Raw genomic sequence first — 230686 nt, 5'->3', positions numbered from 1 at the left:
AGTCGCCGATCTCGACGGCCAGCCCAAACGCCGTCAGCGTCGAGACCCCGCGCAGACAACCCAGCCGGGTCACCACCGGGGTGTAGGCGCTGTCGGCGGCCAACTTGGCGATCGCCTCGTCGAGGCGGTTACGGCGATCCACGGTGGCCAGCATCGTGTCCAGTGCCGTGTCGTAGGTGAGCTGCAACGCCGGTGCGTCAAACCGCTGCCGCTGCAGCCACAGTTCGTGCTTGCCGGTCCAAGTTCCTCCACCGGAATAGATAACCCCCTGCCGCAACAGCAGTTTCGACAATCGATGCCGGGCACTCATCAGATCCCCGCGGCAGTCCTCTCGTGCCCGCACCAGATCTCGGGCCGCCTCCTGCTCGGCGCTGGGAACCGTGACCTCCACAATCTGACCCAAATGCAGCAACCGGGCCAGATGCGCCGCATCACGGGCATCGGTCTTGACCCGATCCCCGGTCGGGCGTTGCAGCTTCGACGGAGCGGCCACCAGACACATCACCCCAGCCGCCACCAGAAAGCGCGCCAGACCGAACCCCGTCGGGCCAGCCTCATAGGCCACCGCGACCCGGCCCGGCAACGATCGCAACCACTCCAAAATCTCCTGATAATCCGGGGTCAACCGACGTTCGAATACCTCACCGGTATCTCCGTCCAACGCGCACCCAACCACCGACCGCGCATGCACATCCAAACCAACACTCGTACGCTGAACCTTCACTGGGGCCTCCCACATCTTGTGGCTCTACCGGCCAGGACCCGTTTCCTGTCGGCAACCCACGTTCACATGTGAGCGAGACCCCAGCCCCCCATACCGTCTAGAGGATCGCACCCGGTGTGTACTTCGCGGCCTCCGGGTAGCGGCCCACCAACTCGTCCACCGCCGCCACCACGTGATCGACCTGATCGCCGGCGGCACCGGTGAACGACCGGGTGTCGGCCAGCGCGGCGTCCAGCGCCGACCGGTCCAACGGCAACCTCGGGTCGGCGGCCAGCCGGCCCACCAGGTCGGGTTCGTCGGTGCCCTCGCGCATCGCCAGCGCGGCCGCCACCGCGTGTTCTTGGATCACCTGATGGGCCGCTTCCCGCCCCATCCCGGCGCGCACCGCGGCGATCAGCACCTTGGTGGTGCCCAGAAACGGGAGATAGCGGTTTAGTTCCCGCTCGATCACCGCGGGGTAGGCGCCGAACTCCTCGAGCACGGTCAAAAACGTCTCGATCTGCCCGTCGACGGCGAAAAAGCTGTCCGGCAGCGCCGTCCGGCGCACCACCGAGCAGGACACGTCGCCTTCGTTCCACTGCGCCCCGGCCAGCTCGGCCACCATCGTGGCATACCCGCGCAGCACCACCTGCAGGCCGTTGACCCGCTCGCAACTGCGGGTGTTCATCTTGTGCGGCATCGCCGAGGACCCGACCTGTCCCGGCGCGAAGCCCTCGGTGACCAGCTCGTGGCCGGCCATCAGGCGGATGGTGTGCGCCAGCGACGACGGCCCGGCGCCCAGCTGCACCAGCGCCGAGACCACCTCGTAATCCAGCGAGCGCGGGTACACCTGCCCGACACTGTTTAATACCGTTGGGAATCCGAGAAAGTCGGCAACACGCCGCTCCAGGGTCGCCAACTTCGCCGGGTCACCGCCGAGCAGGTCGAGCATGTCCTGCGCGGTGCCCATCGGGCCCTTGATGCCGCGCAGCGGGTAGCCGTCGATCAGCTCCCGCAGCCGCCGCAACGCGATCAGCGTCTCCTGCGCGGCGGAGGCGAACCGCTTGCCCAACGTGGTGGCCTGCGCGGCGACGTTGTGGCTGCGCCCGACCATCACCAGGTCGCGGTAGGCGACCGCCCGCTCGGCCAGCCGGGCCGCCACCGCCACGCCGTGGGAGAACACCAGCTCCAACGATTGGCGGATCTGCAGTTGCTCGACGTTCTCGGTCACATCCCGGCTGGTCATCCCCCGGTGAATGTGCTGGTGACCGGCCAGCGCGTTGAACTCCTCGATGCGCGCCTTGACGTCGTGGCGCAGCACCCGCTCCCGCGCCGCGATGGCAGCCAAATCGACATCCTCGAGCACCCGTTCGTAGTCGGCGATCACGCCCGGGGGAACTTCGACACCGAGTTCCGCCTGCGCCCGCAGCACCGCCAGCCACAGCCGCCGCTCCGCGACGACTCTGGCCTCCGGCGACCAAATCGCCGTCATCTCGGCGCTGGCGTATCGGTCGGCCAGCACGTTCGGAATGCTCACAACGAGCTAGCTTACGGTCGGGGTGCGCCACGCTGGGGTCATGTATTACCTCGGGATCGACCTTGCTTGGGGAGAGATCAATCAGAGCGGGGTGGCGGTAGTCGACGGGAACGGCCGGCTGCTGCACGCCGGTGCGGCGCGAGACGACGCGAGCATCGCACAAGCGCTGTCCGGCTACCTGCGTGGGGGATGCCTGGCCGCGTTCGACGCGCCGCTGGTGGTGACGAACGCGACCGGGCACCGACCCTGCGAGAAGGCGCTCAACCGGGATTTCAGCCGGTTCCAGGCGGGTGCCCGACCGGCCTACACCGGCCGGCCCGAGTTTGCCGGGGTTCCGCGCGGGGCCAGGCTGGCCGACGCACTCGGCCTGGATATGGATCCCCGCTCCGAGGCGATGCGGCGCGCCATCGAGGTGTACCCGCATCCGGCGAGCGTGGTGCTTTTCGGCCTGGATCGCACGCTGAAGTACAAGCACGGCGCGTTTGACACCCGCCGCAGCGAACTGCTGCGCTTGATGGGGCTGATCGAGCGACTTGATGCGGCGACTCCGCCCCTGCGGGTGAACCGCAACACCGCCTGGGTCGAGTTGCGCACCAGGGTCACCACGGCCACCCGCCCGGCGCAGCTGGACGTGGCCGAAGACCCCGTCGACGCCGTGCTGTGCGCCTACATCGCGCTGTACCGGCAGCACCGCCCGCAAGACGTCACCATCTACGGCGATCTCGCCACGGGCTACATCATCACCCCATCGCTTCCCCGGGCGCTCCGCCGCGGCGCGCCGGACCGGGGATGACCCCGGGCGCCGGCCGGCATCACCGGTGGCAGCCCCGGGGGATCGACGACTCACAGCCCCCCGACCGGGGGAGCCAGCCTATCGATGACGTCCAGCAGCGTCGCCCGCGCGGCGGCCCGCGGATCCCGCCGCTCGTCAACCAGCGCGGAGACCACCGCACCGTCAGCCGCGCAGATCAGGGCCGAGACCAGGCCGATGTGCGCAGAACGCCCCGATCGTTCCAAAGCCTCGGCGACAGCCTCGGCACGCTGACGCAGGTTGCGCTGCTGGATACCGCGTAACGCGGGCAGCCGCACGCAGGCGATGTAGCGCTCGTACCGGCTGATCAGCTGCTCGGTGAGCTGGGATGCCGACCCGTCGCCGACGAGCAGGTCGACCAGCACGTCGACGGTCCTCTCGGCGCTGCGGCGGCGCCGCGACAGGGCCGCGACCCGGGCCCGCAGCTGCGCGACCTCCAACATTCCGATGTGCTCGACCGCCCTGGTGACGAGGTCGTCGAGAGACGAGAAATAGTACGTGGTCGACGCCAACGGCAAACCGGCCTTGCGGGCGACCGCCCGGTGCCGCACCGCCTCGAACCCGCCCTCGCGCAGCAGCTCGGCGGCGGCACTCACCAGCGCGTACCGTCGGCGTTCCCCCTTGGGGGTCACCGCTGCCGTCACGCCTCATCATGCTGCCAGCCCGCCCGGTGGCGCATCGCGCTTTCGGTCAAACGCCCTCTGGCATGATGACCCGCATGCCCGAGTTGACCCGCCGCGCGGTGCTGCGGCTCGGTGTCGGCATGGCCGCGGGCGCGCTGGGCGCCCAGACGCTCGGCCCGGTGCTGGATTCCCGGCCCGCGCCGGCCGCGCCGGTGGTGATGGCGGCCACCCACGTTCCGCTGGCACCGGCCGCACCGCCGGCCCCGACGGCGCCGACGATGGCGACCGGCTCGTTCGTGTCGGCGGCCCGCGGCGGAGTGGTGACGAACTGGGCGATCGCCCGCCCACCGGGTCAGACTAACGCCCTGCGACCGGTGATCACCCTGCACGGCAAGGGCTCGGACGCGGCCTCGGTGATGGCCGGCGGCGTCGAGCACGGTCTGGCGCAGGCCGTCGCCGCGGGCCTGCCGCCGTTCGCGGTGGTCGCCGTCGACGGTGGCGGAAGTTATTGGCACAAAAGGGCTTCCGGTGAGGATTCCGGAGCCATGGTGCTGCAGGAGCTCATCCCGCTGCTGGGCACGCAGGGCCTGGACACCTCCCGGGTGGCGTTTCTGGGCTGGTCGATGGGCGGCTACGGCGCGTTGCTGCTCGGCAGTCGGCTGGGGCCGGACCGGACCGCGGCGATCTGCGCGGTCAGCCCGGCGCTGTGGCTCTCCCCCGGCGCAGCCGCGCCCGGGGCGTTCGACGGCCCCGACGACTGGGCGGCGAACTCGGTGTTCGGGCTGCCCGCGCTGGCGTCGATCCCGATCCGGGTGGACTGCGGCATCGGCGACCCCTTCTACGCCGCGACCCGCCAGTTCGTCGCCCAGCTGCCGCACCCGCCGGCGGGCGGTTTTTCACCCGGCGGGCACGACGCAGCGTTTTGGAGCGCACAACTGCCCGCCGAGCTGACCTGGCTGGCACCCCTGCTGACCGCCTGAGACCGCCCGGCGCTTGCCCGGAACCCACTCCGACCCGTGGATTGGGCCGGGGTCGGGCCCTCAGCCACCGGGCGTGACGGTGCTCCTCGGGTTCAGGCCGGCCAAATGCCCGCTTTCCTCGCCGGCGGCAGGGTCTAGTTCGCAGTCGATGATCGCCGGGGTGCCGCCGGCCAGCGCCTCACTCAGCGCGGAGCGCAGCTCCGCCGGGGTGGTAACGTGATAACCCTTGCCGCCGAACGCTTCTGCGATTAGCTCATGGCGTGCGTGGGCGTTGAGGACGGTGGGCGCCGGATCGGTCCCCGAGACGGCGGCCTCGTCGCCGCGGTAGATGCCGCCGTTGTTGAGGATGACGGCGGTGATCGGCAGCCGGTAGCGGCAGACGGTCTCGAATTCCATGGCGCTAAAACCGAATGCGCTATCCCCCACGATCGCAACCACCGGCGCGCCGGTTTCGACGGCGGCGGCGATCGCATAGCCCATGCCGACACCCATGACGCCCCAGGTCCCGCTGTCGAGCCGGTGCCGCGCCACCTGCATGTCGAGGACGTTGCGGGCGATATCGAGAGCGTTGGCGCCCTCGTTGACCAGGTAGACCTGCGGGTGGCGGTCCAGCACGTCGCGAACCGCGCGCAGCGCGCCATAAAAGCGCATCGGATGGGCATCGTCGGCCAGCCGCTCACGCAGCGCCGCGTCGTTGCGGGCCCGCCGCTCGGCGAGCTCGCGAGTCCAGGCCGCCGGCACCACGATCCGATGTTCCCGCAGGCCGTCGAGCAACGCCGCCATCACCGAGCCGACATCGCCGGCCAGCGGCACCGCGATCGGTTGATTGCTGTCGAACTCGGACGCCTCGATGTCGACCTGGATGAACTTCGCATCGGCGGACCATCGCGGCGGCTCGCCGTGGCCCAGCAGCCAATTCAGCCGGGCACCGACCAGCATGACCACATCCGCACGGGCCAGCGCCAGCGAGCGCGCGGCCGCGACCGACTGCGGATGCGAGTCCGGCAGCAGCCCCTTGGCCATCGACATCGGCAGATAGGGCATCCCGGCGGTCTCTATGAACTGTCGAATCACGTTGTCGGCCTGCGCATATGCCGCACCCTTGCCGAGCACCAGCAGCGGGCGTTGGGCCTGCGCCAGCAGCCTCAGGGCACTCTCGACCGCTTCGGGCGCCGGCAGCTGCCGCGGAGCGGCATCGACCACCCGCCACAGCGTCCCGGCGGCGGTGGCGGCGTCGATAGCCTCGGCAAGCACCGCGCCGGGGACGTCGAGGTAGACGCCGCCCGGTCGCCCGGATACCGCGGTGCGGACCGCGCGCGCGACACCGCGCCCGACGTCCGCGGCCCGGGTGATCCGGTACGCCGCCTTCGCGAACGGCCGGGCCGCGCCCAGCTGGTCGAGTTCCTGGTAGTCGCCGCGTTGCAGGTCGACCAGCGCCCGCTCGCCCGATCCCGAGATCTGGATCATCGGGAAGCAGTTCGTGGTGGCGTTCGCCAGCGCCACCAGCCCGTTGAGGAAACCCGGCGCGGACACCGTCAGGCACACGCCGGGCCGGCGGGTCAAAAACCCGGCGGCCGCTGCGGCATTGCCGGCGGAGGTCTCGTGCCGGAAACCGATGAAGCGCATTCCCGATGCCTGCGCCAGCCGGGCGAGGTTGGTGATCGGGATGCCGACCAGCCCGTAGATGGTGCCGACCCCGTTGAGCTTGAGGGCGTCGACCAGCAGGTGGAAACCGTCGGTCAGCTCCGGGGGCGCCACCGGGGGCGCCGATTGGGTGCTCATGCTCTTTAGTCTCATACCTCGTCTACCGGCGTGCCCGGCCGGTCTGGCTAGCCTGTGAGCGATGACATCCACCGCCGGGGATGCGAGCCCCCCCATCGCCGATCTGGTCGCCGCGGCGGCACGCCGGCACCCGCAGGCGCCTGCGCTCGTGGTCACCGCCGAGCGCGTCCCGATCAGCTACCGCGACCTGCTCCGGCTGGTTGACGGCTTGGCCGCCCGGTTCACCCGCGGCGGCTTGCTGCCGGGCGATCGGGTGGGGTTGCGGACGCGCAGCAGCACCGAGTTCGTCGTCGGATTACTCGCGGCGTCCCGCGCGGGGTTGGTCGTAGTCCCGGTGGATCCGGCGCTGCCCGCGGCCGATCAGGACGCCAGGATCGCGGCGGCGGGAGCACGGGTGATCCTGATCGAGGCCGACAAGGCCGGCGAAACCGCACGGCCGTCCGTCCCGTGCTGGCCGATCTCGGTGACCGCCGACCCGCACACCAGCAGCGTCCGACTGGACACCACGACCGCCCCCTACCCGTCGGCCGCCACACCCGCAGGACTGGCCCCCGACGACGCCCTGATCATGTTCACCGGCGGGACCACCGGGTCGCCGAAGATGGTGCCCTGGACCCACGGCAACATTGCCCGCGCGGTGGGCAGTGTCATCGCCACCTATCAACTCGGCCCGCAGGACGCCACCGTCGCGGTGATGCCGCTGTTTCACGGCCACGGCCTGATCGCCGCGCTGCTGTCGACCCTGGCATCGGCCGGTACGGTGCTGCTGCCCGCCCGCGGCCGGTTTTCCGCGGACACCTTCGCCGATGACGTCCGGGCCGCACACGCAACCTGGTTCACCGCGGTGCCGACGATCCACCAAATCCTGCTGCGCACCGCGGCGGTGCCCCGGCCCACCCGGCTGCGGTTTATCCGCAGCTGCAGCGCGGCACTGAATCCGCAGACCGCACGGGCGTTGCGCGCCGAGTTCGGGGCACCGGTGCTCAGCGCCTACGGCATGACCGAGGCCACCCACCAGGTGTCGAGCACGACGGACACCCGGCAGGTCCCGCCGGCGGGCCTGGTGGGCCGCTCGACCGGGCCAGAGATCCGGATCGTCGGGGCCGACGGCCGGACGTGCCCGCCCGACGTGGTCGGCGAGGTCTGGCTGCGTGGCCGCACGGTGGTGCGTGGCTACCTCGGTGACGCCGCGGCAACGGCGCGGACGTTCACCGACGGATGGCTGCACACCGGGGACCTGGGTTCGCTGTCGGCCGGCGGCGAGCTGACGCTGCACGGGCGCCTCAAGGAGCTCATCAACCGGGGCGGGGAGAAAATATCGCCGGAGCGTGTCGAGGCCGTGCTGGCCGGGCACCCCGACGTCGCCGAGGCGGCGGTCTTCGGCGTCCCGGACCCGATCTACGGGGAAACCGTCGCGGCACTGGTCGTGCCCGCGCCGTCGGCCTCGCCGAACCCCACGGTGCTGGCCGAGTTCTGCCGGGAGCGGTTGGCCGCCTACGAGGTTCCCGCCACCATCGAGCTGACGAGCGCGCTGCCGCACACCGCGAAGGGTTCCGTCGACCGGCGCGCGGTCGCCGAAAGATTCCGGCGGTGAGCGCGCCCTTCGCCTGGGACTTCCGCTACGCCTGGCCGCGAAAGCCGGTGCTGGCCGGCAACGCGGTGTGCACCTCGCAGCCGCTCGCCGCCCAGGCGGGCCTGGCGATGCTGGCCGACGGCGGCAACGCGGTCGACGCGGCCGTCGCCACGGCGATCACCCTCACGGTGGTGGAACCGGTGTCCAACGGCATCGGGTCGGATGCCTTCGCCATCGTCTGGGACGGCATGCGGCTGCACGGGCTGAACGCCTCGGGCCGCTCACCGGCGGCGTGGACCCCGCAGTACTTCGGCGGTGAGCCGGTTCCGCTGCTGGGCTGGAACTCGGTCACCGTGCCCGGTGCGGTGTCGGGCTGGGCCGAGCTGCACGCCAGGTTCGGAAAACTGCCGTTCCCACGGCTTTTCGAGCCTGCAATCGCCTACGCCCGCAAGGGCTTTCTGGTTTCACCCACGGTCGCGGCGCAGTGGGCGGCCCAGGCGCCGCTGGTTAGCCGCCAGCCGGGGTTCGCCGCGACGTTCCTGCCCGACGGCCGGGCGCCGAAACCCGGCCAGCGGGTCACCCTCGCCGACCACGCGGCCACGCTGGAAAAGATCGCCGCGACCCACGGCGAGGCGTTCTACCGCGGAGAGCTCGCCGCCACGCTGGAGGCGCATGCGCGCGCCCACGGTGGCGCGATGCGGGCCAGCGACCTGGCCGCCCATCACGCCGACTGGGTGGGCACCATCAGCGCCGACTACCGCGGGTACACCATCCACGAGATCCCCCCCAACGGCCAGGGGATCGTCGCCCTGATCGCCCTGGGCATCCTCGAGCACTTCGACATGGGTTCGCTGGCGGTGGATTCCGCCGACAGCGTGCACCTGCAGATCGAGGCGGTGAAGCTGGCGTTCGCCGCCGCGCAGCCCCACGTCGCCGACATCGGCCACATGCCGCTGCGCCCGGAACGCCTCCTCGACCCGGAGTACCTGAAAAGCAAGGCGGCGCTGATCGACCCGAAGCGAGCCGGTCCGGCACCGGCCCGGGCCCCGGGCGGTGGCACCGTGTATCTCGCCGCCGCCGATTCCTCGGGGGTGATGGTGTCGATGATCCAGTCGAACTACCTGGGATTCGGCTCGGGTGTGGTGGTACCGGGGACCGGGATCGCGCTGCACAACCGGGGCGCGAATTTCGTTGCCACACCGGGACACCCGAACCAGATCGGGCCCAACAAGCGTCCGTACCACACGATCATGCCGGGTTTTGTCAGCAAGGACGGCGCGCCGGTGATGAGTTTCGGGGTGATGGGTGCGACCATGCAGCCGCAGGGCCATCTGCAGGTGGTGGTGCGCATCGTCGACCATGGTCAAAACCCCCAAACCGCCTGCGACGGTCCGCGATTCCGGTGGTTCCAGGGCAGGCAGGTCGGCTGCGAACGCGGGTTCGCCCAGTCAACGCTGGAGGAGCTGCGCCGGCGCGGGCACGAGCTGATCACCGTGGATGACCACCACCAGTTCGGCAGCTGCCAGGCGATCTGGCGGCTCGATGACGGTTATCTCGCCGTGAGCGACCCCCGCCGCGACGGGCAGGCCGCAGCGTTCTGATTACCCGGTTAGGTTATCCCGGTTAGGTTGTCCCGGTTAGGCCGAAGTTGCGCCTGTTTGGGTGGCTGATCTGGGCTTTGGGCTGGGGATTTGGTGGTTTTTGGTGGGTTGGGTCTGACTACGCGGCGATGGTGAGGGGTATGGTGACCCCGATGAGGTCGAAGGCGCGGCGTTGTTCGGGTGTTGGCTGGGTGAGTGTGTCGATTTCGATGTTGGTGTGGTGGTAGCGGATTCGGTTGCGGGTCAGGGTGCCCAGGTGGTCGAGCAGGGCGCGAAAGCTCCGCGGGGTGCTGTGGGGGGTTTGTTGGCGGGAGGCTTTGGCTTTCGCGGCTGGTGAGCGTTGGGCGGGCGCGACGGGGTTGTCGCGAGCTGGTGGGTGTTCGTCGGTGTAGGTCAGCGGTGCCCAGGTTTTACGCAAGTGCCAGGTCAGATAGCAGGCCAGCAGGCAGATCAGCACGTGGGCTTTGACACGGTCGGACAGCCGGTGGTGGATGGGCCGCAGGTCGAGGTCGTCGGTTTTGATGCTGCGGAAGTCGCGTTCGAGGTGGGCGAGGTTCTTGTAGCTTTGCACCACGGCGGGGGCGTCGAGGTCGGTGGCGGGCACGCAAGTGCGCAGCACGTAGATGCCATCGAGGGCGGCTTCGGCGGCGATGGCGGCCTCATCGCGCCCGTAGGTGAAGCCGGTGTCGGTGATCTGGTAGCGAAAATGCTTGCCCACCTTGTATTGATTGATGACTTTCCCGACGGCTTCTCCGATGCGGGCCGCGCCGGTGAGGGTTCCACGATCGACCCGCTCGGCGATACGGGCCAGCAGCGCCTGGGTCGCGGCCAACAGTTCGGCGCGTTTGCGGGCGCGCTCGGCGGCCAGGGCGGGGTTGCGGCAGGCGATCAGCCGCTCGCCCGGGTAGTCGGGGTGGGTGATCTCGGCGAGGTCTTGGATGTCGAACAGGCTCATCTGCAGCGGCCCGTCGTCGGCGGCGAGTTTGGCGATCGCCGGGGCGCGCAGCGCGGTGATCCACCCGAACCCGGCGCCGGTGTCGTTGAGTTTTTTGATCGCCTCGATGCGCGCGCGGGTGATCATCCCGCGATCACCGATCAGCACCAGCTGGGTCAGCCCAAACCTGGTTCGGATGACGTCGACGATCTCGGTGAAGGCGAGCGGGTCGGCGGTGTCGCCGGGAAACACCCGCACCGCCACCGGACGCCCGGCCGCATCGGTAAGCACCCCGTAGGTGATCTGGGGAAGTCCCTTTTTGCGGTCGCGGGAATACCCGCGGGCGGCCAACTCGCAGCAGCGCCCGGTCACCCACGAGCTGGTCAGGTCAAACAACGCCATACGCGACGGGTTCACATCGCGACCAAGGTGTTTGGCGACAAGCTTTTTTTCGATCACGTCTTGGCGGGCCAGCAGCCAGTCCATCGCGGCATACACCTCGTCGGTGGATGCGCCGGCAATGGCCAGGTCGGCTCCCAGCGTGGTGTCAGCCCAGCGCGACAGCGTCGCCAGCTTAGAGCCCGGGTGAATCACCCGGGAGATGATCAATCCCAGCACGAGATCGCGGGACCGGCAGGGCGGTCCCAAAAGCGCCGGCAAGCCAAGCTGGCGGGCCATCGCCGCCACGGCGGCCACATGCCCGTGCGGCAGCGCCCGCGTCACCGTGAATTCATCGTCGGCGGGCACCAGGGTATGCCCCTTCAACGTCGCCTCCAGCGCGGCGATCGCCGCCTGGGGCAGCGTCGACAGATTGGCCACCGTCTCGTTACGCACCTTGGGCCCATCACGGTAGGTGCGGCGCAGCAGCACCGACTCATAGATCCGTTCGCTGCCCTGCTTATCCACGTGAGTCTTCCTCACTCTGACTACGTGGGCCTTCATCGGGCTACGCGGCATAGCCACAAGTGTAAACGCTTCACACCAGAATACTCCGAACAACACACACCTAAATTCGTGACTACATCTTCAGGCCAGGTCCATGCCCAAAATGTCAGCTCAAACGGCTAATCCCCGATCAGAACCGTCGCAACTTCGGGTTAGGCATCACAGGCAGGGCCGTCGATGGCTCCCCGGCGGGCACAGTGCCACGTCGCGCATTACGAGGAAGTCGCCGAGGTCATCGACCAGGCACCACGACGGCCGGCGGACACGACGCACCCGAGCTGATCACACCTGCTCGCTGCTGGATCCTGTTGAGAAACGCACTGGCAAGCCGTGACACGTTGTTGTGTTACGATGCCGTGGGTGGCGGAGACGCTGACGATTCGACTGAACGCCGACGACCGGGCAGTGCTCGAGGCGGCAGCCCGTAGGCAAGGCAAGGGGCTGAGCGCATTCATTCGAGAGATGGCCGAAGCCGCGGCACGGCAGGTGCGGCGGGAGACGATTCTGGCAGACGGGGATCGCGTGATGGCTCACCTGGCCAAGCACCCCGAAGCGCAAAGCGAGCTCGATGAGCTCGGGACGCCGCAGGCCGACCTGCCATGAGTCGGCCCGCGGCCGGAACCATCGTGGTAGTTGATTGGCGGGGCGGCGCGTTGCCGCACGAGCCCAGCAGCCTGCGTCCCGCAGTCGTCGTTGAGGACCACGAGTTGTTTCCGGACGAATACCCCAACATGCTGGTAGTTCCGTTGACCCGCGACGAGGGACTGGCGCACAGGTCGTTCGCCGAGCGCATCGAGCCGACGGTCGAAAACGGAGTCGATGCGACGTGTTGGGCGTTGGCCCATCACGTCACCAGCGTGTCGCTGCGGCGCGTCGACCCCACCGACTCGCGGATTACCGCGGCGCAGTTGGCGAGCATCCGCAAACGCATCACGGTCGCGATAGCCGCCGCCTGACACCGTCCCGCTCGTAGACCGGGAGGACGGATTCTGGCAGTCGTCGCAACACGTCCTGTCGCGCGCGGAATCGCTCGTCCGTGTTGAGCGTGACGGGCTCGAGGCGGTGGCGAGCGCTGGTACGGGCCGGCATGCTCACGCATCAAGGGCATGTTAGTTAGACGCGAATCTTGCCTTCGGCGGCAGCCAGCGCGATGTCAGTGCGAAAATGCCCGCCAGGCAATCGAATTGAACCAAGCTTTGCATAGGCGTCCGCGCGCGCTGCGGCCAGATCAGGGCCGGTACCCACCACCGACAACACCCGCCCGCCCGTCGACACGACCGCGCCGTCGTCGCGCCGCGCCGTGCCCGCGTGCAACACCCCGTCGGCCTCCCAGCCGACGATGACGTCACCGACCCGTGGTCGTCCCGGATAGTTTTCCGCCGCCAGCACCACCGTCACGGCGGCGCCGTCGCGCCAGCGCGGTTCCCCGAACCCCGCCAGCGTGCCGGTGGCCGCCGCATACAGCAGCTGGCCCAGCGGTGACTCCAGCAGGGCCAGCACCGACTGGGTCTCCGGATCGCCGAAGCGGCAATTGAATTCGAGCACCGCGGGCCCGGTTTCGGTGATCGCGAGGCCGGCATACAGCAGACCGCTAAACGGGCTGCCGCGTCGAACGAGCTCGGCGGCGACCGGTTCGACGATCTCGCTGACGATCTTGTGGCTGAGCTCGGCTGGGAGCCACGGCACCGGGGCGTAGGCGCCCATCCCGCCGGTGTTGGGTCCGGTGTCACCGTCGCCGACCCGTTTGAAGTCCTGCGCGGCCAGCAGCGGGACCACGGTACGCCCGTCGACCACGCAAAACAGCGAAACCTCGGGCCCGTCGAGGTAGCTCTCCAACAGCACGGGGTGGCCGGTGTCCAGCAGTGCGGCGGCGTGGCCGCGCGCGACATCGCGTTTGGGCGTCACCACCACGCCCTTGCCGGCGGCCAGGCGGTCGTCTTTCACCACCCAGGCGGGTTCACCGGCGGCGACCCCGAACCGGTCCAGCGCCGCGTCCAGATGCGCGGGGCTGTCGACGAGCTCGCTGGCGGCGGTGCGCACCCCGGCCGCTGCCATCACCTCCTTGGCGAACGCCTTGGAGCCTTCGATGCGCGCCGCTTCCCGCGACGGCCCGAAGCAGGCGATGCCGGCGTCGCGCACGGCGTCGGCGACCCCGAGCACCAGCGGCATCTCCGGGCCGATGACCACCAGGTCGGCGGCGACGCGGCGAGCGAGCGCGGCAACGGCGTCACCGGAAACGATGTCGACGACGTGCTGCTCGGCGATCAAAGCGGTGCCGGCGTTGCCCGGGGCGACGGCCAGCGCCTCGACGTGAGGATCTCTGCGCAAAGCCAACAGCAGCGCATGTTCACGGGCACCCGAGCCGATCACCAGGACGCGCACACCCGTCACCTTATCGCCGGGCCGGGCCGACGCCCGCCACCTCGCGGGCCCGCTTGACGGGCGCAGCGGCGGGCTACCATGCTCAGGCGCATGGCCACCGTCTTCACCAGAATCATCAACCGCGAATTGCCCGCCCGATTCGTCTACGAAGACGACGAGGTGGTGGCGTTCCTGACGATCGAGCCGATGACCCAGGGCCACACCCTGGTGGTGCCGCGCGCCGAGATCGATCACTGGCAAGACGTCGACAGCGCGACGTTCGGGCGCATCATGGCGGTGGCGCAGCTGATCGGGAAGGCGGTGTGCCGGGCGTTTCACACCGCGCGCGCCGGGGTGATCATCGCCGGGCTGGAGGTGCCGCATCTGCACATCCACGTGTTCCCGGCGCGCAACCTAGCCGACTTCGGCTTCGCCCACGTCGACCGCAACCCGTCACCACAATCACTCGACGAGGCCCAGGCCAAGATCAAGGCGGCGCTCGCCGAGCTCACCTCCACCCAGCTGTCCGGGGTGAGCCCGGACCCCCACACCGGCTCGTAAACCCGGACGTTGTCGCTTCCTCGGCGCGTTCACACCGTCCGGCGTCGGCGGGGGGCCGCCGCGCCTACACTCGGGTGATGACCCTGGTCAAAAGGCTGGTGACGGTGGTGATCACCCCGGCACGAGTGGGCCTCGCCGCCGCGGACGCTGGCTTGACCGCCGCGGCCTCGGCGGTTGACCTGGCACGACGTGCGTTAGGCACGACCGGCCCACCGGCCGCACCGAACGCGATGGCTCATCTGCTGGGGATCGACGACGTGATCGCGCGCGCCCATCAACTGGCGCTGCTGCTGGATCATGACGCCCCGCTGGGACGCGCCCTGGCGCCCGATGGACCGGTGGACCGGCTGCTGCGCCCCGGCGGCGTGCTCGACCTGCTGACCGCGCCGGGGGGTCTGCTCGACCGTTTGACCGAGGAGGGCGGCGCGCTGCAACGTGCCCTGCGGCCCGGCGGGCTGGCGGATCAGCTGCTGGCCGAGGAGGGGCTGATCGAACGGCTTGTCGGCGAGGACGGGCTCGTCGAACGGCTGCTCGCCGAGGGCGGCTTGGTCGATAAGCTGACCGCGAAAAACGGCCCGCTCGAACAGCTCGCCGACGTTGCCGACACCCTGAGCCGACTGGCCCCCGGGATGGAGGCGCTGCAGCCGGCCATCGCCACCCTGCAGGAGGCCGTCATCTCGCTGACCATGGTGGTCAACCCCCTGAGCACCATCGCCGAACGCATCCCGCTGCTGCCGCGGCGACCGGCACGCCGTCCCCCACCACGAACGGTGCCCGCGCCGCGCCTCATCGAGCACGATCGTCCCAGCCCCGACGACACCCTTTAGGCTGGCAGCGGTCAGACCGGCCTCCTTAGCTCAGTGGTAGAGCACTCGCCTTGTAAGCGAGCGGTCGTCAGTTCGATCCTGACAGGAGGCTCCATGCCGCGTCCTACCTGCGCTAACTCTTTTGACCGCACGCCGCAAGGATGTTCGACGGGTGGCTCGGCATCATGAGCGTGTCACAACTTTCTGCAAAGTGGCTGCAGCCGCCTTCAACGCCTCGTTCTCCGCGTGCACCTAAGTGACTCTTCATGCTCTTCATGAGTGACGGTGTAGTCGGGTTTTGAATCCGCCGGTTTCCAGTAGCGATCGGGCGATGTCGTTGGTGGGGTTGCGAAATCCCAGGGCGGATCCTCGGAGGTGTTCGAGGCCGCTGCAGGGGTGTTCGCGGCGTCGAGTTGTCGGTAGATCTGGCGTGCGAGGTAGCGCTTGAGCGAGCGCCGGATCTCTCGCGGGGTGCGCCCTTGCGCTGTGCGCTTGGCGACGTAGGCCCGGGTCTCGGGGTCCATGCGCATGCGCGTGACGACGGCCATGTGGACGGCGCGTTAAGCCGGCGGTCGCCGCCGCGGTTGAGGCGGTGCCGCACGGTGTTACCGGACGAGGCGGGGATCGGGTTGACGCCTGCCAGGCTCGCGAACGCGGCCTTCTAGCGAACTCGCCCGGGGTGCGACCATGCGGCGTAGCCGATCGCGGCGGTAACGGGCCCGATGCCGGGCTTGTCCAGCAGGTCCGCTGCGGGGGTGGCCTCAAAGAGGGCGGTCATCTGCCGGGTAAGGTCGCCCAGTTCTTTGTCGCTGCGCGGACGCGCTTGGCCAAACGTGTGGTGGTGGGGTCGTGTGGGCGAGGTGGGCCGTTCCTCGACACCCTGGCCGAGCCGATCGCCGCCGGCGGCGTCGGCGAGGCCGACTACACCCCAATCCTGCTGGCCGCCCAGCGCGTGATCATCGCCCACCAACCGCCCACCAACAGCGTCGCCGCACCGATTCCAGTGCCGCGCTCACCTGGCCGAGCCCGGCGCGACCCCACCGCGCCCGACGCCGCGTCGCCGCCAAACACCGCCGCCAGATCTGCGCTGTGAGCGCCGGCAGCGGCCTCAACAGTTTCGGGACACCGCAAGTATGGCCCTTAGTCCGAAGTTCCGACTTATATGGCGTGTCGGCGGTTCGTGATCGGGTTGGCCGCCCGTAGCGTGCCGTACCGAACCGGAGGGCCTGACTCGCGAAGTTCCTGTCACCCGCGTTCGGGTTGACTCCAAGGGGGTGTGTCGGGCTCCTCCGGTTCGCGTTCGCGGCGTGACTGAAGAGAGGCGTGACCACAAGTACGTGCAAGGTACTGGAAGTCGGATTGTCCGCCGCGGATCCCCCATCACAACGCGAGAAGGGAATCGTCTTCCATGATCATCATCGGTGTCGATCCACACAAGACCACGCACACCGCCTCCGCGGTGGACCCAGTCACCAACACCAGTCTGGGTTCGCTGCGTATCGACGCCACGCCAGCCGACTACCACCGGATGCTGGTCTGGGCCAAGCAGTGGACACAACGGCAGTGGGCGGTCGAGAACGCCGAAGGCCTGGGTCATCACTTGGCCCAGTGGCTGTTGGCTCGTGGCGAGGTCGTGTTCGACGTGCCGACCACCGCGACCGCCCGAGTGCGTGAACTCTCCCGCGGTGCGCGCCGCAAGAACGACCGCATCGACGCGGCCGGCGCCGCCTGTGTGGCCGCGGCGCAGGGCGACGCCCACCCGGTCGTAACCGAGGATCACGTCGACGCGCTGGCCTTACTCGACGAGCGGCGAAACAATCTGTCCCAGAATAGAACCCGTACCATCAACCAACTACACCGGCTACTACGCGAACTTCTGGCCGGCGGCGTCCCGACCGACTTGACCGCGGCCAAGGCCACTGCAGCACTGCGTACGTTTCGGCCGCACAGCACTCCCGAGCAGGTCCGGGTTCAACTGTGCCGAGACTTGATCGCCGACATCCGCCGGATCGACCAGCAGCTCGCCGACAATCAGGCCGAGGCCACGCGGCTACTCGACGAGCACGGCACGCGACTACGTGAGATCGTCGGCGTCGGCCCGGTGTTGGCAGCCCGCATCCTCGGCCGAACCGGTCACGCCAGCCGGTTTGCTACCGCGGCCGCCTATGCCACCTACAACGGCACCGCTCCCGTCGAGGTCGCCAGCGCCGAACACCAATGCCACCGGCTCAACCGCTACGGCGACCGGCAACTGAACTCCGCCATCCACACCATCGCCGTCGTCCAAGTCCGCATACGCGCAAGCGACGGACGACGCTACTACGACCGCAAGATCGCCGAGGGAAAAGCACCACGAGCGGCGCTGCGCTGCCTCAAACGACACCTATCCAACCAGCTCTGGCGAACCATGATCGCCGACGAATACCGCCGCGGTGGCAAACCCAACAAGCAATCCACGAAGGCCTCTTGACAAACAGAGAGGCACCCCCTGATTTGGAGCGATTTAGTGGCTGAGCTGGGTTTTTGTGATGCTGTACTGACTACGCGAGGCCGTGGCGGTGGGAGACGCCGAGGAGTTCGAAGGCGCGCCGCTGCAGTGCGGTGGGGCTGGTGATCTTGGTGAATGCCGGTGTGTGCTCGGTGGGCTGAATCTGGTTGGCGCAGATGGTGGCCAGGTCGGCAAGCAGGCTGGTGAAACTATGTACGGGGGTGTCGTCGTGGGTGCGTTTACGCGCTGCCTTGGTGAGGGCTTCATCGGAACGTTGGGCGGCGGCGATGGGGTTGGGGCGTTTGGCGGCCGCGGCGGTTTTGTCGTTGTCGACGAACAGGATTGGGGCCAGGGACTGTTTCATATGCCAGCTGATGTAGTAGGACAGCATGCGCAACAACAGGTGCGCGCGCACCCGGTCGTCCAGCCGGTGGCGGATGGGCCGCACGTCCAGTTCGGTGTTAAGGGTGCGGAAAAACCGTTCGACGTCGGCGAGGTCTTTGTAGCGCAGCACGACATCGTCGTGGTCGAGTGTCTGTTTGGGCAGGCTGGTGCGCAGCACATAGATGCCGTCCAGGGCGGCCTCGGCGGCGATCTGATCGTCCTTGCGGGTGAAGGTGAACGAGTCGTCGGTGATCTGGATGTGGAAGTGCTTGGCTACCTTGAACTTGTTGCGCACCGCGCCGACCCGCAGCGCGATCTTGTCTTTGCCGCGTAGCGGCCGGCGCTCGCGGCGGGTGGCCGCGGCGATGATGGCGAGTTCTTTTTCGGTGGCCGCCAGCAGTTCGGCGCGGGTGCGGGCGCGGTCGTCGGCCAACGCGGGGTTGCGGCAGCAGATCAGCCGCTCGCCGGGATAGTCCGGGTGGGTGATCTCGAAGAGGTCTTGCTCATCAAACAGCGTCAGCTGCAGGGCGTCGGTCTCGATGAGGGCCTTGATTTGTGGGGCGCGCAACGCGCTGATCCAATCCAGCTCGGCCGGGCGCAGCTCGCCGCGGATGCGCGCGCTGGTGAGCATGCCCCGATCCCCCACCAGAGCGATCTGGGTCAGCCCGAAGCGGGTCTTGAGCTTGGTGATCTGGGCGGCCAGGGTTTTCGGGTCGGCGGTGTTGCCCTTGAACACCTCAATCGCGATCGGCACTCCGGCGGGAGAGCACAGCAGCCCGTAGACGATCTGCAACCTGCCTTTGACCCCGTCGCGGGCATGCCCGATCGCGCCCAGCGAGCAGGTGCGACCCTCAAACGCCGCCGAGGACACGTCATAAAGTACCAGCGTGCCGTTGGTCAGATGACGTGCGGCCAAAGCGTTTTCGATACCCTCCTGGCGGGCCAGCACCCAGTCCATCGCCGCATAGAGATCGTCCTCATCGCAGCAGGCCACACCCAGCACCTGGCCCAGTGAGCTGGTGGCGGTCTCGGTGCGCAGCCCGCGCGCGGTCCCCAGTTTCGACGTCGGGGCGATCACCTGCGCGGCCAGCATGGCCACTACCAGATCCCGGTTGCGTGACGGGGCCGGGTCGATCAGCTCAGCCACCCCCAGCCGCTGCGCGGTGCCCACCACCGCAGCCACATGCCCGTGCGGCAGGCTGCGGGTGATCTCAAACGCCTCGGAAAGATCACCTGTTGCCGGCAGGCCCTTGAGCGCCCGCTGCAGCCTTTCCACCTTGTGCTCGGGCCAGCGCGACAGGTTGGCCAGCGTGCGGGTTTTCACCTTGCCGCCCTCGCGGTAGCTTTCGCGCAACAGCACCGCCGGCGGTGATCCACGGTTGGGCACCCGCGTGACATACATGATTACTTTCTAGCACAACTTCAGCACGACAACTCTAAAACAGAACAATGACACGCCGAATTGATTCTGAGAATACATGAGTACAACTCTTCGACCACGTGAAGGCGAAACACCTGGTCGCACAGCAGATCGGGCTCCAGAACCCTTATCAGAAGGGGGTGCCTCTCTGTTTGTCAAGAGGCCTTCGTGGATTGCTTGTTGGGTTTGCCACCGCGGCGGTATTCGTCGGCGATCATGGTTCGCCAGAGCTGGTTGGATAGGTGTCGTTTGAGGCAGCGCAGCGCCGCTCGTGGTGCTTTTCCCTCGGCGATCTTGCGGTCGTAGTAGCGTCGTCCGTCGCTTGCGCGTATGCGGACTTGGACGACGGCGATGGTGTGGATGGCGGAGTTCAGTTGCCGGTCGCCGTAGCGGTTGAGCCGGTGGCATTGGTGTTCGGCGCTGGCGACCTCGACGGGAGCGGTGCCGTTGTAGGTGGCATAGGCGGCCGCGGTAGCAAACCGGCTGGCGTGACCGGTTCGGCCGAGGATGCGGGCTGCCAACACCGGGCCGACGCCGACGATCTCACGTAGTCGCGTGCCGTGCTCGTCGAGTAGCCGCGTGGCCTCGGCCTGATTGTCGGCGAGCTGCTGGTCGATCCGGCGGATGTCGGCGATCAAGTCTCGGCACAGTTGAACCCGGACCTGCTCGGGAGTGCTGTGCGGCCGAAACGTACGCAGTGCTGCAGTGGCCTTGGCCGCGGTCAAGTCGGTCGGGACGCCGCCGGCCAGAAGTTCGCGTAGTAGCCGGTGTAGTTGGTTGATGGTACGGGTTCTATTCTGGGACAGATTGTTTCGCCGCTCGTCGAGTAAGGCCAGCGCGTCGACGTGATCCTCGGTTACGACCGGGTGGGCGTCGCCCTGCGCCGCGGCCACACAGGCGGCGCCGGCCGCGTCGATGCGGTCGTTCTTGCGGCGCGCACCGCGGGAGAGTTCACGCACTCGGGCGGTCGCGGTGGTCGGCACGTCGAACACGACCTCGCCACGAGCCAACAGCCACTGGGCCAAGTGATGACCCAGGCCTTCGGCGTTCTCGACCGCCCACTGCCGTTGTGTCCACTGCTTGGCCCAGACCAGCATCCGGTGGTAGTCGGCTGGCGTGGCGTCGATACGCAGCGAACCCAGACTGGTGTTGGTGACTGGGTCCACCGCGGAGGCGGTGTGCGTGGTCTTGTGTGGATCGACACCGATGATGATCATGGAAGACGATTCCCTTCTCGCGTTGTGATGGGGGATCCGCGGCGGACAATCCGACTTCCAGTACCTTGCACGTACTTGTGGTCACGCCTCTCTTCAGTCACGCCGCGAACGCGAACCGGAGGAGCCCGACACACCCCCTTGGAGTCAACCCGAACGCGGGTGACAGGAACTTCGCGAGTCAGGCCCTCCGGTTCGGTACGGCACGCTACGGGCGGCCAACCCGATCACGAACCGCCGACACGCCATATAAGTCGGAACTTCGGACTAGTTCGAGCAACCGACGGCTGGCGCTCCGGCGCGCCGTTTACTGTGGCGGGTCACTTCCCGCAGCGTGGAGGATTGGTGGAGCATCTTCGGAGCGATTTGATACCCCCACAGGGTATATCCGCAAACGCAGAGGGCAGACAAAAACTCGCCTGAGCTGCGGTTTTGGCAGTCAGAGTTTCACACCCCCGGAGCCCGCTGATTAATAATGGCAGGCTCGACGCCTTGGCAATATTCACTGAATGAGCTATATTCACACTCGTTGTGAATATACCGCAGATCCTGAATATCGAGGGGCCCCTGGAACGGGAGGCCCTCGGCATTCTCCGGGAGATCCTCGGTGTTACGACCGAGCCCACTGTAGGCGGTCGCCAACCGCCGGATATCGTGGTGCGCGCTGGAGACGTGTCTCATGTTGTCGAGGTGAAAGCACAGCGCGCGACGAACGCCGCCGGCGCCCGCCAGCTCATCGAATACGCCCGTCACCTTCCGGACGACGCGCACTTGCTACTCGTGGCTCGAACCACGACCCAGGAGGCGCGGCGCCTCCTGGAGGATGCCGGCGTGGCTGTCATTGACGCTCAAGGCAACATGCGCGTCAAGCTCCCTGGAATATTCGTGTGGACAGAGGGGCGCCCAACACCCGCCACGCGCGAAAAGCAGGGTGAACCACCAGTCAAGCTCACCGGCAAGGCCGGAATAGCCGCGCAGGCTCTCCTGCGTGAGCCGACGCGCTGGTGGCAGGTTCATGACCTAGCGGTCGCTGCGCACATTTCGGTGGGCCTAGCACATCGGGTCTTCGCCCGCCTAGAGCGGGACCAACTCGTCGACGTCGAAGGAGCTGGGCCCAAGCGTATTCGTCGCGTCTCTAACCCGACAGCGCTGCTAGACCTGTGGGCCGAGGAGATGCGTGATCGCCGGGTCACGCAGGTCCGTGCATTTCGCCTCGCACGTGACACACGTGCTCACGCAGGGAGCCTCAGCGACCTCCTGACAGAAGCGAAGGTCGATCATGCGGTGACCGGAGCGGCCGGCGCGGCACGCCTCGCTCCATTCATAACGTCAATTCCAGTCATCGACATCTGGATCACGGAGACCGTTGTGCTCGCCGAGGCTGCGAAGGTCGTGGGCGCGGAAATCGTTAATGAGGGCCACAATGTTCTGTTACGGCAAGCGGCGGGCGACGCGCCCCTCGTCTTCCGCACCGTGGTGGACAGGGTGTGTACGGTCAATCCCTTCCGGTTGTACTTCGACCTGCGCCAGGACCCGCGGCGCGGGCGCGAGCAGGCGGACCGGCTCCGTGAGGAGGTCATCGGCTTTTGAGCAAGCGCCACCAAAGCGACTACGACGAGGCGACGACAGCCCGTTGTGAACGAGTCCTCGTCACCCTACTGGGCGACATTGGTCCGTGGCGCGACCGCGTGTATCTCGCTGGCGGTCTCGCGCCCCGCTACATTGTCGGCAGTCTTCCCGAGGGCGCGCGGCCTCACGTCGGCACGACGGACATCGATCTCGTGATCGGGCTGGCCGTCGGGGACGAGAGCCCCGAGGCGTATCGGACGTTCGAGAACAACCTGAAGAAGGCCGGGTTCAGCGCGGAGCACTCATTCCGGTGGACGAAGGCCGTGGAGGGCGTCACCGTTATTGTGGAGTTCCTCTGTGAGACCGACCGGGTCGATCCAGGGCAGATCTTCAAGCCCAAGCAAGCCATGGGGTCTGGTCTCGGCGCGTTCAACGTGCGCGGTGCGCAGCTCGTCACGCGGGACTACTTCGAGTGCGAGATCGAAGCGGAGCGGCTCGATGATGGGGGGCAGTCACGGGCCACCGTGCGCGTTGCCAACATCCTCTCGTACGTGGTCCTGAAGATCCTTGCCTTCCAGGACCGCCACGACAACAAGGACTCGTACGACCTGATCTACTGCTTGCTGAATTTCCAGGACGGTCCCAGGGACGCTGGCCGGGCCGCGGCGCAGAGCGCAGTCCACACGGCCGACACCTGCAGCTCGGCGGCGATCTCCTCGTTGGTCTTGCCCGCCGAGGCCAACTCGTCGGCTCGACGCAGCTTGCGCACAATGCCCTCGGCGGAATGCGTCTTCCGGCCAGCCATGTAATTCATCGCCCCTTTCAGCCCCCACCCGGGGCCACAGGACTCTAAAAAAACAAGGCGGACGCGATCATCCGGCTGACACGCCAGGGTTCCCGGGTGCCGAAGGCTATTTTCTGGGTGCCCATCACAACACCGCCGTAAGCCGAGAAGCGTAGTTGAGCATCATTAGACGCGTAACGCCGCCGTTAGAGGTCTCGGAATTTGATTTTCTTGCGTCGACTGCGGCGCGACCCGCACTTCACGTCGACACGAAAGGCTTTGTCGAGCGCCACCTTCGTCGAACCTCCCGCCGGAGTACGCAGTTCGAACTCGAACAGTCGTGCGACACGCTTGGCCAGAACTGTTGGCTTGTTCGGGGTCGGCAGATCCACTCCCCAAGGAACGGCAGGAAGCGACTGCTGTCGCCATTTGCGAGTGAACGTCCGCTTGAAGAACCCCGGCACCCGGTACAGCATGATCTTCTCGACGTGGCGGTCAAAGCCGAAGCTGCGATTCTTTACCGTTAACCGCATCCACGTCTTGCCGCCCTCGTGCCAGTAGATGGGCTTCTGCACGGCCGCCGGGTGAATGATGCCGACGAAGAGGGAGAACAGGCTGATGAAGGCGAGGGTCGAGGCGGGAATCCCAAGGATCTTGCTCCAGTCGAAACCACTAGCGACCGCTGTGACTCCAGCGGCGATTACGACGGGCATGCGCATCCCCTAAGGAGGTAGAGGCCGTCTTGTGGGACGACCACGACGTCTGCCGAGCAACCCGCGCCGCAGCCATGGTTGGCACAGCGTCCGCGATACGGGGCGCCTGGCTCGTCGACATCTTCGCGGACGCAGACCGCGGTGGTGATGTGCATGGGTTTACGCCGCCGAAAGCCGTATTTGGTGAGGGCAAAGCCGGTGGAGAAGCTTCGCATCTGGACGCGGTTACCCGTGCATACCAAGGCACACACCCTGATGGTCAGTTCGGGATCGTTATCGCCGGGGAGTAACGCGTATTTGCCATCCTCGGTGCTCCACAGTTCCCACCACGTCTGCTGCTCGCGATCATTCGATTCGCCTCGGCGGAATTCCGCTGCGCCCAACAAGAACTCGACTTCCTGTTGGCTAAGAATGGGCACACCGACGTGCCCCTCGGTCCGGGCTTCAGCGAACGGCGCGGTGATGAAGAACGCGTCGAAAGCTGTCTGATTGAGATACCGGTGCCACTCCTCGGGTATTGGCCGGAGAGCCCGTGACCGCAAACCAGCCACCAGGGCTGGCCCCTCGCGTCGCCGTTGGGCGACATCATAGAACGCCGCCGAAACACTCGTCACATGGTCACCTCTTACTTGCTTTCCGGGCTTCATCGGCTTGAACGGTCTTGTTCTCAGACGGGACAGTTGTCCCGGTTGGGGTAATCTCGTGGCCCACATCAGCTCCCCCAACCGGGATTACGCAGCGAAGGTTAACAGCAATCTTCGCGTAGCTCTTCGCCTGGCGACGAGTGCTGGGGGTAGCCAGGCACCGGGATTCGAGCCGGCTCACGCCTCCGGCACTCAAAGCTTGTAACCGATGGCGCGCAGCAGGTCGTGCCGGTCGGCCGCGTCACGGTCGGTCTCCACCCCGAGGGGTGTCTCGCCGTCGACAACGGCCACGATGCCGCGGCCGCGCGGCGTCACCGCGACCACGATGTCGACCGGATTGGCCGTGGCGCAGTAGATCGTGCACACCTCCGGCACCGCCTTAAGCGGGTTGAGGACGTTGACCGGGAACCCCTCGCGGATGAAAATCACGAAACAGTGCCCGGCCGCGATGGCCAGCGCATTGCGGACCGCCAGTTGGACCAGCTCGTCGTCGTTGCCGGTGCGGCGAACCAACCGCGGCCCGGACGCCTCACAAAACGCCAGCCCGAACCGCAGTGACGAACCCACCCCGACCATCGCCTCGTGCAGGTCTTCCACCGTTTTGATGAAGTGCGCCTGCCCGATCACGACGTTGACATCGTCCGGCTTCTCGATGGAAACCACATCCCAGGACAGCGCGGTCGTCACCACACCTATGCTGCCATCGACACGCTGCGGCCGTGGGCAGACTCGCGGCAACGATCAGCGCCGAGCCGGTCAGCCGGTGGTGTGAACGATCAGCACGTCGGCCTTGGCCGTGCTGGCAACGCTCGCGGGGACCGAGAAAACCCGCGCAATGAGCGCCGATCGCGCGTCCAGGCCCACGTTGCCGACCACCAGCAGGTCGGCGTGCACCTCTTCGGCCAGGTCCACCAGCGCGTGTACCGGCGTCTCCTGGATCGGCCGTTCCTCGATATCCTTCGCCCCGGCCGCCTTGGCCCGGTCACGGGCCTCACGCAGGATCGCGTAGACCGGCGCGTTGCCGCGCACCTTGTAGGCCTCGTCTCCGAGGATGTCGGCGGCGCGCAAATCTTCCTTCTGGGGAAGGTACCCCGTGGCGATGATCAGCTTCGCGTTGGACTCCGCGGCAATCTGGCCCGCGCGGTCGACCGCGCGCAGCGACGACTCCGAGCCGTCGGTACCGACGACCACAGTCCGGTAAGTCTTCATCCACCCTCCCTGGCCCCGTCTGCACTGCCCGTTGAAGACGGTAACGCTTTGCTGCGTGTGCACCCGCCAATTCCCGTGAAATGCCCGTCCGCGAGCCCCAAAGATCGAGCGCGATGCCCGAAGCGGACTCCGCGGGCCGCACCACCGACTCCCCGCCGGCCTCGACCCGCAGGCATGAGCCGAGCACGACGCCCGCCGCTAAGCGCCGGGTTTCGATCGCCGGTTAACGTTGGGTGCCCGCCGCCGCGGCAACCCATGCGATCACCCGCTCCACCACACCCGACATTTCCGAAACGATGAAACTGAGCAACCCCCTGCGACACCCCTTCCGGGTACCGCGCGTCGAAAAGCCCGGCGCGGAAGGCCGCTTTCACCTGCCCGACGGTCGCCGGCTGGGCTACGCGGAATTCGGCGACCCCGCCGGCGCGGTGGTGCTGTGGTTTCACGGCACGCTGGGCGCCCGGCGCCAGTTCCCGCTGGCAGGCCGGCGCGCCGCCGAGAAGCTCGGCCTGCGGGTCGTCGTCGTGGAGCGGCCCGGCTCGGGTCTGTCCGACGCGCATCGCTACCACGCGGTGGTCGACTGGGCCGCCGACATGGCCGAGGTGAGCGATCAACTCGGCGCCGAGCGGCTGGGGGTGGTGGGCCTGTCCGGCGGCGGGCCCTACGCCCTGGCCTGCGGGGCGATACCCCCGCTGGTGGCCCGCGTGGCCGCGGTGGCGGTCCTGGATGGCGTGGTCCCATCGGTGGGCCCCGACGCCACCGCCGGCGGCGTCGTCGAGGTTGCCCGCCGCTTCGCCCCGGTGCTGTCGGGATTGCGCCGGCCGCTGGGAGCGCTGAGCACCGCGCTGGCGGCCCCGCTCATCCCCGTCGCGCATTACGCCTACCGGGGCTACGCCGGTTTCTGGCCCCCGGAGGATCGGCGGGTGCTCGCCGACCCGGAAATCGAGGCGATTTTCGTCGATGACATGCTCAACGTCATCCACGGTCGCTTCCAGGGCATGATCGACGACGTGCGGCTGTTCGGCCGGGACTGGGGTTTTCGGTTGACCGACGTCAAAGTGCCGGTCCGGTGGTGGCACGGCGACGCCGACCCGCTGGTGCCGCTGGCCGCCGTTGAGGCGGCCGTCTCGCGCCTGCAAGACGCCGAACTCACCCGGCGCTGCGGCGAGAGCCACCTCGGCGGCTTCGCCAGCATCGGTCAGGTCCTGCAGTTCCTCCGCGCATTCCTCTAATCAGCTCTAATCAGCGCCAGCGGTCGGGTGTGACGCGTATGGCACAGTCGAAACTGTGGTGGAGAATCCAACGCGATCCCGCGGCCGGCATCGCCGCCGGGGGGGCGGGCCCGTCGCCCGGACCCCGAGCAGGCTGGCCCGCACCGGGATGGCGCTGGTGTCGGCCGCGGCACTGGCGCTCACCGGCACGGGTTGGTGGCTGGCCCACGGTGCGCTGAGCGGGATCACGGTTTCGCAGGCGCTGGGTGCCGACGCCCCGCGCCCCAGCGACGGCCCGGTGAACATCCTGCTCATCGGACTGGACTCACGAAAAGACCAAAACGGCAACGCCCTGCCCTGGTCGATCTTGAAACACCTGCACGCCGGGGATTCCGATGCGGGGGGCTACAACACCAACACGCTGATCCTCGTGCACCTGGGGGCCGACGACACGGTGGTCGCCTTCTCGATTCCCCGCGACGACTGGGTGCCCTTCAGCGGGGTGCCGGGATACCGCCACATCAAGATCAAAGAGGCGTACGGGCTCACCAAGCAATACGTCGAGCAAAAGCTCGTGGATCAGGGGGTGAGCAACCAGAAGGAACTGGAGACCCGGGGCCGGGAAGCCGGCAGGGCGGCGACATTGCGGGCGGTGCGCAACCTGACGGGGGTGCCGATCGACTATTTCGCGGAGATCAACCTCGCCGGTTTCTACGACCTGGCCCAGAGCCTGGGCGGCGTGCAGGTGTGTCTCAAACACCCCGTCTACGACCCGTATTCCGGCGCCGACTTCCCCGCGGGCCGGCAGACACTCGACGCCGCGCAGGCGCTGGCGTTCGTCCGCCAGCGCCAGGGACTGGACAACGGCGACCTGGACCGCACCCATCGCCAACAGGCCTTCCTGGCCTCGGTCATGCGCCAGCTTCAAGACTCCGGGACCTTCACCGACCTCGGCAAGCTCAAGAGCCTGATGGCGGTCGCGCGCAAGGACGTGGTGCTGTCCGCGGGCTGGGACGAGACACTGTTCCGCAGGATCGGCCGGCTCGCGGGCGCCAACGTGCAGTACCGGACGCTGCCCGTGGTCCGTTTCGAGACCATCGACGGTCAAGACGTCAATATCGTCGACCCCGCCGCGATCAAAGCCGAGGTCGCCGCGGCGTTCGGAATCGCCACGCCCCCGACCACCAGCGCCGCCGCGCCGCATCCCGCCATCGTCGTTGACGTGGTCAACGCCGGCAGCACCAGCGGACTTGCCGGCGCGGTGTCGCGCACCCTGAAGAAAAACGGCTACACCACCGGGCAGGTCCGCGACCGTCGCTCCGGCGAACCGACCGCCACCACGATCGAATACGGGGCGGGTGCGGACGCCGACGCGCGCGCTGTGGCGGCGCTGCTGGGCATCGACACCCCCGAGCGTCCGGATTCCGCCGTCAAACCCCGTCACGTCGTGGTCGTCGTCGACGACGACTACGCCCTCCCGTCGTCTCTGCCGTCGCCGGATGCCGACTCAACGGCCTCGACCGGGTCCGGCACCCGTCACCAACAACGCGCCACCACCACCGAGCCCACCCCTGACAGCGGCGCGCCCATCGGCGGCGGCGGCGTGCCCTGCGTGAATTAGCCGCCCGGGGCCGGAAAACACGGCATGGTGGAGGCCATGGACATCGGAGTGATCGGGCTGGGCAACATGGGCCGCGGCATGGCCGCCAACCTGGTCGCCGCCGGCCATCGCGTCACGGTCTACAACCGCACTCCCGGCAAGGCCGACGATCTGGTCCACCAAGGCGCCACCTTGGCGGGCACCATAGCCGAGGCCTGCGGCGGTGACGCGGTGCTCACCATGCTCGCCGACGACCGGGCCGTGGAGACGGTGACCGTCGGCGAGCACGGGATCCTCGCGTCGCTGGCGCCGGGCGCCACCCATGTCTCGTCGAGCACCATCAGCGTCGCGCTCTCCGAACGCCTGGCCGCGGCGCACGCCGCGACCGGCCAGCACTACGTCGCCGCACCGGTGTTCGGCCGGCCCGAAGCGGCTGCTGCCGGGAGGCTTTTCGTCCTCGCCGCCGGTGCTCCGCAGGCCTTGGAACCGTTGACGCCGCTGTTCGACGCGATCGGCCAGCGGACCTTCGTGGTCTCCGAGCACCAGCCCGCCGCCAACCTGGTGAAGCTCTGCGGCAACCTCCTCATCGCCTCGGCCATCGAGTCGCTCGGCGAGACGATAGCCCTGGTCACCAAGGCCGGTGTCGACCCGCTGCAGTACGTCGACATCCTCACCTCAAGCCTGTTCAGCGCCCCGGCCTACCAGACCTACGGCGGGTTGATCGCGCGGGAGCAGTTCGAACCCGCCGGCTTCGCCGCGGCGCTGGGGCTCAAAGACATCCGGTTAGCGCTGGCCGCCGCCGAGGAGCTGCGAGTGCCGCTGCCGGTGGCCAGCCTGCTGCGCGACCGCTTCCTGGCGCTGCTGGCCGCCGATCGGGGGCACCTGGATTGGTCGGCGATTTCCACGCTTGCCGGCCGCGACGCGGGCATGCTCTCCGGCCGCTCCGCGTGAGCCGCTGACCCCGGCCGGCCCGTTCACCCGGAGTTTCGCCTAGAGTAATACCATGCCCGCTAAATCTGATCCTGGCGATATCGGCGACGTGGAACCGATGACCGACAGCGCGGCACGTCAGGCCCGGCGCGTCGTCGCCGCTTACGCGAACGATGCGGATGAGTGCCGGATCTTCTTGTCGATGCTCGGCATCGGGCCGTCGAAGCTCGAGACGTAATGCCCTCCGGGGATTCCGGCTTCGTGGTGGTCGCCAATCGGCTGCCGATCGACATGGAGCGGCTTCCCGACGGCACCACTACCTGGAAACGGAGCCCGGGTGGGCTGGTCACGGCGTTAGAGCCGCTGCTGCGCCGGCGCCGCGGCGCTTGGATCGGCTGGCCGGGCGTCATCGACACCGACGTCGACGTGGTCGATGAGCCGCTGGTCGCTGAGGGCCTGCGGCTGCATCCGGTGCGGCTGAGCGCCGACGACGTCGCCGAGTACTATGAGGGCTTCTCCAACGCCACCCTCTGGCCGCTGTATCACGACGTCATCGTCAAACCGATCTACCACCGGGAATGGTGGGATCGGTATGTCGACGTCAATCGCCGGTTCGCCGAAGCCGCCGCCCGCGCCGCGGCCCCGGGCGCGACCGTGTGGGTGCAGGACTATCAGCTGCAGCTGGTCCCCAAGATGCTGCGCGCCTCGCGGCCCGACGTGACCATCGGGTTCTTTTTGCACATCCCGTTCCCGCCGGTGGAGCTGTTCATGCAGCTGCCGTGGCGTACCGAGATCGTCGAGGGCCTGCTGGGCGCCGATCTGGTGGGTTTCCATCTGGCGGGTGGCGCGCAGAACTTCGTGATCTTGTCCCGGCGCCTCATCGGCGCCGAGACCTCGCGCGGAGCGGTCGGTGTGCGTTCCCGGCTGGGTGAGGTGCAACTCGGGTCCCGCACCGTGCGGGTCGGCGCGTTTCCCATCTCGATCGACTCCACCGCACTCGACCGCAAGGCCCGCGACCGCGCCATCCGCCGCCGGGCCCGCGAAATCCGGGCCGAGCTGGGCAATCCCCGCAAGATCATGCTCGGCGTCGACCGGCTCGACTACACCAAGGGCATCGATGTCCGGCTGAAGGCCTTCGCCGAGCTGCTCGCCGAGGGCCGCGTGAAACGCGACGACACCGTGCTGGTCCAACTGGCGACACCGAGCCGGGAGCGGGTGGAAAGCTACCAGATTCTGCGCAACGACATCGAACGGCAAGTCGGCCACATCAACGGCGAGTACGGTGAGGTCGGCCACCCGGTGGTGCACTACATTCACCGGCCGGTCCCCCGCGACGAGCTGATCGCGTTCTTCGTCGCCAGCGACGTCATGCTGGTGACGCCGCTGCGCGACGGGATGAACCTGGTGGCCAAGGAGTACGTCGCCTGCCGCAGCGATCTCGGCGGCGCGCTCGTGCTCAGCGAATTCACCGGGGCCGCAGCAGAACTCAAGCAGGCCTATCTGGTCAACCCGCATGACCTGGAAGGGGTCAAGGACGCGATCGAGGCGGCGCTCAACCAAACCGCCGCCCAGGGCCGGCAGCGCATGCGTGCGCTGCGTCGCCAGGTGCTCACCCATGATGTCGATCGCTGGGCGCGGTCTTTCCTCGATGCGCTGGCCGACGCGCGTCCACCGGGCCCGAACGGCCGGCCCCGCGCAGCGCCAGCGCTACCCGAACAGTGAGGGCACCGGCGCGTCGATGAGATGCGGTCCGGGTTCGGCGATGGCCGCGCGCAGCGCCTCGGCGAACTCCTCGGCGGTGGTCACCCGGCGCGCCGGCACCCCCATGCCCTCCGAAATCTTGACGAAATCCATTGCGGGATGGGTCAAGTCAAGCATCTCCCGGGACTTTGGCCCGGCTACACCCTGCGCACCCACGCGGTGCAACTCCAGCCGCAGGATGTCATAGGACCCGTTGTTGAAGATGACGGTGGTGACGTCGAGATTCTCCCGCGCCTGGGTCCACAGCCCGGAGACCGTGTACATCGCCGACCCGTCGGACTCCAGGCAGAGCACCGGGCGATCGGGCGCGGCGACCGCGGCGCCGATCGCCGCGGGGATACCGTAGCCGATGGCCCCGCCGGTGAGCGTCAGCCAGTCATGGGCCGGGGCGCCCGCGGTGGCTTGCGCCAGTCGCCGTCCCGAGGTGTTGGACTCGTCGACGACGATCGCCCGTTCCGGCAGCAGCGCGCCGATGACATCGGCCGCCGACTCGGCGGTCAGGCCGCCGGTGGGCAGCACGGGACGCGCCGGTGCGGCGAGCGGCGCCCCGGTTCCGGGAGCTACCTCCTCGGCGAGGGCGACCAAGGCATCGGCGGCCCCGGCGGGCCCGGCGAGCAGGTGAACCCGGCAGCCCGGCGGAACCAGGTCGCTCGGCTTTCCCGGGTAGGCGAAAAACGACACCGGTGATTTGGCACCGGCCAGCACCAGGTGCTTGGCGCCGTCGAGCTGGGCCGCGACGTCCTCGGCGAAGTAGGCGAGCCGGCCGACCGCCGGGATGCCGGCGCCGCGCTGCAGCACCGTGGGGAAGGTCTCGCAGTACCAGCGCGCGCCCGTGGCCGCGGCGACGCGGGCGGCCGCGGTCAGCCCGGGCGCGCGGGTGGCATCCCCGCCCACCAGGATCACCGCCGGTTCACCCGATCGCAGCGCCTCGGCCGCGCCGTCCGTCTCGGCGACCTCCGTCGGCCGCGCCGACACCACCGTCTTGGCGGGCGGCGCAGGCTCGGACCAGGACACGTCCGCGGGCAGGATCAGCGTCGAAATCTGGTGGCCGGCCCGGCTCGCGGCGATGGCCTCGGCGGCGTCGGAGGCGACATCGGCGACGCCGGCGCTGCGGCGCATCCAGCCCGAGACGCTGCCCGCCAGCGCGTCGATGTCGGATTCCAGTGGGGCGTCGTACTTCTTGTGATAGGTGGCGTGATCGCCGACGATCACCACCATCGGAACCCGGGCACGACGGGCGTTGTGCAGGTTGGCGAGACCGTTGCCCAGCCCCGGACCCAGGTGCAACAACACCGCCGCCGGCCGGCCCGCGATGCGGGCATAGCCGTCGGCGGCGCCGGTGGCGACACCCTCGAACAACGCCAGCACCCCGCGCATCCGCGGCACGGCGTCCAGCGCCGCCACGAAATGCATCTCCGAGGTGCCCGGGTTGGCAAAGCACACCTCGACCCCGCCATCGACCAACGTGTTGATCAGCGCCCGGGCGCCGTTCATGTGGGCACCTTCCGGTCAGTGAGCCCGTCGAGCCTGCCGAGTACGGGAATATCAGCAGACCGGCTGCGGCACAAAAGAATCCTCCAAAACTTGGTGTCGGTGGCGAGAAACCGCGGTGTCGGAAACCGGGATGCGTACCTCGACCGTCATCGACCTCGACTGTAGCCCGCCGGCTGTCACGAAGACCGTCCGGGCGGCGCGCCCGGTGCCCCCCGGTGCCCTCGCCCGGGTCGGCCGAGGCGTTTTGTAACGTGGCAACCGAGGCCATCCACAGGCGCACCGGCACCGCGACCCCGGGAGCAGGCAAGCATGGGTATTTCGTGACCGACCACGTCGCGGCGCGCGCCGGCATCCCCCCGTTTCACGTCATGGACGTGTGGCTGGCCGCCGCCGAGCGCCAACGCAGCCACGGGGATCTGGTGAACCTCGCGGCGGGCCAGCCCAGCGCGGGCGCCCCCGAGCCGGTGCGTGCCGCAGCAGCGGCCGCTCTTCACCTCAACCAACTGGGTTATACCGTGGCGCTGGGCATTCCGGAGTTACGCGCAGCGATTGCCGCGTCCTATCGGACCCGGTATGGACTGGCGGTCGACGCGGACGAGGTGGTGGTGACGACGGGTTCGTCGGGCGGCTTTTTGCTCACGTTTCTGGCCTGCTTCGACGTCGGGGACCGGGTCGCGGTCACCAGCCCCGGATACCCGTGTTACCGCAACATTCTTGCGGCGCTCGGGTGCGAGGTCGTCGAAATCGAATGCGGAGCGGAAACGCGATTTCAGCCCACCGTACAGATGCTCGCCGAAATCGACCCTCCGGTAAAGGGTCTGGTGGTAGCCAGCCCGGCCAATCCCACCGGGACGGTCATCGCACCCGCTGACCTCGCGGCGATTGCCTCCTGGTGCGAAGAGTCGCAGGTACGACTGATCAGCGACGAGGTCTACCACGGGCTGGTCTACGACGGCGCGCCGCAGACCAGCTGTGCCTGGCAAGTGTCGCGAAACGCGGTGGTGGTCAACAGTTTTTCCAAATATTACGCGATGACGGGGTGGCGTTTGGGGTGGCTGCTGGTGCCGCCGGAGTTGCGCCGCGCGGTGGACTGCCTCGCCGGCAACTTCACCATCTGTCCGCCCGTGCTCTCGCAGTACGCCGCCGTCGCGGCATTCACCCCCGAAGCCGTCGCCGAGGCCGACGGGCATCTGCGCCAATACGCTCTCAACCGCACGCTGTTGCTGGACGGCCTGCGAAACCTCGGCATCGACCGGCTGGCGCCCACCGATGGCGCGTTCTACGTGTATGCCGACGTTTCGGACGTTACCACGGATTCGATGCAGTTCTGCTCGAAGTTGTTGTCCGACACCGGAGTTGCGATCGCGCCCGGAATCGACTTCGACACCGTTCGTGGCGGCTCATTCGTCCGGCTGTCCTTTGCCGGCCCGACACGCGATGTCGAGGAAGCGCTGCGCCGCATGCAATCCTGGCTCGGCTGAGCGCGGCGGTCAGCTTTGCCCGGCGACGCACATGCTATTCGTATATCCGTCTCGTCTTGGTCACCCGGTGTTCACCCGAAGTCCTTAGCGTTAGCCCGCGAGCGGCTGGCGGGGTAGTTGCCCACCCCCCACATCGGCAAGTCGGTAGGACGTGGGGCTATAGGAGTAGCAGATGCTGATGGATTCTGAACGGCTGGGGGCCCACGCCGGTGCCGCCGAGGCCGGTGCCGCCACCGGGGTGATCCAGGCGGTGGACCTGACCTTGGGTTTCGGCGCTAAAACGGTGCTGGATGGGGTGAGCCTGAGTTTCCCGGCGCGCGCGGTGACGGCGTTGCTGGGGCCCACCGGGTCGGGTAAGACGACGTTTTTGCGCACCCTGAACCGGATGAATGACAAGGTGTCGGGGTATCGCCGCCGCGGGGAGGTGTTGTTGGGGGGGCGCAGCATCTACGGTGAGCAGCACGACCTGATGGAGTTGCGCCGGCGGGTGGGCATGCTGTTTCAGCGGCCCAACCCGTTTCCGATGTCGATCCTGGACAATGTGGTCGCCGGGGTGCGCGCGCACAAGATGGTGCCGCGCAAGCGGTTCGCGCTGATCGCCGAGGAGCGGCTGCGGGAGGTGGGGTTGTGGGAGGCGGTCAAGGATCGGTTGGGGGATTCCCCGTTTCGGTTGTCCGGGGGCCAGCAGCAGTTGTTGTGTTTGGCGCGCGCGCTGGCGGTTCACCCCGAGGTGCTGCTGCTTGATGAGCCCACCTCGTCGCTGGATCCGACCGCGACCGAAAAGATCGAGGATTTGATCCGCTCGCTCGCGGGCCGGCTGACGGTGATCATCGTGACCCACAACCTGGCGCAGGCGTCGCGCATCGCGGACCGGACGGCGTTTTTCTTCGACGGCAGGCTCATCGAGGAGGGGCCCACCGAGCAGGTGTTCCTCTCCCCCCAGCGCGAGGAAACCATCCGCTACGTCTCCGGGCGTTTCGGCTGACCCCAGGCCGCTCGGTGTCATCGTCGAGGCCACACGGTGGTGGTGGAAAAGAAAGGTGGGCAGTTGTGAGAATTCGTTTGCGCACGGTGCTGGTGGTCTCGGCGGTGGCACCGCTGGTGTTGGCCGCGGCCTGCGGGCCCAAGTCGGCTCACCCGTCCTCAAGCCCCGCCCCCACCGGGAAAATCGCCACCACCCCGGCGAGTTCCCCGGTGGCGTTGTCGGAAACCGGCAGCACCCTGCTTTATCCGCTGTTTAACCTGTGGGCTCCGGCCTATCACCAGAAGTACCCGAACGTCACGATCACCCCCCAGGGCACCGGGTCCGGTACCGGGATCTCCCAGGCCGCCGCAGGGGCGGTCACCATCGGCGCCTCCGACGCCTACCTGTCCGAGGGTGACATGGCCCAACACAAGGGGCTGATGAACATCCCGCTGGCCATCTCGGCCCAGCAGATCAACTACAATCTTCCCGGTGTCACCGAGCACCTCAAGCTCAACGGCAAGGTGCTGGCGGCCATGTATGAGGGCACCATCAAAACCTGGAACGACCCGCAGATCACCGCGCTTAACCCCGGGGTGAACCTGCCCGCCACCCCGGTGATTCCGCTGCACCGCTCCGACGGGTCCGGTGCCACTTTCTTGTTCACCCAGTATTTGTCCAAGCAGGATCCCGACGGGTGGGGGAAGTCACCCGGTTTCGGCACCACCGTCGCCTTCCCCGCGGTGCCGAGTGCGCTGGCCGAGCACGGCAACGCCGGCATGGTGACCGGCTGCGCCAAGACCCCCGGGTGCGTGGCCTACATCGGCATCAGCTTCCTCGACCAGGCCACCCAAAAGGGTCTGGGCGAAGCCCGGCTGGGCAACGCCTCCGGCAAGTATCTGCTGCCCGACGCCAAAAGCATTCAGGCCGAGGCCGCCGGCTTCGTCTCACAAACCCCCGAGAACGAGGCGATCTCGCTGATCGACGGGCCCGCCCCCGACGGGTATCCGATCATCAACTACGAGTACGCCATCGTCAACAGCCAGCAAAAAGACGCCGCCACCGCCCAGACGCTGCAGGCGTTCCTGCACTGGGCGTTGACCGACGGGAACAGCCCCTCGTTCCTGGATCAGGTGCACTTCCAGCCGCTGCCGGCCCCGGTGGTGAAGCTCTCCGACGCCCAGATCGCCAAGATCACCAGCTAGCCGCGAGAACCACCAGCCGTTAGAAGGGTGCGATTTCGATGGCCCATCACGTGACACCGGATGCCTCGACCGACGCGCCGGTTCTGCGCCGCGGGCCGCGTCGGGTGGGTGGGGTGCGCCGCGGTGGGGGGCTGGTGCGCTGGGCCGGCGGGGTGGGGGCGGTGGTCCCGCTGCTGGCGCTGGTGTTTGTGCTGGCGACGCTGCTCATCGAGGCGCTGCCGGCGATGCGGGTCAATGGGCTGCATTTTTTCACCGCCACCGCCTGGGATCCGGGCAACACCTACGGCAGCACCGAAACCACCCACGGGGTGGCCCACCCGGTGGGCGCCTACTACGGGGCGCTGCCGCTGATCGTGGGCACCCTGGCGACCTCGGTGATCGCCCTGATCATCGCGGTGCCGGTGTCGATCGGGGCGGCGCTGGTGATCGTGGAACGCCTGCCCCGCAGGCTGGCCACCGCGGTGGGCATGACCCTGGAGCTGCTGGCCGGCATCCCCAGCGTGATCGTCGGGTTGTGGGGGGCGATGACCTTCGGTCCGGTGATCGCCCACCACATCGCCCCGCTGATCGCCCGCAACGCCCCCGACGTGCCGGTGCTCAACTATTTTCGCGGCGACACCGGCAACGGGGAGGGCCTGCTGGTCTCGGGTCTGGTGCTGGCGGTGATGGTCATCCCCATCATCGCCAGCACCAGCCGGGATCTGATCCGCCAGGTGCCGCTTTTGCCCCGCGAGGGCGCGATCGCGCTGGGCATGTCCGAGTGGGAGTGCGCCCGGCGGGTCACCCTGCCCTGGGTGTCCAGCGGCATCATCGGCGCGGTGGTGTTGGGGCTCGGGCGCGCCCTGGGGGAGACCATGGCGGTGGCCATGGTCTCCGGGTCGGTGCTGGGGGCGCTGCCCACCAACATCTACGCCACCATGACCACCATCGCCGCCACCGTGGTCTCCCAACTGGATTCCGCGCTGACCGACTCCACCGGCTTCGCGGTGAAAACCCTCGCCGAAGCCAGCCTGGTGCTCATGGTGATCACCCTGCTGACCAACGTCGCCGCCCGCGCCCTGGTGCGCCGGGCCTCCAGCACCGCCCTACCCGTCGGACGAGGAATCTGACCATGAGCCACACCGGCGCGACACTATCCCTCGGGGTGCTGCGACCGTCAACGCTGGCCGCCCAGCGTCAATCGATCGCCACCCGGCGTAAGCTTGTCAATGCGCTTTTTTGGACGGCCTGCTACTGCTGTTTGGCGCTGGTGGTCGGCCCGACCTTGTGGATGCTGATCGAGGTCGTGGGCCGGGCGTTGCCGGTGTTTCACTGGAGCGTGCTGGTCGAAAACACCCAGGGCCAGGGGGGTGGCCTGCGCAACGCCATCGTCGGCACCGCGGTCCTGGGTCTGGGGGTCATGCTGGTGGGTGGCACGGTGAGCGTGCTGACCGGCATTTATTTGTCGGAGTTCGCCACCGGCAGAACACAGTCGGTGCTGCGGGGCGCCTACGAGGTGCTCTCCGGGATCCCCTCCATCGTGCTGGGCTACGTCGGCTATGTGGCACTCGTGGTGACGTTTCAGTGGGGGTTTTCCCTGGCGGCCGGGGTGCTGACGCTGTCGGTCATCAGCATCCCGTATATCGCCAAGGCCACCGAGGCGTCGCTTCGTCAGGTGCCGACCTCGTATCGGGAAGGGGCCGAGGCGCTGGGGCTGCCGGTCGGCTGGACGCTGCGCCGGATCGTGCTGAAGTCGGCATTGCCGGGAATCGTCACCGGCATGCTGGTGGCGCTGGCGCTGGCGATCGGCGAGACGGCCCCGATGCTGTATACCGCGGGCTGGTCGGAGTCCGCCCCGACCGGACAACTCACCGGTTCACCGGTGGGCTATCTGACCTACCCGATCTGGACGTTCTACAACCAGCCCTCAAAGACGGCCCACGACCTGTCCTACGACGCCGCCTTGCTGCTGATCGTCTTTGTGCTGTTGCTGATCATCATCGGGCGGGTGGTCAGCTGGTTCGCGCGACGGCAGACGGAGTCTTCCTAGGTTAGGTCGGGCCGCAGTGCTTTAGAACGTGTTCACCAGACCACGCTGTTGGACCATCCGGCGGGACATTGTGTAGTGGTGGTAGTGCATCGCGCACTTGATATCACGCAAACGAACAACACGCTCGGATCCTGCCGTCGGAGCAGCATAGTCATCATGCGACGGCGATAGGGGTAGCGCAACTCCGGGTCCGGAACGTTTCTCATCAGCCGGAGAAACAGGCCGATCGCTTGCAGTGCATCGCGCGACTGCGCCTTGCATTTCTTGAGCGGATGCCGGCGCCAGTAGACATTACGAACCCGAGAGAAATCGAATCCACGTGTGAGATACAGGTTTTCGAGACGCTCGAAGTAGTACTCGGGATCATACAAGTCGCGCATCAGGCCGATGTACCCGTCGCGCAACTCCTCGCGACTCATTTCGAGCGGAATGACGTTCGTGCCGAACACCCATTCATCTTCGAGATCGAGGCGACCCTCGTTCTTCAAACGAGCGTACAACGGGGTCTTCGGGATCGCCGAGAGCATGCCGACCATCGCGTGCATGATGTCGGTCTGACGCATTAACTCGCGCTGGGCTTTGAAGATCCGGACATCGTCGTTGGCGTGTTCCCGTTGGATGAGTCCGCCGTGTTTTAGAGTCCTGTGGCCCCCGGGTGGGGCGGAAGGGACGATGAGTCACATGGCTGGCCGCAAGAGGCATTCCGCGGAGGACATCGTGCGCAAGTTGCGCCGTGCTGATGAGCTTGCCGCGGCGGGAATGACCAATGAGGAGATCGCCGCTGACTTGGAGGTTTCGCCGGCGACGCTGTACAACTGGCGGCGCACCTACGGTGGTATGGGCGTCGATGCCGCCAAGGAGCTCAGGGAGCTGCGCGAGCAGAACACCCGGCTCAAGCGGCTGCTGGCGGAGGCTGAGCTGGAAAAGGATGCCCTGCGGGAGGTGGCGAAGGGAAAATTTTGAGCCCGGCTGCCAAGCGCCGCGCTGTGGACATGCTCAAAGAGGTTCTGGGTCTGTCTGAACGGCTCGCGTGCAAGGCGGTCGGGCTCGCCCGCTCCACCTACCGGCGCACCCCGCTCGCGGCGACCCCGCAAGACCCCGACGCCGACCTGCGCGCGTGGCTGCGGGCCTATGCGAGCAAGCATCCCTGCCACGGCTTCCGGCGGGCCTGGGCTGCTCTGCGCTACGACGAGCACTGCAAGGTCAACAAGAAGAAGGTGCACCGGCTATGGAAGGACGAGGGCCTGCAGCGGCGGGTGCACAGCCCACGCAAGCGTGCTGGTCAGTCATCCTGGTCACCGAAGATCGAGGCGGATGCGCCCAAGGTGGTGTGGGCGATCGATTTCCAGTTCGACTCCACCATCGACGGAAAGGCCATCAAGATCGCCTCGATGATCGACGAGCACACCCGCGAATCACTGCTGAACATCGTGGAGCGCTCGATCACCGGCGAACGGCTCGTCGACGAGCTTGAGCAGGTGTTCGCCGCCGCCGGCGGACCACCGATGGTGCTGCGGATGGACAACGGTCCGGAGATGATCTCCCAAGCGCTGCAACGCTTCTGTGAGAACAAAGTCGGCTTGGTCTACATCCCGCCGGGAACCCCATGGAACAACGGCCACATCGAATCGTTCAACAATCGGCTACGAAAGGAGTGCCTCAACCGCAACCACTGGACCAGTCTGCTTGAAGCCCGTGTCGTCATCGGCGACTTCAAGCATGAACATAACCATCGGCATCGCCACTCGGCGCTGGGCTACCTGACCCCGGCCGAGTACGCTGCCCGCTGCAGCCACACCCACCACCCCGTGGCCTGCGAGATCAACTGAAACCCGGTATCAAAACAAACCTGGCTCTAAAACCAGATGGATCGACTATCGGGGACCTGCCAGTCGTGATCGAAGCCGACGATCATGCCGCACCAGACTCAAGGCCCGCGTCTTGCACTTTGCGGACCCGGTCGGCAATCGAGCCGCCTTTGCGCACGTTTTGATACTTTTTCGTCTCACGCAGCGATTCTTCATTCGGGCTCTCGATGCCGATGACGACGGTCACGATGTTGGCCGCGTCCATCAACTGAATCAACTCATCGTCTTCGGCGAGGTTGAGCGACGCCTCGGTGAAAAACGTGAAGGGATACCCCTCGGCGACAGCCTCGGCTTGCGACCGAACATGATGATGATGTCGCAAAACTCGCATTGGAACGGACAGCCCCGGGTGAACTGGATGCTGCCGAACAGATAATCCTTGACCTTCAGCAGGTCGTACCGCGGCACCGGCAGGCGGGTCATATCGGTCGGCTCGAGTTGCTCGTAACGGTGCCGATGTCGCCCCCTGGCCCACTCGTCAAGAAACTGCGGCCAGGTCGTTTCCGCTTCGCCGATGAAGATCACATCAGCCAGGCCTTGGAAGTCATCTTCCTGCACACTGACCCACGGACCGCCGACGACCGTGAAGACGCCACGGGCTTTCAGTTCGCGGAGAATCTCCCGCATCCGGTCGCGCTGGACGCTCATGCCGGTGAGCCCCACGATGTCGGCCAGCGCCAAGCGGTCGTAGTCGATCGGCTCGACGTTCTCACCCACGATCGCCACAGAATGCTCGTCGGGCGTCAACGCGGCCAGCAGCGGCAGACAGGAGGTCGGTAGATTGCACTTCTTACCAAGCAGCGGAAGCGCGCACTCCAGGCCCAGTAAGACACCCCGAACCGAGGATTGATCAGGACGATATCAGCCATAATTGCCTGCTTCGACCGGAGTGATGGGTCGCGGTGCTACGCCGAAGCGCCCGCGGATGCGGGCGGCGTGACAGACGCCACCCCTGGCGTCATGGCGACCGCTCGCCCGATGCCCAGGGTAGCGGCGAACGCCCCGACGCATCCGACGCAAGTGCGGTACCCCATGTGTCGTTCCTCTCCCCGTGCTGCATCGCCGGGGCGGAAGCTGTCGCCCGACACCATCTGCGATTGCGATGGTGTGCCGGTGGCGGCATGTCTGATGCGGAGGCCGCTGCGCGTACATAGCACACTACTTCAATTTCGCTGCGGCGCGCCGGCACCGTGCGGGCCTGTACGCTGCCCGCCACGAGTGCCTGACCCCAAGGCAGACGCCGGGGTGTCTCGAGCAACCGCGTGACGGGCCACCCCGGCGGTATTGCCTAGCCAGCCGCAACCGGCGGTTCCTCGATAGCCGTCGGGATCGGACCGCGGGGCGGCCGCACAACAGGGCTGGTCGGGTCAGCCTCGCCGCCCTGCATTGCCGATAGCTCGCCGTTCACGTAGATGCTGCATTTCCCGGCCGCGATCTCACCGGGCGCGCCCGTAGGGCAGCATACCGACACCCGCGATCCATCCGGACGCACCGTCGTTTCGTAGTGCCCGCCGCCCTGTTCGCACTCGGACTTGATTTGCGATTCCGGCAATGCATAAGCGGCGGGTGCGGTGAGGACCAGTAAGCCGGCGGTGGCACCCACCGCAACGAATGTGGCGGGCACCAGCTGACGCGGATGCGCCCGCCGCGGGGCATTGACGGATAGGTGTGCTGTTCTCATCATGGACTCCTTATCTGTGGCGGCTATGGGCCGTGCGGTCGTGGGTGGCCGCATGGGTATGAGCGCTAACGCCTCGCCGAGTGACACTTTTTGGCACAACGTGATATTGCCGGAAACGGTTCGTCGTGCGGGCCGGTGTTCCTCCCTCTCCCCGGTGCGCCTTGGTCGGCGCGATTGTCGTCTCCTGTATCGACCGCGATGGAGTCTGCCTGGCAGCATTTCTCGTGCAGTTCCGCAGCGCCTCAGTAGCCCACTACTGCAATTTCGCGCCCAGTGCCGACCACACCATCGCGTTGAGCACATCAGCTTCCTGAGAGGTTTCTGCTCCTGCGGTGACCTCGGTCAAAACGACGACGATCATGATCAGCGTGCCAGGGCAGGACCCGCCTCATCCAGGCGGTGCCGGCCCGCCGAGCTTCGCATCGTCGGGATCGCAAAAACCCTGTTCTTCCAAGTGTTTTCGTGTGATGTTCGGGTTGACCGTCATGTCGTTTTTCCTTCCGCTGCGCACGCCAGGCGGGTGGAGCCTGCGCAGGCGGGGCGGTCGCCGCCCGGCGCCGCCGCGGTGTCGGTAGGAGCATCGGCACCGCCCGGCGATATTCGTGGTATTGATCACCGAGGGCTGCGACGAGGTCGCGTTCCTCCAGCTGCACGGCGAGCAGGATGTATCCGGTGGTGCCGATGGCGAAGAGCAGATGTCCGGCTGTCATGGTTGGCGTCGCCCAGAAGGCGATGACGAAGCCGAGCATGATGGGATGGCGCACCAGCCGATAGAGCAGTGGTTTACGAAAGCCGATGTAGGTGTATGGCTTTCCACACCAGGCCAAATACACTTGGCGGAGGCCGAACAGGTCGAAGTGATTTATCATGAACGTCGCCGACAGGACTATCACCCAGCCCAGCCAGAACAACGCCCACAGTCCCTGCCGTTGCGCTGATGACGTCACCTTCCAGATCACCCCGGGTATGGTCCGCCATTGCCAATACAGCAGAAACAGCGCCAGACTCGCGAGCAGCACGTAGGTGCTGCGCTCCGCGGGCTGCGGCACAAACCGCGTCCACCAACGTTTGAACGCCGCCCTTGCCATGACGCTGTGCTGGATGGCGAACACACCCAGCAGCAGTGCATTTACCACCACCGCTTGGCCTGGTGGCGCTGCTACTCCGCGATCGATGCTTCGTGGAACCGCGATGTTGCCCACGAAGCCGATCGCGTATAGGAAAGCTGCGAGAAATACCAGATAACTCAGCGCACCATAGGCGACGGCGAATAGGCGGTTCATGGCATCCTCCGGATTTCGGCCTAAGGCCACGGTTTTGTGTCGTTAGAAGCCGCGCAAAGTGACGCGCTCGATCGGTGGCCAGGAAAGTGGTGCGTTCGGTTCGCCGCGTATTTCGTGCGGACCCGATTGCTGCGGGGCCCTCCCGGAGACTCGCGGCCGAGGCGTGCTGGCCGGCCAAGAACCGCCGGGCGTGCCGCCGGCTAGAAGGGTTGGTGGCACTCGATCTCGTCACCGACGCAGACGGTGGCGCCACCGGTATCGATGCTGCCGCCGCCCGGATCGGTTCCCCCGGCGCCGGGGCCGCTAATGCTGCCGTCAGTACCGCACGGGGCTAGAGGGTGCAGCGAAAACGGCTGAAGGGGAGGGTGATCCCCGGGCCTGCCCGGATTGGTCGGCGGGCTCGTCGGACATGGAGCTTCCCTCAGGGTCGAGCCCGGCCCAGTCCACGGCCCGGCGGCAGTCTGCATCGTGACCAGCCGGCTATGGGAGTCGGACGCCATGACGACGACGCTGGTGCCAGGGGCCGCAATCGGGACTGCGGGCGCTGCCAGGACCGAACCGGTGTGCCCGGCCAACCCCAGTGCGGTGCCCGCGCCGATGGTGGCGACGGCGGCCAGCGTGACACATTTGCCGGTCGACATCGGCTTCACCCTGCGCGTAATCGGGTAACTGGTCGGATTGCGGGTGCGCTTGGTATTCATGAATGTTCCTCTCTCGGTGTGTTCGGCCCCCGGGCGGCTAGTCCACGGTTGATCAGCCGACCCGATACACAGCATTGCTCGCGCGGTGGCGCGGTGCGTAAGTAGTGCGCTACTGCAATTTCGCGTTGCCGCGTCGGACACCGTGGGTCGGCGCCGGGGTGTTCTCATCGCGGCGATCGATTACCCGCTGCGCGGCGGCGAGTTTTGCCTCGGCAACGCGGTACAGGCCGGCCAGCCCGGCCAGGTCGACGTCGAGATATTCGGAGATCGCATCGGGAGCGACCCCGGCGTCGCGCAGTCGCAGCGCCAGCGAGTACGGCAACGGCAGCGTGCGTAGCGCCCGCTCGCGCGCGGTGGGGTCGTCGGCCATTCGATCAGCGTGGCTCCAAGGACAGCACACGGCGTGAGTGGCGTGCTACTGCACTTTCGCCCGGACCCGCCGCGATGAGGTGTTAACCGAGGGGCATGCTCCGGCGTCGAGGCACCAACGCGGCAAGCTCCTGGCGGTCGACCGCACCGGTCTTGGTCATCGCTCGGTAGATGTGGGCCTCCACCGTGCGCACGGACAGACTTAGCCGCTCCGCGATCGCGCGGTTGGCCAGTCCGGCACCGATTAGCATCGCGATCTCGCGCTCCCGAGGGGTCAACGGCAGCGGCGCGAGTGCGTTACCCAGCGCGGGCGTGAAGACGCCACCGCCCTGCCGGGCCAGCGCCTCGGCGCGCGCCGCGCACCCATAGGCCGATCCGCGGCGACCCTCGCGACGATATACCGCAGCCGCGTGCGCCGCCGCATCGACCGCGGCAACGAGGTCGCCAATGCGCTCGAATTCCCTTGATACGGCGTCGAGTTCGCCAGCATCGGCATCGTGTAGAGCGGCTGAGAACCGGGCCGCCAGTTCAACGCGCGGTCCCTCGACGAGCCCGGCCAATTCGCGCAGACGCCACGCACTCGACTTGTCCCCCAGCTGCGTGGCAGTTTGCAAACAGATTACTTCTGCCGCAAATTGGCCGCGCTCCCTCGTGATTTCAGCAGCCGACAACACGGCGGCGATTGCTTGGTTGACAGCACCGTGGGCCGCGGCCACCCACGCGCGCGCCAACTCCCGCTCATAGTCCACACACTGCCAGCTCGGGTGTCGATGGTGCTCGAGCATCTGCAGCGCGGCGTCGGCCTGATCGATTGCGCCACGAATGGCCAGCGCAGTCGTGTAGGGGATCAGGCATTTGTACCAGGTGCCGCCGGCCGCTTGTCCCGTAGCGGAGAACAACTCGGCCACCGGTTCGAGCAGCGAACACGCCGAGTCGAGACGACCCGAGCCAACCGCGGCCCGGCCTACCACTATGTTGCTGATCACCCCAGCCCTGCCCGGCAGATCCGCTGCTTGCTTCCCCAACCACTGCGCCACGCCCTGGGCTTCCTCGATCATCCCCGACAACAGCAGCGCCCCCACATGGGCGTCGGCAAGCACGAAACCCATCAGCGGCGCGTCGAAAGTGCGTGCCAGGAAGTTGTATCCCGCCGCTGCGGCGGTCACGGCCTCGACCGTGCGCCCCGCGTCCCCGGCCCCTTGCGTGATCGCCCACGCCGCCTCCGCGCCGACGACGCCGGGCAGCTGGTCCAAAACGAGGTGCCTTGCGTACTCCAACGCCGCGCCCGGATGGCCAGCCGCGGCCCAATACACCGCCAGGAATGCCTCAAGGCAGCCGCGGCTGCCGGGAGGCGCCGTGAGCCGCGCGTCATCGACAAGACGTTTCGCCGCTGGAACATCTCCAACAGCCCAGAACAGTGTGCTGGCCCGCAGGAAGGTGAGCCTGGCATGGTCGGCGTCGGTGAACCCGTCGGTTGGGCAGCCCGCGAGCATGCCGTCGGCCTCGTCACTGCGGCCCAGCCACGACAATGCGTGTGCGCGAATGAAATACGCTTCCGCACCGGCCCCGGCGCGGATCGCTGCTTCCGCCAGTCGGTCAGCCAGCGCGAGATCCGCCAGCCACACCGCCCCCTGGGCCGCCGTGACGAACAGGCCAGGCTCCGGGGCGAGGTCGGAATCAAGACTCAAAGCCGCCCGCCGTACCGCCGTTCGCATATTGTCGCCATTTTCGCAGTTTGCCAATTCTGCTGCGACAAGTCCGCGCATCCGGCGCAGCCTGGTGGGCGCGGCACGCTTTTTGCGCACCTCGGCGTAGAGCGGATGCGCTACCCACGCCACCGCCCGGCCGTCAACGCGCTCAACTGAAATCAGACCGCGGATGTCGGCCTCCTCGACCGCCGCGCGGGTGGTGATCCGGATCAGGGCTGCCAGTTCGATGGGTTCCCCGACGGCCAGCGCATCAAGCACATCGCTAACAGCTGTTGGCAGGGTTCCGATCCGCGCGTCGATCATGTCTACTAGGCCGGGAGGCATCACCGGTTCGCCAACCCAACTCCAGTAACCGCGCTGCCGGACAAGCCGGCCGTCGATGACACCTTGTTCGACAATGTTGCGCAAGTAGAGCACATTGCCGCGGGTCAGTCGCCACAACCGGCCTGCGTCATCGGGATCCACGCGCCCACCCAACGTGGCCGAGAGCAGTAGCGTGGTTTCGTCGCGCGACAGCGGCTGCAGGTCAAGCCGGTCGAATTGCGCAGCGGCCCACACCTCTCGCGTTACGGCGGGGATCGGTTCGCCGTCACGAACGGTGAGCACCAGCTTGGCGGCGCGGCGCTGCGCGATCTGGTGAAGAACAAACGTCGACAGATCATCGAGCAGCGTCACGTCGTCGACACCAATCACCACCTGGGTGGCCCCGGATGCGGACGTCAGTGCGTCGATCACGCCGCGTATGACCTGCAGCGTGTCGGTAGTCGCCACCGGAGCCCATGCAGCGAGCGCACCCAAAGGAATGTTGCGCGCTGAGGATACGCCGACCACCCACCGGGTTTCACGCCCGTTGGACGCGGCGCCGGCCAGCGCTTCGCGGGCAAGCCGGCTCTTGCCCACTCCCGGGGCCCCCCAAATAACGATCCCGGCCACCTCCGGATCGGCTATCGCGGCCTCGATGACTTGTATCTCCTCGGCCCGTCCGGTCAGCGGCCACGAATAACGCACCACTCAAGCCTACGAGCCAACTTGCCCGCGGCGTGGTGCAAATGGCCCCGCCGGGAAAGCATCACATGCTGGCCGCGCGTCCGATAGTCAGACCGTTGCCGTTGAGTGTGTTTTAGTGACACGCTCACGCGGCGTCCGCTTGCGGGGTTTGGGCTTTAGCCTTGCCGCTTCCCGCCCCGCTGTGGCGGGTCTTACGGATGCTTCGCCGGCGCTGGATGATCCGGCGCCGGCGCCGCGGCCTGTACCAACCGATGGTCCTACGATGTGGGCCCGCAGCAGCGGCCCGCCGATTTCCATCGATGCGCGGCTCCCACGTTTGCGCCTCGCCTTTAGGCTGGCGGCCGTGGCCGCTAGCGACCTCGACGTACGCCTCAAGGCAGGTCGTCCCGATGATCGGTCGCTACCCGGACCCGTTCGGGACGCCTGCCGCGGAACCCAGTTCACCAGCGGCGCGGGTTTCGTGAAAGGCGCGCTCGCCGGTCACCGCGTCGAGGTCGCCTACCTCGGTGTCACACAGCCGGGCCTGCGGCCACGGCCTTACCTCGCCGACCACCGGACGAACACCGCACACGCCGAGCAGATGCCGGCGGTGTGGTGGCGCGAGCCCCCGGGGAGCTGAACGTTGACGCTCACTGTTGCGTTGTTGCTGCTCGGTGTTGTCCTGGCATTCGCGGTCGCCCGCCCGCGGGGCTGGCCGGAGGCATGCGCTGCGGTTCCGGCGGCGCTGATCCTGATGCTCATCGGCGCGGTTTCGGTGCCCCAGGCGGGCGCCGAGGCGGCCCGGCTGCTGCGGGTGGTCGCCTTTCTGGGCGCAGTGCTGGTGCTGGCCAAAATGTGCGACGACGAAGGCCTGTTCGAGGCGGCCGGAGCGGCGATGGCGCGGGCGGGCGTCGGATCGGGTCGGCTGTTGCGCCGGGTGTTCGTCATCGCGGCCACCATCACCGCCGTGCTCAGCTTGGACGCCACCGTGGTGCTGCTGACCCCGGTAATCCTGGTCACCGTCCGCCGGCTGCGGGCACCGGTGCGCCCACACGCCTATGCCAGCGCGCACCTGGCCAACGCCGCATCGCTACTGCTGCCGGTGTCGAATCTCACCAACCTGCTGGCCTTCCACCGCGCGAATCTCCCGTTCACGAAGTTCACGCTGGTGATGACGCTGCCCTGGCTGGCCGCGGTCGCCACCGTCTACGTGGTTTTCCGCCGGTTTTTCGCCCGGGATTTGCGTGTGGCGCCCGATTACCGGCGGGGTGGGCCGGCACCGCGGCCGCCGGTCTTCGTTGTGGCGGTGGTGGCGCTGACACTTGCCGGCTTCGCGGGCGCCGAGGCGGCAGGCGTCGCACCCGTATGGGCGGCCCTCGCCGGCGCCGCGGTATTAGCTGCCCATGGCCTCGCCCGCCGGCGCACCTCGGTCGCGGCGGTCGTGCGCGCGGTGAACCTGCCGTTTCTGGTATTTGTGCCGGCGCTGGGCGTCGTCGTGCAAGCGGTCACCAACAACGGGCTGGGCGCCGACATGTGCGCGCTGCTGCCCGCCGGCTCCGGGTTGCCCGCGCTGCTCGGTACCGCGGTGGCGGCCGCCGTGCTCGCCAACATCGTCAACAACCTGCCAGCGACGTTGGTGTTGCTGCCGTTGGTAGCGGCAAGCGGCCCCGCTGCGATCCTCGCGGTGCTGATCGGTGTGAACATCGGCCCCAACCTGACCTACACCGGCTCGCTGTCCAACCTGCTGTGGCGCCGTGTGCTGCGCCGGTACAACGTGCCGGCCGACGTCGGCGAGTACACCCGACTCGGCCTGTGCACGGTGCCCACGGCCCTGGTGGCGGCGGTGCTGGCGCTGTGGGCCAGTGTCCGGATCCTGGGTATCTAGATCCGAGCCAGCCCGCCGCGCGCCTACTCCCGGTGATACGCCCGCGGTAATGGCATCCCATCACCGGCCATCACGGTGCGCAGCAACGCAGGATAGTCGGTGATAATGCCGTCGGCGCCCGCGGCGATCTGCGCGCGCATGGTATCCGCGTCGTTGATGGTCCACGGAATGACCTTCAGGCCCAGGGCATGTGCCCGATCGACGAATGTCTTGTCGGCGACCAGGGTGAAACCCGGGTCCCCGGTCGTCTGGCCGGATGGCACCGAATACCCGGGCGAAAGAATATTCGCGCCGGCCATCATCGCACCGACAACCGGGTCACCGATGACCGCCGGATCGATCCCGGCCAGCCACGGCGAATCCGGCGTCCAGGTCTTCTCATTCCACAACGCCGCCACCGGTATCGACGGCTGCTCTTGATGCACCAGTGACAGCACGCGCCAGTCGAAACTTTCGATGTCAACCCGATCGAGTTTGCCTGCGGACCTGGCCGCCGCAACGATCACGTCAACGAATTCCCGGGGATCTGCCGATGCGCCCGGGTGTTCGGCATCCACCTTGGTTTCGATGTCGTAGCGCACGTTCGCCCGGTAGGAATCGGTGAGCGCAAAAACCTCCGGCAGCGTCGCTATCTTGTTGCCCCGCACCACTTCAGCACAGGGAAATTCATTGGTGGGCCGGCCGCAGTCGAGCGTACGCAACTGCTCGAGGGTGAGGTCGCGCACCAGCTTGCCCACGTACGGATACTGCGGGTCGCCGGCAAGCACCGGCCCGGTGTCGGCGCATTTTTCCGGTACGATCCGCTGGTCGTGCCACACCAGAGGTTGACCGTCTTTGGTGATCACCACGTCGAACTCCAGTGTGCTCACCCCAAGTTCGAGGGACTTGGCGAAGGCTCGCAGCGATTCCCCGGTCGCCTCGCCTTGACCTCCCTGATGGGCCACCAGATCGAATGCCGCCGGCGCCGCCGGCGCCGGCGGTCCCGGCAGCACTGCGACGGCCGCCAATGCGAACCCCAGGGCGCGACGGCGCACGAGCACCTCAACGCCTGCGCTGGCGGGCGATTTCGGCGAGCACCACCCCCGCGGCCACCGAGGCGTTGAGCGATTCGGCGGGCCCGGCCATCGGGATCGATACCACGGCATCGCAGTTTTGCCGAACCAGCCGGGACAACCCCTTGCCCTCCGATCCGACGACGACCACCAGCGGATCGGTGCCGTCGAGGTCATCAAGGGGGGTGTCCCCCGCGGCGTCCAGGCCAACCACCCGCAGCCCGCGATCCGCCCAGTCCTTCAAGGTCCGTGTGAGGTTGGTGGCCCGCGCCACCGGAACCCGGGCCGCCGCGCCGGCGCTGCTGCGCCAGGCGACCGCCGTCACCGACGCCGAACGTCGCTGCGGAATCAGCACGCCATGGCCGGCGAACGCCGCCACCGACCGCACGATCGCCCCGAGGTTGCGCGGATCGGAGATGTTGTCCAACGCGACCAGCAGCGCCGGCGGGGACTCGACGGCGGCGGCGAGCAGGTCGTCCGGATGGGCGTAGCGGTAGGGCAGCACCTGCAGCGCGATGCCCTGATGTCGTCCGTCACCGGCTATCCGGTCCAAGTCGGTTCGCGATACCTCGAGGATAGCGATCTTCAAATTAGCTGCGCGCCTGATGGATTCGGTGATTCGTTCATCGGCTTCGGTGCCCAGAGCAAGGTATAACGCGGTAGCGGGAACGCCGGCGCGCAGGCACTCCAGCACCGGGTTGCGCCCGAGCACCGTCTCGGTGTCCTCGCCACGGTTGACCGGGCTCCGCGGCTGCGGCTTTTGGCTGGCGCGCCGCGCCGCGGGATGGTACGGCCGCAGCTCCGCGGGCGGTGTGGGGCCGCGGCCCTTCAGGGCGCGGCGGCGCTGACCCCCCGAACCGACGGTCGGGCCCTTCTTGGTGCCGGGTTTGCGGACCGCCCCCCGTCGTCGCGAGTTACCGGCCATCACCCCGGCCACCCAGCGACCACTGCGGCCCGTCGGCGGTGTCGGTGACCTCGATGCCAGCCTTTTTCAGCCGGTCGCGAATTTCGTCTGCCAGCGCCCAATCACGTTGCGCGCGGGCCTTTTCCCGTCGCTGCAGCTCGGCCTGCACCAACACCTCGAGGGCGGCCAGTGCGGCCGTCGCCTCGCCGTGGGACTCCCACCGCTCGTCGAGCGGGTCGCAACCCAGGATGGCCATCATCGCCCGGATGGTGCCGGCAATCTCCAGGGCGCCCTCGTGGTCGCCGGCCTCCAGTGCCCGGTTGCCTTCGGCACGAGCGTGATGGATCTCGGCCAGCGCCGCCGGCACCGCCAGGTCGTCGTCGAGCGCTGCGGCAAAGCGGGGGGTCCACCGGCCGGGCGCCACGGCCCCCACCCGGCTGCGCACCCGGTGCAGGAAATCCTCGATGCCCACGTAGGCCCTGACCGCGTCCCGCAGCGCCGTCTCGGAGAATTCCAGCATCGAGCGATAGTGGGCGCTGCCCAGGTAGTAGCGCAGTTCGGCGGGCCGCACGCGCTGCAAGACCGCGGGTATGGCAAGCACGTTTCCCAGCGACTTGCTCATCTTTTCCCCGCCCAGGGTGACCCAGCCGTTGTGCAGCCAGTAGCGGGCGAACCCGTCGCCGGCGGCACGGCTTTGCGCGATTTCGTTTTCGTGATGGGGAAACACCAAATCCATTCCACCGCAATGAATATCGAACTCCGGTCCGAGATAGGTGCGGGCCATCGCCGAGCATTCCAAATGCCAGCCGGGCCGTCCCCGGCCCCACGGCGTGGGCCACGACGGCTCCCCGGGCTTGGCGGCCTTCCACAGCGTGAAATCGCGCTGGTCACGCTTGCCGGTCGCCACACCCTCACCCTGGTGGACGTCGTCGATCCGGTGGCCGGACAGCTGACCGTACTCGGGATAGCTCAGCACGTCGAAATACACGTCACCGTTGCCGGTGTAGGCGTGGCCGGTGCGGATCAACCGCTCGATCAGTTCGACCATCTGCGTGATGTGACCGGTGGCCCGCGGTTCGGCCGACGGCGGCAGCACACCCAGTGCGTCATAGGCCGCGGTGAACTCGCGCTCGTAGGTCGCCGCCCATTCCCACCAGGGGCGTCCCGCGGCGGCGGCTTTGCCGAGGATTTTGTCGTCGATGTCGGTCACGTTGCGGATGAACGCGACGTCGTTGCCGCGCGCTATCAGCCAGCGGCGCAGAATGTCGAAGGCCACCGCACTACGGACGTGCCCGATATGCGGCAGACCCTGGACGGTGGCGCCGCACAGATAGATCGAGACATGCCCGGACCGCAGCGGAATGAAATCACGCACGGTGCCGGTCGCCGTGTCGTGTAGCCGCAGGCCGGCCCGATTGGTCACGACCTGCCAGCTTACCGGCTAACCCGGGTTGCCCGGTTTCACGCGGACCACCAACGCCGTCGCGATTGCGGCCAGGCCTTCGCCGCGCCCGGTCAGCCCCAGCCCGTCGGTGGTGGTGGCCGACACCGAGACGGGCCCGCCCAGCAGCTCGGAGAGCACCTTTTGCGCCTCGGCTCGCCGGGGGCCGATTTTCGGTCGATTGCCAATCACCTGCACGGCCGCGTTGCCGACGCGATAGCCGTGCCGGGCAATCAATTCGGCGACATGACGCAGCATTTCGGTGCCGCTGACGCCGGCCCAGTGCGGGTCATCGACGCCGAACACCTCGCCGACGTCACCCAGCCCGGCGGCCGACAGTACCGCGTCGCACAGCGCGTGGGCGGCCACGTCACCGTCGGAGTGCCCGGCGCAGCCGTGGGCGTCCGAAAACAGCAGGCCCAGTAACCGGCACGGCCGTCCGGGTTCGATTCGATGGACGTCGATGCCCAGACCGACGCGGGGCAGCGGGTTCACCGGCTCAGGATCGCCCGGGCGAGCAGCACATCCAGCCGTGTCGTGATCTTGAACGCCAGCGGGTCGCCCTCGACCACGTGCACCTCGCCACCCGCCCGCTCGACCAACGCCGCGTCGTCGGTGACATCGACGCCATCGGCACCCCGGTAGGCCCGCAACAGCAGCTCGGTGGTGAACCCCTGGGGAGTCTGGACCGCACGCAGGCCCGTCCGGTCGGGCGTGTCCAGCACCCTACCGGAGGCGTCGACGGCCCTGATGGTGTCGCTGACCGGTAGCGCGGGCACCACGGCGGGACGGCCGGCCCGCAACGCGTCAACCACCCGCACGATCAACCCCGGTGGGGTCAGTGCCCGGGCGGCGTCATGCACCAGCACGAATTCCGGCCCCGCCCCGGGAACCTCCGTCAGCGCCGCCAACGCTCGACTCACGGATTCGCAGCGGCTGGCCCCACCGGCGACGACACGGGCGCGTCGACCGAGAATCGACTCGGCCTGATCGATGCGATCGGACGGCACCGCGACCACGACCCGATCCACCCCCGCCGCCAGCAGGCCGGCAACCGCCCTTTCGAGCAGGGTGCACCCGCCAAGCGCAAGGAACGCTTTCGGCACTCCGGCGGCCAGCCGCCGACCCGTGCCCGCGGCCGGCACCAGTGCGGCGACCGCGGGTGTTCCCCCGCTCACTCACGCCTCAGGGTGTCAGGATGCGGCGGCTAATACCTCGTCGAGAATGGTCTCCGCCTTGGCGTCGTCGGTGCTTTCGGCCAGAGCCAACTCGCCCACCAGGATCTGCCGTGCCTTGGCCAGCATTCGCTTCTCACCGGCGGACAGGCCACGCTCCTGCTCCCGCCGCCACAGGTCACGCACCACCTCCGCCACCTTATTGACGTCACCGGAGGCAAGCTTCTCCAGGTTGGCCTTGTAGCGACGCGACCAGTTGGTCGGCTCCTCGGTGTGCGGAGCGCGCAGCACCTGGAACACCTTATCGAGGCCCTCCTGCCCGACCACGTCGCGAACACCGACGTACTCGGCGTTCTCGGCGGGCACTCGAACCGTGAGGTCTCCCTGCGCCACCTTCAAGACGAGGTATTCTTTCTGCTCCCCTTTGATGGTTCGGGTTTCGATCGCCTCGATCAACGCAGCACCGTGGTGTGGATAAACGACGGTGTCTCCGACCTTGAAAATCATCTGATTCGAGCCCCTTTCGTTACTTCATGCTAACACGTAGCCCCGACACGAGGGCAACAACGGTGCAGGTCAGCGGCACCGCCTGGAAAAAATAGGGAGAGAATGGGGGTTGACAGACGGCCAATTTCGTGCCATGGCCCGGCCCGCCGACACCCCGTCGAGGGCCGTCCCAGGGCGGTTGTGCTGGCCTGACCCCCTCGGTTACCGCCACCAAGCCCTTACCTACTACAGTGCATAGTCGAATCCGCTGCACTCGCGATGGGGCCCGCTTGCGGCCGTCCCAGTCGAGTCCCGAGGCCCAGCAGGAGGCATCGAGTGAACCGTTTCGGCATCCGCTTGACCTGCGTCGGCGCGGCGGCCGCCGGGCTGGCGGCGATCGGCCTGGCCGGCGCGCTGTCGGGCTGCAGCTCCGGTCAGATCGCCCAGACCGCGGCCGTCGAGTCCGCGGTCAACGGCGCCAAGCTCAACCTCAACAACGTGGCGCTGCGCGACGTTCGCATCCAGGCCGTGCAGACCGGCGACTTCCTGCGACCCGGCCAACCGGTCAACCTGGTGCTGGTCGCCGTCAACCGGTCACGCGTAGTCGCCGACCGGCTGGTGAGCATCACCTCCGAGATCGGCACGGTGACTCTCAGCGGAGACACCCGATTGCCCGTGGGGGGCAAGCTGTTCATCGGTGCCTCCGCCGGCCAGAACGTGCGGGCGCTTCGGGCGGTGGAACCGGCGACCGCGGCAAAGGCAACGGTGGTGCTGGCCAAGCCGATCACCAACGGGCTGACCTACAGGTTCACCTTCACGTTCGAGAGGGCCGGCCGTGCCAGCGTGATGGTGCCGATCTCGGCGCCGACGACGCCGCCGCAGGAGCGCGCTCCCGACCTGGATTGACCATCCCGATTAGGTCCCCCCGGGCTGTCAGACCCACCCGATACCGTCACGGGGTGGCCAAGACACGTTCGCAGTACCGCTGTTCGGAGTGCCGCCACGTCACCGCCAAGTGGGTGGGCCGCTGCCTTCGGTGTGGCGCCTGGGGAACGGTTGGCGAGGTGGTGGTCCGCACCGCCGTCGGCGACACCCGGCGGCATCCGCACACCACGGCCTCGCGGGCCATTCCGATCAGTTCCGTCGAGGCGCGCGCCGCCGGCCACCACGCCACGGGTGTCGGTGAGTTCGACCGGGTGCTCGGGGGCGGTCTGGTACCGGGCTCGGTGACACTGTTGGCGGGTGATCCCGGCGTCGGGAAATCGACGTTGCTGCTCACGGTCGCCCATCACTGGGCACGGTCGGGTCGGCGCGCGCTGTATGTATCCGCTGAGGAATCCGCGGGTCAGATCCGGATGCGCGCCGATCGGATCGGCTGCAGCCACGACGAGGTCTACCTGGCTGCCGTATCGGACCTGCACCTGGTGCTGGAGCAGATCGCCGCGGTGCAGCCGACACTGGTCGTCGTGGACTCGGTGCAAACCATCTCCACTGCCGAGGCCGACGGTGTCCCCGGTGGCGTCACCCAGGTGCGCGCGGTCACCGCCGCGCTGACCCGTGCCGCGAAACCCACCGGTGTCGCGCTGATTCTCGTCGGCCATGTCACCAAAGACGGGGCGATCGCCGGGCCGCGCTCGCTGGAACACCTCGTCGACGTCGTGCTGCATTTCGAGGGCGATCGCCACAGTGGCCTGCGAATGGTCCGCGGCGTCAAAAACCGCTTCGGCACAGCCGACGAAGTCGGTTGTTTTCTGTTGCACGACAGTGGGATTGAAGGTGTTGCCGAGCCTTATGGCCTGTTCGTGGATCAGCGGCGAGCGCCCGTCGCCGGTACCGCGATCACCGTTGCCCTGGAGGGAAAGCGCCCCCTTGTCGGCGAAGTCCAGGCGCTGCTGGCCGCACCATCGGGCCAATCGGCGCGGCGGGCAGTCAGCGGAATAGACCACGCCCGGGCCGCGATGATCGCCGCCGTACTGGAAAAGCATGCCGGGCTCGCCGTGGCGGCCAACGACATCTACCTGTCCACGGTCGGCGGCATGCGGCTGACGGATCCGTCGGCAGACCTCGCGGTGGCGATCGCATTGTCCTCGGCATACGCCAACCTTCCGGTGCCCACCGCCGCGGTGATGATCGGCGAGGTGGGGCTGGCGGGCGATCTGCGGCCAGTCACCGGGATGGAACGTCGGCTCGGCGAAGCCGCCCGACAAGGATTTACCACCGCAGTGATCCCGCCCGGATGTCGTGGCGGCCCGCCGGGGCTGCGCGCGCTGGTCGCGACCACCATTGTCGCGGCGCTGCAGCACCTGCTGGATATCGCCGGCCGGCCCGGCCCGCCGACACCACCGCTTCGGCTGGGCGCGCCGCCACTGCAGGACACCGACGCATAGCGGGACGACCCGCCGCCGCGCAAACGCGCCTGCCGACCCGGCTCAGGCCGGCAACCGGGCCGAGGTCAGTTCCCCGCGGGGCCGGGCGGCGGCGGTGGCGCCATGGGCGGCGGCGGGCCCCCGTTTTCGGCCGGGGGTGACGGCGGGGGCGCAGCCAGGATGAACGGAACCGGTGCCGAGCGCAGATTGCCCAATTGCACCACCAGGTTGTAGGTGCCGGGGCCGATAGCGGGCCGCGGCAACGGACAACCCGGCGCCGACCCCATCCCGGTCCAGGTGACAGCGGTCGTCACCTGCTCGCCCGGTGTGAATGTCTTCACCAGGGTCTCGTTCGACGGCGCGCAGTCCAAATTGGACCACAGCCGTTTGTTGTCCAGCGTGTAGACATAGGCCGCGAGCACGGCGGCCCCCACATCGCGTTTGCACGCCACCAACCCGATGTTGGTGACCACCATGGTGAATTTCGGCTGGTCACCCAGGACGTATTGGGGTTGGTTAGTCAGGCCCTTGACGGCCAGTGTCGAGTCGGGACAGTCGTCACCTTCCTTGAGCACCGGTGGCGGTTGCACGGCCCCGGTCGGCGTCGGAACGGGAGCCACGTTCGGCGCCGCCGGGGGAACCATCGGGGTCTTGACCTCGGGCTGCGCGGCTGGCGGGGGCGCCTGGGGAGCGGTTGGCGGGGCGGGCTTGGCGGTGTTGGTGGTCTTTGCGCCCGCGCTGCCATCCAGGAGCGTGACGATGCCGGCGACCACAACGCCGATCACGGCTATGGCGATCCCCAGTGCCAGCCCCCGGCGCCGCCAGTAGACCTGCGGCGGGAGCGGGCCACGCGGTTCCAGATCCAGCACGTTCACACCGTAAGCCCAGGTCATACCAATAGCGGCGACCCGACTCGGCGTGTCGCCGGGTCGGCTGGCGCCGCCGGGATTTCCGGGTGATCGCCGGCGACCGGCCCGCCGCCGGGCCTTCAACGAAACGGTTCCGGGCCTGCGGCCGGCCGGCGGGAAGCCGCTCAGTCGTGCGGTTCGTCACCGATGTCGCCGATGTGGGCGCGCAGCATCACCCGGCCCTCGGCGAGACGATAGGTGACGCCGGCGATGGCCAGCGCGCCCGCCGCCACCCGCTCGGCGATGACGGTGGAGCGCGCCACCAGGCGCGCCATGGTCTCGTGGACGTGTCGCGCCTCGAACTCGTCGACGCGACTCAGCCCGTCGCGGCGGCCCAACAGGATCGACGGTGTCACCCGTTCCACCACGTCGCGGACGTAACCGGCCGGCAGGGCGCCGCCGTCGAGCGCCGTCAGCGCGGCCTGAACGGCGCCGCAGCCGTCATGACCGAGCACCACGACGAGCGGGACGTCGAGCACCGACACCGCGTACTCCACCGAGCCCAGGACAGCGGAGTCGATGACGTGTCCGGCGGTGCGCACCACGAACATGTCACCCAGGCCCTGATCGAAGATGATCTCCGCGGCGACCCGGCTGTCCGCGCAGCCGAACACCACGGCCGTCGGTTTCTGAGCGGCGGCCAGGCTGGCCCGATGCTCGACGCTTTGGCTGGGATGCTCGGGCTTGCCGGCGACGAATCGCTGGTTACCCTCGGTGAGTGCCTTCCACGCCGTCACCGGACTGCTCTTCGGCATGGCGGATATTCTGCCCCAGCCGCCGATGACCGTCTGCGCCCGCGAACTGCTCGACTGGTATGACCGGTCACGGCGAGACCTGCCGTGGCGCGAACCCGGCCTCGACGCCTGGCCGATCCTGGTCAGCGAATTCATGCTGCAGCAAACTCCGGTAGCCCGGGTGGTTCCGGTCTGGAGCGAGTGGGTGGCGCGCTGGCCCACCGCCTCGGCCACCGCAGCGGCCACCCTGGCCGATGTACTGCGCGCCTGGGGCAAACTGGGCTACCCGATGCGGGCCAAACGACTGCACGCATGCGCCACCGTGATCGCCCGGGATTACGGCGATGTGGTTCCCGACGACGTCGACACCCTGCTGGGGCTGCCCGGCGTCGGGAGCTACACCGCGCACGCGGTGGCCTGTTTCGCCTACCGCAAGCCGGTGCCGGTAGTCGACACCAATGTGCGCCGGGTGCTCGCCCGCGCGGTGCGCGGGCTCGCCCGTCCCGGTGCGCCGTCGGTGGCCCATGACCACGCCGACGTTTCCGCACTGTTGCCGGAAGAGCACGTGGCACCGCGTTTTTCGGCAGCGCTGATGGAGCTGGGTGCGACGGTTTGCACCGCCCGGGCCCCGAAGTGCGGGGTGTGCCCACTGAGCACGTGCCGGTGGCGAAATGCCGGTTATCCCCCCGCGCGCGGGCCCGCCCGGCGCGCCCAGCGCTACCAGGGAACCAACCGCCAGATCCGCGGCCGGCTGCTGGATGTGCTGCGCGCCCGGGATTCTCCGGTCACCCTTGCCGAACTGGACGTGGCCTGGCCGAGCGACCACCGTCGGCGCGACCGGGCATGGGATTCGCTGCGCGCCGACGGGCTGATCACCCGGCGGGCCGACGGCCGGTTCGCCTTGGCGGGCGAAGACGGTTAGCCCGAAGTTGCGGCGGTTTGGGTGGGTGGATTCGTGGCTGACGTGGGTTTTTGCTGGTGGTGTGGGGTCGTGGTTCTGGCTACGCGGCGGTCAGCGGGATGGGGGTGCCGATAAGGTCGAAGGCGCGGCGTTGGTCGGGGGTGGGTTCGGCCAGTGTGGGTACCGTGGCGTTGGTGCCGTGGTAGTGAATGTCGTTGCGGGTCAGGGTCGCTAGGTGATCGAGCAGGCCGCGGAAGCTGCGCAGCGGGTTACCGTCTGGGTCGTGCTGGGTCGAGGCTTTGGCCTGGGCCTGTGGTGAGCGTTGTGCGGGCGCGACGGGGTTGTCGCGGGCGGGTGGGTGTTCGTCGGTGAAGGTCAGCGACGCCCAGGCTTTACGCAGGTGCCAGACCAGGTAGCAGGCCAGCAGGCAGATCAGCACGTGGGCGCGGACACGCTTATCGAGGCGGTGATGGATGGGCCGCAGATCCAGATCATCGGCCTTGATGCTGCGGAAGTCGCGCTCGACGTGGGCGAGGTTTTTGTAGCTTTCCACCACGGCTGCTGGGGTGAGGGTATCGGCGTCGACGCTGGTGCGCAGCACGTAGATGCCATCGAGGCTGGCCTCGGCATCGATGCCGGCCTGGTCACGCTGGTAGGTGAAGCTGGTGTCGGTGATGGTGCGGTGAAAATGCTTGCCCACGTTGTGTTTGACGATGATCCGCCCAACGGCTTCACCGATCTTGCCTGCCCCCTTGAGGGTGCCGCGGGCCACCCGCTCGGCGATGGCGGCCAGGTCGGCCTCGGTGGCGGCTAGCAGCGCGGCGCGTTTGCGGGCCCGCTCGGCGGCCAGGGCGGGGTTGCGGCAGGCGATCAACCGTTCCCCGGGGTAGTCGGGGTGGGCGATCTCGGCGAGATCTTGGGTGTCGAACAGGCTCATCTGCAGCGGTCCCTTGTCGGCGGCCAGGGTGGCGATCTGGGGTGCACGCAGGGCGGTGATCCACCCGAAACCGGTTCCCGCATCGGTGTTAAGCTCTCTCAGTGCGCTGATGCGTGCACTGGTGATCATGCCGCGATCCCCCACCAGCACCAGCCGGGTCAACCCGAACGTGTCGCGCAGCACCTCGACGATGTCGGTGAACGCGACCGGGTCGGCGGTATCTCCGGAAAACACCCGCACCGCCACGGGGCGTCCGGCCGGGTCGGTGAGCACCCCGTAGTTGATCTGCGGCAGGCCCTTTTTGCCGTCGCGGGAATAGCCATGGGCGGCCAGCTCACAGCACCGCCCGGTCACCCATGAGCTGGTCAGATCGAACAACGCCATCCGTGACGGGTTCGCCGCTGGCCCAAGGTGTTTAGCGGCCAGCTTCTTCTCGATCGCGTCCTGACGATTCGCCAGCCAGTCCATCGCGGCATACACCTCATCGGTGGAGGCGCCAGCCACGTCCAGGTCGGGCCCCAAGGTGGTATCGGCCCACCGCGACAACGTTGACAGCTTGGACGCCGGACGGATCACCCGCGAAATAACCAACCCCAGCACCAGATCGCGGGATCGACACGCCGGACCCAGGAGCGCCGGAAACCCCAGCCGACGCGCCATCGCCGCCACTGCGGCCACATGCCCGTGCGGCAGCGAGCGGGTGATGGTGCAGGCCGACTGGGCAGGCACCATCACCTGTCCCTTCAGCGTCGCCTCGATCGCGGCGATCACCTCCGCGGGCAACTTGGACAGGTTGGCCAGGGTCTCGTGGCGGACCTTCGTCCCGTCGCGGTAGGTGCGACGCACCAGCACCGACTCATAGCGGTGCACGTTGCCGGCCTTGTCCACATATTTGCTCGGAGTCCGGGCTACGTGCATCCGCACAGGTTTGACCATAACTGAATATTACAAGGCGAACTCGTCAATCAATAGCATCAACACACCATATTCACTGGCTACACCTTCGGCAGACCAACCCGCACAGACCCCAGCTCAACCCCCAAATTGCCTAACTGACCCGCCGCAACTTCGGGTTAGCGCACCGCCAGGAAAGACTCCACCGCGTGTCGATATATCCGCGGCGCCTCATCATGAACCAGATGACCGGCTCCAGGAACATGTACGTAGCGTGTTTGGCGACCGGTTTCGCTCATCCTACGCATCTGGCCCTCGGATGTGACCGAGTTGCCGGCCTCGATGAGCAACGCGGGTGATCGGACATCGCGCCACTGCGCCCAGTAGTCGCGGGTGCCCCACTCGGCGGCGATCTCGATCCAGCGTTCGACGACCCCGTGCAGCCGCCAACCGGTGTCGACGCGATCGAAGGATTCCATAAAGTACCGACCCGCGATCGGGCCAAATACGGCGAATATCTGCTCCGCAGAGTCGAATTCGACTGGCAGGGCATGCAGCCACGGTTCCCACGCGGCGGTGCTGCGGCCCCGAAAATCCGGCGCCATATCCTCGATCACCAGCGCCGAGACCAGTTCGGGATGTTCCGCGGCCAGGCACCATGAGTGCAGGGCGCCCATCGAATGCCCGATCAGGCTCACCGGCGCTCCCAGGGTCGCCACCGCAGCACCCAAGTCGGCCACCAAGCGTTCGGTGCTGATCGGATACGGGCCGGGGACGTCACGGCCTCGGTGCCACGGCGCGTCGTAGGTGTAGACGCTACCCAACCTCGTCAGCCACGGCAGCTGCCGAAACCAGGTGCTCCCCCGCCCCATCAGACCGTGAACCAACACCAGCGGCCTGCCGCGTCCGCCGCGAAAGCTCAGCACATCGGTGGGCATGGACCTATTTTCGCGTGCCACGCACCGCGCCGTGGTATTCCGGTGACGGCACCCGAGCCCCCTCGGGCCGGCGCGGTAGCCTAGCGGCATGCCAGTGGTAAAGATCAACGCGATCGAGGTTCCCGCCGGTGCCGGTCCGGAGTTGGAGAAACGCTTCGCTCATCGCGCGCATGCCGTGGAGAACGCGCCCGGCTTCCTCGGGTTTCAGTTGCTCCGCCCGGTCAAGGGTGAAGACCGCTATTTCGTGGTGACGCAATGGGAGTCCGATGAGGCCTTCCAGGCGTGGGCGAACGGGCCGGCTATCGAAGCCCACGCCGGGCATCGGGCCAACCCCGTGGCGACCGGCGCGTCCCTGCTGGAATTCGAGGTTGTGCTGGACGTTGCCGGAACCGCCGCGCGCGCATAACCCGAGCCGGATGTGCCGCCGGACGGTGGTGCTGACGGCCGCCGCCGTGCTGGCCGTCGCCCCGCTACCCGGGTGCTCGTCGCCCCCCACGACACCGGCGAGCGCGGCCAACCCCGGGGGGCGGATCGACATCAGAACCCCGCCAGGCCTGCGTGCCCGGCAGATCGTGGACATGCTCAACTCGGATTGGCCGATCGGCACCCCCGGCGTTCGCACCCTCGCCGCGGCCGGCATGGTCGAGCGGGTCGAGCGCATGATGGACGCGCTGTGGTGGGACCGCCCCTTCACCGTCGATGCCGTCGACGTGTGGGCCGGCGCCGCTACATTGCACCTCACCAGCTCCTACGGCGCTCGGCAGGAGATCAGGATTCACACCGACGACGACCGGCTCGTGGACGGTTTCGAGGTCAGCACACCGGCACCGACGATCACGTCTTGGCGGGACGTCGACGTCGCGTTGAGCCGCACCGGGGCCCGATACTCGTATCAGGCCGCCCGGGTCCGCGATGGTCGCTGCGAGCCTGTAGCGGGCACCAACAGCACCCAATCACTGCCGCTGGCATCGATTTTCAAGTTGTATGTGCTCTACGCCGTGGCGGACGCGATCAAAGCGGAGACGGTGTCCTGGAACGACGAGCTGACCGTCACCGCCAAAAGCAATGCCGTCGGTTCTTCCGGGCTGGACCTGCCGGTCGGAGCCCAGGTGCCGGTTCGCACCGCCGCCGAAAAAATGATTGCCACCAGCGACAACATGGCCACCGACCTGCTCATCGAAAAAGTGGGCCGGCACGCGGTGGAGAGTGCACTGACTGCGGCCGGCCATCACGATCCAGCCGGCATGACCCCGTTTCCCACCATGCACCAACTGTTTTCGGTCGGCTGGGGCATACCGGACCTTCGCGACCGGTGGCGGCAGGCCTCCCCACAAGTGCGTGCGCAGCTGCTGCAGCAGGCGGATTCTCGCCCTTATCTGCCAGACCCCGCTCGAGCCCACACCCCGGCGTCGAGCTACGGGGTGGAATGGTACGGCACCGCCGAGGACATCTGCCGGGTGCACACGGCGTTGCAAACCGGCGCGATCGGCAAGGCCGCACCCGTTCGCCAGATTCTGGCCGCTGTCCCGGGTATCGATCTGGACCCCCGTGAGTGGCCGTATATCGGCGCAAAAGCCGGCGGGCTGCCCGGCGATTTGACATTCAGCTGGTACGCGGTCGACAAGACCGGGCAGCCCTGGGTGGTCAGCTTTCAGCTGACCTGGCCGCGTGATCACGGCCCCACCGTGACCGGCTGGATGCTGCAGATCGCCAAGCAGGTCTTCGCCCTGCTGCCGGGGCGCCACTAGCCGCCCGCTCGGCGCGGTTTACCGCGCGGTTACTGCGCGTTCAGACCACCCGCGCTGGGGGCTGCCGCTTTGGCCAGATCCGACTCGACCGGCACCACCGACTTGGGGGTTCCGGTGAACGTGAACACCGCATCCTCGCCGGGGCCTTCGCCGTCCCAGTTGTCAACGTCGACCGTGACCACCTGCCCGGGGCCGACCTCCTCGAAGAGGATCTTCTCCGAGAGCGGGTCTTCGATCTCGCGTTGAATGGTGCGCCGCAATGGGCGCGCCCCCAGGACCGGGTCGAAGCCGCGCTTGGCCAGCAACGCTTTCGCCTTGTCGGTCAGCTCCAAGGTCATGTCCTTGCTCTTGAGCTGGTTCGCGACCCGGCTGATCATCAGCTCCACCATCTGGATGATCTCATCCTTGGTCAGCTGGTGGAAAACGATGACATCGTCGATGCGGTTGAGGAACTCGGGCCGGAAGTGCTTCTTGAGCTCGTCGTTGACCTTCTGCTTCATCCGCTCGTAGTTGTTCTCGCCGCCACCCTGGCTAAACCCGAGGCCGACCGGTTTGGAGATGTCGGCGGTGCCCAGGTTGGACGTGAAGATCAGCACGGTGTTCTTAAAGTCGACCGTGCGCCCCTGCCCGTCGGTGAGTCGGCCGTCCTCGAGCACCTGCAGCAGGCTGTTGTAGATCTCCTGGTGCGCCTTTTCGATCTCGTCGAACAGCACCACCGAGAACGGCTTGCGCCGCACCTTCTCGGTGAGTTGGCCGCCCTCCTCGTAGCCCACGTAGCCCGGAGGGGCGCCGAAGAGCCGCGATGCGGTGAACCGGTCGTGGAACTCGCCCATGTCGATCTGGATGAGCGCGTCGTCGTCGCCGAACAGGAACTCCGCCAGCGCCTTGGACAGCTCGGTCTTGCCCACACCGGACGGTCCGGCGAAGATGAACGAGCCCGACGGGCGCTTGGGATCCTTCAGCCCGGCCCGGGTACGGCGGATCGCCTTGCTGACCGCTTTGACGGCATCGTCCTGGCCGATGATCCGCTTGTGAATCTCCTCCTCCATGCGCAGCAGCCGGGAGGTCTCGGCCTCGGTCAGCTTGTACACCGGGATGCCGGTCCAGTTACCCAGCACTTCGGCGATCTGCTCGTCGTCGACCTCGGCAACCACATCCAGATCGCCGGAGCGCCACTGCTTTTCGCGCTCAGCCCGCTGAGCCACCAGCTGCTTCTCGCGGTCTCGCAAGGCGGCGGCCTTCTCGAAGTCCTGCGCGTCGATCGCGGACTCTTTCTCCCGGCGGGCTTCGGCGATCTTCTCGTCGAACTCGCGCAGGTCCGGCGGCGCGGTCATCCGTCGGATCCGCATCCGCGCACCCGCCTCGTCGATCAGGTCGATCGCCTTATCGGGCAGATAGCGGTCGTTGATGTATCGGTCGGCCAGCGTGGCGGCGGCCACCATCGCGGAATCGGTGATCGACACCCGGTGGTGCGCCTCGTAACGGTCGCGCAGCCCCTTGAGGATCTCGATGGTGTGCTCCACCGTCGGCTCGCCGACCTGCACCGGCTGGAACCGGCGCTCCAGCGCGGCGTCCTTCTCGATGTATTTGCGGTACTCATCGAGAGTGGTCGCCCCGATGGTTTGCAACTCACCGCGCGCCAGCTTTGGTTTCAGGATGGACGCGGCGTCGATGGCACCCTCGGCGGCACCGGCCCCGACCAGCGTGTGCAGCTCGTCGATGAACAGGATGATGTCGCCGCGGGTGTTGATCTCCTTCAGCACCTTCTTCAGGCGTTCCTCGAAGTCCCCGCGGTACCGGCTGCCAGCCACCAGCGACCCCAGGTCCAGCGTGTAGAGCTGCTTGTCCTTCAGCGTCTCGGGAACCTGGCCGTGCACGATGGCCTGCGCCAAGCCCTCGACGACCGCGGTCTTGCCGACACCGGGCTCGCCGATCAGCACCGGGTTGTTCTTGGTGCGCCGGCTCAACACCTGCATTACCCGCTCGATTTCCTTCTCGCGGCCGATGACCGGGTCGAGCTTGCCCTCCATCGCCGCGGCGGTCAGGTTACGGCCGAACTGGTCGAGTACCAACGACGTCGAGGGGCTGCCCGATTCGCCGCCACGGCCACCGGTACCGGCCTCGGCGGTCTCCTTGCCCTGGTATCCGGACAACAATTGGATCACCTGCTGGCGCACCCGGGTCAGCTCGGCGCCCAGCTTGACCAGGACCTGGGCGGCCACGCCCTCGCCCTCGCGGATCAGGCCGAGCAGGATGTGCTCGGTGCCGATGTAGTTGTGGCCGAGCTGCAGCGCCTCACGCAGGGAAAGCTCCAGGACCTTTTTGGCGCGCGGAGTAAACGGGATGTGTCCCGACGGCGCCTGCTGGCCCTGGCCGATGATCTCCTCGACCTGGCTGCGCACGCCCTCCAGCGATATCCCCAGCGACTCCAGCGACTTGGCGGCTACGCCTTCGCCCTCGTGGATCAACCCCAGCAGAATGTGCTCGGTGCCGATGTAGTTGTGGTTGAGCATCCGGGCCTCTTCTTGCGCCAGGACGACGACCCTGCGGGCACGGTCGGTAAATCTCTCGAACATCGGTGGTTACCTGCTCTCCCTCACCATCGGTACTGTGGTCGGCCCTGGTCGGCCCCTGCGTACCTACCATCCACTGTAATGGCCGACCGCCCGGGGTTCCTAACCTTGCGCTTGAGACCGCCACACGTAGCCCCGGCGTAACACTGACGCAACGATAAACGCCGCGAATCGGCAAATCGTTTCCCCGTCGGCCGGGGATCAGTTCGCTACCAGCGAACGGTGGTGTCACCCCCGGCCCGTCGGGGCGGCCGGTGGCGGTCAGGTGGCGGCGTGGAAGGCCTCGATGATGTCCGCCGGAATCCGGCCCCGGCTGGAGACGTTGTGGCCGTTACGGCGGGCCCACTCGCGGATCGCGGCGCTCTGCTCGCGGTCGATCGCCCCCCGGCTGCGCGGGGCGCCGGGCCGTCCGCGGCGCCGGCCGCCGACGCGGCGGGCCGCTTCCACCCATTGCTTCAGGTCGTTACGCAGTTTCGCGGCATTCTTACTCGAAAGATCAATCTCATAGGTAACGCCGTCGAGCCCGAATTCAACCGTTTCATCGGCGGCAGCAACACCGTCGAAATCGTCGATCAAGGTGACGGTCACTTTCTTCGCCATTAGCTCGTCCTCACGCTGCTTCCCGTGCACATACTGTGCAAGTTGGATTGCCTTTCCCGCTGACCAATCTGCCATATGACAGCGGTTTATTCAATCCCGAAACGGTCTGTCGGTATCGGCGCGGTTCAGTTGCTGTGCGGCCGAACAAGCGGGAACAAAACCGTCTCCCTAATTGACAGGCCAGTCAAAACCATCAACAATCGGTCGACACCCATTCCAGTTCCGGTGCACGGCGGCATCGCGTACTCCAAGGCGGCCAGAAAATCTTCATCGAGCACCATGGCCTCGTCGTCGCCGGCGGCCGCGGCCCGCGCCTGGGCCTCGAATCGCTCGCGCTGAATCACCGGATCGATCAATTCGGAGTATCCGGTGGCCAGTTCGATTCCGCGCACATACAAATCCCATTTCTCGGTGACGCCGGGGATACTTCGATGCTGGCGGGTCAAAGGCGTTGTCTCCACGGGAAAATCCCGTACAAACGTGGGTGCGGTGAGGCTCCTTCCCACCGCATGCTCCCACAACTCCTCGACGAGCTTGCCGTGGCCATATCCGCGATCTGCGGGAATCTCGACACCAAGCTGCCCGGCGATGACGCGTAAGCGCTCCACCGTCGTGTCGGGCGTAATCTCCTCACCCAACGCGGCGGACAAAGACGGATACATTTGTATCGACGCCCATTCGCCATCGATGTCATAGACACTGCCGTCCGGCAGGCGTAGTTGCCGGGTTCCGAACGCTTCATCGGCAACGTGTTGAATAAGCTCCCTGGTGACGACGGCCGAATCGTCATAGGTTCCATACGCCTGGTAGGTCTCCAACATGGAGAATTCCGGGGAATGGGTGGAATCGACTCCTTCGTTTCGGAACACCCGATTAAGTTCGAAGACCTTGTCGAACCCACCGACGACGCAGCGCTTAAGGAACAGTTCGGGTGCGATTCGTAGGTAGAGATCGATATCGAGGGCATTGGAGTGAGTGATGAACGGCCGCGCCGCCGCGCCACCGGCCAGAGTCTGCAACATCGGCGTCTCGACTTCGACGAACCCGCGTCGCTCCAGCCCGGCGCGTATCGCACGAACGACCGCGATCCGCTGTCGGGCAAGCATGCGCGCTTGCGGACGGACAATCAAATCGACGTAACGTTGACGCACCCGCGACTCTTCGCTCATTTCCTTGTAGGCGACCGGCAGCGGGCGCAACGACTTCGACGCCATCGCCCACGAATCGGCGAGCACGGATAATTCGCCACGGCGGGAGCTGATCACCTCGCCGTGCACGTAAACAATGTCGCCGATATCGACATCGGTCTTCCACGCGTCGAGCGCCTGCTGGCCGACGCTGGCCAGGCTGAGCATGACCTGTAATTGGGTGCCGTCGCCGTCCTGCAGGGTCGCAAAGCACAGCTTGCCCGAGTCGCGCGCGGACATCACCCGGCCGGCAATCCCGACGATGTCTCCGGTCGCCGAATCGGTCGGCAGGTCGGGGTGGGCGGCACGAACCTGAGCCAGCGTGTGGGTGCGTTCGACGGTCACCGGGTAGGGCTCGCGGCCGGCCGCCAGCAGCCGAGCACGCTTGTCCCGGCGAATCCGGAACTGCTCGGGAATGTCCGCATCGGCGCCGTCCACGACGTGCCAGCTTAAATTAACCCGGGTGGGCGGGCGTCAATCCGGCAACGGTGGCCCGGTGAGATCCGTCAAGCCGTTGAGAACGGCGGCCACCTCGCGCGCGGTTCGATGCCCGGATTCGACCGCGCCGTCCATCGAACACGTCCAGCGCCGGGCCGTCTCGCTGCCCGCCCAGTGCAGCGGCCCGATCGGTGCCCGCAGCGCCGCACCGAAACGGGTCAGTGCCGACGGCGCGGTGAACGCGCCGTAGCAGCCGCCGGTGTATTGCTCGGCGGCCCAATCGAGTTCGATATAGTCGATGGGCTTTTTTGCCGGCGGCCCGAAGTAGGCGGCCAGATCGGCGAGCACCCGCCGCCGGCGGTCCGGTGGGGGGAGCCGGCCGGCGGCATCGGCCCGCCGTCCCTCGGTGAAAACCACCAAGACACCCGGAGTCCCCTCGGGTGGAGTGTTGTCGAGCACGGTGGCGGCAATTCGGCGGTTGCTGTTGGCCTGGCCGCTGAAACCGTGGCGGCGCCAGAACGGCTCGTCGTAGACGACGTTGGTCTTGATCACCCGTCCCATCGGCATCCGCTGGATCAACTGATCACGCTCGGCGGGCAGTGGCGGCAGGTAGCGGATTCGGCCGCTGAGCACCGGCGGGACGGCGATAATGGCCCGCCTCGCGGACAGTGGCGCCGCGTCGGGCAGACGGATTCGGACACCGCTGCCGCCCCATTCCACCTCGGTCACGGGCAGTTCAACCTGACCCGCTCGCCGAGTTGCGCCGCGAGGCTGAGCGCGATTCGTTGCGAGCCGCCGACGATGCGGTCCTGCAGTGCCCCGCCCCGGATGGTGGTCAAGGCCTCGAGACCCTGGTTGGCGCCTAGGTATGACAAGGCCCACAGGGCGGACAGATCTTCGGGTTCGGTGGTGAAGACGGCCCTGGTGATGAGCCGCAGGAACTCCCGCCCGCCATGGGTGTGCAGGTGGCGGTGAATCCAGGTGGCCAAGGTCTGCCCATCCAGCGCCGCCGCCCGTTCGTCGAGCGGGCTCCCGGGTGGCGGCAGTCTGCGGGTGAGCCGGTCCAGGCGCCATGATCCGTAGCCGATGTCGGCCAGCACCAGCGGATTCAGCCGCGGAATGCGCCCGGTGTAGGTCAGCGTCCGGCCGTTGAAGTCGAGCACTTTGCGTCCCTCGGTGTGCGTTGGGAACAGTGAAAGCCCGAGTTCGGCGATCAAGTCGAGGATCTCGGTTTGGCCGGGGCCGACCCATTGCCCGCCGGCTTCGATGGGTGCACCGCCGGGAAGCTCCGCGTTGAGCACCCGGCCGCCGACCCGGTCACGAGCCTCCACGACGGCGACCTCGAGGCCGCCGCGCATCACGTCCCGGGCGGCAACCAGCCCCGCGAGCCCGGCCCCGACCACCACCACGTCGACGGCTGGCATGTGCACCTGCGCTCAAGCGCTTTCCACAGCCGCCTTGATGCGTTGCAGCGTCGTGCGCATGGCTTGGGCGCGCTGTTCGTTGCGGCCACGCATGATGAAGTCTTCGGCCACCCGGACGTCGAGCGGCCAGCGCAGCGCCTCGAACGACTCGGTGACGTCGGTTCCGCCGTTTGCCGGCTGTAGGCGATAGGTCCAGCGGACGATGGGCTTGCCGCCCCGGATGGTCACCCACGACAGTTCCCGCCCGGGATCTGCGGTGGTGACCTGACAGGTCATCGACCAGCGCATCCAGCGCCATCGGTTCGAACCTTTGAAGCGCGCGCCCACCGTCGCCGGCGAACCGGCGCCGTCGAGCCAGCGCACCCGATAGCACTCCGGGCTCCACTCGCCCATCCGCTCGACGTCGGCCAACACCTCCCAGACCCGCTCGGGTGCGGCGTTCATGTGCAGTCTCACTTCGCCGTGGCGCGCGCTTGTCATGATGACCTCCGTTGGTTGCGTCGTTTCTTCATCAGGTGGTCGTAGGCCATGTCGGCCACCTCATCGAGCAGCCGGCCCCACCGGTCGCCGCCGGGATCGTTGGCGATCTGCTGGTCGACCAGCCCCGAACTGAGCGCGGTCAGCAGATCCTCGTCGGCTTGCCCGCCGGTCAGCCCGGCGTCGGCGAGCCGGCGGCGAAAGGCGTCGAGCACCTCGATCGCCTTGGCATACGACGACTCCGAGGGGACGAACCCCGGGATCGTGCGCTGGAACAGCAACTGGTAGCGCACCGGGTCCGCGGTGCAAAAGTCGAAGAAGATGCGAAAGGTTTCCCGGATGAGCTCGCGGGGACGGCTGGGCAACTCGGCCTGTCGTCGCTTGATGAACTCGAGAAACTCCTCGTTGCCCTGAGCGAACATGGCGTCGTAGATCTCGTTCTTCGAGGCGAAGTACGAATACAGGGATGGCACCCGCATCCCGACCCGGGCCGCCACGTCGCCCAGCGTGAGGCCGGCCAGACCCTTGTCCCGGGCCGCCTCCCACGCCGCAGCCACTATCTCCTGCCTGGTGGCCCGATGCCGCCGACGCCGCCTATCTTCACTAGGTTCTCCTAATGCCATTAGCATAATTTAATGCCGTCTGGCGTGCCGGGCAAGCGGTTGGGCGGCAGCGCGCACCCGGCCGCGGGAGCGACGGCCGGATCCGTCAGCGCGCCGTCTTCAGCCGGCCGCGCTGGCTGTCGCGGTTGCGCTCGAAGACCAGCCGCAGACCATTCAGGGTCAGGTGGGGGTCGTAATGGTTGACGGTATGCAGCTCGGGCATCATTAGCGGCGCGGTGTGCCCGGTGGCCACCACCGCCACGTCGCCGCCGCCGAACCCGCTCACCTCGTCACGGATGCGCTGCACCAAGCCGTCAACCAACCCGGCGAATCCGAACACCGCGCCGGCCTGCATGCATTCGACGGTGTTCTTACCGACCACCGAGCGGGGTCGGACCAGCTCGACCCGGCGCAGGGCGGCCGAGCGGGCCGCCGCGGCGTCGGAGGACACCTGCACCCCCGGAGCGATGGCGCCACCCAGAAACTCCCCGTTGGCCGACACCACGTCGACACAGATCGACGAGCCGAAATCGACCACGATAGCGGCACTCCCGAATTTATGAAACGCCGCAAGGCAGTTCACGATCCGGTCGGCGCCCACCTCCTTGGGATTGTCAACCAGCAGCGGCATGCCGGTGCGCACCCCGGGTTCGATCACCACGTGCGGCACCGACGGCCAGTACTGATCCAGCATGATTCGCACCTCATGCAGCACCGACGGCACAGTGGACAGGGCGACCGCTCCGGTGAGCCGCTCGCCATCCTCGCCGATAAGGCCGTCGATGGTCAGCGCGAGTTCGTCGGCGGTAATCTCAGGTTCGGTGCGTATCCGCCACTGCTGCACGACTTTTGCGTGCTCTTTCGACCCGGAGAGCAGTCCGACGACGGTATGCGTGTTGCGGACGTCGATCGCCAGTAACACGGCTATCCCGCAGTCAGCCGGGACGAGACCAGCCCCGCGGCATCCGCGGGCACGAACGCAGCATCGTGACCCAGGTCGATCGGACGGTTGTGCGCGTCAACGAACACGATCCGCGGTGTGTAGGCGCGGGCCTCAGCGTCGTCCATGACGCCATAGGCAATCAGGATCACCGTATCACCCGGGTGTACCAGATGAGCTGCGGCGCCGTTGATTCCAATCACCCCACTGCCCCGTTCACCGGTGATCGCATAGGTGACGAGCCGGGCTCCGTTGGTGATGTCGACGACGGTCACCTGCTCCCCGTCGAGCAGATCCGCGGCATCCATCAAGTCGGCGTCCACGGTCACCGAGCCGACGTAGTGCAAATCCGCCTGCGTCACGGTGGCGCGGTGGATCTTCGACTTTAGCATCGTGCGTAACATCAATTCCTCCAAGATGATTCGGAAGATCGATTGCTGTCCGGTCCGGCGGATGCGAGCGCTTCGGTGCCGGCATGAGTCCCAGTCGCCCCGATGGCAACGGCGACATTGTCCAACAGCCTGGTGCCGCCGACCCTGGCGGCGACCAGCAGCCGGCCCACACCCCGCAACGGAGCGGGACCCAGTGCGCTGTCGCGCACCTCCAGGTAGTCCACGTCAATCGCCGGCACCGCGTTGAGCACGGCACGGGCAGCGTTCAGCGCGGCGTCCACCCCGTCCGGGGCGGCGCGCCGGGCGGCCAGCAGCGCCGCCGCCAGTGCTCGGGCTGCTTCTCGCTGCTCCGGGTCCAGGTAGCGGTTACGCGACGACATCGCCAGCCCGTCGGCCTCGCGTACGATCGGCACACCGACGACCTGCACGTCGAGGTTGAAGTCGGCGACCATCTGGCGCACCAGCACCAGCTGCTGATAGTCCTTCTCGCCGAAGAACACCCGCTCGGGCCGCACGATCTGCAGCAGCTTCAGCACCACGGTCAGCACGCCCGCGAAATGCGTTGGCCGAGCGGCGCCCTCCAGTTCGGCGCCCAGCGGTCCCGGGTGCACCGCGGTGCGCGGTCCGTCGGGATACATCGCCGAGACCGTCGGCGTGAACGCGATCTCGACACCTTCACGGCGCAGTTGCGCCATGTCGTCGTCGAGGGTGCGCGGATAGGTGTCGAGATCTTCACCGGCGCCGAATTGCAACGGGTTGACGAAGATCGATACCACGACCACCGAGCCGGGCACCCGCTGGGCGGCCCGGATCAGGGCGAGGTGCCCGTCGTGCAGCGCGCCCATGGTGGGCACCAGCATCACCCGCCGCCCGGTGTGCCGCAGGGCCCGGCTGACACGGGTGACATCACGCGGGGTCGAGTACACGTTGAGTTCGCCCGCCGCGAACGCCGGCGTGTGGTCGACGATCACCCGGCCAGTACCTCGAAAACGTCGTCGGGGGCGTGCGCCCGTTGCGCGGTGCGCAGCGCGTTTACCCGGTACGCCTGGGCCAGCTGCGGGTCGAGCGTCGCCAGCGCATCCAGATGTCCGGCGACCGCGGCCGCGTCGCCGCGCGCCACCGGGCCGGTGAGCGCGGCCTGTCCTTGCTGCAGGGTGTTCTCCAGCGCCGCGCGCGCCAGGGGCGCGAGGATCCGTGCCGCAACATCGCTCGGCCGGTCCTCCCCCCGCTCGACCCGGCAGGCGGCGCGCAAGGCCTCCAGCGCGTCCGCGAGCACCGTGACGATGTGGTTGCCGGCGTGGGCCAGCGCGGCGTGGTAAAGGGCGCGGGCATCTTCGTCGACCCGGACCGGCTCCCCGCCCATCTCCAGCACCAGCGCCTGCGCGATCGCTTCGCCGACGTCGTCGGCGGCAGTGATCCCGAAGCAGGTGCCCGGTAACCGCCCGATGTCGTCGTCGGATCCGGTGAACGTCATCGCCGGGTGGATGGCCAGCGGGATGCACCGCTGCCGGGCCAGCGGCTCCAGCACGTCGACGCCCATGACGCCCGACGTGTGCACCACGATCGTCCCGCCCCGCACCGCCGATGTGGCGGCCAAACCCGACACCAGGCCCGCAAGTTCGGTGTCGGTAACGGCCAGCAGCAGCAACTCGGCGCCGGCGGCAACGTCGGGAACCGGCAACACCGGGGTATCCGGCAACCAGCGCTGCGCCCGTTGCCGCGACGCCCGGGAGACGGCGCTGCACGCCACCACCACGTGGTCGGCGCGCTCCAGCGCGACCCCCAGGGCGGTCCCGACCCGGCCGGCCGAGATGATCCCCACCTTGAGCCTGGCCGGACGCAAACCGTCGATCCGCACCATCGCTGACGGCCTCGCAAGTCTCTAGCGGCGTTCCAGTCCTGCATCGCAGGTACCGGACGGTCCCCAAGACTCTACCCCGGCGACGACCCGCCCCGCGAAGCGAGGGTGTTACTCCTGACGGCGGCGGCGACGATTGCCTCCGGTCGGCTCTGCTTGCAGCCGTGCAAGCAAGTCCGCAACCGAGCGGCCAGAGTTTTCTGTGGCATCGCCAGCCCTCGACGACTCCAGGCCGTGGTGCCGGCGCGGGGTTGCTGACGGCGGCGCCGCCTCGGGCGATGTTTGCCCTCCGCGTGATGACCAGGATGCCTCCGACTCCGAGGGCCAAGAAGGCGCGGGCATGTCGGCGCCGGGATACTCCACGGAATGACGCCCCGAAGCGCGGTGACCGGTCGCGCCATAGCTGCCACCGGGCTCGGCTTCGCGGGGCCGGGCAATCTCAGGCTCGGTCGAGGCATGACGACCGCTGCGCTGCTCCGGGGGGTCCGCGCCCACCGAGGATGCGCCGGCGGCGCTGGTGGTGCCGAACACGTCCTCGGCGGGTGTGAGCGCCCGATTGCTATCCGATGTGTCGGGCGGCGACCACTGTCCAGCCGCGCCGCCGGGCGGCCATTCGGTGATCCCCGGGGCCGCGCCGGGGCCGGTATGCCATTGCGGCCACCGGGGCTCGAATGGCGCCGGTGGCGCCTCATGCCGGGGCGATCCCCACTGCGGCGGTTGGGCTCCGTGGCGGGTGCGCTGGGACCGGCCCCGGTCTTCTTCCGGACCACCAGGATCAGCACGCCGGCCAGCGTCTCCTTCCAGGCGGGGCCCCGACCGCCGGCCGCCATCCTCCGGCTCGCGCCATGAGGACGCATGGTGGGACTCGGCACCCGCATAGGCTTCAGCGGCAGCGGCATCGGTCGCCACCGGTCGGGGCGGCAGCGGCTCCTCGGGAACATCGATGATCGAGCCGTCATCAGCGTGGCGGGAGAACTCGTCCGAGCGCACCGATGTCACGCGATTACTCACCCGGTCATCGGGTGCGGTGTGGCTGGTGTGGACCCAGTCGCGGTGATCACGCCCGGTGGCGTGGTCGGTCTCCAGCGCCGGACGGTGCGTCAGCTCTGCGCCGAACAAGAGCTCCAGGTTGGTTCGCAACGCAGTCAGTTCGGCCCGCAGCGCCGCCACCTCGTCTGCGGCCTGGGCGCGCAATTCCGAGGCGAGTTCACGGCGCAGCTGGGACTCCACGGTCAGCTCGTACTCGCGCCGGGCCGAGATCTCCCGATCCAGCTGCAAGTCATAAACCAGTTTCAGGTCGCGCACCCGAGCCTGGTCCACATCGCTTTGCCGGCGATAGATCACCGAGACGAAGGCCGCGACGATCGCGGCCCACAAAGCCAGGATCACCGCGAGTCTTAACAGCTCCACCCGATTGGTGAAAACCAGCGCGGAACTGGCCCCAATGGCAAGCACCAGCAACGCGGTCAACAGCAGCCAACCCGGCCTGCGGCCGCTGCGCCGGACCCGGACGCGGCGGGACAGAACGGTCATGGCCTGACTGTACCGGCCCGAGGTCAGTCCGCATGTCGACGTGTCCGACGATTCTCATCCGGTCCGCGACCGCCGCGCGGCAGCTACCGCTTGGCGGCCTTCAGGTCACCGCAGCGGCTAAGCACCGGCTAACAATTGCCCGGCTTGTTCTCACGCCCACGGTGTACCGAGAGCCACCGCTTCAGACGCTAAGTTTCGGCGCCCTCGGCGCCCTCACCACCCTCGGTGGAATCCGGCGGTGACTTGCAGCAATGCTGTAGCCACAGCGCGGCGACCACCAGGGCCAGCGCGCTGACGGCCGCGACCACCGTGCCGGCGGTGTCCTCACCGGCGACACGTATGGACGACCGTCGGGGCAACAGATACGCCAATACCCCGAGCCACCACCCCAGCACCAGGGCCCCGACCCACGCCGATGCCTTGGCGATCATCACGCTGCGGGCCACCGCGAGCGGATGCAACCACCCCGGACCGTCACCGATCTCGCCATTGTGAATTTTGGCCCGCACATAGCGCCCCCACGCGGCCTCGGTGACGGCGACGGCCAGCAGTGAAAAACCAGACCACACCGTGATCGGGGGAAACCACCGGTACAACAGCACCACCAGCAGATAGCCGACCACGGCGGCACCGATCACCCCGACTGTCAGATCACGCTTGCGGGTCGGTCCCATCGGATTTCTGCTACCGGGCCGTTTCCGCGTCGGGTTCACGGCGCCGGCTCAGCGTCAGCCCGGTCGGCCGCACACCGGCGCGATCAACCGGCTCGAGCTCAGCCAGCAATTCGCCGGCGGACCGCTTTCGTCCACTCACGGTCAGCCCGGCCCCCGGGTCGATGGCCAGCCACGGTACCAACACGAAGGCCCGTAAATGGGCCAGCGGGTGCGGCAGCATCAGCCCGTTCTCACGGCAGATCACTTCGGTGTCGCCCTCGTAGCAGGCGATCAGGTCGACATCGAGGGTCCGGGGACCCCAGCGCAGGCCGCGCACCCGATCCGCCGCCCGCTCCAACTGCTGGGCCCGGTGGAGCCAGCCACGCCCGTCAAGCGCGGGATCCTCGGCGATCAGCGCCGCATTCAGAAAAGGTCCCTGCTCTATGCCACCCCACGGAGCGGTCTCATATACCGGCGAAACCGCCCGCACCGCCGCACCCAGCCCGTCGACCGCCGACTGCAGCCGAGCCAGCCGATCACCCAGGTTAGAGCCGATAGACAGCACCACCCGGGTCATCAGCGCCGTTCTCCTCCACGCGCGGGCCCAACCCCCACGATCCCGGCTGCACCGGCGTCGTCATCGCGCGTCATGGCACCCTCCGGCCGGAATCACCGAACCGCGGCCACCGCAGCGGCACCGTCGGGCCACCACGGCCACGTCGGCGAACATCTGAGGGAGCGGCGCCTGCGGTTTGTGCACGGCCACCTCGACGGCATGCACCCGCTCATCGTGCATCACCTCGTCGGCGATGTCACCGGCGACGGTTTCGATCAGGTTACGGGCCGGCCCGCCGACGATATCGGCCGCCCGCTGGGCCAGCACGCCATAGTCGTACGTGTCGGAAAGCTCATCGCTCGCGGCGGCGTCCGCCAGGTCGATCCACACGGTGATGTCAACCACGAAATCCTGTCCGTCAACCCGTTCGTGCGGGTAAACCCCGTGATATCCGCGGACCGTCAAGCCGCGCAACTCGATCCGGTCGGCCATCACCGGGTCCCTGCCTGTGTCCAGGCCGTGACCACCTTGAGCGCGTCCACCGAGGCCCGCACGTCATGCACCCGCACCCCCCAAGCCCCGTGCAGCGCGGCCAAGGCGGAGATCACCGCGGTAGCGGTCTCCCGGCCGTCGGCGGGCCGCGCCGTCCCGTCCGGGCCGGCGAGCAACGTTCCGAGGAACCGTTTTCGCGATGCCCCCACGAGTACCGGCACTCCGGTGGCGACAAACTCGGGCAACGCATTTAACAGCGCCCAATTATGTTCACCCGTTTTCGCGAACCCGAGGCCGGGATCGATCACCAGCTGCGCCGGGTCGACGCCGGCGGCGACCGCCCGGTCGACACCGGCGAGCAGCTCGGCGCGCACCTCGGCCACCACATCCCGATACTGCGGAACCTGGTGCGGGTCATCGGCCGACACCGGCCGCCAGTGCATCAGCACCCATGTCACGCCCGCCTCGGCCACCAAAGCGGCCATCGCGGGATCGGCCCGCCCGCCGGACACGTCGTTGACGATCTGCGCACCGTTGTCTATCGCCGCACCTGCAACACCGGCATGCATTGTGTCGATGCTGACGACAATACCCTGTGCCGCAAGGCTTTTGATGACGGGGGCCACGCGGGCCGTCTCCACCCGCGGATCGATTCGAATGGCCCCGGGGCGGGTCGACGCACCGCCCACATCAATAACCGCCGCACCCTGGGCGGCCAACGCCAGACCATGTTCGACGGCGCGGTCGACGTCCAGGTAGCGCCCGCCATCCGAGAACGAGTCATCGGTGACGTTCACCACCCCGATAACACGCGTCGGGTTCACTTGCGCAAGATCAGATCGAGCGCTTCGGCCCGGGACGAGGGGTTGGTCTTGAATAAACCGCGCACCGCCGAGGTGGTGGTGATCGCCCCGGGCTTGCGCACTCCGCGCATCGACATGCACAGGTGTTCGGCCTCGATCACGACGATCACCCCGCGCGGATCGAGTTTGCGGGTCAGCGCGTCAGCAATCTGCACGGTAAGCCGTTCCTGAACCTGCGGCCGCTTTGCATAGAGGTCGACCAGCCGCGCGATCTTCGACAAACCCGTCACCCGGCCGTCGTGCCCGGGAATGTAGCCCACATGCGCCACACCGTGAAACGACACCAGATGATGCTCGCAGGTGGAGTACAGCGGGATCTGTTTGACCAGGACCAACTCGTCGTGCTGCTCATCGAATGTGGTCTCCAGCACGGTGTCCGGATCGGTGTAGAGCCCGGCGAACATCTCCCGATAGGTCCGCGCGACCCGCGCCGGGGTGTCCTCAAGACCGTGCCGATCCGGGTTCTCGCCGATCGCCAACAGCAACTCCCGAACCGCCGCCTCGGCACGCGCCTGGTCGAACACCGGGGTGCGCAGTGCGGCCGGGCGGGAATTCGGCTGGGCCACCATCGAACCTCCGTTCGTCACCGGTGAGCCGGCGGGTTGGGCCGGCCCGCGTCCTGGCCCCGCTGACCGGAGGAGTTCTGCTGCGGCGACTTGTCCTCGGGCGGCGCCGGAGGCGGCGGGTACGGCGGGTAGGGCGGGTAGGGCTGCCCCGAATAGTTCGGTGCCTGCTGCTGGGGCCGATAGGGCGAGGGCACCGGCGCGGGCGGGGGGTACCAGTAGTTCGGCGGCTGTTGCGGTGGCCATCCCGGGGCGCGCCAACCGGCCGGGACTCCGTAATCGGGCTGGGTGGGGCGCCACACCGGCGCTCCGTCACCCCCGGCGGGGCCCTGGCTGCCGGGGAGGTGATGGGAGCCATTGGCGCCGTGAGGGATTCGGTCATCCTCCGGCTGCACACCGGCTTGTTCGGCCGCTTGGGAGATCGCGGCCTTGAACGCGGGTTCGGGTGCCGGCTGCGGCCACGGCTCACCCCGCTCCATGGCTAACTCACCGGGTGTCTTGATCGGCGGCTTGTCCGAGGGGATACGGCCGCCGAAGTCATCGAACATGGTGAGTCGGGGCCGCTTTTCGACGCTGGCGAAGATCGTTTCCAGCTCGGCGCGGTGCAACGTTTCCTTTTCCAGCAGCTCAGCGGCCAGGGTGTCGAGCACGTCACGGTATTCGGTGAGGACCTCCCACGCCTCGGTGTGCGCGGCCTCGATGAGTTTGCGCACCTCGTCATCGATATCGCGGGCCACCTCATGCGAGTAATCCGGCTGGGTTCCGATGGCACGCCCGAGGAAGGGGTCGCCGTGTTCGGTGCCGTATTTCACGGCGCCGAGCTTAGAGCTCATCCCGTACTCGGTGACCATCGCACGCGCGATTTTGGTGGCCTGCTCGATGTCGGACACCGCGCCGGTGGTCGGCTCACGGAACACCAACTCCTCCGCCGCGCGCCCGCCCATGGCGAACACCAGCCTCGAGATCATCTCCGAGCGAGTCATCAACCCCTTGTCGTCCTCGGGCACCGAGACCGCGTGCCCACCGGTGCGGCCGCGGGCCAGGATGGTGACTTTGTAGATCGGCTCGATGTCGGGCATCGCCCATGCCGCGAGCGCGTGGCCGCCCTCATGGTAGGCGGTGATCTTCTTCTCCAGCTCGCTGATGACCCGGCCCTTGCGGCGCGGGCCGCCAATCACCCGGTCCACCGCCTCCTCCAGTGCGGCAGCGGTGATCACGGTGCCGTTTTCGCGGGCGGTCAGCAGCGCCGCCTCGTTGATGACGTTGGCCAGGTCGGCACCGGACATCCCGACGGTGCGTTTTGCCAGCCCATCGAGGTCGGCGTCGGGAGCCAGCGGCTTGCCCTTGGCATGCACCCGCAGGATCGCCTTGCGCCCGTTGAGATCGGGGTTGGACACCGGAATCTGGCGGTCGAAACGCCCCGGACGCAACAACGCCGGATCCAGGATGTCGGGCCGGTTGGTGGCCGCGATCAGGATGACACCGGCCCGCGGGTCGAACCCGTCCATCTCGACCAGCAGCTGGTTCAGCGTCTGCTCGCGCTCGTCGTGACCGCCGCCAAGGCCGGCACCGCGCTGACGCCCGACGGCGTCGATCTCGTCGACGAAGATGATGCACGGGCTATTCTGCTTGGCCTGCTCGAATAAGTCACGCACCCGTGACGCGCCGACCCCGACAAACATCTCGACGAAGTCGGAGCCGGAGATGGTGAAGAACGGCACCCCGGCCTCACCGGCGACGGCTCGGGCCAGCAGGGTCTTACCGGTGCCCGGCGGACCGTAGAGCAGCACCCCCTTGGGGATCTTGGCGCCGAGCGCCTGATAACGACCCGGGTTAGACAGGAAGTCTTTGATCTCGTAGAGCTCCTCAACCGCCTCATCGACGCCCGCGACGTCGGCGAAGGTGGTCTTGGGCATGTCTTTGGAGAGCAGTTTGGCGCGTGACTTGCCGAAGCCGAAGCCCATCCGGGCGCCGCCCTGCATGCGCGAAAACCCGAAGAACAGGCCGACCAGCAGCAGCAGCGGCAGCAGGTAGATCAACAGCGATCCCAGGATGTTGCCCTGGTTGACGATGGTGTTGACCTGGGCTTTCTTACTGGTGAGTGCGGTGAACAACGGGACGGCGTACCCATTGGGGTACTTGGTGATGATCTTGTCGGCGCCATCGGTGTCGGGGTTGCCCTCTTTGAGCGTCAACCGGACTTGTTGCTCGCGATCATCGATCTGGGCGCTCTTGACGTTGTCGGCTTTGATCTGGGCCATCGCCACCGAGGTATCGACGGGCTTGTAACCGCGGGTGTCGTCGCCGAAGTAGAAGAACGACCAGCCGAGAAGCAACACGACAGCGATCGCCGTGAGCGTGCGGATTACGTTTTTCCGGTTCATCAATCATCGGCCGTAGCCGGCCATGTCCTTCCGCGATCCATGCAGCTGGGATAGTTCAGGCTACCGCTCGTGGCGACCGCCAGCCCGGCGGAGCCGGGTGCAGCGGTCGCCACCATAGCCCGACGGCGACCGCCAGCCCGGCGGAGCCGGGCGCAGCGGTCGCCACCGTGCTGCATACACCAACGAACGAGGGTTCCGGGCGGTGCCCGGCGCCGCGCGACCAGCGGTAGTCGGGCCGCACCAGCGGTCGAATTCACGCATCGTCGAATTAGAGTTGCGATGACCCGCATTGTGAAGAAATGTAAAGCCCTTGCGAGGAGCGTCCAGCACCGATGAGCGCGCCACTGCGTTTCGGCGTCTTTATCACGCCGTTTCACCCGACCGGCCAGTCGCCCACGGTGGCACTCGAATACGACCTGGAACGGGTCGGCGTCCTGGACCGCCTGGGGTTCGACGAAGCGTGGTTCGGCGAGCACCACTCCGGCGGCTACGAGCTGATCGCCTGCCCCGAGGTGTTCATCGCCGCTGCCGCGGAGCGCACCAAACACATCCGGCTGGGAACCGGGGTGGTGTCGCTGCCTTATCACCATCCCCTGATGGTTGCCGACCGTTGGGTGCTGCTGGATCACCTGACCCGTGGCCGGGTGATGTTCGGCGCCGGGCCCGGCGCGCTGCCCTCGGACGCCTACATGATGGGTATCGACCCCGTGGAGCAGCGCCGGATGATGCAGGAATCCCTCGAGGCGATCCTCGCACTCTTTCGGGCCGCACCGGGTGAGCGGGTCAACCGGCACTCCGACTGGTTTACTTTGCGCGAGGCCCAGTTACACATTCGCCCCTACAGCTGGCCCTACCCTGAAATCGCTACGGCCGCGATGATTTCACCGGCCGGTCCGAGACTGGCCGGTGCGCTGGGCACATCGTTGCTATCGCTGTCGATGTCGGTGCCGGGTGGATACGCGGCGGTGGAAAACGCCTGGGAGGTGGTTCGCGAACAGGCGGCCAAGGCCGGCCGCGAAGAACCGGATCGCGCCAACTGGCGCGTTCTGGGCATCATGCACCTGGCCGACAGCCGGGAGCGTGCGGTCGATGACTGCACATATGGGTTGCGGGACTTCGCCAAATACTTCGGGGCGGCCGGGTTCGTGCCGCTGGCCAACCTGGTCGACGGTGCGCAGTCACCCCGAGAGTTCGTCGAAGAGTACGCGGCGAAGGGCAATTGCTGCATCGGCACACCGGATGACGCGATCGCCTACATCCAGGATCTGCTCGACCGATCGGGTGGCTTCGGCACGTTTTTGTTGCTCGGCCACGATTGGGCCTCGCCGGAGGCGACTTACCACTGCTATGAGTTGTTTGCCCGCAAGGTGATTCCGCATTTCAAAGGACAACTGGAAGCACCGCGCGCCTCACACGACTGGGCGCAAGGCATGCGCGAGCAATTGCTTGGCCGCGCTGGCGAGGCGGTGGCGAAAGCGATCAGCGAACATACCGACGAACTTAAAATGGATAGCGGGAAAAGCTGACACCCAACGCGGGTGCCGCTTTTCGGCACGTCTCCGATGCGCCGGCGGGCACCAATGCCCCGTTGACACCGACAAGCAGCGGGTAAGCCGCGGCGGCCACGAATCCGGAAGCAAGGCACACGCTTTAATCCCGATAGACCCGGGGGTCCAGGGTCCCGATAAACGGCAGATCGCGGTAGCGCTCGTCGTAATCCAGCCCGTAACCCACGACGAACTCGTCGGGAATATCGAACCCCACGTAGGCGATGTCGACGTGGGCACGTAGTGCGTCGGGCTTTCGCAGCAGCGTGCACACCCGCAGCGAGCGCGGACGCCGGCTGGCGAGGTTACGCAGCAGCCACGACAACGTCAGCCCCGAGTCGACCACGTCCTCGACAATCAGCACATCGCGGTCGTTGATGTCGCGGTCGAGGTCTTTGAGGATCCGCACCACACCCGACGACGATGTCGATTTCCCGTAGGAAGCGACGGCCATGAACTCGAACTGGGTGGGCAGCGGAATCGCGTGCGCCAAGTCGGTGACGAACATGACCGCGCCCTTGAGCACGGTGATCAGCAGCAGGTCCTGGCCGTCGGCAGCCACCAGTTCGCGGTAGTCGTCGCCGATCTGGGCGCCGAGTTCGGCGACACGCGTCCGGATCTGCTCCTCGGTCAGCAGCACCGATTTGATATCCCCGGGGTACAGCTCGGCCGGCTGGGCTGTCACGTCCACAGCGTGCCACGTCGCCGCCCGACGGCCGACGCCGGGCCCGACCCGTCAGATCGGCTCGCGGTGCAGCGTAAGCACGCCGCCGCGGCGCCCCGCGACCAGCCGCTCGCCGCGCAGCGCGGACCCGACGGCCACCCCGCCCTGACCGCGCCAGGCGGTGATCAGCGTGTCCACCCCGCGGATCTGCTTGTCGGTCAGTCCGACGGCACCGCCGGCCCGCAGCCACGCGCGGATGACCCGGCGGCGAACCGGATCGGGCAACGCCCGCAACGCGCGAGCATCCAGGCCGTCGCCGATCGACGCCGCGGCCAGCTCTCGGGCGGCGAGCGTGTCGATCAGCTCGGTGTCCTCACGCAGCGCGGTGGCGGTGCGGGCCAGCGCTTCGGCGACCCCACCGCCCAGCACCTCCTCCAGCAGCGGCAGCACCTCCCGGCGCAGCCGGACCCGGGTGAAGCGCCGATCGGTGTTGTGCGGGTCCTGCCAGGCCGCCACGCCCAGCTGAGCGCACGCGGCGTGCGTAACGCTGCGACGCACCCCCAGCAACGGGCGGCACCACGGCGGGTCGTAGGGGCGCATCCCGGCGATCGAGCGGGCACCCGAACCGCGGCCCAGCCCCAACAGCACCGTTTCGGCTTGATCGTCCAGCGTGTGCGCCAACAACACCGGATCACCACCGCGGGCGACATCCAGGGCCGCATACCGCGCGCTGCGCGCCGCGGCTTCCAATCCCCCGCCGTGACCGACCTGTACGCTCAGCACCTGGGCGGCAACGCATCCCAACGCCAGGGCTTGCTCACGAGCGGTGGCGGCAACCTCGGTTGATCCGGGCTGCAGGCCGTGGTCCACGATCAGCGCGGTGGTGGGCCGCATCGCCGCGGCGACCGCGGTGAGCGCCAGCGAATCCGGGCCACCGGATAACGCCACACACCACCGGCCGACGGTGGCCAGATAGGTCTTTGCGAACGCCGCGACGGCCGAGTGGAGCTGAGCTAAAGCACCCGATCGATCCATCGTTGCGGGTCTTCGATCTCGGCGGGCAACGGCAGTGTGGCGGGACTCGACCAGATGGTGTTGAAGCGCTGCATGCCGACCCGGCCCACCACGTGGCCGACGAACGCCTTGCCGCGGGTGTACTGGTTGATCTTGGCGTCGATGCCCAGCAGGGCGCGCAGCAGCCGCTGCAACGGCGGCTGCCTGCGGTGACGGCGCTCGTCAAACCGACGCCGGATGATCGCCACCGACGGCACCACCCGCGGCCCGACGGCATCCATCACATAGTCGGCATGCCCCTCAAGCAGGGTGCCGAGCACCAACAGCCGGTCCAAGGCCCTGCGCTGAGGCTCGGATTGCACCGCGCGCAATACCCCGAGGATTCCGGTGGCACCGGCGTTAGGCGCCGCCGGGGCGCCCGGCCCCTGGGCGCGGCTGCGGACGAAATCGGCCAGCCGGCCCACCACCTGCCTGACGTCCTCGGCATTCTCCTGGGTCAGCACCCCCAGCGCCTGGGACATGTAGCCGGCCAACCATGGGTTAGCGGTGAACTGCACCCGGTGGGTCACCTCGTGCAGGCACACCCACAGCCGGAAATCGGCGGGGTCGACGCGCAGCTGGCGCTCCACGGCGATGACATTCGGGTACACCAACAGCAGGCGGCCGCGCTCACCGGCACCGAACGGGTCGTACTGGCCAAGGATCCCGGAGGCGACGAAAGCCAGCACGGCACCGGTCTGGGCGCCGGTGACCCGGCCGGTGAAAAACCCCCGGGCTTTGTCGGTGCCGCCCGTCATCACCCGCATCGATTCGGCCGCCGCCCGGATCCACTCCGGCCGGTCGACGACGCGGGCCTCGGGCACCGCCGCGCCGGTGTCCAGGCCGGTCACCTCCCGCACCAGGGATTCCGCCGCTTGAGCACCGGCCACCAGGTCGTCGATCACCTTGCGGCGGGTGTACTCGGTGGACGGCGGGGCCGGGCGGGCCAACCACTGCCCGACGGTGGCCGCGAATCGCCAATCAACGGCGCGTCCGATGGTCAGCTCGGAGGACGCGGTCACGTCAGGCACCCACACGTTCGCAAGCGGGCGGCCAGCGCGTCTATGGCGACCCGGCCGGTGGGCCCGGCGTCATTGGAGATGAACGCGAATGTCAGCACCCGCCCGCTGTTATCGGTCACCACCCCGGCCAGCGCGTTGGTCGCGGTCAGCGAGCCCGTCTTGGCCCGCAGCCAGCCGGCCGCGTCCGCGTCGGTGGTCGGGTCGTGGAAACGGTCGGCGAGGGTGCCGCTGCCACCGGCGACCGGCAGCAGATCCAACAGCGCACGCAACCCCGGCAGGCTCGGCCCGGCCGCCGCCTGCACCACGTCGTCGATGGTCCTAGCGGTCAAGCGGTCATCGTCCGACAACCCGCTGGAATCGGCCAGCGTGGCGCCGGTGGTGTCGACGTGTATGGCGCTGAGCCTGTTGAGCACCGCGTCGACGGCGCCGGCGAAACTGCGTGGCCGGTGCATGGCTGCCGCCACCTCCCGAGCGATACATTCGGCCATCACGTTGTCCGAGACGGACATCATCTCGCCAAGCCGCTCGATAAGCGGCGCCGAGCGCACCGCGGCGAGTTCGCGCGCCCCCGCGGGAGCGGGAGCGATGGTGACGGCCGCCGGATCCAGCCCGAGCGCCTCGGCGAGCGCACGGCCGGCGTCCAGCGCGGGAGTGTGCGAGCGGGTGGAGTCGGCGGTGACCGGCTGGATCCGGCCGGCGTCGAGCATCACCGGCTCGATCGGAGCGACGTCACCGCCGTCGATGTCGGCAAGATCCCAGCCCGGCGCTGTCGTCGGGCCGGTATATGCCGTCGTGTCCACCCGGACCGCCGTCGGCGTGACGCCACTGCGGCGGACCTGGTCGGCCAGGTCGCTGATCCGCGCTGCACCCCGATACCAGGTGTTCTGGCCGGGCGGCGCCGCCGATAGCGTCGGATCCCCGCCGCCCACCAGCACGACCACCCCCGGCTCATCGGCGGCAACCACTCGGGTGGTGACCCGCGCCTCGCGATCCAGCGTCAGCAGCGCCGCGGCCGCGGTCAGCAGCTTATTGGTCGACGCGGGCTTTAACGGCACGTCGTCACGCTGACGCCAGAGCGGTTTGCCGGTCATCGCGTCGGTGACCCGGCCCCCCAGCAGGCCCAGGTTCGGATCCGCCAGTTGAGCCGCCAGCGCCGCCGCCAGCCCGGCCTCGGTCGGCACGGGGGCGCCGGCCGCGACGGGAACCACTCCCGGTGCCGCCGTGACCGGGCGCGGGGGCGGGGGAATCCGCACCGGCTCGTTGTCGCGGCCACCCGCGGTGAACACCGCTGCCGCCGCAACCGCGGTGGCGACAACCGCCAGCGCTACCGCGCCGACGATTGCGCGGGTAGATCGCCGCCACCGACCGGGACGCATCATTCTCCTGACTCCTCGGTCCCATTCTGCCCAACGCGCCGAAACGCCGGACCCCGTCGGCGGTTGTCGTGGCCCACGCACCGCTTGCACTAGGGTGGACAGCCGATGACCAGCGACCCTGCGAAGGAGCCGACACGGTGCAATTCGACGTGACCATCGAAATCCCGAAAGGGCAGCGAAACAAATACGAGATCGATCACGCGACCGGACGGGTCCGGCTGGACCGCTACCTCTACACCTCGATGGAGTACCCGGCCGACTACGGCTTCATCGAGGACACCCTCGGTGAAGACGGCGATCCGCTCGACGCGTTGGTGTTGCTCCCCCAGCCGCTGTTGCCAGGCGTGCTGGTGGCGGCCCGACCGGTCGGCATGTTCCAAATGGTCGACGAACACGGAGGCGACGACAAGATACTGTGCGTTCCGGCCGGCGACCACCGATGGGATCACGTCACAGACATCGGGGACGTGCCGGCCTTCGAACTGGATGCCATCAAACACTTCTTTGTGCACTACAAGGACCTGGAACCCGGCAAGTTCGTCAAGGCCGCCGATTGGGTCGGTCGCGCCGAAGCCGAAGCGGAAGTGCGGCGCTCACAGGAACGGTTTAAGAGCGGCGAACACTGAACAGAACAGGCCGGGCTGCGTGTCGATTGCCCGGACCGTGGCCTTTGGAATTACCCGCCTGCACAAGGGGTTTAGACGTCGGCGCCCGCCGATCCTGATTTGATCCGGTGGTGGTGATGGTTGGGCCGATTGATGGGGTGTCATCAATCGGCCCGGTTGTCAGGGTGTGTGGTTGTGGGTGTGTTTTTGCCTGGGTTTTTCAGAGGGTGAAGGTTTGTGGTGCCACCATGGGCCAGGGTGAGGCCGGGACGACGCTGCGTTCCACGCGGTGGGTCACCGACTGCCAGGCGCTGGGTGAGTAGTGGGTGGTGGTTTCCTCGAAGCCGTCCACGCGCGAGATCGTCACCACACCGGTGGCCGGGTTCAAGTCGAAGACATCGCCTTTGGTTTCGTGGATTTCGGCCCCGTCAAGCAGCCGGATCACATACATGGGGGTGTTCCTTCTTTCTGGTTTGGTGTTGCGTTGGTGTTGGGGTGTGGGGGCGCGGCCCCCGGTGCTGGAAAGGCGCCCGCCGCGGCGAGTGTTGTGGTTGGCGCTGTGGTGGCGCGCTCGCCGCGGCGGGGCCGTCGGGGGGCTGTGCGGTGCCCGCCGCGGTCAGGCCCAGCTGGCGCCCACCGCGCTGTCGGTGCTGGCCATGTTGGCGCTGGCGGTTTGCACCTTGGTGCCGTGGGCGTTGGCCTGGTCGTAGATCACCTGGAAGTTGCGCCCCAACTGGGTGATGAACTCCTGGCAGCCCGCCGAGCCCGCGCCGCCCCAAAAATCCCCGGCGGCCAGCACATCCCGGATGATGGCCTGGTGCTCGGCCTCCATGGCGGCGGCCTGGGCGCGAATCAGCGCCCCGTGGGCGTCCACGTCACCGAACTGGTAGTTGATCGTCATTTGCGGTTCTCCTTACATGTCACTGGGTTTGGGCATAGCTGCTAATAGCTGCTGGTAGGTGGTTGCTAGCTGCTCAGCAGGTGCTGGGAGGCCAGCTCTTGGGTCTCGTAGTTGTTGGCGTCGCGGATCAACCCGTCACGCACCCCGTGCAGCATGGTGACGATGTTGTTAAACGCCTGATTCATCTGCGCCATGGTGTCGTAGGAGCTCACCTGGGCGGCCCCGCTCCAGCCGGCCCCGGCGATGCTTTGGGTGGAGGCCCACATCTTGGCGGCCTCCCCCTGAACGGTTTGCGCGTGGCCCTCAAAGCGGGCCGCCATCGCCCGCATCTGGTCGGGGTCGGTCATAAAACGCATCGGCATTGTCGTGTCTCCTTACCGTGTGGTCAACATTTGTTGAGGTGATGGCTTGCTGGATTGACTGGATTGGTTAGTGCTGAACCGCTGGCCCCCCTTCCCTCACCCGGCCGCCGGCGGATGCGGAACCACCGACAGCTGGAACCCGTAGCGCGGCGCCGGACCCCCGGCCATCCCCCGCCCCAGCCCCCCGACCAGCGGCACCCCGCCGAGCATGTCGGCCGGCCCGCCGGCCGGCGGTGCCGCCGAGGGCAGCGCCTCCGGCAGCGCGGTGGCCGTCTTGGGCACCGCCGCGATCGCCGGGGCCCAACTTTGCGGCACCGACAGCGCCCCGATCGAGCCGGCCCGGCCCAACCCGGCCGCCACCGGCGCCGCGCCGGCCAGCCCGCCCAACCCCGAAATCGGGGGCATGTTGTTGATGATGTTGGGCAGCGCCGCGGCCGCGTGCTCGGCCGCCTGGGCGGCCGGCTTGGACAACGTCTCCACCTGGCTCAGCTCCCACCCCAGGTCGTTGATCACGTTGTGCTCATTGCCGATCAGGGTGCTGGCCAACGCCGCCGGGCTGGAAAACCCCAACTGGTTCATCAGCGAGCCCGAGCCGAACAGCGAGCCCAGCAGCGACTTGGATGACGTGGCCGCCTTCGAGGCCGTGGACGCCGCGGTGGAGGCCGCGCCGGAGGTGGCGCTGGCCAGCGGCGCGACCGCGGCGGTGGTGCTGGCCGCCAGCGGTGCGCCCGAGGCGGTGGCGGCCCCCAGCGGGGCGCCCAGCACCGCCGGGGCCGCCGCAAGCGTCTGGGTCCCCGACACCCCACCGGCCTGCACGGTCGCGGCCGCCGGGGCGGCCAGCGCGGCCCCGGAGGTGGTCTGCGGGGCCGGGCTAAAGGTGGGCAACCCCGAGGTCGCCGCCAGCGCCGCGCCCTGATAGCCATACATCGTGGCCGCGTCTTGGGCCCACATCTCGGCGTACTGGGCCTCGGTGGCCATGATCGCCGGGGTGTTTTGCCCCAGGAAATTCGTGGCGATCAACGCCATCAACAACGCCCGGTTGGCCGCGATCACCGGCGGGGGCACCGTGCCTAAAAACGCCGCCTCATAGGCGGCCACCGCCGCCTGCGCCTGCGCGGCGGTCAGCTCGGCCTGCGCGGCGGTGCTGCTTAGCCACCCCACATACGGGGCGGCCGCGGCCGCCATCGCCGCCGACGCCGACCCCTGCCAGGCCCCACTGGTCAACCCCGAAACCACCGACCCGTAACCGGCCGCCGCCGAATACAACTCCCCGGCCAGCCCCTCCCAGGCCGCCGCGGCCGCCAGCAACGGACCCGCCCCCGGGCCGGCATACATCAACCCGGAATTAATCTCGGGGGGCAACACCGCGAAATCCATCCCCAACACCCCCTCACAACGCCGCGGTGTTGGCGGCCTCGGTGGCCGCATACGAGCCCGCGCTGGCCCCCAAGGTGGCCACAAACATGTCATGAATCGCCGCCGCCTGCGCGGCCACCGCCTGATACAGGCCCGCGTGCGCGGCGAACTGGGCCGCGGTCAACACCGACACCTCATCGGCGGCCGCCGGCACCACCCCGCTCGTCGGCCCCGCCGCCGCCCCATTAGCGGCGGCCACCGCCGAGCCGATACCCCCCAAATCACCGGCCGCCCCGAGCATCATCTCCGGCTCGGTAAACACAAAAGACATCGCAGTTCCTCTCCTTTAATGACCAAGCGCCCACCGGCCAAATTCGGTTGCGCTATTCAAGTAGTCGCCCCCCACCCCCAAAGAGTTCCCCCCAAAACCCCACACACCCCACCACCCAAAAACCACCAAAAACCACCCAAACACCCTGCAGCACAACAACACTCGACTACAAATTCGATATCATGCGCGACAGACTATTGTGTGAGATTCGGGGATTAGATGAACGGACGGTGTCAAAGATGAACATCAATACACCGTCAACTAAATGGTGTCGTACCGCATTTTATAACCACCGTAAACTCCGGTGTCGCTCAAAGAATCTACTACGTTTGTCCGGGTTGTGTCCGCGTGGTGTTGAGCGGCGCTGCCGACTTGGCCGGCACCGGCCGCCCCGCCGGCACGGCCAATAGCGGTTCGCTCACCGAAGTTTTTCAACCGCTAGATGGGGCTGAGCGGTTAGAGCGATAACGGCGGCGGGGGCAGCCTGGGAGGTGCGTATGGGGCCGACCGCCGAAGAACCCGTCGTCGACCATCAAAAGCTGATCTACTGGCCCGCACCCACATTCGCAACCAGAGCGCAAACGCAACAGGGCTATTCGGCTACATCGACCGATGGTATAACCCCCGGCGCATCCAACATCGCCTCGGCGGGCTCTCACCCGCCAACTATGAGGCTGCCTGGCACGCCTGGCAGCATCATCACCAACCGGCCACCCCCAATCCGAGGGCACCGACCGATCTCAGAGAGAAAAGTCTCCGGGAAACCGGGGGTCCAAGCACCGGTGTCGCATTGGGGTTGGCGGGATCAAAATCTCCGTTGTGTAGGCGTGCCGACCCCGACCGTAGTGTCTACTCCAATGAGAGGTGACCAGCACTGCGCCGGTAGGCTTTCCAGCGACCCCGACGCAGACCGGCAAGACGGCCATACTCGCCGCCTGGGACAAAGTTTTCTGAAACCTGTTCCGCTGCACGTGAGATCACATATGGCGGCCGACAAGTGACACTGCTTGACCGGGAAATCGCCTGCAGGCGCCGGGTAAGGCCAAAACTCACGCGATCCCAAACACGAACGCCATAGGTGGTTCGAAAGTTGCAGTGGTGTCCGACAGTATTGGAGTCACTGGCCTCACCGCGGGGGCGGTGATCGCCCACACCCGTGGCACCGACAACGCCCCGATGCATGCGGCCTGACCCCGACGCACCGACATTTCCACGCCGCCGCCGGCCGGGACGGAGGTGTCAGCGCCGTCGGTGGCGGAATTCGCCTCCGGAGCAAGAGCTGTCATGGCAGCTGTCAGCAACTTGATCGCCCCGACAACCGGGGTGTTCACATCAGCCGGGGTGGCTGGAGACGCACCGAGGCCTGAATCCGAAGCGTCCAGTCGGGACGCCAGCGACGCCAGCCGCGAACCCGGGGCCGACAATGGGGACGCCAGATTGCCCAGTGCCTCGGGCACGGCAGACATGAGCTCGGACAGCACGGTGTGGGGGCTTGCGCCGGCCAGCGCTGCGGTGTCGGTACCCGGGGTGCCGGCAGCAGCCCCCTGGGCCGCCGCGCCGGTGCTCGACGGTGGCAAGGTAAACGGGACCAGAGTCGACGCGGCCGCCGCGGCGCCGGCATAGCCGTACATCGCGGCGACGTTCTGAGCCCACATCTCCCCGTAGTGGCCCTCGGTGGTTGCGATTGCCGGGGCATGCTGCCCGAGAAAGTTCGATGTGGCCAGCACCTTCAGCAGGCTGCGGTTGGCCGAAATCACCGCCGGGGGCACCGTCATTGACAGCGCGCTCTCAAATGCGGCAGCCGCCGCTTTGGCCTGCGCCGCAGCCTGCTCGGCCTTGGCCGCCGTGGCGTTCACCCACCCCAGGTAGGGGGCAGCCGTCGCCGTCGCGAACGCTGACGGTTCGCCCTTGAGCGCCGACACCACCGAATCGCAGCCGGCGGCCAGCCAATTCAACTCGCTGGCCAGCTCCTCCCAGGCCGCCGCAGCGGCAAGCATCGGCCCTGACCCGGGACCCGAGTACATCCGCGCGGAATGAATCTCCGGCGGCACCATCGCGAAATCGGCGACCAATCCTCGACCTTGGGTTTGCGGCACGGCGGCGTCAGCGGCCTCGGAAGCCGCATGCCACCCGGCGTCGCTATCCAGGTTGGCCGCCAACATCTCCTGAAACCCCGTTTGGGCCCGGACCGCTTGATAAACCCCTGCATGCGCGGTGAACTGCGGCGCCGTTAGCACCGAGACCTCGTCGGCGGCGGCAGGAACCACCCCGGTGGCTGGGGCGGCCACGGCAGCACGATCGACGTCGCAGGCCTGCGCCGTCAGCATTTCCGGCTCAGTAACCACGTGAGACATCACATATCCTCCCCAATTGCTGCTGAGCGGACACAGCGGTGGTCCGCGGATTCGGTCGTGTCTAGTTAGTCGCGCGCGAATGTCGAAGAGTTCCGAGCGTCAACACGGACCGGGCAATACGGGGGTATTTGGGTGCGAAGGCGATCCGAAGCCGTGGTTACGACCGCATTGTCACCGGCGGATTCGTTGACAGAGGTTCGTCAGGATCGTCAGCACTCGTGGGCATCGGGGGCATCGGACGGCATTCATCAGCACTCACCGGCAAAAGATTCAGCGGGATGTTGAGCTGTGGTCACACGGCATGTCTCACGGCCGCGGAGCTGCATCATCAGCTGTCTCCGCAACCGTGCGACCGACCAACTCGGGGCTTCCCGGTGGGAAACGACCGTGCACGGCCGAGCCCGTTGCCGGCGTGGTAGCCGTCGGCCGGTGTCCCGATCGCGGTGGCGGTGATATGCGCTTGCCTCATACCACAGTGGTCGCAGAGTCGCAAGGCAAAGTTCCACATTCCCCTGAGGGCCGCCATCACGGGAGATGATCGGGAGCGGCGGCTACGGGCATCGGTTACGGGAATCGAAGACGCACGACCGGGCGGGGTGTGCCGAGGGTCAGCCCATAGCCCCGCCGCCGTGTGCGGCGATCAGCTCCTCGCGGGCGGCTGCGACGCGGGAGCGGACGGTGCTCACCTGACACCCCATGACGCTGGCGGCCTGCGCGTAGGACATTCCGATGACCTGGGTGAGCACCAGCGCCTCGCGTTGCTCCGGGGGCAACGCCCCCAGCAGCAGGTTCAACTCCACGAAATCGTCGTGCCCGGACGGCCTGTCTTTTTCTTCGGCGCGGTCAGCCACCGCCGACCAGTCGACTCGTGCCGAGATTCGGGGGGGCGCCGTCCTGCGATGAAGGTGATCGATGCCGACCTGGCGTGCGATCCCCAGCAGCCAGGCGCGCGCACTGGAACGGCCGGTGAACCCGGGCAGTCTGCTCAGTGCCTGCAGATACGTTTCCTGGGCCAAGTGTCCGGCGCAGTCTGCGCCGGACACGTGCGCATGAAAGCGCCATATATCGTCTTGCGTCGCCCGCACGAAGGCCGCCAACGCCGCCCGGTCGCCACGGCCGGCGGCTTGCGCCAGCCTGACGGTATGAATATCCGTAACTTCTCGCGCCACCACATGGGCAGCGTATTCACAAGTTGGCCCGGAAAATTCGGAGGTTGGCAATGTTCACGAAGTAGCTCAGTAATATTTAAAAGACCAACACCATTGAGCGTGTCGATTAACAGCACCTAAACGCGGCCGAACATCCGGATCGATGACCGGAAATCGGTCATCGCAACGGCGCCGGCAGGGAAGCTAGGCACCCCCGCTGTGCTCGGACCGCTCGTCATCTTCGCCGCCGGCCGGCATCTCCTGCACCGCGGAAAGCACCCCGGTGACCAAGTCAGGGGTCTCGACCACCGGGCGCACCCGCAACGCCCGGGTCAGCCTGGCGGCCGCTGCCTGCCAGCGCCGACACGCCGGACACTTGCTCAGGTGGTCGTCAACCACAGCCGGTGCGACGGGCTCCGCCTCGCCGTCGAGCCGTGCCGACACCGCCTCCCGGCACATCTCACAGTCCACCGCGCACCCCAGTCCCTTTAATCCCGCTGGCGCGTCCGGTGCGCCACCCGCAGCTGCGGCCGGAGTCCGGCTCCCGCCGGCGATGGGCCCGACCATTGCCCCGGCCGGTCCGCCGGAATCCCAACCGGCAACCACGACGCGGCGATCGGACTAGCGATGCTCCACCCTCACGGCCACACTTCCCCGGATCCACCCCGGAACCTGACCCGACCTTCATCGTTTGCACAGCCGGGACATCCTCCGCATCGTGTTCTGCAGGTAGGTGCGCTCATGACGCCCACAACAAGGGTGGTAGACCGTTGCTAGCACATAACCACCAGCAGCGCAACCCTTGGCTGGCCCCAAAGATCGGGCGGGCGGTTAATCGACCGCCGGGCCGATGAGGCGCTTGCACCTATCGCGCCGCGGTGGCGCATTGTAGAGCGGCGACTTCGGCACGCACCAACGCCGCCGCGCGTCATCCGCGGCCACCGCCGGCGAATCTGTAGCATGGCTGCGTGGACTGTAAAAATTGCCGCGAGGCCCTGTCGGCTCGGCTCGATAACGAGGAGGAGTTCGCTTCGTCGGTTGAGGTCGATGACCATCTGAGAAAATGCCCGGCGTGTCGTCGCTGGCAGGTTGAAGCCGCCGCGTTGACCCGGGCGTTGCGGGTTCGCCCGGCGGTGAAGACGCCCGATTTGGTGGCTGAAGTGCTTGGCGCCGTTCAGGCGATCCCCGTCCGCGGAAATGCTGACGAAGGACAGACCTGGCCCAGGGGGGGCGCTTAACGAAGCTTCAGCGGCGAGATTCGGTAGCTTGCCGATTCGGTTTGCGCCCTGGTTCCTATATTCCCACCAAACCCTTTGTGGCACAGCACTTCTTGACGTTCTGAAAGCATTCGACCCGTTTTGAGGGGCGATGAGCGCGGGGTCACCGGGTGATTGCGACCCGATGGTCGATATCACGTCTTGTTAACAGATCGCAAACAATCCCGACTACCGCATGAATACCACTGGTATTTCACGGTTGTTCGAGGTCTCAGTTGCTTACTCGGGCTTAGGCTGCTGCTGTGAGCACCCCAGGGATCCCCGATTGCCAGACCACCGAGCTGGCGCTGGCGGCCGGGCGTGGTGACCGGGACGCGCTGGCGGAATTCGTGCGCGCGACGCAGCACGACCTGTGGCGTTTTCTGGCGCATCTGTCCGGCGCCGACACCGCCGAAGACCTCGCCCAGGAAACCTACCTGCGCGCGATCACCAGCCTGCCCAGGTTCAGCGGCCAGTCCAGCGCGCGCACCTGGCTGCTGGCGATCGCCCGCCGGGTCAGCATCGATCACACCCGCCGGGAAATGGCGCGCCCGCGGATCTCCCCGCATGCGGACTGGGCGGCCGCCGCCGACCGGGCGGCGGCCCGGCGCTCCTGCGGCCACGAGGACATCGTCGAGCTGAACCTGCTGCTGGATGCGTTGTGCCCGGAGCAGCGCGAGGCGCTGGTGCTCACCCAGGTGATCGGGATGTCCTACGCGGAAGCCGCCGACGTCATGGGGTGTCAGGTGGGCACCATCCGCTCCCGCGTGGCCCGGGCCCGCGAGGAACTCCTGCAGGCCCGCGACACGGCCGCGGATGTAGGCTGACCGCTTCGGTAGCCGCACTCGGTCGCTCCCCGGTTTAGCGCGCCAAAATTTCCGCCGATTGACCCGCAGCGCGAACACGGGAACTTTGCAGGCGCACCGTGCGACCACTGAGATATGCGGTGCACGCACATCCCCGCCCAGGTGGCGATCGGGCTACCGCCGCCAAGCTGGCTGCCCAACCGGCGCATCCGCCGGTGCACCGCGACTCGCCCGGCACATCCGGGCGCAGCAACGAAACCGGGCCCGACGGCCGGCCACTGCGGCCGTCCACAGCTGGGTACCCGTGAGAACGGCCATGGGGACGGGCGGCATGGGGATGAATGGCCCGACAACAACGACTCCCGGGACGACCGGCGGTGACTCCGCGGGTGCCGGTGACAGCCAACCAGGACAGGAGACGAAACGATGTTCACCGCACAATCGCCCTACGACCAACCGACAGGGCGTATCGACGTCCGCAAGCTGCAGGCCTGGTGGGCATATCAGCGACGCGAGGCGCGGGCAACCACCAGGGCGCGCTGGGTCGAGCGGCCGGCCAGGTAATCAACCGGTCAGCCGAATAAAGCGGGCACATGGACACGAAACGCATTGAAATGGATCGGGCGAAGCAATGATAGGTGTTGTGGTACTTGCTGGTATCGGGATCCTGCTGGGTGCGGAGATCACCGTCTTACGCCTCCTTCCCGGTAACCCGACGCCATCTCGGGCGGTTGTGCGCGGCGGCGATGGCTGTCCCGGATTTCACCGTCGGCTGCCGCGGCAATCATTTCACGATAGGTTGGCGCGCAACATCGTTGGTCACAAGCCGAAACTCCCTGACGGTGTCGCGGGTTTTTCGTAACCGGCGCGTGGGGTAGCGAGATCACCCCCGCCTAGTATTTTCATCCTGTGGCTAACCCGGAGGTCATCGCGGAGCACCTGGTGGTGCCGCAGGAACCGGAACGACACGCGTCAGACGGCTGCGGCGTTGCGGAATCCGGCCGCCCCGAAAGTTGTGTTGCGGCGTTTGATGTTCGAACCGCGCAACCGAAACGCCGTCGCGGTGACTGAGGTTGGCGGTGATCCCGGTTCCCCCGGGTGTGGGGGGGCCGCCGTCGGGCCGGTTGCGCGGGGCAGTGTTGCCCGGGTCGGCACGGCAACCGCACTGACCGCCATCTGCGGTTACACGGTGATCTACCTGGGCGCCCGCGACCTGGCGCCCGGCGGATTCTCGGTTTTCGCGGTGTTTTGGGGCGCGTTCGGGCTGGTCACCGGGGCAGCTAACGGACTTCTTGCGGAAACCACCCGAGAGGTGCGCTCAACCCGCGACGGTGACACGGTGCGGCGTGGCACCGCGGATCTTGGCACGCATCCGCTGCGGCTGGCCGCGGTGACCGGCGCCGCCGCCGCCGTGGTGATCGCGGTCAGCTCCCCGTTGTGGAGCACGCAGGTGTTCAGCACCGAACGCGGGCTCTCGGTAGCGCTGCTCAGCGTCGGGTTGGCGGGATTTTGCCTGCACGCGACCCTTTTGGGGATGCTGGCCGGCGCCAACCGCTGGGCACACTACGGAGCGCTGATGGTGACCGACGCCGTCATTCGGGTGGCGATCGCGGTGGCGACATTCGTGATCGGATGGGGGCTGGCGGGGTTTTTGTGGGCCACCGTCGCGGGCGCGGTGGCTTGGCTGCTGATGTTGCTCGCCTCGCCCACGGCGAGGGCTGCGGCCCGGCTGCTGACGCCGGGGGGCACCGCCACGTTCCTGCGCGGCGCGGCCCACTCGATCACCGCCTCGGGCGCCAGCGCGATCCTGGTGATGGGCTTTCCGGTGCTGCTCAAGGCGACCTCAAAAGAGCTGGGCGCCACCGGCGGCGTGGTCATCCTGGCCGTCACCCTGACGCGTGCGCCACTGCTGGTGCCGCTCACCGCCCTGCAGGGCAATCTCATCGCCCATTTCGTCGACGAACGTTCCCAGCGGCTTCGGGCGCTCATCGCACCCGCGATGGTCGTGGCTGGCGTCGGCGCGGTCGGCGTGCTGGCCGCCGGACTGACCGGTCCCTGGTTGCTGCGCGTCGGCTTCGGCGCCGATTACCGTGCCAGCGGGGCGTTGCTGGCCTGGCTGACGGCGGCCGCGGTCACGATCGCCATGCTGACGCTGACCGGTGCCGCCGTGGTCGCCGCCGCGTTGCACCGGGCCTATTCGCTGGGCTGGGTCGGCGCAACGGTAGCCTCGACGGCACTGCTGCTGCTGCCGCTGCCGCTGGAGACGCGCACCGTGATCGCGCTGCTGTGCGGCCCGCCGGTGGGAATCGCCGTACATTTGGCGGCGTTGACGCGGCCACCCGGCTGATCCGCGGTGTACCTTGTGGGATCGATATGGGTTACCCCGACGCCTGGATCATCGTTCCGGCCTTTAACGAAGCCAGTGTCATCGGCGACGTCATCGCCGACCTGCGCTCCGTTTTCGATCACGTCGTCTGCGTAGACGATGGCAGCAACGACGGCACCGGCGAGATCGCGCTACGAGCCGGGGCGCACTTGGTGCGCCATCCGGTTAATCTGGGCCAGGGGGCCGCCATCCAGACCGGTGTGGAGTATGCGCGAAGCCGGCCCGATGCGCGGCTTTTCGTCACCTTCGACGGGGACGGTCAGCACCGGGTCCGCGACGTCGTCGCCATGATCGACCGGCTGTGCATGGGCGATGTCGACATCGTCATCGGAACCCGGTTCGGCCCCGGTGTCAGCAGACCACCACTGCTGAAACGGCTCGTGCTGCAAACCGCCGCCCGGTTGAGCCCGCGCGGCCGACGGCTCGGGCTGACCGACACCAACAACGGGCTGCGAGTGTTCAACAAGACGGTGGCCGACGGGCTCGACATCACCATGAGCGGAATGAGCCACGCCACCGAATTCCTGATGCTGATTGTCGAAAACCGTTGGCGGGTGGCCGAAGTGCCGGTCGAGGTGCGCTACACCGCGTACTCCAAGTCCAAGGGGCAGCCGCTGCTTAACGGCGTCAACATCATCTTCGACGGGTTCCTGCGAGGAAGGATGCCACGATGAACTGGATCCAGGTGTTGTTGATCGGATCGATCATCACCCTACTCATCTACCTGCTACGGTCCCGCAAAAGCGCACAGTCGCGCGCCTGGGTTAAGGTCGGCTACGTCACTTTCGTGCTGGCCGGTGTGTACGCGGTGCTGCGGCCCAATGACACCACGGTCGTCGCGCACTGGGTTGGGGTGGCCCGAGGCACAGATCTGATGCTTTATGCGCTGATCATCGCGTTCAGTTTCACCACGCTGAGCACCTACCTGCGGTTTAAAGACTTGGAATTGCGCTACGCGCGACTCGTTCGCGCAGTGGCGCTCGCCGAGGCGCGCGCCCCCCGGGAGCGCTGACTCACGCCGGGCGTTGGTCCAGGTCTTTGACCGCGGTCGGGTCGTTTTCGGTGATTCCGATTTTCGCCGCGCCACCGGGCGAGCCGAGTTCTGCGAAGAAGTCGGCGTTGATCTGGCGATACCCGCTCCACTGCTCGGGCAGGTCGTCTTCGTAGTAGATGGCTTGGACCGGGCACACCGGCTCGCAGGCCCCGCAGTCGACACACTCGCCGGGATGGATGTAGAGCATCCGAGCCCCCTCGTAAATGCAGTCGACCGGGCATTCCTCAATGCAGGCCTTGTCTTTGATGTCAACACAGGGCTCGGCAATCACGTAGGTCATGAGCGTGTCCTTCCATGTCGCAATTGGGACGAGGAGTGCGGCATTTTGCCGGCCGGAGTCAGCCGTGTCCGGCGCGCAGCAGCTCCTCCAGGGTCGGCAGCTTGACGCGGGGCCGCCCCTGTCGCTCCCCGGCTTCGCGTTCGAAACGGTCAATGGCGTGCCAGTGCGCCGCGGTGACGAGTTTGGGCTGGCGTGAGACCAGCCAGTCAGCGAGTTTGGCGGCGTGATCCCCGGGGAAATCCGCGAGCCCGCGCTCGCGGCCGACGGCAAGATCCCCCAGCAGGGTGTCGACGGTGTCCTGGGAGTCTTTTTTGTTGGTGCCGATCACCCCGCTGGGTCCCCGCTTGATCCAGCCGACGACGTACTCGTTGCGGCGGCCCACGACCCGGCCATTGGCGCTGGGGATGGTGCCGGTTTTGTCATCGAACGGCACCCCCGGGATGGGCACGCCGCGGTAGCCGACCGAACGCACCACCAACTGGACGGGCAGCGTCTCACGGTCCCCGGTGTCTTTGGCCACCACCCGTCCACCGGCATCGCTGACCAACTCATTTCGGCCGAGCACGATCCGCTCGACTTTCCCGTCCCCGAGGATTTCTATAGGAGATGTCAAGAACCGCAATATGATTCGGCGATTACCGGGCCGGGACGCACGTTTCGCATAGTCGCGCAACACCTTGAGGTTCTGCTTTGCCGTCTTGCCCACCGCGGCGGCGTCCTCGTCGGTGATGCCCTGCAGCTGCGCCGGATCCACCACCACATCGACTCCCTGGAGATCACCGAGCTCACGCAGCTCCAGCGTGGTGAACGCGGTCTGCAGCGGTCCGCGCCGCCCGAGGACCACCACTTCCTCGACACCGCGCGAGCGCAGCGGCTGCAGTGCGTGATCGGCGATGTCGGTGTGCGCCAGCATATCGGGGTCGGCTACCAGCATGCGGGCGACATCGAGTGCGACGTTTCCGTTGCCGATCACGATGGCGCGTCCCTTCGACAGGTCGGGGTTTAGCTGCGCATAGTGCGGGTGAGCGTTGTACCAGCCGACGAAATCGACAGCAGCGATACTGCCCGGCAAATGCTCGCCCGGAATGTTCAGCGAGCGGTCCGATTGCGCCCCGACGGCGTAGATCACCGCATCATAGCGCTCGGAAAGTTCGGCAGCCTGAATGTGCTCGCCCACCCGGATGTTGCCGAAGAAACGGAAACGGGGATCTTCGGCGGTCCTTTCGAATTGCTTGCTGACTGACTTAATCTTGGGATGGTCCGGGGCGACGCCGGAACGCACCAGTCCCCATGGCGTCGGCAGCATCTCGAGCATGTCGACAGCGACCTCGATCTCCTCGGAAGTATCTGCGGCGTTCAACAGCGATGTCGCCGCGAAAAAACCCGATGGGCCGGAACCGACGATCGCAACGTGGTATGGACGCATACTCAGACGCATACTCAAAAGCCTCCTCATCGGCGAATACCCTGGCGAGCCGATCGATGCCCCCGGCGACCGTTCCGGCGCGCACGGGGCGTCTCGTCAATTGGGCGTGTCATGCTTCTCATGGTTCTCTTTTTGCGATGTCGCGGGTAGCGGTCGCACGATTGTGGAGTCACAAACGACCATTGTGTTTCGTCCTGCCAGAATCTGACTTGACTGCGGCATCCTTTATGATGGCGGCTAAAACCGGTGCACCGCACACAACGCTCATTTGTGGGTGAGATCACGCATGACGCTCAGCTCTCGCATGCCCGAACTTGCGTCGTTCGAAATATTTCTGGCGATTGCGAGGACCGGAAGTCTCGGTGCGGCCGCCCGGGAACTGGGGTTGACACAGCAGGCTGTTTCGGCGCGGTTGACATCGATGGAGACGCAGGTCGGAGTCGCACTGGCCGCCAGGAGCACGCGGGGCACGAAACTCACACCTGCGGGAGTCCTCGTCGCCGAGTGGTCGGCACGCCTGGTCGAAGTCGCCCATGAGGTCGACGCGGCCTTGGGTTCGCTGCGTACCAAAAGCCGTCAGCGCATCAAGGTGGTGGCCAGCCAGACCATCGCCGAACAACTCATGCCGCAGTGGCTGGTGTCGTTGCAGGCCGCTGCCGCGCGGCGTGGCGATACGGTGCCCGAAGTCATTCTGACCGCTACCAACAGCGACAAGGCCATCGCTTCGGTCCGTGATGGCACGGCAGATCTCGGATTCGTTGAAAACCCCGGGCCGCCCAAAGGATTAGGTAGCTGTGTGGTAGCACACGACGAACTCGTAGTCGTCGTACCGCCGAACCACCAGTGGGCCAGGCGATCACGCGTTGTAAGTGCTGCCGAACTCGCGCAAACACCCTTTGTGATGCGCGAACCACGTTCGGGAATAAGGGATTCCTTCACATTGGCGTTACGCCGTGCGCTGGGCGACGAAATTCAGCTGGCACCACCGATACTGGAATTGTCATCCGCCGCGGCTATGCGCGCCGCAGTCCTCGCCGGTGCTGGACCCGCGGTCATGAGCCGGCTGGCAGTGGCCGACGACCTGGCCGCCGGCCGGCTACGGGCCATCGCCGTTCCCGAGCTGAACCTGCGGCGGCGGTTCCGGGCGATCTGGGCCGGCGGGCGTACCCCGCCCCCCGGTGCCGTCCGAAACCTACTGAGGCAGCTGCGGCTGTGCGCGCCGCCGGATCGCCCATCCCGCCCCGCAAAGCCCCAACCCGCAAATAGGACGGCCCACGCTCCCAGGCGGAGTTAGATTTTCCCCGCAGGCGGGTGACGGCTTGCCCGCTTGGCTGCGGCGACGTCGATGAACGGGAGTTAGGCGACGGCCCGGGTTGCCACCGCATGCTCGAAGCGATCGAGCACGGTTTCGGCCACCAGGCGGTGCGCCCCCAAGGGGGGTGCCATTGCGATGCCGGCGTCGTGCGCGTAGGCCCGGATCCGGTCGATCACCCGTCCGGGCGCCAAAAACCAGGGCGCGATCACCAGCCGGCGGGCACCCCGGCGGCGCAGCTGCTCGCTGGCCTGCGCCAGCGACGGCTCGGGCCCGGTGGCAAAGGCCAGTGCGGCGCCGGCCCAGCGGGTATCCGCCGCCAGCTTGGCCGCTACCGTCGCGCTCCGCGCGTTTGCCGCCGCATCGGATGACCCGATCGCAACCACCAGCACACCCAATGCGCTGTCGCGGTCGGAGACACCCAACCCGAAAAGCCGCTCGCGCAGCACCGCGACCAGCCGATCGTCCTCACCGAGCACGTCGGCTTGCCGCACACCCTGCGCCCCGGCACGGGCGATCTGTTTGGGAATGTCCAAGCGCGCATGGTAGGCGCTGGCCAGCAGCAACGGCGACACCACCGTTCGGGGGGTATCCGCCAGCCCGGTAAGCACACTGTGCAGGCTGGGCAGGTTTTGCTCCAAAAACGCGACCCGCACCTCAAGGTCGGGCCGCATCCGGGCCAGCCGGCCGGCCAGGGCGCGCGCGTTGGCGGCCGAGCGGAGATCTTTGCTGCCGTGCGCGGTCAGCACCAGGGTGCTCATGAAGCGTGCCGCCCGGATGCGGTTGTCGAGCGCCCCCGACCGCACAGCGCTGCGGCCAGCGGATCGCTCATCGCAGTAACGCTTCCTCGGCGCGCATCGCCCACTGGGCGAAGCGTTCCCCGGGTTGGCGGTCGTTGAGGAAGTTGCGCACCACCCGCTCGACGTAGTCACCGAGCTCGTGGCTGAACACCTTGTGCTGGCGCAGCTTACGGCCGAAGCCGCTGTCCTGCCCGAGACCGCCGCCCAGGTGCACCTGAAAGCCTTCCACCGGGTTCCCCTGCCCGTCATCGACCATTTGGCCCTTAAAGCCGATGTCGGCGACCTGAATGCGGGCGCAGGAGTTCGGGCAACCGTTGATGTGCACCGAGATCGGCACGTCAAGCCGGCCGTTGATGTCCGCCAGGCGCTGCTCGAGCTCGGGAACCAGCCCCTGGGCGCGGCCCCGGGTTTCCGCGAACGACAGCTTGCAGTACTCGATACCGGTGCAGGCCATCAGGTTTTTCCGCCAGGGCGAAGGTCGTGACGGCAAACCCAGCGCGTCCAGTCCGGCCACCAGCTCCTCTAGCGCGTCGTCGGGCACGTCCAAAATCACCAGTTTCTGGTACGGGGTAAACCGCGCCCGGTCCGAGCCGGCGCGCTGCATCAGCTCGGCCACCTGGGTCAAAATGGTGCCCGACACCCGCCCGGCGATGGGCGCGACACCGACGGCGTTGCGCCCGTTTTTCAGCCGCTGCACCCCCACGTGATCGATCGGGTGGGTGATCGGCTCCGGGGCGGGACCGTCGATGAGCTTGCGGCCGAGGTATTCGGTTTCCAGCACGTCCCGGAACTTTGCCACGCCCCAGTCTTTGATCAGGAATTTCATCCGCGCCTTGGAACGCAGCCGGCGGTACCCGTAGTCACGGAAGATCTTCGTCACCGCCTCCCAGACGTCGGGCACCTCCTCCAGCGGCACCCACACGCCGACCCGCTGGGCCAGCATCGGGTTGGTGGACAAGCCTCCCCCCACCCACAGATCCATTCCGGGGCCGTGCTCGGGATGGTTGACGCCGATGAACGCGACGTCGTGGGTCTCGTGGGAAACATCCTGCAGACCCGATATCGCGGTCTTGTACTTGCGCGGCAGATTGGCGTAGTCGGGATTGCCGATAAAGCGCCGCACGATTTCCTCGATCGCCGGTGTGGGGTCAAGCACCTCGTCAAGCGATTCCCCGGCCAGCGGTGAGCCGTGGATCCCGCGGGGGCAGTCACCGCAAGCCATCGTGGTCTGCAAACCCACCGCCTCCAGCCGCCGCCAGATCTCGGGAACGTTCTCGATCTCGATCCAGTGGAATTGCACATTCTCCCGATCACCGATATCGGCGGTGTCGCGGGCGAACTCTTTCGAGATCTCACCCAGAGTGCGCAGCGCGTTGGCGGACAACGGCTTGCCATCGGAGCGCACCCGCATCATGAAGTACTTGGCTTCGATGGTGTCGATGTGCTCGTCGCCGGTCCAGGTACCGTCATAGCCTTGCTCACGCTGGGTGTAAAGCCCCGCCCAGCGGAAGCGGCCACGCAGGTCCGTCTTGTCGATGCTGTCAAAACCCTGCTTCGCATAAATGTTGAGGATGCGTTCCCGCACGTTAAGCGGCGCGTCATCCCTCTTGAATTGCTCGGTTTCATTGAGCGGCTCACGCTCACCGAGTGCCCACTGGCCTTCACTGCGCGTCTTGACGGGACGCGGTGCGCTCATCTTTTAGGGCCTCCTTAACATAGCGTGCTGACCTGTGGTGACACCGAGTCGGGAGCGTCCCACACCACCCGCAGGCACGCACCCGACATCGACATCACCATCGGTCAAACGGTGATGCACCGCACGCACCGGCGCATCATTTGACTAATTGGCTGACTTTCGGGGAGCATTCTGCTTATCGGCTTTTGGCTTATTTGGCTCGACGACGGGTCACGTCTTTCATAGTCTACGTCCCCCCGAAGCCGGCGGTAGCGGGCCGGATGTTGTGGGGTCACAACGCGCCCTTGGGTGCGAACGATCACCGAACGGAAATCTGCCCGGCCTTTGCCGGCACCATCCGGAGGTCGCCGAGCGGTTGCCCTGCATCCGAAAAGGATCACCCTAAACCGGCGAGACACCGCCGAGACGGGACCTTACCAGTGCCGCGCCGAACCCGCGCGGCCGCTGCCGGGATCGAGTTGGCCCCGAAAATACTCCACCGTCCGCCGTATACCCTCCCCGAGTTGAACCTGCGGGCGCCAGCCCAAAACCCGTTCTGCCAGCGCGATATCCAGACAGGAGCGCCTCAGGTCGCCCAGCCGCGGCGGGTGGAACTCCGGTTCATCGGACGCCCCCACCGCGGCAGCTACCGCTGAATGCAGTTGGCGGTCAGAGGTTTCCACGCCAGTGCCGATGTTGAAACGCTGCCCGTCGCCCTCGGTGCCGGAAGCCCGGATGAACGCCTCCACCACGTCATCGACGTAGACATAGTCACGGGTGTTGGAACCGTCACCGAATATCTTGGTGGGCCTTCCGGATAGCAGCGCCTGGGCGAAAATCGCCACCACCCCGGCTTCCCCGTGCGGATCTTGGCGCGGGCCGTAAACGTTGGCCGGTGCGATATGCGAGCATTGCAGACCATAGAGATGACGAAACGTGTTGAGGTAGATTTCGCCCGCGATTTTGCCCGCGGCATACGGCGACACCGGGTCGACGGGTGCGGTCTCGCTGGTCGGGTACGTCGGCGGGCGACCGTAGATCGATCCCCCCGACGAGGTGTGCACGATCTTGCGGACGTGCGTTTGCCGCGTGGCTTCGGCGAGCCGAATGGTCCCGACGACATTGACCGAGGCGTCGAATTGCGGGTCGGCAACCGAGCGGCGCACGTCGATCTGGGCGGCCAGATGAAACACCACTTCGGGCCGGTACTGGTCGAGGATCGCCCGCAGATCGGCGGTGACGATATCCGCCTCGACGAAGACGAACCGCGGGGTGCCGGCCAGATGTTCCAGGTTGCTGGCGCGACCGGTCGCGAAGTTGTCCAGGCCCGCCACCCAGTGACCGTCGGCCAGCAGGCGATCGACCAGCGTCGACCCGATAAATCCGGCTGCCCCGGTGACCAGTGCGCGCACCGGCCCACCATACCGGCGTTTCCCGCCGGCTCCTGCGCTGCGGCGGTGCCGGTCAGAAGGGTCCCGGCAAGAAGGGTCCCGGTAAGAAGGGTCCCGGTAAGAAGGGTCCCGGTAAGAAGGGTCTATGACCGCCGCGACGCACCGGCGTGACGTCACCGCCCGCCCCACCCCCGCGGCGCGCGCGCCGGGGGTCGCCGTGGCCGCGGTTGCGCTGATCGCGGTGCAACTGGTGATCCGCGCGGTGCTGGCCTTCGGTGGTTACTTTTACTGGGACGACCTGATCCTCGTCGGCCGGGCGGGCACCCACGGGCTGCTGTCGCCGTCGTACCTGTTCGATGACCACGACGGCCACCTGATGCCGGGGGCGTACCTGCTGGCGGGGGTGATCACCCGACTGGCCCCCCTGGACTGGACCGCACCGGCGATCACCCTGCTGGCCCTGGCGCTGCTGGCCTCGCTCGCGCTGCTGCGGGCGCTGCAGGTGATCCTGGGCTGGCGCCCGGTGCTGCTGGTGCCGTTGACCTTCGCGTTGTTTACCCCGCTGGCGATACCGGGATTCGCATGGTGGGCGGCGGCCCTGAACTCGCTGCCCATGCTGGCGGCGCTGGCCTGGGTGTGCGCCGACGCCATCCTGCTGGTGCGCACCGGCGACCAGCGCTACGCGATGACCGGCGCGCTGGTCTACTGCGGCGGGCTGCTCTTTTTCGAGAAGGCCGCGGTGATCCCGTTCGTCGCCTTCACGGTGACCGTGCTGCTGCACCACGTGCACGGGGACCGGCGTGCGCTGCGAACCGTGTGGCGATCCGGCGCGCGGTTGTGGACGGCGTCGCTGGCGCTGACCGCCGGGTGGGTCGTGGTGTACCTCATTGCCGTGGACCAGCAGCGGTGGAGCTCGGATCTGTCGATGACGTGGAACCTGCTGCGCCGCTCGGTCACCCACGGGATCGTGCCGGGGCTGGCCGGCGGGCCGTGGGCCTGGGACCGCTGGGCGCCGGCCTCACCGTGGGCCACGCCACCGCCGCTGGTGCGAGCGCTCGGCTGGCTGGTGCTGGGCGCTGCGGTGGCGCTCTCGCTGGTGCGCAAACAGCGCATCGGTCTGGTGTGGCTGACGGCCGCGGGCTACGCGGTCGCCTGCCAGGTGCCGATTTATCTGATGCGGTCTTCCAAATTCACCGCGCTCGAGCTGGCCCAGACCTTGCGCTATTTCCCCGACCTGGTGGTGGTGCTGGCGCTGCTGGCGGCCGTGGGGTGCTGCGCGCCAAGTCGCCCGTCCAACGGACGACTGAAGCGGTGGCTGGACCCGCTCGCGTCACACACCGTGGTGGCAACGGGTTTGGCGGTGGCGTTCGTGGCCAGCAGCCTGTATTCGACGGCGACGTTTCTGGCCTCCTGGCGCGATAACCCCGCGCAGCCCTATCTGCAGCACGCGCGGCGTAGTTTAGCCGCCGCATACGCGGCTTCGACCGCTCCGCTGCTGGACCAGGAGGTCGATCCGCTGGTGCTGGGGCGGGTCGCCCGACCGGAAAACCTCGCCAGCCACATGTTCGCGCTACTCCGCAGCCGACCGGAATTCGCCTCCGCAACAACGCAATTGCGAATGCTTGACAGTGCGGGCCGGCTGGTCGACGCGAGGGTGGCCTGGGTACGAACGATCGTGCCGGGACCCACGCCGCGGTGCGGATATTTTGTCCAACCCGATATCGCGGTGCGTTTGGCTCTCGACGGACCGCTGCTGCCCGCGGAGTGGACCGCCGAGTTCAACTACCTGGCCAACAGCGACGGTTCGATGACGGTGTCGCTGGCCGAGGGGCCCCGGGTGAAAGTTCCGGTACACCCCGGACTCAACCGGGTCTACGTCCGGCTGCCGGGTGCGGGCAACGCGATCGACGTCCGCGCCAACACCGCCGCGCTGACGCTCTGCCTCGCGTCCGGACCGGTGGGATTCGTCACGCCGAGCCACCTAACGGAATCGAACCGTTGACCTGCTCATTACGAGTGAGCCGCTCTGCCGACTGAGCTAAGGTGGCGCGCCCCGGGCGGCACCCGAGTCTACGGCAGAACGGGACGCTTCCCCAACCCGGCTAGCCGCCAGCGCCTGGCCGAGCGTGGCGACCAGGGCGTCGACCGCGAACTTGGGTTTGACGTTGGCGGCCAACGCCTCGCGGCACTGAAGCACCGCCTCGATGCAGCACAGCAGCCGCTCGGGGGAGGCGTGCGCGGCCAACGCAGCCACCCGCTCGGTCATGTCCGGGTGGTTGGGCCGCACCGGGCCGGCGTTCGCCGCCACCAGCAGGGCATCCCGGAAATAGGTCGCCAAGTCGATCAGCGCGCGGTCCAGCGCATCACGCGAGGCCCGGGTCAGACGAGATTTTTGGCGCCGCTCCAGGTCCCGGATCGCTCCGGTGGCGCCGCGCACCACCCCGGCGGTGCCCCGACCGCTGCCCCCGGCTCCCAGCGCCGTGCGCAATTCCGCGGTTTCGGACTCGGCCCGCTCCGCGGTCAGCGCCTGCGCTTCGGCCTCGGCGGCGGCCACCAGCCCTTCGGCGGCCGCGTAGGCCCGCGCCGGTATCGTGGCGTCACCGACCAGGTCCAGGGCGCGCTCCCGCCGGGCCCGGGCTTGCGGGTCGGTGGCCAGCCGTCGGGCGCGCCCCACATGGCCCCCGCTGACCGACGCCGCCCAGTTCGCCGTGTCGGCGTCCATGCCGTCGTCCTCGACCAGCACCCGCGCGATCGCCGCCGGGGATGGGGTCACCAGCGCCACATGCCGGCACCGGGACCGCAGCGTGATCGCGATGTCGTCGGGATCCACCGACGGGGCGCACAGCAGGAACACCGTCGACGGGGGCGGTTCCTCGACGATCTTGAGCAGGGTGTTCGCCGCGCCTTCGGTCAGCCGGTCGGCGTCCTCGATCAGCACGATCTGCCAGCGTCCGGTAGTCGGCCTCCGGGACGCGCTCTGCACGATGGCGCGCATCTCGTCCACGCCGATGGATAGGCCCTCCGGGATCACCCGGCGCACATCGGCGTGCGTGCCCGCCATCGTCGTCGCACAGGCCCGACACCGGCCGCACCCCACCACGTCGGGTGACGTGCATTGCAGCGCGGCGGCGAAACACAACGCCGCGACCGATCGCCCCGACCCGGGCGGGCCGGTGATCAGCCAGGCATGCGTCATGGCGCCGGTAACCGCCGCGCTGTGAGCTGAATCACCCCGCGCTAACTGCGCCGCGGCGACCAGGTCGGCTACAACTGGTTCCTGGCCGACCAACCGCGAAAAGACGCCGGACATCACCGCCAACGGTAGCCTGTCATGCCGATACACCCCGATGATGAGCAATCCCCGATTTGGGGCACCGGTTCGTCCCGCTACCTCCCCGCCGACCGATACGGTGGGCTGGTGAGCACCGTAACGGCACTTCCCCGGCGGATCGGTGGATTCCTCCGGTGGCTGGTGCGTACCCCGTGGCCGGTGTTCTCGCTGAGCATGATGCAGGCCGACATCATCGGCGCTTTGCTGGTGCTCGGGTTCTTGCGCTACGGCCTGCCGCCGGAGGATCGGGTCGAGCTGCAGGATCTGCCCCGCACCAACCTGGCGATCTTCGCCCTGGTGGTGATTGCGCTGTGGGCCACCGGGTTTTCGATCAGCGTACGGCTGCTGGTGCCGGTCTTCCGCTGGCAGCGGCGCGACGGGCTGCTCGATGACGCCGACCCCGCGACGACCGAGCTGGCCCGGATCCGGGCGCTGCGGATGCCCTTCTACCGCACACTGATCAGCCTGGGGTACTGGTTTGTCGGCGGGGTGGCGTTCATCATCGCCAGCTGGCCGGTGGCCAAGCACGCGGCGCCGGTGGTGGCGGTCGCGACCGCCCTGGCCGCCACCGCCACCGCGATCATCGGCTACTTGCAGTCCGAGCGGGTGCTGCGCCCGGTGGCCGTCGCCGCCCTGCGTGGCGGTGTGCCGGAGAACGTCCGGGCTCCCGGTGTCATTCTGCGCCAGATGCTGACCTGGGCGTTATCCACCGGTGTGCCGCTGCTGGGGATCGTCCTCGCGGTGGTGGCCGACAAAGCTTCGCTGCTGCGTGCGGCACCCGAGAAGCTGTTCACCCCGATCCTGCTGATGGCGCTGGCCGCGTTGGTCATCGGACTGATCAGCACCTTGCTGGCGGCCATGTCAATCGCCGACCCGCTGCGGCAGCTGCGCTGGGCCCTCGGCGAGGTGCAGCGCGGCAACTACAACGCACACATGCAGATCTATGACGCCAGCGAACTGGGTATGCTGCAGGCCGGCTTCAACGACATGGTGCGCGACCTGGCCGAACGCCAGCGGTTGCGCGACCTGTTCGGCCGCTACGTCGGTGAAGACGTCGCGCGCCGGGCATTAGAGCGCGGCACCGAATTGGGCGGGCGGGAGCGCGACGTCGCGGTGCTATTCGTCGACCTGGTGGGCTCTACCCAGCTGGCCGCCACACGACCTCCCGCCGAGGTCGTCAACCTGCTCAACGAGTTCTTCCGGGTGGTGGTGGACACCGTCGGGCGACACGGCGGTTTCGTCAACAAATTCCAGGGCGATGCCGCGCTGGCGATTTTCGGCGCGCCCATCGAACACCCGGACGCCTCCGGCGCGGCACTGGCAGCCGCCCGTGAGCTGCACGACGCCCTGCTCCCGGTGATCGGATCGGCGGACTTCGGCATCGGGGTGTCGGCCGGTCGCGCTATCGCCGGCCACATCGGCGCGCAAGCCCGTTTCGAATACACCGTCATCGGTGACCCGGTCAACGAGGCCGCTCGGCTCACCGAGCTGGCCAAGCTCGAGGAGGGCCACGTACTGGCCTCGGCCATCGCCGTCAGTCGCGCACTGGACTCCGAGGCGCTGTGCTGGAATGTCGGGGAAGTCGTCGAATTACGCGGACGAACGGTGCCCACCCAGTTGGCCCGACCGGTGCGCCTCGCCGCCCCCGAAGAGCTCTCCAGCCAGGTCACCTAGCTAAGCTAGCGGCCGCCGGTTTTTTTCGCCGGCGCTTTGCGGCCTGCCTTCTTGGCGGGTGCCTTGGCCGGACCCCGGGCCCGCCGGTCGGCCAGCAGTTCCGCGGCACGCTCGACGGTGAGAGCCGACACGTCGTCACCCGCGCGCAAACTCGCGTTGGTCTCACCATCGGTGACATACGGACCGAACCGGCCTTCTTTGATCACAATCGGTTTGCCGGACTCCGGGTCAGCCCCCAGCTCACGCAGCGGAGCCGCCGACACGCTTTGCCGGCCCCGGCGTTTCGGCTCGGCGTAGAGCTTCAGCGCTTCCTCGAGCGTGATAGTAAATATCTGATCCTCGGTTGCCAGCGAGCGAGAGTCATTGCCGCGCTTGAGATACGGACCGTAACGGCCGTTTTGCGCGGTTATCTCCTCACCGGTGCCCGGATCGACACCGACCACCCTGGGCAGCGACAGCAGTTTCAGCGCGTCGTCGAGCGTGATGGTCTTGACGTCCATGCTCCGCAGCAGTGAAGCGGTACGCGGTTTGGGCTTCTTGCGCTGCCCGACCGCGGACCCCTGCTCCGGTTCCTCCGGCAGGATCTCGGTGACATACGGGCCGTAGCGGCCGTCTTTGGCGACGATCTGGTGGCCGGTCGTCGGATCCACACCCAGGACTCGTCCCTCTTGAGGCGTGGCGAAAAGCTTTTCGGCCACCTCGAGGGTCAACTCGTCGGGGGTGAGCGTGCCGTTGAGGTTGGCCCGCTGCGGGGTGGGCTGCCCGTCGTCTCCGGCCACCATGCGCTCCAGGTAGGCCCCGTTCTTGCCCACCCGGACATAGATTGGGCGGCCCTGTGCGTCATCGAACAGCTTGATGGAGTTGACTTCTCGGGCATCGATCCCTTCGAGGTTGACGCCGACGAGCTTTTTCAGACCACCGGAGCGGGCCACCGAGTTCGGCGCACCGTATTCACCGCCGAAATAGAAGTGGTTGAGAAAGCTGGTGCGCCGCTCATGCCCGGCAGCGATCTCATCGAGCTCGTCTTCCATCGCAGCGGTGAAACCGTAGTCCACGAGCCTGCCGAAATGCCGCTCGAGCAAACCGGTGACCGCGAACGCCACCCACGACGGCACCAGGGCGCTGCCCTTCTTGTGCACATAGCCGCGGTCCTGAATGGTCTTGATGATCGAGGAGTAGGTCGACGGGCGACCGATGCCCAGCTCCTCGAGCGCCTTAACCAGCGACGCCTCGGTGTATCGGGGCGGCGGGCTGGTGGCATGCCCGTCGGGGGTCGCCCTGATGACCCCGAGCCGCTGCCCCGCCGTCAAGTGCGGCAGCCGTCGCTCGGCGTCGTCGGCCTCGCCGCCGGCCAGCTCGTCCACGGTTTCCACGTAGGCCTTGAGGAACCCGGGGAACGTGATGGTGCGCCCGCTCGCGGCGAACACCACCGGGTGCTCTCCGGATTGACCGGCGATCCGCAGGCTCAGCGTAGTGCCGCGGGCATCAGCCATCTGGGAGGCCACCGTGCGCTGCCAGATCAGCTCGTAGAGCCGAAACTCGTCATCGGTGAGCTCGCGGCGCACCGCGTCCGGTGTGGCGAACGTCTCCCCGGCGGGGCGGATGGCCTCGTGGGCTTCCTGAGCGTTCTTCACTTTGCGGGTGTACTGACGCGGCGATGGGGAGACGTACTCATCGCCGTAGAGTTGACGCGCTTGGGTGCGCGCGGCGCTGATCGCCGCCTCCGACAGGGTGGTCGAGTCGGTGCGCATGTAGGTGATGTAGCCGTTCTCGTAGAGCCGCTGGGCGACGCTCATCGTGCGTTCCGCGGAGAACCGCAGCTTGCGGCCGGCTTCCTGCTGCAATGTCGACGTCATGAACGGCGCATACGGCTTGCGGGTGTAGGGCTTTTCCTCCGCCGAGGCCACGGTCAGCTGCGCGCCGCGCAGGCCCGCCGCCAACGCGCCGGCGCCGGCCTCGTCGAGCACCAGCACCTCGTCGGGCTTGCGTACGGCTCCTTGCGGGTCGAAATCACGGCCGGTGGCGACCCGCAGGCCGTCAACCGTGGCCAGCCGGGCCATGAAGGAGGGCGGCTGCGCGGCCGGGTCGGACACGCTGGCGTCGAGTTCGACCGCCACGTCCCAGTAGCTCGCGCTGCGGAAGGCCATGCGCTCGCGCTCACGCTGCACGATAATGCGGGTGGCCACCGACTGAACCCGTCCGGCTGAGAGCTTGGGCGCGACCTTCTTCCACAGCACCGGGCTGACCTCGTAACCGTACAGCCGGTCCAGGATGCGGCGGGTCTCCTGCGCGTCGACCAGGTCGTTGTCCAGATCCCGCGGGTGTTCGGCGGCGGCCCGGATCGCCGGCTCGGTGATCTCGTGAAAGACCATCCGTTTGACCGGGACGCGCGGCTTGAGGGTCTCCAGCAGATGCCAGGCGATGGCTTCACCTTCCCGGTCACCGTCGGTGGCCAGATAGAGCTCATCGGCGTCTTTGAGCAAGTTCTTCAGCTCGCTGACCGTGCGCTTCTTGTCGGGGCTGATGATGTAGAGCGGTTCGAAGCCGGCATCGACGTTGACCCCGAGGCGCGCCCACGGTTCCGATTTGTACCGCGCGGGGATATCGGCGGCGGCGCGCGGCAGATCGCGAATATGCCCCCGCGAGGATTCGACGACATACCCGGACCCCAGATAACTGGCCAATTTGCGCGCCTTGGTCGGCGACTCGACGATGACGAGTCGCCGCGCGCGCCTGCTCTTACCGCCGGCGCGGCCGGTGTCAGCCACTGCGTTTACGCTCCACTTCTCTTGCGTCCGTACCGGCGGGATGACCTCCGGCGTCCGGCGCGGTGGTCCCCTCGGCCCTGTGGACAACTGACAATGTGACACCCGGGACGGGCTAACGCAAACCGACCCCCGGGAGCACGGGCACTGCCCGAGCCGCTACAGGTGCGGCCACTGCGACAACGCCTCGGAGTCGTCGGGGCATTCCCCCACGTGTTCTACCAGGAGCGATAACCGGCGCCGGCCGCTGATCCGCAGCGCCGGGCGGGCGCCTCGGGTACCGAGGAGCGTCGGCGCCATCCCGATCCGCATCAACGCCGAGGCCAGCGGCGAATAGGTCTGCGGAGCGCGCGGATCCAGACCCAGCAGATAACGGCCGGCATCCGCGGTCCCGGCCGCCAGGGCCCACGCCCGCAGTGCCCGCGGCCCGGGCAGCCACAGCGGGGGCACGGTCTTAACCGCTCCCCGGGTCCACTGCGCGAGGACATCGCGCAAGCGGGGGTCAACACCGGTGCGGACCAGGGGATGGTCCTCGTCGGTCCGGGTGATCTCGGCCACCAAGCCGGCCTCGTCGACCATCTCGGCCAGCGCGGAGGCCCGCCACAGCTGCCCAACCACGACGGACAGCCGCGCACCGTCGCCGATCTGCACGATCTGGCCCGACGCGGCCAGCACCCCGGTGAGGTCGGCGACGCTGGGCGGCGTCGACTCGGCCGCGAAGAAAGACAGCTGACCCACGTCACCGACGGTAGGCCCGCCCGGCGACGACGCCCGCCGGGCCCGGATACGGCCCGGGAAGCCGACGAACCGGCCGGACCCCACGGGTGAACCCGCTGCGGGCGGAGCGCTGCGGCAGCGGGGGCGGTGTACGTCGATACCGGCCGTAACCAAAACCCCCGGCCAGCCCCTCAATCGCGACCGTGCCGGGGGTTTCAGAATCAGCCGGTTGAGTTCGCGCCCGCTGGTTAGATGGAGCGCACGCTCGTGGCCTGCGGCCCCTTGGGGCTGTGGCCGATCTCGAACTCGACCCTCTGGTTTTCTTCAAGGGTGCGGAAGCCCGTTCCCTGGATCTCCGTGTAGTGGACGAACACGTCGGCCGAACCGTCCTCCGGGGCAATAAAGCCGAACCCCTTCTCCGCGTTGAACCACTTCACAGTTCCCTGTGGCATTTCTCGATCTTTCCTTACTCTTTCTGGTGCGGTGCACCGCCCTCCGGTGCACCGGGCCCGCTGTGACCGCCATACCGCGCGGAGTCGCCGGAACTTCACCCGGCGTAACCCTCGCCAGAACCACGGCCGCAACGTCGATCCTGCGAAAGTTTGACACGAACACAGAAGCTGTTGCCGTCATTAGTCAACCATGTCCGTGGTGTCGGCAACAGCCCCCAGGTGATCGATTCAGCAACCGGCCGGTGAACAATTCTGGTGCGGGCCGGCGATGACGCGGGGCGGCGCTCGATGAAACGCTTCCGCCGGCACCGACAGCCACCAGTGCGGGGAGGGCGAACAATGGCGAGTTTCGGCGACAAACTGCTCGCCGCCGTGATCGCCGGGACCGAGCCGAACGAGCATCCGCTGCGCCATGTCGCCCGACTGCCGCCACGAACCGGCCGGACACGAGGTTGGCCGGGCTGGGCCGAGCCCGACGTGGTTCGGGCGTTCACCGATCGGGGAATCCCCGCGCCATGGTCGCACCAGTGTGAGGCCGCCGAGCTGGCCCACGCGGGCCGTCATGTGGTGGTGAGCACCGGCACCGCTTCGGGAAAATCCCTGGCCTATCAACTCCCGATTCTCAACGCGCTGGCCACGGATCCGAGAGCCCGGGCGCTGTACCTGTCGCCGACCAAAGCACTCGGCCACGACCAGCTGCGCGCTGCGATGGCGCTGACCGCAGCGATCCCCCGACTGGCCGACGTGGCGCCCACGGCGTACGACGGGGACAGCCCCCAAGAGGTTCGCCGTTTCGCTCGCGAGCGCTCCCGGTGGCTTTTTTCCAACCCCGACATGGTGCACCTGTCGATGCTGCGTAACCACCCCCGCTGGGCCGCCTTTCTGCGCGGCCTTCGCTTTCTGGTCGTCGACGAATGTCATTACTACCGAGGTATTTTCGGCTCAAATGTGTCGATGGTGCTGCGCCGCCTGTTGCGGTTGTGCGCGCGTTATTCGGCGGCGCCGACGGTGATCTTCGCCAGCGCGACGACGGCCTCGCCGGGCGCGACGGCATCCGAGCTCATCGGCCGGCCGGTCGAGGAGGTCACCGAGGACGGCTCCCCCCAAGGGGCACGCACGGTGGCGCTGTGGGAGCCCGCGCTGCGCGCCGACCTGACCGGGGAGAACGGGGCGCCGCTGCGGCGCTCCGCCGGTGCCGAGGCGGCACGGGTGATGGCGGACCTGATCGCCGAGGGGGCGCGGACGCTGACGTTCGCCCGCTCGCGTCGGGGTGCGGAGCTGACCGCGCTGAGCGCCCGGGAACGACTGGCCGATATCGCTCCGCAGCTCGCCGAGAAGGTGGCGTCCTACCGAGCGGGTTATCTGGCCGAGGACCGCAGCGCGCTGGAGCATGCCCTGGCCGAGGGCCGGCTGTGCGGGCTGGCCACCACCAGCGCGCTGGAGTTGGGCGTGGATATCGCCGGACTGGACGCGGTGGTGCTGGCCGGTTTTCCCGGCACCGTCACCTCGTTCTGGCAGCAGGCCGGCCGGTCGGGACGGCGCGGCCAGGAGGCGCTGATCGTGCTGATCGCTCGCGATGACCCCCTGGACACGTATCTGGTCCATCACCCCGCCGCGCTCTTGGACAAGCCGATCGAGCGCGTGGTGATCGACCCGGGAAACCCGTACGTCCTCGGACCCCAGTTGTTGTGCGCGGCAACCGAACTGCCGCTCGAGGATGCCGAAGTCCGAGAACTCGGTGCCGAGGGGGTGGCGGCGGAGCTGGTCGGCGAGGGGTTGTTGCGGCGACGGTCCGGCAGGTATTTCCCCGCCCCCGGGGCAGAACCGCACACCGCGGTGGACATCCGCGGCCCCACCGGCGGCCAGATCGTCATCGTGGAGGCGGACACCGGGCGCCTGCTGGGCAGTGTCGGCGTCAACCAGGCGCCGGCCACGGTTCACCCCGGGGCGGTCTATCTGCATCAAGGCGACAGTTACGTCGTCGACTCGCTGAACACCCAAGACGGGATCGCCTTCGTGCACGCGGAGGACCCCGGCTATGCGACGTTCGCCCGGGAACTCACCGACATCGCCGTGACCGGTGCCGGCGAACGGCGGCGGTTCGGGCCGGTCACGCTGGGCCTGGTCCCGGTTGCGGTCACCAGCCGGGTCGTGGGTTACCTGCGCCGCCGGCTCACCGGGGAGGTGATCGACTTCATCGACCTCGACATGCCGGCGCACACACTGGCCACCACCGCGGTGATGTACACCATCACCCCCGAGGCGTTAGCACTCAGCGGTGTGGACGCTCCCCGGATTCCCGGATCGCTGCACGCCGCCGAGCATGCCGCGATCGGGCTGCTGCCCCTGGTGGCCAGCTGTGACCGCGGCGACATCGGTGGCCTGTCCACCGCGGCGGGTCCCGATCCCCTGGCCCGGCTGCCCACCGTCTTCGTCTACGACGGCTATCCCGGCGGGGCCGGTTTCGCGGAACGCGGCTTCCACCAGGCAAGCGTGTGGCTGGGTGCGACCGCGGCGGCGATCGAGGCGTGCGAATGCCCGAACGGATGCCCGTCGTGCGTGCAATCCCCAAAGTGCGGCAACGGCAACGAGCCGCTGGACAAGGCGGGTGCCGTCCGAGTGCTACGCCTGGTGCTCGCGTGGCTGGCTCGTGGCTCAGACTGAGCCTCGGCGCGAACGGCGACCACCGTCGGCGCCGAGTTCGCCCAGTTCGCCAATGCCGTTGTCTTCTGCCGGTGACGATACGGGCCGTGACACCGCCCGCTGCGACTAACGGGATTCATGCGGTATTCGGCGCACGACGCGGACGGTTCGCAGCCGGCATCGGCGGCCGCCGTATCGAGCGCAGTTGTCGCGGGCGACCACCAGAAACGCCACCACCCGATGGCCGCTGCTGAACACGCCGCGCTCGGCCCGACCCTAGAACAGATCAGACCCCGGTTTTCAGCCGGGGATGAGGTTGGTTGGGTAATGGCGCCCTCTAAAGATCACTTACTTGCAACGAGTTCGGTTGGTTAGCCCCACGAGTAGTCGGCGCCGAGGTCGATGGCGGCAGCGACGACCGCCCGGTCGATTTGGCGCAGGGCGTGTAACGCGGTGAGGAGCTGTCGGGTAGCCGGTCGCGGCTGGGGCTCGCCGTCCCGGCGCCCGGCGAGTGTCTCTGCCGTGTCGAGCAAGTCGGTCGCACGGATCACGGTCACGGTGTGGTCGCGGTTGCGGGTGGCCAGCACGTCGATGTTGCGACGAATCCGTGCGGCGGCCGCAGTGACGGCCTCCGTCAGCGTCGGGGAGGCATCGTCGTATCGTTCGCTATTGCGGGCCAGGGTTCGCCCGTAGTGGTCGCAGGCGCGGAGCACCCGCAGGCTGCGTCGGATGCTGCGCCGTCCGGCCATGCCGGCGACCCCGGCAAGCAGCGGCTTGGCAGTGACGCGGAACTGCTGCAGGTTTCGGTCGAGTTGACGCGCCGTCTCGGTCGGGCTCGTGGCCGTGTCGGCGCCGAACAGGGTCGCCACGGATGTCTCGATCAGCTCAGACAGCGTCGTTAAAAAGGCGCGGGCATTGTCGAGCAGGGCCGTGCGAATGTTGCTCGGCAGCACCAGGATCGCTACTGCGACGCCGATGACGGCGCCGATCGCGGTCTCCTCGACCCGCAGCAGCAGCAGGTCGACGGTGAACTCGCCGAGCAGACCGTACAACAGTGCCAGCATCGTGGTGATCCAGAAGATCATCAGGCTGTAGCCGGCCTGCATTAAATAGAAGGCGCAGAACAGGCACACGAAGATCAACACGATCGACACGGCGGTGTCACCGGAGACCAGTGTGGCGATCAGCATGCCGCAGGGCACACCGAGCGCGGTGCCGAGCAGCCGCTGCCAGCCCTTGGTCAGGGTTTCGGCCCAGGTGTTGGTGCCGACGAAGATCACGAACGCAGCGATCACCGCCCAATACCAGCGGGCCGGGGACACCAACTCGCCGGCGACGATCGCCAGCGACGCGGCCACGGCTACCTGGATGGCTTGCCGGGTCGTTGGCCGCAGACCCGGTTGCTCCCGCCCGCCCTGTTGGTCCGGTGCGCCGCCGGCGGCTGCCGACGGCGGCGCGCTCGTGCTGCCGGTGGTGGCGCGCTGGACCAGTGCGCGGACTTCGGAAGCCGCTGTCGCCGTGGCGATTATCGCCAGGGCGAGGCGGCGCACCGCGGCTCCGCCGGGGTCGCCGGTGGCGATGGACGGCTGATCGAGCAGCTGCTGAGCCCGGTTCGCGGCCCGTCGCAGCCCCTCGGGTTGCGGTGCGCGGATGGCCCGCGCGAGCTGGGTTAGTGCCGCAGCCAGTTCGGCGCGAGCGGCAGCGGGTATCTCTGGGGCGACGGCCGCGGCTCGTTCACCGGCGGTGGCGACCCGCTCGACGGTGAGTTCGGCGTCGAACAGCCACAGGGCCAGGTGCTCGCCGCTGACCCCGGGCCATAGTGCGGCCGGGTTGACTTTGTCTTCGATCTGGCTCTGCACCATCAACGCGGTCTCGTTGAGCCGGGCGGTTCGGATCCGCAGGTGATGGCGCCGCCGTTCATCGAACCGCCCGGCCCGCAGCGCCTCGGCGGTGCTGTCGACGACGATGGCCATTTGCGCACGCAGTGACCGCATGGTGGCTCGCAGCACGCGTTGGGGTCGATCCGGCAGAACGTAGCCGCTCATCACAAAACTGCACAGGGTGCCCACGATGACGGCCCCGATCAGCCACGGCAGTTCGGCGGTTTGGGCGCGCAGATACAAGGTGAAGAAGTACGCCATGAATGCGACCATCCCCAGCGCCCTTCCGCGCGCGCCGAAGCGGCGGATGTAGACAGCGGCGAACACGATCACCACGAACACAACCTCGCTGGCCACCCGGTGGGGCGCGAGCAGCGCACCGGCGGTGATGGCCAGTGCGGCGGGCAGCGGCAGCAGCGCCATCGTGATCTTCTGCCGACGCGGATCGGGCTCGTTGACCGATCTTGCCGCGATCATGGTGATGACGACGCCGAGCAGCGCGACGGTTAACGGCTGTCCCGTCGCTTTTGTCAGCAGGTAAAGGATCAATAGGGCGGACACCAATGCGGCCGTCGTCCGGGTGGCCATCCGCAGCCGCAGCAATCCGGGATCCGAGGCGATCGTCCAGTTCTGCGCGCGCTCGTAGGCCGCGGTTATCGACTGGCGCAGGCCGCCGGTCAAGATCGCACCTCTTCTGCCGACGCTTCATCACCTGGATACCCCACCGTGGCGCGCCACGCCGGGGCCCGCCGGTCGGTTGCTGTTCGACATCGTGACAGCGCCGACGCGGGCGAAACTGGCCGATGGCCGTGACCTCGCCGTTGGGATTCGGGTCCCGCTCGCGCCGCCGCCCGCGCTGCGCCGGCGAAGGCGACGGCTACCTCGACGGTGACGACGACGTCGAGACCTTGCACCGCGCACTGTGTGTCGTCGGCGCGCATCTGACGGGCCACCGCCGCCGCTCGGGAGCAGGCGGCCGCGGCTCCGGCTGGTAGCCGTGCCGCGCCGGCCAATGCGGCCAAATCGGCCGCCGCCTGCGCCCGATGACGGGCCACCACGACCGAACCAAGGTACGCGCCGGCACCGGTAACGCCCAGCAATACCCCGACCATCGCCACCGCCACGACGGTCGCCGACCCGCGATCACCGCGGTAGCTCAGATACTGAAATCCCCTGAGCAGCAATAACCAACTCCGGCAGCAGGCTGGAGCGCGCGGTGACCGTCGCGACGACGAACCCGCCGTTTCGGCGCACCTGCACCGACGCCCCTCCGGGCGCGATCCGGCGCGCCGCGGCAACCGCCGACCCGTCATCGCCCCGCGCTGCCAGCCGGGCGGCCTCTCGGGCCGCGTCGACGCAGCGCACCTGCATGGACACCGCGGTGAGACCCGCCAAGCACAACACCAGCACCACCACCAGCGTGGCGATCGCCAGTGCCGCCTCGACGGTGCTCGCGCCGGCATCGTCGGCTACACCTTGGTGTTCAGCGCGCGGCCGATGATCTTGGTCAACGCCGAGACAATGGAGTCTCCGGTGACGACCGTGTAAAGAATCGCGCCGAAGGCCGCGGCCGCGATCGTCCCAATGGCGTACTCGACCGTCGACATGCCCGACTCGTCGCCCGCCAGAAGTGTCAGTCGCGCGCTCATGACCCGAAACACGTTGACTATCATGGCTTGTCCCTTCTTCATCACCCCGACCCCGTCGAGGGTCGTTCGCGGTCGGTCCGCGAAGCGTTGCGCCCACCCCGGCATCCGTACTCACAGCACGCCCGATTGCAAAACGTCACCGGCCAACCCGGCCACCACCGGAACGATGCCCAAGCACACGAAGGCCGGGAGAAAACACAACCCGAGCGGCCCGGCAACCAGGACGGCGGAGCGCTCAGCGCAGGCGTTGGCCGCGTGGGTGGCATCCTGGCGAGCCTGCGCAGCGAGTCCGGCAATGCCTTCGGCGAGTGCTGCCCCCGATGCCGCCGAGCGCCGTGCCAGCCGCAGCAACGCATCGGTCTGGGTGTCGATCGAACCGGCCGGCTCCGGCGGCGCCGACCACGCCACGGCCGGGTCGGCGCCCAGCGCTAACAGTTCGGCGGCTCGGCGCAACACCCGGCCCAGCCGCGGTGGCGCGGATTGCGCCGTCGCGGCCGCTGCGGCCGACACCGCCATGCCCGCTGCCAGGCAAACCGCCAGCACGTCCAGGCTTGATGCCATCGCCATCGGGTCCAAAACGTGCGCAGCCCGCCGTGGCGTCCGATTGCGACGTGCCGGCATCCCGGCGCGCGCCCTCGTCATCGAGCTGCGGGAATTACTCAACACCGCAATGGCCAGCAACAGCGCTGCGGTGCTCACCGGTGCACCGTCCCTTCCTGTATCACCTTGAGCTGCAACGTTTTCACAACCACACCCGCAAACCCGTCAGTCGGCGAGAAGCTACCCGCCGGCGCTCGCTCGTTACCCGTTGCGCCCCTCCGGGGCGGCGTACCGCGGCTCACGACACCACCCGGTCGGTGATCCGGTCCGACCAAAGCAAGCCGCCGCATGCCAGCGTGAGTCCCGCTATCAGCAACCACCCTCCGGCACCCCCGCCGAACAGGAAACGCAGCGGCTGCGCACCGATCAGCTGACCCAGCAGCACCCCCGCCACCGGAAGCCCCGCCAGTATGGCCGCAGTGGCGCGGGCGCCCGCCATTCTTGCCATCACGTGCATCGTAAATCGTTGCCGCTCAGTGATATCCCGTTGTGCGGCACGCATCAGGGTAGATATCGCCAGACCGTGATCGCAGGCCAGCTGCCAGTAGACGGCGATCCGATCCCAGTGGGCAGGCAGGGCTGATGTTGCGGCGACACCACGCAGCCCGACGCTGACGTCGGCACCGAGCCTGGCGCGCGCCGCGACCGTGCGAAAGCACATCCCGACCGTTCCGCCGGCTTCGTCGGCGGCCACCGCGAACGCGTGCGCCGGATGCGCACCGGCCCGCAGTTCGCCGACCAGAACATCGAGTGCGGTTTCCAGCGCCCGGCTCTCGCGCGCTGCGTGTCGTCGGTGCCGACGGCGGCGGCAGCGCAGCGTCGCGGTTACCGCCACAACCCCGACAGCGAGAACCGTTGGCAGCGACAGCAAAGCTATCGCGGCCACCGTGGCACATCCGGCTGTGCACCAGGCGACAACCGGCGGCACTCGCGGGCGGGCTGGTCGCGGCGGGATGAGCCGATGGCGTGATGATCCCGGCCAGACCACGAGCGCCAGAGATAGCATCAACGCGGCCGCCACGAAGTTACTCATGTGGGCGGCCGCGTCCGCAGTAGTTGGTCCAGATCTATTGCGTTGCTGGTAATTCCGTGATCCACATGCCAGGCTGTGACCGCCTGGACCAGCCCGCTGCCGGATCGACGCAGCACGGCGATTTCGCAAAGCCTGCGGCGCCCGGTTCGATCCCGCGCCACATGCAGCACCACTTGGACCGCAGCGGCGAGTTGGCTATGCAGCGCGGGGCGATCGAGACCTCCGAGGGCTCCCAGCGCCTCCAGCCGGGCGGGAACCTCGCCGGGGTTGTTGGCGTGGACGGTGCCCGCACCGCCTTCGTGACCGGTGTTTAGCGCCGCCAGCAGATCGACCACTTCAGCGCCCCTGACTTCCCCCACCACGATGCGGTCCGGCCGCATGCGCAGCGCCTGGCGCACCAGTTGACGCACGGTCACCTCACCCACGCCTTCGACGTTGGCGCGCCGGGCAACCAGCTTGACCAGATGGGGATGCCGCGGCGCCAACTCGGCGGCATCCTCGATGCACACAATCCGCTCACCGGGTGCAACCGCACCGAGCATGGCCGCCAGCAGCGTGGTTTTGCCCGCACCGGTGCCGCCGCAAACCAAAAATGCCAGCCGCGCGGCGATCAACTTGGTGAGCAGCGAGGCCGCCTGTGGCGCAATCGCTCCGGTGGCGATCAACGCCGCCAGATCCTGAGTGGCGGGCCGCAGCACCCGCAGCGACAGGCAGGTGCCCCCGGCCGCAACCGGCGGCAGCACCGCATGCAGCCGCACCACAAACTCTCCGCTGCCCATGCCGGTCAGCTGGCCGTCCACCCACGGTTGCGCATCGTCGAGACGACGGCCGGCGGCCAGCGCCAGGCGCTGCGCCAAACGCCGCACAGCCGCTTCATTGGGAAACCGAATCGTGCTGCGCCGCAGTCCGTTTCCATCATCGACCCAGACCGAGTCCGGCGCGGTGACCAGGACGTCGGTGGTGCCGTCGGCGCACAGCAGCGGGTCAAGGATGCCGGCACCGGTCAGCTCGGTCTGCAACACCCGAAGATGGCTCAGCACCTCGGTGTCGCCGAGCACCCCACCGGACTCGGCCCGGATCGCGGCGGCGACCACGTTCGCGCGTAGCGGCACGGATTCGGCCGCCAGCCGCTCACGCACCCGTTCGATCAGTGAATCACTCATGCCACCCGACCGCTCTGTTTCGGTGACGGTCGTGGCGGCAGCATGCCGAGCACCCGGCGAGCGGCGATCGCCAGCGCGGAACGCCGGCCTAACCGGAGGCCACCGTGTTCTAGTTGCTCAGCCAGGCGCGGTTGGGCCCTCATCGACGCCAGTAACGGCACGCCGGCGATGTCGGCGATTTCGGCAGCCCGCAGGCCACCCGGTGACGGTCCCCGCACCACCAGACCGATGTTCGGATTGATCGCTGATAACACCGGGGCGATGGTTGACGTGGCGGCACATGCCCGCACATCACAGGGGCTGACCAAAACGACCAAATCCGCGGTGTACAGCGCCGCTTGGGCGGCCTCGGTCAGGCGGCGGGGAAGATCGCAGATCACGGTCACTCCGCCGCGCCGCCCGGCATCGACGACGGCTTCCACCGGCCCGCTTTCCATCTCATATCCGCTCCGGGTGCCGGAGAGTACGCTGATGCCGTGGTGCCGCGGGAGCGCCTGACGCACCGCCGACCAGTTCAGCCGGCCACCCTGCACGGCCAGATCCGGCCAGCGCAGGCCGGGCGCGGTGTCACCGCCCACCACCAGCTCGATACCGCCGCCCCAGGGATCGACGTCGATCAGCAATGCGTCCGTGGCGAACTGGGCCAACGCCACCGCGAACAACGACGCACCGGCGCCGCCGCGTCCGCCGATGACGGCGATGACCGCGCCGCGAGGGGTGCTGCCGCGCGCCGCCTCAGCGGCGTCGGCGAACTCGCCTACCAGTTGGTCTTCCTGGGCGGGCAGCTGCAGAACCCGTTGGGCTCCCACGGCGATTGCCGCCTCCCAGCTCGCCGGGGCCGGTTCGCCCCGGGTCAGCGCGATGACGTGAGCACGCCGTGGCAAGGCTCCGTGTCTGCAGCGCTCCATCGCCGTCTCGTCGAGCACCACGGCCGCCGCGGCCGACCAGGATCTCCGGCTCACCGCCGCCCTGCCCGGTGACCCGGCGCCGACATGCACCACCCGCACCCCGGCGGCCGCGGCGATCCGGTCCACTTCGTCCCGTAACGCCGGGTCGGCCAGGACGGCCAAGACACCCGACACGACACCCGAGGTGCCGGCCGCGTCGCCGGTGCCGGTGGAGCTCACCCACCCACGGTGCGGTGGCGCACCGGCCAACCGCCAGCCCGAACCCGGGATTTGGGGACGAAACGCGATCTGTGCACGAACCGGTCGACACCCCCGGCGGCCACCTGATTCCGCGGCGAGTGGCCGACGGGCGGACCCACAGCCCCGGCCACCGTCGACGGCACCGGGGACGTTATAGCCCAGATAAGCCGGATAAGCCGGATCAGCCCGGCAAACCCGATAAACCCACCAAAAAGGGACGACCCCCGCCAGGGGGGGAGGAGGCGAGGGTCGTCGTGTATCAGCCCCGGGGGGTCGGGCTGATACACCCTCGGCACAGGCCGAGTAATCTTTACTATACACACGACAGCGCCGGCCGACGCAAGTGCTACGTGCCGCGGGAGGCGCACCTCGGTCGCCCCGAGCGAAACCCCGAAAAGACCGCCCACCATGTCGGTCCCGCCGTGAGCCGCAGCTCCGCGCACCGCGCGCCCTGACGCCGGCTCCGCCCTATGCTGGGTCGGTGACCGCTTCGAACTCGGCCGCACAGCACCACCCCGCAGCACGCCCGCAGCCGTCCCGCGCTCGTGAGACCCGCGCCGCCGCCTTCTTCGATCTGGATAAGACGATCATCGCCAAGTCCAGCATGCTGGCGTTCAGCAAGCCATTCTTCGATCAAGGGCTGATCAACCGCCGCACCGTGCTCAAGTCCAGCTACGCCCAGTTCATCTACCTGCTCTCCGGCGCCGACCACGACCAGATGGACCGGATGCGCGTCCATCTGACCAACATGTGTGCCGGTTGGGAGGTAGCGCAGGTCCGGTCGATCGTCAACGAGACCCTGCACGACGTCGTCACACCGCTGGTCTTTGCCGAAGCAGCGGACCTGATTACCGGGCACCGGTTGTTCGGCCGTGATGTCGTCCTGGTGTCGGCCTCCGGCGAAGAGGTCGTCGCACCGATTGCGCGCACGCTCGGGGCCACCCACGCGCTGGCGACCCGCATGGTCGTCGAGGGCGGCAGGTACACCGGGGAGGTAGCGTTTTATTGCTACGGTGAGGGCAAGGTGCACGCGATCCGCGAGCTGGCCGTTCGTGAGGGTTATCGGCTGGAGCATTGCTACGCCTATTCGGATTCGATCACCGACCTGCCGATGCTCGAGGCCGTCGGGCACCCCACCGTGGTGAATCCCGATCGCGCCCTGCGGAAAGAGGCGACCACACGTGGCTGGCCGGTGCTGACGTTTACCCGGCCGGTGTCCCTGTCCGATCGCCTCACCGCCTCGGCGAGCGCGGCGGTTGCGGCCACCGCCGCGGTCAGCGCGCTTGCCGCCGGAGCGATCACCTATTCGTTGCTGCGCCGCTTCACGGTTTAACACCCGATGACGACGACCCGACGATCCGGGGTCCGGCGGCCTGGGACGCCCACCACCCGAATCAACCCGGCCGGTACCGGGGCTCCCCGGGGCGTTTACCAATGTCGCTGAACTCATTTGCGGGCGGATTGGGTCTTGATGTGATCGGGCCCACGTAGTACAAAGGAGTCACGGAAGCCCGGGGAGGCCAAGGTCGATCCGGAGGAGAAGGTTCGATCTCCCGATCCGGGCGGCCAGCACGGTTCCCGGCACCCACGCGGAGCTACAGCCGCGAAAATGGCAGAAGTGTTGCGGGCCTGCGTAATTGCGAAGAGTGAACGGCACTGACGGCCCTTTGGGTGGGGTTGCAGCGAGTCGCTTCGCAAGATCGCCGAGGCCAACCCACGCAGCCGGAGTTGCACGCATGGTAACCGAGTTCCGTGCTAGCGGGCGGCGGGCCGAAAGCTTCGGATCGTCGCCCGCTTCACATGTGTCAGGGGGTTGCGGGCACCGGTCGCCGGGGTGAGCTAGCGGTTCGGCAGGGATTCGGCGATCCGCAGAGCTTCCTGGGCCCCGGCCTGCATCGCGCGGCAACACAACAGCAGCCAGGTTGTCAGTCCCTCGGGCGAGCCGGTGGCAAAGTCGCGCGCCGCGGCGCGGTAGTCCGCCGCACGGTGCATCCAGCTCACCTCGGGTACACCCAACCCGTGCGGGTCGAGCCCGGAGGCGATCGACACCAGCCGCGACACCGCACGGGCCACCACCCCGTCCGCGCTGCCGAACGGTGCCAGCGTCAGCAGCTCCCCGTGGGCGACCGCCGCCAGCACCGGTGCCGGCACCCGGGTGGCCCCGGTCGCCAAATCCGCCAGCAGCTCGAGGCGCGGTCCGACGTGGGCGTCAGGCCGCGGCCGGCCCAGCCGGTCCTCATCGACCTGACCCGCGGCCGCCAGCATGTGCAGCCGGGCCAGCGCCTGCAGCGGCGCCCGCCGCCACACCCCGACCAGGCTGGTTTCGCCGCCCTCCAGAGCCTGGGCCACCCGCAGCGCGCCGGCCAACACCGTGGTGCCGGTCCCGGGACCCTCCGGTGGATCCTCCGGTTTGGAGGAGCCACCGTCCAGCACCGAGGACGCCTGCGCTGCCCGCATCGCCGCCTCCGCGGCACTGACCGGCCAGCCCCGCAGGTTGGCCCGATGCCGATGCGCCCGGCTCAGCGCTTCTCGAGCCCGATCGCTGGCGGCGGCCACGCCGGGCAGGTCCATCAGGGGAGCCAGCGGATCAGCGCTCACAAGACGCCAACTTAGCCCGGACTCAGCGGGGTGCCCCCGGGACGGCCGCCAGCAACTCGGCGGTGTAGTCGTGGCGCGGCCGCGAGAACACCTCGTCGGTGGGCCCATGCTCCACGACTCGGCCGGCCCGCATCACCAGCACCTCGTCGGCGATCTGGCGGATCACCGCCAAGTCGTGGCTGATGAACAGGTACGTCAGGCCCAGCCGGGCCTGCAGATCGGCCAGCAGATCCAGGATCTGTGCCTGCACAACGACGTCCAGCGCCGACACCGGCTCGTCGCACACCAGCACCTCGGGCCGCAGCGCCAGCGCCCGGGCGATCGCGACCCGCTGGCGTTGACCCCCCGACAGCTCACCGGGCAACCGGCCCAGCAGCGACGACGGCAGCGCCACCTGCTCGGCGAGCTCGTGCACCATCTCTCGCCGTTGCCTGCGATCACCAATCCGATGGATTCGCAGGGGCTCTTCGATAATGCGGAACACCGAATACATGGGATCCAAGCTGCTGTAAGGGTTTTGGAAGATAGGCTGGATCCGCCGACGAAATGCCGGCGCCCGGCGCCGAAGGAGGGCATCGACGTCTTCACCATCGAAGAACACCGCGCCCGCGGTCGGTTTCAACAGGCCCAGCACCATTTTCGCCAGCGTCGACTTCCCGGAACCCGACTCCCCCACGACCGCCAGCGTGGTCGCCCGTCGCAACCGAAACGACACGTCGTCGACGGCACGGAATCCCGGATGCCGCCGCAGCGCCCCGCGGGGATCCCGGTAGGTCTTGGTCAGCCCGCAGGCGACGACCAGGTTGTCATCGGCCCCACCGGCGTGCTCGGCCGTATCGCGGCGCACCCGGTCGCGGGTCTGCGCCCCGGACGCGTTGCGGTACACCGACGCCGCGGCCACCAGCCGTTGCGTGCAGACGTGTCGCGGGCACTGCAGGATAGCCTGCGCCGCACCGGATTCCACCACCACTCCGTGGTGCATCACGACCAGATGCTCGGCCCGTTCACCGGCCAGTGCCAGGTCGTGGGTGATCAGCAGCACCGCCGTGCCGAATTCCTCGGTGAGTCGCCGCAGCTGGTCGAGGACCCGTCGCTGCACGGTGACGTCAAGCGCGGAAGTCGGCTCGTCGGCGATCAGCAAGCGTGGGCGACCCGCCATCCCGATGGCGATCAGCGCGCGCTGGCAGAGCCCACCGGACAGCTGATGCGGATAGCGTCTCGCTTGAGCCCCTGGATCCGGCATGCCGGCCGCTGCCAGCAGCTGCATCGCCCTCCGCCGCACGCCTCGGCCATCGGTGTTGGCGCGCAACGCCTCCCTTACCTGAAAACCGATCTTCCACACCGGGTTCAGGTTGGTCATCGGATCCTGGGGGATGTAGCCGATGGCCCGCCCCCGGATCGACCGCAGCGCCCGCGGGCCGGCCGCGGTGATATCGCGCCCGTCGAAAACGATACGTCCCGCGGTGATTCGGCCGTCCGGCGGCAATAGCCCGAGAATCGCGGCGGCGGTGGTGGACTTTCCGCAGCCGGAACCGCCGACCAGGGCCACGGTCTGGCCGGGATACACCGTCAGCCGCGCCGAGCGCACCGCCGGCGGGGCGGTGCCGAACCGCACCTCGAGGTCCTCGATACATAACAGCGGTGCGCTCATCGGCGCCCGAACCTGCGACGGCGCATGCTGTGCGCCCCCGGGTCCAGCGCTTCGCGCAGCACGTCGCCGAGCATCATGAACGCCAGCACCGTCAGGGCCAGCGCCCCGGCCGGATAGAACACGATCGGCGAGCCTGCCCGCAGCCGGCTCTGGCCCAGGTTGATGTCTTCGCCCCACGACACCGTGGTGGGCGGCAAACCCACCCCCAGATACGACAGCGTCGCCTCGGTCACGATGAAACTGCCCAGCGATATCGTCGTGACCACGATCACCGGGCCCAAGGCGTTGGGCAGCACATGGTGGAGCAGCGTGCGAAATCGGCCCAGCCCCATGGCATACGCCGCTATCACATAGTCGCGCCGGCGCGCTTCGAGCACCGCGGCGCGGGTGACCCTGGCCAGCTGCGGCCAGCCGAACACCGCCAGGGCCACAACCACGGTCAACACCCCGCGCCGCGGCAACACCTGCGCCAACACGATGGCGGCGAGCAGCAGCGGAACGGAAAACACCACGTCGGCCAGCCGGGACACCCAGCCGTCGAGCCAGCCGCCGTAAAAACCGGCCAGCGCGCCGAGCGTCGTCCCGATCAGCAGCACCGCCACCGTTGTTGCGATCCCGACGGTGATCGAGGCACGGGCCCCGTACACCGTGCGAGCGTAGATGTCATGGCCCTGCAAATCGGTGCCGAACCAGTGCTGCGACGACGGCGGCAGCAGGCTCTGACTCGGGTCGGCACGGGTGGGGTCGACGCCGGTGAACAGCCGCGGGAACGCCGCCATCATCACCATCACGGCGATCAGCGCCACCGCCACGACGAACTTCGGGCGGTGGCGCAGCTGCCGCCAGCTTGTCCGCCAAAAGCCAACCGGGGCAGTGGTTTCCGCAGTGTTACCGGGATCACCGGTGGCGACGAATACGAACCGCTCCTGGCCGTCAGCCATAGCGAATCCGCGGGTCCAACACCGCATACAGCAGATCAACGAGCAGGGTGGTGAAAAGGTAGACCATCACCAACACGGTGACGATCGACACCACGGTGGGGGCCTCCTGCCGGATGACCGCCTGATAGAGCGCACCGCCGACACCGTGGATGTTGAAGATGCCTTCGGTGACGATCGCCCCGCCCATCAACGCACCCAGGTCCGCCCCGAGGAAGGTCACCACCGGGATCAGCGAATTGCGCAGAATGTGCACGGTGACCACCCGGCGTCGGGAAAGACCCTTGGCGGTAGCGGTGCGCACATGGTCGGCGGCGGCGTTCTCGCTGACCGCTGCGCGGGTCAACCGCACGACATAGGCGAACGACACTGAGCCCAACACGAAACCGGGCAACAGCAGCGCGCGCATCGTCGCCTGTTCCCCGACGGTCACCGGCGCCAGGCCCAGCCTGACCCCGAACACGAACTGCGCGACGAACCCGAGGACGAAGATCGGCACCGCGATAACGATCAGGCTGGCCAGCAGCAGGCCGGCGTCGAACATCCCGCCCCGGCGCAGCCCGGCGACCACCCCGAAACCGACCCCGAGTACGGTTTCGACCGCCAGCGCGATCAATGCCAGCCTGACGGTCACCGGAAACGCCTGAGCCATCACCTCGCTGACCGGTAGCCCGGAGAACGACTGGCCGAAATCCCCGTGGGCGATGCCCCACAGGTACTTCAGGTATTGCAGCCAGAACGGATCGTCGAGGTGGTACTGTTCCCGCAGCTGGGCCACCACGACGGGGCTTAGCGCCCGATCACCGCCCAGCACCGCGATCGGATCGCCCGGCAGCAAGAACACCATGGCATAGATCAGCAGCGTGGCCCCGAAGAACACCGGAACCATGACCAGCAGGCGCCTGCCGAGGTAGCCGAGCATTTAGGTGCTTTTCACGATGTTCTCATAGACCGGCAGCCCGTTCCAGGAGATCACCACGCCGCTTACCATCCGGGAGAAGCCGGCGGCATTAATGTTGTCCCACAATGCGATCACCGGCATGTCATGCAGCAGGATCCGCTGGGCGGCGTTGGCCGAGGCCGCCGCGGCGGCTAGCGTGGGCTGTGCTTGCGCAAAGCGTATCGCGGCGTCGAACCGTGGGTTGGAGTAGCCCACGTCGTTGGCTGCCCCGCCGGTGACAAACAGCGGCTCCAGAAACTCCAGTAGCGACGGATAGTCCCCCTGCCATCCCGCACGAAACGCGGTCCGGATGCGCCGGCCGTTGATCTGGTTGCGAAACTGCGCAAACGTCGGTTTTGGTGCGCCGACCGCGTCGACGGCCAAGGTGTTTTTGATGCTATTGGCGACCGCGTCCACCCAGTCTTGGTGTGCGCCATCGGCGTTGTAGGCGATCTGATAGCTGCCGGTCCACGGCGAGAGCCCATCCGCCTGCGCCCAGAGCTGTCTGGCATGCACGGGATCGTAAGTAAGGGCGTCGTTTCCGGGAATGTCCGGGTCGAAGCCGGGTGCTGAGCGTGCGGTGAAGTCCCTTGCGGGCGTGCGGGTGCCGTGGAAAATCTGTCGGCAGATCTGCTCCCGGTCGATCGCCGCGGACAGCGCCAGCCGACGCAGGCGGCCCTCTTCGCCGCCGAAATGCGGCAGCTGCAGCGGGGTGTCAAGTGTCTGGTTGACCGCCGCGGGTCCGGTGACGGCGCGCCCCCTCAGATCCCGGCGATAGCTGGGCAGCGCGCTGGGCGGAATGCTGTCCAGCACGTCGAGGTTACCGGTCAGCAGGTCGGCGTAGGCGGTATCCAGGCTGGCGTAGAAGATGATGCGCAGCCCGTTGTTTTTCGGCATCCGGTTGCCGTGGTAGCCGGGATTGGGCACCAGGTCGATCTTGACGTTGTGCAGCCAGGCGTGTCCGTTGGCCAGTTGGTAGGGGCCGTTGCCGATGGGGTGGCGTCCGAATGCCGCAATGTCCTTGAATGCCGCCTTCGGCAGCGGGTAGAACGGCGAAAACCCAACCCGAAGTGTGAAATCGATGGTCGGAACTTTGAGCCGGACGGTGAATTCGGTGTCGCTCACCGCGCGCAGACCCGACATGGCGCGTGCCGTGGGCTGTGGTGCCGCCAGCTGATCGTAGCCGTCGATAGGACTGAAAAAGCTTTGCTGAAGTTGGGCGTTGGTGGTCAGCGCACCGTAATTCCAGGCGTCGATGAACGAGTGAGAGGTCACTGGTTCGCCGTTGCTGAACCGCCAGCCCGGTTTGAGGACGATGCGGTAGTTGAGGTTGTCGGTGGTCTCGATGACCCGGGCGACCTCCGGTGCAGGCGTGCCGGTGGCGTCGTAGGAGACCAGCCCGGCGAAGATCCGGTCGATGATCCGCCCGCCATTGGTCTCGGTGGTGTTGGTCGGGACCAGGGGATTTTGCGGCTCGGCGCCGTTGACGATCACCACGTCCGCGACGGTCCCGCCGCCGCAGGCCGAAACCAGGGTGATGGCCAGCAATCCGACGGTAAGGATCCCGGTCGCAGCACGTATCACGCCCATGACAGCGACCTTAAAGCCGATGGTCCGTTCGCCGCCCCGCGGTGACCCGCGACACGGGCCAGCACACGTCAGGGCGGAACCGGAACGAACCCGGCCCCCGGCCGGTTTTTCCGGTCGACGTCGGCCAGCACGGCGTTGATCGACGTCACCACCGCGGGCGTGTGCAGTGGGATGTACTTGATGACGCACATCGGCAGGTTTTCGCTGAAGGCGCCGTGGAGCAGGCCGACCAGCAGGTTGTTGACGGTGACCGGTGCTCCGGAATCACCGGGTTGTCCACAGACCTGCATGACGATGGTGCCCGGATCCTGGCCCGGTCCCCAGGTGACACCGCAGGAGTTGCCTGTCGTGCGGCCCTGTTTGCAGGCGACCTCGCCGAACGCCGGCTCGGGCCCGATGCCGTTGATCAGAAAGCCGTCGTAGTTGGCCACCGGTGCCACCTTGTCCGGATCGAAGCGGATCACCGCGTAGTCGAGGGTGTCGTTGCCGGCCACCATCGTGCCCACCACGCCCTGGCCTTGCGCCGCCTCGGCGGCGACCTGCGCCCCGGGGCCGCCGCAGTGCGCCGACGTGAAGCCGACCAACTCGCCCTTGTTGTCGGTGCCGATGGTGGTCAGGGTGCAGAACGTGTCGCCGTTGATGACGATGCCCGCACCACCCCCCAGGGGGATCTTGCCGGTGGCGGCCGCGGTGCCGGCGGGCAGGCCCGCCAGAACAAGCAGCGCCGCCATCGCCGCCGCAACACGCGGCAACCAGTGGTGCGTCAGCTGCACAGCAAAATTCCTGTCGAGGTCGAAAGTCCAGAGCGGCTGCGCCAGTCAAATTTGAACGGCCCGCAACGGCAGTCTAGTTCAGCTGGGGCACACCCGCGGGCAGGTTCGTCGCGGTACTCGGCTGGCCTCGTCCGGCACCGGACCACATGGCAACATGAACCGCGACGACAGCGCCAACAAGGGAGGAGCGTCGGTGAGCAACGCTAATCGGAAGAACACGGACAGCGATTCGGGCAGCGCCGGACGGCTGACCACGATCCCGCTGGCCGATCCGCATGCCGCCGCCGGGCAGCCGTCGATCGGTGACCTGGTCAAAGAAGCGACCGCCCAGGTGTCGACGCTGGTGCGGGCCGAGGTCGAATTGGCCCGGGCCGAAATCGCCCGCGACGTCAAGAAAGGCCTGACCGGCAGCGTGTTCTTCATTGCGGCGCTGGTGGTGTTGGCCTACTCCACCTTCTTTTTCTTCTTTTTCCTCACCGAGCTGCTCGACACCTGGCTGTGGCGGTGGCTGTCCTTTTTGATCGTGTTCGGGATCATGCTCGTGGTAGCGGCACTGTTGGCACTGTTCGGTTTCCTCAAGGTGCGCCGGATCCGCGGACCCCGGCAGACCATCGAATCGGTCAAGGAGGCCCGCACCGCACTCGGTCCCGGTCATGAGAAGGCCGGCCGGCGTACGCCGATCACGCCCGACGGCACGGCTCCCGCGGATCCCTCCGGCTGGTAGATGACACCGCCAGATCCGTCGATGACCCGGATCAGCGGGCCGTGGCGCCATCTGGACGTGCACGCCAACGGTATCCGGTTCCATGTGGTCGAGGCGGTGCCGCCCGGCCGGGGCGCGGCTCCCCCGCCCACCGCTCGGCCGCTGGTGATCCTGCTGCATGGTTTCGGCTCCTTCTGGTGGTCCTGGCGTCACCAGTTGCGTGGCATCGCCGGTCCCCGGGTGGTCGCCGTCGACTTGCGCGGCTACGGCGGCAGCGATAAGCCGCCGCGGGGCTACGACGGCTGGACGCTCGCCGGCGACACCGCCGGGCTGATCCGCGCGCTCGGGCACACGTCGGCGACGCTGGTGGGTCACGCCGACGGCGGCCTGGTCTGCTGGGCAACCTCGGTGCTGCACCCGCGGCTGGTACGTGCGATCGCGCTGATCAGCTCACCGCACCCGGCCGCGCTGCGACGCTCCGCGCTGACCCGGCGCGATCAGGGTCGGGCGTTGTTGCCGTCGTTGCTGCGCTATCAGGTGCCGATCTGGCCGGAGCGCTCGCTCACCCGACACAACGGCGACGCGATCGAGCGTCTGGTCCGGAGCCGTGCCGGCGCCAAATGGCTCGCGTCCGAGGACTTCTCCGAAACCATCGGCTATTTGCGGCAGGCGATCCAGATTCCCTCGGCGGCGCACTGCGCGTTGGAATACCAGCGTTGGGCGGTGCGCAGCCAGCTGCGTGACGAGGGTCGTCGGTTCATGAGGGCGCTAAGCCGACAACCCGGAGTCCCGTTGCTGCATCTGCGTGGCGACGCGGACCCCTACGTGCTGACCGATCCCGTCGAGCGCACCCGGCGTTACGCCCCGCACGGACACTACGTCTCCATCTCCGGGGCAGGGCATTTCAGCCATGAAGAGATGCCCGACGAAGTCAACCGGCACCTGATCCGGTTTCTCGAGCAGGTGCACGGAGCGCTGCTCAACTGACGCAGGCCTCGGTGCTCACCGGCTGGGTGTCACCGATCTTGGCCAGCTGAGCGGCCACCTCCTTGGCCGTCAACACGAAACCGGTGTCGTTCTCATCGACCGCCGCCCCGAACACCACACCGAGCACGTGACCGTTCAGGTCGACCAACGGCCCGCCCGAGTTGCCTTGCTCCACGTTGGCCCTGATGGTGTAGACCTGGCGGGTAACCGTCGCGTTGCGGTAAATGTCGGGCCCGCTCAATTCGATGACGTCCCGGATCCGGGCGGGGGTCGCCACGAAGGCGCCGCCACCGGGATAGCCCATCAACACGGCGTCGGTACCGGTCGTCGCCGTGGTGTCGGCGAACGCCAGCGGCCCTGAGGCCAGGTTGGGAACGGCGAGGATGGCGATGTCGACCGCCGGGTCGTAGGACACCACCGTGGCCTCGTAAGGAGTGCCGCCGGCCGCCACGGTGACGGTACTGGAGCCGGCCACCACGTGGGCGTTCGTCATCACCCGTTCGGGTGATATCACGAATCCGCTGCCCTCCAGCACCTTCTGGCATTTGGGCGCGACCGCGCGGACTTTGACCACACTCGGCCGGGCGGCAGCCACCACCGGGCTGTCGGCCAGGGCGGCGTCCGGCGGCGCGACCGCGACGACCGGGGTGCGGCTGAACGGCTCCAGCACCGCCGGCAGGCCGGACGTGTCCAGCAGCGAAGACAGCCGCTTCGGCACGGTCTTCAACCAGCCGGGGGCGTACCGGTTCACCTCGGCCAGCACCCGCGAGCCGCGGACGGCGGCCGCCAGAGCGGGCTGATCGCGCGACTGCGTCAGGGGCGTCGCGAGCAGCCAGGCCGCGACCAGCACCACCACCACTTGCAGGCCCACGCCGACCAGCGAGTCGACAAACCGGATCGCCCGGCCCCGCAGCGCGCCCCGGACGGCCCGGCCCAGCACCACGCCCGCCACCTCACCGACGACAACCAGCGTCAGGATCAAAAACAGCGCGCTAAACAGCTTGGCGCGCGGCGCGGTGACGTGGCTGACGAGGTGCGGGGCCAACAGCACACCGGCGATCGCCCCCAGCAGCACTCCGACAAACGACAGCAACGAACCTAACGCCCCCGAGCGCCAGCCCGAGACGGCCGCGATGAACGCGACCGCCAGCACGGCAATGTCCAACCACTGCGACGAGGTCATCGAGGTCATCGCGGTCATCGCGGTCATTACCGGGCACCGCCCAGTTCGGCTACCAGTGCCATCGCCTCGTCGAGTTCACGCACGTCGGTGACATCCCACGGCTGCGCCCAGCCGGCCACATCCAACATCGCCGAAATCACCTGTCCGGTGAATCCCCACACCAGCATCTCGTGTAACAGGAACGCCGGCCCGGCGAAGCGGCGGCTGTGCGGACGGCGATACACCATCAGCCGGTTGGCCGGGTTGATGAAAGCGCGCACCGGAACCCGGGCCACCATCGCTGTTTCTGCCGCGTTGACCACAGCCACCGGCCCGGGATCCGGTGAGTACGCCAACACCGGCACGACGTGAAACCGCGACGGCGCGATGAAGGTCCGCTCCAGCGTGGCCAGGGGATATAACCGCCGGGGATCGATTCCGGTCTCTTCGTGCGCCTCCCGCAGGGCGGTGGCCACCGGCCCGTCATCGGCCGGATCGGCTGCACCGCCGGGGAATGCGGCTTGACCCGCGTGGTGGCGCAGCGTCGAGGCCCGCACGGTCAGCAGCAGGTCGGCCTCGTCGGGAACACCACCGTCGTCGGGCGCCGACCCCGGACCGGAGAACAGCACCAACACCGCGGCGTCGCGGCCCTTGCGGGCCGCCGCGGCCGCCGTCGCGGCGGTCACCGTCGCCAGCACGTCGGATGGCAACCGGCGCCGGTATGCCTCGGGGATCTGACCAACGTTGTCGACGAGCGAACGCAGCCACGGCGGGCCGGCCTCAGGCTTCAGCACAACCCGCGCCGTCGCCACGCCACCACCGGGCCGCCCTCGGCAGGCATCACCCCCGATTGTCATGACCGGCCCCCAACTGCAGCCGCGATCTCGTCCGCGCTGGCGAAAGGCCGCGGCAGTATCTGCGCTACGCTACCGTCCGATCGCAGCACCACGGTCGCGGGCATCACGTTGGGGACCCGCAACGCCGCGGCGACCCGACGCCGCCCGTCCTGCAGGGTGGGCAGCCGAACACCGAGCTGCGCGAGCCGCAGCAGCGCCGCGGTTTCGTTCTCGTCCTGGTGCACCGTAACCACCGTCACCGTCGCCCCCGCGCGTCGTTGATACTCCGCCAGCGCGGGCAGTTCAGCCGTGCACGGTGCGCACCAATAAGCCCAGAGATTGACCACCGCCCGTCGCCCGGCCAGCGCCCGGGCGACGTCGACGGGCGAGCCGTCCGCAGCGCATTCCGCGACCACGCCGCGAAGCGCGGTGGGGCCGGGCCCGTCCGCGGGCACCGGACACGGCGGCAGCTCGGCCCGCTGCCGGGGGCCGGCCAACCCCGCCGGGGTGTCGGCGTCGCGGTGTTCGCGGCCGGTACCCACCGGGGCCCGCGGGCCCGGCGGCGGCACAAAGGTGGTGCGCAACTCGATCATCAGCCCGATGAGCAGGGCAACAACCACCGCGAGGATGGCGATGGTCCAGCGTGTCGTCATTGCGGTCTCGGTGCGGCAGGGTTGGCTACGGGGGATGGCTCTACAGCCCGGCAAGGGCCAGCAGGTGCTCGGCTTCCGGGCCTTTGACGAGGGTGGCGGCGATCGCCGGTTCGGTGGGCCCGATCCCGTAGGAAGGGCAGTCTTTAGCCAACACGCATACCCCGCACGCCGGCTTGCGCGCATGACACACCCGACGACCATGGAAGATCACCCGATGGCTCAGCGCGGTCCAGTCACGGCGTTCGATCAACGCCCCCACCGCGTATTCCACCTTGACCGGGTCGGTCTCCTGCGTCCAGCGCCACCGCTTGACCAGCCGCAGGAAGTGGGTGTCGACGGCGATTCCCGGGATTCCGAACGCGTTTCCGAGGATGACGTTGGCAGTCTTACGCCCGATGCCGGGCAGCGAAACCAGCTCTTCCATGCTGGCCGGGACTTCCCCGTCGAACCGCTCGACCAGGGCCTGCCCCAGGCTGATCAGCGCCGCCGCCTTGTTGCGGTAGAAGCCGGTGGGCCGGATGAGCTCTTCAAGTTCGGCGCGATCGGCGCGTGCGTAGTCCAGCGCGGTCCGGTAGCGGGCGAACAGGGCCGGTGTGACCAGGTTTACCGTCTTGTCGGTGCTTTGCGCCGAGAGGATGGTGGCCACCGTCAGCTCGAGCGGGGTGGTGAAATCCAGCTCGATGTGGGCGTGGGGAAAGGCCCGCGCCAAAGCGCGGTTCATCCGGCGGGCCCGGCGCACCAGGGCGAGGCGGGTTTCCGATGCCCAACGGCGACTCGCATCGGCGCCGGGCGCGGCGAGCGCGGGCGCAGAGCGCCGGGCAGGCTTGGTCGTCACCTTCGACAGCGTACTGTTTCGTAACCGAGCTGAGACTTTGACCGTGTTTACTTGCAGCTTGTGTCTTGGTTGCTGGTGGTCCTGGTCCCGGGGCTGTTGATGCTGGTGACACTCGGGCTGGGGCGGCTGGAAAAGTGGCTGGCCCACGACACCGTCACGGCCACCGACGTCGCAGAGTTTCTCGAGCATGCCGAGGCCGTCGACGTGGGCACGCTGGCCCGGGAAGGGCTGCCGCAGGCCCTGGACCACCTGCATCGGCGCCGGGCCGAACGACTCGTCGATGCCCCGGCGCGCAGCCCCGCCGCCGGCAAACATCACGCCGACCCGTTCTCCGCCGGCGTCGTGCCAGCCCTCGGGCCCGGTCCCACCGTCCGGCGATACCAGCGTCCCCAGACCAATCCGCAGGTTAAGCCGACTCGCCACGCGGATCATGTGTAACGTTGGCACGTCGAACCGATGGCCTGCCTCTAGACTCGGTCTCACCAGCGGGTGGATGGCCGGCGCGGCCGAGGCGCTGATCGCGCAGCGCGGTGGACGAGAGGGCAATCGGTTCGCGACTGCCACAACCATCCAGGGCAGCAACAAATCAATAGATACCGCAATAAATAAGGGGCAACGTGGACGAGATCCTGGCGAGGGCCGGAATCTTCCAGGGGGTGGAACCCAGCGCCGTCGCCGCGCTAACTAAACAGCTGCAGCCCGTCGACTTTCCACGCGGGCACACGATTTTCGCCGAAGGGGAACCCGGAGACCGGCTGTACATCATCATTTCGGGAAAGGTCAAGATCGGCCGCCGCTCCCCGGACGGGCGGGAAAACCTGTTGGCGATCATGGGGCCCTCCGACATGTTCGGCGAGTTGTCGATCTTCGACCCGGGGCCACGGACCTCCAGCGCGACGACGATCACCGAGGTGCGGGCGGTGTCGATGGACCGCAACGCGCTGCATGCCTGGATCGCCGACCGACCGGAAATCGCCGAGCAGCTGCTGCGGGTGCTGGCCCGTCGGCTGCGCCGCACCAACAACAACCTGGCCGATCTCATTTTCACCGATGTGCCCGGGCGGGTCGCCAAGCAGCTGCTGCAGCTGGCCCAGCGGTTCGGCACTCAGGAGGGTGGTGCAATGCGGGTCACCCACGACCTGACGCAGGAAGAGATTGCGCAGCTGGTGGGAGCGTCCCGGGAGACGGTGAACAAGGCCCTGGCCGATTTTGCCCACCGTGGCTGGATCCGCTTGGAAGGCAAAAGCGTACTGATCTCGGACTCGGAACGCCTGGCCCGCCGGGCGAGGTGAGCGCCGGACACGGTGCGGGTCCGGTGTCGACGTCAGTGTCGTCGCAGATAGTCCAGCTGCGCCTGCACCGACCATTCGGCGGCGTCCCAGAGTTCCTCGTCGACGTCGACGTAGACGTGCTCCACGATCTGTCGGGGGCTGGCGTCGTCACCGAGTTCGGCCAACGCCGAACGGATCTGCTGTAGGCGCTGTTCGCGGTGCGCGAGGTAGCCCGTCGCGGCGGCGTGCACATCCGGCAAATCGGGCCCGTGTCCGGGCAGCACCCGACGCCGGCCCAGGCCCCGCAGCCGCCGAAGCGACTCCAGGTACTCGGCCAGGCTGCCGTCCTCGGTGTCGATGACGGTGGTGCCGCGGCCGAGCACGGTGTCGCCGGTGAGCACCGCATCGTCGAGAACAAACGACAGCGAGTCGGCGGTGTGACCCGGGGTCGCCAGCACGGTGACCGTCAGGCCCGCCGCGTGGATCACCTCGCCATCGGTCAGCGGACCGGCAGATCCCCGCAGGAACCCGCTGCCGGCGGCACGCACCGGCGCACCGGTGCGTGCGACCAGCCTGTTGATGCCCCCGGTGTGGTCGCCATGGCGGTGGCTGATCAGCACCAGCGCGATGCGGCCGACGCCGGCGACGCGGGTGATGTGCTCGTCGTCGTCCGGGCCGGGATCGACGATGAGCACCTCGTCGCTGCCCAATCCGCGCAGCACCCAAGTGTTGGTGCCGTCAAGCGTCAGCAACCCGGGATTGTCGGCCAACAGCACCGACGCGGTCTCGGTGACCGGCCGCAGCCGACCATACGCGGGATGGGTCGGCGACTCGGCAGCCCCGGTCCCGCTCACGATCCGACTTCGACGATCAGCTCGATCTCCACCGGCGCGTTCAGCGGCAACTCGGACACGCCGACCGCCGAGCGGGCGTGCGCGCCGCGATCCCCGAACACCTGGGCGAGCAGATCCGAGGCACCGTTGACCACACTGGACTGGCCGGTGAAACCCGGTGCGGAAGCGACGAACCCGACCACCTTAACGACCCGGGTCACCGCGTCGACACCGACCAGGGAATCGACCGCGGCCAGCGCGTTGAGCGCGCAGATCCGGGCCAGCGCAGCGCCCTCCTCCGGGCTGACCTGGGCACCGACCTTGCCGGTCCGCGCCAGTTCACCGGCTTTCATCGGCAGCTGACCCGCGGTGTAGACGAGGTTTCCGATGCGCACCGCCGGCACGTAGGACGCCAGCGGGGTCACGACTTCCGGCAGCGTGACACCGAGCCGCCCGAGGCGCTCCGACGCCCGCATGCCGGTCACTTCGGGCGCTTCAGGTAGGCGACATGCTGCTCACCGGTGGGTCCGGGCAGTACCGCAACCAGCTCCCAGCCGTCGGCGCCCCACTGGTCGAGGATCTGCTTGGTGGCATGCGTCAACAGCGGGACCGTGGCGTACTCCCAGGCGGTCGGTTGGGTCATACCGCGAGCATATTCGCTCGGTCGCGGCGCACCGCCGCGCCCCGAGCCCACTCCGGCGAGGATGCGGTCCGGGTCGGGGCGGTCCCCGCTCGCCGGGACCGCTCCGGCAGTCGGGATAGCATGCACTGGTGGCCACCACGCTCGGTGACGGCGGTTCCCGCTGCTGGTCGACGCGCCTGTCGAAGGCCCGCCTGCATTTCGTCACGGGCAAAGGCGGCACCGGCAAGTCGACCGTCGCCGCCGCATTGGCGCTGACGCTGGCATCCGGCGGCCGCACGGTCTTGCTCGTCGAAGTCGAAGGGCGCCAAGGGATTGCTCAACTTTTCGACGTTCCGCCGCTGCCTTACCGAGAGGTCAAGATCGCCACCGCGGAACACGGCGGCCATGTCAACGCCCTGGCGATCGACATCGAGGCGGCGTTTTTGGAATACCTCGACATGTTCTACAACCTGGGTATCGCGGGCCGGGCGATGCGGCGCATCGGTGCGATCGAGTTCGCGACGACGATCGCCCCCGGTCTGCGTGACGTGTTGCTTACCGGCAAGATCAAAGAAGCCGTCACTCGTGTCGACAAGAACGGGCTGCCGGTGTATGACGCCGTCGTCGTTGATTCGCCCCCAACCGGACGCATCGCACGCTTTCTCGATGTCACCAGGGCGGTTTCCGATCTCGCCAAGGGCGGGCCGGTGCATGCCCAGAGCGAGGGCGTGGTCCGGCTTTTGCACTCCGAGCAAACCGCCATCCACGTGGTGACGCTGCTGGAGGCCCTGCCGATGCAGGAGACCATGGAGGCAATCGACGAGCTCGCCGCGCTGAGCCTGCCGGTCGGCAGTGTCATCGTCAACCGCAACATCCCGGCCTATTTGCAGCCGGACGACTTGGCAAAGGCCGCCGAGGGTGATGTGGATGCCGACGCGGTGCGGGCCGGGCTGGCCAGGGCGGGAGTCACGTTGAGCGAAACTGACTTCGTGGGTCTGCTTACCGAGTCCATCCAGCACGCCATCCGGATAACCGCCCGTGCGCAGACCGCGGAGCAACTCGACGCGCTGCACGTGCCGAGGCTGGAGCTGCCGACAATCGCCGACGGCGTTGACCTCGGCAGCCTCTATGAACTCTCCGAATCCCTTATCCAACAGGGTGTTCGATGAGTCATTCGATGCATACGCCACCGTCTTTGGATATGGCCTCAATCCTTGCCGATGCCGGCACCCGGGTGGTGGTGTGCTGCGGCGCCGGCGGTGTCGGCAAAACCACCACTGCCGCGGCGATGGCGCTACGCGCGGCCGAATACGGCCGCACCGTAGTCGTGTTGACCATCGACCCGGCTAAACGGCTGGCACAGGCGTTGGGAATCAACGACCTCGGCAACACACCGCAACGCGTTCCGTTGGCGCCCGAAGTTCCAGGCGAGCTGTACGCGATGATGCTCGACATGCGCCGCACGTTCGACGAGATGGTCATCCAATATTCCGGCACCGAACGCGCGCAAGCGATTCTGGATAACTCGTTTTATCAAACCGTCGCCACGTCGCTCGCCGGGACGCAGGAGTACATGGCCATGGAGAAGCTGGGCCAGCTACTCAGCCAGGATCGCTGGGACCTGGTGGTGGTGGACACCCCGCCGTCGCGCAATGCTTTGGACTTTCTGGACGCACCAAAGCGGTTGGGCAGCTTCATGGATAGCCGATTGTGGCGGTTGCTGCTGGGACCGGGGCGGGGAATCCGGCGGTTGGTGACCGGCGCGATGAGCTTGGCGATGAGGGCGCTGTCGACGGTGCTCGGATCCCAGATGCTTTCGGATGCAGCAACGTTCGTACAGTCGCTGGATACCACATTTGGCGGCTTTCGGGCGAAGGCGGATCGTACCTATGCGCTCCTCAAGCGACACGGTACCCAGTTCGTCGTGGTGTCGGTGGCTGAGCCGGATGCGCTGCGGGAGGCATCCTTTTTCGTCGACCGGTTGTCGGAGGAGGGCATGCCGCTGGCGGGTCTGATCTTAAACCGCACCCACCCCATGCTGTGTGGCCTGCCGGTGGAACGCGCGATTGACGCCGCCGAAACCTTACACGCCGAGGCCGGTGACGCCGAAGACCCGGCTACGGCTCTCACCATCGCGGTGTTGCGGATCCACGCTGATCGTGCGCAGATCGCCAAACGGGAAATCCGGCTGCTGTCGCGATTCACCGCGGCAAACCCGCACGTAGCGATCGCCGCGGTGCCGTCGCTGCCGTTCGACGTCTCCGACCTGGAAGCGCTGCGCGCAATCGCCGACCAGATGACGTCCACCGGTGACGGCCCGGTCCGGGCATCGGCGCGCTGAGAAGCCGGCCCACAAACCCCACCGGTGACGATGCGGCCCGGAACGATCGCCGGAGGCTCAGCCGGCGTTGCGATGCTTGCGCTGCGCGGCGAAGAACTCCGCCCACGACACCACCTCCGGGTGCTGCTTGAGCAGCGCCCGGCGCTGGCGCTCGGTCATGCCGCCCCATACGCCGAACTCCACCCGGTTGTCCAGCGCGTCGGCACCGCATTCCAGCATCACCGGACAGTGCCGGCAGATCACCGCGGCCTTACGTTGCGCCGCTCCGCGGACAAACAGCTCGTCCGGGTCGGCGGTGCGGCACAGCGCCTTCGACACCCAGGCGATGCGGGACTCCGCATCGATGCGGCGCGGCGAAGTGTGAGCGGACGCGGTGTTAGCCTTGCGCGCCGCGGTTCGTGTCCCTGACACCAGCGTTCCCCTTCGCCTCCGGCCGCTACTGGGTAACGGCATCGCCCTGGCGTGCAGACCACGATGCGATCTACGCCCCACCATCCGACGTCGGTGTTACCTATGTCTCAGTGTGTGTCTAAGTTAGGTGCTCAGGTGTCAATTGCGCAACCGTCCGATACCGGCTTTTTTGGGACAACCGTGCCGTCCCGGACGGATGTGCGGATCCGGCGATCCTATTAGACGGCTGTTCAAGACGCTGACCGGTGACGCTGCGGAAAATGACGCTCGGAAAATAACGCTCGGAAAATAACGGGCCAGCACCCGGGTCGCCGCGCGTCCCGCATCCTTCGAACCGTGCTGACTGGTTTTTGGTAGGGACCTGCGCCCCCACATCGCTACTGTGGTAGCCATGTTGGAGCGCTCCGCGACTACGATCACGGTCCTCAAGATCGCCGGGTGCTGCGTGCTCGCCGGCGTCATTGCCGCCGCGCTCATGTTCCCGGTGGCCGGCGGAATCGGGCTGCTGTCCAACCGGGCCTCAGAAGTCGTCGCCAACGGATCGGCCCAGCTGTTGCGGGGCGAGGTACCGGCGGTCACCACGATGGTCGATGCCAAGGGGAACACGATCGCCTGGCTGTACTCGCAGCGCAGGTTCGAGGTACCCAGCAACAAAATCGCCAACACCATGAAGCTGGCGATCGTGTCGATCGAGGACAAAAGGTTCGCCGAACACAACGGCGTCGACTGGAAGGGGACGCTGACCGGGCTGGCCGGATACGCTTCCGGCAACCTCGATACCCGGGGTGGTTCGACCATCGAGCAGCAGTACGTGAAGAACTACCTGCTGTTGGTAACCGCGCAGACCGACGCGGAAAAACGTGCCGCCGTCGAAACGACCCCGGCGCGCAAACTGCGCGAAATCCGGATGGCGCTTACCCTCGACAAGACGTTCAGCAAGCCGGAGATCCTCACCCGATACCTGAATCTGGTGTCCTTCGGCAACAACTCGTTCGGCGTGCAGGACGCCGCGCAAACCTACTTCGGCGTGAACGCGTCGGATCTGAACTGGCAGCAGGCGGCGCTGCTGGCCGGGCTGGTGCAGTCGACCAGTGCGCTTAACCCCTACACCAATCCTGAAGGCGCGCTGGCCCGGCGAAATCTCGTGCTGGACACCATGATCGAGAACCTGCCTAAAGAGGCCGACGCGTTGCGGGCGGCCAAGGCGGAGCCGCTGGGGATCCTGCCGCGGCCCAAGGAACTCCCGCGCGGCTGCATTGCCGCGGGTGACCGCGCTTTCTTCTGCGACTACGTGCAGGAATACCTGGCGCGCGCCGGGATCAGCAAAGAGCAGCTGGCCCGGGGCGGCTACACGATCCGCACCACGCTCGACCCCGACGTGCAGGCCTCGGTTAAGCAGGCGATCGACAAGTTCGCCAGCCCGGATCTGCCGGGCATCGCCAGCGTGATGAGCGTGATCAAACCCGGCAAGAACTCCCACAAGGTGTTGGCGATGGCCAGCAACCGCAGATATGGTCTGGACAGCGACGCCGGTGAGACCATGCGGCCGCAGCCGTTCTCCCTCGTCGGCGACGGCGCGGGGTCGATCTTCAAGATTTTCACCACCGCCGCCGCACTGGACATGGGTATGGGCATTAACGCCCAACTCGAGGTGCCGGGCCAGTTCCAGGCCAAAGGGATGGGAAGCGGCGGCGCCAAGGGGTGTCCCAAGGAAACCTGGTGCGTGGTCAACGCGGGCAGCTACCGCTCGCCGATGAGCGTGACCGACGCGCTGGCCACCTCACCCAACACCGCCTTCGCCAAGCTGATCTCGCTGGTTGGGGTGCCGCGCGCGGTAGACATGGCCGTCAAACTCGGGCTGAGGTCCTACGCCGAGCCCGGGACCGCCCGCGACTACGACCCCGACAGCGACGAGAGTCTGGCGGATTTCATCAAACGGCAGAACATCGGGTCATTCACCTTGGGGCCGTTCGAACTCAACGCCCTGGAACTGTCCAACGTGGCGGCGACCCTGGCGTCCGGCGGCGTCTGGTGCCCACCCAGCCCGATCGACAAGCTTATTGACCGTGACGGCAAGGAACTCGCCGTCACCACCGAGCCCTGTGAGCAGGTGGTCCCCGAAGGGCTGGCCAACACGCTCGCCAACGCCTTGAGCAAGGATTCTCAGCCCGGCGGCACCGCATCGGGTTCGGCGGCGGCGGCGGGCTGGAACCTGCCGATGTCCGGGAAGACCGGCACCACCGAGGCGCACCGATCCTCTGGCTTCGTCGGTTTCACCAATCAATACGCGGCCGCCAATTACATCTTCGATGACTCGAGCACCCCGTCGGACCTGTGCTCCAATCCGCTACGCCGCTGCGCTGACGGCGACTTGTTCGGTGGCAACGAGCCGGCACGCACCTGGTTCACCGCGATGAAGCCGATTGCCAACAACTTCGGCGAAGTTCACCTGCCCCCGACCGACCCGCGCTACGTCGAGGGCAACGCCAACTCGCGGGTACCCAGCGTTGCCGGCCTCGATCTGAACGCGGCACGGCAGCGCTTGAAAGACGCCGGCTTCCAGGTCGCCGACCAACCCACACCGGTCAACAGCAGCGCCAAATACGGCGAGGTGGTCGGAACGTCACCGAGCGGCCAAACCATCCCGGGCGCGGTGATCACCATTCAGACCAGTAACGGCATCCCGCCGGCCCCGCCCCCGCCGCCGGAAGGCCTATCCCCGCCGGTGAGTTCGCAAGTCGTGGAGATCCCGGGCCTGCCGCCGATCACGATTCCGCTGTTGCCGCCGCCTCCGCCCCTGGCCCCACCACCACCGTAAACCCTGACGGAACGCGTTGCGGTGCCTGCGGCGACCGGCAGTAGGCTGGCGTTATGGCTGCCTTTCCGCACTCTGTCACCCTGAAACGCGTCGGCGCCGTCGCGCTGGGCTCGGCCGTGGCCGGAATCGGGTACGCCGCGCTCATCGAGCGCAATGCGTTCGTGCTGCGTGAGTTGACCCTGCCCGTGCTGACCCCCGGTTCGTCACCGCTGCGGGTGCTGCACGTCAGCGACATCCACATGCGACCCCGGCAGCGTCGCAAACAGGCCTGGCTGCGGGAGTTGGCGAGCTGGGAGCCCGATCTGGTGGTAAACACCGGCGACAACCTGGCACACCCGAAGGCGGTGCCCGCGGTGGTGCAAGCGCTCGGTGACCTGCTGGCGCTGCCGGGTGTCTTCGTGTTCGGCAGCAACGACTACTTCGGGCCGCGGCTGAAAAACCCGCTGAATTACGTGATCAACCCGTCCCAGCGGGTGCACGGCAGGCCGCTGCCCTGGCAGGATCTGCGGGCGGCGTTCACCGAGCGCGGCTGGCTTGACCTGACCCACACCCGTCGCGAGTTCGAAGTGCGCGGCCTGCTCATTGCCGCCGCCGGCGTGGACGACCCGCATCTGGGCCGGGATCGCTACGACACCATCGCCGGTCCGGCGAATCCGGCCGCCAACCTGCGGTTGGGGCTGACCCACGCGCCGGAGCCGCGGGTGCTGGACCGGTTCGCCGCCGACGGCTACCAACTGGTGATGGCCGGCCACACCCACGGCGGGCAATTGTGCCTGCCGTTCTACGGGCCGGTGGTGACCAACTGCGGCCTGGACCGGTCTCGGGTGAAGGGTGCGTCACGCTGGGGTGCCAGCATGCGGTTGCACGTCTCGGCCGGGATCGGCACCTCGCCGTTCGCGCCGCTGCGGTTCTGCTGCCGTCCCGAAGCCACGTTGCTGACGTTGACCGCCGCCCCGATAGGCGGTCGCGACTCGCGCACCCATCGGGGACGGTCACAACCCATAGCGTCGGTGCGTTGAGCCAACGAACCCGGGTCACGCTGCGTTGTCGGCCGCGCGACTGGGCAGACAACGCGATCAGGCTGATCGAGGCCGACGCCCGTCGTAGCGCCGATACCCACCTGTTGCGCTACCCGCTGCCGTCGGCGTGGTGCGCGGACGCCGACGTCGAGCTCTACCTCAAAGACGAGACCACACACATCACCGGCAGCCTCAAACACCGGTTGGCACGGTCGCTGTTTCTCTACGCGCTGTGCAACGGCTGGATCGACGAAGGCACCACGGTAGTCGAGGCGTCATCGGGCTCAACCGCGGTGTCCGAGGCGTACTTCGCCGCGCTGCTGGGCCTGCCGTTCATCGCGGTGATGCCCGCATCCACCAGCGCTTCCAAGATAGCCTTGATTGAATCACAAGGTGGGCGTTGCCATTTCGTGCAACACTCGAGTGAGCTTTACGCCGAGGCCGAACGTATCGCCAAGCAGACCGGCGGGCACTACCTCGACCAGTTCACCAACGCTGAGCGGGCCACCGACTGGCGGGGCAACAACAACATCGCCGAGTCGATCTATGTGCAAATGCGCGACGAGAAGCACCCCGTTCCGGAATGGATAGTGGTGGGCGCCGGCACCGGCGGGACCAGCGCCACGATCGGCCGCTACATCCGCTACCGGCGGCATGCCACCCGGCTGTGTGTCGTCGACCCCGAAAACTCCGCGTTTTATCCCGCCTATGCCGAATGTCGCTACGACGTCGTGATCAGCGCGTCGTCGCGCATCGAGGGTATCGGGCGACCGCGGGTGGAGCCGTCGTTTCTTCCTGATGTCGTCGATCGCATGGTCTCGGTGCCCGACGCCGCCTCGGTCGCTGCCGCCCGCCATGCCAGCGCGGTCTTGGGCCGCCGCGTGGGGGCGTCGACGGGCACCAACCTGTGGGGAGCCTTCGGGCTGATCGCCGAGATGGTCGCCGCCGGTCGTCCGGGTTCGGTGGTCACGCTGCTCGCCGACAGTGGGGACCGCTACGCCGACACCTACTTCTGCGACGAGTGGGTCGCCGCGCAGGGGCTGGACATCGCGGCGCCGGCGGAGACGCTGGCCGAGTTCGAACGCTCCGGCCGCTGGGAATGACTCCGGCCAGCTTCGCACTCCGCGTCCGCGACCACGTCATCATAGGGTCCGGTCAGCACCAGCCACAGCACTGCCAGCCCGAAAAGCCCACCGAACACCACCGCACCCAAGACCGTCATGAGCCATCTCGCTTTCCTGAGTACTCGCTTTCCTGAGTATGCGTTTAATTAGACTGGTTAACGCCATCGTCGCCGGTGATTGTTCCGCAGCACGCTGTGGGAATCGGGTGTCCGGATAGCCCCGCTCGATCGACGGCGGCTTGGCCAGTCGACGGGCCGATGCGATAGGCTGTCGTGGCTTACGCGGGGTGTGGCGCAGCTTGGTAGCGCGCTTCGTTCGGGACGAAGAGGCCGTGGGTTCAAATCCCGCCACCCCGACTTACCGGCAAGCGACCGAAGCGGTCCGCCTACCTCCCGGCAGCGCGAAGACCCGCTCGTCGGACAAACGACCGGCTGCCCTACGTTCCGGTCCACGTCCGGCGGCGGCGAGCCGGGCCCCGGTGTGCCTCAGGTGATGTAGTTGAGCGTGGTCATCATCCCGGTCGCGATGTGGTAGGTGTTGTGGCAGTGCAGCATCCAGATGCCCGGGTTGTCCGCCACCAGGGCGACGGTGAGTTTTTGCCGCGGTAACACGATCACGGTGTCCTTGCGGGGCCCCGCGCCGCCGTCGGAGTTGATCACCTGGAAGGTGTGGCCGTGCAGGTGCATCGGATGCCACATCGCCGAGACGTTGTCGAACGTGATGGTGGCTTGCTGTCCCTGGCGAACCCGCAGCGGCCGGGTGTCATCGAAGTGGTGACCGTTGATCAGCCAGTCGTAGGGCATCATCTGGCCCGACAACTGAACGTGAAGGTCGACATCGGCCTTCCGCGGCAGGTCGGCAGCCTGTGCCGGGCGGAGCATCGCGACGGTGCCGACCCGCCGCGTGAGCTCCGCAGGCCGAAAGTCGGCGTCGGGTGCGCTGCCGGCGCCCGTGGACAGCACCGCCCGCGCCAGCCCGTTCTTGCCTTCAGCGACGGCCACCAGCGGGAAAACCCCGTCGGCGGCGGTGACGGTCACGTCGTAGCGCTCGCCCATCCCCAGCAGCACCGCGTCGACCTCACTCGGGATCACCGGGTTGCCGTCGGTGTGCGTCACCGTCATCCGGTGCCCGGCCAGCGCGACCCGGAAGGCGGTGTCCGAGCCGGCGTTGATGAGCCGAATCCGCACCCGCTGTCCCGGTTTGGCGCTAAACGTGCTGGGCGAGGCCGGGATGCGCCCGTTGATCAGGTAGTGGGGGTAGGCGACGTCCCCGCCATCCCCGCCCAGCAGGTCGCTCGGGCCGACACCGCCCATGCCGGAGGAACCCGCCATGCCACTCATCGCGGGCATGCCGCTCATGTGCTCGTCGGACATTGCCCGCAACCCGTCGAAGATCTGCCGCGGGCTGGGCCCGACACCGTCGGTCCAGTCGTCGAGCATGACGACCCACTCGGCGTCATACGCACCGGGCTCGGCCGGGTCATCGACGATCAGCGGCAGATATAACCCGGTGTCGAGGTCGAAATCGTGGGTGTGCGGGTGGGCCCAATAGGTACCGGGACGCGGCACCGTAAACCGGTAGGTGAACACCCGCCCCGCGTCGATGTCGGGGGTGACCGGGGCGGCACCGTCCATGTCACAACGCAGCGTGAGCCCGTGCCAGTGCACCGAGGTCGGGTGATCAAGACCGTTTTTCACGGTGACGGCCAGCTCATCGCCGACATTGACCCGGATCGGCGGGCCCGGCAGCGTGTCGTTGTAGGCGAGCGTGCGCACGACAACGCCGCCCAGATCGATGTCGGCCGGTCTCGGCGCCAACGTGGCAGCGACGGTGCGCCCGGTGTGCGGGCGGGCGGCCTCACCGGCGGCGATCGCGGCGCTGGGGAGCCCGCCGCTCGGCATGCTCTTCGGGGACCGGGTGCATGCCGCCAGCGCCACCCCACCGGCAATGGTCGCCGTGATAAAGGTCCGCCGGTTGAATTGTGCCGCTCGTGTCCCAAACCCGGTTGTGGGCGAAATCATCCCCGCCAGCAGCCAATCCCGTGCCGGCCTTGAACGCGAGGCTTCAATCATTAGAAATCATGAGGTCCAATCTGTACGTGGTAACGCCATGCCGTCAGTATGACGACGGAAGGCCCGTGCAATAGAGGCCTTTCGCCCCGCCTGAAGGGACCTAAGTCACCACCGCGCGGATTTCGGCGCGCGCCAAGGTCACCGCTTGCCGGGCCATCGGCCATGAATGGATGACGGCCTGCTACAGACGTTCCCGTACCGCCGCGGCCAGCCGGGCGCCGTCGGCTTTACCGGCGGCGATGACGGTGGCCGCCTTCATCACCTGGCCCAGCTGTTTTCTGCCGGGCCGTTCGCCGAGCTCTTCGGCCACCTGGGCGATGGCGGTGTCGACGACGTCCGCCAGCTCTCCCTCGGTGAGCGGTGGCGGGAGGTACTCCTCGATGATCCGCGCCTCGGCGTGCTCCTCGGCGGCCAGCTCACCACGTCCGTTCTGGGTGTAGATTTCGGCCGCCTCGCCGCGTTTCCGGACCTCCCTGGCCAGCACCTTGAGCACCTCGTCATCGGAAAGCTCACGGGCCTGCTTGCCGGAGACCTCCTCGGTTCGAATCGCGGCCAGCAGCAGGCGCAGGGTCGCGATGCGCAACTTGTCTCGCGCCTTCATCGCCTCGGTGAGATCCTCCCGGAGTCGAGATTTCAGTTCGGCCATAACTCAGACGCTACGCGCCCAGCGCCGGGGTGGTGTGATGAGCAACCGGACGAACCTCGGGACAGCAACGTTGAGATACGTTGAGAATTGCCCGGTCGGCCGACAGGATGGGAGCCATGATCGACGACGGCGGCTCTTCGTGAGCATGTTGCCGCCCGGTTACCCGGGCTATCCGGCGTCCGGTGATCAGCCCCTCGACTACGATGCCGCAGGCCAGCCGCCACCCGGCTACGGCCCGCCCGGCTACGGCCCGTCCGGCTACGGCCCGCCACCCGGCTACGGCCCGTCCGGCTACGGCCCGTCCGGCTACGGCCCGCCACCCGGCTACGGCCCACCCGGCTACCGCCCGCCACCGGGCTATCAAGTCCCGGGCTATGGTGCTCCGGCGGGCTATGGTGGCCCGCCGCTTCCCCCGGGAGCGTCCAAGCCGGGAATAATCCCGTTACGGCCGTTGAGCCTCAGCGATATCTTCAACGGCGCAGTGGGCTACATCCGGGGCAATCCCGGTCCGACACTGGGGCTGACCACCGCCGTGGTGCTGGTCATGCAGGTCATCGCGCTGATCGTCGAGACCGGGCCGCTGGCCGTTGTCCGTCGGTTGCGAACAGAGTCGTCGTATCAGCCGTCAGGGGGGGACGTCGGCACGTGGGTGCTGTCAACCGGTGTCACCGGCCTCGCAACCTGGATAATCGGCATTCTGCTCAACGGGATGCTCACCGTCGTCGTCGGGCGGGCCGTCTTCAGCTCGTCGATATCCGTCGGCGAAGCATGGGCCAAGGTCCGGGGGCGGGTGCCGGCGTTGATCGGCCTGGCGGCCCTGGAAGCCGCCGGGACGGTCGCGCTCATCGGACTGTTGGCTGCGATCATCGCCGCCATCGGCGCGACCGGCGGCGTCGCGGCGGCCGTCTTGGTGGGCTTCCCGTTGGCGCTCGCGCTGCTGGCGTTGACGGCCTACCTTTACACCCTGCTGTTGTTCGCCCCGGTGCTCATCGTGCTCGAGAGGCTGCCGCTCGTGGACGCGATAATCCGGTCTATCAAACTGGTGCGCAACAGCTTCTGGCGGGTGTTCGGCATCCGGCTGCTGACCACGGTCGTGGTCTTCGTGGTCAGCTACGCGATCGCCGCGCCGCTCAGCGTTACCGGTCAATTGCTGCTGGTCGGGGCGTCGTCGACCGGCCCGTTTCTTCTGGGCGCCACGTTGAATCACCTCGGATTGGCGATCGGCCAGATTGTCACCGAGCCGTTTAGCGCCGGCGTGGTCGTGCTGTTGTACACCGACCTCCGGATGCGCGCTGAGGCGTTCGATCTGGTGTTGCAAACCGGTGCCGCCGGTGGTCCGTTCGCGACGGCCTCCACCGACTACCTTTGGCTGAGCCGGCCGGTGTGAGGATCGGCTGAGGATGCCCACTATCGACATTGACCGCGACACCGCCCGCAAGGCCGCACAACGGGAACTGGCCAAGGCGATCTATCCGAAAGAGTCACCGGTTCAACGATTCCACGACTGGGCCGATGAGCTGCTGTACCGCCTGATACAAAAAGGGTCCGCAATCCCCGGCGGATGGTTCGCCATCACCGTGCTGCTGATCATGCTCGCGATCGCGGTCGTAATCGCCATGCAGGCTATCCGTCGCACCATGCGCACCGGCCGCAGCGGCGGCGACCACCCACTGTTCGACACCACCCAGCTCAGTGCCGACCAGCATCGTATTACCGCTGAAAGCTGTGCAGCAGCAGGGAATTGGGCCTCCGCGATCCGGCACCGGATGCGCGCCATCGCTCGCCGGCTGGAGGACGTTGGGGTAATCAACCCGGTCGCCGGCCGGACAGCGTTCGAGCTTGCCCGTGACGCGGCGACTGCTTTACCTTATTTTGCTTACGAATTATACCAAGCGGCAATGGTTTTCAATGACGTCACGTACGGTGAGCGGCCAGGCACCGCAGCCGAGTATCGATTGGTCGCCAATCTCGATGATCGGCTGCGGTCTCATTCATCCGGGAGCCCACCCGGTGTCGTCCAGACGGGGGCGTTGAGCTCGTGGACACCGGTGCGATGACGATCACCGATCCACATCCGCAGGGCGTGGCTCACCCCGGGATGCGGCGCTGGCGGTCCTGGCGGGGGGCGGCGGCGGCGCTCATCGCCGTCGTCACCGTCGCGGTGCTGGGCGCCTTTTTGACCGCACCGCGGCCCGGCGGCCGGATGGACCCGGCGGCCACCGGCCCCGACGGCGCACACGCCCTGGTCGCGCTGCTGCGCGACCGGGGCGTCGAGGTGGTCGTTGCCGGCAATGTCGCCGATGTCGAGCACGCGGCGCGCCCCGGCTCACTGCTGCTGGTGGCTCAGACCCAGTACCTGACCAGCGACCCGCTGCTGCGCCGACTGGCAAACGCCAAGGGGGATCTGTTGCTGGTGGAGCCCACATCACGCGCTCGAGCGGCACTGGCGCCCGAACTGCGCGGCAGCGGCCTCAGTGTTTTCGATAGTATGCCGAATTGCTCGCTGCGAGAAGCGAATCGGGCTGGATCAGTGCAATTCGGGCCCAGCGACACCTATGTCCCCGTCGACGGCCTGCCGGTGACCAGCTGCTACAACGGGGTGCTGGTCCGCTACCGCGACGGCGAGCGCGTCATCACGGTGATCGGCAACACCGATTTCATGACCAACAAAGCATTGCCGCGCGCGGGCAACGCGGCGCTGGCGATGAACCTCGCGGGTGTCCGCCCTCGCCTCGTCTGGTTCGCTCCCCAGCGACCCGAGGGTGAAACATCAGCTCCAGAAACAATTTTCGATGTCATCCCGGATAACGTCATTTGGGTCGTCGCGCAACTATGGCTGGTGGTTGCGCTGCTCGCCCTGTGGAAGGGCCGGCGGATCGGCCCACTGGTGGCCGAGGACTTGCCCGTCGTGGTGCGGGCGTCGGAGACGGTCGAAGGCCGGGCCCGGCTGTACCGATCCAGACGGGCCCGCGACCGCGCGGCGCAAGCACTGCGCACCGCGACCTTGCAGCGACTACTGCCCCGACTCGGGCTGGGTGCGGGGGCATCTGCCCCGGCGGTGGTGGCCGCTATCACGCAGCGCACCGGGATAAGCTCGGACCTGGTGGCCCATTCTTTGTTCGGGCCAGCGCCGGCCACCGACACCGATCTGCTGCAGCTTGCCCGCGTGCTCGACGACATCGAAAGGCAGGTCATCCGCTTGTGAGACAACCCGCCCCCGCATCGGCACTCGGTCCGGCGTCTGAATCGGCACGAAATGCATTGCTGGCGTTGCGTGCCGAAATCGCCAAGGCCGTCGTCGGGCAGGATGCCGTGGTCAGCGGCCTGGTGATAGCGCTGTTGTGCCGCGGTCACGTGCTGCTGGAAGGCGTCCCCGGAGTGGCGAAGACACTACTGGTTCGTGCCCTGGCCGCCGCTTTGCGGCTGGAGTTCAAACGGGTGCAATTCACCCCGGATCTGATGCCCGGGGATGTCACCGGCTCGCTGGTCTACGATGCGCGCACCGCCGCGTTCGTGTTCCGGGCCGGTCCGGTGTTCACCAATCTGATGCTGGCCGACGAAATCAACCGCACGCCGCCCAAGACGCAGGCCGCGCTGTTGGAAGCCATGGAAGAGCGCCAGGTCAGTGTCGACGGTGAACCCAAAGCGCTGCCCGACCCGTTCATCGTCGCGGCCACCCAGAACCCGATCGAATACGAGGGCACCTATCAATTGCCAGAGGCCCAGCTCGACCGGTTCCTGCTCAAACTGACCGTTCCGCTGCCACCGCGTGACTCGGAGATCGCGATCCTCAGCCGGCATGCACACGGTTTCGACCCCCGCGATCTATCCGCAATCAACCCGGTGGCCGGGCCGGCGGAGCTGGCCGCCGGCCGTGATGCGGTGGCTCGGGTGCTCGTCGCCGACGAGGTGCTGGGCTACATCGTCGACATCGTCGCGGCCACCCGCGGCTCCCCGGCCCTGCGCTTGGGTGTTTCGCCGCGTGGCGCGACCGCGGTGCTGGCCACGGCGCGCTCCTGGGCGTGGCTGTCCGGGCGTAACTACGTCACTCCGGACGACGTGAAGGCCATGGCGCGACCGGCGCTGCGCCATCGGGTGGCGCTGCGCCCGGAAGCCGAGCTCGAAGGCGTCACGGCCGACGGCGTTCTCGAGGGAATCCTGGCCTCAGTTCCCGTGCCACGCTAGTGATTGTCACCGGACGCGCCGGGCTTGCGGCGCTGATCTGTGTCCTGCCGATAGCGGTATCGCCCTGGCCGGCCACGTCTTTCGTTGTCCTGCTGACAGTGCTGGGAATAGCGGTAACCCTCGACGCCGGGTTGGCGGCCAGCGCCCGTGAGCTGCGTTTCACCAGGACCGGCCCTGCTATGGCCCGCCTCGGAGAGTCGGTGCACGCCGGTCTGATAATCCACAACGGCGGTCGTCGCCGGTTTCGCGGCCAGGTTCGCGACGCCTGGGCACCCAGCGCGCGCGCCCGACCGCACACCCACGTCGTCGACATCGCCGCCGGGCGCAGCCTGCACGTCGACACCCAGCTGCGGCCGACCCGCCGCGGCGACCAGCGTTCGGCCGCGGTCACCGCCCGCTCGATCGGCCCACTCGGGATGGCCGGGCGGCAACGTTCGCAAATCGTACCCGGCCATCTCCGGGTGTTGCCGCCGTTCCTGTCCCGCAAGCACCTGCCGTCACGGATGGCCAGGCTGCGCGAGATCGACGGGCTGTTGCCCACGTTGACCCGCGGCCAGGGCACCGAATTCGATTCGCTGCGAGAGTACGTCGCCGGCGATGACGTCCGCTCGATCGACTGGCGCGCCACCGCACGTCGCGCCGACGTCATGGTCCGCACCTGGCGCCCCGAACGAGACCGGCGCGTTGTCATCGTGCTCGACACCGGTCGCACGGCGGCCGGCCGGGTCGGTATCGACCCCACCGCCAGCGATCCCGCCGGCTGGCCGAGGCTGGACTGGGCAATGGACGCCGCGTTACTGTTGGCCGCCCTCGCGTCCCGGGCCGGCGATCATGTCGACTTTTTGGCCTACGACCGCGCGACTCGGGCCGGCGTATTCGGCGCGTCGCGCAGCGACGTGCTTCCCCAACTTGTCGATGCAATGACCACGCTCCAACCGGCTCTCGTCGAATCCGACTGGCGTGCCATGGTTGCCACCATTATCCAGCGCGTTCGCAGGCGTGCGCTGGTGGTGGTGCTGACCGACCTCAATGCGACCGCACTCGAGGAAGGCCTGCTGCCGGTGCTGCCGCAGTTGACGGCCAGGCATCGGGTTCTGCTGGCCGCGGTCGCCGACCCCCGTGTGGACCAACTGGCCGGCAGCCGCACCGATGCCGCCGCGGTGTACGACGCAGCGGCAGCCGAGCGGGCCCGCATCGAGCGGCGGGTGATCGGGTCGCGGCTGCACCTGGCCGGCGTGGAGGTGGTCGATGCTGCGCCCGCAGCCCTCGCCGCGGCGCTGGTCGACCGCTACCTGGCGATGAAAGCCGCCGGGCGGCTCTGACGTTCCGCGGCCAAAGGGCTCGCTTTTACCCGGCCATGCGCACCTCCTCCCCAACATGATGTTTAGCTTTAGCTTTAGCCTCTAAAATCACTTGCGCCACAGTAGTTCCGCTTGGGGATGACGTCTGCGGCTGTCGAGCCATTGTGATAGCATTCGAACATGCATTCGATTTGCTCGCGGGAGGCGATCGTCGAGGTCTTCGACGCCCTGGAGGCCGACATGCGCCGGGCGCTGGGGCTGTCCTGTGATGCGCTGACGACCCCGGAATGCCTGGCGATGCTGCAGCGCTGCGAAATAGTGCGGCGCCTGCTGCCGGTGATCGAGCATCCGTTGATCCATAAGGTCGCCGAGCAGGCCGACCCCACCGATCTGGGCGGCACACTGCCGTTTGCGCTGGCCGAGCGGTTACGCATCACCCGCGCGGAGGCCTCCCGCCGGGTGACCGAGGCCGCCGATTTGGGGCCGCGCCGGGCGCTGACCGGCGAACCCTTACCGCCGCGGCTGAGCGCCACCGCCGCCGCGCAGCGCGCCGGGCGCATCGGAGCCGGTCATGTGCGGGTGATCCGGGAGTTCTTCCACCAACTGCCCGGTGACATCGATCTCGACACCCGCCGGCAGGCCGAGGCGCAGCTGGCGTGTTGGGGTGGTGAGTTTCGGCCCGACCAGCTGGCCAAGCTGGCCGACAAACTCACCGACTGCCTCAACCCCGACGGCGCTTTCGCCGACGAGGACCGGGCCCGCCGTCGAGGAATCACTCTCGGCAAACAAGACATCGACGGCATGAGCCCGATCCGGGGCTATCTGACCCCCGACGCCCGCGCCACCATCGATGCGGTGCTGGCCAAGCTGGCCGCCCCCGGCATGTGCGACCCCAACCAGCACCACCCGATCATCGACGGCGCCCCCGCACAGCAGGCGATCGACACCGACACCCGCAGCGCCGCCCAACGCAACCACGACGGGCTCAATGCGGCTTTGCGCGCGGTGCTGGCCTCCGGTGAGATGGGTCAACACAACGGGTTACCGGCCTCGATTATCGTGTCCACCACGCTGGCAGAGCTGGAATCCGGTGCCGGCACAGCGCTCACCGGCGCCGGCACCCTGCTGCCGATGAGCGACGTGATCCGACTGGCTTCCCATGCCCATCACTACCTGCGGATCTTCGACCACGGCACAGAACTCGCGCTGTATCACACCAAGCGTCTCGCCTCCCGCGGGCAGCGGATCGTGCTCTACGCCAAAGACCGCGGCTGTACTTTTCCCGGTTGCGATGTGCCCGGGTATCTCACCGAAGTGCACCACGTCACCGATTTCGCCGACTGCCAGCGCACCGACATCGACGATCTGACCCTCGCCTGCGGCCCCCACCACCGACTCGTCACCTCTGGTGGCTGGATAACCCGCAAACGCAAAGACGGCACCACCGAATGGTTCCCGCCCGCTCATCTCGACCATGGCCGGCCACGAATTAACCTGTTCCATCATCCCGAGAAACTCCTCCGCGATGATGATGACGACGACGACCCGTAGCGCTCGCCGCGCCGATACAGGTGCGCCCCCACGAAGACGATCGATCGCGGCCACCGTCGCATCGGGAACCTTCGGTTTTTGACCCACGGCCGCCGAACAGTGCTCATGGCCGCGGTCCCGGCCCCGGGTCGCGACCGGATGCAAAGCCCGCCGATGCGCCAATGGCGGCGGTGCAGACGCACACCACGCGGACGTTCTGGTGGGACCGGGAACTTTCGGTGGACGCCGACACGCAACCCCTGCGCGCGGTGGTGTTTTTGACGCGGAGGCTGCGCTAGCCCGCCGCAACGCGACGTTCACTCGATGGCGGGCACCGCGACATGGGCCGCACACGGCATCGACACCAGCTGGGGCGCCGAAGAATATCCATCGGCGATTGGTGTGGGTCTTCGACTGGTGAGTGGCGTGACTGCGGTTCGTCCCGGCCAACTCATCCCGTCGGGACGACATCGGGCGCATCCTCGATGTCACCGGTTTCGCCGGCGCGAGCCGCCCGGCCCCCGAAGTACACCACGTAGGCTAAAAAGGCCGCCTCCGCGAGCACTCCGATGGCCACCCGAAGGACTGTCGGCAGCGGCGACGGGGTCACCAGCGCCTCGATCAACCCCGATACCAGTAACACGGGCACCAGCCCCACGGCGACCGCCGCCACGGCACGGCCCTGCTCGGCGAGCACCTGCCCTCGCGGGCGGTAACCGGGGGAGATCACCAACCATCCCAGCCGCATTCCGGCCGCCGCCGCCAGGAATACCGCCGTGAGTTCCAGCAGGCCGTGCGGGGTGAGCAGGCCGAGCAGCACGCCGGCCCTGCCGGCCTGAACCATCAGACCGGCGATGACTCCCAGATTGGCGGCGTTCTGCAACAGCACGAACGGGATCGGCACGCCCAGCAGCACGGCGAACGCGATGCACTTGGCGGCCACCCAGGAGTTGTTGACCCACACCTGCAGAGCGAACGACCCGGCCGGATTCTCGTGGTAATACGACGCAAAGTCGTGATTGACCAATTCGTCGATGTCACTGGGTGTTCCGATAGTGGACTGCACCTCCGGGCTGCCGGCCACCCATACGGCGATGAGCACGACCACGGCAAAAAACGCCACTGCTGTGGCCAGCCACCACCGCCACGCGCGGTAAGCCACCACCGGGAAGTCCACCGTCCAAAACCGGGTGAATGTACCGCTGAGCGGAGCGTACGCGCCGGTGACCACCGCTCGGGCCCTCGCCACCAGTGTCGAGAGCCGCCCGATCAATACCGAATCCGACGATGCCGAGCGCAGCATCGACAGGTGAGTGGACGTCCGCTGGTACAGCTCCACCAGTTCGTCGACTTCGGCTCCGCTGAGCCGGCGGCGGTTATCGATCAACCGCTCGAGCCGATCCCAGGTGGCGCGGTGGGTCAGCACGAACGCGTCGACATCCACCTCCGGCAGCCTACCGGCGATCGCCAACTCGGCGCAGCCGAATGCAGCGGGTCGCCACGCGAGAGACCCGTGGCGATCGCCAACTCGGCGCAGCCGAGTGCAGCGGGTCGCCACGCGAGAGACCCGTGGCGATCGCCAACTCGGCGCAGCCGAGTGCAGCGGGTCGCCGCGCGAGAGACCAGGTAGCGTTTGGCCTATGTCGCAAGTGGTTACCGGGGATGCCGTCGTGCTTGATGTGCGCATCGCACAGTTGCCGGTGCGCGCGCTGGGCGCGCTGATCGACATCGCGGTGATGATCGTGGGTTACCTCCTGGGTTTGATGCTGTGGGCGGCTACCCTCCCCGGCTTCGACGATGCGCTTACCTCCGCTATTCTCATCATCTACACGGTGGTTGTGCTGGTCGGATACCCGCTGGTTTTCGAAACCGCCACCCGAGGGCGGTCGCTTGGCAAGATCGTGATGGGCCTGCGGGTGGTGTCTGACGACGGAGGTCCGGAACGCTTCCGGCAGGCGCTGTTTCGCGCGTTGGCATCGGTGGTGGAGATCTGGATGTTCGCCGGGAGTCCGGCGGTAATTTGCAGCCTGTTGTCGCCGAAAGCCAAACGCATCGGCGACATCTTCGCCGGCACGGTGGTGGTCAGCGAACGCGGTCCACGGTTGGGTCCGGCCCCCGAGATGCCGCCGTCGCTGGCATGGTGGGCGTCATCGTTGCAGTTGTCCGGGCTGAGCTCGCGTCAAGCCGAAATTGCTCGCCAATTCTTATCCCGTGCACCACAACTCGATCCGAAGTTGCGTGAGCAGATGGCTTATAGAATCGCCGGTGATGTGCTGGCCCGCATCGCGCCGCCACCACCACCGGGCACTCCACCGCAACTGGTGCTGGCCGCCGTACTCGCCGAGCGGCACCGCCGCGAGTTGGCGCGCCTGCGCCCGACACCGCCACCCGCCGGGCCTGCTTCCTGGCCTCCGCCCCCGCCGGTGCCGTGGTCGCCACCCGGTGCGCCCGCCGCATGGCCCCCGCCTGCGCCGTGGCCGCCACCCGCGCAGCCCTGGCCAATGCCGCCACAGCCCGGTCCACCACCCGGCGGTGGCGACTTCTCCTCGCGTCCGGGTGAATAGGCAGCGCTGGGCTCCGTGGGAGCGCCGAGGGCGCCGTAGCGCATCAGGGCACGTCGACCCAATTTAGTGTGCGTTGCACGGCCTTGCGCCAGCCCGCGTACCCGGCGGCACGCTGCTCGTCGGTCCACGTCGGTGTCCACCGCTTGCCCTCCTGCCAGTTGGCCCGCAGGTCGTCCGGGTCCGCCCAGAACCCGACCGCAAGCCCCGCCGCGTAGGCGGCGCCGAGCGCGGTGGTTTCGGTGACCTTCGGCCGCACCACCTGCACCCCGAGCACGTCGGCCTGAATCTGCATGCACAAGTCGTTGGCGGTGACACCGCCGTCGACCTTCAAAACCCCCAGGCGCACCCCTGAGTCGGCTTCCATCGCATCGGCCACATCTCGACTCTGGTAGCAGATCGCCTCCAATGTCGCGCGGGCCAGGTGCGCGTTCGTGTTGTACCGCGAAAGGCCCACGATGGCACCCCGGGCATCAGAACGCCAGTACGGGGCGAACAACCCGGAAAATGCCGGAACAAAGTACATTCCGCCATTGTCCTCGACCTGGCGCGCCAGCGTCTCGCTTTCAGCCGCACTGCTGATGATGCCGAGCTGATCACGCAGCCATTGCACCGCAGATCCGGTGACCGCTATCGAACCCTCCAAAGCATAAACGGGTTTCGCGCCCCCGAACTGGTAGCAGACAGTGGTCAGCAACCCGTTGCGTGACCGCACGATCTTCTCACCGGTATTGAGCAGCAGGAAATTACCGGTGCCGTAGGTGTTTTTCGCCTCTCCTGCGGCCAGGCACACCTGACCGACCATCGCCGCGTGCTGGTCGCCAACGATTCCACTGATCGGCACCTCACCGCCGACGGGTCCGGCTTTCAGTGTGATTCCGTAGGGATGCCGAGGCGACGAGGGCGCGATCGCCGGCAGCATCTGCCGGGGAACACCGAAAAACGACAGCAGTTCGTCGTCCCAATCGAGGGTTTCCAGGTTCATCAGCATGGTCCTGCTGGCGTTGGTGACGTCGGTGAGATGTACCCCGCCACGCGGCCCACCCGTCAGGTTCCACAGCACCCAGGTGTCGACGGTACCGAACAGGGCCGCACCGTGTTCGGCGGCCTGACGGACCCCGTCGACATTCTCCAGAATCCACTGCAATTTCCCGCCCGAGAAATAGGTGGCCGGTGGCAGACCCGCCTTGCGGCGGATCACCTCTCCGCGGCCGTCACGGTCCAGTGCCGCCGCAATGCGGTCGGTGCGGGTGTCCTGCCAGACGATCGCGTTGTAATACGGCAGACCGGTATGCTTATCCCACACCAGTGTGGTCTCACGCTGGTTTGTGATACCAAGCGCAACAATATCATTCGCCGATAGACCGCTAACTTGCAGGGCCGAGGCCACCGCTGATTCGGTGCGCTTCCAGATCTCGGCCGGGCTGTGCTCGACCCAGCCCGCGCGCGGCAAGATCTGTTCGTGCTCGAGCTGGTAGCGGGCCACCTCGGTGCCATTGTGGTCGAAGATCATGCAGCGGGTGCTGGTGGTGCCCTGGTCGATGGCGGCAACGAACTCGGCCAACTGGTCTTCTCCTTCGGGTGACGGCGCTCACTACGTGCAACCGTCCATCATGGCCCACCGGTGCGAAGCACCGATGGGCCGGTCGCAACACGGTGCGTCCGCCGCTCCGCTGGGGTCAACCATGGGCAACCGGTTGCGTAGCCGGCGGTGAACCTGTTGCATCGACGGTGTGGGCGAAGACGTTAAGCGCACCAGCTACAGCGACGCACACCGCCGGGAATACCGGCGCAAGGTGCAATTGTGTTTGGACGTCTTGCGAACCATGCTGAGGCAATCCAGCTTCGAGGTCGACCGCCCACTCACCGGCATGGAAATCGAATGCCACCTCGTCGACGGCGACTATCAGCCCGCCATGTCGAATCAACGGGTGCTGGCAGCCATCGCCGACCCGGCCTACAAAATCGAATTAGGCGCCTACAACATTGAATTCAACGTGCCGCCTCGATCTTTAGATGGAAACACCAGCCTAGAGCTGGAAGCCGACATCCGTGCCAGTCTGAACGCCGCGGAAACCAAGGCCCACTCCGGCGGCGCCCATACCGTCCTGATCGGCATCCTGCCCACGTTGATGCCCGAACACCTGACCGGCGGATGGATGAGCGCGTCGCCACGCTACCGGGCGCTCAACAACGCCGTCTTCGCCGCCCGCGGCGAGGACATCCACATCGACATCAGCGGGCCGGAACCCTTAAACCTGCACTCCGCCTCGATCGCTCCCGAATCCGCGTGCACCAGCTTGCAATTACATCTTCAGGTGTCACCCGAGGAGTTCGCCGGCAAGTGGAACACCGCGCAAGTGCTGGCCGGCCCGCAGTTGGCGCTGGGGGCAAACGCGCCGTACTTCTTCGGGCATCAGCTGTGGGCCGAAACCCGCATCGAACTGTTCACCCAAGCCACCGACACCCGCCCGGAGGAGCTGAAGGCTCTAGGTGTTCGACCGCGGGTGTGGTTCGGCGAGCGCTGGATCACCTCCGTCCTCGATTTATTCGAGGAAAACATCCGCTACTTCCCGTCGCTGCTGCCCGAGGTGTCCGACGAGGATCCGATCGCCGAGCTGGCCGCCGGCCGCGCCCCGCAGTTATCGGAGCTGCGTCTGCATAACGGCACCGTCTACCGGTGGAACCGCCCGGTATACGACGTCGTCGACGGGCGCCCGCACCTGCGGGTGGAAAACCGGGTGTTGCCCGCCGGGCCCACCGTCATCGACATGATGGCGAATTCAGCCTTCTATCACGGTTTGCTGCGCGCCCTGTCCGAGCAGGACCGTCCGCTGTGGACCGAGATGGGTTTCACCGCCGCCTACGCTAACTTCCTCGAATCCGCGCGCCGCGGTCTAGCCGCCCGGCTGTACTGGCCGGGCCTCGGGCAGATGGCGGCGAAAGATTTGGTCCTGCGGCAGTTGTTGCCCATGGCCGACGACGGCTTGCGTCGATGGGGTGTTGCCGCCGAAGTGCGCGATCGGTTCCTCGGCGTCATCGAGGGCCGCGCCAAAACCGGCCGCAACGGCGCCCGCTGGCAGGTGGCCACGGTGCGGGCCCTGCAGGAAGGTGGTATGACCCGGCCCGCAGCGCTGGCCGAGATGCTGCGGCGATACTGCGCGCACATGCACACCAACGCGCCGGTGCACACCTGGGACCTGGCGGCGTAGCCCAGACCCAAAACCTCCTGCACGTCGGCATTGCGGTGCCACCACGGCCCGCGGCCGGACCCAACGGCGCGGGTACCGGGCAGGGGCGCTCATTTGACGGCCAGTGACACCCCGAAGTCGCCGGCCCCATCGGTCCACCAGTGAGTCTGGCGCAGCCCCGCCGCGGCCAGCTCCGCGGCCACCGTCTCGGGCCGGAACTTACACGAGACCTCGGTGAGCATCTCCTCGCCCGTGGCGAACTCGACGGTGAGTCCCAGCGCCCGCACCCGAACCCGCTGCGGCGTGTCCGTCCGCAACCACATCTCGACGCGTTCCTCGGCGGCGTTCCAGCGCGCGACATGCTGGTAGGAATCGACCTCGAAATCGGCGTCGAGTTCGCGGTTTATCACGGCCAGCACGTTGCGGTTGAACCGGGCGGTCACCCCGGCGGCGTCGTCGTAGGCTCGCACCAGCCGACCGGCATCCTTGACCAGGTCGGTGCCGAGCAGCAAACTGTCCCCCGGCCGCAACACAGCGCTCAGCGTTGCCAGGAATTCCGCACGCGGTCCCGGTGTGAGGTTCCCGATCGTGGAACCCAAAAACACGAACAGCCGTCGACCACCGCCGGGAATTTTTTCCAGATGTTTCTCGAAATCCCCACAGACAGCATCAATTTCGATATCCGGGTAGTCACGCGCGATGGCGGTCGCGGCGGCTTCAAGCATACTTGCGTCGACATCGAACGGCACGAAGCGCCGCAGCGTCCCACACTGGCGCAGCGCGTTGAGCAGGATGCGGGTTTTCTCCGACGTGCCGCTGCCCAACTCGACCAGGGTATCGGCTCCGCTGGCGACGGCGACTTCCGCTGAACGGGCACGCAGGATTTCGGCTTCCGTGCGCGTCGGGTAGTACTCCGGCAGCCGGGTGATCTGATCGAACAGCTCGCTGCCAACAGCATCATAAAACCACTTGGGCGGCAGCGATTTCGGCGTCTTACGCAAGCCTTCGAACACATCGCGGCACAGCGCACGGTACGCCGAGTCGGCGCCCAGATGGTTCGACAGCGACAGCGTCATCAAGATGCTCTCTCATCCAGAGCGGTCACCGTGACGCGATCCGCGGTGACCTCGACGAGGTGGCGATCCGGAACGTCCGTCCATTCGGCGTCATCGTCGTAGGGCTCACTGGCCAGCACCACGCCGTCGTCGCGGCGCCGGATCGACAGGGTGTCTCCCCAGGTGGTGGCCAGCATTCGAGAACCGTCCGCCGCCAAGATGTTAAGCCGGGAATTCGGGTCGGCAGCCCCGACTTGCCGAATGGTCTCCGCCAGCTCGTCCAGACCGCGCGAGAAGATCAGGGCTGCTAACAGCGCACTGTCACAGACAGATTCGGATGCCGCCGTAGTCGGCAGCACCGTCCGGTCAACGATCCCGTTGTGCGCCAGCAGCCAAACACCGTCGGTGAACGGCGCGGTGGCGCTAGCTTCGATCGGCATCCCAGCGCTCGCCGAGCGTACCGAGGCGATCACGCACCGGCTGCGCAGCGCGGGCGCTACGGAGGCGAACGACGCGTCAGCCCACAGCGGCGTGGTGCTGCGCCAGCGCCGCGGGGTGGATCCGTCGAAAAACCCCACTCCCCAACCGTCGGCGTTGAGCATGCCGTGTCTTTGCCGGCGCGGCGCATACGACTGCACCAGCAGGCCCTGGGGTGGTTCCAAGACCAGCGAGGAAATGCTGACGTGCTGGCCAAGCCATCCCAGGTGCCGGCACATCAGTCGGCGTCCCCGGCATCGGGGACGTCCCACACCAACCGGACGCCGCAGAAAATCTGCCGACGATACGGATGATCCCAGTTGCGAAAGCTGGGCCGCAGGATGCCCGGCTCCACCGCCCACGAGCCACCGCGCAGCACCCGATAGTCGCCACCGAAGAACGGCTGCGAATAACGCTGGTAGATCATCGGGACGAATCCCGGCCAGGGTCGCAGCGGTGAGCTGGTCCATTCCCACACGTCGCCCAACATCTGTTCGGCTCCGTACGCGGACGCCCCGGCCGGGTAGGCGCCGACGGGCGCGGGACGCAGCGCCGCACCGCCGAGGTTGGCACGTTCTGCGGAAGGTTCCTCGGATCCCCAGGGGTACCGGCGGCGGGTGTTGGTCGCGGGATCCCAGGCGCACGCCTTCTCCCATTCGATTTCGGTGGGCAGCCGAGCGCCCGCCCAGGCGGCGTAGGCCTCGGCTTCGAAGTAGCTGACATGCTGGACCGGCTCGTCGGCGGGAATCTCCTCCAGATAACCGAACCGGGTGCGGGTACCGTCGGGGTTCCAGAACTGCGGCCCGGTCAGGCCGGCCCGCCGCCGGTGTTCCCAGCCGCGCGCCGACCACCACCGCGGCTGCCGGTAGCCGCCGTCGTCGATGAAGCGTTGCCATTCGCCATTGGTGACCGGCACCCTGCCGATCCGAAAGCTCGGGACGTGGACCACGTGAGCGGGGCGCTCGTTGTCCAACGAGAACGGCTCGCTCTCGGCGTCAACGCCGAGCACGAACGGGCCCCCGGGCACCAGCACCGACGTTCCGGCCAGCCCGCAACGCCCGGCCGGCAGCGTGGCCGTCGACCGCAGCAGCGGCGCACCCGCACGCAGGTTTAATGCCTGCAGCATGGTTTCGTTGTGCTGATGTTCGTGACTGACGACCATGCCGAACGCAAACCCCGCGTCCCCGGCCGCGCTGTCCTCGGGTAGGGCATCCAGGGCATCCATCGCGGCGGCGCGCACCGCCCGGCAGTACGCCCGGGCCGGACCGGGAGGCAACAGCGGGAGGCTCGCGCGGCCGGCCCGGGGGTGGGCGAACGCGTCGTAGAGGCCGTCGATCTCGGGCGGCAGCATCCCGGGCCGGTTGAGGTCGCCGCCGCGCAGCAGCCACAGTTCTTCCTGCTGACCGATGTGCGCCAAATCCCATACCAGTGGGCTCATCAACGGGTCATACTGGCGGCGGAGTTCGGCGTCATCCAAATCGACCAACCGCAGCGTCCGCTCGCGAGCCCGCGTCAGATCGCGGGCCAGCTCTTCTCGAAGGCTCATCGGCACCCCTGAGCCAACCGGGTGACCGCAGGCGCGACGCCGTGTGTGATCGCCTGCCTGGCGAACTCGTCGGCCGGGCAGCGGCCCCGCTCAACGGTGCAGACCAACCGGTGCATCGTCTCACTCAATTCCGCGGGTGCCCGCGCGGCGGCGGCGACCGCACACCGGTGGGCGGCCGCATACAGGCGGGGGTCCCGCAGGCCGATCCGCGCCGCGGTGTCCCAGGCGGTGGCAACCGGTTCGACAGCCTCGGCCGCGACGTCGGCGGCGCCCGGGTCGTCGAGCAACACCACCAGCATGAACACCAGCGCCGGCCAGAGGGCATCGGAAACGGCGTCGAGGTAACGGATCTCCAGCCAGCCGCGCGGGCGCACCGGCGGGAACAGGGTGGTCAAGTGGTAGTCCAGATCGGCTGCGGTGGGACGGCGCCCGCCCAGCGGGACCCGCCCATCGGCCCAGTCGGCGAACGGCACATACGCCGTCACCGGAACGGCGCCGCCGCTCGCGGAGTTATGCACCAGCATCACCGGCGCTTTCAGCGCATAACACGCCCAATCGGTGGCGGGATCCTCGCCGCTGACGGACAAAACGGGTCCGCAGCGCGCAGAGTCCAGCTCACCCCACACCCGCTGACGAGTCGACAGCCAGCCGGAGAATCGCCCACCCAGCAACGGTGAGTTGGCGGCCACGGCGATCATCGTGGGCCCCAGCGCGTGTGCCAGCCGGACCCGGGCCGCCCACCCCGCCCGCGGTCCGGCATCGAGATTCACCTGGATCGACGCGGTCGACGTCATCATCGCCGCACCGGCCGCCCCGGTGCCGGTGGCAGCGAAAAACTGCTCCATAGCCCGGTAGCGCGCGCCCGGGTGGACGCGCTGCGGCGGTCGCAGCGGGTCGGTGCCCAACAACACCAGTCCCAGACCGGCCTCATTGAACGCCGCCCGCAGCAGCGCCTGATCGCAGATCATGTTGTCGATCGCCGCCGCGACACCCTCGACGGGCGGACCCGACAGCTCCACGGCACCGCCGGGCTCGACGGTGACCGCGCTGCCTCCCGGCAGCACCGGAAGCCCCGCCAGGACGTCGGTGATTTCCTCCCAGCCCGGTCTGCGATGCGGGTCGGCCGGGTCGTAGCAGTGCGCCTCCACCTCCAGGCCGACCCGTCCCGGCGAGGCGTCGGTCAGGCAGGTGGCGGCGATGTAGTCCGCGGCGGCCTGCGAGCCGGCCAACTCGTCCGCCGCGCAGGAACTATCCAGCTGTGGCACCAACGCCATGTCCCTAACCCCCTCAGGTCCGCGCTTTATCCGTCGCGGACCGTTGCGCGGTTAGCCGCACAATACCCACCCGGCTCCTCTTTCAGAGGGCATCGACACATTACCGATATCGTCGTGCCGATATCGGCAGGATCCGCCGAGCAGCGAATGCTCAACTTGGCACCGCATCACTGGCCCAGGGTGTTCTGCATGGCTCCGGCCAGGGCGTCGACCGCCGGGCCGCCGTTGCCCGATTGGCAAACCTTGGCCTGCAGCAGCACGTTTTCCCGCAGACGGGTTTGGGTGAAGCAGCGACGGTCGGTACCGGCTTCCTGTTTGGTCCAGGCCTCGTCGGTGGCGGTCGCCGGCCCGCCCTGGAACGACCACACCTGGGTGGTGCCGTTGTCCAGGTGCATCGCGGTCGTTTGCCCGGAGCAGCCGACGGTCCGATCGACCACGCGATGGAAGGCTCGGCTCGCGGCGTCAGTGGTGGCGAACACCCCGACGGCTTGCTTGACGTAGTGGCTCTGGTCGGTCGCCGACGTCTGGGTGACCGCGCTGTTGAACGACGCCAGGTCGGGGTCGTTGTACACCTCGGGCAGCCCGATATCGGCCCAGTTGTTGCAGACCGGATCATCGACCCAATACGCCTGGTACGGCTCGGTCGACACCGATTCCCATCGCATCGGCGCGCCGACGATGTTGCCCACCGACCCCTTGCCCAGCACCGCGTAGTTCACCACGCCCGGCTCCGACGGCCCGGCCGCCGTCGCGCAGACCGCCGGACCCGTCGCCAACAGCGCCAGCCACCCCGCCGCGACGACAGCTGCGGCCGTGCCGTGACAGCCCGGGACGATCACCGCTACACCCGCGCGGAGATCGTCGCGTCCACGTTGCCGGTGGTGGCCTTGGAATACGGGCACACCTGGTGGGCTTGGCGCATCAGATCGTCGGCGACGCTCTGCTGCAGGCCCGGCAGGTAGCCGACGATGTTCCCGGTCAGCCCGAACCCGCCCTCGGAGTCCTTGCCGAAACCCACCTGGACCGTCACGGAGGTCGCGTCGTCAAGCTTGACACCGGCGTTTCGAGCCACCAGCCGCAACGCACCGAGGAAGCAGGCCGCGTATCCGGCCGAGAACAGCTGTTCGGGGTTGATGCCCTCGCCGCTGCCGCCCATCTCTTTCGGCGGTGTCGTGTCGAAGTCGATGCGGCCATCCGCTGACCTGACATGACCGTCGCGGCCGCCGCCGGTCGCCGTGGATTCTGCGGTGTAGACGACTTCGATGCTCATGGCACGATCATGCCAACCCCGCCGGCGAAACAGAAGCCGGGCACCCGCCGATCGGCAACGCCCGGCCGGCCGGGTTCAGCGTTAGGGCTAAGCCTAGGGACGCGGCGCGGGAGTGGTCGGACTGGTGGTTGCGGTACCGCCCGGTCCCATGCCCGGTCCCATGCCGGGTCCCATGCCCGGTCCCATGCCCGGTCCCATGGGACCGGGCGGTCCACCGGGAAAGACGAACAGCCACTGCCCCGGGCCCATGGGGCCCATCGGGGGCCCGCCGGACGGCCCGCCGGGCATGAACATGCCGTGGCGAGGATGCTGGTAGTAATACCCGTGAGAGTGCCTACCAAGCGTAAAGCCACTGAAGAAGATCACCGTGACGATGAAGACAACGCCAGCGACAATTGCGACCCACGCCGCAACCTTGTAAAGCCCGCTCGGCCGTCGCGCCTGCCACGGCGCCGCAGCTCCTGGCGGACCACTCGGTGGCAACGTCGGTGGGGCGACCGAAGTCGGCTGCGGTGGGGCCGGGGAGTCAGGTGTTTCACTCATGTCTTGATAATGGTCCATGTGTGGGGCCGGTTAAACGGTCCCCCCGTAAAACCCGATATCGTCCGGTCTGCGCGGCATTGCAGGGGTTCACCCGGTCTTCTCGACGAGACCGGCAAACAGCTAAACGGTATGGCGTGGCCGGTGCCCATCCATACCGTTTAGCGCAAGGCCTGGTCGAGGTCGGCGATCAGATCCTCGGTGCTTTCCAGGCCGATGGAAATACGGACCACGTTGTCGCCCAGGCCGATCGCGGCCCGCCCCTCCGGGCCCATCGCCCGATGGGTCGTGGTCGCCGGATGGGTGATGAGCGATTTCGCGTCACCGAGGTTGTTGGAGATGTCGATGAGCCGCAGCTTGTCCAGCACCTCGAAGGCCCGCTGCTTACCGACGCTTTCGGGGACGTCGAGTGCGAAGGTGACCACGGTCCCGCCTCCGGACATCTGACGCTTGGCCAGGTCGTATTGGGGGTGAGACGTCAAGTAGGGGTAGCGGACCCACCTCACCGCCGGATGCCCCTGTAGGTACTCGGCTACCCGCTGCGCCGAGCTATTGCAGTGTTCAACCCGAATAGCAAGCGTCTCAAGGCCTTTGAGCAAAACCCAAGCGTTGAAGGCGCTTATCGCCGGGCCGGTGTGGCGCATCAGCTTCTGCACCGGGCCGTCAATGTACTGCTCGTCGCCGAGGATGGCCCCACCCAGCACTCGCCCCTGCCCGTCGATGTGCTTGGTGCCGGAGTACACCACTACGTCAACCCCGAGTGGGATGCCCTGTTGCAGGATAGGGGTAGCGAAAACGTTGTCTAACACCACTTTCGCCCCGGCGGCATGAGCCAGCTCGGTCACCGCGGCGATGTCGACCAGCGATTGCATGGGATTGGACGGGGTCTCGAAGAACACCGCCTGAGTGGGCACCGAGAGGGCCCGCTCCCACTGCGACAGGTCATCGCCGTCGACGAACACGGTCTCGACGCCCCAACGCGGCAGGATCTCGTTGCACACCACGAAGCACGACCCGAACAGGCTGCGCGCCGCGACCAGCCGGTCACCGGCACCCAGCAGCGCACCCAGGGAAACGAACACCGCCGCCATCCCGCTGGCGGTGGCGAACGCCGCCGGGGCTCCCTCTATCAGCCGCAGCCGTTCCTCAAGCATGGTGACGGTCGGGTTGCCGTAGCGCGAGTACACGTAGCGGTCGGCTTCACCGGCGAAGGCCCTCTCGGCGTCTGCGGCGGACTTGTAGACATAACCGGACGTCAAATACATCGCTTCGGCGGTTTCGTCGAACCCGGACCGCAACAGCCCGCCACGCACCCCGAGGGTGGCCTGGCTGACATCGCCGGGCAGCGGCGCCGGGGTGCGGATCGAACGCTGGTCAGTCATCTGAGTCGCTCCTCCTCATCGCTGGGCTCCGCATCGTCGCCCGCATCACGACTGCCTCCAGGGCAACCCGACCGCCCGCCATCCGGTGCTGCCGCGATGACCCGCGTCGTCGAGGTGACCTTCGAAACCGTCCAGCACGTTGAAGGCGGGGGTGATACCGGCCGCGGTGGCGGCCTCGGCGGCACCGACGGACCGATGACCCGAGCGGCAGATGAACACCACCGGGTCGCCCGTGGCGGGGACTTGCTCCAACAACTCGGTGATGAAGTTCTCGTTGCGCGAGCCGTCGATGCGGTTCCACTCGACGCACACAATGTCGCGGCCCAGGCTCGACAGGTCGGGCACCCCGACAAAGCACCATTCGGCTTCGGTTCGCACGTCGACCAGCACCGCCCGGGGGTGCTCGCAGAGCAGCTTCCAGGCCTGCTCCGGGGTGATATCGCCGGCGTAACTCACTGTCCCGAGTCTCGCATATCGTGCCGATGCCCTCCCTCACGCCCGCGGCAGCCGATGCAGCGCTGCCGACACGCGCCGGGCGCGCTCCCGGGCCGTCCGGACGTCGGGTGCGGTCGCCAGCGCGACGCCAAGCCAGCTGGACCCGCCCGACACACCGCCGAACATCCGGACGTCGCTTTCCGGCACGGCGAGCACGTCGGCCAGGGTGACCGGCGCGGGGGTCCCCGCCAGGGGCGGTGAAGCGGACGCGTAATCGCCCGCATAGATCAGCTGCGCGGCCCCCGGTGAGATCATGATGGTGTCCACCGCCAGACCGAGAGTCGCCCGGGCCGCCAGCTCGAACTGCGATAGCCGCTGGGTGCGCAGTGTCACCAGGCCGCTCTCATAAGGGAGTGCGGTGATATCGCAGAAGTACACCTCTTCGCCGCTGACCATCAGCTCGACCCCGAAGACCCCGCGCCCGCCGAGCGCCTTGACGATACGCGCCGCAATCGACTTGGCCACGCCCATCGCCGCCGCACTCAACTCTTGCGGCTGCCAGGATTCCAGCACCCCGCCGGCGACCTCGCGATGCCCGATCGGTGCACAGAATTCGATCATCGGCCCTGCCGGACCGTAGCTGCGCACGGTGAGCAGGGTGACCCGAAAGTCGATCTCCACCACGGTCTCGGCGAGCACCCGGGGGTGAGCACCCTGGCCGCTGGCGGCCACCGCGCGCTGCCAGGCCGGCTCGATGTCGTCCGGCCCCGCCAGCACCGACCGCTCCGTGGCGGCCGTCGCCGCCACCGGCGTCACCGATAGCGGAAACCCGGCGTAGGCGGCCACCGACTTGAGTTCATCCAGCGATCCGGCGAACCAGAACGGCGCGGTGGGCAGGCCGAGCTCGTCGGCGGCCAACCGTCGCAGGCTCTCGCGGTCGGCGGTCAACCGCACCGCGCGGGCGCTGGGGACAACCTCGGTGAATCCAAGTTCGGCAGCGGCGTTCAGCGCTTCGGTGGCCACTTCGACGGTCGTGGTCACGACGAAATTCGGCCGTAGCCGCCCGATCGCCGTGGCCAGCTCCTCGGTGTCGGTCGTGTCGACCACCAGTGACCGATCGGCTAGCCGGTGTGCGGGGGCGCCCGGGTGCCGCTCGACGGCGATCACCTCGGCCCCCAGGCGCTGAAAGGCGATCACCAGCTCGCGGCTCAGCTCAGTGGAACCGAGCAGCATCACCCTGGGGTGATGCCCGGGCGGCTCGTCGTCGGACTCGCCGGGAGCCCGCTGGTTCACCGCAATGTTCGTCGTTTCGGTCTCGTCGCGCCGGCCCTCGTGGTTTCCGGGATGCCCGCGGGAAAGATCTCGTCGTTCAGTCATTGCCGTGAATTCACATCCCGGTCCGGGCGCCATCCCCCATGCCGCTCAAGGATAGAGGGGATGCCCCGCGCGGCCCGGCGCAGAGGGCCGCCGCCGCCTCCGGCGGCCGCCGACCGTGACCGCAACGTAGCGAACCCGGTGTGCCGCATTATGATTTCTGACCGCAGTTGAGGGAGGGCATGAGGATGGTTTTGCGGTCGCGTGGAACTCAGGACCACAAATTCGGCAGGCGGGTGCTGGCGTTCATCGGCCGCCAGGAGTGGCTGGACCGGCCGAGTTACCGCTTCGAGCACCTGCTCAGCTACGCGTTCAACTCGCTGGGTAACGCCCGTGACGGGGTCGCGAACTTTCTCAACGGCGTCTGGCTGGGGCACCCGCTGCACCCACCGTTGGCGTCGCTGACCAGTGGAGCGATCGGGACTGCGGTCGGCTTGGACGCGCTGAGTTTGCTGCCGGGCCGGCCCAAGTCGGAGCTCGTCGACGCGTCGCGGTTTGCCCGGCAAGCACTCGGGTTGGGCATCCTGGCCAACCTTGCCGCCGCGGTCACCGGTGTCAGCGACTGGCAACACACCCACCAGGAGGAGCGCCGAGTCGGGGCGGTGCACGGCGTCGTGAACCTCCTGGCGACCGGCCTGTACGTGATGTCCTGGCGGGATCGCGGCCGGGGCCGCCACCTGCGGGGCATCGCGTTCAGCGCCCTCGGCTACGGCATCACCCTTAGCGGCAGCTACCTGGGCGGAGCCCTGGTGTTCGAGTCGGGAATCGGCATCGACCAGTCCGGCAGGCGGTTGCGCACCACCGACTGGACACCGGTGTTGCCGGTGGAGTCCCTGACGGACGGCAAGCCGCGGCGTGTCGAGGTCGACGGTGTCGGACTGGTGGTGTGCCGGGTCGGCGTCGACGGGAAGGTGGCCGCGTTCGGGGAGCTCTGTCCCCATCTGGCCGCCCCGATGAGCGACGGCTGGGTCGATCGGGGGCGGATCGTCTGCCCCTGGCACGGCTCACGCTTCGACGCCGAGACCGGAGCGGTGCTGCGCGGTCCGTCGGCGGCGCCGCTGCCGCGCTATCAGACACGGATCAACAACGGAATGGTCGAAGTGCGCGCAGCCGACTCGCATGCGCTCGGCGCCGCGAAAGGAGTGGCCAAGTGAACGCCTACACCGTGCTGCAAGAGCATCACAAGACGCTGAAGGGACTGGTCAAAAAGATCGGCGAAACCCCGCCGACGGCCCCCGAACGACAGGACTACCTCGACCAGCTGCTCGTCGAATTGGATATCCACTTTCGGATCGAGGATGACCTGTACTACCCGGCGCTGGCGGCGGGCGCCGGTTCCCTGGTTGCCGTCGCCCACGCCGAGCATCGCCAGGTCATCGATGCGCTCTCCACGTTGCTGCACACCCCGCCGGCCGCGCCCAACTACGACGACGAATGGCGCACGTTCGCAACCACGCTGGAGGCGCACGCCGACGAGGAGGAGCGTGACATGATCCCGTTCCCGCCGTCCGTGCACGTCACCGACGAGCAACTGGCCGACCTGGGTGCCAAGATGGCCGCGCGAATCGAGGCGCTGCGCAACTCCACCGCGCACACGCTGCGGGTGAAGGGCCGCAAGGCGCTGCTGCGCGCCCTGTAGCGCGAGCTCTCCGCGCGGCGGCACCCTCCAACTCACCACCGCGCCGGCGACCCGGCGACTCCGGTCATCGGCGGGCCGCCAGGACATCGCGGCGCACGATGGTCTGGTCTCGGCCAGGCCCTACCCCGATACACGAAACCGGCGCTCCGGCAAGCTCTTCCAGTCGTGAGACGTAGTCACGCGCCTTGGCCGGCAGGTCATCGAACTCCCGTGCCGCCGAGATGTCCTCCCACCAGCCGGGCAGCTCCTCGTAAATCGGCTCGGCGCGAGCGAGATCGCTTTGCGTCATGGGCATCTCATAGGTGCGTTTGCCGTCGATCGTGTAGCCCACGCACACCGGCACGGTTTGCAGGCTGGAGAGCACGTCGAGCTTCGTCAAAAAGTAGTCGGTGATCCCGTTGACCCGGGTGGCGTAGCGGGCGACGACCGCGTCGAACCAGCCGCAGCGGCGGCGCCGGCCGGTGGTCACCCCGTACTCGTCACCGCTTTTGACCAGGTATTCGCCGTTGTCGTCGAACAACTCGGTGGGAAACGGACCGGAGCCCACCCGGGTGGTGTAGGCCTTGAGGACGCCCAGCACGGTGCTGATCCGGGTGGGACCGATGCCGGAGCCGACCGCCGCGCCGCCCGCGGTCGGGTTCGACGAGGTCACATACGGGTAGGTGCCGTGGTCGACGTCGAGCAGCGTGCCCTGCGAGCCCTCCAGCAACACGGTTTCGCCGCGCTCCAGCGCGGCATTGAGCAGCAGTCGGGTGTCGGCGATCCGGTGCTTGAACACCTCGGCTTGCCCCAGCAACGCGTCGACGACCTGCGCCGGCTCCAGCGCCTTGCGGTTGTAGATCTTGACCAGCACCTGATTCTTGAATTCCAGTGCGGCCTCGATCTTTTGCGCTAGCAGGGGCGGGTCGAACACGTCGGCGACCCGGACCCCGATGCGGGCGATCTTGTCCTGGTAGCAGGGCCCGATGCCGCGGCCGGTGGTGCCGATCCTCTTGGTGCCCAGGTAACGCTCGGTGACCTTGTCGATGGCGACGTGATACGGCAGCAGCAGGTGCGCGTCGGCGGAGATCAGCACCCGGGAGGTGTCGACACCGCGGTCCGCCAGGCCCCGCAGCTCGTCGAGCAGCACGCCGGGGTCGACCACCACGCCGTTGCCGATGACGTTGGTGACGCCGGGGGTCAACACGCCCGACGGGATCAGATGCAGCGCGAAGTTCTCCCCGGTGGGCAAGACGACGGTGTGCCCGGCGTTGTTGCCGCCCTGGTAGCGCACCACCCACTGCACGCGCCCGCCGAGCAGGTCGGTGGCCTTTCCTTTGCCCTCGTCACCCCACTGGGCGCCGATCAGGACGATTGCCGGCATGCTGCTACCCCCAATTATTGTGGTCCAGCCGGTGACCAACACTAGCCCGGCGACGGCGTGGACCCTAGGACGGCGCTGAATAACCCGTCCAGCGCTGGGCGTGTCTGACGACTGAGCCCGATGTGGTCTGTGATGATGTTGTGGTGCAAGGGGTTACGCGGTCGGATCGGGAGTTGTTGGACGCGCAGGCGCTGGTCGGGGAGCTGGTGCCGGCGGGCAGCATCTTCGCGTTTTTGGCCGAGCATCGTCATGAGTTGTTCCCGGATTCGTTCATCGCGGATTTGTTCGCCTCTTCGACCGGGCGGCCTTCGCTGCCGGCGGATCTGATCGGGTCGGTGCTGGTGCTCAAGGAACTCTATGACCTGTCGGATCCGCAGACCGCGGAGGCGCTGCGGTATGACATCCGCTGGAAGGTGGCCTGCGGGCGCTCGTTAACGCAGACCTCGTTCGACCCGTCGACGCTGGTGTATTGGCGCAAGCGGATCGCTGCCTCTGATCAACCTGACCGGGTGTTCGATGCGGTCGCGCGGGTCATCGCCGAGACCGGGCTTTTGCGGGGGCGGCGTAAACGGTGCGTGGATTCGACGGTGTTCGACGACGCGGTGGCCACCCAGGACACGGTGACCCAACTGGTGGCGGCGATGCGCAAGGTGGCCCGGCTGGTACCGGGCGCGCAATCGGTGATCGAGCGGGTCGCCAAGCTGGACTACTCCAAGGCGGGCAAGCCCGACATCGATTGGGATGACCCGGTGGCCAAGCAGGGGTTGGTGTCGGATCTGGTCAACGACGCGACCGCGGTGCTGGCCGAGCTGGCCGGGCCGGATGCGCCCGCGCGTACCGACGCTGCCGCGGATGCGTTGGGGTTGTTGGCGCTGGTCGCCGGCCAAGACGTGGAGCCCGCCGAGGGCTCTGATGGCACCGACGGGCGGTGGCGCATCGCGCGGCGGGTCGCGCCGGATCGTGTCATCTCCACCGTGGACACCGAGGCCCGCCACACCCGTAAGTCGAAGTCCCACCGTAAAGACGGGTTCCGTGGGCACCTGGTCGCCGAGCCCGAGACCGCCTTGATCACCGACGCCGAGTTGACCAAGGCGGCCGGAGAAGAGCACAGCGACGCCGTGGTCGGCCAGAAGTTGATCGCCCGCGACCGCTACCAACCCAGCGGCAACGACAGCGACGACGGGGCCGGGGCCGCGCGTGTGGACAGCCAACCCGGTGTCGCCGAGCCCGAGGCGGGGGCGCTCGGCGCTGATCATGGTTCGGCCCAACCGGATAGCGCTGTACCAGCGGAAATGGGCGAATCCCACCAGGTGGCCGCCGGCGTGGCCGCTGCGGTCGACGCGGTCACCTCGATGGTCGCCGCCGGGGCTATCGATGCTGGCCAACCCCACACCGCGCGGGGTGGCGGTCTTGAGGTGTATGGCGATTCGGCGTATGGCACCGGGGCCGCGCGTGCCGCCTACCAGCGCGCTGGGCACCACACCGTGATCAAGCCCAAGCCGCTGGTCCCCGCGGTGCCAGGTGGGTTCACCCTCGATGACTTCACCATCGACGAGCGGGCCGGGACCGTCACCTGCCCGGGCGGGCATACCCGCACCATGACCGCCAAGCGCGCGGTGAGCTTCGGCGCGGTCTGTGCCGAGTGCCCGCTGCGAGCCCGCTGCACCACGGCCAAAGACGGTCGCGCGATGAGCATCCACCCGCACGAGCAGCTGCTGCGCGACGCACGAGCACAAGCCCGCACGCCGGAGTTCAAGCAGGCCTACCCCACCCGTTCGACGGTCGAGCGGATCGTCGCCTGGACCGCCACCAACCGTGGACGGCGGATCAAACTGCGCTACCACGGCGTCGAGAAGAACCACGCCTGGCTGCGATTGCGTTGCGCCGCAATCAATCTGCGCACACTCATCAATAGCGGCCTGACCCGCACAGACGGGGCCTGGGCCCTGGCCTGACGGCCACGGCCCACCCCCTTGCCCATCTCGACGACCTCACCCAAACTGGAATCGGCGGGAAGAACGACCACGTTGTCGACCAGTCAGGTCTGACCTACTGCCGAAGAAACGGCCTTGTCGGCGTTCTTCCCGCCCCGCCAGGCTTCCTTGTTCAGAGGCCTCCTAGAGACCCCGACGGGAAGCCGAGCTGTGCTGCTCAAGCCCCGCAGCTCAAACACCGGTATTGAGAACCGGCTGGAGTGGGAAGGAGTCGCTGAACATCACGGTGGACAACGCCGACATCGCGGTGCTGTGGTTCGGGGGGGAAATCCCCGGGCCGTTGGTTGGCCTGCCGGTGCTGCCCGCCGGGGTGCGGGCCGACCTGGACACCGTGATCGGTGGCTACCGCCGGCTGGTGGTGGTGGGCGCCGACGCCGACCTGGCGGCGGTGCTAACCCGGCTGTTGCGCACCGACCGGCTGGGTGTCGAGGTCGGCTACACGCCGGTGCGTCACACCGCGGCAACCCGGGCCTACCGGTTACCGGCCGGCCGACGAGCGGCCCGGCGGGCACGGTGCGGCAGCGCCCGCCGGGCGCCGCTGATCCGTGACGAGACGGGCACGGTGATCGTCGGCAGCGCTGTGTGGTTACCACCCGAAGAAGGGCGGCAGCTGCGCGGCGAGGCCGTCGTCGACGACACCGTGCTCTTCGACGGTGATGTCGCCGGTGTGCGCATCGAGCCCACCGCAACGCTGCCCGGCCTGCGGGCCCGGGTGCTGGGTGGGCGCGGCTGGTCGCCGCGCTGGCAGGCCGGGCGGGCGGCGCAGCTGGGCAGCACCGGGGCCGTGATGCTGCGCGACGGAGTCCGCTCCTCGCGGCCGATCAGGCGCTCGACGTTTTATCGGCACACCGAGGGATGGCTGCTGGTCCGGTAGGTTCGAGAGGTGAATTTCCGTGGGGTGCACGAATCGGTGCGACCGAGCCCGATCTTTTGGGCGATCGTCGGAGTAACGGCGCTGGGTGGTGCGCTGGCGTGGCTGGCCGGGGCAAGCGTCCGCCCGCTGGCCTATGTTGGGGTATTCATCTTCGTGATCGCCGGCTGGCTGGTGTCGCTGTGCTTGCATGAGTTCGGCCACGCGGTCACCGCGTGGCGGTTCGGCGATCGCGATGTCGCGCTGCGCGGTTATCTCACCCTGGATCCCCGCCGCTACAGCCATCCGATGCTCTCGCTGGGCCTGCCGATGCTGTTCATCGCGCTGGGCGGGATCGGCCTTCCGGGGGGCGCGGTATACCTGCGCACCTCGTACATGAGGACCGCGCGCCGAACCATGGTCGCGCTGGCCGGGCCGTCGACCAACCTGCTGCTGGCGGTGGCGCTGCTGACCGCGACCCGACTGTGGTATGACCCGGCGCATCCGGTGCTGTGGGCGGGGGTGGCGTTTCTGGGATTCCTCCAGGTCACCGCGGTGGTGCTGAACCTGCTGCCGATCCCCGGCCTGGACGGGTACGACGCACTGGAGCCCCATCTGAGCCCGCAAACCCAGCACGCGCTGGACCAGTTCAAACCCTACGGCCTGCTGTTTTTGCTGGTGCTGTTCGTAGCGCCGGCGCTCAACCGGTGGTTCTTCGGGGTCGTGGGCTTCTTCTTCGAACTCTCCGGAGTGCCCGCGGCGCTGGCCGGCGCCGGCAACGAGCTGACCCGGTTCTGGAGCGCCTGGTTTTAAAGCCTTGCCCGACAGGCGACGAGTCGCCCCGTGCTACAAGCCCAGCTCGGACCGAGCGTTGGGGTCACACTCATCCAGTAGCTGCAGGCAGCGCGCGTGCTCGTCGGTCTCGCCGATGGCCTGCGCCGCCCGCGCCAGCGCGGCCACACATCTCAGGAAGCCCCGGTTGGGCCGATGCGAATACGGCACCGGGCCGAAACCCTTCCACCCATTGCGGCGCAGCTGGTCCAAACCCCGGTGGTATCCGGTGCGGGCATAGGCGTAGGCGGTGACCGCCGCGCCGTCGGCCAGCGCCGCGTCGGCCAACACCGCCCAGGCGGCGGATGCCGCCGGATGCGCCGCCGCGACGACGGCCGGGTCCTTGCCGGCCTGCAGATCGGCCTCGGCCCCGCCATCGCCGGGCAACAGGATCGGATCGGGTTGCAGGAGATCACCCGTCGGCGTCATGGCTCCATTGTGCCGTTTTGCCGCGCGGTTACCCGGGTGCTCGGTGATCGCGTCCAGCCTCCTGCCGGGTCGCTAAGCTCGAGTAGCGAACCGGATAGCCGGAGGATTGCAACGCCCATGTCCAACCCATCAGGGCCCGACCGCAAGGACCCGCCCGACCCCTCCGCGGCGGGCCCGGGCGCTATGCCGGGTGAACCGCTGGGGCCCGAAGCCCGCCCGGCCGACGAGCCGACCGCGGACCCCGGCGAGGACGCAACCGAAAAGCAGCCGGCGGCGCCCGGTGACGCCGAGCCCGCGACCGAGGTGATGGCCAGACAGGAGCCGGCGATCACGCCCGGCGTCACGAAGCCGCAGCGCCAGCCGGGGGAACGCCGATTCACCGCCCCGGGTTTCGACGCCAAAGAGACCACCGTCATCAAAGCCGCACCGGAACCCGCCACCGAGATCATCGATACCGGACGTGCGCCCCACTTTGCCCCGAAACGGGCGATGCCGCAATTGATCCCGCCTCAGCTCGGGTCGAAGCTGCGTCCGTCGCGTCACTGGGACTGGGGCTGGGTGCTCGCCCTGGTGCTGGTCATTCTGGCGGTAGCCGCGATCGCGGTGCTGGGCACTGTGCTGCTGACCCGTCACCGGGCGCCGAAGGCCTCGCCGGAAGACCAGGTCCGTGCCACCATCCAGCGCTTCGATGTCGCGATGCAAACCGGCGACCTGGCCACGTTGCGCAGTCTGACCTGCGGCAACACCCGCGACAACTACCTGAACTACGACGAGCGTGCCTGGGCGGACACCTACCACCGGGTTTCGGCGGCCAAGCAGTACCCGGTGATCGCCAGCATCGATCAGGTCGTCGTCAACGGTGAACACGCGGAAGCCAACGTCACCACGTTCATGGCCTATGATCCGCAGGTCCGTTCAGCCCGCAGCTTTGATTTGCAATTTCGCGACAACCAGTGGGAGATCTGTCAGTCCCCCACCAATTAGCTTCCACCAATTAGCTTGTGCCTAAGGACTTTCCGGCGCACTTGAGGTCGTTGCAGGCCTCGATCACCCGCTCGGTCATCGACGCCTCGGCCTTCTTGAGGTAGCTGCGCGGGTCGTAGTCTTTCTTGCGCCCCACGTCGCCGTCCACCTTGAGGACACCGTCATAGTTGGTGAACATGTGCCCGGCGACCGGGCGGGTGAACGCGTACTGGGTGTCGGTGTCGACGTTCATCTTCACCACGCCGTAGCGCACCGCCTCGGCGATCTCCGACTTTTCCGACCCGGAGCCGCCGTGGAAGACGAAGCTGAACGGTTTGGCGTCCTCGGGCAGGCCCAGCTTGGCCGCGGCCACTTTCTGGCCCTGGGCCAGGATTTCCGGGCGCAGTTTGACGTTGCCGGGCTTGTAGACGCCGTGCACATTGCCGAACGTGGCGGCCAGCAGGTACTTGCCGTGCTCGCCGGTGCCCAGCGCCTCGACCGTTTTCTCGAAGTCTTCCGGGGTGGAGTACAGCTTCTCGTTGATTGCACCGACGACGCCGTCCTCTTCACCGCCCACCACGCCGATCTCGACCTCGAGGATGACCTTCGCGCTGGCCGCCGCTTTGAGCAGTTCCCGAGCGATGGCGAGGTTCTCATCGATCGGCACCGCCGAGCCGTCCCACATGTGCGACTGAAACAGCGGATTCTTGCCGGCGGCCACGCGTTCGGCGGAGATCGCCAGCAACGGGCGCACATAGCTGTCGAGTTTGTCCTTGGGGCAGTGGTCGGTGTGCAAAGCGACGTTGATCGGGTACTTCGCCGCGATGACGTGAACGAACTCGGCCAGCGCCACCGCGCCGGTCACCATGTCTTTCACTCCGAGGCCGGAGGCGAACTCCGCGCCGCCGGTGGAGAACTGGATGATGCCGTCGCTGCCGGCGTCGGCGAAGCCTTTGATGGCCGCGTTGATGGTCTCCGAGGACGTGCAGTTGATGGCTGGAAATGCATACGAGTTTTCCTTGGCGCGGCCCAGCATTTCCGCGTAGACCTCGGGTGTTGCGATCGGCATGGAGGTTCCTCCTCAGACGTTTCGAGCTGCTCCGGTGACTGCACGTGATGATCACGTGGGACCGTATCGCTTCAGTATCCCAACACCGCGCCGGCGGAAACAGCCCGCCGGCCCCGCGCCTTGTCCAAGACCCACTCATCAGCCCCGGTATCTTGGGAACTCATGATTGCCCTCGCAGCCGCAGGACCGGTGACCACCACCGTGGCGGCCTTGCCCGACCTGCTCGATCCGATGTACTGGCTCGGCGTCGATGGCGTGTTCCGGCACGCGGTGTTGCCCGGGATTCTGCTCATCGTGTTCATCGAGACCGGGCTGCTGTTTCCGCTGCTACCCGGTGAGTCGTTGCTGTTCACCGGCGGCTTGTTGACTGCGAGTGCGCACCCGCCGGTAAGCATCGGGGTGTTGGCCAGCTGCGTCGCGGTGGTTGCGGTTCTGGGTGATCAGAGCGGGTATCTGATCGGCAGGCGGATCGGGCCGGCGCTGTTCAAAAAAGAAGACTCACGGTTTTTCAAGCAGCGCTATCTGACCGAGTCGCACGCATTCTTTGCGAAATACGGCCCGGTGACGATCATCTTGGCGCGTTTCGCGCCGATCGTGCGAACGTTCGTGCCGGTAGTCGCCGGTGTCTCGTATATGCGGTATCCGGTGTTTTTAGGCTTCGACATCATCGGCGGTGTCGCCTGGGGCGCGGGCGCAACGTTGCTGGGCTATTTCCTGGGCACGGTGGCGTTCGTCAACAAGAACCTGGAGCTGATCGTCTGGTGCATCCTGGTCGTGTCGCTGCTGCCGGCACTGACGTCGGCGGGCCGGGCCTACCTCAAGCGCCGGCGCGCACCCAAAACCGAGACGCTCGTCGTTCCCGAAAAAGCCGCATAAGCGTCGCTTAGAGCGCGACGCTGAAGTCGCAGGCCGTCTTGGCCCGCACCTCCTCAACCGTGACCCCGGGATGCAGTTCCTTGAGGATCAGACCGGTTCCGGGCTCGACGTCGAAGACACACAGGTCGGTGATGATCATGTCCACCACCCCGGTGCCGGTCAGCGGCAGGGTGCATCGCTTGAGGATCTTGGGGCTGCCGTCTTTCGCGGTGTGATCCATGACAACGATGACCCGCTTGACTCCCGACACCAGGTCCATGGCGCCGCCCGGTCCCTTAACCATCTTGCCCGGCACCATCCAGTTGGCCAGGTCGCCGTTCTCGGCGACCTGCAAGGCGCCCAGGATCGACAGATCGATGTGGCCGCCGCGGATCATCGCGAACGAATCGGCGCTGCTGAAAAAGCTCGAGCCGGGAAGGCTGGTGACGGTCTCCTTACCGGCGTTGATGAGATCGGGGTCTAGCGTGTCCTCGGTCGGGTAGGGGCCGATGCCAAGCAGTCCGTTCTCCGACTGCAAAGTCACGTTGATGCCCTCGGGAATGAAGTTGGCGACCAGCGTCGGAATGCCGATACCCAGGTTGACGTAATAGCCGTCGCGCAGTTCCGCGGCGGCGCGCCGGGCCATCCGCTCGCGGACCGGATTGGCCGTCCTGGGTGCGGCACCGTCGCTCACCGTGCGGAACTCGATGCGTTTTTCATAGTGGCGACCCTCGATGATGCGATCCACGTAGATGCCGGGGGTGTGGATCGCGTCGGGGTCCAAATCGCCGACCTCGACCAACTCCTCCACCTCGGCTACCGTCACCGCGGCGCAGGTGGCGATCATGGGGTTGAAGTTGCGGGCCGTCTTACGGTAGACGAGGTTGCCCGCGGCATCCCCTTTCCACGCCTTGACCAGGGCCAGATCGGCGCGGATGCCCTCTTCGAGGAGGTACTCGGTACCGTCGAACACCCGGGTGTCCTTGCCTTCGGCGAGCGGGGTGCCGTAACCGGTGCGGGTGTAGAAACCGGGAATGCCCGCCCCGCCGGCCCGCAACTTTTCCGCCAGTGTGCCCTGCGGGACCAGGGTGAGGTCCAGTTCTCCGGCCAACACCTGGCGTTCAAACTCCTTGTTCTCGCCCACATAGGAGGCGATCACCTTCCTCACCTGCCGTTCCTTAAGCAGCAAGCCCATGCCGAAATCGTCTACGCCGGCGTTGTTTCCGACAATGGTGAGGCCTTGGACGCCGCTGTCTACCACGGCCTGGATCAGGTTCTCCGGGATGCCGCAGAGACCGAATCCGCCCGCAGCGATGATCATGCCGTCCTTGAGCAGGCCGTGCAGGGCGGACCCGGGATCGGAGTGGACTTTGCTCACTGGGGCCTCCTTGGAAAGTCGGTGACGGTGCCGGCAGCCTCCATTAGCATCCAGCCGGAGAGCTGCACCGACAAATCGCGTTCGGCCGCCTCGGAGCCCACCACCGCCCCGTCGACGAACTTCGCCGGCGGGCCATCCGCCGTGGGCAACTCGGCCGTGCGATCCCAAAACGCGCCGAACAACGGCAACCCGTTCACCGTCTGCCGGTGGTCCCACGCCGACTGCGCTGAGGACAGCACCAGCGAGCGAGCCGTTTCGCGGGCCGCGACGTCCCCGGCGGTGTCTTTCGGCAGCGTGGTGGCCACCAGCGCAAGATAGCGGGCGGTGATCCCGGCGAACAGCCCGCCGTCACCGCCGCCGGCGCCCCGGATCACCCCATTGGGCGCCAGGTGTTCACTGACGGCCGCGACCAGCCGGCGCACCCGCTCGGCATGCCGTTCCCTGGCCTGCGAGCCGGTGCGTGCCGCCAGCTCCGTCTCCAGCCCGAGCACCACTCCCTGGCAGTAGGTGTATTGAGCGCGGACCAGCGAACCCGCTTTGACGCCGTCGAACACCAGGTGTGTCTGGGGATCGATCAGGGTCGTGTCGATCCAATCGGCGATCTGCTCGGCCCGTCGTAGCCGATCCCCGTAGCGGGCCAGGAAGATTCCCGCCGGACCGTTGGCGGGGGCGTTGAAGAACTGGTCCCGTTTGCGCCAGGGGATACCGCCGCCGTCCTCGGACATCGGGGCGTGCAGGAACTGGTTGGTCAGCGTGTCCAGCGCGCGTCGGCAGTTGACGCCGGCCACCCGGGCGGCGCGCTCCAGCGCCAGCGCCAGCCACGCCATGTCGTCGTAATAGTCGTTGATCCACCGGCCGACGTTGCGCAGCCGGTGGGTGCGAATCTGCCTACGGATCTTGGTGCGCCGCTCCGGTTTGGGATCCCGCAGCTGGGCGTCGACCAGGCAATCCAACAGCTGCGCCTGCCACCAGTAATGCCAGCTGCCGAACCACCGGTCCCGCCGGGCCGCCGGCCAGGCCACCACCCCCAATTGAGTACCGGGCAGCCCCCAGAGCCGTTTCAGATGTCGCTTCGCGACGGCAGCCTCGGCGCTGGCCGCGCGGTTGGCCCATGTCTGATCCATGTGTGCCGATCCTGCCAGCGGGACCCGGGGTGCGGGTGCGCCGGCAAAAGCAGGTCGCAGTACGGCTGGGCCGCCCACATCGACCGTGCGTCCTGGGCTTCGACTGTGCACCCTGGGCGGGAAAACCGGGGGCGAAATCCCGCCATCTGCGCACACTCGACGCCAAGGGTGCACACTCGACGCCGTCCGAGCCCATTCGACGGCCGTGGCGCTCGGTCAGCGGCTGCTTGAGCCGGCGCCCTACCAGGCCCGCCCGAGATCCCCGTGCTGGGTGATCCAGGTGTGCATCGCGATGCCGGCGGCGACGGCGACGTTGATGCTACGGGTGGAGCCGAACTGGGCGATCGAGGCCGTCAACGCCGCGCCCGCGCGAGCCTCGTCGGTGAGGCCGGGGCCTTCCTGTCCGAAGATCATCAGGCAGCGTCGCGGCAAAGTCGTCTGCTCCAGTCGCGCGGCACCCGGGACGTTGTCGACCGCGACCACAGTCAGGCCGGCGTGTGCCGCGAAGCCCAGCAGGTCGGCGACGGTGTCGTGGTGGCACAGTCGTTGATAGCGGTCGGTCACCATGGCGCCGCGGCGATTCCAGCGCCGCCGGCCGACGATGTGCACGGTGTCCACGGCGAAGGCGTTGGCGGTGCGCACCACCGCACCGATGTTGGCGTCGTGTCCGAAGTTCTCGATCGCCACATGTAGCGGGTGGCGCCGCTGATCGATGTCGGCGATGATCGCCTCCCGGGTCCAGTAACGGTAAGCGTCGACGACGTTTCGGGTGTCCCCCTCACGCAACAGCACCGGGTCGTAGCGCGGGTCGGTGGGCAGCGGACCCGTCCAGGGGCCCACACCGGCGGCCGGTACGCCCCATTCGGTGGGGCCGGGCTCACACACCCAACAGCTCAGCCATGCTCTAGCCCCAGGTCCGCCAGGCCCAGCAGGCTGCGGTAGGCCAGGCCCTCGGCTTGGATGGCTTCTGCGGCACCGGTGGCGCGGTCCACAACGGTGGCCACGCCGACCACCGCACCGCCGGCTTCGCGCACGGCGCGCACCGCCCGCAACGCCGAAGCGCCGGTGGTGCTGGTGTCCTCGACCACCAAAACCGCCTGTCCACAAACGTCGGCCCCTTCGATAAGGCGTTGCATGCCATAGGGTTTCACCGACTTGCGTACCACAAAGGCGTCGATCGGGCGTCCGGGTGCGTGCATGACCGCAAAGGCCACCGGATCGGCGCCCAGGGTGAGTCCGCCCACCGCCGCGTAGTCCCAGTCGTCGGTGAGCTCACGGATCAGCCGGCCGATCAGCGGGGCGGCCCGGTGGTGTAGCGTGGCCCGGCGCAGGTCGACGTAGTAGTCGGCTTGCCGGCCCGACGCCAACGTGAATCGGCCGCGCATCACCGAGAGCTGGCGCACCAGCTCGGCCAGCTCGTCGCGGTCCGTGACGGTCAACTCAGGTGCGGCCACGGCCCCCGCCGATCACGTTGGCCGCTTTCCGCACCAGGCTTCGCGGCACCAGTCGTCCGGCGGCGACCAGCGCTCGGTACTGCACACCGGGAATGCTGATCACCTTGCCGCGAGCGATGTCGGCCAGGCTTTCCCGCACCACGTCCTCGACCTCGAGCCACAGGAATGACGGCAGCGAGCCCATGTCGATCCCGGCGCGGCGATGGAATTCGGTGCGCACGAAGCCCGGGCACACCGCATGCACGCTCACCCCGGTACCCTTGAGCCCACCGGCCAGGCCCTCGGTGAACGCCACCACCCACGCCTTGGACGCGGAATACGTCGACCCGCGGCCCGGCAGCAGGCCGGCGAGGCTGGCGATGTTGATCACCGTGCCGGCACCCGCCTCGAGCATCGGTGGTAGGGCGGCCCGGGTCAGCTGCATCACAGCGGTCACGTTGACATCCAGCTGCGCTTGCAGCACGGTCGGATCGGTGACCCAGAATTCACCCGACGTGCCGAAACCGGCGTTGTTCACCAGCACCCGCACCCCGGCGGCCAGCCGGTCGGCGACCTTGCCGCGGTCCGTGGAATCCGCCAGGTCGGCGGGCAGCACCTCAACGGCACGGCCCGCCTCGTTGCGCAGTTCGCCCGCCAATTGCGTCAACCGGTCAACGCCGCGGGCCACCAGCACCAGGTCATAGCCCTCGGCGGCGTACCGTCGCGCGAAACCGGCGCCGATTCCGGACGTGGGTCCGGTGATCAGGGCGACGGGGCGAGGCATCACCGCCAGCGTAGCGAACGCCGCGGCCGCCCCGGGATGCGGTTGTGCTCTATCAGAGCTGGTAGTGCGGGGCGTGACGGCCGTTGCGTCCCGGTGACGGGGGGCGCCCGATGTTTCCGGCGGTATTTCCGGGTCGGCGGTCTCGGTGAGCGGGCTCCTCCCCCGGCGGCTCACGGTGAACCGTGTCCGGCTGCGCGACGCCCGGGTCCCGTTGGGCATGCCTGGGCGCCGGCTCCGCCCGCCCTGCCGGCTCCGCCCGGCCGGCCGGTGCCAGCGGGCGGCTGGGTGCCCCGTTGCGGCGCGCCGTCGGCGGCGAGTGTCCGGCCTGCTGCGGCAACGGCGGTAATACCCGCAGCAAATCGTTGAATTGACGCACCGTGCGCAGACCCTCGTCCCAGTCGGCGCGGGTGCTGGAGATCGGCATGCTGACCAATGTCCAGTTCTGCTCGTTCCACATGATCTCGGCGCAGTCCGGGGCGGTATGGGCAAACGTGACCATGCGCCGGTCGCAGGCCCGCCGGGCCGCATCCAGGTTGGTGGAGTACACCATCCGCGGCCCGATCGCGCCGAGCAGCCAAATATCGTTCTCTCGCGGCTCTTTCAGGCCTTTAAGCCGCATATCGATGACGACGCCGGTGCCCACCCGGCGATGCAGCGCGATCACGGTAGCCACCTCTTCGAGGTCGAAGATGAACACCGCCTCGCCGCGGATCTGACCCAGCACGACGTTGCGGGCCGAGACCTCGCCTACCGTCGAGATCACGCCGCGTTTCCAGCGCTTGATCAGGTCGGCGGATTCCCGCTCGTAGTCGAATCCATGCGATCGTGCCCATGATTTACGCCGCCTGCTGCGCCCGCGGCGTCGATCGATGTCGACGTACAGCAGCACGGCCGCGCCCACGAAACACAGCGCGGCCAGCGTGAACCACAGCGGCACCATCCCCAGTAGCCTAGCTGCTGGAAGCCCGCTACCGGGAATGCGAGCAGGTCACAACCGAATTAAGGTTTGCCCGTAACCGGCCGTGGCGGTGCAGCCCGCCGGGCTCAGCCCAGCACCAGGGACTCTCCGTCGGCGCTGACGTTCACCGGCACGGTGTCCCCGTCGTGCACCTGACCGGCCAGCAGCAGCTTGGCCAGCTGATCGCCGATGGCCTGCTGCACCAGCCGTCGCAGCGGTCGGGCCCCGTAGACGGGGTCGAAGCCACGCTGGGCCAACCATTGCTTGGCCGGCAGGGACACGTTCAGCTGCAGCCGCCGTTGGCTGAGCCGCTTCTGCATCTGGGCCAGCTGGATGTCGACGATCTGCACCAGGTCCTCCGGGGTCAGGGCGTCGAAAACCAGCACGTCGTCGAGCCGGTTGATGAACTCGGGCTTAAACGTCGCGCGCACCGCGGCCATCACCTGCTCCTCGGTGCCGCCGGATCCCAGGTTGGACGTAAGGATCAAGATGGCGTTGCGGAAGTCGACCGTGCGGCCCTGCCCGTCGGTGAGCCGGCCCTCGTCCAGCACCTGCAACAGCACGTCGAACACGTCCGGGTGGGCCTTTTCGATCTCGTCGAACAACACCACGGTGTAGGGCCGTCGGCGCACCGCCTCGGTGAGCTGACCACCCTCCTCGTAGCCGACATAGCCGGGCGGGGCACCGATCAGCCGGGCCACCGAGTGCCGCTCGCCGTACTCGCTCATGTCGATGCGCACCATCGCGCGCTCGTCGTCGAACAAAAACTCCGCCAGCGCCTTGGCCAGCTCCGTCTTGCCGACACCGGTGGGACCGAGGAACATGAACGCCCCGGTCGGCCGGTTCGGGTCCGCGACGCCGGCCCGGCTGCGGCGCACCGCGTCGGACACCGCCCGGATGGCCTTCTTCTGGCCCACCACCCGCTTAGCCAGCTCATCTTCCATGCGCAGCAGCTTGGTGGTCTCGCCCTCCAACAGCCGCCCGGTCGGGATCCCGGTCCACGACGACACCACCTCGGCGATGTCGTCGGGCCCGACCTCTTCCTTCAGCATCATCGCTTCACGAGCCTGGGCCTGCGGCAGTGCCGCGTCGAGTTTCTTCTCCAGCTCCGGGATGCGCCCGTAACGCAGCTCGGCGGCCTTGGCCAGGTCGCCGTCGCGCTCGGCGCGCTCGGATTCACCACGCAGGATCTCCAGCTGCTCCTTGAGCTCGCGCACGGTGTCGATGGCGTTCTTCTCGTTCTGCCAGCGGGTGGTGAGCTCGGCCAGCTTTTCTTTCTGGTCGGCGAGCTCGGCGCGCAGCTTCTCGAGGCGCTCCTTCGACGCCTCGTCCTCCTCTTTGGCGAGCGCCATCTCCTCGATCTCCAGGCGGCGCACCAGGCGCTCGACCTCATCGATCTCGACCGGCCGCGAATCGATCTCCATCCTGAGACGCGACGCCGCCTCGTCGACCAGGTCGATGGCCTTGTCGGGCAGGAACCGCGCGGTGATGTAGCGATCGGACAGGGTCGCCGCGGCCACCAGCGCGGAGTCGGTGATGCGCACACCGTGATGCACCTCGTAGCGGTCTTTCAGCCCGCGCAGGATACCGATGGTGTCCTCCACCGACGGCTCGCCCACGAACACCTGCTGAAAACGCCGCTCCAGCGCGGCGTCCTTCTCGATGTGTTTGCGGTACTCGTCAAGCGTGGTCGCACCGACCAGCCGCAGCTCCCCGCGGGCCAGCATCGGCTTGATCATGTTGCCGGCATCCATCGCACCTTCCCCGGTGGCGCCGGCACCGACGATGGTGTGCAGCTCGTCGATGAAGGTGATGATCTGACCGGCCGAGTTCTTGATGTCATCCAACACGGCCTTCAGCCGCTCCTCGAACTCGCCGCGGTACTTGGAGCCGGCGACCATCGATCCCAGGTCCAGCGCGACGATCCTCTTGTCGCGCAGGCTCTCCGGCACGTCGCCGGCGACGATCCGCTGGGCCAGGCCCTCCACGATCGCGGTCTTGCCGACGCCGGGCTCACCGATGAGCACCGGGTTGTTCTTGGTACGGCGTGAAAGCACCTGCACCACACGGCGAATCTCGTTGTCCCGCCCGATGACCGGGTCGAGCTTGCCCTCGCGTGCGGCCGCGGTCAGGTCGGTGGAGTACTTCTCCAGCGCCCGATACGTCGCCTCCGGATCGGGGCTGGTGACCCGGGCACTGCCGCGCACCTTGACGAAGGCCTCCCGCAAGGCCTGCGGCGAGGCGCCGTGGCCGTTCAGCAGCTTGGCCACGTCGGAATCTCCGGTGGCCAGCCCGACCATCAAATGCTCGGTGGAGACGTATTGATCGTCCAACTCGGTGGCCAGCTGTTGTGCCGCGGTGATGGCCGCCAGCGACTCACGGGAGAGCTGCGGTTGCGAGCTGGCACCGGTGATCTGGGGCAAGCGGTCCAACAGGCGCTGCGCTTCGGCACGGACGGCGGCCGGCTGGACCCCGACGGCCTCCAGCAGCGGCGCGGCGATCCCGTCTTGCTGCGTCAGCAGCGCCATCAGCAGATGGGCGGGCCGGATCTCGGGGTGGCCGGCGGCCGAGGCCGCCTGCAGGGCCGAGGTCAGCGCCGCCTGAGTCTTGGTGGTCGGGTTGAAAGAGTCCACAACGGCCTCCGTCCGGGTCAAAGGATGTCGAAAATGCTTGTCCGGTTGTTCAACGCCGTCAATGTTGAGTCTGTTCCGCTCAGGTTTAGTCGGGCGCCGACCACCCGCCTGGCTCGATAAGGGGTGGCGGCCCAAACCCGTGGGGCGCTGCACGGTGCCTTCGGGAGCGGCGGTTCTTCGCCGGGTAGCACCGCGGCTTAAGATCGGCGCCCGTGGGCCTCGAGGACCGGGATGCGCTGCGGGTGCTGCACGAAGCCTTCTGTCAGGAGCATGCCTGCGAGGCCCAGGGGCTGATCGGGCGGTTCTACACCCACTGGTTCGCCCGCGACGTGTCGCTGCGTGATCTCTTCCCGCCCGACATGGGTCATCAACGAGCGGCCTTCGCCCACGCGCTGAGCTGGGTGTACGGCCAGCTGGTCGCGCAGCGGGCTCAGGAACCGGTGGCGCTTCTCGCCCAGCTGGGGCGGGATCACCGCAAATACGGTGTCACCGAAGCCCATTACCGGACCATGCGCCAAGCGTTATATGAAACGCTGCGCAGCCAGTTGGGCGCCGCCTGGACCGATGCCGTCGACGACGCGGCCCGCCAGTCGCTCCACCTGATCACCGGGGTGATGAGCGGGGCCGCCGATGCCGACGACGGGCCGCCCTGGTGCGACGGCACGGTGGTCGAGCACCTGCGGGTCTCCCGCGATCTGGCGGTGGTGCGGCTGCAGCTGGACCGTCCGCTGGACTATTGCCCCGGGCAATACGTCAACGTCGCGATCCCGCAGTGCCCGCGGCGCTGGCGATACCTGACACCGGCCATCCCGCCCGACGAGGGCGGCGGTATCGAATTTCACGTGCGGGCAGTTCCGGGTGGTTTGGTCAGCCCCGCCATCGTGGCTGAGACCCGGCCCGGCGACCGGTGGCGGTTGTCCGGCCCCCACGGCGGCCTGCAGGTCGACCGAGAAGGGGGTGACGTGCTGATGGTGGCCGGCAGCACCGGTCTGGCGCCGTTGCGCTCGATCATCATGGACCTCAGCCGATGGGGGGTGAACCCCCGGGTGCACGTGTTCTTCGGTGGCCGCTACCCGTGCGAGCTCTACGACCTGCCCACACTGTGGCGGATCGCCGCGCACAATCCGTGGCTATCGGTCTCCCCGGTGTCGGAGTACACCGATAACCCGCCATGGGCGGCGGACTATCCCGATTGCACACCCCCGCGCGGGCTGCACGTGCGCCAGACGGGTCGACTACCCGAAGTGGTGACCAAATACGGCAGTTGGAGCGACCGCCAGATCTTGATCTGCGGCGGACCGGCCATGGTACGCGCCACCAAGGCCGCGCTGATCGCCAAAGGCGCGCCGCCGGAACGTATCCAGCACGATCCGCTGTGCAGCTAATCCCGGCGCGAGCCACCGGCACCGGTGCCGGCACAGTTCGTGCCGGACGCTGGCATGATCGGCATCTCGCGGACCGACTCGTGGAGCTACTGGGCCAGCGGTCGGCCTGGGCACCTATATTAGAGATGCCAAGGCAACGGGCATCCCGATCCCAAGACTGCCCATCGAGACGACGCAGGATGCCATCACCGGCACCCAACCGACCGTAGGTAATGTCGGCTATCACAGCCCCTGGCCCTGGTCACCGACCCACAGCCACCGGTTCTGATCACTGAGCAGGAGGTGATATTCGGCACCGCGGCAGCCGCGCGGCCACGGTCCAAGATCACCCGCCGAATTATCGGCGCGCTTCGTGTCGCCGCCGCCTTGCGCCCGCCGCCCCGTGACCCCACTACGCTCACAGCTGGTACCTCGAGCGCTCCCGCATGTCACGAGAAATAGACAGATTATGAGCCACCCGGGCCGGCTCGCAATATCTCGACCAGCTCCTCGCGCGACCCGGCTCCCAGGCGCTGGTACGCGCGATACACGTGCCCCTCAACGGTGCGCACCGACATGACGAGCCGCTCGGCGATCTGCTTGTTGGATAACCCCGCGGCGACCAGTTCGATGACCTCGCGCTGACGGCCGGTCACCGGTTGGCCTATGGGATTTCGCAGCGCAGGCGTGCACAGCCCGCCACTGTCGGTGGCCAGCTGCTGCGCCGACGCTGCGGCATGCAGACTGCGCTTGCGCTGCTGGTGGCGGCTGAACGCCACGGCCGCCTGGGCGGCGACGTCGGCGGCGGCGGCACGATCGCCGAGGGCCCGGTAGTCGGCCGATGCCGCGAGCAGACCCTCCCCGTCGTCGGCGCGCAACGATTCCGTATGCCGCGCAACGGCATCAGCAAGGGGAAGCGATAATTCATTGGCCAGTTCACGCGCGCGTGTCGCCCCCGACGTGTCGCCCCATTGAGCCGCCACCTGCAGGCAGGCCAGTTCATGCGTTGGCTGATTGCGCTTGCGCGCATCCTCGCCGGCAGCACGGGCAACCGAGATCGCGTCGCTCAGGTAGCCGCTGGCCGCCAGTGCCCAGCCGCTGGCCACCGCCAGACCGGTCTGCATGAACAGGTGGTCGGCCGGCACACATTGCCGTGCTTCGGCGATCGCGGCATTCGCGGCATCCGGCTGACCCAGCTTGGCGTGGCCTTCGGCCAACGCGAAGCAGCTCGCCAGCCGTAAACCGGTTGTGACGCTGTGCTTTTCCGCCCCGGCCAGCGCCTCGTGCAGAAGTTTCACTGCAGCGGGAAGCTCCCCGCGAACCAACTCGGCGTGGCCCAGCAAGAATGCAAGGTTCGCATAGGCAAGACCGGGAAAGTCGCGTACCGACTCGGATAGCTGCTTGGCCGAGCGCACGCATTCGTCGATGCGCCCGTTCAACCGGCAGGCGCGCGCGTAGACGGCGCCATACCAGAACCTCATCGGCGACGCCTGAAACGACGTGATCGCGCGGTCGATGGCCTCCACCACGACATCGGTGATGTCATCAAGTCTGCCGAGCGCGCCCTGAGCGATGGTCAGCGCGATGGACGCCAGCATGGCGTGAAAGTCGGGCAGTGTCGGCGAACGCAGCGCCCTCCCTGCCTTCTCCGCCGCGGTTTCGCAGCGGGCCATCACCGCATCCACGCAGGATTCGACCGCGGCGCGCTCGGCCCGTTGCGCCGCGGATTCCCGCGTGGATGCCAGGGCGTCGAGAATGGCCGACGCCTCCCGGGGTCGGCCGAGATTCCAGATCAGGTTCGCCGCCCGCACGGTCGCCCAGTGATGTCCGTCGGGGTCATCCACGCCGATCCCGGCTAGGACCGTCTCGGCCTGCTCGCCATGCCCGCGCCCGGCCAGGCTTATCGCGCGCAGGCCGACAGCCTCGCTAACCCCCGCATCGGCTGCGGCAGCGGCGAATCGGTCGGACAGGTCCAGGTCGAGCAGCGTCATCGCCAACCGCGCCGCCTCCAAGAACAGGTGCGGGTCGGGGGGAAGGTCTGATTCGAGGGCCAGCAGCGCCCGGCGCACCGTAGCCTCCAGGTCGGCGTCGATGTCTTTGGCCAGCCGTTGTGCCAGCTTGCCGCGGATTCGTGACAGATACATCTCGCTGGCCGCGGCCCGCCGAAGCTCACCGAACAGCGGATGTGCCAGTCGGGCCATCAGCTTGGAGCCGCTGCGTTCCACGGTGACCAGGTTCATCTGTTCGGCCGCCTCGAGATCGCGGCGGTGCACCAGGTCGCAGAGCACGTCCACCGCCAGCGGCTCATATTGCGACAACGTGTCGACGACCAGCGCCACATCGGGGGCGAGCCGGCTCAATTGCCGACCGACCATATCGCCGATGCTGTAGGATACCGCGACGCGCTCGTCCCACATCCACACCCCGGCGACCTGCCGTATTGCTCCGGCGGCGATCTGATCCTTGAGCAGTTGCCGCAGATGCAGCGCGTTGCCTCCGGTCAGTTTCCAGAACCGCTTGGCGCTGCGACTATCCACCGCGCCGCCAAGCCTGGCCTCGATCAGGCGGTGGGTGTCCGGAGCCGACAGCGGTTGGAGGTCTAGGCGGGCGAGCAGGTCATCTTTCCACAGCGCGGTGATCGCATCGGGCTCGTCCCCGCCGGTGCGCACCGTGACCACCAGCCGTGTCCCACGGGCCTGGGCCAGCTGGTGTACGACGTGCGCCGATAATCCGTCGAGAAGGTGCGCATCGTCGACCCCGATCAGCACACGACCCTGACGTTGTTGCGTGATAAAGGAATTGATGACGCGCCGCACGTCAGATATCGGATTGGACATGGTGTTGCATATGGATGCCGTGAACGCACCCAGTGGGAGCTGGCGCGCGGACTGGGTACCCACAATCCAGCATGTCCGCTCACCTGACGCTTCGACGCGGGCCAGCACTTCACGCGCGAGTCGTGTCTTGCCCACGCCGGCGGCTCCGACAATGACGACGCCGGAGTAATTGCCAACCCCGCTCAGTGCGCGGCGAATAGCAGCTAATTCGCTGTCACGCCCTGGAAACGAATGGCTGCTGATCACCGGCCGACTATAACCTGCTTTTTCGGATTAGCGGCCCGAATTCAGCAGCTGTTCTTGGGCCGCCTTTGGCATTGTTCGGTCCGGGAGTTCGGTCGAATGTACGGTGGTTGCGGTGTTCGGCGAGCAGGCTGATGAGTCGTTAGGCTCTCTGGCTGGGGCGCTGAGCTGCCCCAATAAGCGCTCTTCGATTTTGACCGGGCAATCAGCCTGAAGTCTGGGTTGCGGTCCGTTGTTGGCCAGTACAGTGGAATGGTATCCGGGGGGCGGAGTTGTCGGGGTTGCGGAATCCGCGCTCAATCGGCGGAAGCGTTCGGCTGATAACCCGGAGGGTTGCTGGTTTGAGCTCGCGGACGTGGGCCCTGAAGTCCTTCACGGCGAACGGTAGAACATGACCCCGCATCGCCGCGGTTTTGTGCGCATCGCGTTCGCATCGCTTCGGGGTCCGCTCACGACTCCTCGCTCCGTGCTGCTCCGGGATGTATTTCATGGTTACTCCCCCAGTGAGGCCAGCCTCGGACCGCCGAGGTGGGTGGTCGGGTTGGGTGGGTCGTTGCGGTTGGCTGGTGGTTGAGTGGCGGTCCGAGCCTGCCCTCACGCTCCGAAGCCGCCGCCAGGCTGGGCGCTGGTCAGGATCGCTTTGACCGAGCAGGCTGAGGATCATGGCTGCGGTTGTGACGGTCAACGATGTCCTTGATGGGCATGTGGTCCTGGATGTGGAGTGCATGGATCGGATCTATCTGAACGGCTATGTGCCTAATCTGCAGGTGGGCGGGCAGGTGGTGTCGTTTATGACCGCGCATCTGGGCTATCCGATCCCCTCTCCGGCGATCATTGAAAAGATCGGCGCGACGTTTCGCAAAGCTGTGGAGCGCTTCGCCGTCGGCAATGAGATCCCGCTGGTGCGGTTCTCCAAGGACGACCGCAAGATCGAGGTGATGCGCCCATATCTGGCTCGCCAGGCGCGCACCGGCCAATCCGGCGTGGCCGCGATCGGCACCGCCCAGGAGTTTCAGAACGTGTTCGCCTCGGCAAAACATATCGGCAACAACGGTGTTCCATGGTTTTCGTTTTGCAAGGCCGACCGGCGGGTGTCGTGTTTTTATTTGTATGTCTGGGATGTCGATTTCGGGCCGGCGTTCATCAAGGTCTGCACCTATTTCCCCTACCCGATCAAGGTGTGGCTCAATGGCCACGAGTACGCAAAACGCCAGGCCAGCCAGGCCGGTATCGATTTCACCGAGCTGTCCAACGGGTTTGCCAGTTGTGCGGATCCCGTCGCGCTGCAAGCCATCTGTGACCGGCTGGGCCCAGGGGCGATCATGGTGTTCTTCGAGCGTTGGATGAGCCGGCTGCCATTGCCGCTGACCGATACCGATCGCGCCGCGGGCTACTGGTGGGAACTGTCGATGCGCCAGATCGAGGTCTCACGCACCCTGGTGTTCGACGCCCCACGGCACGCCCGCTCGTTTTTTGAATCCTTGGTCGCCGACAACCTCGACATCGGCCGCCCCGACAGTGTGGAACTGATCTTCCACGGCCCCCGACGCCCGGGCAGGCCCCCAAAAATCGACTGTGTGAACCGCCCTGGGTTCGATGGAGGCTCGGTTTATTGGATTCCGACCAGGGCTTGGTCGGTCCGTCTGCCAGCGTAGAACGTGTCCTCGAATTCTGCTGGCGGTAGGTGGCCGAGGTAGCCGTGCAACCGGGCGGTGTTGTGCCAGTGCACCCAGCCGAGGGTGGCTAGCTCGACGTCTTCGACGGTCTTCCACGGGCCGGGCCGCGCGGGACCGTAGATCAGCTCGGCCTTGTAGTAGCCGTTGACGGTCTCGGCCAGAGCGTTGTCGTAGCTGTCGCCTACGGTGCCGATCGAGGGCACTGCGCCGATCTCGGCGAGGCGCTCGGTATAGCGAAGCGAGGTGAACTGGCTGCCGGCGTCTGAGTGACAGCGCAAGCCCGCCAACACAGCTCCGCGCGACCAGCGGGCCATCTCAATGGCATCAAGCACCATCGTGGTGCGCATGTTCGAGGCCACCCGCCAGCCGACGATCATCCGGCTGAACACGTCGATGATGAAGCAGACGTAGGCCACCCCAGCCCAGGTGGGCACGAACGTCAGATCGGTCACCCACAGCTGGTTGGGGGCGTCTGCGGTGAAGTTCCGCTTGACCAGGTCCGGGTGGCGTTGGGCACCTTCTTCAGGTCGGGTGGTGCGGACCTTCTTGCCGCGGCGCACCCCGGCGATGCCGGCGGCGCGCATCAGCCGCGCTACCTGGTCGCGGCCGATGTCGTGGCCGGCCCTGACGGCGGCTTTGTGCAGCTTACGGGCGCCGTAGACGCTGTAGTTGTCCTCGAAGAGCTTGACCAGGACCGGACCCATGACCGCATCCCGGCAGGCTCGTTTCGACGGGCCGCGTTTCTTGGCAGCGTAGTAGGTGCTCGGGGCCACCGACACGCCTGCGCTGTGCAGCACGGTGCAGATGGGCTCGACCCCGAATTCTTCCCGGTTGGCGTCGATGAAGTCGACTATTTCTTGTGTTGGCGGTCGAGCTCCGCCCCGAAGAAACTCGCCGCTCGTTTCAGTATCTCGTTGGCGCGCTTGAGTTCTCGATTCTCCTGTTCGAGTTCCTTCATGCGTCGCGCCTCGGTGGTCGACACCCCGGGCTGATAGCCGTCGTCGATGTCGGCCTGGCGCACCCAGGTCCGCACCGACTCCACCCCGTAGCCAAGCTGATCGGCGACCCGGGCGACAACGCCGTGGTCGCTACCCAACTCCGCCCGTAATGTCCGGACCATCCGTACCGCTCCGGCCTTTTGCTCGGCGCTGTAGCGGCGACTCGTCGGCTTGCTCGGCGGTGACTGTTTCTTCGGCATGACTCCATCCTCGATTCCAAGGTCTGGAGCCTCCAGCATTTCCAGGGCGATTCAGTGTGCCAAAAACGAAGATCGTCACCCGCGGCACCGACGTGACCGTCAACGCCTTCTACAAAAGCTCGCGCATCAAGCAGTACTTGAAACACGAGCGGGCGCTGCGGGTCGAGACCGTCATCAACTCACCCGATGACCTGCGCTGCCAGCGGCGCCTGGTCCATCTCGACGAGCTGGCCGCCCGCGCACGTGCAATCAATCGCCGCCTGCTCGATACTGAACGTGTCGGCCAGGGCTGTGTCCTTGCGAGTCCAGCCTTTGAGCGGATCGCGCGGCCCACCCTCACCGAGGATGGCAGGAGGACCCCGGCCTTACGGTTCGGCGATCCTCGGGTAAAAGCCCTGGCCGGCGCCCTGTGCACGACGATGCTCGCCGTCACCGGCATCACCAACAAGAGCCTGCGCGCCTTGATGACCGGACTGCTCGACGGCACCGCCTACACCATGAACCAGGCCAGCTACGACCTGACCCGGTTACGTGTCAACGGCCTGATCACCCGAATCCCGGGCCGCAACCTGTATCGCCTCACCCCCGACGGGCTGCGGTTCGCGATCTTCTACACCAAACTGCACAACCGCCTGCTGCGCCCCCTCCTCGCAGCAAACCAACCACCTGCACCACCGGCACTGCGAAACGCATTGCTTACCATTGAAACTCACGTCACTGAACGCATCGACAACGCCCGCCTCCTGCCAAGGGCCGCCTGAAAACTCAAGACAACCTCAAAGTCCTAGCGACCAAGGGTCGCTAGTCATGGCGCCACGGTGCGCGTGTTCTGAACGCGAGTGTGCATACGGCTTCGGGGTCATGTTCTGTGTGACTGACGGTGACGAGAGTGCGGTGCTCAAACGCGGCGCGGGCGAGGGTTTCGATGTCGCGTTGTCGGCTGGCGAATTTGCGCTTAGTCCCGTGGAACAGTTCGAGCACGAAGCCTTCGAAATCGCCGAAGTGGTCGAACAGCAGACCGTCGATCTTGCCGGTGACACCGCCATATTCGAACCCTTCATGCACCGGCGGGCGGGGTTTGTGCTTGCCGGGGATGCCGTCGAAGCCGTTGGCGGATGGCGTGATTTGGTCGGGATTGCCGCCGAGGTCGGCGACCTTGTTGGCCAGCAGACCCAGAAAGCGTTGAAACACGGGGTACCAGCGTTCGCTTGGTGCGATTGATTGGGCGATCCAGCGGAAGATCGACAGCCGGATCTCTTCCTTTGGCAGCATGAGCTGTTTGGTGCTCACGGGCACATTGATTTGGAAGCTGCCGAGCACCGTGCGCCAACTGATCGTGTTGCTGGGATCACTCGATTTGTTGTTTCTCGCGACGACCGCTTCGATCTGGATTTGCGGTGGTGGCGGCGGCGGCGTGATGTCAGCTGTCGCGCGGGTTAGTTGGTGAACGGTGAGTGTGTGGAGTTCTCCGGCCCGGATGCCCGCTGGAAGCTCCACGGAGATGAGGCCGGCGAAGTTGGCGCCGCCAGCCACACCGGTGGGCAGCGGGATGTAGGTGAGCCCACCAGCTGGGACGCCGATTGTGTGCGCGTCGACCCGGGTCAGCCGATGGGGATAGAGTCGGTCGGCGGTGGCGATGACCGCGTCAGCATCAACAGCGGGCAGATAGATTTCGGCGGTGCTGCCCGCGGGGACGGTGTTCCAGTCAATCAGGATTTCGTCGGGCGTATCACCCGCCTGCAGCGACACCGGGGAGGGTCGCACCTCGAAGTTCTGGAAAGCGATGCGAGAGGCGTGGGTGCCGGGATTGGCGACCGTGCTCCAGGCGAGGTTGCGTTGGGCAAGTTTGTCGGAGTTGAACGGCTGGGTGCCGTCCGCGATGGCCACGGGGTCGAATGCGATCTCAGCTACGACGCAATGGTGGTCGTTGCGAGCAAACGCCTTTGCCAGCGGCTCCAGATCGCTGTTTCCCGCTGTGCCGGGTGGCCACGGGCCATCGGGGTTGCCGGCGGGCACAGGGTGGGGCAGCGCGTTGGCGGACTGGTTGATGTCGAGGAAAGCCCCGTAGAAGGTGTCCTGAACGGGTCCTCCGGTGGCGTTAAGGGTGAGGTCGTTAAAGGTGTCGAACTGCTTGGCGGGCAGCGTGCCGGGGTTGCCGGATTGGTCAGGGGCTTGTCGCGGAACCCCGTAGCATGGCAATGACACATATTCGGAGCCGACGACACCGCCGGTCGCGGTGACTGGTTGGCCGTAGTTCGCCGGCGGGACCGGGTAGGTGGCCGGGACCCGCCGGTAAGTCGAACCCACATGGAAGCTCGTGTCGGTGCTATTGCCCCCGAACAGCCGGAAGAACACCCGCACGTGGCTGGCTGGCTGGATCAGGGCCTGGTAATGCACTCGCGCGATCGCGAAATTGAATACCGGAACGAAGTTTAAGAACCCGCGCTCAACCAGGGGCGCGACCGTGATCATTTCCTGCTGTTCGTCGATATTGTCGTCAAACGACTCAATAACGCCCCCGCCAACGGGAACCCGTCCCTGGTATTTGGTGAGAGTAGTAGTGAGCTCTTGGAGGAATTGGAACGGGTCGGTGCCCATCGGCACGCCGAATGCGCTGTCGCCTTGGGCCACCTGGATGAGTCGCACGTCGGAGCTGAGCCACCAAGTTTGCGCGCCCTGCATGATGAAGGGGTCAGGCTGTTTCATGAACGTGACCTGTCCCTGCGCGGTCAAACCCTGGTACGTGGCGGAAAGGTCCACCTCCTCGGTCAAGCCCGAAAAGTTGAATGCGCTGTCGTCAGTGCCGAAGTCGACGTTGTAGTGAAACCTGAAGCGCTGCAGGTCGTCTGGTGGGAAGGAGCCTTCGGTCGAGTCCAGGCTGACAGGGTTCACCGGGAGTCCGCCGTTCACACCGGTCGGGGGGTTGAACGTGATTTGTGGGCCGACCGTGTACGACCCGGGGCCGGTGACGCCGAGCTCGCGGGCGGTGAACCCGTCCACCGTCACGCAGATAGGCGATTGGGCTGGTCCACCGCCGACAACCGCGTCGTGGGTGAGGGACTGGTTGCGCAGTGCGTCGATTTCGTCTTGCCCATAGTGGTCACGATGCAGCTCGAAATTCACCGCGCGCGCCACCACCGGGATCTCCCACGCGCCTCGGCCGAACGTTGCGGCCGCCAGCAGCAGCTGCCCGTTCAGCGTCTCGCCTTGCAGGTCATTGACCCGCACGTTCGGCAGCCCCGCAACAACCCATTTCGCCCAGGTGGCGCCGATGTCGTCGGATCGGTAGATCCCGCGATCGGTGCCCACGAACAGCGTGGAGCCCGTCGGCTGCCACCATACGAACACGGTGTACAGGCCGAGATCGTTAGGGATGCTGCCGGTTATGTTGACCCAGGTAGTCGCCGACGACGGCAGATGCCACACATTGTTGCCGGCGACCGCGAACGCGTGGTTAGCGTCGTTGGGATCGACGCGAATATCTATGGCAACTCCGGAAAGTCCAGTGTCGAGCTGCGTCCACTTGGTGGCGCCATCGTCGTGGGTCACCCATAGGTGGCCGTCCTGGGTGGAGGCATACACCGTATTGGGGTCCGAGGGCGCGATCGCCAGGGCGGCGACGAAGGGGTTGTTCTTATCTTGCGAGAGCACCCCGCTGATGTCGTTCCAGCTAGCGCCTGAGTTGGTGGTCTCGAACACGCGGTCAGCGACGACCAGAAGCCGCGCGGGATTCGACGGGTCCATGGCGAACGCCTTCTGCGACAAATAGGCAAAAGCATAACCGCCCGATGTGTTGTACGTCTTAAGGAAAGCGGCACTGAGCTTCGAGGCCGGAAACACCGTTTTCCACGTCTTAGCCGCATCCGGAGATGTCACAACGAAGTTGTTGGTGTCGAGCGGATTGAATCCGAAAAGCTCGCTGGTGTTATTGGGGTTGACGACGATCTTGCCGGTCTCGCCTACACCGCCTATGGCCTGCCATTCGGTCTGGCCGGAGAACTTGGCCGAGCCGATGTCCTGCCCGATGGCGTAGGCGACGCCCGCGGTGCTGGGGTCAAGGCATATCGTGTAGAACTCGGAGACCTCAAGATCCTCAATGCGGGAAGTCAAACTCTGTGTGGCCGCGTCGTAGCGCCACACTCCTTGGTCTCCCGTCACCACCGCCTGCCCGTTGGCGTCGAACGTCAGGTTCACGTAGTCGTACCCAATGCCGGCATCGGCCGGCGCCCAGTTCTGGCCGGCATTGGTGCTCTCGAACAGTGAGTAGGCGTCGTTGACGAAGATGTGATTGTCGTTTCCGGGATCGACCGCCAAAAGCAGATGCCATGAGCGAGCTTCAAGCCCTCCGGGAGATGCCGCGAGGGGTGACCAGTTCGTGCCGCCATTGGTGGTGCGGAAGCGCTGGACTGCGGTCACCCCCTTCGTCGGGTCCGTGCCAACCGTCAGCATGGACACGTAGACCACGCCCGCGCCGCTGCCTGATTCGATCCGAACCGCGCCGTCGGCCGTGTTGCCTTTCGCGTCCTGGACGCCGAGCGCGGCGCCGCTGGGCAGTCCTCCGCTCAACTGCGTCCACACCGCCCCCTGGCCATCGGTGCTCTGGTACACGCCGTTCTGGGCCTGCTGCGTTGCACTCCTGAACCCGATCACCGCGGCGTAGAGAGTGCTCGGGTCGAAGTTGGCGATGATGAGATCACACACGAATCCGTTGGCGGGCAGTCCGCCGCTGATCTGCTTCCAGGAGGTTCCGCCGTCTATGGATTTCCACGCCCCATCCCATCCCGCGGCCAGGAACATCGTGTTTGTGTCTGTGGGATGCACCGCCAGCGACAGCAGCTGTTGATCGTTGAACTGGCTGTTGGCCAGCAATTGCCAGTCCTGGCCTGCATTGGTGGATTTGAGGATCCCGGCCCCCGGCCCGCTAACGAGTCCGAGCACCAGATTGTGTTCCGCCGGATGCACCACGAGCGGGTGATAGCTGAAGCCGGTGCCGAATTGCAGGCTTGGCTGCTGGTCGGTGAGCGGAGTCCAGCTCGGCGGATTGATGTTCTTCCAGACGCCACCACCATCAGCGCCGAGATAGACCGTGTCGGGGGCGGTTGGATCAGTCGCCGCGGCCTGAACCCGTCCGGAGATCATCTTGCGTGCATCGGCGGTATTGACCGGCGCGGGCCCGATCGGCGTCCAAGTCGCAGTGCTCAACGTCACGCCACTCATGGGATCCTCCCGCGCTCAAGAACCATGCAACCATCAAGTTGAGTCCGAACTATAGGTGCGCGGTGGGTGCAAGAAACGCGTAACGGACTACTCTATCGCCGAATTTGAACTACCTGAATTGCGGAATTCTCCGGCTCTTCTGGCATTTCCGTGGGCGGGCTGCTGTTCTGAGAGGGCGCACGTCGTTGTCGCTTAAGGATTCTGGCTTGTCGAAGGTCAGGAACCAAAGGAGCGGGCAACGACGTGCGCACTGTGAGGTTATGGCGTGGGCTGCTGGGTGTCGATAAGCGGACAGGCGCCGGATCGGCATTGATGAAATCTCCTACAAGCGCCACCACAGAATCACGGTGGTGGTTGATCACGACGGTGGCCGGCTGGTGTGGGCGGCGCCCGGGTGCGACACCGCTACCCTGCGTGCGCTTCTTTGACGCCCTGGGCGCCGAACGCTGCGCGCAGCTCACTCATGTGTCCGCCGATGCCGCGGACCGCGCCTATCTGCTCAAAGAGTCTCCTGCGACATGTATTTTCGGTCACAGGCGAGGAAGGCAAAGAGGCCCTGGACCGGTGGATCTCCTGGGCGCGTAGGTAGGCGGTGTTGGACCCGCGGCCGCGGGTCATCGCGACGTACAGCAGCGCGCGGGTGGTGTTCTCGCCGAGCACGGCATGGATAGTGTCGGCGGTGACGCCCTGCGCGGAATGCATGGTGACCGCATAGCCGTGAGTGATGTGGCCGCGGAAGTAGTCGCCGCTGAAGGCGGCGCGGGCACCGTCGTCGAGGCGGCGCGCGGCCACACGCGCAAACTAGCAGGGCGTCCTCGCCAGCCGCGGTGTCGGCACGATACCGCTGCAGGGCGTCGTGGGCCATGGCGATCTCATCGCCGGTGTGCAGTCGCTCATGACTGCGGTACCACTCGACAGCCCGCCTGACGGGGGCCAGCCCACCATCACGCAACCCCAGCGACGCGGCCTGTTCGTTCAGGTCGCGCATCCGCCACACTTCCGAGAGGCGCTGCGCCCACGGCAGATCCGAACAGAGCTGAGCGAACATGCTGCCGCGGGCCGTTACCGGGGCGAGCCGGTGGGCGTCGCCGACGAGCACGGTCTTGACCCCGGCGCCTGTTCTCGCGGTGAGGAGTTGGCGCAGATCGTCGGTGCCCACCATGCCCGCCTCGTTGACGACCACCACGGTGCGCCGATCCAGTCGCAGCGTTTCGTCACCCAACGATTTGAGGGCTTGGCGACGGTGTAACCGGTGTCGCCGACATCCTCGCGCACGGCGACGTCGACGGCTTTTCCGGTCGGCGCCAATAGCACAACACGTCGGTTGGAGCGGTGTGCGGCCGCCTCCAAGGGCGCCCATCGAACTGGTCTTGCCCGCCCCGGCCGGCACAGCCAGCGGGCACACCGGCCACGGCGAGGTCGCGACGTTCTCTACGGCGCGTTTCTCATCCGCCGACAGCCCCGCGGTGTCGCGCTGGGTAACCCACAGCTGGGCGCGGGGGCCGCGGGCGTCGACCTGATCCAGCAGCACCACTTCTTCGGCCAGGATGCAGTCGAGGGTGTAGCGTTCGTGGCCCTCACGCTGATGCACCGCCCGCGGCGCGGTCAGCCGCATCGCCACCTCGCCGACCGCGCCTTCCACCACCTGCCGCGGCGGGCGGGTATCCCCGTCGATGTCGATCGGCAGCTGCGTGCCGAGCCGCCCGCGCCTCCTGAAATGCGTCACGATCCAGCCGCAGACCACGCGCATCGCCGCGCCACATCGCCGCGAGCCCGCGCTCGTGACCGTCGACACCGCCACCGCTTTCGGACACTCTGCGGCGATGGATCCCTTAAGTGCACGCAACGTCGAGGGCATCGGAAACCCGTTCGCCGGGTTGTGGAACGGAGCGCGAGAAGTCCTGCCCACGATGAGCTACTACGAGATGAAAAACCGTGCCGGAGCGCTGGCCGGCAGCGGCGACCGGGTCGACGGCCCGCTGCTGGCCACCTTCAGCAGTGCCGACCGCGCCCTCGGCTGGTGGTATCCGGCGGCCAGCATACTCGCCAACCAAGACAGCGAATCGGCCACCGATTCGGTTTATCGCCGGGGACCATGGGCCACGACGGATATCAGCAGAACCCGCCCCTGCTCGGCGTCGTGCTGCAGGCCGCCGGCAAGCCCTATGGCTTCCAGCGCGGAACTTTTTATGACGTCGATGCCAATGGCGTGATCTGCGCTAACCTTTCGGCATTCAGCGGTGCGCACAGCGCCAACCGTCACCCGGAGATCCTGTGGGCGGTCCTCTCGGCGGCGGGCCTGGGCGGGTAACCGCGAGTGGCCGAGGCGTCTCCAAATGCTCGTACGCGACTGCCCCTCAGGATCTTTGCGCCTGTGCGATGCCTATAGGTCGCCGCGAGTGCAGTCGCCGAGCAGCGACGCTCCTTCTCCCGCTTCTGGTCGCCGTGCTTTGAGGCGAATAGCAGGCGCCGGCGGGATGGCCAGAGAATTCGATCATGTCGAACAGCCATGGCACGCGCTTGTTAAGGAGTTGCCGCTGCCCAGCAGCAACGCCCTACTTCGAATCATGCGATCCTCACTACGCAAGGCCCGCACGTCGCAGACCGCTTCCCGCTAGCGTTATCGGGATAGGCCGCCTTGTCGCGCTGCTGCTTTTATCACCGGCTGCTCAGCCATAACCTGCGCTACGGTTGTTAGTGGCGGTCGGAACACGTTGCCTTACAAAGTAACTGGTGACTACTGAGATTACGACCGTGAGTGCTGAGGCAACCTCAGGGGGCACGGCCACGTGCAGCAGACCGAGGATCCACACCACCAGGACGGTCAGTGCGCCGGACACGCCCCCGGAGGTGACCTTCGTCGTAGGTGCCATCGACGGCTGATTGATTGGTTGTCGGTCTCCTGCCATTACACCTTTCCTTTTCTACTGGGCGGATTTTTTGGTCACAGCGGCTTGTGCTCTTATCTGCTTGGCTGATCTGCGCTGTCGTATCGCCTATAGCTTTTGCTTTCTCTCGAGTGATCTCCCTGTCCGAATGCGTGACACTAGGTGCCTGTGCCGGTCCTTTCTGATATCTGGGTCGTTCACTGCTTGCAAGTGTTGCCGCCGCTGAAAAGATGCAACGACTGCAGATCGTCACTCTGTTCTGCGCAGCACCAGCAGGCTGCATGAGCTCAACGTGTAGCCCGAGTCGGCGGGCACCGCGGTTGACGACGGCGCCGGTGATCCGGTGGCCTGCGTGGTGTCAAGTACCGGCATCCACGTGGCGCCGAGGCTGGACGACGGCAGGGTGAAGACTTGGGGGTTCCACGAGGCGTTGAACAAGATCATGAAGGTGTCGTCGGTGATCACCTTCCCGTCGGTATCGGTGTCGGTCAGCGCGGCGCCGTTGAGCCACACGGCAAATGCCAGCGATCCGGAGTTCCAGCGGTCCAAGGTCATCGGCGTGCCATCCGTCCATAACCAGGCCACGTCCACGCTGCTGCTGGGCCGTGGCTGCTGGCCGGTCAAGAAGCTGCCGCGCCGAAACACGGGGTGTTCCCTGCGGAGTCCGATCGCGCGGGCTGTGAACGCGAGCAGATCCCGGCGCTCCTGGTCCAGGTCCCAGTCGTACCAGTTGATGGCGTTGTCCTGGCAGTAGGCGTTGTTGTTACCTTGCTGGGTGCTCCCGATCTCATCGCCGCTCAAAATCATCGGCACCCCTAGGGAGATCAGCATGGTGGCCAGGAAGTTTCGCCTCTGCTGGGCGCGCAGCGCCACAATAGCCGGATCGGTAGGGCGCCCCTCCGCGCCGCAGTTCCAGGACCGGTTGTCGTCGCTGCCATCGCGGTTGTTCTCGCCGTTGGCCTGATTGTGCTTGCCGTTGTACGAAACTAGGTCGGCTAGGGTGAAGCCGTCGTGGCAGGTGACGACATTGATCGATGATTCCGACGATTGGTCCGCGCGTGCAAACACGTCAGCCGAGCCGGCAAGCCGGGTGGCCAAGTCACCGATGCCGGCCTGTGCCCGCCAGAAGTCTCGCACGTTGGCGCGGTAGTGGTCGTTCCACTGCGCCCAGGGCGGCGGGAACTGACCCAGCACGTAGCCGCCGTCGGCGTCCCACGGTTCGGCGATCAGCTTGACCTGTGAGATTACCGGGTCCTGATAGATCAGGTCCAAAAACGCTGCGAACTTCTCCAGATTGCCCTCCTGGCGGGCCAGCACGGCGGCCAGGTCGAATCGGAAGCCGTCCACGTGCATTTCGCTGACCCAGTAGCGCAGGCTGGACAGGATCAGCAGCAGCACTTCGGGTTCGCCGACATCGAGCGTGTTGCCGGTGCCGCTGTAGTCGTAGTAATTGCTGGGGTCGGTGGGGTCGAGCCAGTAGTAGGCGGGGTTGTCCAGGCCGCGGAACGCCACCGACGGCCCGTCGGGATTGCCTTCCGCAGAGTGGTTGTAGACCACGTCGAGGATTACTTCGATGTTCACTCGCTGCAGCGCCTTGACCATCGATTTGAACTCAGTGACCTGCTGGCCCCGGGTGCCGACCGAACTGTAGGCGCCGTGGGGCGCGAAGAATCCTACGGTCATGTAACCCCAGTAGTCGGTCAGCCCCGCCGGCACCGGCCTTGCGGCGGGCAGGAATTGGTGCACGGGCATCAGTTCGACGGCGGTTATCCCCAGCGAAGTGAGGTGCCTGATGATCGGGTCGCTCACCAGCCCGGCGTAGGTGCCCTTCAGCGGGTCGGGCACCTGGGGGTGTTCTTTGGTCAGGCCTCGCACATGTGTTTCGTAGATGATCGAGTAGGCCAGCGCGATGCCCGGCGGTGTGTCGTCACCCCAGTCGAAGCTCGGGTCGACCACCACCGAGCGAGGGGTGTGCGGCGCCGAGTCGCGCGGGTCGGGGTTGGTGCGGTCACCGGGCAGATGCGCGCACGCCGACGAGTCACCGTCATAGCCGCCGTCGATGGCCTTCGACCACGGGTCCAGCAGCGGCTTGGCCTCATTGGCCCACAGCCCCGCACCTGGATTCCAGGGCCCGCTGACCCGGTAACCGTAGCGCTGCCCGGCACGGATGCCGGGCACATAGGCGTGCCAGACGTCGCCGCTGCGCGCGGTCATCGGCAGCCGGGTCTCGGAGCCATCATCGGCGAACAGGCACAAGCTGACCCCGCCCTCGCTCGCCGAGGCCGAGTAGACCACAAAATTCGTGCCTTCCGCGTCGGGCGTTGCGCCCATCGGCGACGGCTGGCCCGGGTGAAACTCGATCGGATTGTGGCCGGGTGCGACCGTGACGGGCTGTGTCATCGTTCGGGCTGGGTCCGCGCCAGCCGTGCTTCCGCCTTTGATGCGTTGACCATTCGAGCCAACTCCTCCTAAGTCTCCTTGGCGAGAACGCTGGCGCGGTTATTTCCGCGAGGGGCGAAATCTATTGCGCGTCGAGCAGCCTGATTGGGCAAGAGCGCGGTCCGCTCAGTGGACCGGAATCCGATCGATTGCCAACTTCACTCAGCAAGGGATCGCGAAGTCTCCTGCTGCCCGATGGCGGTCTGCCGAGATGGATTGACCGCCCATAACCCCGACCGCCGACAATCCCCGACCACCCGTAGTGGGAATGCACGCTCTGGTTGCCGTCAACATCGACCCCGAACGGGGGACCCGATGGCGGCGTGGGCTGGCCGGGCGACGGGGCTGGCGGGTCGTCCGGTTTCTCGCCGTGGCGAATGAGGTAGATCTGCTGCGGCAGCGGTGGACTCGGCGTGGTCATCGTGTTCCTATCCTGTAGGTAGCGGACGCGATGTAGACGCCGCACTCAAACGATTGATGGGCGAAGGGATTCGGTTATCTGCATGTCGGGCGCGCTTCGAGTTCGGTGCGGATTTCGTCCAGATGCGCCGGCTTGCCGGCCAATTCGGTTGGGATGGGCGGCGGCTGGGGGGCGCTCACACCGGCGAGCGGGTCGTCGGTACGCACGTCGGACAGCGTCAGCACAGCACCGACATCGGGCGCTGCGGCATCTCGACGGGTCAGGGCTGGTAGCGAGAAGCGGTGCTCGACGGTGGCCAGAATGCTGGTGTGATCCAGTGGTGTGGCTGACTTGGGCACTCGAAAGACTGTTCCGGCGGCGATCAGCGGGCTGACCAAGACAGCAGGCACGCGGGGGCCGAAGCGAGTGAAGTCGAAGCCGTATTCGCCGATGCTGTCATCGGGCGGGGTGGCGGTGGCAGGGGGCGGGACGTGGTCGTAGCAGCCACCGTGCTCGTCGTAAGTAACCACCAGCAACGTCTGGCTCCACTTGGGGCCCCCAGCAAGCGCGCGGTAGGTATCGAGGATCAGTTGCTCGCCCAGAGCGACGTTATAGTTGGGGTGTTGGCTGTTGCCCGTCGAATTCCAGCTGGGCTCCAGAAATGCGAATGCGGGCAATGCACCTGCGGCGGCGTCGCTTTGAAAATCGCTGAACAGCCCGATATTAGCCGCTGGCGCGTTGGTGGTGTCGGGGAAGTTCAACCGGGTCAACGGTTTACGGTTGTAGCCGTACAGCTTCCAGGAGATTCCGTGTTGGCCGCAGAGCCCGAAGATGCTGGGCACAGTGAACGACTTGGTGACGTCGTCGAGGTGCCCCTGGCTGGTGCCCGCGCACGCGAATGCCCGGTTAGGCATGGTTTCGGTGGGCGCCGAGCCGAACCAGCGGTCACACACCGCGTAGCCGCGGGCCAGCGCGCTCAGCACCGGCAGCGTCGCCGGCGTATGGCAGCCCATGATCAACTCGGCAGTGGTCCCAGAGACCACATACCAGCCTTGTTGGGCTCGAGTGTGCAGGGTTTGCGCGTAGTCGGTGAGGAATCCCCGCATCGAGGGAATCGCACCCACGGGCGGCGATGTGGTGCCGAACAATTGGGCATTGGTGGCCAGAAACCCCTCGCCCGGGTCCGCGCCGGGAAGGAAGTACGCGTTCGCCGTGGTCGGGGTGACCTCGAAGACCTGCACCGGTGTGCCGTCGACACCTGGGCAGGCCTCGGTTCCGGTCAGCCCGTCGAATGGGTCCCCGCGCGCAGAGACATTGCCGCTATCCCGGTAAAGAAATCCAAGCATATGGTCGAATGACCGGTTCTCTAGCATCAGCACCACGATGTGGTCCACACCTGCCAGACCCGTCACCACTGGCGATCACCTCCTGTGCCGTCACACGTACGCGTAGCCCATGGCCGCGATGTCTCGCGTCTCTGGTTCGGTCGTCGACCAGGGGTCCATGACAGTGGACAGGCCCGCCCCGGTCAAGTCGGGGTTGATGCCCGGATGGGCCTGTTGCCAGTCCCACCACAAGCGATCGACGTTGGCGTGATGCATCCAGAAGATCGGGTCCGCCGGAGCCGTGGGGATGCTGGCCATCGATCCGCCGACCCACACGTGTAGTCCGCCATGGACGGCTTCCAGCGGCTGCCAGAAGCTATCGAAAGTGCCACCGTTCATGATCGTCGGAATGTTCGACACCACCGTCGCGAGATCGGCGGATGTTCCCGGTGAGCGGATAACCGAGATCGTCTGACCGTTTGGCAGGGGGACGGTCGGCGTGAACGAGGTGAGCCACGGTGGAATACCTTCTTCTGCGGTCTTGGTCCAGTCCCAGTAGGGGATGGTCACATCCGGGTGGATCGCCTGGATTGCCCGCTCAAGCTGGACCAGGTAAACGCGGTGCCACGGCAGAAAACGCCGGGTGCCATGCATCAGGTGGCTCATGTCGGCGTGAACCGCGACCAGGTTACCGTAGGTGCCGTTTGCGATCAGCGTGTCCAGCGCGCAGGTAAAGCGCGCCTTCTCGGTATCGCTCAGCACCGCTTGGTCCTTGCGATCCCGAACGAACAGGAACTCAAACCAGGGCGGCAGGCGCAGGCGGGGCCTTAGCTGTGGCAGCGTCAACTGCAGCTGCTGGGCGAAGGTCGTTGGCATCGCCATTGTCATCGGCGGTGGCCGGTGTTTGGCTAGCGATTGCCGCTTGGCCATTTTTAGCTCCCCTTCACTTCTTCCCTGACTGCCGTAGCCCTCCGGGGTACATGAGCGCGCCGATAATGTCGCAGACCATGCCCGCAGACCGTGACACTGAATGGCCCCCTAACTGGAATCGGTAGTGCGGCTCCGGGAATCGGCGACGGCCATCTCTGTAATGCGGTTCTATTACGAGTCTGTCGAGCTGCGCCGCATAAGAGTCCGGTCCACTGACCGGACCGACGTACAAAACGATTTGCTGTCCGCCCGTGATCTGTAGGCGGAACCTTAGGGCTGAAGCGCGGCGTATTGCACCAGCCACCGGTGTCGCTGTCGGTGTCGCTCTCCAGCGAACGTTGCTCGCTGGCGCGGTGGGGACGGTGGGCGGCAGCGATGAATGCGCCCCGTACCGCTGGCGACGATCGCCGGACGCCCCGCGCTCGGGCTGCCGTCGGCAGCGGTGCAGGTGCGGTAGTCGGCGTCGGCGTCGAAGCGGGTGACGCCGCTGGTGACCGGCTGGTTAGACCGAAGTTGCGAGCAGCAACCTCGGGTTAGACCCAATGCCGGGTAGTTAAGGCCCCAGGGCGGTTGTCAAGGACTTCGGTTCGCGTGTCGCGTGTTTGGGTTCGGGGTCGTTGATGGTCATGGTCAGGCTGGTGATCGTGGTGCTGTTTTCGGGCCGGTAGGGGTCCTTTTTGTTGTAGCGCGACAGGGGAGATTTGACCTTGCGGACGCTGGTGCGGGGCCGCCGCGGCGGGAGCAGATCGGCCAGGACGGCGCGGCCGATGTGGCCGACGAGGTCGGTGTCGTCGGTCACGTTGACGGCGTTGACTAGCGACCCTTGGTCGCTAGGACTTTGAGGTTGTCTTGAGTTTTCAGGCGGCCCTTGGCAGGAGGCGGGCGTTGTCGATGCGTTCAGTGACGTGAGTTTCAATGGTAAGCAATGCGTTTCGCAGTGCCGGTGGTGCAGGTGGTTGGTTTGCTGCGAGGAGGGGGCGCAGCAGGCGGTTGTGCAGTTTGGTGTAGAAGATCGCGAACCGCAGCCCGTCGGGGGTGAGGCGATACAGGTTGCGGCCCGGGATTCGGGTGATCAGGCCGTTGACACGTAACCGGGTCAGGTCGTAGCTGGCCTGGTTCATGGTGTAGGCGGTGCCGTCGAGCAGTCCGGTCATCAAGGCGCGCAGGCTCTTGTTGGTGATGCCGGTGACGGCGAGCATCGTCGTGCACAGGGCGCCGGCCAGGGCTTTTACCCGAGGATCGCCGAACCGTAAGGCCGGGGTCCTCCTGCCATCCTCGGTGAGGGTGGGCCGCGCGATCCGCTCAAAGGCTGGACTCGCAAGGACACAGCCCTGGCCGACACGTTCAGTATCGAGCAGGCGGCGATTGATTGCACGTGCGCGGGCGGCCAGCTCGTCGAGATGGACCAGGCGCCGCTGGCAGCGCAGGTCATCGGGTGAGTTGATGACGGTCTCGACCCGCAGCGCCCGCTCGTGTTTCAAGTACTGCTTGATGCGCGAGCTTTTGTAGAAGGCGTTGACGGTCACGTCGGTGCCGCGGGTGACGATCTTCGTTTTTGGCACACAGTCGATTTTTGGGGGCCTGCCCGGGCGTCGGGGGCCGTGGAAGATCAGTTCCACACTGTCGGGGCGGCCGATGTCGAGGTTGTCGGCGACCAAGGATTCAAAAAACGAGCGGGCGTGCCGTGGGGCGTCGAACACCAGGGTGCGTGAGACCTCGATCTGGCGCATCGACAGTTCCCACCAGTAGCCCGCGGCGCGATCGGTATCGGTCAGCGGCAATGGCAGCCGGCTCATCCAACGCTCGAAGAACACCATGATCGCCCCTGGGCCCAGCCGGTCACAGATGGCTTGCAGCGCGACGGGATCCGCACAACTGGCAAACCCGTTGGACAGCTCGGTGAAATCGATACCGGCCTGGCTGGCCTGGCGTTTTGCGTACTCGTGGCCATTGAGCCACACCTTGATCGGGTAGGGGAAATAGGTGCAGACCTTGATGAACGCCGGCCCGAAATCGACATCCCAGACATACAAATAAAAACACGACACCCGCCGGTCGGCCTTGCAAAACGAAAACCATGGAACACCGTTGTTGCCGATATGTTTTGCCGAGGCGAACACGTTCTGAAACTCCTGGGCGGTGCCGATCGCGGCCACGCCGGATTGGCCGGTGCGCGCCTGGCGAGCCAGATATGGGCGCATCACCTCGATCTTGCGGTCGTCCTTGGAGAACCGCACCAGCGGGATCTCATTGCCGACGGCGAAGCGCTCCACAGCTTTGCGAAACGTCGCGCCGATCTTTTCAATGATCGCCGGAGAGGGGATCGGATAGCCCAGATGCGCGGTCATAAACGACACCACCTGCCCGCCCACCTGCAGATTAGGCACATAGCCGTTCAGATAGATCCGATCCATGCACTCCACATCCAGGACCACATGCCCATCAAGGACATCGTTGACCGTCACAACCGCAGCCATGATCCTCAGCCTGCTCGGTCAAAGCGATCCTGACCAGCGCCCAGCCTGGCGGCGGCTTCGGAGCGTGAGGGCAGGCTCGGACCGCCACTCAACCACCAGCCAACCGCAACGACCCACCCAACCCGACCACCCACCTCGGCGGTCCGAGGCTGGCCTCACTGGGAGATTTTTGGCGGTTTCGAGTGCGGTGGTGAAGCTGGCCCGGTCTGGGTCGAGGCCGGGGCGGGATTCGACAGCGGTGGCCATGGCGCGTCGCAGCGCTTGGTATAGGGCCAGTAGTGCCCACATTTCTTGTTCGAGTCCGGCTGGGTCGGTGGATCGCAGGACCCGGCCCTTGGCGAGCGTGTGGCGCAGCGCCAGGTAGGCAATCTCGTGTTCCCAGCGTTCGTGGTAGAGGGCCCCGAGCCGGTGGGCGGGATAGCGGCGTGGGTCGAGCAGGGTGGTGGCCAGCCGGTAGCTTGCGGTGTAGCGGGTGCCCTCGGCGCAGGTGACGGTGACCTCGGCGGTGATAACCCGAACCGGCAGCGCGCCGATGCGCGACAGATAGGAGCCATCGTCGAGGCGCGCCAGCATCGGTAGCCGGCGGGTGATGGTCAGCCGGATCAGGAAGTGCGCGCCAGTGGCGGCCAGGTCGGTCAGGAATGCCTCGGAGTTGAACCCGCGGTCGGCCAGCACCAGCATGTCAGGGCCGAGCAGTCCAAAAAGCTTGCACGCGTAGTCGGTCTCGCTGGTGGCGGTCGGCCCGAAGACCGCGCCCAGCAATGCCCGGGTACCGGTCTCCACCAGGGTCATCAGCCTCACTACCGGATAGCCGGTGGTCCCGAGCGCGGCCTTGAGCTTGCCCAGCCACGACCGGTTGCGGTCGCTGTCGGCGACCTTGAACGACACACACCCGTCGAACGCCACAGTACGGAAACGCCCGAATCGCACGCCGGGGGTGTGCGGCGCGGCGACCGGACCGGCCAGCACCTCAAACAGCGCCCGCATCGGCGCTGCCCCCAGACGGCGACGCAGATCTCGAAGCGCCTTGCCCGACAGCGGCTTGCGGCCTGGTAGGGCGGCGGTGAGCTTGGCCCAGACCTTGCGGTAGCCCAGCCCGGGGAACAGGCACAGCGCGAGCACGAAATACACCCCCACCCGTGACGGCAGCACACGCAGCCGCCGTTGGACGCTGCCGGTCTCGGCCAGCACCGCGTCCACCAGCTCAACCGGGATCTGCCAGGTGAGTTCGCCCAGATGACCAGCAGCGAAAAGCTCCTCACGAGACGCGGACATGGCAGAATTCGGCACTGCGACTCCTCGGTGGCAGAAGTGGATCTTCGTCGACCGTTCTTCTACCAGGAGTCGCACCCATATCCTTAGCAACACGAGACCCATATGCCCCGCGTGTGACATTGACAGCTTCTGCGGCGCCTTAACTACCCGGCATTGGGGTTAGACCGGGGTTAGACCGGAATCAGGTGCAGGTGATCAGATTGGATCTCGGTCCGCCCAGCGGACCACACTCTTGCCAGAACTGGCCGATCGACGTGCAATGGAGTCTCGCGCAGGTTATCGAATTGCCCGACCAACGCTGCAGGCCCAGAACGGACAACCGAATAGCTTTCGCGAGAAACGACGCAACCTGCTCACGTAACGTCGCATCCACGACGTCAACGGTGCGGGCATGGCCCAGCGTCAAGATGCCGCAAGTTTCCGCATGAGGAGGGCACAGTGACAGTTTCACGCGAGTCCAAGCGCATCAAGCGCGATGGATTGGCTCCTGACTTCAGTCATGTTCGTGGCTATGGTTGGCGGCCCCAGCTGCCCGACGCCCGCGACAAACAGTACACCAGGCGACTCACGGGCGCCCTGCCGCCCGAGTGTGACCTGCGTCCATCGATGCCTGCGGTCTATGACCAGGGCCAGCTTGGATCTTGCACGGGCAACGCCATAGCCGCTGCGATGGAGTACGAACGCGACCGACAGGGCTTGAGCGACTTCGTGCCGGCACGCCTGTTCATCTATTACAACGAACGTGCGCTGGAAGGGACCGTCTCCAGTGATTCCGGCGCGGTCATCAGGGACGGCATCAAAGTGGTCAACACCGATGGTGTCTGCCCGGAAACCTTGTGGCCCTACGACATCGGGATGTTCGCGGTAAAGCCACCGAAACGCTGCTACGTCGCCGCGCGGACGGACAAGGCTGTGCAGTACTTGGGGGTGCAGACGTTGGGGGACCTGAAGGACGCGATATCCTCAAGTCTTGCGGTCGTGTTCGGGTTCACCGTCTACGAAAGCTTCGAATCTCCGGCGGTTGCCCAAACAGGTGTTATGCCGATGCCCCAGCCAGGTGAGGCCACCGTCGGCGGTCACGCCGTTGTCGCCGTCGGCTACTCAGATCCCAAAAGCCAGGTCATCGTCCGCAACTCGTGGGGCCCGTCGTGGGGAGACAGCGGCTACTTCTACATGCCCTACCAATACATGACCGGAACCACGGCCAGCTCGGATACCTCTCCAATCAACGGGGCCCATTTAGCCAGTGATTTCTGGTCCATCGAGCTGGTTTCATCGTAAAAGGTCCGCCCGATCGAGTTTCTGACATATTCATGGCGAACAGCGTCCAGATGAGTGACGTCAGGCCGGATGGACGATGTGCCTTGGCGTCGCAGCTGAGGCGACTCAACGCTGACGGCGACCGACGGGCAACGTCGCGACGAGTCCGACAATGCCACCCAGGGGCGGTGGTGGCTAGAGCCAGCGGTGCCTCAGCACTCCTTGCAAACAGGATCAACACAAAGGCAAGAGCGCCGAATACGAAAATAGCTGCCGAGATCGTCATGATGACGATGTACCACGGCACGCGTTGGGTTTTCGGGTGGGGCGTACCCAGGATGGTGGTCAAGACCTCCTCCCGCGTTGCTCCACAGCCGGCCGCACGCGCCTTCGGGATCGCGGCGGTGGCCGGCCCGGTTGCGGCGATGTACAACGCGCCCGTGGCGCTGTTGGGCAGCTCGCAATGGAGGTAACCATCGCCGTCCGTCAGGTGAGGTAGCCACTGATGTCCTCTCCCGCGGGTGATCCGGTTGCGACGTTGTGGTCAGGGCCGCTCCTATCGACTTATCGGGCCCCGCGCTGTGGTCGAAGCTGCGGGCCGGTCGTCGGTTAGCGGCCCGCGACGGGATTAGCCACTCCGAGACCCATGCGCGCGATGCGCAAGTGTCGAGAGCAAACCGGCTCTTCATGAATGACGGTGTAGTCGGGCTCTGAATCCGCCGGTTTCCAGTAGCGATCGGGCGATGTAGTTGGTGAGGTTGCGAAATCCCAGGGCGGATCCTCGGAGGTGTCCGAGGCGGCCGTTGATCGCTTCGGTGGGGCCGTTGGACGTGCCGGGCCGGTCGAAGTAGGCCAGGATGTCGGCGGCGCGTTTCTTCAGCGTGCGGCCAAGGGTGATCAGTTCCTGTAGGGGCTTGGGGACACCGGTGCTGAGTGTGGCGATCAGCGCTTCCAGCATGGCGCGGCCTTTCTTGCGGTCGGGTTCTCGGTAGGCGGCCACGGCGCGCTGATACATCGTGCAGGTGGCTTCGACCTCGGCGTGGGCATCGAGGGTGAACAGGGCCGTCAGCCGGGCTTTCTGCTTGTCGGTGAGCAGATCGGCCCCGGTCTGCAGGGTCCGCCGGCAGGCGTAGAGCGGGTCGGTCTTGCGGCCGCGGTGCCCGCAGGTGCCCAGCTGGACCCGGCGCCGGCACTCGTCGAGGGCGTTGCCGGCCAACCCGGACCACATGAAAGGGATCGACCCGTCACCGTCGCCGCGTCGGGCAGCTCTTCGGCGGTGGCGGTCTTGAACCCGGAAAAGCCCTCCATGGCGACAACTTCCAGGCTGTCACGCCAGGACTGCTCACGCTGGGCAAGCCACTGCTGGAAAGCTCGCTTCGAGCGGCCCTCAACTATGTCCAAGAGTCAGGCCGCATCGGTCTTATCCCTCACGGGGGTCAGGTCGATGATGACGGTGACGTACTTGTCGCCACGACGGGTATGGCGCCACACGTGTTCGTCGACCCCGATTACCGCCACCCCGTCGAAGCGGGCCGGATCAGCGATGAGTGCCCGCTGGCCTTCGGTGAGCACCGCGTTGTTGGCGGTCTTCCACGACACCGCCAGCGCCTCGGCGACCCGCGCCATGCTCAGGTGCTGGCAGACGAGGGCTTTAAGCGCCCAGCGCAACCCCCGGCGGGAGAGCTTGGCCCGTGGCTCGGCGGCCTTGCTGCTGTCTTGGCGCCACACATGCGCACAGCCGGCACACCGGTTCCGGCGCACGGTGACCAGCAAGGTCGTGGGCCGCCATCCGAATGGCTCGTGCACAAGTTGACGGGTGACGCTGTCACACACGCTGCCCCGTTCCCCGCAGCGGCGACACCACGAGTCGTCATCGCTGATCCGGCACGCCAGCACCGCCCGATCAGGTTGCAGGCGTTGTCCGGTCACCTCCAGCCCGAGCTCATCAAGGCGGCAGATGGTCAGATCGGGGCAAGCGACGGTAGCGTCAGGCACGTCGAGGTCTCCCAGTTAAGATGCGTAGGAATCCTCATCCTCGGGAGACCTCGACCCCTATCCCGGCAGCGACGCGCCGACCACCTCTTCACCCTCAACTGCGAAGAGCCAGAAAACCTCTGGTCTGGCTAGGCGAACCAAGGGTGTGGCGTTCGGGAACACCCACGCGTTAGTTCGGCTTTAGTTGCCGAAGGGCGGCGCTGATGCGGCACGCGGTGTAGGACACCAGTGCGGGCAGGCTGGCGGGTAGATCGTTTGCGTGGACTGTGACGGTGACTGCGCCGGCGCAGGCCCCATTCGGCCACCACACGGGCGCCGATACACAACACGTGCCGGCAACCGCGTCCTGATGGTCGATCACTGTCGCGCGCGGTTCGCGGAGGGACTCGCGAAGGTTGCGCCATTCGCGTCGGGTCCAGCAGTCAGGAAGCATAACGTCGCTGTGGGGCTGGGCCGCGTAGAGGACACGTCCGGTGGCGGTGCGCGCGATCGATTCGGGGTCGGCGGGGTCGAGCATGTACGCGTGGCAGTGGGGCACAGCGGTACAGACATACCGGAGTCGCTGTTCATGCAGGACCCGCAGCGACGCCATGGCGCGCGATTGCACAGCAAGAGTGTGGACCGGCGCCTGCGCGCAGCGCCGCAGCAGCGGGTCCGGCTGCCAGCGCTGCCCGATGTGCAACATCCGCGGCCCGACATAGTAGCGGTGCTCGGCGCACTGCACCGCGCCGAGCGTGACGAGTTGTTTGGCGAGCCGATGCGCGGACGTTTTAGCAAGCCCGCTTGCGCGGGCCAGTGCGGTCAACCCAAGACCCTCATCGACGTGAGCAAGGGCATCCAAGAGAGCGAACGCCCCGTCGAGGACTCCTCGCCCCGCCGCGGCTGGCGGTATGAGTCTTGCCGACTGTTCTGGCTGGGCATCGGCGACCGGCGTGGGCAGGGCTGAGCCGACGACAGGTGATACACGTGGAGACGTGGAAACATTCATGTGGGCCTCATTGCATGCAACCCCGGCATGGGGGCAACTCCCCGTTTCGTGGTAACTCGGCTTTAAACTTCCGCCAGCCGGTCAAGCCGGTCTAGCGTAATCGCCTACTCGTGTGCAGTGCCCAACGGTACGCCAGGCCCGATGACAGCTGCTCGGCTCGCGGCGACTACTGGTTGTCAGCGAGGGCGACGCCGGGCGTGACGGCGCATGCGCAGCCCGCTTGGAGGATGCTGCCTCGAAGCCAATCGGCGCTACCAACCCGCGGTCACAAGCTCAATTCGACGCGGGATTGCGCTAATAGCCACGGCGGCTCGACGTCTGGAACATTGAACGCCCCGTGCACTGCGGCAAAGTGATCGCGGTTAGCGCGGAACCCCATCCCGGCGGATCCACCTCGCACCCGACAGAGCCGGGACTGGGAGACAGGTCCTCAACCTTGGGAGACAGGTCCTCAACCTTGGCACCGCCGGTGTTCATCAGAGGGTGATTGTATTCGCGCGGCTTGAAATTTGGCTTGATGAAGCGGACACCTCATGTGGCGTCGATCCCCGCTCCTCTAATTCCGGAAGCTCGTGGAGGCGCAGAATGCCGTACTTTGCTCTCTCGGTATCGCTGGCCCTCTCTAGATCAAAATCCCTGGGAGGCACTGAAACTGTCGCGATAACCGGCCTGTGTCGACGTCATCTGCCCTCCCAGTTTGACAAAGGTGTTGGCCGCTCGGCGTCACCACAGGGTGACGCAAGCGTTCTTCTCCGACCCAACCTCGTTCCGCACGGTCACGCTTATTGCGACGGCCCGCAGCGGTCGTTGCCGGTAAGTCCTTACCCTCGCCGTGGTTCGAAGCTGGCGATTTGGTAGAGGTGGCCAGGCATGTCACCAACTTTCGCCCGGCCGTCGCCGTCTGGCCTGCCAGGGCGCCTCCACACTGGCAGCAACCCGCGCCCCGCGCACGCCCGGGTTCCGCCGCCGGGCCCAGGGCTGCTTGCCCAGTGCCGTAAGCGGGCGGGAGGAGACGCGTAGCCGACTACTCTAGCCCTCATTCTGGCCCGGCCCTTACGGTGGCAGCCAAGGTTCGTGCGCCGTCTGCGTCGGCATCGCAGCAGCGCATCGAACAGCTGAGCCGAGTACAGGGGATCGTCAGGGCGGTCCGTGGATCGTTGCGCGGAGGCGCTGACATGGTCGAGATGCTCGAAGACTGATGTGGTTGCGTTGTCTCTGGCGCCGAGGAATCCACTGCCGTATCGGCAGCGGCTCAAGGCGCTGAGGGTGGTTCACACCGGGATGGAAACGCTGCGGGATGCGGGCCCTTGAGTGCATCGCCAATCGGTCACTGCGGCCACTGCGCGCCCCCCCGATGGTTGCCGACACCGGCACGTCACCGGGCCAGGACATCGAGATCGACGGCCACCGGGTCGAGGCGGGCAGCTTGGTCCTCTACGGCGCGTACGGTGTGCGCCGTGACCCGACACTGTGGGATCACCCACTGGTGTTCGACCCCGACCGTTTCAGCCCCGAAAATTCCAAGGGCCGCGACCGTTGGCAATACGTCCCGTTCGGGGGTGGGCCGAGGTCGTGCATCGGCGACCACTTCGCCATACTCGAAGCCACTCTCGCGCTGGCCACCATCATCCGGAGCATCGAAATCCGCTCCCTCGCAGGGGATTTTCCGCTCGCGGTGCCGTTCACCACCGTCGCCGCAGCGCCGATCTATGTGCGCGTTCACGCGCGCACCCCAAGCACCGTCAACACCACCTGAATCCCAAGGAGGATGAAATGAAGTATGTAGTTGCCTGGACGTTGCGCCTAAACGGCTCGGCGGCCGAGAACGAAGCGGCCGTACGGCGCGGCCTCGAACTCTATGCAAAGTGGACGCCACCGGCCAGCACAACCTTCCACCAATTCGTCGGCCGGCTCGACGGCGCCGGAGGGTTCTCCGTCGTCGAGACCGACAATCCTGCGGACTTGGCCGACGGACCAAGCAAATTCGGCGCAATGCTCGATTACCAGATCTACCCGGTCGTCGACATCGCCGAGTGGGCGCAGGCGCTGCAGGCGGGTGCGCAGTTCAGGGAGTCGATCAGCTGAACCGCTAACGATCGCGGTTCGTCGCTTGCCCCCGGCGTCGTCACGAGCATGGCGACGCCAAAGGGGGCCAGTGAGCAAGACACGGATGCGAGCCGCTGACCAGCAATGGCTCGCTTGAAAGCTCCTCTCAGTCGGGCCGGACGGGCTTAAGCTGCTCGTGACCTGTCTCGACCGGAGCGGATCTTCCAGCTCTGTGCGCCCGGGTGCGATACGCGATCCCTTCGCGGTCACTGGATGCCACGCGAACGAATCTGCCGGTGCAATTGACCAGCAGATCGGGTGTGAAGCTGTGGCAACCGCTGACGGCGGCCTCGGAGACCTTGGTCGGCGCCGGTCGATGCTTGCGCGCCGCAGCAAAGTCGACCAGGTCACCGATGACGCCGCACACCTGGCGACGAGCTCGGCGCAGGTGCCGCTAGGGCTCAAATGAGGTAGTCGTTTACTCTAGCCGGCAGCCCGAATCCAGGGAGACTAGTTCTGGCAGGTCGGCTTCGGCCAAGATAAGGGACGACCCCTTGCCACAGTTAGGGGATGCGCAATGCCGGAACTGGGTCGGCGTGCCATCGTTCTGGGCGCCAGCATGGCTGGTCTGCTCGCGGCCCGAGTGCTTGCCGACTTCTATCGAGCTGTCACGGTCATCGAGCGAGATGTGCTCCCCGAGGGCCCTGTCCATCGGCGCGGCGTTCCACAGGGCAGGCATGCGCACGTTCTCCTCGCGCGGTGTTCGCAGATCTTGGCCGAGTTGTTCCCCGGCTTCCTGGTGGAGCTCGTCGGCGAGGGTGTTTCGGTGTGGAGCGATGGGGACCTTACGAGGCTGTGCCTGTCGACCGCGGGCCACCAGGTGGTCAGGTCCGGCCGTGTGCCGAACCCGCAGTTGATGGCGAACTACTATCCGAGTCGGCTGTTGCTGGAAAGCAAGGTGCGGCAACGGGTGCGGGCCCTTCCGAACGTGACGATCCTTGACGGCCACGAGGTGGTGGGGTTGACATCCACCGCGGATCGTGGCCGTGTCACCGGGGCCCGGCTGGTGAGCCGTGACAGCAGCGGCCAGACCACGTTGTCAGCGGATTTGGTGGTCGATGCGACCGGCCGAGGCTCGCACTTACCGGCCTTCCTGGAGGAACTCGGCTACGGGCGTCCCCGGGAGGACGAGCGGGCGGTGCATCTGGCGTATGCCAGCCAACCGCTGCGAATCCCACCGGGCACTCTGCGAGAAGACATCATCGTCGTTTTTCCGCAGCCGGGCCGGCCCAGCATTTTCGTTTTGGTCGGCTATGAGAACGACACGTGGCTGCTCACCCTCGGTGGCATGGCAGGCCTCGAGCCGCCCAGCGAACACGCCAAAATGCTATCTTTCGCCGCAGAATTCGCACCCGCGCATGCTGTGGCCGCCGTGCGGGTGGCCGAGCCGCTCGGGGAGGTCGCTCATTGCCACGTTTCATCGAACCGCTGGCGGCGCTATGACAAGATGCGCCGGGCGCCCAAGGGTCTGCTCGTTTTCGGCGACGCGATCGCCAGCTTCAACCCCATCTATGGACAGGGCATGACGGTCGCCGCCATCGAAGCGATCATCCTGCGCGAGTGTCTCCGCAGCGGGGATCGTGAGCTGTCGCGCCGCTTCTACCGTGCAGTCGCCAGGAAGGTGCGGGTGGCCTGGCAGACGGCGGTCGGCTCCGATCTGGCCCTGCCGGAAGTGGTGGGACCGCGCACGCCGTCGATTCGGATCACGAACGCCTATATCGAGCGGGTTCTCACCGCCGCTGAATCGGATGTGATCGTTGCCGATCAATTCCTCAAAGTTATCGGTATGGTCGACTCCCCGGTTCGCCTGCTGCGCCCCTCCATTGTGTTTCGTATCGCGACGGCGACCCGACGCCGAAAGACAACCGCGCTCAGCGCCGATGAAAGGGCCAGTGGGCTAGGTTCAGGTAGTTAGCTGTGGTTAATGCCGACGTGCGGTCGAAAGACGTAGCGATCAACGGGGTGTGCTCCCCGGTATGGGAGGCGGGGCCGCCCGACAGCGCTCAAGCCGTGGTATTCGTTCACGGGAACCCCGGTCCGACAAAGGAATTCGTGCCGTTACTTGTGCGGGTTGGGGCGTTCGCGCGTGCTCTGGCTCCTGACATGCCGGGCTTCGGGCGTGCCGATAAGCCCGAGGATTTCGACTACACGGTTCCGGGATACGCGCACCACCTCGCCGGTGTGCTCGATGCCCTGGGTGTGGACCGCGCTCATTTGGTGCTCCATGACTTCGGTGGGCCATGGGGATTGCAGTGGGCCGCAGGGCATCCGGACCGCTTCGCGAGTGTGGTGCTGACCAACGCCGGGGTGTTCTTCGACTACCGCTGGCACTTCTTCGCACGCATGTGGCGCCGCAAATGGGTGGGCGAGGCGTTCATGCGGACGTTCAATTACCCGGCGCTGAGGCTGACGATGCGGTTGGGTGCCAAGCGCAGGATTCCAGAGGAAGCCCTTCGCGCTATGTGGGATAATCTTTCTCCTCAGACCCGTCGCGCGGTGCTGAAACTTTACCGCGCCACAGATCTCGCGCAGCAGGCCCCCGAGTTTCGCCGCGCGCTGCTGCCCCTGCGGCGTCCCGCGCTGGTGGTGTGGGGTGCTCGAGATATCTTCATTTCAGAAACGCTGGCCGCGCGGCAACGCGAGGTGTTTCCGGATGCCGAGATTGAAATATTGCAAGACTCCGGCCATTTCCCATATCTCGATGATCCGAAAGCTGTTGCGGCGACGGTCATCCCCTTTCTGCGTGCCCACTGTGCCGACAACGAGGGACCCGGTAAATCAGTCGACGGTTAGCCAGGCGCCGGCCTCGGGTTCCAAGGAAGCACCGTCATGTCATCGCATCGGCCAGTGCCATATGACCCTCAAAGCCGAGCGAGGTAGCCGTGGCGCGGTAGCGGTCCGCGAAGTCGCGGTAGGTGATCTCGTCGCCTTGTGCGCGTGCCAGCAAGGCGCGGAGCCGAAGCAGCGGCAACTCGTGCACGACGAGGCCCGGGTCGGTCCGAACCGCCGCCAGCCGCTCGATTACGGCCTGCGCCTGCTGCAGGTCGGCGCCTCGGCCGCGGCGCAGCAGCGCTTCGACCAGGACGGTTGTGGCGGGCCCGCGCCACATCATCGTTGCAGTATCATACTGTTTCTCGACGACCGTGCGTGCCAGCTCGATGGCACCGTCGAGGTCGCCGGTTCGCGCCTTCTCGCACGCGATCTCGGTGTCTACCAGCAGCTGAGCGGCCAGTGTGACTGCTCCGACCTGGCAGAGTAGCTCGACGCCGCGTTCATGCTCGGGGCCGCCCCGACGGATCAGGGTGAGGCCACGGGTGAGGCGAGCCAGGGCCAACACGAAATTGTCACCGTATTGCTCCGCAACCTGCAGCGCCGCGGCGGTGTCCCGCAACGCCGCCGCGTCGGGCAGCAGCGCCCCGTCGGCAATGGCCACGTATTTGTACATCACGGTCGCCACGTGCACGTCTGGGTACGCGCGGGCAAGGGTTACCCCCCGGTCCATGCGCTCCTTCCAGCCCGGACGCCCGACAAAGCATTCCAGCAGGCCCTGCACCGTGGTGACGAACGCCAACGGTGAGCTGAAGATCAGGTTTCCCATGGTGGGATCGCCGTCGGCCAGGTCGATTACACGCTGGGTCAACCGGAGGGCATCGGCCATCTCGCCAGCCTCATACTTGGCGAAGATGGCCGCATACGACAGTCCGACCGTGATCGTCGGATCACCTATCGACTCAAGAAGTTTGACGAACTCCGCGGCGACTTGCTCGGCCTCGCCGCGGCGGGCGTGGATGGTCAGCTCCATCAGCTGGCCCATAATGCCGATCGCCAGCGAGACTTTGTCGTCGGTCGCGGTGCACAGCTCGCGCAGTTGTTCTAAGCCGGCCTCGGACGCCGAGCCGCCGACCCGCCAGCTGGTTGCGCACAGCTGCGCAAGGGATGCGATCAGCATTGCGGTTCGGTCTGGGTCATTGGCGGGCAGCCGGTCCGCGACAGCACGCGCCCGCTGCCAACTCGTTCTGACTGCCACCACGTCCCGGTTCCACGCCCATGTTCCGGCGCGCATATGCCACGAGTAGGCGGCGTGCGGATCCCCCGCTGCCTCCAGGTGCTCGGCGATCAAGGCCGCCTTCTCCTCGCGCGACTGCGGGTCGCGTTCTTCGATCACGGTGGCGAGCCGTCGGTGCAACCGGGCCCGCTCGGATATGAGCTGTGACTCATAGGCAACCTTGCGGATCAACGGGTGCCGGAAAGCGTATTCGGCGCGCGGGGTGAACTTCACCTGACCGATCAGCTCGGCGCTGAGCAGCTCGTCATAGGTCGGGTCGACGCCCACGCTGGTCAGCAGGTCGGTGTCGAACACCGACCCGATCACCGCCGCGGCGCTCAGCGTTTGTTTGGCCTCCGGCTGCAGCCGGTCAATGCGGGCAGCGATGGTCGCTTGCAGGGTGGCCGGAACGCTGACATCAGCCACGTGGGTGTGGCACTGATAGTTGCCGCGGCCGCCCGTGAGCACGCCCTGTTCGGCCAACTCCCGCACCATCTCCTCGGCGAAAAATGGGTTACCGGCGGCCCGCTCGACAATCAAGGCGGCCACCGCGCCGACTGAGGGATCCGGCCCGAGCAGCTGCGAGACCAGCTCTGTGGTCTCCGGATCACTCAGCGGCCCAAGGGCGATGGTCTGAGCACCGGCCACCCGGCTCAACGCGCCGCGATATTCGGGGCGGTAGGTGACCTGTACCAGTGAGGGCGTCCGGGGGATCACCGTGAGGAACTCGGCCAGCATCGACTCGCTGACCTCATCGATCCAGTGCGCGTCCTCGACGACATAGACCGCTGGGGTGTCACGGGCCAGCGACGCGGATTTGACCAATGCGGTCAACCGCCGCCGCCGCGCATCCGGATCGATCCTCGGGAACGCGACATCGGGATCGGCGATGCCCAGCAGGTCATCGAAGATCGCCAGATCCTCAGGCTCGGCGTCGGGAGCCCGGGCCCGCACCTGGGCGCGGGCGGCCGGGCCGTCCAGTCCAGCTACGCCGGTGGCCGCCCGCAGCAGCCGCGTCACCACGTAAAACGGAACGTCGCTGGCGTGCGATTCGCAGAACGCGGTGAACACGTCGACACCCCGGGTGGCTGCCAACGCAGCGGCCTCGCGCACCAGACGGCTCTTGCCGATGCCCGGTGAGCCCACCACGCCCAGCACCGCACCGTGACCATCGATGGCGCGCTCCAGCAGGCTCTCGACGGCGGCTAGTTCCCTGCGCCGATCGATCAGATTCGACTCGGCCCGCGCGACAGCGAGACGCCGTTGCGACGAGCCCAACAACCGCTGGGCGCAAACCGGTTGATCGGCGCCTTTGATGCGCACCATCTGCGGCTCCCCGAGCACCGTCACGCCCTCCACCAGGCGCGCGGTGGATGCGCTGAGTAGCACAGCGCCGGGCGGGGCCACCGACTCCATCCGCTGAGCCATCCCCACCTGCTCACCAATCGCGGTGTAGCCCAAAGCAGCCGAACCGATCTCCCCGGCGATCACCTGACCCGAGTTGAGTCCCACCCGCAGCTGTAGGGCGATGCCGTCGCGCGCCTCGACCTCGTGGGCCAGTTTGGCAGTCTCTGCCTGGATATCCAAGGCCGCCAAGCAAGCGCGGATGGCGTGGTCCTCCAGCGCCGCCGGCGCCCCGAATACTGCCATGATGCCGTCGCCGGTGAACTTATCCACCCTGCCGCCGTAATGCTTTACGACCGTGGTTGCGCGGTCGACGAGGTCGGTCATGATCTCGCGCAACCGCTCCGCACCTACCGCCGAGGCGATGCCCATCGAGCGCACGACGTCGGCGAACAGCACCGTCACCTGCTTGTACTCCGGCGGTGCGGTTGACGCCCCGCACCTGTAACAGAATTTCGTGTCGCTGTCGCGAAATTCGGCGCCACACACTCGACACGATGTCACGGCCGCCGTGGCACTGCCTCGGCTGCGAGATGGCCGTCGACACACCGTAACGTGACCGTGCTGCGGTAACGCGTCAACCTCGCCAACACCCGGTAGGCAATACGGGCGTGCACGCTTCTCGCGCATCCCGCCCCGCGGTCCTTCACGTCGATATCGTGCCATTTGCTGGCTGACGACGGGTGAAAACGCGAACGCCGACCCTTAATTACCCATATCGTCAACCCGTGACATCTGTGGCGGTGCTGGGTGGGGGAGTGGCGGGTCTGAGCGCGGCGCAGGAGCTCGCCGAACGTGGATTCCAGGTGACCGTTTACGAGCGGCGCGACGCGTTCGGCGGCAAGGCGCGTTCAATCCCCAAGCCGGGATCGGGCACCGGAACTTCGGCCCTGCCGGCCGAGCACGGCTTCCGATTCTTTCCCGGCTTCTATCGCCACTTGCCGGACACGATGGCGCGGATCCCGGACGCGAAGCAAGGCGGGAAGCATGTGGCCGACCACCTCGTCGAGGCGACTCGGATCCTGATAGCGCAAATCGAAGGGAACCCTGAGCTCATCGCGCCGGCGCAAATGCCATCGTCGATGACCGACGTCGAAGTCGCGATGCGGTTCATGTGGGAATTCGGCACCCGCCTGGGCCTCCACCCTGACGATCTGTCGGTGTTCATCGACAAGCTGTTGAGATTGCTCGGCTCGTGCGACGCCCGCCGCTTCGATGAGTTCGAGCAGATGAGCTGGTGGCAATACACCGATGCCCAGCGACGGTCCGCGGCGTTTCAGAAGTTTTGCTGCGACGGTCTGACCCGGACGCTGGTTGCCGCGCGGGCGCGTGAGATGTCGGCACGCACGGGCGGGCTGATCCTGTGTCAGCTGCTGATGAGCATGATGCGCCGCGGCGAGCACGTGGACCGGGTGCTGGACGGCCCGACCAGCGAGGTCTGGATCGACCCGTGGACCGACTACCTGCGCAGCCTCGGAGTTGTCCTGCACGATAGTCGCGAGATCGCCGGAATCGACTGCGACGGGCACAGCATCACCGGCGTGACCGTGCAGAGTTTGCCCGTGCAGACTGCGACCGGGCCCCGGCGGGTGGAGGCCGACTACTATGTGGCCGCCATGCCGATCGAGCGGCTGCGGCTGCTGCTCTCGCCGGCCCTCCGCGCGGCTGAGCCGCGGCTGGCTGCGCTGTCGCCGCTGGTCGTGCGCTGGATGAACGGTGTGATGTTCTATCTCAAGCGCGACATCCCGCTGCAGAAGGGTCACACCATCTTCATCGACTCCGAGTGGGCGCTGACCGCGATCTCGCAGGCCCAGTTCTGGCCCGGCGTCGACCTCACCCAGCGCGGCGACGGCAACGTCGCCGGCATCCTGTCGGTCGACGTCTCCGAGTGGGACCGCCCCGGCTCACGCACCGGGAAGGTAGCGCATGCCTGCACCAAAGACGAGATCCGCGAGGAAGTGTGGGGACAGATGGTGGACCATCTCGGTGCCGCCACGCTGCCCCAGGCCGATGTGGTCGACTGGTTCCTTGACCCAGATATCGTGTTCCCAAACCCCCATGACGCGGTCAACCTTGAGCCGCTGCTGGTCAACACCGCCGGCTCCTGGGTCAACCGGCCGGACGCGGAGACACGGATACCCAACTTGTTCCTCGCCGCCGACTACGTCCGCACCCACACCGACCTGGCGACCATGGAGGCCGCCAATGAAGCCGCGCGGCGCGCGGTCAACGGGATCCTCAAAGCGACCCGTTCGCGCACGCCGCGCTGCCAGATCTGGAAGCTGCACGAGCCGGCCGAGCTGGCGCCATTCCGCGCCTTGGATTGGCTGCTCTGGCGCCTAGGAGGCCTCTGAACAAGGAAGCCTGGCGGGGCGGGAAGAACGCCGACAAGG

198 protein-coding genes, 3 tRNA genes, 10 pseudogenes and 1 other annotated feature (1 of these 212 cut by a window edge) are annotated in these 230686 nt (G+C 67.2%); of the genes and pseudogenes, 81 read left to right on the top strand and 130 right to left on the bottom strand.

Going from position 1 to position 230686, the window contains the following annotated elements:
• Positions 1–739, bottom strand: the 5' portion of a protein-coding gene (locus QJR12_RS04900; protein WP_300575550.1) for an IS110 family transposase. Its footprint begins 359 nt before the window's first position; only the first 739 of its 1098 coding nucleotides appear in the window; the start codon lies at positions 737–739; the stop codon falls past the left edge of the window.
• An 82-nt stretch (positions 740–821) separates the two neighbouring features.
• A complete protein-coding gene (gene purB / locus QJR12_RS04895) occupies positions 822–2240 on the bottom strand; it encodes an adenylosuccinate lyase (protein WP_300579564.1) in 1419 nt (472 codons plus the stop codon).
• A gap of 40 nt (positions 2241–2280) precedes the next feature.
• On the opposite strand from purB, the gene QJR12_RS04890 reads away from it, so the two are divergent.
• Entirely contained in the window at positions 2281–3033 is a 753-nt protein-coding gene (locus tag QJR12_RS04890) for a DUF429 domain-containing protein (protein ID WP_300579563.1), read from the top strand.
• 50 nt (positions 3034–3083) lie between these two features.
• Here QJR12_RS04890 and QJR12_RS04885 read toward each other — a convergent pair whose 3' ends face one another.
• Complete coding sequence (locus QJR12_RS04885) at positions 3084–3695, bottom strand: TetR family transcriptional regulator (protein WP_300579562.1); 612 nt, start codon at positions 3693–3695, stop codon at positions 3084–3086.
• Between the two features lie 62 nt (positions 3696–3757).
• Here QJR12_RS04885 and QJR12_RS04880 point away from each other — a divergent pair, with 62 nt between their 5' ends.
• On the top strand, positions 3758–4654 hold the full coding sequence (locus tag QJR12_RS04880) for an alpha/beta hydrolase-fold protein (protein WP_300579561.1): 897 nt from the start codon (positions 3758–3760) through the stop codon (positions 4652–4654).
• Between the two features lie 60 nt (positions 4655–4714).
• Here QJR12_RS04880 and oxc read toward each other — a convergent pair whose 3' ends face one another.
• On the bottom strand, positions 4715–6436 hold the full coding sequence (oxc, locus tag QJR12_RS04875; RefSeq protein ID WP_300579560.1) for an oxalyl-CoA decarboxylase: 1722 nt from the start codon (positions 6434–6436) through the stop codon (positions 4715–4717).
• Positions 6437–6497: 61 nt separating this feature from the next.
• Here oxc and QJR12_RS04870 point away from each other — a divergent pair, with 61 nt between their 5' ends.
• On the top strand, positions 6498–8030 hold the full coding sequence (locus QJR12_RS04870; RefSeq protein WP_300579559.1) for a FadD7 family fatty acid--CoA ligase: 1533 nt from the start codon (positions 6498–6500) through the stop codon (positions 8028–8030).
• Positions 8027–9610 (top strand): gamma-glutamyltransferase family protein, encoded by a 1584-nt coding sequence (locus QJR12_RS04865; protein WP_300579558.1) that lies wholly within the window; start codon positions 8027–8029, stop codon positions 9608–9610. The genes QJR12_RS04870 and QJR12_RS04865 overlap by 4 nt, the downstream gene beginning before the upstream one ends.
• A gap of 118 nt (positions 9611–9728) precedes the next feature.
• Here the strand turns inward: QJR12_RS04865 and QJR12_RS04860 are convergent, their stop codons facing one another.
• Positions 9729–11465, bottom strand: coding sequence for an IS1634 family transposase (locus QJR12_RS04860; RefSeq protein ID WP_300579557.1), 1737 nt, complete (start codon positions 11463–11465; stop codon positions 9729–9731).
• 384 nt (positions 11466–11849) lie between these two features.
• On the opposite strand from QJR12_RS04860, the gene QJR12_RS04855 reads away from it, so the two are divergent.
• Together QJR12_RS04855 and QJR12_RS04850 are read left to right on the top strand one after the other, a co-directional pair.
• On the top strand, positions 11850–12092 hold the full coding sequence (locus tag QJR12_RS04855) for a DUF1778 domain-containing protein (protein ID WP_300579556.1): 243 nt from the start codon (positions 11850–11852) through the stop codon (positions 12090–12092).
• The gene (locus QJR12_RS04850) at positions 12089–12445 is read left to right on the top strand and encodes a type II toxin-antitoxin system PemK/MazF family toxin (RefSeq protein WP_300579555.1); all 357 of its coding nucleotides are present in this window, start codon (positions 12089–12091) and stop codon (positions 12443–12445) included. The genes QJR12_RS04855 and QJR12_RS04850 overlap by 4 nt, the downstream gene beginning before the upstream one ends.
• 157 nt (positions 12446–12602) lie before the next feature.
• On the opposite strand, the gene purD is transcribed toward QJR12_RS04850, so the two are convergent.
• Entirely contained in the window at positions 12603–13871 is a 1269-nt protein-coding gene (purD, locus tag QJR12_RS04845; protein ID WP_300579554.1) for a phosphoribosylamine--glycine ligase, read from the bottom strand.
• Between the two features lie 90 nt (positions 13872–13961).
• Here purD and QJR12_RS04840 point away from each other — a divergent pair, with 90 nt between their 5' ends.
• From QJR12_RS04840 to QJR12_RS04830, 3 genes are all read left to right on the top strand, one after another.
• Positions 13962–14411, top strand: a complete 450-nt coding sequence (locus tag QJR12_RS04840; RefSeq protein ID WP_300579553.1) for an HIT family protein — start codon at positions 13962–13964, stop codon at positions 14409–14411.
• A 77-nt stretch (positions 14412–14488) separates the two neighbouring features.
• Entirely contained in the window at positions 14489–15238 is a 750-nt protein-coding gene (locus QJR12_RS04835; protein WP_300579552.1) for a hypothetical protein, read from the top strand.
• 19 nt (positions 15239–15257) lie between these two features.
• Positions 15258–15332, top strand: a tRNA-Thr gene (locus QJR12_RS04830).
• Between the two features lie 286 nt (positions 15333–15618).
• On the opposite strand, the pseudogene QJR12_RS04825 reads toward QJR12_RS04830, so the two are convergent.
• A pseudogene (locus QJR12_RS04825) lies at positions 15619–16025 on the bottom strand (IS110 family transposase); the annotation flags it as partial.
• 15 nt (positions 16026–16040) lie between these two features.
• Between QJR12_RS04825 and QJR12_RS04820 the strand changes: the two are divergent.
• Positions 16041–16310, top strand: coding sequence for a hypothetical protein (locus QJR12_RS04820; protein WP_300579645.1), 270 nt, complete (start codon positions 16041–16043; stop codon positions 16308–16310).
• A gap of 315 nt (positions 16311–16625) precedes the next feature.
• On the top strand, positions 16626–17687 hold the full coding sequence (locus tag QJR12_RS04815) for an IS110 family transposase (RefSeq protein WP_300579550.1): 1062 nt from the start codon (positions 16626–16628) through the stop codon (positions 17685–17687).
• A 70-nt stretch (positions 17688–17757) separates the two neighbouring features.
• On the opposite strand, the gene QJR12_RS04810 is transcribed toward QJR12_RS04815, so the two are convergent.
• Positions 17758–19491: an IS1634 family transposase gene (locus QJR12_RS04810; protein WP_300579551.1), complete on the bottom strand. Its 1734-nt coding sequence runs from the start codon at positions 19489–19491 to the stop codon at positions 17758–17760.
• A gap of 173 nt (positions 19492–19664) precedes the next feature.
• Positions 19665–20726: an IS110 family transposase gene (locus QJR12_RS04805; RefSeq protein WP_300579550.1), complete on the bottom strand. Its 1062-nt coding sequence runs from the start codon at positions 20724–20726 to the stop codon at positions 19665–19667.
• A 528-nt stretch (positions 20727–21254) separates the two neighbouring features.
• Here QJR12_RS04805 and QJR12_RS04800 point away from each other — a divergent pair.
• Both QJR12_RS04800 and QJR12_RS04795 read left to right on the top strand, forming a co-directional pair.
• Positions 21255–22313 carry a hypothetical protein gene (locus tag QJR12_RS04800; protein ID WP_300579549.1) on the top strand — a complete coding sequence of 353 codons (1059 nt, stop codon included), beginning with the start codon at positions 21255–21257 and terminating at the stop codon, positions 22311–22313.
• Positions 22310–23101 (top strand): hypothetical protein, encoded by a 792-nt coding sequence (locus tag QJR12_RS04795; protein ID WP_300579548.1) that lies wholly within the window; start codon positions 22310–22312, stop codon positions 23099–23101. The genes QJR12_RS04800 and QJR12_RS04795 overlap by 4 nt, the downstream gene beginning before the upstream one ends.
• 181 nt (positions 23102–23282) lie before the next feature.
• Here QJR12_RS04795 and QJR12_RS04790 read toward each other — a convergent pair whose 3' ends face one another.
• The 4 genes from QJR12_RS04790 to QJR12_RS04775 form a co-directional block, all read right to left on the bottom strand.
• Positions 23283–23789 carry a hypothetical protein gene (locus QJR12_RS04790; RefSeq protein WP_300579547.1) on the bottom strand — a complete coding sequence of 169 codons (507 nt, stop codon included), beginning with the start codon at positions 23787–23789 and terminating at the stop codon, positions 23283–23285.
• On the bottom strand, positions 23777–24403 hold the full coding sequence (locus QJR12_RS04785; protein WP_300579546.1) for a hypothetical protein: 627 nt from the start codon (positions 24401–24403) through the stop codon (positions 23777–23779). Before QJR12_RS04785 ends, QJR12_RS04790 begins: the two co-directional genes overlap by 13 nt.
• Positions 24404–24625: 222 nt before the next feature.
• Entirely contained in the window at positions 24626–25123 is a 498-nt protein-coding gene (locus tag QJR12_RS04780) for an adenosine-specific kinase (RefSeq protein WP_300579545.1), read from the bottom strand.
• A 66-nt stretch (positions 25124–25189) separates the two neighbouring features.
• Positions 25190–25642: a universal stress protein gene (locus QJR12_RS04775; protein WP_300579637.1), complete on the bottom strand. Its 453-nt coding sequence runs from the start codon at positions 25640–25642 to the stop codon at positions 25190–25192.
• A gap of 296 nt (positions 25643–25938) precedes the next feature.
• On the opposite strand from QJR12_RS04775, the gene QJR12_RS04770 reads away from it, so the two are divergent.
• The 5 genes from QJR12_RS04770 (at position 25939) to QJR12_RS04750 (ending at position 31105) form a co-directional block, all read left to right on the top strand.
• Positions 25939–26874, top strand: a complete 936-nt coding sequence (locus tag QJR12_RS04770) for an alpha/beta hydrolase (protein ID WP_300579636.1) — start codon at positions 25939–25941, stop codon at positions 26872–26874.
• 148 nt (positions 26875–27022) lie between these two features.
• A complete protein-coding gene (locus QJR12_RS04765) occupies positions 27023–28474 on the top strand; it encodes an LCP family protein (protein ID WP_300579635.1) in 1452 nt (483 codons plus the stop codon).
• A gap of 36 nt (positions 28475–28510) precedes the next feature.
• On the top strand, positions 28511–29404 hold the full coding sequence (locus QJR12_RS04760; protein WP_300579544.1) for an NAD(P)-dependent oxidoreductase: 894 nt from the start codon (positions 28511–28513) through the stop codon (positions 29402–29404).
• 52 nt (positions 29405–29456) lie between these two features.
• Entirely contained in the window at positions 29457–29621 is a 165-nt protein-coding gene (locus tag QJR12_RS04755; RefSeq protein WP_300579543.1) for a hypothetical protein, read from the top strand.
• On the top strand, positions 29621–31105 hold the full coding sequence (locus QJR12_RS04750; RefSeq protein WP_300579542.1) for a trehalose-6-phosphate synthase: 1485 nt from the start codon (positions 29621–29623) through the stop codon (positions 31103–31105). The genes QJR12_RS04755 and QJR12_RS04750 overlap by 1 nt, the downstream gene beginning before the upstream one ends.
• Here the strand turns inward: QJR12_RS04750 and QJR12_RS04745 are convergent.
• Complete coding sequence (locus tag QJR12_RS04745; RefSeq protein ID WP_300579541.1) at positions 31091–32638, bottom strand: acetolactate synthase large subunit; 1548 nt, start codon at positions 32636–32638, stop codon at positions 31091–31093. The genes QJR12_RS04750 and QJR12_RS04745 overlap by 15 nt on opposite strands.
• A gap of 320 nt (positions 32639–32958) precedes the next feature.
• Between QJR12_RS04745 and QJR12_RS04740 the strand changes: the two genes are divergently transcribed.
• The 5 genes from QJR12_RS04740 to pstA all read left to right on the top strand — a co-directional run bounded on the left by QJR12_RS04740 (position 32959) and on the right by pstA (position 38317).
• Positions 32959–34119 (top strand): pyridoxal phosphate-dependent aminotransferase, encoded by a 1161-nt coding sequence (locus QJR12_RS04740; RefSeq protein ID WP_300579540.1) that lies wholly within the window; start codon positions 32959–32961, stop codon positions 34117–34119.
• A 178-nt stretch (positions 34120–34297) separates the two neighbouring features.
• The gene (gene pstB / locus QJR12_RS04735; RefSeq protein WP_300579634.1) at positions 34298–35104 is read left to right on the top strand and encodes a phosphate ABC transporter ATP-binding protein PstB; all 807 of its coding nucleotides are present in this window, start codon (positions 34298–34300) and stop codon (positions 35102–35104) included.
• Between the two features lie 65 nt (positions 35105–35169).
• Positions 35170–36288, top strand: coding sequence for a phosphate ABC transporter substrate-binding protein PstS (pstS, locus tag QJR12_RS04730; protein ID WP_300579539.1), 1119 nt, complete (start codon positions 35170–35172; stop codon positions 36286–36288).
• Between the two features lie 38 nt (positions 36289–36326).
• Entirely contained in the window at positions 36327–37397 is a 1071-nt protein-coding gene (gene pstC / locus QJR12_RS04725; protein WP_300579538.1) for a phosphate ABC transporter permease subunit PstC, read from the top strand.
• Positions 37398–37399: 2 nt separating this feature from the next.
• Entirely contained in the window at positions 37400–38317 is a 918-nt protein-coding gene (gene pstA / locus QJR12_RS04720) for a phosphate ABC transporter permease PstA (RefSeq protein ID WP_300579537.1), read from the top strand.
• Between the two features lie 32 nt (positions 38318–38349).
• On the opposite strand, the gene QJR12_RS04715 is transcribed toward pstA, so the two are convergent.
• Positions 38350–38880: a DUF4070 domain-containing protein gene (locus QJR12_RS04715; protein WP_300579536.1), complete on the bottom strand. Its 531-nt coding sequence runs from the start codon at positions 38878–38880 to the stop codon at positions 38350–38352.
• A 118-nt stretch (positions 38881–38998) separates the two neighbouring features.
• Between QJR12_RS04715 and QJR12_RS04710 the strand changes: the two genes are divergently transcribed.
• A protein-coding gene (locus QJR12_RS04710; RefSeq protein ID WP_300579535.1) for an IS3 family transposase occupies positions 38999–40146 on the top strand; the annotation gives its coding sequence in 2 pieces (ribosomal slippage) (positions 38999–39266 and positions 39266–40146; 1149 coding nt in all).
• A gap of 82 nt (positions 40147–40228) precedes the next feature.
• On the opposite strand, the gene QJR12_RS04705 is transcribed toward QJR12_RS04710, so the two are convergent.
• The 7 genes and pseudogenes from QJR12_RS04705 to QJR12_RS04675 all read right to left on the bottom strand — a co-directional run bounded on the left by QJR12_RS04705 (position 40229) and on the right by QJR12_RS04675 (position 46936).
• Positions 40229–40390, bottom strand: a complete 162-nt coding sequence (locus QJR12_RS04705) for a hypothetical protein (RefSeq protein ID WP_300579534.1) — start codon at positions 40388–40390, stop codon at positions 40229–40231.
• A gap of 8 nt (positions 40391–40398) precedes the next feature.
• Positions 40399–40911 carry a cobalamin-dependent protein gene (locus QJR12_RS04700; protein WP_300579533.1) on the bottom strand — a complete coding sequence of 171 codons (513 nt, stop codon included), beginning with the start codon at positions 40909–40911 and terminating at the stop codon, positions 40399–40401.
• A gap of 562 nt (positions 40912–41473) precedes the next feature.
• The gene (locus tag QJR12_RS04695) at positions 41474–41866 is read right to left on the bottom strand and encodes a hypothetical protein (RefSeq protein WP_300579532.1); all 393 of its coding nucleotides are present in this window, start codon (positions 41864–41866) and stop codon (positions 41474–41476) included.
• Between the two features lie 557 nt (positions 41867–42423).
• A pseudogene (gene mddA, locus QJR12_RS04690) lies at positions 42424–43149 on the bottom strand (methanethiol S-methyltransferase); the annotation flags it as partial.
• Positions 43150–43349: 200 nt separating this feature from the next.
• Positions 43350–43850, bottom strand: coding sequence for a hypothetical protein (locus tag QJR12_RS04685; protein WP_300579531.1), 501 nt, complete (start codon positions 43848–43850; stop codon positions 43350–43352).
• A gap of 109 nt (positions 43851–43959) precedes the next feature.
• Positions 43960–44220 carry a hypothetical protein gene (locus QJR12_RS04680; RefSeq protein WP_300579530.1) on the bottom strand — a complete coding sequence of 87 codons (261 nt, stop codon included), beginning with the start codon at positions 44218–44220 and terminating at the stop codon, positions 43960–43962.
• A gap of 82 nt (positions 44221–44302) precedes the next feature.
• Complete coding sequence (locus QJR12_RS04675; RefSeq protein WP_300579529.1) at positions 44303–46936, bottom strand: LuxR family transcriptional regulator; 2634 nt, start codon at positions 46934–46936, stop codon at positions 44303–44305.
• Positions 46937–47387: 451 nt separating this feature from the next.
• On the opposite strand from QJR12_RS04675, the pseudogene QJR12_RS04670 reads away from it, so the two are divergent.
• Together QJR12_RS04670 and QJR12_RS04665 are read left to right on the top strand one after the other, a co-directional pair.
• Positions 47388–47489: pseudogene (locus QJR12_RS04670) on the top strand (MBL fold metallo-hydrolase); the annotation flags it as partial.
• Positions 47490–47558: 69 nt separating this feature from the next.
• A complete protein-coding gene (locus tag QJR12_RS04665) occupies positions 47559–48800 on the top strand; it encodes an SLC13 family permease (RefSeq protein ID WP_300579528.1) in 1242 nt (413 codons plus the stop codon).
• Positions 48801–48823: 23 nt separating this feature from the next.
• Here QJR12_RS04665 and QJR12_RS04660 read toward each other — a convergent pair whose 3' ends face one another.
• From QJR12_RS04660 to carD, 6 genes are read right to left on the bottom strand one after another with little or no spacing between them, the layout of a single operon-like run.
• Positions 48824–49807 (bottom strand): glycerophosphodiester phosphodiesterase family protein, encoded by a 984-nt coding sequence (locus tag QJR12_RS04660; protein WP_300579633.1) that lies wholly within the window; start codon positions 49805–49807, stop codon positions 48824–48826.
• 34 nt (positions 49808–49841) lie between these two features.
• Positions 49842–50777, bottom strand: coding sequence for a 23S rRNA (guanosine(2251)-2'-O)-methyltransferase RlmB (gene rlmB, locus QJR12_RS04655; protein ID WP_300579527.1), 936 nt, complete (start codon positions 50775–50777; stop codon positions 49842–49844).
• A complete protein-coding gene (cysS, locus tag QJR12_RS04650; protein ID WP_300579526.1) occupies positions 50767–52179 on the bottom strand; it encodes a cysteine--tRNA ligase in 1413 nt (470 codons plus the stop codon). The genes rlmB and cysS overlap by 11 nt, the downstream gene beginning before the upstream one ends.
• Before the next feature lie 18 nt (positions 52180–52197).
• Entirely contained in the window at positions 52198–52692 is a 495-nt protein-coding gene (gene ispF / locus QJR12_RS04645) for a 2-C-methyl-D-erythritol 2,4-cyclodiphosphate synthase (protein WP_300579525.1), read from the bottom strand.
• Entirely contained in the window at positions 52689–53375 is a 687-nt protein-coding gene (gene ispD / locus QJR12_RS04640) for a 2-C-methyl-D-erythritol 4-phosphate cytidylyltransferase (RefSeq protein WP_300579524.1), read from the bottom strand. The genes ispF and ispD overlap by 4 nt, the downstream gene beginning before the upstream one ends.
• Positions 53376–53390: 15 nt before the next feature.
• Positions 53391–53879, bottom strand: coding sequence for an RNA polymerase-binding transcription factor CarD (carD, locus tag QJR12_RS04635; RefSeq protein ID WP_213440414.1), 489 nt, complete (start codon positions 53877–53879; stop codon positions 53391–53393).
• 336 nt (positions 53880–54215) lie between these two features.
• On the opposite strand from carD, the gene QJR12_RS04630 reads away from it, so the two are divergent.
• Together QJR12_RS04630 and radA are read left to right on the top strand one after the other, a co-directional pair.
• Positions 54216–54764 carry a hypothetical protein gene (locus QJR12_RS04630; protein WP_300579632.1) on the top strand — a complete coding sequence of 183 codons (549 nt, stop codon included), beginning with the start codon at positions 54216–54218 and terminating at the stop codon, positions 54762–54764.
• Positions 54765–54817: 53 nt separating this feature from the next.
• Positions 54818–56245, top strand: coding sequence for a DNA repair protein RadA (gene radA, locus QJR12_RS04625; RefSeq protein WP_300579523.1), 1428 nt, complete (start codon positions 54818–54820; stop codon positions 56243–56245).
• 65 nt (positions 56246–56310) lie between these two features.
• On the opposite strand, the gene QJR12_RS04620 is transcribed toward radA, so the two are convergent.
• Both QJR12_RS04620 and QJR12_RS04615 read right to left on the bottom strand, forming a co-directional pair.
• Positions 56311–57093 (bottom strand): hypothetical protein, encoded by a 783-nt coding sequence (locus tag QJR12_RS04620; RefSeq protein WP_300579522.1) that lies wholly within the window; start codon positions 57091–57093, stop codon positions 56311–56313.
• A gap of 164 nt (positions 57094–57257) precedes the next feature.
• Positions 57258–57887: a carbonic anhydrase gene (locus QJR12_RS04615; protein ID WP_300579521.1), complete on the bottom strand. Its 630-nt coding sequence runs from the start codon at positions 57885–57887 to the stop codon at positions 57258–57260.
• Between QJR12_RS04615 and QJR12_RS04610 the strand changes: the two genes are divergently transcribed.
• The gene (locus QJR12_RS04610; RefSeq protein WP_300579631.1) at positions 57886–58788 is read left to right on the top strand and encodes an A/G-specific adenine glycosylase; all 903 of its coding nucleotides are present in this window, start codon (positions 57886–57888) and stop codon (positions 58786–58788) included. The two genes, QJR12_RS04615 and QJR12_RS04610, sit on opposite strands and share 2 nt — an antisense overlap.
• Before the next feature lie 79 nt (positions 58789–58867).
• Here the strand turns inward: QJR12_RS04610 and QJR12_RS04605 are convergent, their stop codons facing one another.
• Both QJR12_RS04605 and QJR12_RS04600 read right to left on the bottom strand, forming a co-directional pair.
• Complete coding sequence (locus tag QJR12_RS04605) at positions 58868–60640, bottom strand: IS1634 family transposase (RefSeq protein ID WP_300575500.1); 1773 nt, start codon at positions 60638–60640, stop codon at positions 58868–58870.
• A gap of 137 nt (positions 60641–60777) precedes the next feature.
• Complete coding sequence (locus tag QJR12_RS04600) at positions 60778–61536, bottom strand: alpha/beta hydrolase (RefSeq protein WP_300579520.1); 759 nt, start codon at positions 61534–61536, stop codon at positions 60778–60780.
• Positions 61537–61624: 88 nt separating this feature from the next.
• Here QJR12_RS04600 and mhuD point away from each other — a divergent pair, with 88 nt between their 5' ends.
• Both mhuD and QJR12_RS04590 read left to right on the top strand, forming a co-directional pair.
• Complete coding sequence (gene mhuD / locus QJR12_RS04595) at positions 61625–61942, top strand: mycobilin-forming heme oxygenase MhuD (protein WP_300579519.1); 318 nt, start codon at positions 61625–61627, stop codon at positions 61940–61942.
• Positions 61943–61952: 10 nt separating this feature from the next.
• A complete protein-coding gene (locus tag QJR12_RS04590; protein WP_300579518.1) occupies positions 61953–63284 on the top strand; it encodes a class A beta-lactamase-related serine hydrolase in 1332 nt (443 codons plus the stop codon).
• Positions 63285–63313: 29 nt separating this feature from the next.
• On the opposite strand, the gene clpC1 is transcribed toward QJR12_RS04590, so the two are convergent.
• The 17 genes and pseudogenes from clpC1 to ftsH all read right to left on the bottom strand — a co-directional run bounded on the left by clpC1 (position 63314) and on the right by ftsH (position 80819).
• Positions 63314–65860 carry an ATP-dependent protease ATP-binding subunit ClpC gene (clpC1, locus tag QJR12_RS04585; RefSeq protein WP_300579517.1) on the bottom strand — a complete coding sequence of 849 codons (2547 nt, stop codon included), beginning with the start codon at positions 65858–65860 and terminating at the stop codon, positions 63314–63316.
• Between the two features lie 258 nt (positions 65861–66118).
• A complete protein-coding gene (gene lsr2, locus QJR12_RS04580; RefSeq protein ID WP_300579630.1) occupies positions 66119–66457 on the bottom strand; it encodes a histone-like nucleoid-structuring protein Lsr2 in 339 nt (112 codons plus the stop codon).
• Between the two features lie 125 nt (positions 66458–66582).
• Positions 66583–68082 (bottom strand): lysine--tRNA ligase, encoded by a 1500-nt coding sequence (lysS, locus tag QJR12_RS04575; protein ID WP_300579516.1) that lies wholly within the window; start codon positions 68080–68082, stop codon positions 66583–66585.
• 36 nt (positions 68083–68118) lie between these two features.
• Positions 68119–69506, bottom strand: a pseudogene (locus QJR12_RS04570) (FAD-dependent oxidoreductase).
• A gap of 12 nt (positions 69507–69518) precedes the next feature.
• Positions 69519–69986 (bottom strand): SRPBCC family protein, encoded by a 468-nt coding sequence (locus QJR12_RS04565; protein WP_300579515.1) that lies wholly within the window; start codon positions 69984–69986, stop codon positions 69519–69521.
• On the bottom strand, positions 69983–70540 hold the full coding sequence (locus QJR12_RS04560) for a TetR/AcrR family transcriptional regulator (protein WP_300579514.1): 558 nt from the start codon (positions 70538–70540) through the stop codon (positions 69983–69985). Before QJR12_RS04560 ends, QJR12_RS04565 begins: the two co-directional genes overlap by 4 nt.
• A 151-nt stretch (positions 70541–70691) precedes the next feature.
• A complete protein-coding gene (locus QJR12_RS04555; protein ID WP_300579513.1) occupies positions 70692–71507 on the bottom strand; it encodes a type III pantothenate kinase in 816 nt (271 codons plus the stop codon).
• A 2-nt stretch (positions 71508–71509) separates the two neighbouring features.
• Positions 71510–71929: an aspartate 1-decarboxylase gene (gene panD / locus QJR12_RS04550; RefSeq protein WP_300579512.1), complete on the bottom strand. Its 420-nt coding sequence runs from the start codon at positions 71927–71929 to the stop codon at positions 71510–71512.
• Positions 71929–72885: a pantoate--beta-alanine ligase gene (panC, locus tag QJR12_RS04545; protein ID WP_300579629.1), complete on the bottom strand. Its 957-nt coding sequence runs from the start codon at positions 72883–72885 to the stop codon at positions 71929–71931. Before panC ends, panD begins: the two co-directional genes overlap by 1 nt.
• Positions 72885–73778 (bottom strand): DUF2520 domain-containing protein, encoded by an 894-nt coding sequence (locus QJR12_RS04540; RefSeq protein ID WP_300579511.1) that lies wholly within the window; start codon positions 73776–73778, stop codon positions 72885–72887. Before QJR12_RS04540 ends, panC begins: the two co-directional genes overlap by 1 nt.
• Before the next feature lie 108 nt (positions 73779–73886).
• Entirely contained in the window at positions 73887–75308 is a 1422-nt protein-coding gene (locus QJR12_RS04535; protein ID WP_300579510.1) for a DUF6779 domain-containing protein, read from the bottom strand.
• Positions 75309–75496: 188 nt separating this feature from the next.
• Positions 75497–75982 (bottom strand): DUF3180 domain-containing protein, encoded by a 486-nt coding sequence (locus QJR12_RS04530; RefSeq protein WP_300579509.1) that lies wholly within the window; start codon positions 75980–75982, stop codon positions 75497–75499.
• Positions 75983–75992: 10 nt separating this feature from the next.
• Positions 75993–76538 carry a 2-amino-4-hydroxy-6-hydroxymethyldihydropteridine diphosphokinase gene (gene folK / locus QJR12_RS04525; protein ID WP_300579508.1) on the bottom strand — a complete coding sequence of 182 codons (546 nt, stop codon included), beginning with the start codon at positions 76536–76538 and terminating at the stop codon, positions 75993–75995.
• Between the two features lie 60 nt (positions 76539–76598).
• Complete coding sequence (folB, locus tag QJR12_RS04520; RefSeq protein WP_300579507.1) at positions 76599–77009, bottom strand: dihydroneopterin aldolase; 411 nt, start codon at positions 77007–77009, stop codon at positions 76599–76601.
• Positions 77009–77833, bottom strand: coding sequence for a dihydropteroate synthase (gene folP, locus QJR12_RS04515; RefSeq protein ID WP_300579506.1), 825 nt, complete (start codon positions 77831–77833; stop codon positions 77009–77011). Before folP ends, folB begins: the two co-directional genes overlap by 1 nt.
• On the bottom strand, positions 77830–78438 hold the full coding sequence (gene folE / locus QJR12_RS04510; RefSeq protein ID WP_300579628.1) for a GTP cyclohydrolase I FolE: 609 nt from the start codon (positions 78436–78438) through the stop codon (positions 77830–77832). The genes folP and folE overlap by 4 nt, the downstream gene beginning before the upstream one ends.
• Positions 78439–78455: 17 nt before the next feature.
• Positions 78456–80819, bottom strand: a complete 2364-nt coding sequence (ftsH, locus tag QJR12_RS04505; protein ID WP_300579505.1) for an ATP-dependent zinc metalloprotease FtsH — start codon at positions 80817–80819, stop codon at positions 78456–78458.
• 332 nt (positions 80820–81151) lie between these two features.
• Between ftsH and QJR12_RS04500 the strand changes: the two genes are divergently transcribed.
• On the top strand, positions 81152–82345 hold the full coding sequence (locus tag QJR12_RS04500) for an LLM class flavin-dependent oxidoreductase (protein WP_300579504.1): 1194 nt from the start codon (positions 81152–81154) through the stop codon (positions 82343–82345).
• 124 nt (positions 82346–82469) lie between these two features.
• On the opposite strand, the gene hpt is transcribed toward QJR12_RS04500, so the two are convergent.
• The 4 genes from hpt to dacB are packed head-to-tail and all read right to left on the bottom strand — an operon-like array spanning position 82470 to position 86481.
• Positions 82470–83057 (bottom strand): hypoxanthine phosphoribosyltransferase, encoded by a 588-nt coding sequence (gene hpt / locus QJR12_RS04495; protein ID WP_300579503.1) that lies wholly within the window; start codon positions 83055–83057, stop codon positions 82470–82472.
• A 45-nt stretch (positions 83058–83102) separates the two neighbouring features.
• The gene (gene tilS, locus QJR12_RS04490; RefSeq protein ID WP_300579502.1) at positions 83103–84065 is read right to left on the bottom strand and encodes a tRNA lysidine(34) synthetase TilS; all 963 of its coding nucleotides are present in this window, start codon (positions 84063–84065) and stop codon (positions 83103–83105) included.
• Complete coding sequence (locus QJR12_RS04485) at positions 84044–85105, bottom strand: zinc-dependent metalloprotease (protein WP_300579501.1); 1062 nt, start codon at positions 85103–85105, stop codon at positions 84044–84046. Before QJR12_RS04485 ends, tilS begins: the two co-directional genes overlap by 22 nt.
• Entirely contained in the window at positions 85102–86481 is a 1380-nt protein-coding gene (gene dacB / locus QJR12_RS04480) for a D-alanyl-D-alanine carboxypeptidase/D-alanyl-D-alanine-endopeptidase (RefSeq protein ID WP_300579627.1), read from the bottom strand. The genes QJR12_RS04485 and dacB overlap by 4 nt, the downstream gene beginning before the upstream one ends.
• Positions 86482–86618: 137 nt before the next feature.
• On the opposite strand from dacB, the gene QJR12_RS04475 reads away from it, so the two are divergent.
• A complete protein-coding gene (locus QJR12_RS04475; RefSeq protein ID WP_300579500.1) occupies positions 86619–87107 on the top strand; it encodes an inorganic diphosphatase in 489 nt (162 codons plus the stop codon).
• Positions 87108–87306: 199 nt separating this feature from the next.
• Here the strand turns inward: QJR12_RS04475 and QJR12_RS04470 are convergent, their stop codons facing one another.
• From QJR12_RS04470 to QJR12_RS04450, 5 genes are all read right to left on the bottom strand, one after another.
• Positions 87307–87537 (bottom strand): hypothetical protein, encoded by a 231-nt coding sequence (locus tag QJR12_RS04470; protein WP_300579499.1) that lies wholly within the window; start codon positions 87535–87537, stop codon positions 87307–87309.
• 165 nt (positions 87538–87702) lie between these two features.
• Complete coding sequence (locus QJR12_RS04465) at positions 87703–87987, bottom strand: WXG100 family type VII secretion target (protein ID WP_300579498.1); 285 nt, start codon at positions 87985–87987, stop codon at positions 87703–87705.
• Positions 87988–88052: 65 nt separating this feature from the next.
• A complete protein-coding gene (locus tag QJR12_RS04460; protein ID WP_300579497.1) occupies positions 88053–88349 on the bottom strand; it encodes a WXG100 family type VII secretion target in 297 nt (98 codons plus the stop codon).
• Positions 88350–88445: 96 nt separating this feature from the next.
• Positions 88446–89726, bottom strand: a complete 1281-nt coding sequence (locus tag QJR12_RS04455) for a PPE family protein (protein WP_300579496.1) — start codon at positions 89724–89726, stop codon at positions 88446–88448.
• A gap of 13 nt (positions 89727–89739) precedes the next feature.
• Entirely contained in the window at positions 89740–90036 is a 297-nt protein-coding gene (locus tag QJR12_RS04450) for a PE family protein (protein ID WP_300579495.1), read from the bottom strand.
• A 484-nt stretch (positions 90037–90520) separates the two neighbouring features.
• On the opposite strand from QJR12_RS04450, the gene QJR12_RS17715 reads away from it, so the two are divergent.
• The gene (locus QJR12_RS17715) at positions 90521–90904 is read left to right on the top strand and encodes an IS3 family transposase (protein ID WP_366526289.1); all 384 of its coding nucleotides are present in this window, start codon (positions 90521–90523) and stop codon (positions 90902–90904) included.
• A 181-nt stretch (positions 90905–91085) separates the two neighbouring features.
• On the opposite strand, the gene QJR12_RS04445 is transcribed toward QJR12_RS17715, so the two are convergent.
• The 3 genes from QJR12_RS04445 to QJR12_RS04435 form a co-directional block, all read right to left on the bottom strand.
• Positions 91086–92390 carry a PPE domain-containing protein gene (locus QJR12_RS04445; protein ID WP_300579494.1) on the bottom strand — a complete coding sequence of 435 codons (1305 nt, stop codon included), beginning with the start codon at positions 92388–92390 and terminating at the stop codon, positions 91086–91088.
• 608 nt (positions 92391–92998) lie between these two features.
• The gene (locus QJR12_RS04440; RefSeq protein WP_300579493.1) at positions 92999–93562 is read right to left on the bottom strand and encodes a sigma-70 family RNA polymerase sigma factor; all 564 of its coding nucleotides are present in this window, start codon (positions 93560–93562) and stop codon (positions 92999–93001) included.
• 180 nt (positions 93563–93742) lie between these two features.
• Positions 93743–94009 (bottom strand): zf-HC2 domain-containing protein, encoded by a 267-nt coding sequence (locus QJR12_RS04435; RefSeq protein WP_300579492.1) that lies wholly within the window; start codon positions 94007–94009, stop codon positions 93743–93745.
• Positions 94010–94506: 497 nt separating this feature from the next.
• On the opposite strand from QJR12_RS04435, the gene QJR12_RS04430 reads away from it, so the two are divergent.
• The 5 genes from QJR12_RS04430 to QJR12_RS04410 all read left to right on the top strand — a co-directional run bounded on the left by QJR12_RS04430 (position 94507) and on the right by QJR12_RS04410 (position 98998).
• Positions 94507–94776 carry a zf-HC2 domain-containing protein gene (locus tag QJR12_RS04430; protein ID WP_300579491.1) on the top strand — a complete coding sequence of 90 codons (270 nt, stop codon included), beginning with the start codon at positions 94507–94509 and terminating at the stop codon, positions 94774–94776.
• Between the two features lie 281 nt (positions 94777–95057).
• Entirely contained in the window at positions 95058–95621 is a 564-nt protein-coding gene (locus QJR12_RS04425) for a sigma-70 family RNA polymerase sigma factor (RefSeq protein WP_300579490.1), read from the top strand.
• Between the two features lie 1042 nt (positions 95622–96663).
• Positions 96664–97947 carry a hypothetical protein gene (locus QJR12_RS04420; RefSeq protein WP_300579489.1) on the top strand — a complete coding sequence of 428 codons (1284 nt, stop codon included), beginning with the start codon at positions 96664–96666 and terminating at the stop codon, positions 97945–97947.
• A 26-nt stretch (positions 97948–97973) separates the two neighbouring features.
• The gene (locus tag QJR12_RS04415) at positions 97974–98660 is read left to right on the top strand and encodes a glycosyltransferase family 2 protein (protein WP_300579488.1); all 687 of its coding nucleotides are present in this window, start codon (positions 97974–97976) and stop codon (positions 98658–98660) included.
• A complete protein-coding gene (locus tag QJR12_RS04410) occupies positions 98657–98998 on the top strand; it encodes a DUF2304 domain-containing protein (protein ID WP_300579487.1) in 342 nt (113 codons plus the stop codon). Before QJR12_RS04415 ends, QJR12_RS04410 begins: the two co-directional genes overlap by 4 nt.
• Before the next feature lies 1 nt (position 98999).
• Here QJR12_RS04410 and fdxA read toward each other — a convergent pair whose 3' ends face one another.
• Both fdxA and QJR12_RS04400 read right to left on the bottom strand, forming a co-directional pair.
• Positions 99000–99320, bottom strand: coding sequence for a ferredoxin (gene fdxA, locus QJR12_RS04405; RefSeq protein WP_300579486.1), 321 nt, complete (start codon positions 99318–99320; stop codon positions 99000–99002).
• Positions 99321–99378: 58 nt separating this feature from the next.
• Entirely contained in the window at positions 99379–100746 is a 1368-nt protein-coding gene (locus tag QJR12_RS04400; RefSeq protein ID WP_300579626.1) for an FAD-dependent oxidoreductase, read from the bottom strand.
• A 286-nt stretch (positions 100747–101032) separates the two neighbouring features.
• Here QJR12_RS04400 and QJR12_RS04395 point away from each other — a divergent pair.
• Positions 101033–101944: pseudogene (locus QJR12_RS04395) on the top strand (LysR family transcriptional regulator); the annotation flags it as partial.
• 158 nt (positions 101945–102102) lie between these two features.
• Here QJR12_RS04395 and QJR12_RS04390 read toward each other — a convergent pair.
• The 3 genes from QJR12_RS04390 to QJR12_RS04380 form a co-directional block, all read right to left on the bottom strand.
• Positions 102103–102819 carry a sirohydrochlorin chelatase gene (locus QJR12_RS04390; protein WP_300579485.1) on the bottom strand — a complete coding sequence of 239 codons (717 nt, stop codon included), beginning with the start codon at positions 102817–102819 and terminating at the stop codon, positions 102103–102105.
• Positions 102820–102886: 67 nt separating this feature from the next.
• Positions 102887–104554 carry a nitrite/sulfite reductase gene (locus QJR12_RS04385; protein WP_300579484.1) on the bottom strand — a complete coding sequence of 556 codons (1668 nt, stop codon included), beginning with the start codon at positions 104552–104554 and terminating at the stop codon, positions 102887–102889.
• A gap of 413 nt (positions 104555–104967) precedes the next feature.
• Positions 104968–105945, bottom strand: a complete 978-nt coding sequence (locus tag QJR12_RS04380) for an NAD-dependent epimerase/dehydratase family protein (protein WP_300579483.1) — start codon at positions 105943–105945, stop codon at positions 104968–104970.
• A gap of 124 nt (positions 105946–106069) precedes the next feature.
• On the opposite strand from QJR12_RS04380, the gene QJR12_RS04375 reads away from it, so the two are divergent.
• Positions 106070–107926 (top strand): hypothetical protein, encoded by a 1857-nt coding sequence (locus QJR12_RS04375; protein ID WP_300579482.1) that lies wholly within the window; start codon positions 106070–106072, stop codon positions 107924–107926.
• On the opposite strand, the gene QJR12_RS04370 is transcribed toward QJR12_RS04375, so the two are convergent.
• Together QJR12_RS04370 and QJR12_RS04365 are read right to left on the bottom strand one after the other, a co-directional pair.
• Positions 107900–107972, bottom strand: a tRNA-Thr gene (locus QJR12_RS04370). The genes QJR12_RS04375 and QJR12_RS04370 overlap by 27 nt on opposite strands.
• Positions 107963–109234: a DNA polymerase III subunit delta' gene (locus QJR12_RS04365; protein ID WP_300579481.1), complete on the bottom strand. Its 1272-nt coding sequence runs from the start codon at positions 109232–109234 to the stop codon at positions 107963–107965. Before QJR12_RS04365 ends, QJR12_RS04370 begins: the two co-directional genes overlap by 10 nt.
• 21 nt (positions 109235–109255) lie before the next feature.
• On the opposite strand from QJR12_RS04365, the gene QJR12_RS04360 reads away from it, so the two are divergent.
• Complete coding sequence (locus QJR12_RS04360; RefSeq protein ID WP_300579480.1) at positions 109256–110929, top strand: adenylate/guanylate cyclase domain-containing protein; 1674 nt, start codon at positions 109256–109258, stop codon at positions 110927–110929.
• A 5-nt stretch (positions 110930–110934) separates the two neighbouring features.
• Here QJR12_RS04360 and topA read toward each other — a convergent pair whose 3' ends face one another.
• From topA to cspA, 3 genes are all read right to left on the bottom strand, one after another.
• The gene (gene topA / locus QJR12_RS04355; protein WP_300579479.1) at positions 110935–113697 is read right to left on the bottom strand and encodes a type I DNA topoisomerase; all 2763 of its coding nucleotides are present in this window, start codon (positions 113695–113697) and stop codon (positions 110935–110937) included.
• 156 nt (positions 113698–113853) lie between these two features.
• Positions 113854–114432, bottom strand: coding sequence for a hypothetical protein (locus QJR12_RS04350; RefSeq protein WP_300579478.1), 579 nt, complete (start codon positions 114430–114432; stop codon positions 113854–113856).
• Between the two features lie 227 nt (positions 114433–114659).
• The gene (gene cspA, locus QJR12_RS04345; protein ID WP_213441437.1) at positions 114660–114863 is read right to left on the bottom strand and encodes a cold shock protein CspA; all 204 of its coding nucleotides are present in this window, start codon (positions 114861–114863) and stop codon (positions 114660–114662) included.
• Between the two features lie 339 nt (positions 114864–115202).
• Between cspA and QJR12_RS04340 the strand changes: the two genes are divergently transcribed.
• The gene (locus tag QJR12_RS04340; RefSeq protein ID WP_300579477.1) at positions 115203–117527 is read left to right on the top strand and encodes a DEAD/DEAH box helicase; all 2325 of its coding nucleotides are present in this window, start codon (positions 115203–115205) and stop codon (positions 117525–117527) included.
• 350 nt (positions 117528–117877) lie between these two features.
• On the opposite strand, the gene QJR12_RS04335 is transcribed toward QJR12_RS04340, so the two are convergent.
• From QJR12_RS04335 to ssd, 8 genes are all read right to left on the bottom strand, one after another.
• A complete protein-coding gene (locus QJR12_RS04335; RefSeq protein WP_300579625.1) occupies positions 117878–119974 on the bottom strand; it encodes an FUSC family protein in 2097 nt (698 codons plus the stop codon).
• An 89-nt stretch (positions 119975–120063) separates the two neighbouring features.
• Positions 120064–120570, bottom strand: a complete 507-nt coding sequence (locus QJR12_RS04330) for an Rv3654c family TadE-like protein (RefSeq protein WP_366526287.1) — start codon at positions 120568–120570, stop codon at positions 120064–120066.
• Positions 120530–120820 carry a TadE family type IV pilus minor pilin gene (locus tag QJR12_RS04325; protein ID WP_300579624.1) on the bottom strand — a complete coding sequence of 97 codons (291 nt, stop codon included), beginning with the start codon at positions 120818–120820 and terminating at the stop codon, positions 120530–120532. The genes QJR12_RS04330 and QJR12_RS04325 overlap by 41 nt, the downstream gene beginning before the upstream one ends.
• 35 nt (positions 120821–120855) lie before the next feature.
• A complete protein-coding gene (locus QJR12_RS04320) occupies positions 120856–121059 on the bottom strand; it encodes a DUF4244 domain-containing protein (RefSeq protein WP_300579476.1) in 204 nt (67 codons plus the stop codon).
• Positions 121060–121146: 87 nt separating this feature from the next.
• Entirely contained in the window at positions 121147–121734 is a 588-nt protein-coding gene (locus tag QJR12_RS04315) for a type II secretion system F family protein (RefSeq protein WP_300579475.1), read from the bottom strand.
• A gap of 139 nt (positions 121735–121873) precedes the next feature.
• Positions 121874–122668, bottom strand: coding sequence for a type II secretion system F family protein (locus QJR12_RS04310; protein WP_300579474.1), 795 nt, complete (start codon positions 122666–122668; stop codon positions 121874–121876).
• Positions 122665–123831 carry a TadA family conjugal transfer-associated ATPase gene (locus tag QJR12_RS04305; RefSeq protein WP_300579473.1) on the bottom strand — a complete coding sequence of 389 codons (1167 nt, stop codon included), beginning with the start codon at positions 123829–123831 and terminating at the stop codon, positions 122665–122667. Before QJR12_RS04305 ends, QJR12_RS04310 begins: the two co-directional genes overlap by 4 nt.
• Complete coding sequence (ssd, locus tag QJR12_RS04300) at positions 123828–124901, bottom strand: septum site-determining protein Ssd (protein WP_300579623.1); 1074 nt, start codon at positions 124899–124901, stop codon at positions 123828–123830. The genes QJR12_RS04305 and ssd overlap by 4 nt, the downstream gene beginning before the upstream one ends.
• A gap of 637 nt (positions 124902–125538) precedes the next feature.
• Here ssd and QJR12_RS04295 point away from each other — a divergent pair.
• Positions 125539–126312, top strand: a pseudogene (locus QJR12_RS04295) (HAD-IB family hydrolase); the annotation flags it as partial.
• A gap of 506 nt (positions 126313–126818) precedes the next feature.
• Here QJR12_RS04295 and QJR12_RS04290 read toward each other — a convergent pair.
• The 6 genes from QJR12_RS04290 to QJR12_RS04265 all read right to left on the bottom strand — a co-directional run bounded on the left by QJR12_RS04290 (position 126819) and on the right by QJR12_RS04265 (position 133427).
• On the bottom strand, positions 126819–127577 hold the full coding sequence (locus QJR12_RS04290) for an oxidoreductase (protein ID WP_300579472.1): 759 nt from the start codon (positions 127575–127577) through the stop codon (positions 126819–126821).
• Positions 127578–127599: 22 nt separating this feature from the next.
• Positions 127600–129228: an ABC transporter ATP-binding protein gene (locus QJR12_RS04285; RefSeq protein WP_300579471.1), complete on the bottom strand. Its 1629-nt coding sequence runs from the start codon at positions 129226–129228 to the stop codon at positions 127600–127602.
• The gene (locus QJR12_RS04280; RefSeq protein WP_300579470.1) at positions 129225–130169 is read right to left on the bottom strand and encodes an ABC transporter permease; all 945 of its coding nucleotides are present in this window, start codon (positions 130167–130169) and stop codon (positions 129225–129227) included. Before QJR12_RS04280 ends, QJR12_RS04285 begins: the two co-directional genes overlap by 4 nt.
• Positions 130162–131088: an ABC transporter permease gene (locus QJR12_RS04275; RefSeq protein WP_300579469.1), complete on the bottom strand. Its 927-nt coding sequence runs from the start codon at positions 131086–131088 to the stop codon at positions 130162–130164. The genes QJR12_RS04280 and QJR12_RS04275 overlap by 8 nt, the downstream gene beginning before the upstream one ends.
• Positions 131089–132696 (bottom strand): ABC transporter substrate-binding protein, encoded by a 1608-nt coding sequence (locus tag QJR12_RS04270; RefSeq protein ID WP_300579468.1) that lies wholly within the window; start codon positions 132694–132696, stop codon positions 131089–131091.
• A 68-nt stretch (positions 132697–132764) separates the two neighbouring features.
• Positions 132765–133427, bottom strand: coding sequence for a S1 family peptidase (locus QJR12_RS04265; protein WP_300579622.1), 663 nt, complete (start codon positions 133425–133427; stop codon positions 132765–132767).
• Between the two features lie 235 nt (positions 133428–133662).
• Between QJR12_RS04265 and QJR12_RS04260 the strand changes: the two genes are divergently transcribed.
• Positions 133663–134193, top strand: coding sequence for a phage holin family protein (locus QJR12_RS04260; RefSeq protein WP_300579467.1), 531 nt, complete (start codon positions 133663–133665; stop codon positions 134191–134193).
• Entirely contained in the window at positions 134194–135159 is a 966-nt protein-coding gene (locus tag QJR12_RS04255) for an alpha/beta hydrolase (RefSeq protein ID WP_300579466.1), read from the top strand.
• Here the strand turns inward: QJR12_RS04255 and marP are convergent.
• From marP to nth, 4 genes are read right to left on the bottom strand one after another with little or no spacing between them, the layout of a single operon-like run.
• On the bottom strand, positions 135152–136342 hold the full coding sequence (gene marP, locus QJR12_RS04250; protein ID WP_300579621.1) for an acid resistance serine protease MarP: 1191 nt from the start codon (positions 136340–136342) through the stop codon (positions 135152–135154). The two genes, QJR12_RS04255 and marP, sit on opposite strands and share 8 nt — an antisense overlap.
• A gap of 26 nt (positions 136343–136368) precedes the next feature.
• Positions 136369–137178, bottom strand: a complete 810-nt coding sequence (locus QJR12_RS04245) for a CoA pyrophosphatase (protein WP_300579465.1) — start codon at positions 137176–137178, stop codon at positions 136369–136371.
• A complete protein-coding gene (locus QJR12_RS04240) occupies positions 137175–137810 on the bottom strand; it encodes a TlpA disulfide reductase family protein (RefSeq protein WP_300579464.1) in 636 nt (211 codons plus the stop codon). Before QJR12_RS04240 ends, QJR12_RS04245 begins: the two co-directional genes overlap by 4 nt.
• A gap of 40 nt (positions 137811–137850) precedes the next feature.
• On the bottom strand, positions 137851–138531 hold the full coding sequence (nth, locus tag QJR12_RS04235; protein ID WP_300579620.1) for an endonuclease III: 681 nt from the start codon (positions 138529–138531) through the stop codon (positions 137851–137853).
• Positions 138532–138744: 213 nt separating this feature from the next.
• Between nth and QJR12_RS04230 the strand changes: the two genes are divergently transcribed.
• Together QJR12_RS04230 and crp are read left to right on the top strand one after the other, a co-directional pair.
• A complete protein-coding gene (locus tag QJR12_RS04230) occupies positions 138745–139083 on the top strand; it encodes a hypothetical protein (RefSeq protein WP_300579619.1) in 339 nt (112 codons plus the stop codon).
• 179 nt (positions 139084–139262) lie between these two features.
• Complete coding sequence (gene crp, locus QJR12_RS04225; RefSeq protein WP_300579463.1) at positions 139263–139937, top strand: cAMP-activated global transcriptional regulator CRP; 675 nt, start codon at positions 139263–139265, stop codon at positions 139935–139937.
• A 32-nt stretch (positions 139938–139969) separates the two neighbouring features.
• Here crp and QJR12_RS04220 read toward each other — a convergent pair whose 3' ends face one another.
• From QJR12_RS04220 to QJR12_RS04210, 3 genes are read right to left on the bottom strand one after another with little or no spacing between them, the layout of a single operon-like run.
• Positions 139970–140770, bottom strand: coding sequence for an MBL fold metallo-hydrolase (locus QJR12_RS04220; protein ID WP_300579462.1), 801 nt, complete (start codon positions 140768–140770; stop codon positions 139970–139972).
• Positions 140767–141225 carry a RidA family protein gene (locus QJR12_RS04215; RefSeq protein WP_300579461.1) on the bottom strand — a complete coding sequence of 153 codons (459 nt, stop codon included), beginning with the start codon at positions 141223–141225 and terminating at the stop codon, positions 140767–140769. The genes QJR12_RS04220 and QJR12_RS04215 overlap by 4 nt, the downstream gene beginning before the upstream one ends.
• Before the next feature lie 5 nt (positions 141226–141230).
• Positions 141231–141392: a DUF4177 domain-containing protein gene (locus QJR12_RS04210; protein ID WP_003419736.1), complete on the bottom strand. Its 162-nt coding sequence runs from the start codon at positions 141390–141392 to the stop codon at positions 141231–141233.
• A gap of 125 nt (positions 141393–141517) precedes the next feature.
• Between QJR12_RS04210 and QJR12_RS04205 the strand changes: the two genes are divergently transcribed.
• Both QJR12_RS04205 and QJR12_RS04200 read left to right on the top strand, forming a co-directional pair.
• Complete coding sequence (locus tag QJR12_RS04205) at positions 141518–142540, top strand: ArsA family ATPase (protein ID WP_300579618.1); 1023 nt, start codon at positions 141518–141520, stop codon at positions 142538–142540.
• Positions 142541–142548: 8 nt separating this feature from the next.
• Positions 142549–143712, top strand: coding sequence for an ArsA family ATPase (locus QJR12_RS04200; protein ID WP_300579617.1), 1164 nt, complete (start codon positions 142549–142551; stop codon positions 143710–143712).
• A 57-nt stretch (positions 143713–143769) separates the two neighbouring features.
• Here the strand turns inward: QJR12_RS04200 and QJR12_RS04195 are convergent, their stop codons facing one another.
• Positions 143770–144123 carry a WhiB family transcriptional regulator gene (locus tag QJR12_RS04195; protein ID WP_300576755.1) on the bottom strand — a complete coding sequence of 118 codons (354 nt, stop codon included), beginning with the start codon at positions 144121–144123 and terminating at the stop codon, positions 143770–143772.
• A 391-nt stretch (positions 144124–144514) separates the two neighbouring features.
• Between QJR12_RS04195 and ponA2 the strand changes: the two genes are divergently transcribed.
• The 4 genes from ponA2 to QJR12_RS04175 all read left to right on the top strand — a co-directional run bounded on the left by ponA2 (position 144515) and on the right by QJR12_RS04175 (position 149440).
• Positions 144515–146941 carry a transglycosylase/D,D-transpeptidase PonA2 gene (gene ponA2 / locus QJR12_RS04190; RefSeq protein WP_300576752.1) on the top strand — a complete coding sequence of 809 codons (2427 nt, stop codon included), beginning with the start codon at positions 144515–144517 and terminating at the stop codon, positions 146939–146941.
• Positions 146942–146994: 53 nt separating this feature from the next.
• Positions 146995–147960 carry a metallophosphoesterase gene (locus QJR12_RS04185; protein WP_300576749.1) on the top strand — a complete coding sequence of 322 codons (966 nt, stop codon included), beginning with the start codon at positions 146995–146997 and terminating at the stop codon, positions 147958–147960.
• A complete protein-coding gene (locus QJR12_RS04180) occupies positions 147957–149063 on the top strand; it encodes a PLP-dependent cysteine synthase family protein (RefSeq protein WP_300576745.1) in 1107 nt (368 codons plus the stop codon). Before QJR12_RS04185 ends, QJR12_RS04180 begins: the two co-directional genes overlap by 4 nt.
• 303 nt (positions 149064–149366) lie before the next feature.
• Positions 149367–149440 (top strand) — tRNA-Pro (locus QJR12_RS04175).
• A gap of 129 nt (positions 149441–149569) precedes the next feature.
• Here the strand turns inward: QJR12_RS04175 and QJR12_RS04170 are convergent.
• A complete protein-coding gene (locus QJR12_RS04170) occupies positions 149570–151105 on the bottom strand; it encodes a multicopper oxidase family protein (RefSeq protein ID WP_300576742.1) in 1536 nt (511 codons plus the stop codon).
• A 232-nt stretch (positions 151106–151337) separates the two neighbouring features.
• On the bottom strand, positions 151338–151802 hold the full coding sequence (locus QJR12_RS04165) for a GatB/YqeY domain-containing protein (protein WP_300576739.1): 465 nt from the start codon (positions 151800–151802) through the stop codon (positions 151338–151340).
• Positions 151803–151839: 37 nt separating this feature from the next.
• Here QJR12_RS04165 and QJR12_RS04160 point away from each other — a divergent pair, with 37 nt between their 5' ends.
• From QJR12_RS04160 to QJR12_RS04135, 6 genes are all read left to right on the top strand, one after another.
• The gene (locus tag QJR12_RS04160; RefSeq protein ID WP_300576737.1) at positions 151840–153189 is read left to right on the top strand and encodes a hypothetical protein; all 1350 of its coding nucleotides are present in this window, start codon (positions 151840–151842) and stop codon (positions 153187–153189) included.
• A gap of 13 nt (positions 153190–153202) precedes the next feature.
• Positions 153203–153859 carry a DUF4129 domain-containing protein gene (locus QJR12_RS04155; RefSeq protein ID WP_300576735.1) on the top strand — a complete coding sequence of 219 codons (657 nt, stop codon included), beginning with the start codon at positions 153203–153205 and terminating at the stop codon, positions 153857–153859.
• A complete protein-coding gene (locus QJR12_RS04150; protein ID WP_300576733.1) occupies positions 153856–155007 on the top strand; it encodes a DUF4350 domain-containing protein in 1152 nt (383 codons plus the stop codon). Before QJR12_RS04155 ends, QJR12_RS04150 begins: the two co-directional genes overlap by 4 nt.
• Positions 155004–155987, top strand: coding sequence for a MoxR family ATPase (locus QJR12_RS04145; protein WP_300576730.1), 984 nt, complete (start codon positions 155004–155006; stop codon positions 155985–155987). The genes QJR12_RS04150 and QJR12_RS04145 overlap by 4 nt, the downstream gene beginning before the upstream one ends.
• Positions 155987–157309 carry a DUF58 domain-containing protein gene (locus QJR12_RS04140; RefSeq protein ID WP_300576727.1) on the top strand — a complete coding sequence of 441 codons (1323 nt, stop codon included), beginning with the start codon at positions 155987–155989 and terminating at the stop codon, positions 157307–157309. The genes QJR12_RS04145 and QJR12_RS04140 overlap by 1 nt, the downstream gene beginning before the upstream one ends.
• 159 nt (positions 157310–157468) lie before the next feature.
• Positions 157469–158839, top strand: a complete 1371-nt coding sequence (locus QJR12_RS04135; RefSeq protein WP_300576724.1) for an HNH endonuclease signature motif containing protein — start codon at positions 157469–157471, stop codon at positions 158837–158839.
• Between the two features lie 430 nt (positions 158840–159269).
• Here QJR12_RS04135 and QJR12_RS04130 read toward each other — a convergent pair whose 3' ends face one another.
• Positions 159270–160262 (bottom strand): stage II sporulation protein M, encoded by a 993-nt coding sequence (locus tag QJR12_RS04130; protein ID WP_300576721.1) that lies wholly within the window; start codon positions 160260–160262, stop codon positions 159270–159272.
• Between the two features lie 196 nt (positions 160263–160458).
• Between QJR12_RS04130 and QJR12_RS04125 the strand changes: the two genes are divergently transcribed.
• A complete protein-coding gene (locus QJR12_RS04125) occupies positions 160459–161382 on the top strand; it encodes an RDD family protein (protein WP_300576716.1) in 924 nt (307 codons plus the stop codon).
• 43 nt (positions 161383–161425) lie between these two features.
• Here QJR12_RS04125 and glpK read toward each other — a convergent pair whose 3' ends face one another.
• Complete coding sequence (glpK, locus tag QJR12_RS04120; RefSeq protein WP_300576714.1) at positions 161426–162943, bottom strand: glycerol kinase GlpK; 1518 nt, start codon at positions 162941–162943, stop codon at positions 161426–161428.
• A 169-nt stretch (positions 162944–163112) separates the two neighbouring features.
• On the opposite strand from glpK, the gene QJR12_RS04115 reads away from it, so the two are divergent.
• Positions 163113–164591, top strand: coding sequence for a glutamate--cysteine ligase (locus QJR12_RS04115; RefSeq protein WP_300576711.1), 1479 nt, complete (start codon positions 163113–163115; stop codon positions 164589–164591).
• 89 nt (positions 164592–164680) lie between these two features.
• On the opposite strand, the gene egtD is transcribed toward QJR12_RS04115, so the two are convergent.
• From egtD to purT, 10 genes are all read right to left on the bottom strand, one after another.
• Positions 164681–165646, bottom strand: coding sequence for an L-histidine N(alpha)-methyltransferase (egtD, locus tag QJR12_RS04110; protein ID WP_300576708.1), 966 nt, complete (start codon positions 165644–165646; stop codon positions 164681–164683).
• Positions 165646–166341 carry an ergothioneine biosynthesis protein EgtC gene (egtC, locus tag QJR12_RS04105; protein ID WP_300576706.1) on the bottom strand — a complete coding sequence of 232 codons (696 nt, stop codon included), beginning with the start codon at positions 166339–166341 and terminating at the stop codon, positions 165646–165648. Before egtC ends, egtD begins: the two co-directional genes overlap by 1 nt.
• Positions 166341–167648: an ergothioneine biosynthesis protein EgtB gene (gene egtB / locus QJR12_RS04100; RefSeq protein ID WP_300576703.1), complete on the bottom strand. Its 1308-nt coding sequence runs from the start codon at positions 167646–167648 to the stop codon at positions 166341–166343. Before egtB ends, egtC begins: the two co-directional genes overlap by 1 nt.
• Positions 167645–168922: an ergothioneine biosynthesis glutamate--cysteine ligase EgtA gene (gene egtA, locus QJR12_RS04095; RefSeq protein ID WP_300576700.1), complete on the bottom strand. Its 1278-nt coding sequence runs from the start codon at positions 168920–168922 to the stop codon at positions 167645–167647. Before egtA ends, egtB begins: the two co-directional genes overlap by 4 nt.
• A 167-nt stretch (positions 168923–169089) precedes the next feature.
• Positions 169090–169758 carry a sensor domain-containing protein gene (locus QJR12_RS04090; protein ID WP_300579616.1) on the bottom strand — a complete coding sequence of 223 codons (669 nt, stop codon included), beginning with the start codon at positions 169756–169758 and terminating at the stop codon, positions 169090–169092.
• Positions 169759–169763: 5 nt separating this feature from the next.
• Positions 169764–170192, bottom strand: coding sequence for an organic hydroperoxide resistance protein (locus QJR12_RS04085; RefSeq protein WP_300576697.1), 429 nt, complete (start codon positions 170190–170192; stop codon positions 169764–169766).
• A 93-nt stretch (positions 170193–170285) separates the two neighbouring features.
• The gene (locus tag QJR12_RS04080) at positions 170286–170735 is read right to left on the bottom strand and encodes a hypothetical protein (protein WP_300576695.1); all 450 of its coding nucleotides are present in this window, start codon (positions 170733–170735) and stop codon (positions 170286–170288) included.
• 158 nt (positions 170736–170893) lie between these two features.
• Positions 170894–172114, bottom strand: a complete 1221-nt coding sequence (locus QJR12_RS04075) for an O-succinylhomoserine sulfhydrylase (RefSeq protein WP_300576692.1) — start codon at positions 172112–172114, stop codon at positions 170894–170896.
• 45 nt (positions 172115–172159) lie between these two features.
• Positions 172160–172570 (bottom strand): rhodanese-like domain-containing protein, encoded by a 411-nt coding sequence (locus QJR12_RS04070; protein WP_300576690.1) that lies wholly within the window; start codon positions 172568–172570, stop codon positions 172160–172162.
• A gap of 36 nt (positions 172571–172606) precedes the next feature.
• Complete coding sequence (gene purT / locus QJR12_RS04065) at positions 172607–173782, bottom strand: formate-dependent phosphoribosylglycinamide formyltransferase (protein ID WP_300579615.1); 1176 nt, start codon at positions 173780–173782, stop codon at positions 172607–172609.
• 329 nt (positions 173783–174111) lie between these two features.
• Here purT and QJR12_RS04060 point away from each other — a divergent pair, with 329 nt between their 5' ends.
• Together QJR12_RS04060 and QJR12_RS04055 are read left to right on the top strand one after the other, a co-directional pair.
• Complete coding sequence (locus QJR12_RS04060) at positions 174112–175077, top strand: Rieske 2Fe-2S domain-containing protein (RefSeq protein WP_300576689.1); 966 nt, start codon at positions 174112–174114, stop codon at positions 175075–175077.
• Complete coding sequence (locus tag QJR12_RS04055; RefSeq protein WP_300576687.1) at positions 175074–175562, top strand: hemerythrin domain-containing protein; 489 nt, start codon at positions 175074–175076, stop codon at positions 175560–175562. Before QJR12_RS04060 ends, QJR12_RS04055 begins: the two co-directional genes overlap by 4 nt.
• 64 nt (positions 175563–175626) lie before the next feature.
• Here the strand turns inward: QJR12_RS04055 and QJR12_RS04050 are convergent, their stop codons facing one another.
• Entirely contained in the window at positions 175627–176925 is a 1299-nt protein-coding gene (locus QJR12_RS04050) for an adenylosuccinate synthase (RefSeq protein ID WP_300576685.1), read from the bottom strand.
• A 143-nt stretch (positions 176926–177068) separates the two neighbouring features.
• Between QJR12_RS04050 and QJR12_RS04045 the strand changes: the two genes are divergently transcribed.
• The 3 genes from QJR12_RS04045 (at position 177069) to QJR12_RS04035 (ending at position 180582) form a co-directional block, all read left to right on the top strand.
• Positions 177069–178880, top strand: coding sequence for a transposase (locus tag QJR12_RS04045; RefSeq protein ID WP_300576137.1), 1812 nt, complete (start codon positions 177069–177071; stop codon positions 178878–178880).
• Between the two features lie 223 nt (positions 178881–179103).
• On the top strand, positions 179104–179793 hold the full coding sequence (locus QJR12_RS04040) for a peptidase M50 (RefSeq protein WP_300576682.1): 690 nt from the start codon (positions 179104–179106) through the stop codon (positions 179791–179793).
• Between the two features lie 9 nt (positions 179794–179802).
• Positions 179803–180582 carry a site-2 protease family protein gene (locus QJR12_RS04035; RefSeq protein WP_300576679.1) on the top strand — a complete coding sequence of 260 codons (780 nt, stop codon included), beginning with the start codon at positions 179803–179805 and terminating at the stop codon, positions 180580–180582.
• Between the two features lie 33 nt (positions 180583–180615).
• On the opposite strand, the gene QJR12_RS04030 is transcribed toward QJR12_RS04035, so the two are convergent.
• On the bottom strand, positions 180616–181029 hold the full coding sequence (locus tag QJR12_RS04030) for a DUF3151 domain-containing protein (protein ID WP_300576676.1): 414 nt from the start codon (positions 181027–181029) through the stop codon (positions 180616–180618).
• 183 nt (positions 181030–181212) lie between these two features.
• Here QJR12_RS04030 and QJR12_RS04025 point away from each other — a divergent pair, with 183 nt between their 5' ends.
• Positions 181213–182013, top strand: coding sequence for a hypothetical protein (locus QJR12_RS04025; RefSeq protein ID WP_300579614.1), 801 nt, complete (start codon positions 181213–181215; stop codon positions 182011–182013).
• A 10-nt stretch (positions 182014–182023) separates the two neighbouring features.
• Here the strand turns inward: QJR12_RS04025 and fbaA are convergent, their stop codons facing one another.
• A complete protein-coding gene (gene fbaA, locus QJR12_RS04020) occupies positions 182024–183061 on the bottom strand; it encodes a class II fructose-bisphosphate aldolase (RefSeq protein ID WP_300576673.1) in 1038 nt (345 codons plus the stop codon).
• A gap of 189 nt (positions 183062–183250) precedes the next feature.
• Here fbaA and QJR12_RS04015 point away from each other — a divergent pair, with 189 nt between their 5' ends.
• Positions 183251–183937: a VTT domain-containing protein gene (locus tag QJR12_RS04015; RefSeq protein WP_300579613.1), complete on the top strand. Its 687-nt coding sequence runs from the start codon at positions 183251–183253 to the stop codon at positions 183935–183937.
• Positions 183938–183944: 7 nt separating this feature from the next.
• Here the strand turns inward: QJR12_RS04015 and QJR12_RS04010 are convergent, their stop codons facing one another.
• The 7 genes from QJR12_RS04010 to clpB all read right to left on the bottom strand — a co-directional run bounded on the left by QJR12_RS04010 (position 183945) and on the right by clpB (position 192226).
• Complete coding sequence (locus QJR12_RS04010) at positions 183945–185294, bottom strand: 3-oxoacid CoA-transferase (RefSeq protein WP_300576670.1); 1350 nt, start codon at positions 185292–185294, stop codon at positions 183945–183947.
• Entirely contained in the window at positions 185291–186418 is a 1128-nt protein-coding gene (locus QJR12_RS04005) for a glycoside hydrolase family 76 protein (RefSeq protein WP_300576667.1), read from the bottom strand. Before QJR12_RS04005 ends, QJR12_RS04010 begins: the two co-directional genes overlap by 4 nt.
• Positions 186419–186658: 240 nt before the next feature.
• On the bottom strand, positions 186659–187303 hold the full coding sequence (locus tag QJR12_RS04000; RefSeq protein ID WP_300576664.1) for an RNA methyltransferase: 645 nt from the start codon (positions 187301–187303) through the stop codon (positions 186659–186661).
• A gap of 8 nt (positions 187304–187311) precedes the next feature.
• Positions 187312–187857 carry an orotate phosphoribosyltransferase gene (gene pyrE, locus QJR12_RS03995; protein ID WP_300579612.1) on the bottom strand — a complete coding sequence of 182 codons (546 nt, stop codon included), beginning with the start codon at positions 187855–187857 and terminating at the stop codon, positions 187312–187314.
• A gap of 1 nt (position 187858) precedes the next feature.
• On the bottom strand, positions 187859–188635 hold the full coding sequence (locus tag QJR12_RS03990) for an SDR family oxidoreductase (RefSeq protein ID WP_300576661.1): 777 nt from the start codon (positions 188633–188635) through the stop codon (positions 187859–187861).
• Positions 188636–188687: 52 nt separating this feature from the next.
• A complete protein-coding gene (ttfA, locus tag QJR12_RS03985; RefSeq protein ID WP_300576658.1) occupies positions 188688–189575 on the bottom strand; it encodes a trehalose monomycolate transport factor TtfA in 888 nt (295 codons plus the stop codon).
• A gap of 104 nt (positions 189576–189679) precedes the next feature.
• Positions 189680–192226 (bottom strand): ATP-dependent chaperone ClpB, encoded by a 2547-nt coding sequence (gene clpB / locus QJR12_RS03980; protein ID WP_300576656.1) that lies wholly within the window; start codon positions 192224–192226, stop codon positions 189680–189682.
• 212 nt (positions 192227–192438) lie between these two features.
• On the opposite strand from clpB, the gene QJR12_RS03975 reads away from it, so the two are divergent.
• Complete coding sequence (locus tag QJR12_RS03975; RefSeq protein ID WP_300576654.1) at positions 192439–193611, top strand: FAD-binding oxidoreductase; 1173 nt, start codon at positions 192439–192441, stop codon at positions 193609–193611.
• 446 nt (positions 193612–194057) lie between these two features.
• On the opposite strand, the gene QJR12_RS03970 is transcribed toward QJR12_RS03975, so the two are convergent.
• On the bottom strand, positions 194058–196673 hold the full coding sequence (locus QJR12_RS03970; protein WP_300576649.1) for a LuxR family transcriptional regulator: 2616 nt from the start codon (positions 196671–196673) through the stop codon (positions 194058–194060).
• 659 nt (positions 196674–197332) lie between these two features.
• On the opposite strand from QJR12_RS03970, the gene QJR12_RS03965 reads away from it, so the two are divergent.
• On the top strand, positions 197333–198325 hold the full coding sequence (locus QJR12_RS03965) for a hypothetical protein (RefSeq protein ID WP_300576646.1): 993 nt from the start codon (positions 197333–197335) through the stop codon (positions 198323–198325).
• Here the strand turns inward: QJR12_RS03965 and QJR12_RS03960 are convergent.
• A protein-coding gene (locus QJR12_RS03960) for an IS3 family transposase (RefSeq protein ID WP_300576643.1) occupies positions 198280–199544 on the bottom strand; the annotation gives its coding sequence in 2 pieces (ribosomal slippage) (positions 198280–199238 and positions 199238–199544; 1266 coding nt in all). The genes QJR12_RS03965 and QJR12_RS03960 overlap by 46 nt on opposite strands.
• Positions 199111–199242 (bottom strand) — a sequence feature (AL1L pseudoknot). Its footprint overlaps the gene before it by 132 nt.
• 56 nt (positions 199545–199600) lie before the next feature.
• Here QJR12_RS03960 and QJR12_RS03955 point away from each other — a divergent pair.
• Positions 199601–200305: a hypothetical protein gene (locus QJR12_RS03955; RefSeq protein ID WP_300576640.1), complete on the top strand. Its 705-nt coding sequence runs from the start codon at positions 199601–199603 to the stop codon at positions 200303–200305.
• A gap of 40 nt (positions 200306–200345) precedes the next feature.
• Here the strand turns inward: QJR12_RS03955 and QJR12_RS03950 are convergent, their stop codons facing one another.
• A complete protein-coding gene (locus QJR12_RS03950) occupies positions 200346–204761 on the bottom strand; it encodes a hypothetical protein (RefSeq protein WP_300576638.1) in 4416 nt (1471 codons plus the stop codon).
• Positions 204762–205048: 287 nt separating this feature from the next.
• Here QJR12_RS03950 and QJR12_RS03945 point away from each other — a divergent pair.
• A pseudogene (locus tag QJR12_RS03945) lies at positions 205049–205247 on the top strand (transposase); the annotation flags it as partial.
• Between the two features lie 13 nt (positions 205248–205260).
• Here QJR12_RS03945 and QJR12_RS17710 read toward each other — a convergent pair.
• Positions 205261–206376, bottom strand: a complete 1116-nt coding sequence (locus QJR12_RS17710; RefSeq protein ID WP_366526288.1) for an AAA family ATPase — start codon at positions 206374–206376, stop codon at positions 205261–205263.
• Positions 206377–206542: 166 nt separating this feature from the next.
• Between QJR12_RS17710 and QJR12_RS03935 the strand changes: the two genes are divergently transcribed.
• Complete coding sequence (locus QJR12_RS03935; protein ID WP_300576632.1) at positions 206543–206974, top strand: hypothetical protein; 432 nt, start codon at positions 206543–206545, stop codon at positions 206972–206974.
• Positions 206975–207898: 924 nt separating this feature from the next.
• Here QJR12_RS03935 and glgX read toward each other — a convergent pair.
• The 6 genes and pseudogenes from glgX to QJR12_RS03905 form a co-directional block, all read right to left on the bottom strand.
• Positions 207899–210049, bottom strand: coding sequence for a glycogen debranching protein GlgX (glgX, locus tag QJR12_RS03930; protein ID WP_300576630.1), 2151 nt, complete (start codon positions 210047–210049; stop codon positions 207899–207901).
• Between the two features lie 534 nt (positions 210050–210583).
• Positions 210584–211900 carry an alkaline phosphatase family protein gene (locus tag QJR12_RS03925; RefSeq protein WP_300576627.1) on the bottom strand — a complete coding sequence of 439 codons (1317 nt, stop codon included), beginning with the start codon at positions 211898–211900 and terminating at the stop codon, positions 210584–210586.
• A gap of 24 nt (positions 211901–211924) precedes the next feature.
• Positions 211925–212743 (bottom strand): tyrosinase family protein, encoded by an 819-nt coding sequence (locus QJR12_RS03920; protein ID WP_300576624.1) that lies wholly within the window; start codon positions 212741–212743, stop codon positions 211925–211927.
• Between the two features lie 553 nt (positions 212744–213296).
• Positions 213297–213542 carry a hypothetical protein gene (locus QJR12_RS03915; protein ID WP_300576622.1) on the bottom strand — a complete coding sequence of 82 codons (246 nt, stop codon included), beginning with the start codon at positions 213540–213542 and terminating at the stop codon, positions 213297–213299.
• A 58-nt stretch (positions 213543–213600) separates the two neighbouring features.
• Positions 213601–215220: a hypothetical protein gene (locus QJR12_RS03910; RefSeq protein ID WP_300576620.1), complete on the bottom strand. Its 1620-nt coding sequence runs from the start codon at positions 215218–215220 to the stop codon at positions 213601–213603.
• A 168-nt stretch (positions 215221–215388) separates the two neighbouring features.
• A pseudogene (locus QJR12_RS03905) lies at positions 215389–216495 on the bottom strand (IS4 family transposase); the annotation flags it as partial.
• Between the two features lie 438 nt (positions 216496–216933).
• Here QJR12_RS03905 and QJR12_RS03900 point away from each other — a divergent pair.
• A complete protein-coding gene (locus QJR12_RS03900) occupies positions 216934–217776 on the top strand; it encodes a C1 family peptidase (RefSeq protein WP_300576617.1) in 843 nt (280 codons plus the stop codon).
• A 664-nt stretch (positions 217777–218440) separates the two neighbouring features.
• Here QJR12_RS03900 and QJR12_RS03895 read toward each other — a convergent pair.
• Together QJR12_RS03895 and QJR12_RS03890 are read right to left on the bottom strand one after the other, a co-directional pair.
• Positions 218441–219750 (bottom strand): annotated as a pseudogene (locus tag QJR12_RS03895) (ISL3 family transposase).
• 169 nt (positions 219751–219919) lie between these two features.
• Positions 219920–220555, bottom strand: a complete 636-nt coding sequence (locus QJR12_RS03890; protein ID WP_300576614.1) for a helix-turn-helix domain-containing protein — start codon at positions 220553–220555, stop codon at positions 219920–219922.
• A gap of 18 nt (positions 220556–220573) precedes the next feature.
• Here QJR12_RS03890 and QJR12_RS03885 point away from each other — a divergent pair, with 18 nt between their 5' ends.
• From QJR12_RS03885 to QJR12_RS03865, 5 genes and pseudogenes are all read left to right on the top strand, one after another.
• On the top strand, positions 220574–220696 hold the full coding sequence (locus QJR12_RS03885; RefSeq protein WP_300576611.1) for a hypothetical protein: 123 nt from the start codon (positions 220574–220576) through the stop codon (positions 220694–220696).
• A 1426-nt stretch (positions 220697–222122) separates the two neighbouring features.
• Positions 222123–222494 (top strand): annotated as a pseudogene (locus tag QJR12_RS03880) (cytochrome P450); the annotation flags it as partial.
• Positions 222495–222511: 17 nt separating this feature from the next.
• A complete protein-coding gene (locus QJR12_RS03875; RefSeq protein ID WP_300576608.1) occupies positions 222512–222823 on the top strand; it encodes a DUF3303 family protein in 312 nt (103 codons plus the stop codon).
• A 538-nt stretch (positions 222824–223361) separates the two neighbouring features.
• Positions 223362–224759 (top strand): FAD-dependent monooxygenase, encoded by a 1398-nt coding sequence (locus tag QJR12_RS03870; protein WP_300576605.1) that lies wholly within the window; start codon positions 223362–223364, stop codon positions 224757–224759.
• A gap of 2 nt (positions 224760–224761) precedes the next feature.
• A complete protein-coding gene (locus QJR12_RS03865) occupies positions 224762–225637 on the top strand; it encodes an alpha/beta hydrolase (protein WP_300576603.1) in 876 nt (291 codons plus the stop codon).
• Between the two features lie 34 nt (positions 225638–225671).
• Here QJR12_RS03865 and QJR12_RS03860 read toward each other — a convergent pair whose 3' ends face one another.
• Positions 225672–228782 (bottom strand): adenylate/guanylate cyclase domain-containing protein, encoded by a 3111-nt coding sequence (locus tag QJR12_RS03860; RefSeq protein WP_366526286.1) that lies wholly within the window; start codon positions 228780–228782, stop codon positions 225672–225674.
• Positions 228783–229021: 239 nt separating this feature from the next.
• On the opposite strand from QJR12_RS03860, the gene QJR12_RS03855 reads away from it, so the two are divergent.
• Positions 229022–230647: an FAD-dependent oxidoreductase gene (locus QJR12_RS03855; protein WP_300576598.1), complete on the top strand. Its 1626-nt coding sequence runs from the start codon at positions 229022–229024 to the stop codon at positions 230645–230647.
• Positions 230648–230686 lie beyond the last annotated feature (39 nt).

The organism is Mycobacterium sp., assembly GCF_029961025.1.
In the GTDB taxonomy this organism is placed as follows: domain Bacteria; phylum Actinomycetota; class Actinomycetes; order Mycobacteriales; family Mycobacteriaceae; genus Mycobacterium.
This window is presented reverse-complemented; position numbering and strand designations above follow the sequence as displayed.

What these genes read in the sequence shown, in the direction of transcription:
- QJR12_RS03990 (WP_300576661.1), bottom strand. Translation starts at nt 188,635, where the DNA reads ATGCCTCGCCCCGTCGCCCTGATCACCGGACCCACGTCCGGAATCGGC.
- QJR12_RS04500 (WP_300579504.1), top strand. Translation starts at nt 81,152, where the DNA reads ATGAGCGCGCCACTGCGTTTCGGCGTCTTTATCACGCCGTTTCACCCG.
- QJR12_RS04685 (WP_300579531.1), bottom strand. Translation starts at nt 43,850, where the DNA reads ATGAATACCAAGCGCACCCGCAATCCGACCAGTTACCCGATTACGCGC.
- QJR12_RS04450 (WP_300579495.1), bottom strand. Translation starts at nt 90,036, where the DNA reads ATGTCTTTTGTGTTTACCGAGCCGGAGATGATGCTCGGGGCGGCCGGT.
- QJR12_RS04890 (WP_300579563.1), top strand. Translation starts at nt 2,281, where the DNA reads ATGTATTACCTCGGGATCGACCTTGCTTGGGGAGAGATCAATCAGAGC.
- QJR12_RS04755 (WP_300579543.1), top strand. Translation starts at nt 29,457, where the DNA reads ATGCCCGCTAAATCTGATCCTGGCGATATCGGCGACGTGGAACCGATG.
- QJR12_RS04360 (WP_300579480.1), top strand. Translation starts at nt 109,256, where the DNA reads ATGCCGATACACCCCGATGATGAGCAATCCCCGATTTGGGGCACCGGT.
- QJR12_RS04460 (WP_300579497.1), bottom strand. Translation starts at nt 88,349, where the DNA reads ATGCCGATGCGTTTTATGACCGACCCCGACCAGATGCGGGCGATGGCG.
- QJR12_RS04310 (WP_300579474.1), bottom strand. Translation starts at nt 122,668, where the DNA reads ATGAGTAACTTCGTGGCGGCCGCGTTGATGCTATCTCTGGCGCTCGTG.
- ttfA (WP_300576658.1), bottom strand. Translation starts at nt 189,575, where the DNA reads ATGGTGCCGCTGTGGTTCACGCTGGCCGCGCTGTGTTTCGTGGGCGCG.
- egtB (WP_300576703.1), bottom strand. Translation starts at nt 167,648, where the DNA reads ATGAGCCTTCGAGAAGAGCTGGCCCGCGATCTGACGCGGGCTCGCGAG.
- QJR12_RS04880 (WP_300579561.1), top strand. Translation starts at nt 3,758, where the DNA reads ATGATGACCCGCATGCCCGAGTTGACCCGCCGCGCGGTGCTGCGGCTC.
- fdxA (WP_300579486.1), bottom strand. Translation starts at nt 99,320, where the DNA reads ATGACCTACGTGATTGCCGAGCCCTGTGTTGACATCAAAGACAAGGCC.
- QJR12_RS04410 (WP_300579487.1), top strand. Translation starts at nt 98,657, where the DNA reads ATGAACTGGATCCAGGTGTTGTTGATCGGATCGATCATCACCCTACTC.
- QJR12_RS04770 (WP_300579636.1), top strand. Translation starts at nt 25,939, where the DNA reads ATGAAACTGAGCAACCCCCTGCGACACCCCTTCCGGGTACCGCGCGTC.
- QJR12_RS04715 (WP_300579536.1), bottom strand. Translation starts at nt 38,880, where the DNA reads ATGCGTCAGACCGACATCATGCACGCGATGGTCGGCATGCTCTCGGCG.
- QJR12_RS04170 (WP_300576742.1), bottom strand. Translation starts at nt 151,105, where the DNA reads ATGATTTCGCCCACAACCGGGTTTGGGACACGAGCGGCACAATTCAAC.
- QJR12_RS04775 (WP_300579637.1), bottom strand. Translation starts at nt 25,642, where the DNA reads ATGAAGACTTACCGGACTGTGGTCGTCGGTACCGACGGCTCGGAGTCG.
- QJR12_RS04530 (WP_300579509.1), bottom strand. Translation starts at nt 75,982, where the DNA reads ATGGGACCGACCCGCAAGCGTGATCTGACAGTCGGGGTGATCGGTGCC.
- carD (WP_213440414.1), bottom strand. Translation starts at nt 53,879, where the DNA reads ATGATTTTCAAGGTCGGAGACACCGTCGTTTATCCACACCACGGTGCT.
- QJR12_RS04155 (WP_300576735.1), top strand. Translation starts at nt 153,203, where the DNA reads ATGCCCACTATCGACATTGACCGCGACACCGCCCGCAAGGCCGCACAA.
- QJR12_RS04050 (WP_300576685.1), bottom strand. Translation starts at nt 176,925, where the DNA reads ATGCCGGCAATCGTCCTGATCGGCGCCCAGTGGGGTGACGAGGGCAAA.
- egtD (WP_300576708.1), bottom strand. Translation starts at nt 165,646, where the DNA reads ATGACGCTGTCGCTGTCGAACCATCTGGGCGCCGACTCGGCGTACCGT.
- QJR12_RS04375 (WP_300579482.1), top strand. Translation starts at nt 106,070, where the DNA reads ATGACCGCCGCGACGCACCGGCGTGACGTCACCGCCCGCCCCACCCCC.
- QJR12_RS04835 (WP_300579552.1), top strand. Translation starts at nt 14,489, where the DNA reads ATGACCCTGGTCAAAAGGCTGGTGACGGTGGTGATCACCCCGGCACGA.
- QJR12_RS04125 (WP_300576716.1), top strand. Translation starts at nt 160,459, where the DNA reads ATGTCGCAAGTGGTTACCGGGGATGCCGTCGTGCTTGATGTGCGCATC.
- clpC1 (WP_300579517.1), bottom strand. Translation starts at nt 65,860, where the DNA reads ATGTTCGAGAGATTTACCGACCGTGCCCGCAGGGTCGTCGTCCTGGCG.
- QJR12_RS04705 (WP_300579534.1), bottom strand. Translation starts at nt 40,390, where the DNA reads ATGGACGCGGCCAACATCGTGACCGTCGTCATCGGCATCGAGAGCCCG.
- QJR12_RS04135 (WP_300576724.1), top strand. Translation starts at nt 157,469, where the DNA reads ATGCATTCGATTTGCTCGCGGGAGGCGATCGTCGAGGTCTTCGACGCC.
- cspA (WP_213441437.1), bottom strand. Translation starts at nt 114,863, where the DNA reads ATGCCACAGGGAACTGTGAAGTGGTTCAACGCGGAGAAGGGGTTCGGC.
- QJR12_RS04760 (WP_300579544.1), top strand. Translation starts at nt 28,511, where the DNA reads ATGGACATCGGAGTGATCGGGCTGGGCAACATGGGCCGCGGCATGGCC.
- QJR12_RS04385 (WP_300579484.1), bottom strand. Translation starts at nt 104,554, where the DNA reads ATGAGCGCACCGCGTCCCGTCAAGACGCGCAGTGAAGGCCAGTGGGCA.
- QJR12_RS04005 (WP_300576667.1), bottom strand. Translation starts at nt 186,418, where the DNA reads ATGGATCAGACATGGGCCAACCGCGCGGCCAGCGCCGAGGCTGCCGTC.
- QJR12_RS04805 (WP_300579550.1), bottom strand. Translation starts at nt 20,726, where the DNA reads ATGATCATCATCGGTGTCGATCCACACAAGACCACGCACACCGCCTCC.
- QJR12_RS04165 (WP_300576739.1), bottom strand. Translation starts at nt 151,802, where the DNA reads ATGGCCGAACTGAAATCTCGACTCCGGGAGGATCTCACCGAGGCGATG.
- QJR12_RS04200 (WP_300579617.1), top strand. Translation starts at nt 142,549, where the DNA reads ATGCATACGCCACCGTCTTTGGATATGGCCTCAATCCTTGCCGATGCC.
- tilS (WP_300579502.1), bottom strand. Translation starts at nt 84,065, where the DNA reads ATGGATCGATCGGGTGCTTTAGCTCAGCTCCACTCGGCCGTCGCGGCG.
- egtA (WP_300576700.1), bottom strand. Translation starts at nt 168,922, where the DNA reads ATGGCGTTGGTGCCACAGCTGGATAGTTCCTGCGCGGCGGACGAGTTG.
- QJR12_RS04210 (WP_003419736.1), bottom strand. Translation starts at nt 141,392, where the DNA reads ATGACCCAACCGACCGCCTGGGAGTACGCCACGGTCCCGCTGTTGACG.
- QJR12_RS04610 (WP_300579631.1), top strand. Translation starts at nt 57,886, where the DNA reads ATGGCGGATATTCTGCCCCAGCCGCCGATGACCGTCTGCGCCCGCGAA.
- lsr2 (WP_300579630.1), bottom strand. Translation starts at nt 66,457, where the DNA reads ATGGCGAAGAAAGTGACCGTCACCTTGATCGACGATTTCGACGGTGTT.
- egtC (WP_300576706.1), bottom strand. Translation starts at nt 166,341, where the DNA reads ATGTGCCGGCACCTGGGATGGCTTGGCCAGCACGTCAGCATTTCCTCG.
- QJR12_RS04365 (WP_300579481.1), bottom strand. Translation starts at nt 109,234, where the DNA reads ATGTCCGGCGTCTTTTCGCGGTTGGTCGGCCAGGAACCAGTTGTAGCC.
- QJR12_RS04535 (WP_300579510.1), bottom strand. Translation starts at nt 75,308, where the DNA reads ATGACCGTTCTGTCCCGCCGCGTCCGGGTCCGGCGCAGCGGCCGCAGG.
- QJR12_RS04680 (WP_300579530.1), bottom strand. Translation starts at nt 44,220, where the DNA reads ATGGCCGACGACCCCACCGCGCGCGAGCGGGCGCTACGCACGCTGCCG.
- QJR12_RS04080 (WP_300576695.1), bottom strand. Translation starts at nt 170,735, where the DNA reads ATGAGTGAAACACCTGACTCCCCGGCCCCACCGCAGCCGACTTCGGTC.
- QJR12_RS04790 (WP_300579547.1), bottom strand. Translation starts at nt 23,789, where the DNA reads ATGCCCGTCGTAATCGCCGCTGGAGTCACAGCGGTCGCTAGTGGTTTC.
- QJR12_RS03920 (WP_300576624.1), bottom strand. Translation starts at nt 212,743, where the DNA reads ATGGCCAAGCGGCAATCGCTAGCCAAACACCGGCCACCGCCGATGACA.
- QJR12_RS04565 (WP_300579515.1), bottom strand. Translation starts at nt 69,986, where the DNA reads ATGACAAGCGCGCGCCACGGCGAAGTGAGACTGCACATGAACGCCGCA.
- QJR12_RS03870 (WP_300576605.1), top strand. Translation starts at nt 223,362, where the DNA reads ATGCCGGAACTGGGTCGGCGTGCCATCGTTCTGGGCGCCAGCATGGCT.
- marP (WP_300579621.1), bottom strand. Translation starts at nt 136,342, where the DNA reads ATGACCTCGTCGCAGTGGTTGGACATTGCCGTGCTGGCGGTCGCGTTC.
- QJR12_RS04745 (WP_300579541.1), bottom strand. Translation starts at nt 32,638, where the DNA reads ATGAACGGCGCCCGGGCGCTGATCAACACGTTGGTCGATGGCGGGGTC.
- pstB (WP_300579634.1), top strand. Translation starts at nt 34,298, where the DNA reads ATGGATTCTGAACGGCTGGGGGCCCACGCCGGTGCCGCCGAGGCCGGT.
- ponA2 (WP_300576752.1), top strand. Translation starts at nt 144,515, where the DNA reads ATGTTGGAGCGCTCCGCGACTACGATCACGGTCCTCAAGATCGCCGGG.
- QJR12_RS04605 (WP_300575500.1), bottom strand. Translation starts at nt 60,640, where the DNA reads ATGGTCAAACCTGTGCGGATGCACGTAGCCCGGACTCCGAGCAAATAT.
- QJR12_RS04615 (WP_300579521.1), bottom strand. Translation starts at nt 57,887, where the DNA reads ATGCCGAAGAGCAGTCCGGTGACGGCGTGGAAGGCACTCACCGAGGGT.
- oxc (WP_300579560.1), bottom strand. Translation starts at nt 6,436, where the DNA reads ATGAGCACCCAATCGGCGCCCCCGGTGGCGCCCCCGGAGCTGACCGAC.
- fbaA (WP_300576673.1), bottom strand. Translation starts at nt 183,061, where the DNA reads ATGCCGATCGCAACACCCGAGGTCTACGCGGAAATGCTGGGCCGCGCC.
- QJR12_RS04335 (WP_300579625.1), bottom strand. Translation starts at nt 119,974, where the DNA reads ATGGCCACCCGGACGACGGCCGCATTGGTGTCCGCCCTATTGATCCTT.
- QJR12_RS04285 (WP_300579471.1), bottom strand. Translation starts at nt 129,228, where the DNA reads ATGAGCGCACCGCTGTTATGTATCGAGGACCTCGAGGTGCGGTTCGGC.
- dacB (WP_300579627.1), bottom strand. Translation starts at nt 86,481, where the DNA reads ATGCGTCCCGGTCGGTGGCGGCGATCTACCCGCGCAATCGTCGGCGCG.
- QJR12_RS04030 (WP_300576676.1), bottom strand. Translation starts at nt 181,029, where the DNA reads ATGACGCCGACGGGTGATCTCCTGCAACCCGATCCGATCCTGTTGCCC.
- QJR12_RS04305 (WP_300579473.1), bottom strand. Translation starts at nt 123,831, where the DNA reads ATGAGTGATTCACTGATCGAACGGGTGCGTGAGCGGCTGGCGGCCGAA.
- QJR12_RS04240 (WP_300579464.1), bottom strand. Translation starts at nt 137,810, where the DNA reads ATGACGACACGCTGGACCATCGCCATCCTCGCGGTGGTTGTTGCCCTG.
- QJR12_RS04455 (WP_300579496.1), bottom strand. Translation starts at nt 89,726, where the DNA reads ATGGATTTCGCGGTGTTGCCCCCCGAGATTAATTCCGGGTTGATGTAT.
- QJR12_RS04390 (WP_300579485.1), bottom strand. Translation starts at nt 102,819, where the DNA reads ATGAGCACCCTGGTGCTGACCGCGCACGGCAGCAAAGATCTCCGCTCG.
- QJR12_RS04160 (WP_300576737.1), top strand. Translation starts at nt 151,840, where the DNA reads ATGAGCAACCGGACGAACCTCGGGACAGCAACGTTGAGATACGTTGAG.
- QJR12_RS04340 (WP_300579477.1), top strand. Translation starts at nt 115,203, where the DNA reads ATGGCGAGTTTCGGCGACAAACTGCTCGCCGCCGTGATCGCCGGGACC.
- QJR12_RS04060 (WP_300576689.1), top strand. Translation starts at nt 174,112, where the DNA reads ATGGTTTTGCGGTCGCGTGGAACTCAGGACCACAAATTCGGCAGGCGG.
- QJR12_RS04470 (WP_300579499.1), bottom strand. Translation starts at nt 87,537, where the DNA reads ATGTATGTGATCCGGCTGCTTGACGGGGCCGAAATCCACGAAACCAAA.
- QJR12_RS04255 (WP_300579466.1), top strand. Translation starts at nt 134,194, where the DNA reads ATGACACCGCCAGATCCGTCGATGACCCGGATCAGCGGGCCGTGGCGC.
- panD (WP_300579512.1), bottom strand. Translation starts at nt 71,929, where the DNA reads ATGTTACGCACGATGCTAAAGTCGAAGATCCACCGCGCCACCGTGACG.
- QJR12_RS04600 (WP_300579520.1), bottom strand. Translation starts at nt 61,536, where the DNA reads ATGCCCACCGATGTGCTGAGCTTTCGCGGCGGACGCGGCAGGCCGCTG.
- rlmB (WP_300579527.1), bottom strand. Translation starts at nt 50,777, where the DNA reads ATGGCCGGTAACTCGCGACGACGGGGGGCGGTCCGCAAACCCGGCACC.
- QJR12_RS04320 (WP_300579476.1), bottom strand. Translation starts at nt 121,059, where the DNA reads ATGATAGTCAACGTGTTTCGGGTCATGAGCGCGCGACTGACACTTCTG.
- purT (WP_300579615.1), bottom strand. Translation starts at nt 173,782, where the DNA reads ATGCTGCTCGGTTCCACTGAGCTGAGCCGCGAGCTGGTGATCGCCTTT.
- QJR12_RS04400 (WP_300579626.1), bottom strand. Translation starts at nt 100,746, where the DNA reads ATGCGTCCATACCACGTTGCGATCGTCGGTTCCGGCCCATCGGGTTTT.
- QJR12_RS04590 (WP_300579518.1), top strand. Translation starts at nt 61,953, where the DNA reads ATGTGCCGCCGGACGGTGGTGCTGACGGCCGCCGCCGTGCTGGCCGTC.
- QJR12_RS04750 (WP_300579542.1), top strand. Translation starts at nt 29,621, where the DNA reads ATGCCCTCCGGGGATTCCGGCTTCGTGGTGGTCGCCAATCGGCTGCCG.
- nth (WP_300579620.1), bottom strand. Translation starts at nt 138,531, where the DNA reads ATGAACCGCGCTTTGGCGCGGGCCTTTCCCCACGCCCACATCGAGCTG.
- QJR12_RS04870 (WP_300579559.1), top strand. Translation starts at nt 6,498, where the DNA reads ATGACATCCACCGCCGGGGATGCGAGCCCCCCCATCGCCGATCTGGTC.
- QJR12_RS04850 (WP_300579555.1), top strand. Translation starts at nt 12,089, where the DNA reads ATGAGTCGGCCCGCGGCCGGAACCATCGTGGTAGTTGATTGGCGGGGC.
- QJR12_RS04540 (WP_300579511.1), bottom strand. Translation starts at nt 73,778, where the DNA reads ATGGTGCGGATCGACGGTTTGCGTCCGGCCAGGCTCAAGGTGGGGATC.
- pstC (WP_300579538.1), top strand. Translation starts at nt 36,327, where the DNA reads ATGGCCCATCACGTGACACCGGATGCCTCGACCGACGCGCCGGTTCTG.
- QJR12_RS04695 (WP_300579532.1), bottom strand. Translation starts at nt 41,866, where the DNA reads ATGAGAACAGCACACCTATCCGTCAATGCCCCGCGGCGGGCGCATCCG.
- ftsH (WP_300579505.1), bottom strand. Translation starts at nt 80,819, where the DNA reads ATGAACCGGAAAAACGTAATCCGCACGCTCACGGCGATCGCTGTCGTG.
- QJR12_RS03910 (WP_300576620.1), bottom strand. Translation starts at nt 215,220, where the DNA reads ATGGCTGCGGTTGTGACGGTCAACGATGTCCTTGATGGGCATGTGGTC.
- QJR12_RS04810 (WP_300579551.1), bottom strand. Translation starts at nt 19,491, where the DNA reads ATGTATGTCACGCGGGTGCCCAACCGTGGATCACCGCCGGCGGTGCTG.
- QJR12_RS04230 (WP_300579619.1), top strand. Translation starts at nt 138,745, where the DNA reads ATGCTGGTGACACTCGGGCTGGGGCGGCTGGAAAAGTGGCTGGCCCAC.
- QJR12_RS03965 (WP_300576646.1), top strand. Translation starts at nt 197,333, where the DNA reads ATGGCTGCGGTTGTGACGGTCAACGATGTCCTTGATGGGCATGTGGTC.
- QJR12_RS03875 (WP_300576608.1), top strand. Translation starts at nt 222,512, where the DNA reads ATGAAGTATGTAGTTGCCTGGACGTTGCGCCTAAACGGCTCGGCGGCC.
- QJR12_RS04465 (WP_300579498.1), bottom strand. Translation starts at nt 87,987, where the DNA reads ATGACGATCAACTACCAGTTCGGTGACGTGGACGCCCACGGGGCGCTG.
- QJR12_RS04270 (WP_300579468.1), bottom strand. Translation starts at nt 132,696, where the DNA reads ATGGGCGTGATACGTGCTGCGACCGGGATCCTTACCGTCGGATTGCTG.
- glgX (WP_300576630.1), bottom strand. Translation starts at nt 210,049, where the DNA reads ATGACACAGCCCGTCACGGTCGCACCCGGCCACAATCCGATCGAGTTT.
- QJR12_RS04085 (WP_300576697.1), bottom strand. Translation starts at nt 170,192, where the DNA reads ATGAGCATCGAAGTCGTCTACACCGCAGAATCCACGGCGACCGGCGGC.
- QJR12_RS04815 (WP_300579550.1), top strand. Translation starts at nt 16,626, where the DNA reads ATGATCATCATCGGTGTCGATCCACACAAGACCACGCACACCGCCTCC.
- folB (WP_300579507.1), bottom strand. Translation starts at nt 77,009, where the DNA reads ATGGCCGACCGGATCGAGTTGCGCGGCTTGACGGTCCGCGGATATCAC.
- QJR12_RS04765 (WP_300579635.1), top strand. Translation starts at nt 27,023, where the DNA reads ATGGCGCTGGTGTCGGCCGCGGCACTGGCGCTCACCGGCACGGGTTGG.
- folK (WP_300579508.1), bottom strand. Translation starts at nt 76,538, where the DNA reads ATGACCCGGGTGGTGCTGTCTATCGGCTCTAACCTGGGTGATCGGCTG.
- QJR12_RS04075 (WP_300576692.1), bottom strand. Translation starts at nt 172,114, where the DNA reads ATGACTGACCAGCGTTCGATCCGCACCCCGGCGCCGCTGCCCGGCGAT.
- QJR12_RS04025 (WP_300579614.1), top strand. Translation starts at nt 181,213, where the DNA reads ATGCCGGGTGAACCGCTGGGGCCCGAAGCCCGCCCGGCCGACGAGCCG.
- QJR12_RS17710 (WP_366526288.1), bottom strand. Translation starts at nt 206,376, where the DNA reads ATGCGGCTGACCGCGCCGCGGGCGGTGCATCAGCGTGAGGGCCACGAA.
- QJR12_RS04415 (WP_300579488.1), top strand. Translation starts at nt 97,974, where the DNA reads ATGGGTTACCCCGACGCCTGGATCATCGTTCCGGCCTTTAACGAAGCC.
- QJR12_RS03950 (WP_300576638.1), bottom strand. Translation starts at nt 204,761, where the DNA reads ATGAGTGGCGTGACGTTGAGCACTGCGACTTGGACGCCGATCGGGCCC.
- QJR12_RS04445 (WP_300579494.1), bottom strand. Translation starts at nt 92,390, where the DNA reads ATGTCTCACGTGGTTACTGAGCCGGAAATGCTGACGGCGCAGGCCTGC.
- QJR12_RS04150 (WP_300576733.1), top strand. Translation starts at nt 153,856, where the DNA reads ATGACGATCACCGATCCACATCCGCAGGGCGTGGCTCACCCCGGGATG.
- QJR12_RS04185 (WP_300576749.1), top strand. Translation starts at nt 146,995, where the DNA reads ATGGCTGCCTTTCCGCACTCTGTCACCCTGAAACGCGTCGGCGCCGTC.
- QJR12_RS04245 (WP_300579465.1), bottom strand. Translation starts at nt 137,178, where the DNA reads ATGACAATCGGGGGTGATGCCTGCCGAGGGCGGCCCGGTGGTGGCGTG.
- QJR12_RS04280 (WP_300579470.1), bottom strand. Translation starts at nt 130,169, where the DNA reads ATGGCTGACGGCCAGGAGCGGTTCGTATTCGTCGCCACCGGTGATCCC.
- pstA (WP_300579537.1), top strand. Translation starts at nt 37,400, where the DNA reads ATGAGCCACACCGGCGCGACACTATCCCTCGGGGTGCTGCGACCGTCA.
- QJR12_RS04215 (WP_300579461.1), bottom strand. Translation starts at nt 141,225, where the DNA reads ATGCGGGCGTCGGAGCGCCTCGGGCGGCTCGGTGTCACGCTGCCGGAA.
- QJR12_RS04275 (WP_300579469.1), bottom strand. Translation starts at nt 131,088, where the DNA reads ATGCTCGGCTACCTCGGCAGGCGCCTGCTGGTCATGGTTCCGGTGTTC.
- QJR12_RS04840 (WP_300579553.1), top strand. Translation starts at nt 13,962, where the DNA reads ATGGCCACCGTCTTCACCAGAATCATCAACCGCGAATTGCCCGCCCGA.
- QJR12_RS04265 (WP_300579622.1), bottom strand. Translation starts at nt 133,427, where the DNA reads ATGGCGGCGCTGCTTGTTCTGGCGGGCCTGCCCGCCGGCACCGCGGCC.
- mhuD (WP_300579519.1), top strand. Translation starts at nt 61,625, where the DNA reads ATGCCAGTGGTAAAGATCAACGCGATCGAGGTTCCCGCCGGTGCCGGT.